Annotated in this window: 183 protein-coding genes and 3 pseudogenes; 133 read left to right on the top strand and 53 right to left on the bottom strand. The window is 38.1% G+C overall.

Annotated features, from left to right (window positions below; genetic code table 11):
• Positions 1 to 294 precede the first annotated feature (294 nt).
• The 13 genes from BANA01_RS08220 to BANA01_RS08280 all read left to right on the top strand — a co-directional run bounded on the left by BANA01_RS08220 (position 295) and on the right by BANA01_RS08280 (position 11,938).
• Positions 295 to 1,491: a saccharopine dehydrogenase family protein gene (locus tag BANA01_RS08220; RefSeq protein WP_063252552.1), complete on the top strand. Its 1,197-nt coding sequence runs from the start codon at positions 295 to 297 to the stop codon at positions 1,489 to 1,491.
• A gap of 168 nt (positions 1,492 to 1,659) precedes the next feature.
• Positions 1,660 to 2,469: a phosphonoacetaldehyde hydrolase gene (gene phnX, locus BANA01_RS08225; RefSeq protein ID WP_235847087.1), complete on the top strand. Its 810-nt coding sequence runs from the start codon at positions 1,660 to 1,662 to the stop codon at positions 2,467 to 2,469.
• Between the two features lie 75 nt (positions 2,470 to 2,544).
• Positions 2,545 to 3,051, top strand: coding sequence for a BMC domain-containing protein (locus tag BANA01_RS08230; RefSeq protein ID WP_063252554.1), 507 nt, complete (start codon positions 2,545 to 2,547; stop codon positions 3,049 to 3,051).
• The gene (locus BANA01_RS08235) at positions 3,051 to 4,529 is read left to right on the top strand and encodes an acetaldehyde dehydrogenase (acetylating) (protein WP_082799450.1); all 1,479 of its coding nucleotides are present in this window, start codon (positions 3,051 to 3,053) and stop codon (positions 4,527 to 4,529) included. Before BANA01_RS08230 ends, BANA01_RS08235 begins: the two co-directional genes overlap by 1 nt.
• A gap of 13 nt (positions 4,530 to 4,542) precedes the next feature.
• A complete protein-coding gene (locus BANA01_RS08240) occupies positions 4,543 to 4,824 on the top strand; it encodes a BMC domain-containing protein (protein WP_063252556.1) in 282 nt (93 codons plus the stop codon).
• Between the two features lie 3 nt (positions 4,825 to 4,827).
• The gene (gene pduL, locus BANA01_RS08245; protein ID WP_063252558.1) at positions 4,828 to 5,640 is read left to right on the top strand and encodes a phosphate propanoyltransferase; all 813 of its coding nucleotides are present in this window, start codon (positions 4,828 to 4,830) and stop codon (positions 5,638 to 5,640) included.
• Positions 5,609 to 6,448 carry a hypothetical protein gene (locus tag BANA01_RS08250; RefSeq protein WP_235847088.1) on the top strand — a complete coding sequence of 280 codons (840 nt, stop codon included), beginning with the start codon at positions 5,609 to 5,611 and terminating at the stop codon, positions 6,446 to 6,448. Before pduL ends, BANA01_RS08250 begins: the two co-directional genes overlap by 32 nt.
• Entirely contained in the window at positions 6,448 to 6,726 is a 279-nt protein-coding gene (locus BANA01_RS08255) for a EutN/CcmL family microcompartment protein (protein ID WP_063252560.1), read from the top strand. The genes BANA01_RS08250 and BANA01_RS08255 overlap by 1 nt, the downstream gene beginning before the upstream one ends.
• Positions 6,727 to 6,777: 51 nt before the next feature.
• The gene (gene ald / locus BANA01_RS08260; protein ID WP_063252562.1) at positions 6,778 to 7,911 is read left to right on the top strand and encodes an alanine dehydrogenase; all 1,134 of its coding nucleotides are present in this window, start codon (positions 6,778 to 6,780) and stop codon (positions 7,909 to 7,911) included.
• Positions 7,912 to 8,087: 176 nt separating this feature from the next.
• Positions 8,088 to 9,122 carry an ABC transporter permease gene (locus tag BANA01_RS08265; RefSeq protein WP_063252564.1) on the top strand — a complete coding sequence of 345 codons (1,035 nt, stop codon included), beginning with the start codon at positions 8,088 to 8,090 and terminating at the stop codon, positions 9,120 to 9,122.
• 1 nt (position 9,123) lies between these two features.
• Complete coding sequence (locus BANA01_RS08270) at positions 9,124 to 9,804, top strand: ABC transporter ATP-binding protein (protein ID WP_063252566.1); 681 nt, start codon at positions 9,124 to 9,126, stop codon at positions 9,802 to 9,804.
• A 77-nt stretch (positions 9,805 to 9,881) separates the two neighbouring features.
• Positions 9,882 to 10,562, top strand: a complete 681-nt coding sequence (locus BANA01_RS08275) for a response regulator transcription factor (protein WP_063252567.1) — start codon at positions 9,882 to 9,884, stop codon at positions 10,560 to 10,562.
• Positions 10,559 to 11,938 (top strand): sensor histidine kinase, encoded by a 1,380-nt coding sequence (locus BANA01_RS08280; protein WP_063252569.1) that lies wholly within the window; start codon positions 10,559 to 10,561, stop codon positions 11,936 to 11,938. Before BANA01_RS08275 ends, BANA01_RS08280 begins: the two co-directional genes overlap by 4 nt.
• Positions 11,939 to 12,002: 64 nt before the next feature.
• Here BANA01_RS08280 and BANA01_RS08285 read toward each other — a convergent pair whose 3' ends face one another.
• The 5 genes from BANA01_RS08285 to BANA01_RS08305 form a co-directional block, all read right to left on the bottom strand.
• Positions 12,003 to 13,208, bottom strand: a complete 1,206-nt coding sequence (locus tag BANA01_RS08285) for an amidohydrolase family protein (RefSeq protein ID WP_063252571.1) — start codon at positions 13,206 to 13,208, stop codon at positions 12,003 to 12,005.
• A 15-nt stretch (positions 13,209 to 13,223) separates the two neighbouring features.
• Positions 13,224 to 14,312 carry a hypothetical protein gene (locus BANA01_RS08290; RefSeq protein ID WP_063252573.1) on the bottom strand — a complete coding sequence of 363 codons (1,089 nt, stop codon included), beginning with the start codon at positions 14,310 to 14,312 and terminating at the stop codon, positions 13,224 to 13,226.
• A 243-nt stretch (positions 14,313 to 14,555) separates the two neighbouring features.
• Positions 14,556 to 14,837 carry a hypothetical protein gene (locus BANA01_RS08295; protein WP_063252575.1) on the bottom strand — a complete coding sequence of 94 codons (282 nt, stop codon included), beginning with the start codon at positions 14,835 to 14,837 and terminating at the stop codon, positions 14,556 to 14,558.
• 11 nt (positions 14,838 to 14,848) lie between these two features.
• Entirely contained in the window at positions 14,849 to 15,238 is a 390-nt protein-coding gene (locus tag BANA01_RS08300) for an SHOCT-like domain-containing protein (protein WP_063252577.1), read from the bottom strand.
• Between the two features lie 12 nt (positions 15,239 to 15,250).
• Positions 15,251 to 15,616, bottom strand: coding sequence for a DUF2089 domain-containing protein (locus tag BANA01_RS08305; protein WP_063252578.1), 366 nt, complete (start codon positions 15,614 to 15,616; stop codon positions 15,251 to 15,253).
• A gap of 193 nt (positions 15,617 to 15,809) precedes the next feature.
• Between BANA01_RS08305 and BANA01_RS08310 the strand changes: the two genes are divergently transcribed.
• A complete protein-coding gene (locus BANA01_RS08310; protein WP_063252580.1) occupies positions 15,810 to 16,640 on the top strand; it encodes a protein phosphatase 2C domain-containing protein in 831 nt (276 codons plus the stop codon).
• Positions 16,637 to 17,110: a peptidoglycan recognition protein family protein gene (locus BANA01_RS08315; RefSeq protein WP_063252582.1), complete on the top strand. Its 474-nt coding sequence runs from the start codon at positions 16,637 to 16,639 to the stop codon at positions 17,108 to 17,110. Before BANA01_RS08310 ends, BANA01_RS08315 begins: the two co-directional genes overlap by 4 nt.
• Positions 17,111 to 17,196: 86 nt before the next feature.
• Here the strand turns inward: BANA01_RS08315 and BANA01_RS08320 are convergent, their stop codons facing one another.
• A complete protein-coding gene (locus BANA01_RS08320; protein ID WP_063252584.1) occupies positions 17,197 to 17,814 on the bottom strand; it encodes an NUDIX hydrolase in 618 nt (205 codons plus the stop codon).
• Between the two features lie 281 nt (positions 17,815 to 18,095).
• On the opposite strand from BANA01_RS08320, the gene BANA01_RS08325 reads away from it, so the two are divergent.
• From BANA01_RS08325 to BANA01_RS29465, 3 genes are all read left to right on the top strand, one after another.
• A complete protein-coding gene (locus tag BANA01_RS08325) occupies positions 18,096 to 18,764 on the top strand; it encodes a nitroreductase family protein (protein ID WP_034676271.1) in 669 nt (222 codons plus the stop codon).
• A 236-nt stretch (positions 18,765 to 19,000) separates the two neighbouring features.
• Entirely contained in the window at positions 19,001 to 19,960 is a 960-nt protein-coding gene (locus tag BANA01_RS08330; RefSeq protein ID WP_235847089.1) for an SGNH/GDSL hydrolase family protein, read from the top strand.
• A gap of 236 nt (positions 19,961 to 20,196) precedes the next feature.
• Entirely contained in the window at positions 20,197 to 20,355 is a 159-nt protein-coding gene (locus tag BANA01_RS29465; RefSeq protein WP_157411742.1) for a hypothetical protein, read from the top strand.
• 83 nt (positions 20,356 to 20,438) lie between these two features.
• On the opposite strand, the gene BANA01_RS08335 is transcribed toward BANA01_RS29465, so the two are convergent.
• On the bottom strand, positions 20,439 to 21,458 hold the full coding sequence (locus BANA01_RS08335) for a phosphotransferase (protein ID WP_052106402.1): 1,020 nt from the start codon (positions 21,456 to 21,458) through the stop codon (positions 20,439 to 20,441).
• A gap of 47 nt (positions 21,459 to 21,505) precedes the next feature.
• The gene (locus BANA01_RS08340; protein WP_034676268.1) at positions 21,506 to 22,282 is read right to left on the bottom strand and encodes an arylamine N-acetyltransferase family protein; all 777 of its coding nucleotides are present in this window, start codon (positions 22,280 to 22,282) and stop codon (positions 21,506 to 21,508) included.
• Between the two features lie 201 nt (positions 22,283 to 22,483).
• On the opposite strand from BANA01_RS08340, the gene BANA01_RS08345 reads away from it, so the two are divergent.
• Entirely contained in the window at positions 22,484 to 23,071 is a 588-nt protein-coding gene (locus BANA01_RS08345) for a nucleotidyltransferase family protein (RefSeq protein WP_052106401.1), read from the top strand.
• 277 nt (positions 23,072 to 23,348) lie between these two features.
• Here the strand turns inward: BANA01_RS08345 and BANA01_RS29470 are convergent, their stop codons facing one another.
• Positions 23,349 to 23,522, bottom strand: coding sequence for a hypothetical protein (locus BANA01_RS29470; protein ID WP_157411743.1), 174 nt, complete (start codon positions 23,520 to 23,522; stop codon positions 23,349 to 23,351).
• Between the two features lie 363 nt (positions 23,523 to 23,885).
• Between BANA01_RS29470 and BANA01_RS08350 the strand changes: the two genes are divergently transcribed.
• The 4 genes from BANA01_RS08350 to BANA01_RS08365 are packed head-to-tail and all read left to right on the top strand — an operon-like array spanning position 23,886 to position 28,196.
• The gene (locus tag BANA01_RS08350) at positions 23,886 to 26,048 is read left to right on the top strand and encodes a xanthine dehydrogenase family protein molybdopterin-binding subunit (RefSeq protein WP_034676275.1); all 2,163 of its coding nucleotides are present in this window, start codon (positions 23,886 to 23,888) and stop codon (positions 26,046 to 26,048) included.
• Positions 26,045 to 26,521 carry a (2Fe-2S)-binding protein gene (locus BANA01_RS08355; protein ID WP_034676273.1) on the top strand — a complete coding sequence of 159 codons (477 nt, stop codon included), beginning with the start codon at positions 26,045 to 26,047 and terminating at the stop codon, positions 26,519 to 26,521. The genes BANA01_RS08350 and BANA01_RS08355 overlap by 4 nt, the downstream gene beginning before the upstream one ends.
• Positions 26,506 to 27,375, top strand: coding sequence for an FAD binding domain-containing protein (locus BANA01_RS08360; RefSeq protein ID WP_052106403.1), 870 nt, complete (start codon positions 26,506 to 26,508; stop codon positions 27,373 to 27,375). Before BANA01_RS08355 ends, BANA01_RS08360 begins: the two co-directional genes overlap by 16 nt.
• Before the next feature lie 35 nt (positions 27,376 to 27,410).
• Positions 27,411 to 28,196 carry an XdhC family protein gene (locus tag BANA01_RS08365; protein WP_169803664.1) on the top strand — a complete coding sequence of 262 codons (786 nt, stop codon included), beginning with the start codon at positions 27,411 to 27,413 and terminating at the stop codon, positions 28,194 to 28,196.
• A gap of 63 nt (positions 28,197 to 28,259) precedes the next feature.
• On the opposite strand, the gene BANA01_RS08370 is transcribed toward BANA01_RS08365, so the two are convergent.
• The 3 genes from BANA01_RS08370 to BANA01_RS08380 are packed head-to-tail and all read right to left on the bottom strand — an operon-like array spanning position 28,260 to position 29,725.
• A complete protein-coding gene (locus BANA01_RS08370; protein WP_063252587.1) occupies positions 28,260 to 28,775 on the bottom strand; it encodes a DUF3189 family protein in 516 nt (171 codons plus the stop codon).
• A gap of 42 nt (positions 28,776 to 28,817) precedes the next feature.
• A complete protein-coding gene (locus tag BANA01_RS08375; protein ID WP_157411744.1) occupies positions 28,818 to 29,426 on the bottom strand; it encodes a DUF2238 domain-containing protein in 609 nt (202 codons plus the stop codon).
• Between the two features lie 23 nt (positions 29,427 to 29,449).
• A complete protein-coding gene (locus BANA01_RS08380) occupies positions 29,450 to 29,725 on the bottom strand; it encodes a hypothetical protein (RefSeq protein WP_063252591.1) in 276 nt (91 codons plus the stop codon).
• A 578-nt stretch (positions 29,726 to 30,303) separates the two neighbouring features.
• Between BANA01_RS08380 and BANA01_RS08385 the strand changes: the two genes are divergently transcribed.
• The 4 genes from BANA01_RS08385 to BANA01_RS29475 all read left to right on the top strand — a co-directional run bounded on the left by BANA01_RS08385 (position 30,304) and on the right by BANA01_RS29475 (position 33,005).
• Complete coding sequence (locus BANA01_RS08385) at positions 30,304 to 31,746, top strand: DHA2 family efflux MFS transporter permease subunit (RefSeq protein WP_034676281.1); 1,443 nt, start codon at positions 30,304 to 30,306, stop codon at positions 31,744 to 31,746.
• A 565-nt stretch (positions 31,747 to 32,311) separates the two neighbouring features.
• Positions 32,312 to 32,743 (top strand): 5'-nucleotidase C-terminal domain-containing protein, encoded by a 432-nt coding sequence (locus BANA01_RS29055; RefSeq protein WP_268875063.1) that lies wholly within the window; start codon positions 32,312 to 32,314, stop codon positions 32,741 to 32,743.
• Positions 32,722 to 32,835 (top strand): 5'-nucleotidase C-terminal domain-containing protein, encoded by a 114-nt coding sequence (locus BANA01_RS30535; protein ID WP_268875061.1) that lies wholly within the window; start codon positions 32,722 to 32,724, stop codon positions 32,833 to 32,835. The genes BANA01_RS29055 and BANA01_RS30535 overlap by 22 nt, the downstream gene beginning before the upstream one ends.
• 2 nt (positions 32,836 to 32,837) lie before the next feature.
• Positions 32,838 to 33,005, top strand: a complete 168-nt coding sequence (locus BANA01_RS29475) for an Ig-like domain-containing protein (protein WP_169803665.1) — start codon at positions 32,838 to 32,840, stop codon at positions 33,003 to 33,005.
• Between the two features lie 59 nt (positions 33,006 to 33,064).
• Here the strand turns inward: BANA01_RS29475 and BANA01_RS08395 are convergent, their stop codons facing one another.
• The 5 genes from BANA01_RS08395 to BANA01_RS08415 form a co-directional block, all read right to left on the bottom strand.
• Positions 33,065 to 33,349: a transporter gene (locus BANA01_RS08395; RefSeq protein WP_174524409.1), complete on the bottom strand. Its 285-nt coding sequence runs from the start codon at positions 33,347 to 33,349 to the stop codon at positions 33,065 to 33,067.
• 145 nt (positions 33,350 to 33,494) lie between these two features.
• Positions 33,495 to 34,577: a Ger(x)C family spore germination protein gene (locus BANA01_RS08400; protein ID WP_034676279.1), complete on the bottom strand. Its 1,083-nt coding sequence runs from the start codon at positions 34,575 to 34,577 to the stop codon at positions 33,495 to 33,497.
• On the bottom strand, positions 34,567 to 35,652 hold the full coding sequence (locus BANA01_RS08405) for a GerAB/ArcD/ProY family transporter (protein ID WP_034676277.1): 1,086 nt from the start codon (positions 35,650 to 35,652) through the stop codon (positions 34,567 to 34,569). Before BANA01_RS08405 ends, BANA01_RS08400 begins: the two co-directional genes overlap by 11 nt.
• Positions 35,653 to 35,673: 21 nt before the next feature.
• Entirely contained in the window at positions 35,674 to 37,170 is a 1,497-nt protein-coding gene (locus tag BANA01_RS08410; RefSeq protein ID WP_052106404.1) for a spore germination protein, read from the bottom strand.
• Positions 37,171 to 37,386: 216 nt separating this feature from the next.
• Positions 37,387 to 38,607 carry a helix-turn-helix domain-containing protein gene (locus BANA01_RS08415; protein WP_063252593.1) on the bottom strand — a complete coding sequence of 407 codons (1,221 nt, stop codon included), beginning with the start codon at positions 38,605 to 38,607 and terminating at the stop codon, positions 37,387 to 37,389.
• A gap of 454 nt (positions 38,608 to 39,061) precedes the next feature.
• On the opposite strand from BANA01_RS08415, the gene BANA01_RS08420 reads away from it, so the two are divergent.
• The 7 genes from BANA01_RS08420 to BANA01_RS08450 all read left to right on the top strand — a co-directional run bounded on the left by BANA01_RS08420 (position 39,062) and on the right by BANA01_RS08450 (position 50,624).
• Entirely contained in the window at positions 39,062 to 43,204 is a 4,143-nt protein-coding gene (locus tag BANA01_RS08420; RefSeq protein WP_063252595.1) for a S8 family serine peptidase, read from the top strand.
• A 335-nt stretch (positions 43,205 to 43,539) separates the two neighbouring features.
• On the top strand, positions 43,540 to 43,926 hold the full coding sequence (locus tag BANA01_RS08425; protein ID WP_063252596.1) for a BlaI/MecI/CopY family transcriptional regulator: 387 nt from the start codon (positions 43,540 to 43,542) through the stop codon (positions 43,924 to 43,926).
• Entirely contained in the window at positions 43,926 to 45,722 is a 1,797-nt protein-coding gene (locus tag BANA01_RS08430) for a BlaR1 family beta-lactam sensor/signal transducer (RefSeq protein ID WP_063252598.1), read from the top strand. The genes BANA01_RS08425 and BANA01_RS08430 overlap by 1 nt, the downstream gene beginning before the upstream one ends.
• Before the next feature lie 165 nt (positions 45,723 to 45,887).
• Positions 45,888 to 47,888, top strand: a complete 2,001-nt coding sequence (locus BANA01_RS08435; protein WP_235847090.1) for a peptidoglycan D,D-transpeptidase FtsI family protein — start codon at positions 45,888 to 45,890, stop codon at positions 47,886 to 47,888.
• A gap of 375 nt (positions 47,889 to 48,263) precedes the next feature.
• Positions 48,264 to 49,166, top strand: a complete 903-nt coding sequence (bla, locus tag BANA01_RS08440; protein WP_411834942.1) for a class A beta-lactamase — start codon at positions 48,264 to 48,266, stop codon at positions 49,164 to 49,166.
• A gap of 222 nt (positions 49,167 to 49,388) precedes the next feature.
• Positions 49,389 to 49,811: a MaoC family dehydratase gene (locus BANA01_RS08445; protein ID WP_034676323.1), complete on the top strand. Its 423-nt coding sequence runs from the start codon at positions 49,389 to 49,391 to the stop codon at positions 49,809 to 49,811.
• A gap of 24 nt (positions 49,812 to 49,835) precedes the next feature.
• On the top strand, positions 49,836 to 50,624 hold the full coding sequence (locus BANA01_RS08450; protein WP_034676321.1) for an enoyl-CoA hydratase/isomerase family protein: 789 nt from the start codon (positions 49,836 to 49,838) through the stop codon (positions 50,622 to 50,624).
• A 173-nt stretch (positions 50,625 to 50,797) separates the two neighbouring features.
• Here BANA01_RS08450 and BANA01_RS08455 read toward each other — a convergent pair whose 3' ends face one another.
• Positions 50,798 to 52,504: a sigma 54-interacting transcriptional regulator gene (locus BANA01_RS08455; RefSeq protein ID WP_169803666.1), complete on the bottom strand. Its 1,707-nt coding sequence runs from the start codon at positions 52,502 to 52,504 to the stop codon at positions 50,798 to 50,800.
• Positions 52,505 to 52,731: 227 nt separating this feature from the next.
• Between BANA01_RS08455 and BANA01_RS08460 the strand changes: the two genes are divergently transcribed.
• The 15 genes from BANA01_RS08460 to BANA01_RS08530 all read left to right on the top strand — a co-directional run bounded on the left by BANA01_RS08460 (position 52,732) and on the right by BANA01_RS08530 (position 72,389).
• On the top strand, positions 52,732 to 53,892 hold the full coding sequence (locus BANA01_RS08460; RefSeq protein WP_034676319.1) for an acyl-CoA dehydrogenase family protein: 1,161 nt from the start codon (positions 52,732 to 52,734) through the stop codon (positions 53,890 to 53,892).
• Positions 53,893 to 53,908: 16 nt separating this feature from the next.
• Positions 53,909 to 55,123, top strand: coding sequence for a CaiB/BaiF CoA transferase family protein (locus BANA01_RS08465; protein ID WP_157411746.1), 1,215 nt, complete (start codon positions 53,909 to 53,911; stop codon positions 55,121 to 55,123).
• Entirely contained in the window at positions 55,120 to 55,890 is a 771-nt protein-coding gene (locus tag BANA01_RS08470) for a 3-hydroxyacyl-CoA dehydrogenase (protein WP_034676318.1), read from the top strand. The genes BANA01_RS08465 and BANA01_RS08470 overlap by 4 nt, the downstream gene beginning before the upstream one ends.
• Before the next feature lie 38 nt (positions 55,891 to 55,928).
• Positions 55,929 to 57,107, top strand: coding sequence for a lipid-transfer protein (locus BANA01_RS08475; protein ID WP_034676316.1), 1,179 nt, complete (start codon positions 55,929 to 55,931; stop codon positions 57,105 to 57,107).
• 30 nt (positions 57,108 to 57,137) lie between these two features.
• Positions 57,138 to 58,682, top strand: a complete 1,545-nt coding sequence (locus tag BANA01_RS08480; RefSeq protein ID WP_034676314.1) for a long-chain-fatty-acid--CoA ligase — start codon at positions 57,138 to 57,140, stop codon at positions 58,680 to 58,682.
• Between the two features lie 31 nt (positions 58,683 to 58,713).
• Entirely contained in the window at positions 58,714 to 59,493 is a 780-nt protein-coding gene (locus tag BANA01_RS08485) for an enoyl-CoA hydratase/isomerase family protein (RefSeq protein WP_052106407.1), read from the top strand.
• 85 nt (positions 59,494 to 59,578) lie between these two features.
• A complete protein-coding gene (locus BANA01_RS08490) occupies positions 59,579 to 61,255 on the top strand; it encodes a long-chain-fatty-acid--CoA ligase (protein WP_174524410.1) in 1,677 nt (558 codons plus the stop codon).
• A gap of 17 nt (positions 61,256 to 61,272) precedes the next feature.
• Positions 61,273 to 62,871 carry a class I adenylate-forming enzyme family protein gene (locus tag BANA01_RS08495; RefSeq protein WP_034676308.1) on the top strand — a complete coding sequence of 533 codons (1,599 nt, stop codon included), beginning with the start codon at positions 61,273 to 61,275 and terminating at the stop codon, positions 62,869 to 62,871.
• A 241-nt stretch (positions 62,872 to 63,112) separates the two neighbouring features.
• A complete protein-coding gene (locus tag BANA01_RS08500) occupies positions 63,113 to 65,866 on the top strand; it encodes a response regulator (protein WP_034676306.1) in 2,754 nt (917 codons plus the stop codon).
• Positions 65,867 to 65,878: 12 nt separating this feature from the next.
• Positions 65,879 to 66,730 (top strand): CheR family methyltransferase, encoded by an 852-nt coding sequence (locus BANA01_RS08505; protein ID WP_034676304.1) that lies wholly within the window; start codon positions 65,879 to 65,881, stop codon positions 66,728 to 66,730.
• On the top strand, positions 66,672 to 68,738 hold the full coding sequence (locus tag BANA01_RS08510) for a PAS domain S-box protein (RefSeq protein ID WP_063252599.1): 2,067 nt from the start codon (positions 66,672 to 66,674) through the stop codon (positions 68,736 to 68,738). The genes BANA01_RS08505 and BANA01_RS08510 overlap by 59 nt, the downstream gene beginning before the upstream one ends.
• 38 nt (positions 68,739 to 68,776) lie before the next feature.
• Complete coding sequence (locus tag BANA01_RS08515; protein WP_063252601.1) at positions 68,777 to 69,721, top strand: sugar ABC transporter substrate-binding protein; 945 nt, start codon at positions 68,777 to 68,779, stop codon at positions 69,719 to 69,721.
• Positions 69,722 to 69,894: 173 nt separating this feature from the next.
• On the top strand, positions 69,895 to 70,827 hold the full coding sequence (locus tag BANA01_RS08520; protein WP_063252604.1) for a DUF7916 family protein: 933 nt from the start codon (positions 69,895 to 69,897) through the stop codon (positions 70,825 to 70,827).
• 214 nt (positions 70,828 to 71,041) lie between these two features.
• Complete coding sequence (locus BANA01_RS08525) at positions 71,042 to 71,584, top strand: hypothetical protein (protein WP_063252605.1); 543 nt, start codon at positions 71,042 to 71,044, stop codon at positions 71,582 to 71,584.
• A gap of 244 nt (positions 71,585 to 71,828) precedes the next feature.
• Complete coding sequence (locus BANA01_RS08530) at positions 71,829 to 72,389, top strand: CBO0543 family protein (protein ID WP_063252607.1); 561 nt, start codon at positions 71,829 to 71,831, stop codon at positions 72,387 to 72,389.
• A 64-nt stretch (positions 72,390 to 72,453) separates the two neighbouring features.
• Here the strand turns inward: BANA01_RS08530 and BANA01_RS08535 are convergent, their stop codons facing one another.
• The 3 genes from BANA01_RS08535 to BANA01_RS08545 all read right to left on the bottom strand — a co-directional run bounded on the left by BANA01_RS08535 (position 72,454) and on the right by BANA01_RS08545 (position 73,911).
• Positions 72,454 to 72,690, bottom strand: coding sequence for a hypothetical protein (locus BANA01_RS08535; protein ID WP_218008386.1), 237 nt, complete (start codon positions 72,688 to 72,690; stop codon positions 72,454 to 72,456).
• 199 nt (positions 72,691 to 72,889) lie between these two features.
• Complete coding sequence (locus tag BANA01_RS08540; RefSeq protein WP_063252611.1) at positions 72,890 to 73,324, bottom strand: CBS domain-containing protein; 435 nt, start codon at positions 73,322 to 73,324, stop codon at positions 72,890 to 72,892.
• Positions 73,325 to 73,602: 278 nt separating this feature from the next.
• Positions 73,603 to 73,911, bottom strand: a complete 309-nt coding sequence (locus tag BANA01_RS08545; RefSeq protein ID WP_063252613.1) for a hypothetical protein — start codon at positions 73,909 to 73,911, stop codon at positions 73,603 to 73,605.
• A gap of 423 nt (positions 73,912 to 74,334) precedes the next feature.
• On the opposite strand from BANA01_RS08545, the gene BANA01_RS08550 reads away from it, so the two are divergent.
• Positions 74,335 to 74,973, top strand: a complete 639-nt coding sequence (locus BANA01_RS08550) for a DUF421 domain-containing protein (RefSeq protein WP_082799439.1) — start codon at positions 74,335 to 74,337, stop codon at positions 74,971 to 74,973.
• 289 nt (positions 74,974 to 75,262) lie between these two features.
• On the opposite strand, the gene BANA01_RS08555 is transcribed toward BANA01_RS08550, so the two are convergent.
• Complete coding sequence (locus BANA01_RS08555) at positions 75,263 to 75,790, bottom strand: hypothetical protein (protein WP_063252617.1); 528 nt, start codon at positions 75,788 to 75,790, stop codon at positions 75,263 to 75,265.
• A gap of 218 nt (positions 75,791 to 76,008) precedes the next feature.
• Here BANA01_RS08555 and BANA01_RS08560 point away from each other — a divergent pair, with 218 nt between their 5' ends.
• Positions 76,009 to 76,533 (top strand): GNAT family N-acetyltransferase, encoded by a 525-nt coding sequence (locus tag BANA01_RS08560; protein WP_063252619.1) that lies wholly within the window; start codon positions 76,009 to 76,011, stop codon positions 76,531 to 76,533.
• 243 nt (positions 76,534 to 76,776) lie between these two features.
• On the opposite strand, the gene BANA01_RS08565 is transcribed toward BANA01_RS08560, so the two are convergent.
• Positions 76,777 to 77,319 (bottom strand): CBO0543 family protein, encoded by a 543-nt coding sequence (locus BANA01_RS08565; RefSeq protein WP_063252621.1) that lies wholly within the window; start codon positions 77,317 to 77,319, stop codon positions 76,777 to 76,779.
• 190 nt (positions 77,320 to 77,509) lie between these two features.
• Positions 77,510 to 78,247, bottom strand: a complete 738-nt coding sequence (locus BANA01_RS08570; protein WP_063252622.1) for an HAD family hydrolase — start codon at positions 78,245 to 78,247, stop codon at positions 77,510 to 77,512.
• Between the two features lie 425 nt (positions 78,248 to 78,672).
• On the opposite strand from BANA01_RS08570, the gene BANA01_RS08575 reads away from it, so the two are divergent.
• The 6 genes from BANA01_RS08575 to BANA01_RS08600 all read left to right on the top strand — a co-directional run bounded on the left by BANA01_RS08575 (position 78,673) and on the right by BANA01_RS08600 (position 85,802).
• Positions 78,673 to 79,545, top strand: a complete 873-nt coding sequence (locus tag BANA01_RS08575) for a 50S ribosomal protein L11 methyltransferase (protein ID WP_082799440.1) — start codon at positions 78,673 to 78,675, stop codon at positions 79,543 to 79,545.
• A gap of 169 nt (positions 79,546 to 79,714) precedes the next feature.
• Entirely contained in the window at positions 79,715 to 81,598 is a 1,884-nt protein-coding gene (locus tag BANA01_RS08580) for a XylR N-terminal domain-containing protein (RefSeq protein WP_034675220.1), read from the top strand.
• A 240-nt stretch (positions 81,599 to 81,838) separates the two neighbouring features.
• Complete coding sequence (locus tag BANA01_RS08585; RefSeq protein ID WP_034675217.1) at positions 81,839 to 83,350, top strand: 4-hydroxyphenylacetate 3-hydroxylase family protein; 1,512 nt, start codon at positions 81,839 to 81,841, stop codon at positions 83,348 to 83,350.
• 21 nt (positions 83,351 to 83,371) lie between these two features.
• A complete protein-coding gene (locus tag BANA01_RS08590) occupies positions 83,372 to 83,854 on the top strand; it encodes a flavin reductase family protein (protein WP_034675214.1) in 483 nt (160 codons plus the stop codon).
• 36 nt (positions 83,855 to 83,890) lie between these two features.
• Complete coding sequence (locus BANA01_RS08595) at positions 83,891 to 84,880, top strand: catechol 2,3-dioxygenase (RefSeq protein WP_034675211.1); 990 nt, start codon at positions 83,891 to 83,893, stop codon at positions 84,878 to 84,880.
• A gap of 61 nt (positions 84,881 to 84,941) precedes the next feature.
• Entirely contained in the window at positions 84,942 to 85,802 is an 861-nt protein-coding gene (locus BANA01_RS08600; protein ID WP_052106372.1) for an FAD synthetase family protein, read from the top strand.
• Positions 85,803 to 85,818: 16 nt separating this feature from the next.
• Here the strand turns inward: BANA01_RS08600 and BANA01_RS08605 are convergent, their stop codons facing one another.
• A complete protein-coding gene (locus BANA01_RS08605; RefSeq protein WP_034675210.1) occupies positions 85,819 to 86,592 on the bottom strand; it encodes an IclR family transcriptional regulator in 774 nt (257 codons plus the stop codon).
• 246 nt (positions 86,593 to 86,838) lie between these two features.
• On the opposite strand from BANA01_RS08605, the gene BANA01_RS08610 reads away from it, so the two are divergent.
• The 15 genes from BANA01_RS08610 (at position 86,839) to BANA01_RS08680 (ending at position 104,431) form a co-directional block, all read left to right on the top strand.
• Entirely contained in the window at positions 86,839 to 87,834 is a 996-nt protein-coding gene (locus tag BANA01_RS08610; protein WP_034675208.1) for a catechol 2,3-dioxygenase, read from the top strand.
• Positions 87,835 to 87,868: 34 nt separating this feature from the next.
• A complete protein-coding gene (locus tag BANA01_RS08615) occupies positions 87,869 to 88,780 on the top strand; it encodes an acetaldehyde dehydrogenase (acetylating) (protein WP_034675206.1) in 912 nt (303 codons plus the stop codon).
• Positions 88,777 to 89,790 (top strand): 4-hydroxy-2-oxovalerate aldolase, encoded by a 1,014-nt coding sequence (gene dmpG / locus BANA01_RS08620; RefSeq protein ID WP_034675204.1) that lies wholly within the window; start codon positions 88,777 to 88,779, stop codon positions 89,788 to 89,790. The genes BANA01_RS08615 and dmpG overlap by 4 nt, the downstream gene beginning before the upstream one ends.
• Positions 89,791 to 89,813: 23 nt before the next feature.
• A complete protein-coding gene (locus BANA01_RS08625) occupies positions 89,814 to 90,593 on the top strand; it encodes a 2-keto-4-pentenoate hydratase (protein ID WP_082799442.1) in 780 nt (259 codons plus the stop codon).
• A gap of 336 nt (positions 90,594 to 90,929) precedes the next feature.
• Positions 90,930 to 91,721: a 2-keto-4-pentenoate hydratase gene (locus BANA01_RS08630; protein ID WP_034675227.1), complete on the top strand. Its 792-nt coding sequence runs from the start codon at positions 90,930 to 90,932 to the stop codon at positions 91,719 to 91,721.
• A 27-nt stretch (positions 91,722 to 91,748) separates the two neighbouring features.
• Positions 91,749 to 91,949 (top strand): 2-hydroxymuconate tautomerase, encoded by a 201-nt coding sequence (locus BANA01_RS08635; RefSeq protein ID WP_034675225.1) that lies wholly within the window; start codon positions 91,749 to 91,751, stop codon positions 91,947 to 91,949.
• Positions 91,946 to 93,418, top strand: coding sequence for an aldehyde dehydrogenase (locus BANA01_RS08640; protein WP_063252625.1), 1,473 nt, complete (start codon positions 91,946 to 91,948; stop codon positions 93,416 to 93,418). The genes BANA01_RS08635 and BANA01_RS08640 overlap by 4 nt, the downstream gene beginning before the upstream one ends.
• Positions 93,419 to 94,309: 891 nt before the next feature.
• A complete protein-coding gene (locus BANA01_RS08645) occupies positions 94,310 to 96,427 on the top strand; it encodes a hydantoinase/oxoprolinase family protein (RefSeq protein WP_063252627.1) in 2,118 nt (705 codons plus the stop codon).
• Between the two features lie 52 nt (positions 96,428 to 96,479).
• Complete coding sequence (locus tag BANA01_RS08650; RefSeq protein ID WP_063252629.1) at positions 96,480 to 98,258, top strand: hydantoinase B/oxoprolinase family protein; 1,779 nt, start codon at positions 96,480 to 96,482, stop codon at positions 98,256 to 98,258.
• A 22-nt stretch (positions 98,259 to 98,280) separates the two neighbouring features.
• Positions 98,281 to 98,913, top strand: coding sequence for an isochorismatase family protein (locus BANA01_RS08655; protein ID WP_063252630.1), 633 nt, complete (start codon positions 98,281 to 98,283; stop codon positions 98,911 to 98,913).
• A gap of 348 nt (positions 98,914 to 99,261) precedes the next feature.
• On the top strand, positions 99,262 to 100,650 hold the full coding sequence (locus BANA01_RS08660) for an MmgE/PrpD family protein (RefSeq protein ID WP_063252632.1): 1,389 nt from the start codon (positions 99,262 to 99,264) through the stop codon (positions 100,648 to 100,650).
• A complete protein-coding gene (locus tag BANA01_RS08665; protein WP_063252634.1) occupies positions 100,647 to 101,807 on the top strand; it encodes an acyl-CoA dehydrogenase family protein in 1,161 nt (386 codons plus the stop codon). The genes BANA01_RS08660 and BANA01_RS08665 overlap by 4 nt, the downstream gene beginning before the upstream one ends.
• Positions 101,808 to 101,841: 34 nt before the next feature.
• Entirely contained in the window at positions 101,842 to 102,339 is a 498-nt protein-coding gene (locus tag BANA01_RS08670) for a MaoC family dehydratase (protein WP_063252636.1), read from the top strand.
• A gap of 26 nt (positions 102,340 to 102,365) precedes the next feature.
• The gene (locus tag BANA01_RS08675; RefSeq protein ID WP_063252637.1) at positions 102,366 to 103,553 is read left to right on the top strand and encodes a CaiB/BaiF CoA transferase family protein; all 1,188 of its coding nucleotides are present in this window, start codon (positions 102,366 to 102,368) and stop codon (positions 103,551 to 103,553) included.
• A 59-nt stretch (positions 103,554 to 103,612) separates the two neighbouring features.
• Entirely contained in the window at positions 103,613 to 104,431 is an 819-nt protein-coding gene (locus BANA01_RS08680) for an HpcH/HpaI aldolase/citrate lyase family protein (RefSeq protein ID WP_063252639.1), read from the top strand.
• A gap of 61 nt (positions 104,432 to 104,492) precedes the next feature.
• Here the strand turns inward: BANA01_RS08680 and BANA01_RS08685 are convergent, their stop codons facing one another.
• From BANA01_RS08685 to BANA01_RS08695, 3 genes are read right to left on the bottom strand one after another with little or no spacing between them, the layout of a single operon-like run.
• Entirely contained in the window at positions 104,493 to 106,265 is a 1,773-nt protein-coding gene (locus tag BANA01_RS08685; protein WP_063252641.1) for a hydantoinase B/oxoprolinase family protein, read from the bottom strand.
• Positions 106,249 to 108,336, bottom strand: a complete 2,088-nt coding sequence (locus tag BANA01_RS08690; RefSeq protein WP_063252642.1) for a hydantoinase/oxoprolinase family protein — start codon at positions 108,334 to 108,336, stop codon at positions 106,249 to 106,251. Before BANA01_RS08690 ends, BANA01_RS08685 begins: the two co-directional genes overlap by 17 nt.
• Positions 108,337 to 108,347: 11 nt before the next feature.
• Positions 108,348 to 109,241 carry a carbon-nitrogen hydrolase family protein gene (locus BANA01_RS08695; RefSeq protein ID WP_063252644.1) on the bottom strand — a complete coding sequence of 298 codons (894 nt, stop codon included), beginning with the start codon at positions 109,239 to 109,241 and terminating at the stop codon, positions 108,348 to 108,350.
• Positions 109,242 to 109,523: 282 nt separating this feature from the next.
• Here BANA01_RS08695 and BANA01_RS08700 point away from each other — a divergent pair, with 282 nt between their 5' ends.
• From BANA01_RS08700 to BANA01_RS08730, 7 genes are all read left to right on the top strand, one after another.
• Positions 109,524 to 111,431: a sigma 54-interacting transcriptional regulator gene (locus BANA01_RS08700; protein ID WP_063252646.1), complete on the top strand. Its 1,908-nt coding sequence runs from the start codon at positions 109,524 to 109,526 to the stop codon at positions 111,429 to 111,431.
• A 352-nt stretch (positions 111,432 to 111,783) separates the two neighbouring features.
• Positions 111,784 to 112,992, top strand: a complete 1,209-nt coding sequence (locus BANA01_RS08705; protein WP_063252648.1) for an MFS transporter — start codon at positions 111,784 to 111,786, stop codon at positions 112,990 to 112,992.
• A 43-nt stretch (positions 112,993 to 113,035) separates the two neighbouring features.
• Positions 113,036 to 114,316: a TRAP transporter large permease gene (locus BANA01_RS08710; protein WP_063252649.1), complete on the top strand. Its 1,281-nt coding sequence runs from the start codon at positions 113,036 to 113,038 to the stop codon at positions 114,314 to 114,316.
• Between the two features lie 72 nt (positions 114,317 to 114,388).
• Positions 114,389 to 115,420, top strand: a complete 1,032-nt coding sequence (locus BANA01_RS08715; protein WP_063252651.1) for a TRAP transporter substrate-binding protein — start codon at positions 114,389 to 114,391, stop codon at positions 115,418 to 115,420.
• Positions 115,421 to 115,505: 85 nt separating this feature from the next.
• Complete coding sequence (locus BANA01_RS08720) at positions 115,506 to 116,027, top strand: TRAP transporter small permease (RefSeq protein ID WP_063252652.1); 522 nt, start codon at positions 115,506 to 115,508, stop codon at positions 116,025 to 116,027.
• Positions 116,028 to 116,234: 207 nt separating this feature from the next.
• Positions 116,235 to 116,567 (top strand): nuclear transport factor 2 family protein, encoded by a 333-nt coding sequence (locus BANA01_RS08725; RefSeq protein ID WP_063252654.1) that lies wholly within the window; start codon positions 116,235 to 116,237, stop codon positions 116,565 to 116,567.
• A 79-nt stretch (positions 116,568 to 116,646) separates the two neighbouring features.
• The gene (locus BANA01_RS08730; protein ID WP_063252656.1) at positions 116,647 to 117,117 is read left to right on the top strand and encodes a DUF3291 domain-containing protein; all 471 of its coding nucleotides are present in this window, start codon (positions 116,647 to 116,649) and stop codon (positions 117,115 to 117,117) included.
• 124 nt (positions 117,118 to 117,241) lie between these two features.
• On the opposite strand, the gene BANA01_RS08735 is transcribed toward BANA01_RS08730, so the two are convergent.
• The gene (locus tag BANA01_RS08735; protein WP_063252657.1) at positions 117,242 to 118,114 is read right to left on the bottom strand and encodes a LysM peptidoglycan-binding domain-containing protein; all 873 of its coding nucleotides are present in this window, start codon (positions 118,112 to 118,114) and stop codon (positions 117,242 to 117,244) included.
• 172 nt (positions 118,115 to 118,286) lie between these two features.
• Here BANA01_RS08735 and BANA01_RS08740 point away from each other — a divergent pair, with 172 nt between their 5' ends.
• Complete coding sequence (locus BANA01_RS08740; protein WP_063252658.1) at positions 118,287 to 119,441, top strand: YecA family protein; 1,155 nt, start codon at positions 118,287 to 118,289, stop codon at positions 119,439 to 119,441.
• A gap of 457 nt (positions 119,442 to 119,898) precedes the next feature.
• Here the strand turns inward: BANA01_RS08740 and BANA01_RS08745 are convergent, their stop codons facing one another.
• The 4 genes from BANA01_RS08745 to BANA01_RS08755 form a co-directional block, all read right to left on the bottom strand.
• Entirely contained in the window at positions 119,899 to 120,096 is a 198-nt protein-coding gene (locus BANA01_RS08745) for a hypothetical protein (RefSeq protein ID WP_063252659.1), read from the bottom strand.
• Positions 120,097 to 120,126: 30 nt separating this feature from the next.
• A complete protein-coding gene (locus BANA01_RS29480; protein WP_157411747.1) occupies positions 120,127 to 120,318 on the bottom strand; it encodes a hypothetical protein in 192 nt (63 codons plus the stop codon).
• Positions 120,275 to 120,541, bottom strand: a complete 267-nt coding sequence (locus BANA01_RS08750; protein ID WP_063252661.1) for a hypothetical protein — start codon at positions 120,539 to 120,541, stop codon at positions 120,275 to 120,277. The genes BANA01_RS29480 and BANA01_RS08750 overlap by 44 nt, the downstream gene beginning before the upstream one ends.
• A gap of 104 nt (positions 120,542 to 120,645) precedes the next feature.
• A complete protein-coding gene (locus BANA01_RS08755) occupies positions 120,646 to 121,206 on the bottom strand; it encodes a TVP38/TMEM64 family protein (protein ID WP_063252663.1) in 561 nt (186 codons plus the stop codon).
• 255 nt (positions 121,207 to 121,461) lie between these two features.
• On the opposite strand from BANA01_RS08755, the gene BANA01_RS08760 reads away from it, so the two are divergent.
• Positions 121,462 to 122,199 carry a YqcI/YcgG family protein gene (locus tag BANA01_RS08760; RefSeq protein ID WP_063252777.1) on the top strand — a complete coding sequence of 246 codons (738 nt, stop codon included), beginning with the start codon at positions 121,462 to 121,464 and terminating at the stop codon, positions 122,197 to 122,199.
• Positions 122,200 to 122,223: 24 nt separating this feature from the next.
• Here the strand turns inward: BANA01_RS08760 and BANA01_RS08765 are convergent, their stop codons facing one another.
• Positions 122,224 to 122,802 carry a cysteine hydrolase family protein gene (locus BANA01_RS08765; protein WP_063252665.1) on the bottom strand — a complete coding sequence of 193 codons (579 nt, stop codon included), beginning with the start codon at positions 122,800 to 122,802 and terminating at the stop codon, positions 122,224 to 122,226.
• 237 nt (positions 122,803 to 123,039) lie between these two features.
• Between BANA01_RS08765 and BANA01_RS08770 the strand changes: the two genes are divergently transcribed.
• From BANA01_RS08770 to BANA01_RS08820, 12 genes are all read left to right on the top strand, one after another.
• A complete protein-coding gene (locus tag BANA01_RS08770; RefSeq protein WP_063252667.1) occupies positions 123,040 to 123,519 on the top strand; it encodes a GNAT family N-acetyltransferase in 480 nt (159 codons plus the stop codon).
• Positions 123,520 to 123,854: 335 nt separating this feature from the next.
• Positions 123,855 to 124,037: a hypothetical protein gene (locus tag BANA01_RS08775; RefSeq protein WP_063252668.1), complete on the top strand. Its 183-nt coding sequence runs from the start codon at positions 123,855 to 123,857 to the stop codon at positions 124,035 to 124,037.
• A gap of 596 nt (positions 124,038 to 124,633) precedes the next feature.
• Positions 124,634 to 126,145 (top strand): spore germination protein, encoded by a 1,512-nt coding sequence (locus BANA01_RS08780; RefSeq protein ID WP_235847091.1) that lies wholly within the window; start codon positions 124,634 to 124,636, stop codon positions 126,143 to 126,145.
• Positions 126,145 to 127,338 (top strand): Ger(x)C family spore germination protein, encoded by a 1,194-nt coding sequence (locus BANA01_RS08785; RefSeq protein ID WP_063252670.1) that lies wholly within the window; start codon positions 126,145 to 126,147, stop codon positions 127,336 to 127,338. Before BANA01_RS08780 ends, BANA01_RS08785 begins: the two co-directional genes overlap by 1 nt.
• On the top strand, positions 127,335 to 127,556 hold the full coding sequence (locus tag BANA01_RS08790) for a hypothetical protein (RefSeq protein WP_063252672.1): 222 nt from the start codon (positions 127,335 to 127,337) through the stop codon (positions 127,554 to 127,556). The genes BANA01_RS08785 and BANA01_RS08790 overlap by 4 nt, the downstream gene beginning before the upstream one ends.
• 31 nt (positions 127,557 to 127,587) lie before the next feature.
• Positions 127,588 to 128,688: a GerAB/ArcD/ProY family transporter gene (locus tag BANA01_RS08795; protein ID WP_063252673.1), complete on the top strand. Its 1,101-nt coding sequence runs from the start codon at positions 127,588 to 127,590 to the stop codon at positions 128,686 to 128,688.
• Positions 128,658 to 128,801 (top strand): hypothetical protein, encoded by a 144-nt coding sequence (locus BANA01_RS29485; protein WP_157411748.1) that lies wholly within the window; start codon positions 128,658 to 128,660, stop codon positions 128,799 to 128,801. Before BANA01_RS08795 ends, BANA01_RS29485 begins: the two co-directional genes overlap by 31 nt.
• A gap of 239 nt (positions 128,802 to 129,040) precedes the next feature.
• Positions 129,041 to 130,003: a DnaD domain protein gene (locus BANA01_RS08800; RefSeq protein ID WP_063252781.1), complete on the top strand. Its 963-nt coding sequence runs from the start codon at positions 129,041 to 129,043 to the stop codon at positions 130,001 to 130,003.
• Positions 130,000 to 131,262: a DnaB-like helicase C-terminal domain-containing protein gene (locus BANA01_RS08805; protein WP_063252674.1), complete on the top strand. Its 1,263-nt coding sequence runs from the start codon at positions 130,000 to 130,002 to the stop codon at positions 131,260 to 131,262. The genes BANA01_RS08800 and BANA01_RS08805 overlap by 4 nt, the downstream gene beginning before the upstream one ends.
• 42 nt (positions 131,263 to 131,304) lie before the next feature.
• Positions 131,305 to 131,724 carry a hypothetical protein gene (locus tag BANA01_RS08810; RefSeq protein WP_063252675.1) on the top strand — a complete coding sequence of 140 codons (420 nt, stop codon included), beginning with the start codon at positions 131,305 to 131,307 and terminating at the stop codon, positions 131,722 to 131,724.
• Between the two features lie 17 nt (positions 131,725 to 131,741).
• Complete coding sequence (locus tag BANA01_RS08815) at positions 131,742 to 132,314, top strand: thermonuclease family protein (protein ID WP_063252676.1); 573 nt, start codon at positions 131,742 to 131,744, stop codon at positions 132,312 to 132,314.
• 193 nt (positions 132,315 to 132,507) lie between these two features.
• Positions 132,508 to 132,867 (top strand): hypothetical protein, encoded by a 360-nt coding sequence (locus BANA01_RS08820; protein WP_063252678.1) that lies wholly within the window; start codon positions 132,508 to 132,510, stop codon positions 132,865 to 132,867.
• Between the two features lie 146 nt (positions 132,868 to 133,013).
• Here the strand turns inward: BANA01_RS08820 and BANA01_RS08825 are convergent, their stop codons facing one another.
• The gene (locus BANA01_RS08825) at positions 133,014 to 133,412 is read right to left on the bottom strand and encodes a YkvA family protein (RefSeq protein WP_063252680.1); all 399 of its coding nucleotides are present in this window, start codon (positions 133,410 to 133,412) and stop codon (positions 133,014 to 133,016) included.
• Between the two features lie 223 nt (positions 133,413 to 133,635).
• Between BANA01_RS08825 and BANA01_RS08830 the strand changes: the two genes are divergently transcribed.
• The 7 genes from BANA01_RS08830 to BANA01_RS08860 all read left to right on the top strand — a co-directional run bounded on the left by BANA01_RS08830 (position 133,636) and on the right by BANA01_RS08860 (position 139,854).
• Positions 133,636 to 134,505 carry a MurR/RpiR family transcriptional regulator gene (locus tag BANA01_RS08830; protein WP_063252682.1) on the top strand — a complete coding sequence of 290 codons (870 nt, stop codon included), beginning with the start codon at positions 133,636 to 133,638 and terminating at the stop codon, positions 134,503 to 134,505.
• Positions 134,506 to 134,510: 5 nt separating this feature from the next.
• A complete protein-coding gene (locus BANA01_RS08835; RefSeq protein ID WP_063252783.1) occupies positions 134,511 to 135,647 on the top strand; it encodes an amidohydrolase in 1,137 nt (378 codons plus the stop codon).
• Positions 135,644 to 136,459, top strand: a complete 816-nt coding sequence (locus BANA01_RS08840; protein WP_063252684.1) for a GNAT family N-acetyltransferase — start codon at positions 135,644 to 135,646, stop codon at positions 136,457 to 136,459. The genes BANA01_RS08835 and BANA01_RS08840 overlap by 4 nt, the downstream gene beginning before the upstream one ends.
• The gene (gene menC / locus BANA01_RS08845) at positions 136,456 to 137,562 is read left to right on the top strand and encodes an o-succinylbenzoate synthase (protein ID WP_063252686.1); all 1,107 of its coding nucleotides are present in this window, start codon (positions 136,456 to 136,458) and stop codon (positions 137,560 to 137,562) included. Before BANA01_RS08840 ends, menC begins: the two co-directional genes overlap by 4 nt.
• Before the next feature lie 15 nt (positions 137,563 to 137,577).
• A complete protein-coding gene (locus BANA01_RS08850; protein ID WP_063252688.1) occupies positions 137,578 to 138,645 on the top strand; it encodes a YkvI family membrane protein in 1,068 nt (355 codons plus the stop codon).
• Positions 138,646 to 138,924: 279 nt separating this feature from the next.
• The gene (locus BANA01_RS08855; RefSeq protein ID WP_063252690.1) at positions 138,925 to 139,134 is read left to right on the top strand and encodes a hypothetical protein; all 210 of its coding nucleotides are present in this window, start codon (positions 138,925 to 138,927) and stop codon (positions 139,132 to 139,134) included.
• Positions 139,135 to 139,527: 393 nt separating this feature from the next.
• Positions 139,528 to 139,854: a hypothetical protein gene (locus BANA01_RS08860; protein WP_063252692.1), complete on the top strand. Its 327-nt coding sequence runs from the start codon at positions 139,528 to 139,530 to the stop codon at positions 139,852 to 139,854.
• A gap of 219 nt (positions 139,855 to 140,073) precedes the next feature.
• Here BANA01_RS08860 and BANA01_RS08865 read toward each other — a convergent pair whose 3' ends face one another.
• From BANA01_RS08865 to BANA01_RS08880, 4 genes are all read right to left on the bottom strand, one after another.
• Positions 140,074 to 140,316 carry an Imm59 family immunity protein gene (locus BANA01_RS08865; RefSeq protein ID WP_063252695.1) on the bottom strand — a complete coding sequence of 81 codons (243 nt, stop codon included), beginning with the start codon at positions 140,314 to 140,316 and terminating at the stop codon, positions 140,074 to 140,076.
• 12 nt (positions 140,317 to 140,328) lie between these two features.
• Positions 140,329 to 141,618, bottom strand: coding sequence for a TNT domain-containing protein (locus tag BANA01_RS08870; RefSeq protein ID WP_063252696.1), 1,290 nt, complete (start codon positions 141,616 to 141,618; stop codon positions 140,329 to 140,331).
• A gap of 25 nt (positions 141,619 to 141,643) precedes the next feature.
• Positions 141,644 to 142,420, bottom strand: coding sequence for an enhanced serine sensitivity protein SseB C-terminal domain-containing protein (locus BANA01_RS08875; RefSeq protein WP_063252698.1), 777 nt, complete (start codon positions 142,418 to 142,420; stop codon positions 141,644 to 141,646).
• A 524-nt stretch (positions 142,421 to 142,944) separates the two neighbouring features.
• The gene (locus tag BANA01_RS08880; protein WP_063252700.1) at positions 142,945 to 143,697 is read right to left on the bottom strand and encodes an IclR family transcriptional regulator; all 753 of its coding nucleotides are present in this window, start codon (positions 143,695 to 143,697) and stop codon (positions 142,945 to 142,947) included.
• A 637-nt stretch (positions 143,698 to 144,334) separates the two neighbouring features.
• On the opposite strand from BANA01_RS08880, the gene BANA01_RS08885 reads away from it, so the two are divergent.
• The 15 genes from BANA01_RS08885 to BANA01_RS08960 all read left to right on the top strand — a co-directional run bounded on the left by BANA01_RS08885 (position 144,335) and on the right by BANA01_RS08960 (position 159,511).
• Positions 144,335 to 145,540: an FAD-dependent monooxygenase gene (locus BANA01_RS08885; protein ID WP_063252702.1), complete on the top strand. Its 1,206-nt coding sequence runs from the start codon at positions 144,335 to 144,337 to the stop codon at positions 145,538 to 145,540.
• A 142-nt stretch (positions 145,541 to 145,682) separates the two neighbouring features.
• On the top strand, positions 145,683 to 147,053 hold the full coding sequence (locus BANA01_RS08890) for an MFS transporter (protein WP_063252704.1): 1,371 nt from the start codon (positions 145,683 to 145,685) through the stop codon (positions 147,051 to 147,053).
• A 52-nt stretch (positions 147,054 to 147,105) separates the two neighbouring features.
• Positions 147,106 to 148,092 carry a catechol 2,3-dioxygenase gene (locus BANA01_RS08895; RefSeq protein WP_063252706.1) on the top strand — a complete coding sequence of 329 codons (987 nt, stop codon included), beginning with the start codon at positions 147,106 to 147,108 and terminating at the stop codon, positions 148,090 to 148,092.
• 116 nt (positions 148,093 to 148,208) lie between these two features.
• Entirely contained in the window at positions 148,209 to 148,988 is a 780-nt protein-coding gene (locus BANA01_RS08900) for a 2-keto-4-pentenoate hydratase (RefSeq protein ID WP_063252708.1), read from the top strand.
• Between the two features lie 51 nt (positions 148,989 to 149,039).
• Positions 149,040 to 149,828 (top strand): 2-keto-4-pentenoate hydratase, encoded by a 789-nt coding sequence (locus tag BANA01_RS08905; protein ID WP_063252717.1) that lies wholly within the window; start codon positions 149,040 to 149,042, stop codon positions 149,826 to 149,828.
• Positions 149,829 to 149,843: 15 nt separating this feature from the next.
• Positions 149,844 to 150,062: a 4-oxalocrotonate tautomerase gene (locus BANA01_RS08910; protein WP_326161085.1), complete on the top strand. Its 219-nt coding sequence runs from the start codon at positions 149,844 to 149,846 to the stop codon at positions 150,060 to 150,062.
• Positions 150,063 to 150,233: 171 nt separating this feature from the next.
• Positions 150,234 to 150,560: a hypothetical protein gene (locus BANA01_RS08915; protein WP_063252721.1), complete on the top strand. Its 327-nt coding sequence runs from the start codon at positions 150,234 to 150,236 to the stop codon at positions 150,558 to 150,560.
• Between the two features lie 211 nt (positions 150,561 to 150,771).
• On the top strand, positions 150,772 to 151,836 hold the full coding sequence (locus BANA01_RS08920) for an AraC family transcriptional regulator (protein ID WP_063252723.1): 1,065 nt from the start codon (positions 150,772 to 150,774) through the stop codon (positions 151,834 to 151,836).
• A 251-nt stretch (positions 151,837 to 152,087) separates the two neighbouring features.
• Positions 152,088 to 154,427, top strand: a complete 2,340-nt coding sequence (locus tag BANA01_RS08925) for a glycoside hydrolase family 2 protein (protein ID WP_063252725.1) — start codon at positions 152,088 to 152,090, stop codon at positions 154,425 to 154,427.
• Between the two features lie 678 nt (positions 154,428 to 155,105).
• Positions 155,106 to 155,588 (top strand): AraC family transcriptional regulator, encoded by a 483-nt coding sequence (locus tag BANA01_RS08935; RefSeq protein WP_063252728.1) that lies wholly within the window; start codon positions 155,106 to 155,108, stop codon positions 155,586 to 155,588.
• 89 nt (positions 155,589 to 155,677) lie between these two features.
• Entirely contained in the window at positions 155,678 to 156,244 is a 567-nt protein-coding gene (locus tag BANA01_RS08940) for a transposase (RefSeq protein ID WP_063252730.1), read from the top strand.
• A gap of 50 nt (positions 156,245 to 156,294) precedes the next feature.
• Positions 156,295 to 157,071: an IS3 family transposase gene (locus tag BANA01_RS08945; protein ID WP_235847092.1), complete on the top strand. Its 777-nt coding sequence runs from the start codon at positions 156,295 to 156,297 to the stop codon at positions 157,069 to 157,071.
• A 708-nt stretch (positions 157,072 to 157,779) separates the two neighbouring features.
• A complete protein-coding gene (locus tag BANA01_RS08950) occupies positions 157,780 to 158,037 on the top strand; it encodes a hypothetical protein (protein WP_063252734.1) in 258 nt (85 codons plus the stop codon).
• A gap of 372 nt (positions 158,038 to 158,409) precedes the next feature.
• Positions 158,410 to 158,889, top strand: a complete 480-nt coding sequence (locus BANA01_RS08955; RefSeq protein WP_063252736.1) for a hypothetical protein — start codon at positions 158,410 to 158,412, stop codon at positions 158,887 to 158,889.
• Positions 158,890 to 159,109: 220 nt separating this feature from the next.
• The gene (locus BANA01_RS08960; protein WP_305802703.1) at positions 159,110 to 159,511 is read left to right on the top strand and encodes a CBO0543 family protein; all 402 of its coding nucleotides are present in this window, start codon (positions 159,110 to 159,112) and stop codon (positions 159,509 to 159,511) included.
• A gap of 199 nt (positions 159,512 to 159,710) precedes the next feature.
• Here BANA01_RS08960 and BANA01_RS08965 read toward each other — a convergent pair whose 3' ends face one another.
• Positions 159,711 to 160,289, bottom strand: coding sequence for a CBO0543 family protein (locus BANA01_RS08965; RefSeq protein ID WP_063252740.1), 579 nt, complete (start codon positions 160,287 to 160,289; stop codon positions 159,711 to 159,713).
• 240 nt (positions 160,290 to 160,529) lie between these two features.
• On the opposite strand from BANA01_RS08965, the gene BANA01_RS08970 reads away from it, so the two are divergent.
• The 11 genes from BANA01_RS08970 to BANA01_RS09015 all read left to right on the top strand — a co-directional run bounded on the left by BANA01_RS08970 (position 160,530) and on the right by BANA01_RS09015 (position 169,457).
• Positions 160,530 to 160,868: a DUF5655 domain-containing protein gene (locus tag BANA01_RS08970; protein WP_063252741.1), complete on the top strand. Its 339-nt coding sequence runs from the start codon at positions 160,530 to 160,532 to the stop codon at positions 160,866 to 160,868.
• Positions 160,869 to 161,427: 559 nt separating this feature from the next.
• Positions 161,428 to 162,522 (top strand): L-dopachrome tautomerase-related protein, encoded by a 1,095-nt coding sequence (locus BANA01_RS08975; RefSeq protein ID WP_063252743.1) that lies wholly within the window; start codon positions 161,428 to 161,430, stop codon positions 162,520 to 162,522.
• Positions 162,523 to 162,949: 427 nt separating this feature from the next.
• Positions 162,950 to 163,930 (top strand): SDR family oxidoreductase, encoded by a 981-nt coding sequence (locus BANA01_RS08980; RefSeq protein WP_063252745.1) that lies wholly within the window; start codon positions 162,950 to 162,952, stop codon positions 163,928 to 163,930.
• An 18-nt stretch (positions 163,931 to 163,948) separates the two neighbouring features.
• Positions 163,949 to 164,113 (top strand): hypothetical protein, encoded by a 165-nt coding sequence (locus tag BANA01_RS29850; RefSeq protein ID WP_169803669.1) that lies wholly within the window; start codon positions 163,949 to 163,951, stop codon positions 164,111 to 164,113.
• A 57-nt stretch (positions 164,114 to 164,170) separates the two neighbouring features.
• A complete protein-coding gene (locus BANA01_RS08985) occupies positions 164,171 to 164,494 on the top strand; it encodes a putative quinol monooxygenase (protein ID WP_082799447.1) in 324 nt (107 codons plus the stop codon).
• A gap of 179 nt (positions 164,495 to 164,673) precedes the next feature.
• The gene (locus BANA01_RS08990) at positions 164,674 to 165,003 is read left to right on the top strand and encodes an ArsR/SmtB family transcription factor (RefSeq protein ID WP_063252786.1); all 330 of its coding nucleotides are present in this window, start codon (positions 164,674 to 164,676) and stop codon (positions 165,001 to 165,003) included.
• Positions 165,004 to 165,014: 11 nt separating this feature from the next.
• Entirely contained in the window at positions 165,015 to 165,974 is a 960-nt protein-coding gene (locus BANA01_RS08995) for a TIGR03571 family LLM class oxidoreductase (protein ID WP_082799448.1), read from the top strand.
• 41 nt (positions 165,975 to 166,015) lie between these two features.
• Positions 166,016 to 167,038 (top strand): LLM class flavin-dependent oxidoreductase, encoded by a 1,023-nt coding sequence (locus BANA01_RS09000; protein ID WP_063252790.1) that lies wholly within the window; start codon positions 166,016 to 166,018, stop codon positions 167,036 to 167,038.
• Between the two features lie 140 nt (positions 167,039 to 167,178).
• The gene (locus BANA01_RS09005) at positions 167,179 to 167,478 is read left to right on the top strand and encodes an iron-sulfur cluster assembly accessory protein (RefSeq protein ID WP_063252747.1); all 300 of its coding nucleotides are present in this window, start codon (positions 167,179 to 167,181) and stop codon (positions 167,476 to 167,478) included.
• A gap of 190 nt (positions 167,479 to 167,668) precedes the next feature.
• The gene (locus tag BANA01_RS09010) at positions 167,669 to 168,385 is read left to right on the top strand and encodes an SDR family oxidoreductase (RefSeq protein WP_063252749.1); all 717 of its coding nucleotides are present in this window, start codon (positions 167,669 to 167,671) and stop codon (positions 168,383 to 168,385) included.
• A 172-nt stretch (positions 168,386 to 168,557) separates the two neighbouring features.
• The gene (locus BANA01_RS09015) at positions 168,558 to 169,457 is read left to right on the top strand and encodes an aldo/keto reductase (RefSeq protein ID WP_063252751.1); all 900 of its coding nucleotides are present in this window, start codon (positions 168,558 to 168,560) and stop codon (positions 169,455 to 169,457) included.
• A gap of 283 nt (positions 169,458 to 169,740) precedes the next feature.
• On the opposite strand, the gene BANA01_RS09020 is transcribed toward BANA01_RS09015, so the two are convergent.
• The 7 genes from BANA01_RS09020 to BANA01_RS30765 all read right to left on the bottom strand — a co-directional run bounded on the left by BANA01_RS09020 (position 169,741) and on the right by BANA01_RS30765 (position 173,696).
• A complete protein-coding gene (locus tag BANA01_RS09020; protein WP_063252752.1) occupies positions 169,741 to 170,181 on the bottom strand; it encodes an ASCH domain-containing protein in 441 nt (146 codons plus the stop codon).
• 491 nt (positions 170,182 to 170,672) lie between these two features.
• A complete protein-coding gene (locus BANA01_RS09025; RefSeq protein WP_063252754.1) occupies positions 170,673 to 170,972 on the bottom strand; it encodes a spore coat protein in 300 nt (99 codons plus the stop codon).
• An 18-nt stretch (positions 170,973 to 170,990) separates the two neighbouring features.
• Positions 170,991 to 171,185: a hypothetical protein gene (locus BANA01_RS09030; RefSeq protein WP_063252755.1), complete on the bottom strand. Its 195-nt coding sequence runs from the start codon at positions 171,183 to 171,185 to the stop codon at positions 170,991 to 170,993.
• A 17-nt stretch (positions 171,186 to 171,202) separates the two neighbouring features.
• Entirely contained in the window at positions 171,203 to 172,339 is a 1,137-nt protein-coding gene (locus BANA01_RS09035; RefSeq protein WP_063252757.1) for a zinc-dependent alcohol dehydrogenase, read from the bottom strand.
• Between the two features lie 18 nt (positions 172,340 to 172,357).
• Positions 172,358 to 172,726, bottom strand: coding sequence for a spore coat protein (locus tag BANA01_RS09040; protein WP_063252759.1), 369 nt, complete (start codon positions 172,724 to 172,726; stop codon positions 172,358 to 172,360).
• Positions 172,727 to 172,742: 16 nt separating this feature from the next.
• Entirely contained in the window at positions 172,743 to 172,988 is a 246-nt protein-coding gene (locus tag BANA01_RS09045; protein ID WP_026576192.1) for a hypothetical protein, read from the bottom strand.
• Positions 172,989 to 173,240: 252 nt separating this feature from the next.
• Positions 173,241 to 173,696 carry a CBO0543 family protein gene (locus BANA01_RS30765; RefSeq protein ID WP_369689642.1) on the bottom strand — a complete coding sequence of 152 codons (456 nt, stop codon included), beginning with the start codon at positions 173,694 to 173,696 and terminating at the stop codon, positions 173,241 to 173,243.
• A 723-nt stretch (positions 173,697 to 174,419) separates the two neighbouring features.
• Here BANA01_RS30765 and BANA01_RS09050 point away from each other — a divergent pair.
• Both BANA01_RS09050 and BANA01_RS29855 read left to right on the top strand, forming a co-directional pair.
• Complete coding sequence (locus BANA01_RS09050) at positions 174,420 to 175,781, top strand: spore germination protein (RefSeq protein WP_063252761.1); 1,362 nt, start codon at positions 174,420 to 174,422, stop codon at positions 175,779 to 175,781.
• Between the two features lie 32 nt (positions 175,782 to 175,813).
• Positions 175,814 to 176,308, top strand: a complete 495-nt coding sequence (locus BANA01_RS29855) for a hypothetical protein (RefSeq protein ID WP_169803670.1) — start codon at positions 175,814 to 175,816, stop codon at positions 176,306 to 176,308.
• Positions 176,309 to 176,411: 103 nt separating this feature from the next.
• Here the strand turns inward: BANA01_RS29855 and BANA01_RS30170 are convergent, their stop codons facing one another.
• Positions 176,412 to 176,627 carry a hypothetical protein gene (locus tag BANA01_RS30170; RefSeq protein WP_218008387.1) on the bottom strand — a complete coding sequence of 72 codons (216 nt, stop codon included), beginning with the start codon at positions 176,625 to 176,627 and terminating at the stop codon, positions 176,412 to 176,414.
• Between the two features lie 249 nt (positions 176,628 to 176,876).
• Between BANA01_RS30170 and BANA01_RS09065 the strand changes: the two genes are divergently transcribed.
• The gene (locus BANA01_RS09065; RefSeq protein ID WP_063252766.1) at positions 176,877 to 177,956 is read left to right on the top strand and encodes a Ger(x)C family spore germination protein; all 1,080 of its coding nucleotides are present in this window, start codon (positions 176,877 to 176,879) and stop codon (positions 177,954 to 177,956) included.
• A 51-nt stretch (positions 177,957 to 178,007) separates the two neighbouring features.
• Here the strand turns inward: BANA01_RS09065 and BANA01_RS30540 are convergent, their stop codons facing one another.
• Positions 178,008 to 178,133, bottom strand: a complete 126-nt coding sequence (locus tag BANA01_RS30540) for a hypothetical protein (RefSeq protein ID WP_268875062.1) — start codon at positions 178,131 to 178,133, stop codon at positions 178,008 to 178,010.
• Positions 178,134 to 178,176: 43 nt separating this feature from the next.
• On the opposite strand from BANA01_RS30540, the gene BANA01_RS09070 reads away from it, so the two are divergent.
• Together BANA01_RS09070 and BANA01_RS09075 are read left to right on the top strand one after the other, a co-directional pair.
• Positions 178,177 to 178,500, top strand: a complete 324-nt coding sequence (locus tag BANA01_RS09070; RefSeq protein ID WP_477497684.1) for a YolC/YozM family protein — start codon at positions 178,177 to 178,179, stop codon at positions 178,498 to 178,500.
• A gap of 74 nt (positions 178,501 to 178,574) precedes the next feature.
• Positions 178,575 to 179,174 (top strand): pyridoxamine 5'-phosphate oxidase family protein, encoded by a 600-nt coding sequence (locus BANA01_RS09075; RefSeq protein ID WP_052106453.1) that lies wholly within the window; start codon positions 178,575 to 178,577, stop codon positions 179,172 to 179,174.
• 512 nt (positions 179,175 to 179,686) lie between these two features.
• Here BANA01_RS09075 and BANA01_RS09080 read toward each other — a convergent pair.
• Positions 179,687 to 180,927, bottom strand: a pseudogene (locus BANA01_RS09080) (IS110 family RNA-guided transposase).
• A gap of 234 nt (positions 180,928 to 181,161) precedes the next feature.
• Here BANA01_RS09080 and BANA01_RS09085 point away from each other — a divergent pair.
• A pseudogene (locus tag BANA01_RS09085) lies at positions 181,162 to 182,160 on the top strand (IS110 family RNA-guided transposase); the annotation flags it as partial.
• 552 nt (positions 182,161 to 182,712) lie between these two features.
• Here BANA01_RS09085 and BANA01_RS09090 read toward each other — a convergent pair.
• Together BANA01_RS09090 and BANA01_RS09095 are read right to left on the bottom strand one after the other, a co-directional pair.
• The gene (locus BANA01_RS09090; RefSeq protein WP_063252770.1) at positions 182,713 to 182,901 is read right to left on the bottom strand and encodes a DUF4177 domain-containing protein; all 189 of its coding nucleotides are present in this window, start codon (positions 182,899 to 182,901) and stop codon (positions 182,713 to 182,715) included.
• 204 nt (positions 182,902 to 183,105) lie between these two features.
• Complete coding sequence (locus BANA01_RS09095) at positions 183,106 to 184,392, bottom strand: NCS2 family permease (protein ID WP_063252772.1); 1,287 nt, start codon at positions 184,390 to 184,392, stop codon at positions 183,106 to 183,108.
• Between the two features lie 108 nt (positions 184,393 to 184,500).
• On the opposite strand from BANA01_RS09095, the gene BANA01_RS09100 reads away from it, so the two are divergent.
• On the top strand, positions 184,501 to 185,379 hold the full coding sequence (locus BANA01_RS09100) for a LysR family transcriptional regulator (protein ID WP_034677444.1): 879 nt from the start codon (positions 184,501 to 184,503) through the stop codon (positions 185,377 to 185,379).
• 215 nt (positions 185,380 to 185,594) lie between these two features.
• Here the strand turns inward: BANA01_RS09100 and BANA01_RS09105 are convergent.
• Positions 185,595 to 186,829, bottom strand: a pseudogene (locus BANA01_RS09105) (IS110 family RNA-guided transposase).
• Positions 186,830 to 186,897: the final 68 nt, after the last annotated feature.

Below are 186,897 nucleotides of genomic sequence, written 5' to 3' on the forward strand. Positions count from 1 at the left end.
ATCATTGGGAACTCTCGTGATTTGTCTTTCATCAACCTCATGAAGGACGAAATCACTGGTAATTCTCCTGATTTGTTCTTCAGTACCTTTTATACCTGTGTACTAAAATTCAAGAATGAAATTTAACAAGTCTTTCTTATAAAAAGTAAACGTAAAAAAGGGAATAACAAATATATTTTAAAAATTTTTAGAAAAAAACAAATAAAAACCAAGACAAACCAAATTCCGTGTGTTAAAATCAAATTAACTCAAGAATTGAGTGAATATTTAAAATTATCAGGAGGGCTGAAGAATATGAAAGTATTCTGTTTAGGCGGGGCAGGTCGAATAGGTAGAGAAGCAGTATTAGATCTTGTTGAGTACTCCGATTTTGATGTCATTTCCATTGGCGATTTCAATGAGGAAATTGGGTTGGAATTAGTAAAAGAAATTGATGATCCTCGAGTCAATTTTGTTAAGGTAAATGTGTTTAATCATGAAGAAACAGTAGAACAGATGAAGGGTTACGATATTGTCATGGATGGAACAACGATTACCTTGAATGGTCTGTCAACTGCATGTATTGCTGAAGCAGGCTGCCACGGAATTAATTTAAATGGCTTTGGTGCCGAAGATGAATTCTCTGACATTTTCAAGAAGAATAATAAAACCGCTGTCCCTGGTTTTGGAATGACTCCTGGTGTAACTCAAATGATGGCTTTGCATGCTGCTAACCAATTAGATGAAGTGGAAACAGTCAGAGTAAGCCACGGCTCCTTTCGGCCAATTGCCTTTTCTAAATCCATCACTGAAACGACTACATATGAATATGACCCTGACCTCCCAGGTCGGATTGTGTACGAAAAGGGTCAATTTGTGCAAGTACCTCCTTTTGCTAGACCTAGAAAAATTCGACTCCCTGAACCATATGGAGAAACCGTTCAATATATTATTCCGCATTCTGAAACACGTACTCTTGCGAAAGCACTCTCAAATAAGGGAGTCCAGTTAATTGAAGTTAGAGGAACATGGCCCAAGAAAAATATGCAGTTAGTCCGTGCTCTTTATGACTATGGGATTATGCGTAATCCAAAAGTATTGATAAATGAAAAGGAAGTTGGGGTTATGGATGTTATTGGTGAATACCTGCTCCAATCGAAAGAAGGCCAAGAAACCGAACTTTATGGTTACTCACTTCATATAGAAGTGATTGGTAAAAAGGATGGAATTAAAAAGCGTCATGTTTTGTATCACACACATCCCTCAAGTGATGGCTCTGTAAAAGGGTGGGAGAATTTAAGGGCCTATACTCGAAATGTAGGGATTCCGATGGCAATAGCAACTGAGATTCTTGCTAAGGGATTAGTAGAAAAAACAGGTGTCGTAATACCTGAAGAAGCATTTGAACCAACGATGATTTTTGAAGAGCTTAAGAAACGAGGGATTCATATTCACGAAGAAGTTGAAGATTTTGACGAAAGTATGGAAGAAGAAATATATGTTAGGATTTAATTCTTTCCATCTTTGATTTTAATTTTTAATGAAGAAGATCCTGCAGCAATTCTCCTAGAAACCTAGAGAATAACTGCTCAAAATAATGAATGAACTAATAAAATAGATCCTTATCAATGATGGAGAAGGAAGCTTTTGTATTAGTTGTAGATAAAGGAGGGTTTACGTTTGGGAAATCAATCTCCTCAGATTGAAGCTGTTATATTTGACTGGGCAGGCACTACAGTGGACTATGGCTGTTTTGCTCCCTTGGATGTATTTAAAGAGATTTTCAGAAAAAGAGGAATTGAAGTATTAGATGAAGAAGCACGGGCTCCAATGGGAATGTTAAAGTGGGATCACATTCAAGAAATGTGCCAAATGGATCGAATTGCACAATTGTGGAAAGCAAAGTTTGGAAGAATACCAGAAAAGAAGGATATCGATGACTTATACGCCGATTTTGAACCTATGCTCTTTTCTATTCTACCTAATTATTGCAATCCAATTCCTGGTGCAATCGAACTCGTCGAAAGATTAAGGAGAAAAGGGATAAAAATCGGTTCCACTACAGGATATACGTCTGAAATGATGGCCATCGTAGCACCGGAGGCGAAAAAGAAGGGGTACGCACCCGATTACCTGGTAACTCCAAATGATGTTGCAGCAGGAAGGCCTCTTCCTTGGATGTGCTATCGAAATGCTGAATACCTTGGTGTATATCCAATGAAACATATAATTAAAGTTGGGGATACTGTCAGTGATATAAAAGAAGGTGTAAATGCAGGTGCTTGGAGCGTAGGTATTTTAAAAGGCAGTAGTGAATTAGGTTTGAAAGAGCATGAAGTGAATGCACTTGACGAAGAAACACTAGCAGAAAAACTCGAAGTCGTTGTGAAACGCTATAAAGCTGCAGGGGCTCATTATATCATTGAGAGTATTGGCGAGTTAGATAAACTAATTCCAAAAATTAATCAGCGCTTAGCGAATGGGGATTAAAAACAATTAACCTTCAAAAAACTCTTTATAGTTTTTTAATAAAAGAGATTACGAGAGGTGAAGAGGTGAGATTCATTGAAGAAACAATCATATGCACTTGGAATGATCGAGACGATCGGATTCCCAGCTTTGGTGGCTGCTGCAGACGAGGCTGCGAAGGCAGCAGATGTAAAGGTTACCACCTATCAAAAAGCCGACTCTGGAATTGTTACCATCTACATCATTGGCGATGTGGCATCCGTAAAATCTGCTGTTGATACCGGTGGAGAAGCGGCAAAAAGAGTAGGCCAGTTCCGACATTCACATGTCATTCCAAGACCCGATGATCATGTAATAAAGATGCTATTCCCTGAGTTAATAGACGATTCGGTTGAAAATGCCGTTAACATCAAACAGCATGAAATAATCGCGAAGGACACTAGTAATAAAGAATTTAATAAAATGAATTTACAAGAGCTTAGAGAACTTGCCAATTCCATAGAAGGCTTCCCTTTGCCATCAGATGAAATTTCTAGAACGAAAAAAGAGGAGTTATTGAACATAATCGTTAAGTTCCAAGCAACGAAAGGTGGCGAAAAATGATGTACCTGGATAATGACCTCGAATCGATTCAAGAAGCGAGACAAAATCTTGAACGAGCAAAAATCGCACAAAATGCCATCTCAAATATGACACAAGATCAGGTTGACCAAGTGGTACACAGTATGGCTCAAGCGGCGATGAGAGAAGCAGGCAGGCTGGCAGCCTTGGCAGTAGATGAAACAGGCTATGGCAAGATGGAAGACAAAATGACCAAAAATCTTTTTTCTGCTAAAGATGTGTTTGAATCAATAAAAGGGAAAAAAACCGTAGGAGTGATTTCCCGTGATGATGAAAAAAAGGTATGGGAAGTGGCAGAACCTGTAGGAGTCATCGCTGGAATTATCCCCTCAACTAATCCTACTTCAACCGTTATCTATAAAGCCTTAATTGCAATAAAGTCAAGAAATGCAATCGTCTTTAGTCCGCATCCTTCAGCAGCAAAATGCACAAAAGAAACTGTAAGCGTTTTACATGAAGCGGCTAAGAGGGCTGGTGCACCAGATGGTGTTATATCATGTATAACAAAACCAACTCTAGCTTCTGCACAGGAGTTAATGAACCATAAAATCACTGATCTTATATTAGCTACAGGCGGTCCAGGGATGGTAAAGGCTTCCTATAGTTCAGGAAAGCCGGCATATGGAGTAGGTCCTGGGAATGTTCCTGTTTATATCCACTCAAGTGCCAATGTCCAAAAGGCGGCAAGACAGGTTGTGCATAGTAAAACATTCGACTATGGGACAATCTGTGCGTCCGAGCAATCACTTGTTGTAGAAAAATCCATCAAAAGAAAGCTGAAGCGTGAATTGGAACGTGAAGGTGCTTATTTCCTTGATGATTACGAAAAGAAAAGAATGGAGCAGATCATTTTACGAAATGGAAGCTTAAACCCTGATCTTGTTGGAAAATCCCCGCAAATGTTAGCGAAAATAGCAGGAATCACCGTTTCAGATGATACTAGATTATTCGTTGCGGAAGAAACAAACGTAGGGAAGTCATTTCCTTTTTCGCTTGAAAAATTGTCTCCAATTCTAGCATTTTATACTGTAGAGAATGATGAAGAGGCAAACAGGATTTGTGCTGAGCTGTTAGAGCTGGGAGGATTAGGTCACACAGTTGGAATTCATTGTGAAGATGAAAAGATCATTGAAAGTTTTGGAGTGAAGCAAAAAGCCTCTCGAGTAGTGGTAAATTCCGGTACGACTTTCGGCGGAATCGGTGCAACCACGGGAATTGCACCATCGCTGACACTAGGCTGTGGGACGTTGGGGAACAATATCTCATCAGACAATATTGGTCCAGAGCATTTAATCAATAAAAAACGAATAGCTTTTGGGATTCGTGAAATGAAAAACGAGGTACCTACGAGGGATGTACGTTCTACCGAAAATGTTTCATCTAATGAAGAAAATAATATTACTAAAGCCGATATTATGGAAATCGTGAAAAATGTGTTAAAAGAATTAAATTATAAATAAGGAGGAATAAACAATGAGTGGAGAAGCATTAGGATTGATTGAAACAAAAGGATTGATTGGTGCTGTTGAGGCAGCAGACGCGATGGCAAAGGCGGCAAATGTTAGATTAATTGGCAAAGTTCATGTGGGGGGCGGTTTGGTAACCGTTATGGTTCGTGGAGATGTTGGTGCAGTGAAGGCAGCTGTTGACTCAGGTGCAGCCGCAGTTGAAAGTGTAGGAGAATTGGTTTCTGTTCATGTGATACCACGCCCGCATTCAGATATTGAGCTCATTCTTCCTAAACTGGAAGGATAAACCATGGTACTGATAACGGAATCCAAATTAAGATCGATGTTGATAAAAGGGATTCCTAATCCTTTCATTATTCGGGAGGATGATAAGCTTACACCTTCTGCGATTGACTTCCTGCGGGATAGGCGTATACAACTGAAGGACCAACGGTTTACAAAAAGCCCGCAACCTACAATAGGAAATCAGAGTAGTTTAATGATTCCAGTTGGAGTATCAAATAGGCATATTCATTTGGCACAACAGGATGTGGAAGTACTTTTTGGCGAGTCTTATACTTTAACGCCCATGAGAGAATTATCGCAGCCCGGTCAATTTGCGGCTTCGGAGCAAGTTTCATTATTAGGTCCAAAAGGAATGATCCAACATGTAAGAATTCTTGGTCCTGTAAGAGGAGAAACTCAAGTAGAAATTTCCATTACGGATGGATATCAATTAGGTATTCATCCTCAAGTTCGATTGTCTGGTTCACTTGAAGGCACCCCGGGGCTCACACTAATCGGACCAAAGGGGTGTGTTTCTCTTCAACAAGGCGTAATTGTGGCAAAGCGCCATGTTCATATGTCTCCTAAAGAGGCAAAAGCATGGAATTTGGAGCAGGGAGATCAACTGATTCTAGAAACAGAAGGTGAACGTCCTATTATCTTCACAGAGGTTATCGTCCGTGTGAACCCCAATTATGTATTGGATTTTCATATTGATCTTGATGAAGGAAATGCGGCTGGATTAAAAACAGGGGACCAGGTGAAACTAGTCGGAAAAAATGGTAAATTTTTTCGATATAGAGGAGGTGAGGAGGATCGATATTCGTGCAATGGTTGAGTCGGTTGTACATGAGGTTATCCAATCGATGAAGACTGAAAGGGAAAAAGAATTAAATGGAAAAGTGTTATTTATTTTTTGCGATAGTTCCGCCAATGAACCATTTGCAGATCAGTTTATCAAATTGAAAAATGCGAAAATTGGGTATGACCTTTTATTCTTGGATGGTGAAACATCATCATGGCTTGGAATGCAGCGGGTGGAGTCAAGCGGATCCGAAAGAATTATCGCAGCCGATGAATATTCACCAGCCGCTATTGAACTCTCAAAAGATTATGATGGAATTATTATTCCGGAAATTGATTTAGATAATGCTGCCCGTGTATCAATAGGGATGAAGGGAACCATTAAAGCAGAGGTTATTTTTTCAGCACTTATGCTGAAGAAATTTATTTTGGTCGGTGCCGACACTCCAGGAATTAAACGATCCGACCGACGGTGCTTAAAAGAGCTCACTTTACCTGCACCTTATCGGGAGCGTTTTGAATCCTATAAAAAGCAAATGAATGAGCTTGGAATTGATTTTAAACCACAAATGGAATTGGCAGATTCCATCATACAAAAGATTGGTAAAAAAATAGAAAATAAAAAAACAGAAATGACTTCCTCGAAGAATAATAGTATTACTGAAAATAACCAGCTGGCCTTTGATAAAAAACTTCTCACAACTGACTGGATCCAAGCACAGTCTCTTATCCCAAATAATACGATTGTTCTTCCTAAAGGCGTCATCATTTCTCCTTTAGCCAAAGATCTTTTGAAACAAAGAAAAATAATGGTTAAATGGATCGAAAGGGATGAAGGGTGATGTTATTAGCGAAGGTGATGGGGAGTGTTTGGGCCATTCAAAAAGAAAAAGGCATGGAAAATATAAAACTACTTATTGTCCAGCCAATCAACCTATTAAGGGAACCAATTGGAACACATTTGGTGGCAATGGATAGGATTGGGGCAGGAGTTGGAGAGTTTGTGCTAATTACGCAAGGATCACCAGCCCAAAAACTAGCTTCAGAAAAAAACTCTCCCATTGATGCGGCTATTGTTGGAATTATCGATTCTTTTGAAGCAGAAGAGGTAAGTAAATAGGAGTTTGGAGTATCAAAAAACATCGAATGGTTTAGGGGAGGTTTGGATATCTTGATTATTGGTGTACCAAAGGAAATTAAAAATAATGAGAATCGAGTGGCAATCACACCGGCTGGGGTTGTTACATTTGTAAAAGCTGGTCATACCGTTTTAATTGAAAAAAATGCTGGAGCTAGCAGTGGATTTACTGACAAGGATTATCAAGAAACAGGAGCGGAAATAGTGAATCAAGCCTCAGATGTTTGGGCTAGGGCCGAGATGATCCTAAAAGTAAAGGAGCCCCTTCCAAGTGAATATAACTACTTTCGTCATGGGTTGATTTTATTCACATACCTACACTTAGCAGCCGAACCATTTTTAACAAAAGCGCTAAAAGAAAAAGGAGTACTTGCGCTTGCGTACGAAACAGTTTCGGATCAACGAACTTTACCTTTATTGACGCCAATGAGCGAGGTGGCCGGGAGAATGGCTGCGCAAATTGGAGCGCAATTCTTACAAAAATCAAATGGCGGAAAAGGGATTCTTCTCGCTGGCGTACCAGGTGTTAATCGAGGGAAAGTTACCATTATTGGTGGCGGAGTAGTTGGAACGAATACGGCAAAAATGGCGATCGGACTAGGAGCGGAGGTAACGATTATTGATCTTAGTGCCGATCGATTACGCCAATTAGATGATATCTTTGGTAACCAAATAAAAACACTTATGTCCAATCCATATAACATCGCAGAAGCAGTTAGGGAGGCTGACCTTTTGGTAGGCGCTGTATTAATTCCCGGATCAAAGGCTCCTAAACTCGTAACGGAAGAGATGGTTAAAACGATGAAGCCAGGATCAGTAATTGTTGACGTGGCAATTGATCAAGGTGGGGTCGTCGAAACGATTGACCATATTACTACACATGATTCACCAACCTATGAAAAGTACGGTGTTATTCATTATGCTGTTGCGAATATGCCAGGTGCAGTGCCTAGGACATCCACAATTGCACTAACCAATGTTACGATTCCGTTTGCCTTGCAAATAGCCAATAAGGGCGTTTATAAGGCAATTATGGATAATCAATCATTAAAGCTTGGCGTAAACATAGCTAAAGGTGAAATTACTTATGAAGCAGTAGCTAAAGACCTTGGATATAAATATGTACCAGTTGATAGTGTGTTAGAAAAAGAATTTGCAAACGTTTAAATTTTATGGTGACAAAAATATCTCCATTTTGAGGAAAAAGTGCCTGACAGCAACCAGTTTTTTGGTTGGTGTCAGGCACTTTTGTCTTTTTCATAAAAAATGTATTCAGCTGTTCATCTCCAGTTCATAATCCGATTTTAAACTAAGGACGTTAATAAGAGATTGGAGGAATAAAGATGAACATGGCTTGGAAAGAAATGAAAAAGAATAAATTGAGATTTTTGATTTTAGGTTCGATTGTTTTTCTCGTGAGTTTATTAACGTTTATCATATCGGGTTTGGCAAATGGCTTGTCACAGGACAATGCTGCATTAATAAAAGGTTTGCCCGAGGGACATTTTTATATGTCCAAAGATGCGGATCAAACCATTAATCTCTCAAGAATCGATAGAGATGTTCAGGGAAATATGTTAAAAAAGCATAAAGAAGCCGTTGCATTTTCCATTCAAATGGGGTTTTTGAATGATGAGGATGAAAAGCAGCAAAGTGTCGCATTTGTTACGTCGACCGAATCTTCGGTGTTTGAAATGGTCCAAAAGGGAGAAGTTGTATTAGATCTGTCTATGAAAGAAAAGGGGATACAAGTTGGTGATTCCTTAACGAATCATCAGTACAGCGGCAAATTCATTGTTAAAGGCTTTGTCGACCAAAAGAAATTCAGCCATGCACCTGTTGCATTTATTCATTCTGAAGACTACCAAGAAATGTACCGCGTTAAAGAAATGCAACTGATTTTTGTACCAGGAAAGGATTCTATTGGTGCAGTCACAGGATTAGATGTGTTTACTAAGAAACAATTCTTAAACACGATATCTAGTTACAAGGCAGAGCAGACATCGCTTAATATGATCGTTTGGTTTTTAGTTGTTATTAGCGGTATGTTATTCGGGATCTTTTTCTACATGATGAACGTTCAGAAAATGGGCTTATACGGAATCTTAAAGGCAATTGGGGTAAAAACAAGAACGTTGTTCCACATGATGTGGACACAAATGATAATAATTACAGTTATGGCATTAATGATTTCAATCTCGCTTAGTCAGGTTTTTAATAGGCTGGCACCTAAGGATATGCCTTTCAGCTTGACCATTGAAACAACAGCACAATTATCGAGCGTCTACTTCATAATTGGTTTTATAGGGGCTACGATTTCTGGCCTGCAGATTAAAAAAGTACAACCATTACAAGCAATTCAACAAGGAGAGGTTTAATATGACACGATTTACACTCGATAAAGTGAGAAAAACGTTTATCAATGGAGAAGTAAAGGAAGAAATCTTAAAAGGAATCAACCTTTCACTTAGAGAAGGGGAGCTAACGGCATTAGTAGGAGCTTCTGGTTCTGGTAAAAGTACACTGCTAACCATTGCAGCTGGACTTCAACCTGCATCAGCGGGGCAGGTACTTTTCGAAGGGGAAAATTTAACCACGATGAATGGAGAACAAGTTAGAAAAATTCGGTCCAGTAAATTTGGTTTTGTTTTTCAATTCGCTCATTTGGTTCCTTTTCTCACCGTAGAAGAGCAATTACTGCTTATGCTGGAGGTATCAGAATCTAAAACAAAGAAGACAGAACAAAAAAAGGAAATTGACAAAATACTAACATTAGTCGGGATGAACCATCGAAAAAATGCCTACCCAGCCACATTATCAGGTGGAGAAAAACAGCGGGTTGCCATTGCTCGTGCCATCATTCATAAACCAAAGGTTCTGTTTGCTGATGAGCCAACTGCCAGCCTGGATTCAACAAAATCAAAAGATGTGATGACGTTACTACGAGATTTAACAAAAAGTTTGAACCTGACTACATTAATGGTAACGCATGATGAAGAAATGCTTTTCTATGCTGATCGTATCATTAAGCTGAGTGATGGTATGGTTTTGGGCAGTTAACATTAGAATTGGTAGATGGTTTGGGTATAATGAACCTAAGATATAGTGCAGGAGATTTCAATTTAGGGAGAACAGATATGACCACTATTTTAATTGTTGATGATGATATTCATATAGTTAACCTAGTCACCATTCAACTATCTAATCAAGGCTATAAGGTACTCCAAGCAAAAGATGGGGTTGAAGCCTTGGAAGTACTTAAAAAGGAAGCGAGTGACTTAGCCATAGTGGATGTGATGATGCCATTCATGGACGGTTTTACTTTAACAAGGGAAATTCGAAAGCAGTATGATATTCCTGTCCTCCTTTTAACTGCTAGAGACCAAATTGAGGATAAGGAGCAAGGATTTCTGGCCGGAACAGATGATTATTTGGTTAAGCCCTTTGAACCAAAAGAATTACTTTTTCGAATCAAAGCATTGTTACGGAGATATGAACCTCAAGTAGATGACACCTTTATACGGATTGGCAATACAACCATAAATAAAAAAAGCTATGAAGTCCAAAGTGGCAACAGAACCTTGCTTTTACCATTAAAGGAATTTGAACTGTTATCATATCTATTTTCTAATCCCAAGCAAGTATTTTCGAGGGAACACCTGATAGAGAAGATTTGGGGAAGGGATTATGAAGGAGATGACCGAACCGTAGATGTTCATATAAAAAGGTTAAGGGAACGTTTTTCTACATTGAGTGATGATTTTCAGATTAAAACAGTACGAGGGGTTGGTTATTCTTTGGAGGCCCGAAAGAAATGAGAACCCTTTATGTGAAATTTATTGTCATCACCACTGGTATGATGCTGATCAGTTTTATCTTGGCTTTTTTAATCTCAAACACCTATTACCATCAAAAAATAAAGCCGGTAAATGACCAAAAAAACACAAAAATTGCGCTTAGCATTGCCACTTTTGCAAAAGAACATCCGGATAACAACTTAATAGATTATTTAGAGAATGTTTCGGGAATCGGCTATCAAATGTATTTAGTCGATAGCGTTGGGAATGAACATTCTTTCGGTGAACCTTTCAGAGATAAAAATCTTCCCAATTCAACCAAGAAACGTGTGATAAATGGTCAAATTTTTCACGGTATCCTTCAGTTCCCACGCGAAACGTTTGTCACAGGATTTTTTGCCAATGAACTAAGGAACACGATTGGGGTTCCGTTAGAACATAACGGAAAAAACTACGCTCTTTTTATAAGACCAGATATAAAATTTCTTTTCAGTGAAATGCATGTTTTATTTGGATGGATCTTGCTATTAGCCATTTCTCTGAGCTTTGTGATGGTACTGATTAACACAAAATATCTAATTAAACCTATTTCTACGCTAACGAAAGCAACAAAGTCTTTAGCTAGTGGAAATTATCAGGTGAATTTGGATATTCATCGAGATGATGAGTTAGGGCAGCTTTCCCAAAGTTTTTTACAAATGGCGACAAAGTTGGAACAAATGGAGGACATGAGGAAGGAATTTATCTCAAATATTTCTCATGATATCCAGTCACCGCTTTCGAATATAAAAGGATATACGAACCTATTGGACCATGATTCCATTAGCAGTGAAAATAGGACTCAATACGTTTCGATCATTAATAGTGAAATTAGAAGGCTCTCTTCTCTAACAAAGCAATTATTACTTCTTGCTTCGTTAGATCGAGATGAGGACATCATGAAGAAAAAATCTTTCAACGTTGGTGAGCAAATAAAGGGTTTAATTCGAAATTACCAATGGGCAATAAGTGAAAAAGGATTAATGGTAAGTTACAGCTTACCTGATAGTGAAATCATCGGTGATCCCGCCTTGCTTGAAACGGTTTGGGATAATCTTTTAGGCAATGCGATTAAATATAATATACCTAATGGCAGTATAGAGATATCTATTGAAGAAAAAGAAAAATCGGTCTTCGTGACGTTTGTTGATACTGGCTTAGGGATGAGCGATAAGGAAGTGGATCGGATATTTGAACGCTTTTACCGGACAGATAGATCCCGAACAAGAAGTGTTGAAGGGACAGGCTTAGGTCTATCGATTGTTGCAAGCATTGTCAAACTGCATAATGGGGTTATTACAGTGAAGAGTAAAGAAAAAGAAGGGTCTACTTTTATTGTTGAATTGCCAGTTAAGTAGAACTTTCTCATAGAAATAGCAGGAGCAATTTTATATGCTCCTGCTATTTAAATCTTAAAAGGGTTTAATTTCGGTTGATTACCTTCACTCCTCTATAGAAAACCTGTTTTATTTTATCAATCTCCGTAAACTCTAGTCCAGGTACACCTTCAGCTACTAAAAAGTTGGCTTCTAATCCTACTTCTAGTCTTCCAAATACATCCTCTTTTCCTAATAGCTTTGCGGGATTATCGGTTAAGAGTGCCAGAATCTTATTTTCATCATAATGATGCTTTTTTAGTAGTCTCATGGCTGGGTGTGCGATTAACATTAAGACATCTGGCCCTTTTAATGCTTGGTCTTGGAATGGCAGCCATGAGGTTCCATGGTAGGGTGGGAGATAGGAGTCCGTTGCAATCGATACAGGTATGTCTTTTTTCACAAGTTTTAGAATTTCTTCAGGAGAGTTCGGCTGTAAATGGGTACCGCCCATTGGGGTAGCGACGATTTTCACACCTTGTTTTGCAGCTTTCTCCATTTGTTTATTCGTAATACCATGTGCATGATGGAAGACATCCACGCCAGCATCTAAGGCTAATTGGATTCCTTCTTCACCTGCCACATGGGCACCCATTCGTTTACCTAATCGATGATAGATGTTTACGATCTTTTGTAACTCCTCTAGCGTGTAGATGATTTCCCCGGCACGAGGTACTTCTTTTTCGGTGAAATTTGCGGGTGTGGCGTTGATGAAGATATTTTCACCAGGATAATCGCTCTCAAGAGCAATCATTTGCACAAGTACTGGGTCGGATAAATCATATTGAGTAACTCCGCGTGATTGTGTGATGGAAGTAAAATGGGACAAATTTTCAAAACCGATTGAAATACTGGTAGTGGCAAAAGATACATCAATAGGTAGATTACGAACGGCTTTCTGGTAGTCTTCTTTTGAAAAATCACAAAGCGGGTGACCGCAAATTTGCTCACCAAGTGCGGTAATACCCGATGACAACGCATGTAAGAGAATGGCTTTCCCTGCTAAAAAATGAGTCTCTGGAGTTACAGGATAAAGAGAGGTGGGGGCGAATTCTAGTAAATGAGTATGACAATCGACCAAGGAGGGAGTAATCACATAGTTCGAGCAATCGATGACGTCCGTTTCGGGAAATTGCACCTTCAATTCGTCATAGCGGCCTATCACAGCTATTTTTCCATTCTCAATTACCATTGCGCCATTTTCTAACGTCCCTAACTGACTGACAGTGACTAGTTTTTTACTTCGAATCAAATAGTTCATCCTTCATCACACCAAAAAGGGAGTTAAAAAGTACCCCAAGACACACGCAGTAATAATTCGAAGAACCGTACCAATAATCGCCGCTTCTAATGTTTCCCGTTCATTCAGGCCAGATGTTTCTGCCCAGGTGACAGGCACCTGTCCAAAGATAACTGATAATGGCAGCCCGGAGTTTGCTAACACAAATGAACCGACAATTAAACGGGGGTCAATGGTGTTTGCGAGCTCTGCAAGCTGCGCCACTGCAAGTGTTGGTGCTGCGAGAATAGACACGATGCCGGTAGCAGGTTCAATGCTCAAGAACATAAGAACAGAGGATAAGCTTGATTCTATGAAACTCCAGACTCCTATGAATTTTAAGGCTCCGATAAAGAAAAAGACGGCTGCAACAGCTGGAATAATAATTAAAAACAGCAGTTCAACGCCTTCTTTAGCTGATGAGAAAATGGTTTGCAAAAACTTGGTAGTTGGTGTAAACCGTGGTAATTCCTCAAGCTCCACTTTTTTGGTATCTCGGTAAATTGTTCTAGATAAGAGCAACGGAACGACGATGATGGGGGCAAAAATAGATAAGATGACGAGTGGAAAGGCATTAATGCTAAATGCAGACAATGCGATAAGTCCTAATACAAACGTTGCAAAGGATTGTGGAGATTGAATCATTGTCGCAACCGCAATTTTTTGTTCTGCTTTGGTGGCGTTTGCCTTCACGAGAATTGGACCTGAGATTTTTCCGGCAGCGTTAATATCTCCAAGGATATTATAGACACTTGGAATAATGACGGAAGGATTGATCTTGAACCACTTCATAATCGGAACAAATAAACGAATGAGCCCATCCGTAAATCCTAAACGTTCCAATAGGCGACCAACAATAACGCTTACAATAATCGCAATTCCCACTTCACTTGTTAGAAAAATATCGACAACAATCGGTTTTACTTCTTTGATAATCGTATCAAATAAGTTTGACAGTGAATTAGGAGCGAATAAAAGCAAAATCAATGTCCCAAAGACTAACAATATCCCAATCACTTCAAAAGTCTGCCACTTGGACCTTGAGGAATGTGAAACAGATGCTTGTTCCTTCTCCATAAAACGACCTCCTGCCATTTTTATTTATCGTATGTATGGGCGGGAAAAGTGTGTGTATCCATCTTTTGGATTTTGTCATTTTTTAATAAATAAACGGAAGCAAAAGAAAAGGATTACAAGCTGAAGGATGGTACGGTGAACGGAGAGATCCAGTCTATATCAGGAAAAATAAAACGCGAATCTCTTGAATTCCAAGTGATCCGCGTTTAACTTTGGCACAATTCTCATAGCCATCATTCATTTTTATAGAGTAACCTTAACCTCGGTACCGTCCTTAGCTTTGACATCTACCAGCACGATTCCTTTATGGTGTTTCAGTTCCTTGATGATTGGCTTTAGCATTTCTTTATTTAATTGTGGAATAGAGAAGTCAAGTTTTCTTTTTTCAAAATGTTCTCTCGTCCATTTGTTTGCCTGTTGATGGACAAATTTTGAAGACAAAATAGAATTAAAAATGGTTAGAAGGGCATACGGAACTGGGATGGTTAACCGGACGTCTTTTGCTTTCACTTTTACATACAGCATAGGGAAATCCACTACTCAATGATGACAGAAACGGTATCACCGTTTGCCGACTTCACATCAACAATTTGGCCATCCAATTCGTTTTCAATTGCTTCAATAATAAGATTTATGTCAAGATCCTTCACATATTTTTCGGATTGAGGAATACTGGCTGCGATGCTATGGCCAGCCATTAATACAACCTTGATAAGTTTTATTGGCAAATTAACGGTAACGTTATCATTTTCCGCTGAAACAACACGAATTTTTAATGTTTTATCAACATAGTTAGTTGTTTTTTCTACGAGCTTACTTCCAGCTTCTTCTTTCCCTTGTAATACTTGAATCAGTTCTGATCCTTTATCTGCGTCAATTTTCCCTTCTTGCACCAAAGTTAATACTCTTGCAATTTCTTCTTTCATGGTCCATTCCTCCTATTCCTCTTTTAAAAGCTTAATGGCTTCCTCTGCTGTGATTTCGCCATTTTCCAACATGGTAACAATCTTTTTCTCATCAACTTCATTTTTCTTCTTCTGCACATATCCAAGGGAAGAAATGATGTCAGTTAGCTTACTTCTGACCGTTGGATACGAAATGCCCAGTTCCTTTTCAACTTCTTTGATGTTCCCTCTGCATGTTAAAAAGACTTCGACAAAATGAAGCTGATCCTTGGATAATGACGCTAACTTGGTTAACTCAAACTCATTTTCAATCGTAGTGTGACAATGAGAGCACTGCAGCTTCATAATCTTTAATGTATTGCTGCAGACAGGACAATTTGTGATTACTTTATGTGCCATATTGTAATTCCTTCCTTTTATTTGATTTGATTATATATCGATAAATTCAAATAGTAAATAATAAATTTTAATTTTTTTGAAGAAAATATTAAAATTTTTAATTCGAAAATTAATTTTATTAATTTAAATGTTACTTTTATCTTTTTGTTCATATAATATGATAATTTATTAATCGAAAAAAGGTGGACGTTCAATGATCATTAAGTCATTTTGTAAAGCTGCACCTCAGAAAAGGGTCAGTGAAGATTCAATCGTAATAAATGAAAAGCTTAATGTTTTTGGGGTTTTCGATGGGGCAACTCCATTAGTGCCATTCCAAGATGAGAACGGAATGAACGGTGCATATCTAGCTTCAAATTTATTTAAGGATTATTTTTTAAGACTCTACAAAAGTAACCTTACATTAGTGGAAGGAATCGTGAATGCAAATAGAATGTTGAGTGAAAGAATGGACAAATACAAGGTGAATCAGGAAATACATGAAGGACTTTGGTCCACCTGTGCGGCAATGATAAAAGTTGAAGAAGAAGGAAAGATTTCGTATGCGCAGCTTGGTGATTGTATGATCATGGCTGAATATCAAAACGGAACGATAAAAGCCTTAACAAGGGATACGGTAAAAGATATAAGTTATCGTGCGAAGGCATGGCGCGAGGAACTAAGAAAGCAAGGTGTTAACCTTCCAGACGAGGAGTATTTTCAGAATCGAACAAACCAGTTGGTTTTTAATCGTTCATTAGCTAATAAGGAATATGGCTACACTGTAGCGAATGGAAAAGAAGAGGTAGTAAATTTTATACAGCATGGTCAAGTAACAATCAGTGAAATCAAAACTTTATTATTAATCACAGATGGCCTTTTTCATCCAAAATATTCAGTGGAAGAAACATTTAAAAAGATACAAACAATCGGTTTACAAGCATATTCTATCGAATTAGAACAATATGAGATAAGGAATAACCTTCGTTTAGATGATAAGTCTGGGATCATGATTCGTTTTTGCAAAGAGGAGAGCTCTACATGAGTATAGAACCAGGATGGATTAAAGATAGTAATTTATTGTTTAAAGAGCCACTGGTTGCTATTAAAGATGTTTTGTACATCATTGTGCACCATACCGAAGAAATAGGTTGGGATGTGAATAAAACCCATCAGTTTCATCAGGATGAGCGTGGATGGAGTGGAATAGGGTACAATTATTTTATTGAGGAAAACGGTGAAATCATGAAAGGAAGAGGGTATCATGTCGGAGCACACGCTATTTCATATAACCAAAAATCAATGGGTATATGTTTAGCAGGAAATTTTGATAGTCATACTCCCTCAATAGAGCAGTTAAAATCATTGAGGAAACTTTGTATGTTCCTTTTAGAGCAATATTATTTATCTACTGATCAAATCCTTGGACATCGGGAAGTAAATGGCATGGCAAAAAGTTGTCCAGGTAAAAACTTTAATATGGACCAATTCAGAGAATCGATTAAACTTAGCTGAAAAGGTACGAGGCATTTATAATAGAAATGAAAAACCAAGATGTAATTTAAGTTCATCTTGGTTTCTTACATTTAAGATATCGTTATTTAATCAAAATAAACAGCTTGATCGGGATTTTTTAAGTAGTTAAAAGCCATCTCAATTTGTGATTTTGTATTCCGAGCGATTGACAGGGGAGGCAGTTCGTTTTCGGCAAAGAACTTCACTTCACTTGTCTCGATTCCGAAAGCTTTTTGCCCGCTAATGATTTCACATTGTATAAATATTTTATAAACATGAAAAGCAGACGGAGGGTGTGGATGGCACTTTTTATCGGTTACAGCTATTACTCTAATGGGTTTTACAGTAAATCCTGCTTCTTCTTTTACTTCCTTAATAGCGACCTCGCTTGGGGTATGTCCAATATCAGCCCAGCCGCCGGGTAAAGCCCAATTTCCATCGCTATTTTCACGAACCATCAGTATTTTATCATTCTGAAAGACCACTGCTCTAATATCTACTTTAGGAGTTGCGTAACCAGTTTCACCTGCAAATAAATCTTTGATGACAGGCCTGTCCATTTCTGTGTAATGTGCTAAAATGTCCACGCTGATATTTCTAATTAATTCAAATCTCTCCAAGTCATAAACATCTTTTGAGTACGCCAATCCCGCCTGCGAAATGGATTGGAGCTGCTTCGCCCAATCCAGCCATTTAGGTTCCAAATCAACATCACCAGCTTGTCTAATAATATTTACTATTATCATATATATGAAACAAACAAAATTTTGCTACAACTTGTTTGTTATGATCATCATTAGCTGTATAAAGTTACTAAAGCATACCTTTTGACATTTTGGTTGAATGTGAGTAAGGTTACTTAGTGTGATATAGACATTATTATAGAAGTATCTTTTATTAGATTTTTCTTAATGAGGTTAAAAAACCTCTAATTTTCACCATAGAATTAATCATAATCATCATGTCATTACTAGGAGGAATTACGATGTCAAACTCTCAAACTATAGAAAAAGTTGAACAGCAAATGTTCTTAGATGTTATACGTGAACGCCGCTCTGTCCGTGCATACGATCCAACCGTTCAGATTTCTCGTGAAGAAATGACGGAAATCCTAGAACTTGCAACGTTAGCACCTTCATCTTCAAACCTGCAGCCTTGGCGTTTTCTCGTTATCGATAAACCGGAGTTAAAGGAAAAACTGTTGCCGATCGCATTTAACCAACAACAAGTAGTCGAAGCTTCTGCGGTGATTGCGGTACTTGGCGATGTGGAAAGCTACAAGAAAGCTGAAAAAATTTATGGACAAGCTGCTGCTGCAGGGTTCATGCCGGTAGATACAGCTAACTCATTCATCGAAAGAACAGTTAACACATACTCAAACCTGTCACCTGAAGTGGCTCGTGAAATTGTATTTACAGACGGCGGACTTATCTCCATGCAGCTCATGCTTGTTGCCCGTTCCAAAGGATATGATACGGTGCCAATGGGAGGATACGATAAAAAGAAGTTCGTAGAAGCGTTCGGAATCTCTGAGCAGTTTGTGCCAGTCATGCTTATTGCGATTGGTAAAGCAGCGAAACCAGGACATCCTACCACACGTCTTCCAATTGAAGATGTAGCGTTCTTTAACGAAATGCCATCTGTGGAAGAGTGATTCAATTCGAACTATAGAAATATCTAAAAACCATTTGACCCCGTTCTTTCTTAGAACGGGGTTATATATGTATAACAACCAAGCTCTCCAGCGAAAATAACTGCATTTCACACTAGATTTACTAATATTTGTTGTCTTTCGGAATGTTGCCATGCATGATAAAATGAATAACTATATATTAGTAAGTTGTTTATTTTTAAGATTATCATTTTACTATTGTAATAGGTGTGATGGACTTGAAGCAAAAAAAATTAAAATGGATAAGTATAATAATTGGTACTTTAGTAGTAACCGGCTGCCTATATTTACTTCTGCAAGATAGTACTCAAACAAAGGTGGAATATGTAAAGGCGGTCGCTTCTGTTAGTCAAGAACAAACGAAAAAGACAGAAGATCGTACCGTTCAAGACGACAAGCCTGAGGAAGAGGAACAAACCGAGCAGGTAGAAGTCACTGCTAAGCCAATAGCGGAAAATATTAAGGATAAGGTCAGGGAAGTACTGGAGGTTGCATTAGACTTTCTAAAGAAAGATCAGCAAATTGTGGCAATAGGTGACTCTCTCACGGAAGGCATTGGGGATGAAACAGAAAATGGCGGTTATGTAGGGATTCTTAATAACACGTTTGAAGACAATAAACTAAATATCACTGTACAAAATTTCGGTAAAAAAGGAAACCGTACCGATCAGTTACTGAAAAGACTGGAGAATGAAGACATTGCTTCTGCCATTAAAGAAGCTGATATGGTCCTCATTACAATTGGTGCGAACGACATTATGAGTGTATTTAAATCCAATTTTATGAATGTTACGATGGAACCCTTCCAAGCGGAAAGGGTGAAATATATGGAACGATTAAAGGCTATTTTTAATAAAATTAATGAGCTTAATCCAGATACCCAAATTTATTTAATTGGTTTTTACAATCCATTTGAACGGCATTTTGGAGAAATAAAAGAACTTGGCATGATCGTAGAAAATTGGAATGAGGCGGGAAAATCAGTTTCAGAAGAATACAAGAACGTAAGATTTATTCCAACAATCGACTTATTCAGTAATTCTACCATTGACTTATTGGCGGAAGATGAATTCCATCCAAACACAAGCGGGTATAAATTAATGGCCCAGCGGGTTTTAGATTATTTAAAGGAATCCAATAAAGAAACCGAGATGAACTCTGTAGAGGTATCACCTTAATCTTATCGCTAATAAGGCTAATTGCTCTGAAATGATCAACAAATTTTATTTGTTGGTCATTTTTTTGTTTAAAGGGATGACAAGGTCCACGAAAAAAGGTCGGTACAATAGAAGTGCACTTTGACAAATTTCGTTATGTTTTAGATAGTGCCATTTTATCAATTTAGAATTAAATAGGAAAAAGTTGTCAAATAAAGTAAAAATAACAATATAATAAAAACAAGGAGGTGTTAATAATGATTTGGTTATTGATATTAATACCGGTTTTTATTGTTGGAGGTATTGCGATTTATTACGAAAAGAAATCTGGGATGTCCATTCCTGATGAAGATATACAAAGAGAGAAATTAGGGGAAGTAATGAAGGATAATTCTAGTGGGCCAGGGGTATTTTAAAACGCACATGATCGACATGGGGACGGTTCTTTTGGTTTAAACTTTAACAAAAGTTATCCGAAAGAACCGTCCCCATTACCTATTTATATCAACCAATTCCTACATAAAGTAATGAACTGCTTTTTATTTTCCTTAATCCATTTACAGCGTATCGCAGATTTCTGTATATACTCTTTAACGATATCAATGGAGCTGACCTGATCCAAATAACGACCTAGGAAGTGGATGAAAACATCGAGACTTCTGAGTTGGATAAGGATTGGAATGGCTTCGATCTCAGCTGCTGTCAATTTTAATGAGTGCCCATAACCAGAAAGAAACGACTGAACTTTTGTCCAAATAATCGTTTCTACTTTGCTAGGGTGGATAAAGTCAGATAAGCAAACAGCCAGTTCCATCACCCGCAAATCGTTCGTAACAAATTCAAAATCGAGTACGGCAGACACCATTCCATCTTCATTGACGAGAATGTTGGATGCATTTAAATCGCCGTGAACAAGCTGGTGTGGCAATTTCCTTAATGTTGGGACTTGCTCTATAAAAGAAGTGAGCTGTACATAGATCACTAATAATTCTTTTGTCTGTTCCGAAAATTCTAGTGGAGGGTTTTTACAAAAGTTAAAAATATCCTGTATAGAACAACTAGGATGAGTACTTTCAATCTCATAATACGGTCTGTAGGCAGGCCGCCGCTGGATTTGTACATGTGCTAGCGAAGCTGACAATAGACCGGCAGTTCTCCCGTAAGAATGAATTTCTACCAATTCAACCAGGGCAGGGTTGCTGCCATCTAAATATTGAAATAAAGCGGCAATCTTTCCATCCCTAGTTCTGACAATCGTTTTTCCAACCCTTGATTCAATAGGCTTGGGTATAGAAAAAGTTAGTGGTAGTTCCGCTAAAGCAACCAGAATGGAATGCTCGTAGTTCACCTTTTCAACATCCTGGTGGGTTTCATAAACGCGGAGAACATATAGCTCATCATCAACGCGAACAAAACGCGTGGTATTGTTTGCGCCACTTTGCCCATCCCATGTTACCCAGCTGCCTGTAGGAAAGTATTGTGCCAATATTTCATCTATGTATATTATCTTTTCTACCATTATAATCAGTAATCCTCTCCATAGGTCCCCATTGAATGTTACCTTCCTTAAAGTTTAAAATATTCTTTTTTAATTTCATGGAATCGTATTTCATCAATGTTTTCCTTTGTCAATGTGCTATTCACCCATTGTGTAAACGAAGTGTCCGTTAATGTTACGTTCCCTTTATCTGTGATCTTCGTGACTAGAGGCTTCTTATTAAATGCAGATTCAGGATGTTCCATGATAATTTTTTGCACTTCATTTAATTCAGATATAGTTTGAATTGGCTCTTTAGAATTAAAGGCGTAACCTATTTTCCAATCCTCATCTTTCCGATTTAATTTCATGTACAACTTATAATCCCCATGTTCACTTTCTGCACGTTCGACTCTAAATTCTCCATTGCTAGATACAACAGTTTCTCCGCTTAACGGAACAGGCTTTAATGGTAAATTCCCTCCGAAACCGGTATCAACAATATATGCCTGCCCATTATAAGTAATTAGATTGACCACATGAGTATTCCCAGTCCCACTCCATTGATGATTCATATGATTATAAGTGACTCCGCGAACTAAGGAGGGGTTAAAACCATTTTCATTTAAGAAAAGGTAGAGAATGGTATTAAGTTCGTAACAAAGCCCACCCTCGTTATGTTGTAGTATTTTTCTCGCTAAATTTTCTTTTGTAATTTCCTGCGTCCTATTTTCAATAATACATAAATTCTCAAAAGGAATCGTTTTTGCCGTCTTTTCAAGAACACGATCTAAATTATCAAATGTAATCACTTCATCTTGTGGGATACCTACTCTTTTACGGAATAGTTCATTAAAGGTGTTCATTCCAAGTCCTCCTTGATACCAACCTATCTCTCAAATGATAACAAAAAGCATGAGGTAACCCAAATAAAAAATAATCTTAGGCAGACCAATATTGCTAGTGGTAAAATAATGTAAAACGCCAGATGGACAGTTTCCTTTGGGGTTATTAAACAAAAAGTAGACAAATGAAACCGTCCACATGGTCTTGGCGAGGTGATAATAATGGAAGCAATCGTCTTAGCTGCTGGATATTCTAGCCGAGCAAATGCATTTAAAATGACGCTGCCACTGGGGAAAATGAGCGTGTTGGAGCGTACGATTTCTAAATTTGAAGGAGTATGCAGCAGAGTCATCGTCGTAGCCGGGTTTCATGCGGATCTCATCAATGAGGAAATGGCAAAAATCAATGATAAAAATAGCTATCCATTTCAAATGGAGGTTGTTTTTAATGAAAACTTTAACCAGGGCATGTTCACCTCTATTCAAAAGGGGTGTACGGAAGTAAAGACCCCAGCCTTCTTTATAACACCTGGAGATTGTCCGCTTGTTAAAAAAGAGACGATTCACCTGCTAGCAGAACACAAAGGGGCCGTTGTAATCCCAAGCTTTCATTTTAAAGGTGGACATCCTATTAAGTTATCAAAATTAGTAAAACAAAAAATTCTTAAATCCGACCCGCAGAGTAATTTACGTGTAGTCCTAAATGGTTTTAAAAAGGAATACATCAATGTAGATGACCTAGGAGTACTCATGGATGTGGATACGCAGGATGATTACCAACAAGCCATTGATTATTATAATAAAACTTGAATTACTTGATATATTCCAGTTTAAATAGGGAACTTGATTCGATCAGTTTTCCTAGTGGAATTGGGTTGCTTTTTTTAATAGTTAACGTCCACAGGGAGAGTGTTTTTGGTTCCAAGCTAGACAAAAAGTAGTCCACTAGAACAGTCCCCAAGGTACATCCAAAAAAAAAAGAGAACACAGTTCGGTAACAAGCGAATGTGTTCTCTTTTATTGATCTCGTATTAATCTTAAGAACATATAGTGTAGGATTTTCCTTTCAGTAAATTTTCATTTAAGGTTAATCCGTGTATCTAACACCTTTTAAGATCATATTGACCTTTGATTTAGTTTCTCGGACAATATTTTTTTGAAATTCTTTTGCTTTTCTGAAGGCTTCCGTCATTCCTGAAGCGATAATCTTTATTTCTTTGTTTCCCAATGGTTCTTCTAGTAGAAAAATATATTCTTTCATGCTGGTACACCTCTTAAGTTGTAATATTAATATAATTATATACGATTTTGAAAGCGATTTCAACGCTTTTTTGTGAATGTTTTCACACTTTGATTAGGTTCGGTTTAGGATTATGAAAATGGGAACAAGTTAAACACTATTTGGACTTAGTAGTTAACTGGAAACGGTAACGTTAAATCAAAATTCCTTGTCTAGATACCTTACACAGTAGGGTAAATTTTGCCGATTTTAAAATATAATGAAAAGAACTAATTTCTTGATGAAAATTAATCATAAAACCTCATTCTAATCTATAAAATCGTAGGAAGAGGTTTCGATTAATAGTGTATTTTCTTTAAAAATGAGTCGAAGGGTGTTGTTGGAATGAATCTAAAAGACATAAGCACCTCAGTGCCCAAAAAGGATCATAAAGGTAAGGTATCTGGCCAGTTGGCCTATATTAGTGATTTGAAAGTGGAAAATATGGTTTTTGGTGTTTTGTATCGGTCGCCCATTGCATATGGGAAAATCAAATCCATTCAGGTACCAGACCTTCCTCTAGGATATGAAGTGGTTGGTGCAGAAGATATCCCCGGACCGAATTATGTCAAAATTATTAAAGAAGACCAGCCCATTTTTGCCAATGAGTGGGTCAATTATATTGGTGAGCCGATTCTCATGCTCGTAGGTAAAGACCTCGATATCCTCTACGGTCTACTTGAAAAAGTAAAGATTGAATGGGAAGAATATCAGGCTATTTTTACACTGGAAGAAGCCATCAAACAAAAGGCCGCACCGGGTGTTACGATGGCAAACTATGAATTTGGGGAAAGCCTGGAGATTATTTCAGCTATTGAGCAGGGAGCCCACCAAATTATCGAAGAAGAATATGATACCGGTTATCAGGAGCATGTCTATCTGGAACCACAAGGAATGCTTGCCATCTATAAAGATGATGAAATTGTCGTCCAGGGATCGATGCAATGTCTCTACTATATAAAAAATGCATTGATTACTGCTTTAGACTGTGGCGATGATGACGTAAGGGTGGTTCAAAGTCCGACTGGCGGAGGGTTTGGCGGCAAAGAAGAGTTTCCTTCCATGATGGCGTGTCATGTAGCGGTTGCTGCAAAAGCGGTCAAAAAATCGGTCATGCTCGTATTCGACCGTTCCGAGGATATGGTCGTTACCACGAAAAGACATCCTGCCAAACTTAAATATCGAACAGCACTTGATAAGGAAGGAAATATACTGAGCATGTGTGTAGAGGTATATCTCGATGGCGGAGCGAATGTCGGATTGAGTTCAGTCGTGCTGCAGCGCGCATTACTAAACAGTGCCGGCGTTTATAAGATTCCACATTTTCATGCAAAAGGATATGTTTTAAAAACACACACAGTTCCAAACGGTGCCTTCAGAGGATTTGGTGCACCACAAAGCTTTGCAGGGATTGAAAGTCATATCGGTCACCTTAGTAAACGAGCAAATATTGACCCACTTGAGTATAAACGAAAATACCTCGTCAAACAGGGAGACCCCACGATCACCAAAGGAAATTTCCGCGACCCAATCTTAATGGAAGAAATGATTGAGGACTTGCTAAATACAACCGATTATAAAAAGAAAAAAGTGGAGTTTCAAACGTTCAATCATCATAATCAACGCTATAAAAAAGGAATCGGAACGTCCTTATTCCTCCATGGCTGCGGATTTACAGGCAGCGGTGAACGAGATCATATAAAAGCAACGGTTAAGCTCTTTAAATCAAAGGACGACCTGGTATCACTAAAAATCTCAAACTCTGACATGGGACAAGGCATTTATACGACTCTTAGTAAAATTGTCGCAAAGGAATTAGACCTCCCATACGAAAAAGTCTCTTACCCTTATCCCGATACAAAAGAGGTTCCAGACTCAGGACCAACAGTAGCCTCGAGAACGACCATGATTGTGGGGAAATTGCTTGAACGAGCGGCAAAAAAACTCAAGGCTCAGTGGCAAAACGGAGTGGAACAGGAAGTAACGGAGAATTATGTTCATCGTGAAATGATTCCCTGGAATGAGTTGACCTTCACAGGAGATGCCTATCCAGCTTATTCCTGGGGCGTGAATTTTGTGGAAGTAGAAGTGGATACGTTAACAGGAAATGTAAAGTTGGAAAACGTTTATGCCAATTATGAGGTAGGAAAGGTCATTGATGACCGGGTCATGAAGGGGCAAATTGACGGTGGTTTAGCACAAGGATTAGCGTACGGTTATCTAGAAAAAATGACGTCAAAGGAAGGCAGAATCCAACAAAAAAGCATAACAGATTACGGCCCTCCAACTTCTATGGACGTTGTTTCAATCCAAAGCAAGGTCTTTGATAATCCCTATGCAGACGGTCCATATGGGGCGAAGGGTGCAGGTGAATTGACATTAATCGGCGGCGCTCCAGCAGTCCAGGCGGCAATCGAGGATGCGCTGCAAACTCCTTTTCAGCAAATACCGATTACACCCGAAGTCATTATCGAAAGTCTTTGGTTGAGAGAAGGTGAAGAAGGATGATTACATTTACCCTGAATGGAAGAAAAGTAGAAACAGACGCACCACCTTCAGCAAGATTACTAGATGTCATCAGAGATGAGTATCTGTTAATTGGAACTAAGGAAGGGTGCGGCGAAGGCGAATGCGGAGCCTGCAGTATTTTTGTCAATAACCTTCTGCAAAATAGCTGCCTGATTCCTATTGGATCAATTGAAGGAGCCGAGATTGTCACGATAGAAGGAATCATGGAGTCAGATCAATTTAAGATTTTAGATGAGAGCTATTCGGAAGCCGGAGGAGTACAATGCGGTTACTGTATTCCTGGGATGGTCATGGCAAGTGCAGCTTTATTAGCGCAAAACCCTCATCCTTCAGAGGCTGAAATTCGTGAAGGGATTTCCGGAAATCTGTGCCGATGTACGGGCTACAATATGATTGTCGACGCGATCAATCTGGCAGCGAAAAAAGGGGACGGCTTATGGCAGAAAAAATAATCGCCTATCGTTTCGATCAAGTTGATCAAACCTTGAGTCAATTGAATAAAGAAGATTGTACCATCATTGCTGGAGGTACCGATGTGATGGTCCTATACAAAAGTCGGAGAGGTGTACCCCCGAAAATCACGAAGCCGATTGTTTTTATTGACCATCTGAATGAGTTAAAGCAGGTATATAAAAAAGGTAAGGATCTCCATATCGGTGCCTGCTGCACCTATAGCGATTTACTCAATGACCCGTTAATCCCAACACCTTTAAAGAATGCAATCAAAACGATCGCGGCACCGGCCATTCGAAACAGAGGGACTTTGGGAGGGAACATTTGCAACGCTTCTCCAGCTGGTGACACACTGCCGTTATTATATGTATACAACGCAAAACTAGTGCTGCGCTCCGTTTCAGGAGTTCGAATCGTTGCCATTAGCGATTTTATTCAAGGTGTGCGAAGGGTTGACCGAAAGTCAAATGAAATACTAGCTGAAATCATCTTGCCGTCCGAATTAGAAGAGGGTGCATATGCTGTTTTTGAAAAAGTCGGCAACCGCAATGCAGATGCGATTGCCAAAGTAGGGTTTGCAGGATATATCCGAACAAATGGTGAGGTCATTAAGGATATTCGTTTTGCATTCGGGGCGGTTGGACCTACGATGGTACGTTCCGTTGATATTGAGAAAAAGCTGATTGGTAAGACAATACCTTTAGCAGGTGCGGACATCGCGCAAGTTTTGTCCGCATTCGATAAAATCATTAAACCAATAGACGATCAACGCTCCACTGCTAGATATAGAAAAACAGTCGCCTTAAATTTATTACGATATTTTTTAAGCCGTAAACAGTATCAACACAATTAATGTTCTTAAAAAGGGGGGAGCTATACTTGCTTCTGATGGAAAAAGTCGCCATGCTGAATCGTCAAAATGAAACCTTTGCATTAGCTATGATTATTGAATCAAAGGGCTCAACTCCCAGGCATGTTGGAAAAATGATTGTATACCGGGATGGTACGATAGAAGGCACAGTCGGCGGAGGCTTGGCCGAGCACTATATTATTGAAGAGAGTGTAAAAGCGCTTCAATTGGGGAAATCGAAAATCGTACAATACAAATTGAATAAACATGCGAAAGACGGAATTCAAATGAATTGCGGCGGAACGTTGCAAGTGTTTATTGAAGTTTATCAAAGCAGGCCAGAACTTATTTTGGCTGGTGCCGGTCATCTTGCTGCTGCACTGGCAAAGCTCGCGGATATGCTCGAATATCCCTATTGCGTGGTTGATGACCGCATTGGTTATGCCACGAAGGAACGCTTTCCCCATGCAACCAATATTTTTGTCCATGAGGATATTGGAGAGGCTTTACTTCAAGCAAGTCCGTCTGAAAAGTCTTATGTGATTATTGTGACAAAAGATCGTGATGATATCGTATTAAAAACAGCACTTCAGTTTCCGATTGCCTATGTAGGGATGGTTGCTAGCAAGCGAAAGACTATCACTATTTTTGAAAAATTAAAAACTGCAGGTGTATCGGATGAACAGCTGGAGCAAGTTCATTCGCCAATTGGATTGGAAATAGGTTCTGAAACCACAGAGGAAATTGCTGTCAGTATTATTGGGGAAATCATCAAACTAACCCGGGAAAGTAAGCCTGTAAAAGTGAAGCAGTTAAATAGATAATGAGAGAAGCAAAATCAAAAGAGGAGAATCCATGTGGGTTTTCCTCTTTTTTATATACTCACTTCAAACTTTATAAACTTCGTTTTCTAAAATGATCACTTTTTCATTAAAACTGGAATTCCCAACTTCTATCGTGTTTTGTACCAACCGATAAATCGTATCACAGGATTGTTTGGCACCAGTAACTAACAACGGGACACCAATGAAATCAATGTGCAATTTTCTCGAAAATAAACCACCAAATGACATAGAAAGTGGTACGGTAGGTGACGTATTGGAAAAAATAATTTTTTCATTTATATGAAACTTTTCTATTAGCAGTAAAGAAATTTCTTTCAATGAAGGGACAACAAGTTTGTTCCGTTTCCGTCCTATGGTATAAACAGAGTTACCATTTTCATCAGTCCCGTGAAATAAGAGTTTTCCAAAATCCTTATTTGTCAGTTGGTTGAAAAATTTTACATTTAATATTTCTTCTGTGGTTAATTTTCTTTCCGATTGAGGTAGTTGTTTTAGATGATAGGCAGCAGCCAAAGCGGTTGAATGTGTTCCAGCAAAATCATTATAAATATAGATCAAAGGTATCATCCCCTAATTAATACTACATCAAAATGGTAACAACTAGTATCTAGAAAAATTCCTTCTTTGCTCGAAGGGAAATCGAAATGATCTAAAATTATTTGAAAGGTAATAATGGAAGACAGCTATTATTCCTCCAATGAAATCGGACAGTAAATCAAGGTTTGTATCTAACAGACTCGGTTGATTTTTTATCTTTGGATGGTACACTTCATCGTCCATAAACTCCATTAATTCATAAATCGTTCCCAGTGCTAGTGCAAGACTAATGAATAAAATAATGGTTAGTCGTTTGCTGGTTAATTTTATTTGAATAAATTGTTGGAGAACAAAATAGATCCAAAGTGTTAAGGCGTAGGTTCCAAAAATATGCTGAATCCGGTCGTATACCTGAGAGGTCACAAATAAGTTAAAATATTCACCTAGTATGTCGTTTAATGTAATAGAAAGTAAAGTCACAACTCGAATATAAAAAGGAATCCCCCAGTTCGCTTTCTTTTCAACAATCATATAGACAAGCCAAAAGATAAGATTACCAGAAGCCATTCTCATATAGTCGAAATTTTTAATTTTAAAAAGAGCTATAATACAAATGATTTGTATCATGATAAAAATGATATCGGCACCTTTTTCATAATGTTTGTTTGACACCTCAGATTTTTTCCTTCCTTCAATCATTTCTGTTTTCTATATGTCAAAAAAGTTGTTTTTAATGAGGCATAAGAACCAATGGCTGCATATCCATAAAACCACCCCATAAAAAGACCAGCAAATAAATAGTGACGATGGCTAATAAAAACGGAAATGATAAGACCAATAATAAGAGCGATTGTGGGAACATAAATCTTTTTTACCTTTAATAAAACTTTTATTAGTTGTGTAACTACCATGACAACTGGAACGGCAATCACTGCGTCCCAAAAGTTCGTATGGATTGTAGGAAAGTCCACACCAATACACCTGCTCACTTTAGGATTTGCTAAACTGTAGAAATCAAAACACTGCTAAAAATATATATCAACTTTATTATTTACAAGTTCGTCTTATTTTATGAGTCGCATAAGTGCAGCAGCGTGTAGAAATTGATGGATTGTTGAGGTAAAAGCGTACAGGTTCTAGGGAAAAGTGTACAGTTTATACAAAAAAGCGTACAGTTTCTACGGAAAAGTGTACAGTTTATACAAAAAAGCGTACAGGTTCTACGAAAAAGTGTACAGTTTATACAGAAAAGCGTACAGGTTCTACGAAAAGGCGTACAGGTTCTATGTAAAAGTGTACAGTTTAAACAAAAAAGTGTACAGTTTATACAAAAAAGCGTACAGTTTCAACAAAAGCATACGCTTCTACAAAAAGCGTACAGATTCTACGAAAAAGCATACAGCTTCTACAAAAAAACCTACAGTTTCAACAAAAAGCATACAGCTTCTACAAATAATATAGCAGTAATCTCCTCTAAAACATTTCATTGGAATTTACAGGGAAAACAAGGTAATCTGTAACAGTATCTTTTTTATAGGGAGTTGGATGAATGAAGAGTTCGGAGAATAAGCAATCGATGATCGTGGGCCTGTTGCTGGCTGGGGCTTTTATCGCGATTTTGAATCAAACGCTGATGATAACAGCAATCCCTCCAATCATGGATGAAATGAGCGTTACCGCAAATAGTGCACAATGGCTTACCACAGTCTTTATGTTAGTAAATGGGATTATGATCCCAATCAGTGCCTTTTTATTAGAAAAATTTACCACAAGACAGTTATTTCTTTCTGCTATGAGCGTTTTTACAGTAGGAACGCTTGTCGGTGGAATTGCTCCTAATTTTGAAATTCTTCTTTTGGGAAGGGTCATTCAGTCTGTAGGAGCGGGTGTCATGCTGCCATTAATGACCACCGTATTCTTGCTCATCTTCCCCGTCAATAAGCGCGGTTCTGCAATGGGTCTTGTCGGCCTTGTGATATCCTTTGCACCAGCCATCGGGCCTGCATTATCTGGATGGGTAACATCGCATTTTTCATGGAGAGTGTTATTTTTTATTATTTTGCCAATTGCACTTATCGATATAGTTGTCGCTTTCCGTTTCTTGAAAAATGTCACAGAGATTTCGAAGCCAAAAGTGGATGTCATTTCGATTCTATTATCGTCATTCGGTTTTGGCGGGCTGCTTTATGGATTTACGAGTGCTGGAAATTACGGCTGGTCCCATGCTGCAACACTATTATCACTCACAATTGGCGGTGTATCACTGATTGTATTTATTTTCCGCCAATTAAGACTGAAACATCCGATGTTGGAATTTCGTGTTTTTACGTTTTCAATCTTCCCTTTTGCCATCGCTATTGGGATGATCAGCTTTATGGGCTTGATCGGAGCAGAAACCATAATCCCGCTCTTTATGCAGAATATGAGGGAGTTTTCTGCCTTTGAGGCGGGGCTTGCCTTATTACCCGGCGCAGTGATTAGCGGGATTATGTCGCCAATTGTTGGAAGAATATTTGATAAAGTCGGAGCTAGATGGCTCGTGATGATTGGATTAACGATCATGACAGCTGCATCATTTGCTTTTACGACTTTAAGTCCGTCGACCACGTTTACCTATATTACGATCCTCTATGGGATTCGAATGTTCGGTCTTTCCATGGTCATGATGCCAGTCTCAACCGCTGCCTTGAATCAGTTGCCGAAACGATTAATTTCACATGGGGCGGCGATGGATAATACGATGAAAATGATTGCAGCATCGGTAGGAACCGCCATCCTTGTTACCGTTATGACAACAACTGCCAAAACAGCAAAACATCGTCCGGACATTGCCTATCCGGATATACATGGAGCGAACATCGCCTTTATGGTTGTTTCCATTTTATCCTTAGTAGGACTGATTCTTACCTTTTTCATAAAGAATAACCGCCAGGCAGAGGGTGAAGCAGATGGAAAAAGCCACAGAAATGTACGAGTGAAACTTCAGGAGTAGGGGCTTTGTTTACCCATAAAAAATTTATCAAGAGAAAGAAACGTTTCTTACATTTTTGTAAGGAGCGTTTTTTTTTATATTTCTTTAAGGGCTGACATAAGGCTTTTTAGTCCGAATTTTTTAAATCTAGCAATTAACTAAAATCTAGGAGGAAGGTTATGGGAGATGTTTCTCATTTAAGAATGGTTAATAAATAGTATTCTAGTGGTGTAGTATTGTAAATTTACTCTATTATTGTGTAAAGATTATTAATGATATGTATAAATGAGGTAAATTTTTCGTTAAATAGAACGAAAAAGAGTGGAGAAATGGTGATTTAGGAATATATATGTGGTACTTCCCTAGATGTACCGGTTGTTGTCGAAAAAGAGGAGCCGACGTTAATCGTTCTAGCCAATGAGTATTTAAAATACCTTGGTGTTCTTGATGTAACATTCGATGAAATGGTGTAATAGCCAATTACACAGGCGAACTTAAGGATTTAACTAAGTATGCAGAGGACGCGGCTGCTAAAGCAAAGGTCAGGGAATTCAGAGCTCCATTAACCGAACTACAAAAACAGATAATAGGTAATACATCCGTTCCTTTAAACGGTGAACGTGCTGATGTTCGAAGCAAGGAAACCAATCTAGGAACCTTAATTGCAGACGGAATGGCAATGGCAGCTAAAGCTAATGAGTTCATCCCAACGTATATTGCGATGCAAAATGGCGGCGGAATCCGTACCTCTATTGATCAGGGAGATATCACATTAGGAGAAGTGTTAACAGTGCTGCCATTTGGTAACAACCTTGTGACGCTTGACCTGACGGGAGAAGAAATTCTTGCAGCGTTAGAGCACAGTGTGAGTGCACCTGGTCAAGGTTCATTCATGCAGGTTTCAGGGTTAAAGTTCAAGTACGATTCTGCAAAGACTGTAGGTGAACGGGTCTGGCATGTTGAGGCATTAACGGCTGATGGATATAAAGAACTTCAATGGATAAAATGTATCGGGTAGCAACGAATGCATTTACTGCTGATGGCGGCGATGGTTACAGCATGTTTAAAACAGCGAAGGACGAACAGAAGCTGGTGCCACTGTTAAAGTAATGATGGGCAAGGCGGAACTCGGTACAGCTCTAGCAGATGAGAACGGTAAGTTTAAGGTATCTGTACCAAAGCAAAAACATAAGAATCTATTAACAGTTACGGCCACAGACGCTGCTGGAAATGTTAGTGAGGCAACAATTATTGACGTATTAAAGAAGAACGAGAAATAAGAAAGACGGCAAATGGCAAAAGCCTTGTGAATTTTTTATTCCCACAAGGCTTTTACTATTTAGTAAAGAGTAGGGGTAGGATAACATGCGACTGCATCAATAAATCGTGGATCAATACCATAAAATGTCCAGAATACACCATTCCATCTATATCCAGAAACTTCACCATACTCAACGCGAGTTGGGTAAAACCAGAAATTATCCCCATTTATTAGCCAAACATATGTGTTAGTAAATACACAGTCGATTATATAGGACGAGGAAGAAGGCTTTTGTGGAATGAAAGTGGGTGGAGGGGATTGTGGTTGTTGTCTCATTGAACCATGAGGCGGAAAAAATACCATAGGATTTACCTCCCTTTTTAGATAGATCTTCAACATTATATGTCTAAACACCTAGAAAGTTATAAAAAATAGTAGTGCTTACCAATATCATGGTCTGCACTACTTAAGGAAACTTTCCTTGATGGATAGGTTTACTAAAAAATTGTTAATCAATGGAACCAGTTTGTAAAATTTCCACATCTGCATGTACATAAACTTTTACGCTGGGATACCCCTCATTCCATTGTTTTTCATTAAATCCACGAAACTGTTCTTTAAATTTTGCCCCTAAACCAAAAGGATCAACGCTATGCTTTTGAAATTGAGAGACCATGCTTAATGCACTTTTTTCTATTTCTTGTTCAACCTGCTTTTGATATTTTTTCTTATCAAAAGCCTGCCTTTTCTTTTCTGAAGGGGCAAACTCTTGTAGTCTTGTTTTCAATTTTAAGGTAATCGTAAATTCTGGTCGCCCGTTTGCAATTTTTACTTTATATTTAGCATTTGACTTAAGTGTTTCTAGAACTACCTTATCGTGATTCGCTAATATAAATTGGCGTAATCCAATACTGTTTTTATCAACTAGTGCTTTAAAAATAAAAAAATCTTTCATTGGAATTGATGTAACATAACGATCATCCTTAAAAATGGCGACGCCAGTAATCCTAATATTGTCGGCTTCCTTTTTAATTAAAGGTAAATATGGATCCTGTCCTATTTGAAAAAATTGAAATAAAAAGGATTGTAAATTCGTTTGAGGGAGTATTCCCATTTTCATATTTTGCTCCAGCAATTCTTGGATATGGACAGAAACATTATCATTTTTAAATTTTTTCATTTTATATAATTGATTCGCATCGCCATCTACAATTGCCATTTGAACAAGGCTCCCAATGGATGGATCACGGTTTATGGTATCTACAAAATCATTAATTCCTTTCTTTGCGAGATTTTTGCCATAAAGTGCTACACGAAGCTGACCACTTACCAATGGATAGCGAGTTTCGTTATTTAGGATCGTCCGAATCTCTTTACTCGATTTCCCAATAGCTGCTCTTACTTCTGTAGTAGAAGTTTTGTCTTTTTTAAAAATAGGAAATACAATCGTTCCCTTTATGTTCGATTTTTTACTCAGATCATACCCTACCCCCTGAGACATATCGATTTCATTGACAATGTTGGTAGGGAGAAAGTTGCAACCTGATAATAATAAAATTAGAAACAAACAAAACGCTGACCTATTCATCATTTTGCTTACCCCTTTTTACAAAAGTTAAAACAAGTAAGAGTACGGGGATATAACAGTAAAATACCCATAAATTCATTTGAATGATAATATTATTCAGCATATCTTTGAAGGAACCATTCAAGTGACATAGGATAACACTTAAAAGGCAAAGAAGGAGCAATGTATACTTTTGCTTCTTGTTAAAAATGATCTTTAACCCTCGGCTGGAGCACCATAAAAAAAGTGTGATTAAAGAACTAATAATAATTAAATACATGGATATATATAGGTATTCAAAGCGTTCCAAGAAAGAAAGAGTAACTGTTTTTGTTAACGAAAGTTCAGGCCAAATAGTCGTTTTTAACTGTTTTTCACTAAAAAAGGTAAAGGAAACGATAGCAGAAATGGTATAAAGTATAGTAGTAAATAAAACACCTAAATGAGCGAATTTTTTAGAAGCTTTAGGATCTCTTATAAAGGGATAGTACATCAACAATGCCTCTGTTCCCGCTATTGAATACACCGAACTTTTAATGGAGTCCACCATGTCCATAAAGGAATGGTTCATAATCGGCAGCAAATTTGAAAAGTGTGCAATTTTTAACGGGAAAATAAAAAGTCCAATGAGCAATATTTGCGGAAAAATAAACGATAAAAAAGACATTCCGACAATAGCCCGAAATCCTCCGGAAACACAATAATAGACGGAAAGTAAAATAATAGTCGAAAGTATCCATGAAGGCATGGTAGGGAACATCCATACTTGAACAATCTCTATAAACCCAATTAAAACAGAAACACTGGCTAACCAATAATATATCATGATGATTAAGCTAAGAGATTTACCTAGTACATTTCCGAAAATAGCGGTATGAACATCGATAATATCTCCATTGATTTTTCCTAAAAGTTTGTACATCACCCAGATAAATGCTTGTACTAAACACCCAGCAGCTAATACACCGATCCAGGCATCATACCCTGCTTTCTCGGCAATAGTCCTTTGAAAACTTAAAATGCCAACTCCAACCTGGGAATTGTAAATGATAAAGAAGACTAAATAGGGAGAAACTTGATGTCTAATATTGGCTTGCAAATTGTTTTTCCCCTTTACGATTTATTCATAAAAATCGTTCGCTGGCCCCATTTTCTTTCCTTTACCTGTTGATTTCCACTTCTTTTGAGGTCTTAAGGTTGTTGGGTTCTCTTTTTGCATGGAAAAAGGGAGCCTTACCCATAAATCTTGAAAAGAAGTATTCCGGATTGGATACTGGCTTAAATAAGGCCTGCCAAGTGACGTTAACCGGAGTAAATGGATTTCTGTAAGGAGGAAGGCTAGAAACACCCCAAGCAAACCAAACCATTGGGCCAGAAAAATGACAGGAAACTTGATAAATCGAATCGTATTACTAAATTTATATACAGGTGAAGTGTAGGAAGCCAAAGATCCGAGTCCTACTAAAATAAGCAAAACATTGCTAGTTAATCCGGCTTCCACAACAGCTTGGCCGATTACAATGCCCCCTACAACGCCGAGCGATTGTCCAATTTTAAGCGGCAGACGGATTCCTGCTTCTTTTACCATTTCAATCATCAATTCTAAAAAAAGAGTCTCTAAGAATGGAGCAAAAGGAACGGCTGCCCTTGAGCCTACGAGTGTTTCTAGTAAACGCGCCGGAATTAATTCATAGTGATACGTCATAATGGCCACATACATAGGGCTTAACATTGTCGAGATAAACATAGCTGCTAGCCGCAATAACCGAAAGAAATTTGAAAGGATCCAGGAATAGCTATAATCTTCCATAGCTATAAAAGATTCCATTAAGGTAACAGGGAGGATGACAAGGTTCGGTGATCCGTCTACTACGATGATAATTTTCCCTTCTGTGAGTCCAGCAGCGACTCGATCTACTCTTTCCGTTGATATCGATTGTGGAAACAAGGAATTAGAATTGTCTTCAATCATCGATGCGATATAAGAACTGTCCTGGATTTGATCATATTGGATATCTGTTATTCTTTGGATGACCGTGTTTACATTTTCAGGGTCAGCAATTCCATTCATATAAAGGACGGCTACTTTTGTTTTGGAAAGCTCTCCAACCTTCATTTCTTTTACATACAGTTCTGGAACAGGCAGTCTTTTTCGAACTAGGTTGATGTTCGTGTCTAATTCTTCAATAAATCCAAGCTGCGGTCCTAGTGCCGAGGATTCCATAGTTGCCATGCCGACATCTCGGAATTTACTGTTGGCAATATTGATTAATAAACAATCTTCATCATATTGATACTTTTGAATAGCTAAGGACCCATTCAAAATATTTTGGATGATTTTATCCTCATCCTTTGTAAAAATAATCTCTTGAACAGGGATGCTACTTTTTAATTCTTCTAGTGAAAGATGTTCATGTAAATAGGGAAGGACATCTTTATGTAAAATGTCTGATGAAATAAGTGTGCGATAATATGAAATCCAAAATGGTGCTTCGTCTTTTAATGATGTATGCTCGTGAATGAAATCATTCGATTTTGATAATCGTTCAAGCCAATTTGGATTGTTTATTTTATTGGAGCCTTCGCCTTTGTCCTTATCGCTATTTTTTAAGTTCATCTAAATCCCTCTAAAATGTTTTTTCTAATTATGTGTAAAATGAGGAAATTTATTCTTTATTTGATTTTATTGGTATAAGAATATTGAAGAATGCCCTATACGGCTAGTTTTTATGATTTTTTGTAACTCTCTTTCTTATTATTATTATTGAAGATCTTAATAGATTACATAATGTAAAAAAATGGCATGTCTCTATATGGGACATGCCATTTCTATTTATTGATTAATCAAGACATGTGCCATCTTTAATGCCCTGCGAGTTTTTTTCTGATTAAAACAATAATTAAATAATTCTTTTTCAGAACGTTTAATTAAATAAACAAAGCCACATTTTTTAAACAAAGGTAATGAATATTCGGACAGGTATTGATGGTATTCCTGTTCTTTAGTTTGAATTAAATAACGGAGTAAGGTAAATAAGTTAATATATAATCGTTCATTATTCTTTTGAGCTTTTTCGAGTCCTTCATTCGTAAGTTGCAATAATTCAACTTTTGGAAGTAAACTCCCATAGTATGCACTGCGTATATACCCTTCTAAAGAAAGTAAGTAAGGGCCTGAACCATTATTTTTAAGACTCATTGATTCTTTATAATATTTCTTGGCTAATTCATAATTATTTCTTCTATAGTATTCAAAAGCCAAGTTGTGTAATACCTTTGCCTTTCGATCAGGTGAATGACAAAGTTCACAGCTGTTGATTAAGCTTTCAAACCTATGAATCGTTTCTTTAAAATCTCCATCCTCTTTTACTTGAATCGCCATAAGCATTTCTGCATCAATCACTCTAAGATAGTTATTAATTTCTTTAAAAAATTGTCGCGCTTTATCTGCAAAAAAATAAGCCATAACTGGTGATTCATTTAAATGATAGGCGACTGCTAAATGATAGGTATATTCCTTGTTATTGTAATCTGTATCATTTATTGATTTTAATACTTGAATGGCTTTGAGATTTTCATGTTTCGCTAAATAGTAAACTCCTAAAACGTGTTTGAATAGATTAGCTTCATAAGAGGATAATTTATGTTCTTTTTTTTTGAGTTCATTGATGATTTCTAATGCTTCTTCAGTCAAATTATGCATGAGTAAATATCTAACCCGAAGTAATTTGTAAAGATTGATATAATCAGAGATTTGAATTAAATCTTCTTGCTCAAGTTCATGATTAATAAGATTCATTTCATCAAATAATTGCATGACAATAACATCATGCCAATGATTTAAACGATTTTTAATCGTATTCAGCTTAATTAATTCATTTTCGATATTTATCCCTAGTCTCTGGGATAAGAGAGTGATAATTTCAGGAGCATATTCAGTATGTAAACGCTCAATTTTACTAATATGTGTTCCAGAACAAATCCCTTTTCCTAATTGCTCCTGAGTCATTTTGTATTTTTCTCGATAAAACTTAATGATTTTCCCCTCATTCATATTGAATTTCTCCTTTTAGAATAATAGTTGGAAGTGATTGAGTAGTAGGAAAACCAAGATTCCCCCAAGTACAAAATGATTTTTTCGATATAGTTTAACAAAAATCATTTGCTAGAAATCTAACGACTAAAGATTTTACAAAGAATCGTTCGCATTCTTCATAGTTTGACAATAATCTACAAGGAATTAGACGCGTTCTGCAGTGGAAGTAGGACAATTTGGAGAACAATTCCCCCAATTTACCGCAAATAAAAGCTCCAGTACAATATGAATTAATAGAGTTGTCTAATTATTCATACTCTTATTTTACACTATCTATCTTTCGGGAGGAATGTGGTGCTCATAGGAAGATGTAATCATTTTAAAAGGGGAAATTTGCTGGATTATTATGTTTAAAAAGTAATAGATTTAAAATTTGCGGCAGAAATCAAAGTAGTAGAAGGAGCGTTACTTAATGAAAAATCGAAAAAAACAATTTCTTAATGTTATGGTATCAGGTGTAATCGCATCTAGCATTCTTACATCTTATTTAATGCCTCAGCAAAAATCTTATGCGATTTCAAATTCTGCTGAATCGATTTTAAAAGGACTAACGGAAAAGCAACGACAGTCTATAAAAAAATTAACCCCACAAGAAGGATTCATCATTGATCCAAGTTTATTGTCACTTAAAGAAAAAACCGCCAATGTCATTGTTGAGTTCAAAACAGCTCCGGTCGAAAATGCACAGCCATCAAAAACAAAAGGTACATCTAAAAATAAAGCAGAAAAGATAAAAGGGGAACAAGAATATTTCAAGCAGCGTTTAGAAGAACTTTTTAAGGGCAAAAAGGAGTCAGCCCAAAATATAAAAGATGATTCACTTCCATATCAAATTAAACAAACGTACCAGAATGTATTCAATGGAATGGCTATGACGATTCCTACAAGTGAAATTAATACTTTGCTTGAGACCGGTGTAGTTAAAAGGATATGGAAAGACAATGTGGTTCGTTTACCGAAAAATGAATCGACTACTACACAAGAACCAACAACTGCAAAATTAATTCCCCCAGCGCTTCCTCATATAGGAGTTGATCGTTTACATAATGAGGGCTTAAAAGGACAAGGAATAAAAGTTGGAGTACTTGATACAGGGATTGACTATAATCACCCTGATTTAAAAGATGTTTATAAAGGCGGATATGATTTTGTCCAAAATGATTCTGATCCAATGGAAACAACAAGAGCCGAGTGGCTTGCATCTGGTCAACCTGAAACGATAAATGGTAGTGCATACTATACAGAACATGGAACCCATGTCGCTGGAACCATCGCATCTAATCCTAAAAATGATGTTGAATATGCCATGACAGGTGTAGCTCCGAATGTTGACTTGTATGCATATCGAGTATTAGGAGAGTATGGTTCAGGATATGATTCATCGGTTATCGCAGGTATAGAAAGAGCAGTAGAAGATGGAATGGATATTATTAATCTATCATTAGGTAATAGTAATAATCATTCCCTAGACGCTACATCTGTAGCAATCAACAATGCCGCATTAAAAGGAGTCATACCGGTTATAGCTGGAGGAAATGCAGGTCCAAATCCAGGTACGTTAGGTTCACCAGGTGCTTCTCCACTTGCCATCACTGTTGGTGCTAGTGATGTGCCGACAGATATTCCAACCGTTAAAGCAAGTTTTGCAGATATTTCAGTTCAAAATACTTTAATGGGGCATGGTCTTGGTAAGGATTATCTTCAGTTAATAGATACAGAGTATGATGTTGTGGAAGTAGGGATTGGTACAGAAGAGGATTATACGGACAAAAACGTTAATGGGAAAGTGGCATTCATTGCTCGAGGCGAGATCTCATTTGATGAAAAAATTCGTCGTGCTCACGAAAAAGGTGCTGCAGCAGTTTTACTTTACAATAATGAAGATGGAGAAATTCCGTTTTTCTTAGGTGAAAATCATGGTTATATCCCAACATTTAAAATGTTAAACGCCGACGGAGTAAAACTTTCAGAAAAATTAAAGGCAGATCCTACAGCTAAACTTAAATTAACAGACTTACAGTCAAACATGACTACAGGTGATGAATTAGCTGATTTTAGCTCACGTGGCCCAGTTAGTAATAACTTTGATATTAAGCCAGATGTAGTAGCACCTGGGGTTTCTACATTCTCTACTGTCCCAGAATATATTAATAGTCCAGAAGATGGTGTCGATTATACTAGTGGGTATGCGAGTTTAAGTGGAACATCCATGGCAACACCACATGTTGCTGGAGTTGCAGCTTTATTATTACAATCACATCCAGATTATACAGTTGCAGATGTCAAAGCAGCGCTTATGAATACTGCTGATCCTTTAAAAGGTCGCACGTACAATGTGAATGAAGTTGGAGCAGGACGTGTAGATGCTTATGAGGCAGTCCACAATACAACGTTATTTGAAGTACAAAATAGGGAGACTTCCTTAGATGAAAATGGAATAAAAATAGAAATTGATGATATTTCGGGGTCTATTCCTTTTGGTAGTATGGCACAATCAAGTGAGACGCAAAATAAAGCAACCTCGATTTCTATAAAGAATTTAAGTAGTGAACTAGAAACATATCATACGAGAGTTGAATTTTTAACAATCGATGGTGTCTCAAAGGAAGCTGGTAAGAATGGTGTGACGCTTCAATTACCATCCACGATTGAAGTGAATGGCAATGAGAGTGAAAATATGAATGCAGAAATATCTATTCCAGCTAATGCAGAATTTGGTGTATATCAAGGATATATTTATATTGAAAATGAGTCAAAAACGGCAGAATATCAAATTCCTTTCCATGTTCGTTATGCGAAACCTGGATTCGAAAAACTAACATTTTATAAAAACGCCATAACGAATGACCTTAGTAACTTTCATCCATACATTGAGCCGTTTACACCGGTCGATTTCAAGTTAAATAGTCATATGAAAACGATTGATGTAGTGGTTAGCGATCTAGATGGAAAACCAATTGGGTTTTATGGCACGTTTAATTTAGAAAATGCTGCAGTTGATACGGATTACTTCATTTTCTTCGGATTTTCAGGTGAAGTAAAGCATTTTACAGGTGATCCAAATAAACCTTTAGCACTTGAATATGAACCACTTAAAGAAGGTAAATACATTGTTTCTTATATTGGTACAGGAGTAGATGGTAAAACATATAAAATCGATAATGACATGGTGATCGATAATACAGCTCCAACATTAGAATTTGATAAGAAAACAGGAATCAAAGAACTTACAAGTTCAGATTTAACAACTGAAAGTTATGACGGGCAAGATTATACAGCCTATTGGGTGCATGGGAAATTGTATGATGATACAATTGATTATTTAAAAAGTAGAGGACATGACATCACGCAAGAAGCAAATACTGCCTACGCTTATCAAGATTCTTTTTGGCCAACAGCTGAATTTTTCCCAAATGCAAATGGTGAATTTAAATTTGGTGTCTTACCAGAAGAATATGCAAACTATCCAACAAATATAAGAATCTATACGTATGATTACGCTACAGCAGGAAATCCGATTTTCCCTGAATTTACTTTTATTAATAAAGGTGAAAAATATTCGACAATTAAACCAAATACAACAGCTGTAAGTCTTGGATCGGAGTTTGTCAATACATTTACCGTTCAAAACGCGCAAGATTTAACAAGTGCATCTGTAACTATCGATGTCCCTAATTTCTATAAAGTTGAAGACGTTAAGCCATCAAAACAGCTTGAAGATCTTGCAAAGAAAAATAATTGGATTATTAATGTTGCAAAGCCACAAATTACCGAAAATACTTGGTCTAATCTTTCTACATTTGCTGTAGATATTGTAGACAAAAAGACAAAATTACCAGTTTCCATTAATGATGATATTGATTTATTGGATATCACATTAAAAGTAGTCGATGACCATAATTACATGGTAGAAAGTTCATTCTATTATCAAGAATCTTCCTATCAAACAAGCTCAGGCAGTAAGTTTACTTTACCAACATTGGCTGATAAGTTTAAATTCATCTCGCAGCACTCATGGGTAGAAGGTTACTATCATGGTGAAGCAGTTAATTTAGATAACTATGATCTAGATTATTCAAAGATTGGAACAAAAGCTTATCTGGTTGATAAAAACGGTAAAAAGTACCCTGCTGATATTTCAGAAAGAGGGTATATGACTTTTACAGATATTCCTGCTACGAAAGATGAATATACGTTAATCATAGATATTCCAGGACATTTCCTTTACAGTAAAAAATTAACTTTAAGCAGGACAAATGATGGAAAAGTCCAAGGTAATTTCTATAGTATATATACAGATACAGCTGCTGCGGGAGATGTCAATGGAGATCATGTAATCGATATTTATGACGCAAAGCTTGTTGCAAACAACGCTGGAGTTACAGGGGAAAGAGTGAAAGAAGATCTTAACAAAGATGGAGTCGTTGACATGATTGACTTCAACTATGTCGAAAAGAACTTCATGTCCATCAATCCGTACTTCCCAACGTCTAATAAACCAGTTGAAAAAACTAAAAATCTAACATTAGAAGAATTGAAAAAAAGTTTTAATTAAAAAAAAGAGGGTGCCTTTTAACAAAGGCATCCTTTTTACTTGGATCACTTAAACCTGTGGAAAAGAACATGGAGAGTAATTGAACGATGAACCGTTAATACCAGCTGCTGAATACCAAACAAGAACAGCATAACCAAAAAGCCGATTTCCTATTAGGAACATCGGTTTTTTCTATATAAACAATAGATAGTGAAAGAGTACAAAGAGGAATTTGTAACAATTTCAGCATGCAAAGGGGATTTTTTACCATAAGCTAAAGTTACGACTATTTCTTTATGTTTTTGGACCGTCTTGCTATAATAAATACTACAGTTGTAAAAGTAGGAGGGATACTCATGAAGGAGATTCCACAAATATCAGAAGCAGAATATGAAGTGATGAAGGTTATTTGGAACTTTGAGCCGATTTCGACTCCTGAGGTAGTGGAGAAATTATCGAATAAGAGTGATTGGAAGCCAAATACCATTCACACCATGCTGGCGCGCCTAGTTAAGAAAAAGGCTTTGCACGCAAGAAAAGACGGCCGAGTGTTTATTTATACTTCACTCGTTGAAAAGCATGAATATGTTGAGCAAAAAAGTAAATCCTTTCTGCAGCAGTTTTTCGGAGGCACACTAAATTCAATGATATTAAATTTTATTGAGAATGATAAGTTATCGAATGAAGATATTTCGGAATTAAAGAAAATATTATCCATGAGAGACAAGAAAGGGGAAAAATAATGGATACCATGCTGCTAAGGATTTTGGTTAGTACAATCGTGGTATCCCTCCTTATTTTCATCATTCTTTTAATCAAAAAGCTATTAAACAATCATATGACGGTGAAAGCACACTATCATATTTGGTATTTTCTTTGCATTCCAATCCTTGCTGCTTTTTTACCTTGGAGGAATTATCACTTGGGAGAAGGAACTCAGTATTTTAAAAGCTTCCTTTTTTTTCATAGAGACGGGCTTTCGAAGAGTGAAGGGGAAAATGGAGTGGATACCTTTCAGGCGCCAAACAGCGACTTATTACATGATTTCACGATATCTGTAAACAAGTCAATGCCCGATTTCCTCTACGATACATTTTATACAGTTTGGGTCATCGGAGTAGTTCTTTTTGCTGTGGCTGCTGTTTATTCAAACTATCAAATCTATCAGATGAAAAAGTCAGCTGTGGCTGTTCATAACCATGAGTTAAATGAACTATTCGAAGCGTGCAAAGAGTTGGTTGGGGTGAAAAGAAACATAAGGCTGCGGGAGACCTCTTTAATTACATCTCCAATCACGGTGGGGATTTTTCAACCCTATATTTTATTACCCAGCAAAACGCAAGAAGCATTCTCATTAAATGAAATAAAATACGTGTTTTTGCACGAGTTGCACCATCAAAAAAGCAAGGATCTGTTCGTGAATTACGTCATGTGGATGTTTAGTATCATTTATTGGTTTAACCCGTTCGTTTGGTATGCCTTAAAAAGGATTAGAATGGATCGGGAATTGGCTTGTGATGCTTCGGTTTTAAATCTCTTGGATGAGAGTGGATATATCGAGTATGGACATACGATCATTCGGTTTGCAGATAAAAAACATGATCGTACCTTTGAACATTTTGCTCCAGGGATAGGTGGTACAAAAAAACAAATAACACAAAGAATCAAAAGCATTGCAAGCTTCTCAATCGATTCTCCATTATTAAAATGGAAAAGCAAGGTCATTTGTGCAGTTTTAGGAATTGTTGTGCTATTCCTTGCTCCAATCACCACCGTTATTGCCAGCCCAGATGATGTGTATCATTTTAGCAGGAAGAATACGGTCTATGAAGATTTAAGCGCATATTTTGAAGGCTACAAGGGCAGCTTTGTTTTATATGATCCCTCGAAAGATCAATATCAAATTTATAATCGAGAGATGAGTGAACAGCGAATTTCTCCTAATAGCACATATAAAATATATTCTGCCTTATTTGCATTGGAATCCAATGTGATTTCCACAAATAACAATAGCCAGTTGTGGGATGGTGAAATGTATCCCTATCAAGAATGGAATCAAAATCAAAATTTAGCCTCTGCCTTGAGCCGTTCCGTGAATTGGTATTTTCAAAATACCGATCGTGAGGTAGGGAGAACGCAGCTACAAGATTATTTTCACAAGATAAAATACGGGAATGAGGATCTTTCAGGTGATTTGGAGAGTTACTGGATGGAATCTTCTTTAAAAATATCACCAATCGAACAAGTTCAATTATTATACCAATTAGAAGAAAATCAATGGGGTTTTAAAGCGGAAAATATCAAATCGGTAAAAAAATCAATTCTAATAGATGTGCAAAAGAATAAGCGGTTGTATGGTAAAACGGGAACAGGAATGATTAATGGTAAGAATGTAAATGGCTGGTTTATTGGCTTTGTCGATAATAGTGAAAATCGTTATTATTTCGCCATTAATATTCAAAATAAGGATGGGCAGGCACAAGGAAGCAAGGCAGCGGAGATTGCCAAGCAGATTCTGCAACATAAAAAGATATATTAATAATTAACCCCAGAAAGGATTACTCTTCCTTTTTGGGACTTTTAGGATTTAAATACTACAAATGTAGTATTTGTAACAACCTTACAAACCCCCATTATATGAAAGGGCTGATGTGTTTTGAAACAGAAAAAACAGAAAGAAAATATAGTAATAATCCGATCGAGATTGAATGCTCTCTTTACCATGGTCTTTGTTCTTTTTTCAATCCTGATTCTCCGCCTTGGCGTGATTCAAATTATCAAAGGGGAGGTCTTTGCGGCTCAGGCAAAGAGGACAGATGTGACGCCTGTCAGCTATTCCGTTCCACGCGGGAAAATATACGATACGAATCATAAGTTAGTAGTCTACAACATTCCAGAAAAGGCGATTATCTATACACCGCCGAAAAATCCCCAGCCAGGCGAATTGCTTGAACTGGCCAATAAGTTAAATACCTTTCTGGACATGACTGATAAAGAGATCAATAAAGTAACAGATCGGGATTTGAAAGATATCTGGCTGGTTGTACATAACAATGGCACGGATTTAATCACAAAGAAGGAGGAAAAATTATATCAACAGAAAAAGCTAAATGACGAGGATTTATACCGATTTAAATTAAAGCGCATTACAGAAAGCGATCTAAAGGCAATGAACAAAAACCTGGCGTCGATTTATCGGAAACTGTCGTCGGCCATCGCTCTAACACCGTCAGTGATCAAAAATGAAAATGTAACAGAGGAAGAGTTTGCGAAGGTCAATGAAAATCTGGAAGACTTGCCGGGTGTGGAAGGCACGACCGATTGGAAAAGGGGCAAGACCTATGGGGAAACGTTTTGGAATATGCTTGGGGAAGTAACGAGTGAAGATGAAGGTTTACCCGCAGAAAAGGTAGATTACTATACAGCTAGAGGGTACAAATTAAATGACCGCGTCGGGAAAAGCTATATTGAAGAGCTATATGATGGCGTGTTGCAAGGCCAAAAGGAAAAAGTAAAAACGGTAACAGATCAAAATGGAAATGTGGTGAGTACAGACATTGTATCGGAAGGGAAGAGCGGGAACGATATTGTTCTGACCATTGATATGGAGTTCCAATCCCAAGTGGAAAATATAATTCAGGAAGAATTAGTTAATGCAATTCAGAAGCCGCATACGGATACCCTTGACACTGCCTTTGTTGTGGCAATGGAACCGAAAACAGGTCACATTCTGGCAATGTCAGGAAAAGTGTACAACAGGCAGTCCAGAAAGTTTACCGATTTTACACCGGGGGCCTTCACTTATGCGTTTGAACAGGGATCCGTTGTAAAGGGGGCTACCGTATTAACTGGATATCAAACAGGTGTCAGGGATTTCGGGGAAATCGTGCTGGATGAGGTCATGCGATTTAAGGGTTCTGGAACCTTTTCTTCCTACGAAGTCATGAACAGTATTAACGAATTAGAGGCATTAGAGCGTTCATCAAACGTTTATATGTGGAAAACCGCGATCGAAATTATGGGTGGCAAGTATGTCCCCAATGGCACGTTGAATATCAATCCGAAAAGTATTGAAACCATCCGCTATTATTTCAATCAATTTGGTTTAGGCATCCCGACAGGTATTGATTTTAATAATGAAACGGCAGGAATTAAAGGAACCAATACAAGCACCTACTTTCAAATTGCCATCGGCCAATTAGATACCTATACACCAATGCAAATTACACAGTATATTACAACGATTGCCAATGGAGGATACCGGATGAAGCCTCAATTAGTGAAGGAGATTCGTGAAACCAATCCGAATGGCAATGAACCAGGTAGCGTAATCGATGAAATCGAACCAGTGGTGCTAAATCAAGTGGATATGAGTGAGGAGATGATTAAGCGGGTTCAACAAGGTTTTTGGCTGGTTACCCATGGTGCCAAAGGAACAGCGAGAGGATATTTTAAAGACGAACCGTACAATGCCGCGGGTAAAACCGGGACCTCGGAATCCTATAAAAATGGGGTGAAAACTTGGAATCTTTCTTTTGCTGGTTATGCTCCATTCAATGATCCCGAGATTGCCATTGCCGTTATTGTACCCAATGCCTACCGTGATGGTTATGCTCAGCCTCACAGTGCAGCTAATATCATTAGCCAGCGGGTTTTTCGAGCATATTTTGACACTAATGAAAAAGGACACCAAACTACAAAATGATATTGACATCCTTTTATTACAAGTGTAGTATTACGTATGTAGTTAATACTACATTTGTAGTATTTTGAGGGCAATCTAATATTGCACATGTAATCAAATTGGAGAAAGGAGGAAATTTTCCCCTAACATTTCGGGGCAACAAAAGGATATGAAAGTGATGTTGACTATGATTAAAAATTTGCAAACGGAATAAATTTTTCGTTGCATAAAAATGGAATTGAATTCAAAGTAATCCAAAATTTTTAGAATCAGTTTGTTAATAGCAGACGGTGTTAATCAATACATAATGATTAAACCCACTTATTCTATTATCTGTACATCTATTATTAATAGAAAGAGGTTAAGATCTTGAGGAAAACACATAATATTTTCAGTATGAATAACTTTATACATGCCCTGCTTGTGCTAGTGGTTGCAATTGTATCGCTCGGCGGCTGGTCCGCCACCAATAAACTTTCGGGGAAGCCCGAAAAGGCAGTCACGAAAACACTAGCACCCCATATACATCGTGAGTTTGGAGAACTCGAGAGCAAATTTGACGCCCGGCTTGGGGTATACGCTATCGATACAGGCACAAACCAGACCGTTTCCTATCGGTCTCATGAGCGGTTCGCTTACGCATCTACTTACAAAGCACTTGCAGCGGGTGCATTGCTGCAGCAGTACTCAATTGATCAACTCGAGGAGTTAGTCACTTACAACAGCGAGGACATCGTTTCGTATTCACCCGTGACAGAGCTTCACGTAGATACTGGGATGACTCTTGGGGAAGTTATCGAGGCTGCTGTCCGATATAGCGACAACACCGCCGGGAACCTTTTATTAGAGAAACTAGGAGGCCCTGAGGGATTTGAAACAGCACTGAGGCAGATTGGCGATAAGGTTACCGAGGCTGATCGCTACGAAACTGATTTGAACTCAGCTATTCCTGGAGATACACGTGACACAAGCACACCAAAATCTCTTGCTACGAGCCTCAAGGCTTTCGCAGTCAGCGACTTGCTCCCTACTGAAAAACGTAAGATCCTGACAGATTGGATGCGGGGAAATGCCACTGGAGATGCATTGATCCGTTCTGGTGCACCAACAGGTTGGGAAGTCGCTGACAAGAGTGGTGCGGGAAGCTATGGAACGCGGAATGACATTGCGATTGTTTGGCCGCCGAATAGAGCTCCCATTGTCATCGCAGTTCTATCTAGCCGCGATACACAGAATGCTACCTATAACAATACGCTTATTGCAGAGGCTGCCAAGGTCGCACTTAACGCTCTGAAGTGAAGAGATAAATAAATTTACTTTTTTAAGCAACCTGTTTTTTGTATGTGCAACAATACCTAAATTCAATGGTCAGAAAATGATATCGTTACAACCTGTAAAGTATTGTAAACATAAATTGTTAACAATACTTTACAGGTTTTTTATTGTGTAAATAAAAAAACAGATAGGATAGGTGATAGGGGTTGGCACGAAAGTTGCATTCCTAAGGTATGAGGTGATGATATGAAATTTAAAGAGTTATCCATTGGGCAGAAGTTTGAAACATTGTCTTATAAAGTGGGTAAGAATGAAATTATGACATTTGCCAGCCAATTTGACCCACAGTACATGCATATTGATGAAGAAAAGGCAAAACAGAGCAGATTTAAAGGCATTATCGCATCAGGGCTGCATACATTAAGTCTTTCATTTAAATTATGGGTCGAGACCGGAGTTTTGGGTGAGGATGTCATCGCTGGTACAGGGGTCAATAATCTTAAATTTACGAAACCAGTGTATCCAGAGGATGTCCTTTATGTCACGGCTGAAGTGATAAAAAAGGAAGAAAGAAAAGGAGCTGGTGAAGTAACTTTATTACTATCAAGTTATAAAAATAATGGCGAACAAGTACTGCAAGCAGAAATCTCTGCACTAGTATCAAAATAATCAGTAGAAGGGTGAGGGTTAACAGTGGCGTATCAAACAATTATTCTTGAAAGAAGAAATCAAACAGCTTGGATTTATTTGAATCGACCAGACGATATGAATTCTATATCTATCACTTTGTTGAAAGAATTGTCGGCAGTTCTAAAAGAGGTTGAACAAGATGATTCAGTCCGAGTGATTGTTTTATCGGGCAAAGAGAAAGCGTTTTGTGCAGGAGCAGATTTGAAAGAACTACTTGGGGATTTAGAAAAAAAGCCAGATGGGCAAAAGGGCTTGCTAGATTTAGCAGGGGGAATTTTTGAAGTGTTAAATGATTTATCTAAGCCATTAATCGCTGCTTTAAATGGGATTACATTGGCAGGCGGCTTGGAAATTGCGATGACGGCAGATATTATTATTGCCTCCGAAAAAGCAAAGATTGGCGACGCCCACGCTAATTTTGGCGTGCTGCCTGGAGGTGGCGGGGCTGTAAGGCTGCCACGAAAAATAGGGATGAATCGGGCAAAATATTTGTTATTTACCGGTGACTTTATTCCAGCTCAGCAAATGAAGGAATATGGATTGGTAAATGAGGTGGTTCCAGCAGAAGACTTGGAGAGAGTCGTACAGGAAATAGCAGACAAGATTTCAGCGAAGAGTCCGCTTGTATTAAGAGAAATGAAAAGTCTGGCAAATGATGGACAAGAACAACCACTTGAAATTGCTTTAAGACAAGAGTTATTGGCCCTAAAGAATCACACACGGTCATATGATTTCCATGAAGGTTTAGCAGCATTTGCAGAAAAAAGAAAACCAAATTTTAAAGGGTTTTAATCTGATTGTTCTCGTAATTAGGGGAATCTAGTATTACGGGAACAATCCTGATCAGATTGTTCCCGTAATTGGGGAAGCATGTTTTATGGGAACAATCCCAGTAAAAGGTAAGGCTAAACGAATGAATGCTCAGCCTCACTTTCCATGTTTGAGCCATATGCATAGTTTGGTAATTAAATAGTTTCGTTCAATTGATATTTTTTCATTTTCGCATAGAGCCATGGACGGCTGATTCCAAGAATTTCACTAGCTTTGGTTTTATTACCTTTTGCATCCTTTAAGGCTGAGAGGATCATATCTTTTTCAGTGGTAACCATTCTATCTTTATAGGTGGAGAGTGTTGGTTGAGAAACAAGTACTTCCTGAGTGAAAGAATCGAATGTAGGAATCTCGTCTCCATCAATATAGTCCCCCGTTTTTAAATTTGCTGCTCGTTCTAGAACATTTTGCAATTCTCTCACGTTACCCGGCCATGAATGCTTCATTAGTTTTGTTACAGCAGAATGGGTAACACCCTTAATGTAAAATCCACTTTGGTTCAAACGTCTAATAATCGTATGAATGACATCAGGTAAATCTTCCATTCTTTCTCTTAAAGGCGGTATATTTAAACGCATGATATTTAATCGATAGTATAAGTCTTCTCTAAACTTTCCTTCCGCAACTAATTGTTCAATATTCTGATTCGTGGCAGCGATAATTTTCGTACTTAAATGAATTGTTTTTGAACTGCCAATTGGCTGAAATTCTTTTTCTTGTAGAACGCGTAGGATCTTTGTCTGAAGAGGGAGCGACATATCCCCAATTTCATCCAAAAAGATAGTCCCATTTTGTGCAAGTTCAAATTTGCCCTTCATGCCGCCTTTTTTGGCACCAGTAAAGGCTCCATCCGCATAGCCAAAAAATTCAGATTCAAGGAGTTCTGGTGGGATTGCTGCACAATTGACTTGAACAAAGGAACCGGTTTGTCCTGAGGCAGCGTGAATTCCTTGGGCAAATAACTCTTTACCCGTCCCGCTTTCCCCAATAATTAATACGGTAGACATGCTTTTAGAAGCTAAATTTGCCTCATGCTTCACTTTCCGTAAAGCCTCGGATTCCCCAGCAATATCGAAAAATGTATATTTTGTCCCTTTCATTTCATGGATTTCATTTTGATAGTAAGAAATCTGTTTTTCAAGCTTTTTTACTTTCGTTAAGGCTTCATGTAACTGAGTTAATCCGCGAAAAGTCACTTTACAAATGGCACTAATGACTTCACCGTTTTCTTTAATCGGCAGAATCGAAATGAGAGATTGATAACCTTCGATAATTTGCGGTGAATTGTGAATGCTAATCCCGTTTTTTATGACACTTTCAATATCCAACTCAGGGAATAAATCGGTGGTACGTCTATGTAATACATCTTTAACATTTAAACCAAATAAGTCGGTAAAACCTTTATTAATCATTGTAATCTCAGCTTTTTTATTCACTAGGATAATCGCGTCATAGGCGATCTCGAGAACAGAAGATAATTGATTGTAAACAATATTATAGGATGACAGTAGTTGTTTAGTAGAAACCACACCCACGGGTTCCATTTCATTATTTAAAACCGGTGCATGTCCAACATTATGTTTTAAAAGCAGGCGCCTAGTATCCTCTACACTATCATTTGGATGAAGATAGATAGGGTTAGGGGTATAGTATGGATCGATAGTTGTATCAAAGGATGAAATCGTGATGAGGAGTTGAAAAATCTTATTCTTCGTAATAATTCCAATTAGTTTATTAGATTCATCTACTACAGGAAGTATATGGGAGTGTGTTTTGGTAAACATGGAGTGGACGTCTTTTAATGTCTGATCTTTCGTGCAACATAAAAAATCTGTTGTCATGAGATCGGAAATGAACAATTTCATCAGCCCTTTTTTAACTCTCATTATAACAGGAAAATCTAAAATGTTAACAGAAGGTTGTTAATACTTTTACAATTTACAATTTACAATTTTTTGTTAACAATACTTTACACATGGAAGAAAAAACGGTCGATTTAATAACATTTAATACATGGCATAGAAATTGCATTAGATATTGATAGAAAACTTGAACAGGAGGAGAAAGGATGACTCACTCAGTAGCAATTGAAGAAGAAATTACACTATTTAAAAAAACAATTGAAGCCTTTGCGAAAAAGGAAATCGAACCATATTACAGCCAGTGGGAAGAAGATGGAATCATTCCAAGATCACTTTGGAAAAAGCTTGGGGAAGCTGGGTTCCTTTGTGTGGATCTTCCTGAGCAATATGGCGGACTAGGAGCCCCCTTACATTTTGCCATGAGTATTGTAGATGAATTCAGCCGACTAGGATTCAGTTCCGTCTCAGGAAATTTAGCTGTCCATTCTAATATTGTCGCCCATTACATCCTTAATGCGGGTTCAGAGGAACAGAAAACCCACTATTTACCGAAAATGGTTTCCGGTGACTTTATAGGGGCCATTGCGATGACAGAGCCAGGTGCTGGGAGCGACCTTCAAGGAATAAAAACAACGGCAGTCAAAAATACATCTACGGGTGAATATGTGATCAATGGTTCCAAAACATTTATTTCGAATGGCCAGAATTTTGATTTTGTGATTGTTGTGGCGAAGACGAACCAAGCACTTCCTGCTTCAAAAGGGACAACACTCTTTATCGTTGATGGGGACAGTAAAGGCCTAACGAAAGGAAAGAAATTAAAGAAAATTGGACTACACTCTGCAGATACGTCTGAATTATTTTTAGAAGAGGTTAGAGCGGACCACCGTCAAATATTAGGTGAGCTTGACAATGGATTTATAACCTTAATGCGTGAATTACCCCGTGAACGGACGACTCTTGCAGTAGGGGCATGTGGAGCAATGGAGGGTGCATTAGAATTGACGATTCAATACATACACGAAAGGGAGGTCTTTGGAAAACCATTAAGCCAGCTGCAAGTGATTCGCCACAAAATCGCCGAAATGACAACAGAAGCAAAAGTGAATCGTGCCTATGTGAATCAATGTCTGGCTTTGTTAGAGAGAAACCAATTGTCAACAGTTGATGCTAGTATCGCGAAATTATCAACTACAGAAGCTCAAGGCAGAATTGCCGATGGCTGTCTACAATTGTTTGGCGGTTACGGTTATATGGAAGAATACCCGATATCAAGAGCCTTCACCGATGCAAGGGTACAGCGAATTTATGGCGGGACGTCTGAAATTATGAAGGAAATCATTAGTAAAGATGTATTAGGAAAATAAGAAAGGAGGATTGAATATGGGAATCTTGAACGGATTGAAAGTATTGGATTTTACGACGCTTTTACCAGGACCATTTGCAACGATGATGTTGGCCGATATGGGAGCGGAAGTGATTAAAGTGGAATCACCTGATCGTGTGGATTTAGCAAAACACCTGCCGCCCATGGATGGAGGGGTTTCGGCGTTGTTTGGACAGCTGCAACGCTCCAAGCGGTCACTTGCCCTAGACTTAAAGCAAAGTGAATCAAGAGAAATCATCTATCAATTAATACAGGAATATGACATTGTTGTTGAGCAGTTTCGCCCCGGCGTCATGGATAAATTAGGGATTGGTTATGAAAAGCTGAAGGAAGTCAATCCAAGGATGATTTATTGCTCCATTACGGGATATGGACAAACAGGACCACTGCGCAATCGGGCAGGACATGATAATAACTATTTAGCTATAGCAGGTGCAGCTAGCTACTCCTCTAGGAAAAATGAAGCCCCTGTTCCTGCGGGAATTCAGGTTGCCGATCTAGCAGGAGGCTCATTGCCATCCGTCATTGGGATACTCTCTGCAGTATATCACCGCGAAAAAACAGGTGAAGGCCAGTACATTGATATCAGCATGACGGATGCCGTATTTTCCTTAAATGCCATGTATGGAACTGGCTATTTAGCCGGAGGAAGAGAACCTGAACCCGAATCAGAGCTGCTAAATGGCGGATCCTTTTATGATTACTATGAAACGCTGGATCATCGCTATTTATCCGTTGGCAGTCTGGAACCCCAATTTCAAGCAAGATTATGTCAATTAATTGGAGATCCTAATCTAGTAAAACTTAGCAGCAGTCAGAAACTGGAGGAACAACAAGAGTTTAAAAGAATCCTAACAGAGGCGATTAAACAGAAATCGTTTGAGGAATGGCTGACCATTATTGGGGATGATTTTGATGGCTGCGTGGAACCGGTGTTGAAATTTTCGGAAGCAGTAAATCATCCGCAAATACAGGGAAGGAACATGGTGGTTTCAGTACCGAAGCCAAAAGGGGGTACCCAAAAGCAGATTGCCTTACCTATTAAATTTTCAACTCAGCCTCCAGAATATCGATTTACAGGTGTGCCAACAGGAACACATACGGGTGAAATTTTAACAGAGATTGGTTTGGATTCGCAGGCAATTGAGGTACTTGCAGATAAAGGAGTATTTGGAAAACAACTAAAAAGTAAAGGAGATTTAAGAGTATGAATTTACAAGATAAAGTAGCAGTGGTAACTGGTGGAGCGTCAGGTTTGGGATTAGCGACCGTAACAAGATTAGTAGAGAAGGGTGCTAAGGTTGTCATCTTTGATTTAAACGAAGCGAAAGCAAAGGAAGCAGTCGACCAATTAGGTGAGAATGTGCAGTATGCATTAGTGAATGTGGCCGATGAAGAATCTGTTCAGAAGGGTATCAACCAAACCATTGATGCGTTTGGAGCCATTCATATCTGTGTAAACTGCGCAGGTGTTGGTACACCAGGGAAAACGATTGGAAAAAAAGGTGTGTTACCGCTTGAGGATTTTAATAAGGTCGTAGGGATTAACTTAATCGGTACCTTTAATGTATTAAGACTAGCCGCGAATGAAATGAAAAATAATGAACCACTCACTGAATCTGGTGAAAGAGGCGTTATTATCAATACTGCTTCGGTGGCAGCCTTTGATGGTCAAATGGGGCAGGCGGCATACGGTGCAAGTAAAGCAGGCGTGGCTGGAATGACGTTACCTGTTTCAAGGGATTTATCGGGATTTGGCATTCGTGTCAACACAATCGCTCCTGGTTTATTTATGACACCTATGGCCAATACATTACCTGAAAAAGTGATTGAGAAGTTAGCGAGCAGTGTGGAATTTCCAAAGCGATTAGGGCACCCATCTGAATATGCGGAGTTAGCGACGTTTATGATGGAACATGAATATTTGAATGGGGAAGTGATTCGTTTAGATGGCGGAATTCGGATGTCCCCTCGTTAAAATCTAGCAACTTTAAAACGAATGAAGGAGGTAATGGTGTGACAAGTCAAGCAAATGTGATTGGTGTCTCGATGGTGAAGTTTGAGAAGCCAGGTAAAAATGAACCATATGAAAACATGGCACAAAAGGCAATCACTGGTGCCCTAAAAGACTCAGGAATTGATTTATCTCAAGTGGACCAGGCTTATTCCAGCTATGTTTATGGCGACAGCACCTGTGGTCAAACGGCCCTTTATCAAGTGGGAATGACAGGAATACCAATTATAAATCTCAATAATAATTGTTCTTCTGGTTCTACTGCCCTTTATATGGCACGGCAAGCGGTGGAATCAGGAGGAGCAGAATGTGTCTTGGCCTTTGGATTTGAAGAAATGAAGCCGGGTGCCTTAGGAGAAAATTGGAGTGACCGAACCTCGCCATTCCAATGGATATATAACCGTTTTGAGGAATTAAACCCAGAATTACCGGATGGACCTGTTGCCTTAAAAGTTTTTGGGGCAGCAGGATTGGAATACTTGAAAAAATATGATGCCAATCCTGATATTTTCGGGAAGGTAGCTGTTAAATCGAGGAAACATGCTGTTCATAATCCTTATTCTCTGTTTACAAAAGAGCTCCATTTAGATGAGGTCATGAATTCTCCCGTGATCTACCCAGGACTGACTAGGTTTATGGCGTGTCCTCCTACATGTGGGGCAGCAGCGGTGATTGTTTGCAGTGATTCTTTTGCAAAAAAACATAGTATCAATCATGGAGTTAAAATCGTTGCTCAATCGATGACCACCGATACACCGGAAAGCTATCAAGATAATCTACGCTTGGTTGGCAGCGGGATGACAGCTCGTGCTGCGAAACAGGTTTATGAAAAAGCGGGTATCGGTCCAGAAGATGTGGATGTAATAGAGCTTCACGATTGCTTTACCCCAAATGAAGTGATTACTTATGAGGCATTGGGACTTTGTGGTGTTGGAGAAGCTGAGAAATTTATTAATGACGAGGATAATACGTATGGAGGAAAATACGTTATCAATCCTTCTGGCGGATTAATGTCAAAAGGACATCCGCTTGGTGCCACAGGTTTGGCTCAATGTACAGAATTGGTTTGGCATTTGCGCGGGCAGGCGGGGCAGAGACAAGTAGAAGGAGCACGTACGGCGCTTCAACATAATTTAGGACTTGGCGGGGCATGTGTTGTCACTGTATATCAAAAGATCTAATAATTTTTTTATAAGTGGAGGCGTGAAGGGATGAATATTGTAAATACTTTGGTTCAAAACACGTCAAGACACCCAGAGAAAATGGCACTTACTTTTGAAAATCGATCGTATACGTACAGTGAATTTAATAAACTTGTGAACCGATTTGCGAATGGTCTACTAATTCAAGGTGTGAAAAAGGGAGAAAAAATTGCTCTAATGATGAAAAACTCAGATTCCTTTGCCATTGCCTATTATGCATGTGCCAAAATTGGTGCAGTAATTGTACCCATGAACTTTCGTTTAGTTGAACGAGAAGTGAGTTATATTTTAGACCAATCTGACAGTGTACTTGTCATTTGTGATCAAGAGTATGAAGCACTTGTTCAAGAAGCCAAAAGTGGAATTTCGCATGTTCGACAAGTGATTACGGTTGAAAAACCTACCATCATTGGAAATTTGTCCATTGAGGCTGTCCTATCTGATAAAGATGATGAGCCACCGATTGAAATAAAAAACACAGATGATCTTCATATTTTATATACATCGGGAACAACAGGTAATCCAAAGGGTGCAGTTTTTGATCATCAACGAGTTACCAATGTGATTGTGTCCTTGATGGGGACATTAGGGTATCATTCTGAGGAAAAATTTATCCATATAGCACCGCTTTTTCATGCGGCACAATTGGTCATTTGTTTAACAAGCAGTTTATTCATAGGTGCTTCCAACGTGATTCACCGTGAATTTAATCCTACTGCCATTTTCCGGGATATCGAGAAATATAAAATATCTACTTTTTTTGCTGTGCCGACCATGTATATGTTTTTACTGCAATTCCCTGATAAAGATCAATATGACGTTTCTTCCATTAAACGTTTTCTTTACGGCGCCGCACCTATGTCAGGTGATCAAGTGAAAGCGTGTATGTCATTTTTTAAGTCACAAAATTTTTATAGTTTATGTGGATTAACAGAAGCAGGTCCTTCAGGTATTTATTTATCACCCGAAGACCATCAAACAAAAGTCGGTTCAGCCGGAAAAAATGCACTGTTTTTAAATGAAGTGAAATTAGTCGCTCCTAATGGGCAGGAAACAAAACCAGGTGAAGTAGGGGAACTCACTTTTAAAGGTCGGACAATCATGAAAGAGTATTATAAAAAACCGAAGGAAACAGCAGAAACGATTCGGGATGGGTGGCTGCATACGGGTGATTTAGGCATAAAAGATGAGGATGGTTATGTATATATTGTTGACAGAAGTAAGGACATGATTATAACAGGCGGGGAAAACGTTTATTCCGTGGAGGTTGAGAACGTTTTACATTCACATCCACAAATCCAAGATGTTGCGATCATCGGGTCACCTGATCCTGAATGGGGAGAAGTAGTAACGGCTGTGATTGTGCGAAAAACAGGGAAAACGATAGATCAAACAGAGTTAGAAGCGTTTTGCAGAAGACATTTATCTGCTTATAAAATACCGAGAAAAGTAATCTTTAAAGATGAACTGCCTCGAAATGCTTCAGGAAAATTGTTGAAATTCAGGCTTCGGGAAACCATCAACAACGTAAACCCGAATTACGCGGCTAAATAAGTAAGAAGCGTTAGAAGAAGGAGTGGAAAAAGTGCAGGTTATCAACACATTCCTAAATGAAGGTGTTTTTGAAATTGAACTAAATCGCCCTAATCAGCTTAATGCATTGAATTTGGAATTAATCACCGCATTAGCAGATGCAGTAAGAGAGGCAAAGCAGAATCCGGCAGTCCGCTCTGTTTTACTTTATGGGAATGGAAGAGGATTTTGTGCTGGCGGCGACCTGAAGGATTTTGGAATCGATCCCTCCAATCCTATCGAAGTGAAAGAATTCTTACAAAAAGCTCATGAAGCAATCATTGATCTATATCATATGGAAAAACCGGTAATTGCAGCCGTACACGGATCAGCTGTTGGAGCAGGATGTAACTTAGCTTTTGCCTGCGATTTAATTGTTGCGGATGAAAGCGCTGTCTTTTCGGAGATCTTCGCAAAGGTGGGGGCTATTCCAGATTTGGGAGGGTTGTACTTCCTTCCGCAAAAAGTAGGAATGCACCGGGCAGCAGAATTGGTTTTTACTGGGAAAATATTGAATGCCGAAACTGCTTTCCATTACGGATTAATCAATGAAGTGGTTGCAAATGGGAAGGTAATTGAAAAGGGAAGAGAACTTGCACAACAATTAGCAAATGGACCAATGAAGGCCTTAGGAATGGCAAAACGAATTATGCATCAAGCCTCTCATGCTACCTTAGAAGAAATCTTAGAATTGGAAGCCTACGGCCAATCTCTCATTTTCCAAACACGAGATTTTTCAGAAGGAAGAAGAGCCTTTGCAGAAAAACGTGAAGCTAGATTTCAAGGTTACTAGTATCGAAAACTAGAGTAAAGAGACGGAATATTCCTGATATATCATATTTTCGGAATATTATATAATAATGAAAAGAGGAATATTTATGGTGAGAATGGTAAAAGGATGCCCATCAACCTCTATGAATGATTATCAATTAAATACAACGACAATGATTCGCCATGCTGTTAGGAATTATCCTGATCGGGAGATCGTCTATCGAAGTAATAATCAAATCCATCGTTATACGTACAAGGAAGCGTTCACCCGTATGGCTAAAATGGCTAATTTCCTAGAAAAACTAGGAGTCAAACCAGGTGACAAAATTGGTGTATTAGACTGGAACTCTAAGAGGCATTTTGAATTGTATTTTGCGATTCCTGGTAAAGGAGCAACTCTCCTTCAGATGAATTTACGCATTTCAGCAGACGACCTATCTTATGTAACGAATCATAGTGAAGCGAAATATATTTTTGTCGATGAATCTCTTTTGCCAGTAGCTGAAGCCATTGCACCATATTTAACAACCGTTGAAGGCTTCATTGTAATGAGTGATAAGCCACTAGCGGAAATAAAAACCAGCTTATCGCCTATCTACCACTATGAGGAATGTATTCAGACGGAGAGTGCAGATTATGACTGGCCGATGATTGATGAAACGACAGCATATAGTGCCTGTTATACGTCTGGAACAACTGGCAGACCTAAAGGTGTCTATTATTCGCATCGGAATATCTACTTGCACACGATGGAGGCTGCTGCTCTTATTGGAGCAAACAGTCATGATTGTTTACTTGTCATTGTACCGATGTTTCATGGCCAATCATGGGGGTTCGTCCATGTCGCTGCGATGATGGGCGCCAAAATCGTATTGCCAGGCAGGTATGCGGCGGAAGATACTTCGCCTCTAGTAGATCTAATGATAGAAGAAAATGTGACATTTGCTGGGGGATCACCGGCGATTTTCCTGCCAATGCTTCATTATATTCGGACACTTGAGAAAAAGCCTGATTTAAGCAAGGCAAGGTTTTTATCAGGGGCAACGGAACCACCTGTCTCCATGATGAGAGGATTCAAAGAATTAACGGGAGCAGAAATCATTCACGCCTATGGTGCAACAGAAACAACACCATTGGTGGCAATCAATTATCAACTTAATCCAAATTTACTTAATAAAATCACTGAAGATGAAAAATGGGATTTAAGGCGGAAACAAGGAATGCCGGTACCTGGAATCGATATTAAATTATGTGACCCTAATACAGGTGAGGAAGTCCCACGCGATGGTAAGTCAGTTGGTGAGGTTTGCTTAAAAGGTCCATGGATTACGGGTGCTTATCATCATGCACCAGGTACAGAAAGCAATTTCCGTGATGGGTATTGGAGAAGCGGGGATGCTGGTACAATTGATGAAAATGGTTATTTGAAAATTGTCGACCGAATTAAAGATGTTATTAAGAGTGGAGGAGAATGGATATCTTCCATTGATATGGAAAATGCCTTAATGGGACACCCCGACGTTCTTGAGGCAGTAGTGGTGGGCATTCCTCATGAAAAATGGCAGGAACGACCACTTGCTCTGGTTGTCACTAAAAACAATAAAACAGTACCGTTAGAGGAATTTGAAGAATTATTATATGTCCATTTTGCCAAGTGGCAATTACCAGATCAGATTCTTTATGTTGAGGAAATTCCAAAAACGAGTGTAGGGAAATTTAATAAAAAGGAAATCGTCAAGAAATATGAGCTCTTATATATAGGAAGTGGAAATCAAGTCAGCTAAATTAAGGGGGGACTAGGATGGGGATATTAACCAATTTAAAAACGCGGGCAATCATTGGTGATGGATTGAAAAGGGCAAGTTATCGTTATCCAACAAAACCAGCATTAATTTACTATAATTCTGATGCGGACCAAAGCACTTTCACTTATAACGAATTGGACGAAAAGGTAAACCAGACCGCACATTCGTTAGTACAAATGGGAGTAGAAAAAGGGGACCGAATTGCCGTCATTAGCCGGAATAGTCCAGAAATCGTTATTTTATCGTATGCCCTTTTGAAAATTGGCGCATGGATTACCCCAGTGAATTTTATGTTAAAACCCCAAGAAATAAGTCAATTGATTAATTTTTCGCAGGCTAAAATGTTTTTTGTAGACGGCATAAATATGGAGGGTGTTAAATCCATTGCTAAGGAATTATCCAGCATTCAAAAATTTGCTTGTTTCCGAACAAATGAAATACCAGAAGGCTGGGTCGATTTCAACCAACTTGTATCAGGTAAAACCACTGAAGTGGAAGTGGAAATCGATGATGAAGATGTTGCAGGATTATTTTACACAAGTGGAACAGAGTCATTACCAAAAGGTGTAATGGTCACCCATCGGAATTTCTTTCATTCCAATTATGCATACTTGGCAGCGGGAGCATTTCAACCGGAGGATAGTTTGCTGCTGTCTCTTCCATTAATACATATGGCTGGCTTTACGTTTATGATGCATAGCCATATGGTGGGGTTAACCATTGTCATGACAGAAATCCCAATTCCTTCACAGATGGCCATGTTAATGGACAAACATAAAATAACATTTACTGCCTTGCCTCCAACATTATATTTGGGCATTCTTAATGTTGCAGGTGATTATGATTTCGCTTCTCTCCGCAAACTTATTACTTGGTCTAGTACTATTCCCAAGAGTATGGTCGATGGATGGAATCGAATTGCACCTGAGGCGAAATTTTTTACCATACAAGGTTCCAGTGAATCCACTGCCTCTCCTTTAACGGGAGGCTGGTTTAAGACATGGGATGAAGTTCCAAATGGAGACGGAAGATATGTTGGAAGCGTCACGCATACTGGCAGTGAAATAAAACTTGTTGATGAGTATGGAAACGAAGTTCCTGACGGTGAACCCGGTGAACAAATTGCACGTGGTCCAGTTGTGGTGAAGGGATATTATCATAACGAAGAAGCCAATCGGAAAGCATTTCGCGATGGCTGGTACTATACAGGTGATGTTCTCATCCGAGACAAGGATGGTAACTATTATTTTGCTGACCGGAAAAAAGATATAGTCAAAACTGGAGGCGAGAATGTTTCCAGTCAAGAGATTGAAAATGTCCTCAGCCAGCATTCGGAAATTATGCAATGTGCCGTTTTCGGTGTACCAGACCCACGCTGGGGTGAAGCTGTAGCGGCAGCAGTCGTATTAAAAAGTGAATCGACTCTTACAAAAGAGGAGATCATTGAATATTGCCGCCATAAATTATCCGGCTACAAAACGCCAAAGTATGTGGTGTTTAGAACAAGCCTGCCGACTACATCAGCCGGAAAATTATTAAAGAGATCGTTGAAAGATGAATACAAAGACTTATCGCAGGAAACGGAAAAAATCTAGCAAACACCAGTAAGGAATGCCGGTTAAATCATAGGATGTAAAAAGCCCACAAATCATTTTTGTGGGCATTTTTTGTTGGAGCGAATTTTACCAAGTACAACTTTCTAACTTAGTAAAATATCATATAGACGATAATAAGGATTATAAAGTATCATTAAAAATAAGAAAATTTTTACTAGTTTATCGATTAAGGAATCTATCAATATAACTCATTGAATAATAGCGTATAATAGGAGGCATTATGAGATTTCGAACGAAGCTGTATGCGAGCATAGGATCATTACTTTTGTTTATAACCATTATTGTCATGATATTAATGAACATGCTCGAACAATCGACTGTTAAAATGAATGTCGTTATTAGTGATTTAAATGAGAGAATCGAAGTTGCTTCCACGATTAAAGAAGAGGTGTCAGTCACATCAAGCGTTTTAACTACAATGTTGAAGGATCGCGGAGGGAAAATCAATGCAGATCTATTAAATACATGGGAAAGCTCCAATTCAAATTTACAAGTTGCGATTAATTTATTAGAGAAAAAAGACACCCAAGACAAATCTCAGGAACTTATTGGTAAACTTAAAATCTTACAAGATTCTTATCGAAGTATGGGCCAGCAAGCGTTGGTAGAGAGAAGAATGAATCCTAATGCTGAACTTGCTCCTGATTTTTTAGCTGAAATCGAGCAATTCAGTCAGCGGATGGTTCAACTTGCAGAACTGCTTCATGGCTTACAAGAACAAGGGATGAAGAATGAACTCTTACGTTCAAAGGATACTTATACGTGGGCAGTTGAAAATATTTATATCTATCTTGTAATCGGCTTGTTGATTGGGATCGGCTTTGCGATCTGGATTATAAAAAGCACCAGTAACAACCTTAACAAGGTAACTGACGTGATGAAACAGGCAACGGCCAGTGATTTTGATACCCTACCACGGATTGAGATTACCTCAAAAGGGGAACTGAGTGAAATCGCTGTCGCCTTTAATAAAATGGCAAAAGCTCTTGAGAAACATAGCAAAAACGAGAAACAATTAAAAGAAGAAGCAGAAGAGCTGAGTTGGCTGAATACAAAGATTGCAGAAATCGCTACACTGTACCCGGAAATAGAAAATGTGCAAATGCTAGCCAATATGCTCATCACAAAGCTGGTTCCTATGGTTGGAGCGAGCTACGGAGTCTTCTATTTAAAGGAAGTTACAAAAAGTGACCAGTATTTAACAAGGATGTCTTCCTATGCCTCTTTAAGTGGGGAAGAAGACCGAAAGCAATTTCGTCTAGGCGAGGGATTAATTGGGCAATGCGCACTATTAAAGCGCCCCATCCATTTAAACCATGTTCCCGACGATTATCTAAAGCTCGGTTCAGGTCTAGGAGAAGCTTCTCCTCATTCGATTATGATTTTACCTGTATTATTTGAAGAACAGGTATTAGCGGTAATTGAAATTGCTTCTTTTGAGACGTTAACTCCATTACATATTAAACTGCTAGAAAAAGTAAATAATAATTTAGGTATTAAGATTAATAGTATTATGAACCACATGAAGGTTGAACAATTATTGCAAGAATCACAAGCACTGACAGAAGAACTCCAAGCTCAATCAGAAGAACTCCAAATGCAGCAAGAGGAGTTAAGGACGACAAATGAAAAACTAGAGGAACAGTATGAAGCGTCTAAACAAAAGAATTTCGAAATACAAGAGGTCAGTGCGGCGCTTGAAGAAAAAGCCCAGCAGCTGGAGATTAGTTCAAAATATAAATCTGAGTTTCTAGCTAATATGTCACATGAACTAAGAACCCCTCTAAATAGTTTGCTCATTCTAGCACAAATCCTCTCTGAAAATGGAGAAGGGAACCTTACATCTAAACAGCAAGAATATATTAAAACCATTCACTCTTCCGGTAATGATTTATTGAATTTAATCAATGATATTTTAGATTTAGCCAAAGTAGAGTCAGGTAAACTAGATGTAATATCAAAGGAAGTAGAATTGAATCAGTTGAAAGAGTTTATCTATAATCAATTCTCACCGATCGCAAATAAGAAGAAAGTTCATTTTTCAATCGAATTGGATAATGAATTGCCAATGACGTTCTTTACGGATGAACTACGATTGCAGCAAATCCTGAAGAATCTTCTAGCCAATGCATTTAAATTCACCGAAAGTGGAAGTGTCTCCTTACAAATCCGTCGTGTAATGAAAAGTATCACCGGTAATGGCGGCGAAGAACAAGGGTTCCAACACATGTTTGCTTTTTCTGTGATCGATACGGGGATTGGAATTGAGAAAGAAAAACAAGAGACCATTTTTGAGGCTTTCAAACAAGCAGATGGGACGACTAGCAGGAAATATGGCGGTACGGGATTAGGTCTATCCATTTGCAGAGAACTTGCTCAGCTATTGGGTGGGTACATTGAAGTTTCAAGTGAAATGATGAATGGAAGCACATTTACGTTATATTTGCCAAACCTTGAAATGAATAACAAACTAGTAGATATCTCGACAGCTCGAATGGAAGCAGCGGTCAGTTTAGAAGCGGATGATTCAGTAAACAGAAATGTTCAAGTTTTAAAGGAAGAGTCGTTCATCAAACATGGGAAATCCATACTGAGAAACAAGAAAGTTCTCATCGTCGATGATGATATCCGCAATGTATATGCCTTAACCATTGCACTTGAAAATCATGATATGGAAATCTTGGTTGCCGAAAACGGAAGGGAGGCGTTGGATGTTTTACAGGAGCATCCGAATACTGACCTAATTTTAATGGATATTATGATGCCAGAGATGGATGGGTTTGAAGCTATCCAACAGATTCGTAAGATCAGTATATTCGAAACCATCCCGATTATTGCCCTTACAGCAAAGGCGATGAAACACAGCAGAGAAGAATGCCTGGAGGCAGGAGCGACCGATTATATTAGCAAACCGATTAATTTAGAACAGCTGTTCTCGTTAATGCAAGTTTGGCTGTTTACGAAGGAGGGCTAGACCATCGAACAGGTGAATAATCATGAATCTCGTAAACTCGTACAGGCACAAGAAATCGAGAGAATAGAAATCGAATTATTACTAGAGGCCATGTTTCGCTATTATGGGTATGATTTTAGAAACTACGCCTTTCCTTTTATCCAAAGAAGAATTAACCACCGCGTTCAAATTGAGAGACTATCGAGTATATCTGCGCTGCAGGAAAAAATCCTTAGGGAACCTAGTGTGATGGCAAAGTTACTTTCCGATTTTTCAATCAATGTCACAGAGATGTTTCGGGATCCATCTTTTTTTAAGAATATTCGAACCAAGGTGATTCCTTTACTAAAAGAGTATCCATCGATCAAAATATGGCATGTTGGCTGTTCTTCAGGCGAGGAAGTGTATTCAATGGCCATCCTTTTGCATGAAGAAGGAGTCTATGAGAAAACAAGAATCTATGCAACCGATATAAATAAGAATGTTCTCGAAAAAGCCAAACAGGGGACCTTTCCGTTAGAAGAGATGAAGCTCTATACCAAAAACTATATTGAGGCAGGAGGGAAACAGGCCTTTTCTGAGTATTATAAAGCCATTGATGATAAGGTTTGTTTTCACCCCTTTCTTCAAAAAAATATGATTTTTGCCCAGCATAATGTAGTATCCGATCATTCTTTTAACGAGTTTGATATGATTATTTGCCGGAACGTTCTCATCTATTTTAATAAGAATCTTCAAAATGATGTTCATCAATTATTATATGAAAGTCTAAGCATCTCAGGTTTTCTTGGCTTAGGAAAAAGAGAGGGGGTTAAATTTACACGTTATGAAGACTGTTACGGAGAATTTGATGGACCAGAAAGGCTCTATCGAAAAGTTAAATAATACACCTTCCAAGAAGGTGAATATTTTAATGGTGGATGATCATCCAGAAAACCTGCTGGCATTAGCAGCAGTGCTCACTTCACCAAACTACAATCTTATTAGTGCTCATTCAGGAAAAGAAGCCTTAAAATGCATGCTTCAATATGATTTTGCGGTGATTTTACTCGACGTCCAAATGCCGGGACTTAATGGCTTTGATACGGCTAAGCTGATAAAGGCGCGTGAAAAAACTAAAAATATCCCGATTATTTTTATTACAGCGATTAGTCAAGAAATGGAACATGTTCATCAAGGATACTCCGTCGGTGCGATTGATTATATTTTTAAACCCTTTCAGCCCGAAACATTGAAAAAGAAAATTGAACAGTTTGTCAAAATTCATCAAAATCATCAAGAAACTATCATAAAAACAGATCTGGGACATTTACTTGAGCTTAATAAAGTTAATAAAAGGCTAGATAGAACAACCCTAAATTTACGTAGGACAGAGGCTTTATCAAAGGCAATAAGTGAAACGATAACCGATACGATTATCACGTTTGATAACCAAGGTTCCATTCTTTCTGTAAATCCAGCTATCATCAACATGTTTGGCTATCAGCCAAAGGAATTGGTAGAAAAACACGTTTTGAAGCTTTTTCCTAAATGGGAGGATGAAGTTTTAGCTGATACATCACTCTCGTTCCTTTCTAGAATGAGACAATCGGTTGGGAAGATTATAGAAATAGTGGCTGGTAGAAAGGATAAAAGCTGGTTTTATGCGGATCTATTAATTGCCTCTACCATTATTGAGGATGAACAGATTTTTGTTTGTACCATCCGAGATGTAACAGAAAGAAAGCAAATAGAAGAAGTGAAAAAACAACGATTTCATAATTTGGAACATGTCGTCGAAGAGCGGACGCTTGAGCTAATCAAAGCAAATGAGAAACTGCACAAAGAAATTGAAGAACGAAAAAGAATGGCCGACCATCTGTTCCGTTCCCAGGAAAGGTTTCGAAAAATCTTTGAATCCAGTCCTTGCTTAATGGCGATTTTATCACAGCAGGATCTAACTTTTATTGAAGTCAATGACAGTTGGACTAAATATATCGGTTATAGCTGTGATGAATTGATTGATCAAAAAATAAATAGTAAAAGTTTTATGGATGAAGTAACGGAGACCTATATAGATCTAAATAAAAAGAGTAGTAACAAGAAAATTAGGTATGAGACGAAAAATGGGAAAGTTCGATTAGGTTTATTATCTACGGAGTTTATTGATATCCATTCAGAACCATGTATGCTGGTTGTATTGAACGATATTACGGACAGGGTACATCTCGAGAATGAAATGTATCGGTTAGACCGATTGAATTTAATCGGCGAGATGGCAGCGGGTATAGCCCACGAGATTAGAAACCCGATGACAACCGTTCAAGGCTTTTTACAATTAACAAGGAATAAAACCGATAAATTATCTACTGATATCATTGATTTAATGCTAGAGGAATTGGAAAGAGCAAACTCGATTATTACAGAATTTTTGAATCTAGCAAAAAATAAAATCAGTGTCAAAAAGAAGCAAAACTTGAACGCCATTATTGAGGCTTTATCTCCTCTTATTCAAGCAGAGGCATTACGTTCGAATAAGCAGCTTACGCTTGACTTAGGAGAATGTCCCGACATTTCCTTGGACGAAAAAGAAATCCGCCAGCTCATCTTAAATATTGCCTTAAATGGATTGGATGCGATGATTTCCAATGGCAATCTAACGGTCAAAACCTATCAAGACAAAGAGACAGTGGTTCTCCAAATTAAAGATGAAGGAGAGGGAATCAACCCAGAAGTCTTATCAAAATTAGGCACACCTTTCTTTACCACAAAGGAAACAGGAACCGGTTTAGGGTTAGCCATTTGTTACAGTGTGGCCAAACGACATGACGCCGATATTGAAATTGAAACCGGTGAACAGGGGACTACTTTCTCGGTTCGATTTCAGCGTATTCCCAGCTTAACCACTGTTTAGGTACATTCTTTTAACACAGAAGAGAGGGGGATGAATCGGTGACAGGGAAATGGAAAATGATAGTAGTGGTCGGTACTGTCCTTACTGTTATCGTTCTAGGTTTTATATCGGTTACATTTGCCGATAAAAAACCAACGGTAGTCGTTGTGTTAAAAGCCTCAGACTCACCCTATTGGAACATTATGAAGGCTGGTATAGAAAAAGGGTTTAAGGATTTTGGAATCGATGGAAAAGTGATGGTTCCAAGTGAAGCAATACCACAACAACAGGTCGAATTATTGAAAAACATTTACAAAGAAAAGCCGGATCTAATCATAACGGCTCCATACAGTTCATCAGCTGTTGGTCCGACATTAGAAACATTTACGGATATTCCGATTTTATTAGTGGATACCAATATTCCGATTGAGAACAAAACAGCGTATATCGGAACCAATAATCTGGATTTGGGTAAAAAAGCCGGAGCCTTCTTAGCCTCACAGCTGCAGCCGGGCGACAAGATTGCCATAATCGGAGGAGATTTGTCTTTCTCCGTTTTTAAGGAGCGGGTTGAAGGTGCTACCATTTCCTTACAAAATGCAGGAATCAATATCGCATACAAAAAAACCGGGATACCGGATAATCCCAAGAAAATTCAAAGTGTGATCACTAAGCTTATGCGGGACCAGCCGGATATTAAGGGAGTTATGACCACTCACGACACGATTGCGTTACCTGTCATCAAGGAGTTAGAAGAACAAGGGCTCTTGATTCCTGTCATTGGTCCGGATGGTCTTGCAGACATGGTTAAGTTAATCGCAGATGGTACGCTTCCCGGTACAACGGCACAAAACCCTTATGATATGGGCTATTTAAGTGTTGAAACCGCCATGAAAGTGTTAAAAGGAGAAAATGTCGATCCATTTGTGGACAGTGGCGTTGATATTATCATAAAAGAGAATGCCAATAGTAGACTAAATTTTTATGAGAAATTAGTGAAGTAAATCAATAATAGTGCCGTCAAAATATGAAAGCTCGAATTGGAGGTGATACAGATTTTCTGTATAACCTTTTTTTAGGTAGACGATATTTAAATATGCTTCCACTTTGGTAAAAATTATCTTCTGTAGAGACACTATGATAGCATAATAAAGAATAAAGATAAGAGGTGAATGAGATGAAAAGAATTTTAGATTGTAGAGGTTCTGATTTTCGGCAAATGGGAAGAGAAGAATTAAAACAGGCAATCCGTGCCGCAGAAGGAAGAACGATAATCGCTGAAACGGTAGTGACTTCTCAACCGTTACTTCCAGAGGTATCCAACCCAGAAGTAATGAAGGCATTTGGTGCGGATATGATCTTACTGAACATGTTCGATTGTTTGAACCCTTTTGTAAATGGGATTGAGTCATACAGCATATTTCAACCAAATGCGGCAGACACGGTTATCGATGAACAAATCATTCAAAAAATAAAAAAACTAACGGGCCTGCCAGTGGGCATTAATCTTGAACCTGTTGATCCACAGGCTAATGCCCTAGAAAAATTGCATTCATTGCCGGAAGGGCGTACTACTACTGAAAAATCTCTAACGATGGCAAAGCAGTTGGGCTGTGACTTTATTTGTTTAACTGGCAACCCAAAATCAGGGGTAACCAATGAGAAAATTGAACAGGCTATTACATTGGCGAATAAACATTTTGGAGGGCTGATCATAGCCGGCAAAATGCATAATGCTGGAACAGCAGGAAACGTGTTTGATCTCAATGCATTTTCTCGCTTTGCAGAAGCAGGAGCAGATGTCATTCTTTTTCCGGCACCAGGAACGGTTCCAGGAGTTCGTGAAGAAACACTTGCAGAAGCTATTGAAAATGTTAAAGCTAAAGGGGCATTAACCCTTGCTGCAATTGGCACCAGCCAAGAAGGAGCAGATGAAGAAACCATTCGTGCTATCGCTTTAAGCTCCAAAAGAGCAGGAGTTGATATTTTTCATATTGGGGATGCTGGATATTCTGGTATGGCATTACCTGAGAATATTCAAGCACTTTCGATTACAGTTAGGGGTAAAAGGCATACTTATATAAGAATGGCTGCATCGGCAGTAAGATAATTAAATCCGTTAATCCCTTTCTATGAAGAAGGGGATTTTTTTTGGTTCTTGTTAAAGGTATAGACTACATTGGATAGACTCTCCCTTTAATTACTGAAAAAAGGGTGTTTGGTCTATGGGTAATCGTCTATTCGTGGGACAATCGTAGAACATAGTATGAGATTGTGGTTAATTTATAGGTGATAAATAACCATTTTTAATGGTGAATGAGGTAATGAATTTATACGGTGGAGGAATGATTAAAGTGAATGAACAGAAACAATACCGTCACGATTTGTTGGAATGGTGTCATGAAACAGCTAAAAATTTATCTGAACAAATGGAGTTGTTATATCAAGAAATAAATCTTGATCAGAAAGAATCTGAAGTCAATTATGTAAGCCGTGTTGATATGGAAGAACAAATTCAACTTGAGGAAGAAGAGTTAGAACCAAATGCATTCCAAGTCGATTTGGAAATTGAGACTGAAACTGAGCAATATATTGATATGGAGGAACTAAACCAATACCGAGAGGATTTATTGGAATGGTGTAACAATCTTTACTCAACTTGGAATAGCACGAAACCGATATTGGCAAAACATGTTGATAATGCAAGTTTAGAGGGTTGGGAAGGAATGTGCTCTCGTTTAAAAGAGAAATTAGAGGAAGATCTTTCATTAGAATACGAAGACTATGAGATAGCTAATGCCTTATATGAACAGTGGGAAAAGCTTCTAGAGGAATCGTATTCTTATCAAGAAGGAGCAGGAGTTTGATCGTAAGCTAAACACAATTAGTTTTTATAAGAAGATTCTAAGTAAAATACCTTAGTAAAATCATTAAAATTGAATGTAAAAATGAATGGAATAGCGAAAAAAAAAGCTATCTTAACGGCTAAAGGGGCATTACTGAAGCAGGGGTAATGCCTTTCCATTCTTAAGGTGATCGGAAGGATAGTGAAACAAGCATACATTGGATAGACTAAAATAAATACTATGATTTGAAAAAGGTGTTTGAAAAATGGAACCATTACTTGATTCAGATAAGATAAAGACAACAGATAAGCTTTATCAACAAATTCATCAGATAAATGTTGAATATTATGAGTTTTGGAAAGAAAATACTTTATTGCACTGGGATTTTTACCTTTCGATTGTATTGGCAGTTACTCCTTGGTTAATTTGGTTCCTTTTTAGAAAAAAAGGGAGTGAAGGAAGATTACTACTAGTTGGTAGTTTTGTGGTGTTTATTACGTCTTGGCTTGACTTTTTAGGTGTGATTTTAGGGATATGGCATTATTCTGGAAAAGTAATTCCTACGATCCCTAGTTACATACCTTGGGATTTTTGTTTATTACCAGTATTAACGATGTTTTTTATCCAATTCAAACCGGACATCCATCCTTTTATTAAAGCGATTATATATGGAGCATTCATCTCTTTTATAGGAGAACCACTAATGGAATGGATTGGGTTATACACACCTGGTAATTGGAAAAATTATTATTCTTTTCCGATTTATATCGTAATTTATTTCATTTCATTTAAAATAAGTAAAATTAACACTTTTAAAACTATCTAAATAAGGTCAATCCACACATTACGAAGTAGGTAAATGGAATAAGCCACTAATTTTTATCAGTGGCTTATTTAGTTGGTTTCCTAATGATCCAATTATGATAGTTTAATTCCATTAATAAGTCGAAGTTAACGTTTTGTTCAAAATCCTTTGGCTTGTCTAATTGTATCCCTCTTTTTGTGGCGGCTGCCATGATTAATCCTAATTCATAGTACATATTCTTAGAAACTAAACCATTTGAACACATTTTCTTCACTTCATTATAGAATTGAATCAAAAAATCACTAGGTAATCTTTCATACAAAGACATAACCTAAAACACCCGCAATCCCTACTATACTAATAGGAATAATATCATTTATAATAGAAAATGAAAAGATATTTTCGCGAATTTCCATCATATGAAGGGAATAAATTAAAAAGTTAGAAAAAAGCCGATTTTCTTATATAGAAAATCGGCGTCGTACTATGGTCAATATTAATAATGGACATTGGACTTTTGATTAGAAGTTTGATTGTTTAGGTTCGGCTGGATTTGAAATATTCTTTAGGGCATGTCCAGCTTTATCAGTCGACTGATTATTAACAGCTAGATCACCAAGAGAGACAATTCCAACCAATTTGTCATCTTCCACAATAGGAAGACGGCGAATTTGGTGCTGGGACATTAGGTTTACCGCTTCCTCCACTGACATTTCTTTGTTTCCTTTTATCACATTGTCGGTTACTAATTCAGAAATCGTGGAGTCACTCGATAGATCATTGACAAATCCCTTTATGACTAAATCACGGTCGGTTACGATTCCTACTAATTTTTCATTATCACAAATTGGAACGGCCCCCACATCCAGCTCTTTCATTTTCATGGCAACCTCTTTACACGTACTATCTGGACTACAGCTATCAACATTGGTAGTCATTACCTCTGCAACATTCATGCTCATTCCTCCTTTATGATTGTTCATTTATTTACTACCCGTCACACCATATGGTTAAACGTTATTTCTGGGATTAAATATTTCATCTTATTTAAGTAACTGTGATGGATAGGTAAAATATATGAAAAATATTTTTTATGTTAACTGTTCTTGGAGCAAATAATAATCAAAAAAAAGAACCCATTTTTGAGTTCTTCCTCTAGACATTTCACCCGTTTGCAACCCATGCAGCAGTTCTTCATAATCGGAGGTTAACGAGATATTAACATTTTTTAGTTTTATTGTTTGGAATCCTTATTCGTAGCGTTAATATTATTGCTCACATCATGATTATTGGAGGGTGTATTGTTATCTGCTTCAGCCGTCTCAGCAATTTGATTACCAATAACACCACCTGAAACACCGCCTATAACAGCACCAAAGAGTCCAAATGGAGCACCTATCATAGCACCCGCAACAGCGTCAGTAAAAGTTCCTGCTGCTTCACCAAATTCACTGGTACCTTGATTAGCATTGCTATCAACTTGGTTGTTGTCACTTTCTTCTACATTTCCATCATAGTTACTGCGTTCGTTACTGTGAGTCATCTATTCACTTCCTCGTTTATTAATTGGGAATATGCTAAATATGAATGCACAGCATCCTAAACATATACTACCCAGCTGAAATAGTTTTACTCACGATATGTTTAGGAAAAACGCTTTATCCTCAAAAATGCAGCTATAAAGGTATACACCAAGGGTATTGCTCTAAAAAGAGGTGCTTTTTTCAATAATTATTTTAAATTTTGTAAATTAACTGTCTGATTTTTATAGCTCAGCTCCCGTTTAAGGCTGCTTTTTCTAATATGCTATCTTGTAGCTTTTCTACTAAAAAGTAAAAACGCCTTTTCTAAAATCTAGGTTATTCAAAAAACACCAATACGAAATTTTTTTGTTATTATCTAGTTTTTAAAGCTATCTACATATAAGGTATGCATTTAACAAATAATAACAAAAAAGTTTAAAGGAATGAGAAAAATGATGGGTTTTTTCGACGATCTACCTAATTTACCTTATATATTTAAGGCATTGTTAATTTTTTTGGCTGCAATTATGCTTTTGCGTATCGCAGGAAAGAGATCGCTTGCAGAAACGACAGTTTCGGAGGCCGTGTTGAGGATTTCGATTGGTGCTGTACTAATACAACCTTTAGCATTAAAAAATGAATGGGAAGCAATATATGCTGGAACTTTGCTTATTATAGGAATTGTAATATTAGCAAAAATACAAATATGGATACCAAAATCCAGAAAGTTTATAAATGGAGTACCATCCGTACTAATTAAGAATGGACAGATGAAATTAGAAGAGCTAAAAAAAGCAAGACTAACGACAGATGAGCTACAAGGTTCACTCCGCCTAAAAAACATAGGCAATGTAGAAGATGTAGAATTGGCGATATTAGAGTCCAATGGGAAAATATCGACTACCCTAAAGCCAAACAAAGCACCTGCAACCAAAGAAGATATTCAAAAAATTTTGGATATATTAGCTCAAAATGGTATTCGTCCCTCATCACAAAATCAGTCTGAAGCGAAAACGCCAAAATTATTTCAAGAAGCATATGACGAGGGAGACATTGTGGACAATATGCCTCAGATACATTAAAGTTCAAACTTTCTTCCGCCAACAGAGTCATTAATTGAAGAAAAAGCTGCCATTAGCAGCTTTTTTGTTTATTTAATAAAAAAGAAGGTTAGTTGAAGAGTGTTGTTTATAGCTCAGGTTCAGCAGTAACAGCCATAGTGTAAATCAACTTTTTAAAGAGAAATTCGATATATATGTGAATTTTAAACGAAATTTGATATCGTGTACTTTAGGTAAAGATAGTATTCCTGTAATAAAGAAATAGACGTTTAAACACCAAAAAAATCGGTTGCTTATTACAATCCCTTAATCATTCCTCTGGTTTATTTTGCTCTTCCATTTTCCTAAATTGAATATCATCACTTATTTTCTTATCATCCTGGTTTTTTAATGCGAGTACTGCTGCCTTTCCGTCGCTGGGCGTCCCATCTGAAAAATACATAGGAAATAGGGAGAAAAATAGAATATAAAATGAGAAATAGGTAAACTGAGACCAAAAAACGGACTTCGCTAGAATTCCTTGAGAAATAAGGGTGTGTACCAAAAAAATACTTAACAGGTTAAATAAAGAGCCACCTAGGTATATTAAGGTGTTCGTGAAACGGTTATCATGCCTTAAGGATTTAAACTCGCAGGCCCCATTCCAGAAGTAGTATTTTCGTACTTCAATATTCCAAAAGGAAAATACCATTGGCCCGCATCCGATTATGATTTTTTTCTCTGATCCTCTGAAAAGCGTAACGAAAAAAATATGCCCGCTTAAATGGATAAGAGTAACGATAGGCAGGATTACGAAAAAAGAGATTAAAAATTTTATGATGTCAGTGAATCCAAACATGGTTATCCTCCTAAAATATTCTAAGTAGAATAAAATTTCGTTTAAGCCAAGACGTTATTTATGTACCCAGTAAAAAAAGATGTTAACTAGAAAAAATTTGCAGTATAAGTAGAGTACTGGATACATTAAAATTAAATTAGAATACAGTGGTATAAAGGTGAATGAGAGTATTAAAACAAGTGATAAACAGGCACGAAGCCTATTTAGAGGTGATTAGTATGAAGATTAAAAAAGCAAGTGAAGTAGATATAAAATCTATAGCGAGAGTTTATGTTGATGGTTGGAAAACTACTTATCGAGGTTTAGTACCAGACGATTATTTGGACAGTTTATCGTATGAAGAGTCAGAACAAAGGTGGCTTAATTTTTTAAATCACGAAAAAGAACCCTTTATTTATATTGCAATGAATGAGGCAGGGGAAATTATAGGTTTTGCAGCAGGTAAAAGCATTGTTGACGATAATTTTGATGGAGAATTATACTCACTTTATCTATTACAGGAATGTAGAGGATTAGGTGTAGGAAGACAACTGGTTTCGGCCATTGCCAGGCATTTTAAAGAAAAAGGCATTGCTTCTATGATGGTGTGGGTAATGGAACGAAATATATCTGGTCTTGGTTTTTATGAACGTATGGGAGGAAGGGCATATCTTCATAGGAATAATGAGTTTGGAGGAATGGTAGTAGAAGACGTTGCTTATGGCTGGAAAGATGTCTCAGTATTATGTACGGAAGAAGAATAAACTTTTAACTAACAGGGCTTAAGTTGAAAAATTTTAGGTGCAGTCGCACCTCTTTTTCAATTCAATTATAGAAGAGGCTGTAATGCCTAATATAGTAGATTAAAAACTAATATTACCGTTTAGAAAGAGCAGGATAGTTTAACAAGGAAAAAGCCTACTTTACTAAAGGAATCATACACTTAGGCGAGATTTTAATGGTTTTTATACAGTTGTTGGGGAACTTACGGTATTTTTTGATGAATATTACCTTTTCTTTATCTTCTCCATTACAAATTTAAAGAGGATTGCGCCAAAAATAAATCCAATAAAGGAATAAGTATGTTTCCATTTTTCTAGTATGAGTAAGTCAAATAGTTCAAAAATTGGCTCTAGAATATATGAAAATATCGCAGACAATACTATGCTTGCTGTTACGAAAGACTGCCATAATGGGAAATACTGATATACCAACATGTAAGAAACAGGTATTACAGTGAGGTCAGCAGGTACCATAGGCGGAATGATAGGTATTAATTTATCAGGATATCCCCACAAACCCAACTCAACACCTACAAGGTCTGAGGCGATGGATAAAACTGCCCAAATAAGTCCATAAGATAAGATCTCAAAAATTCTATTTTTATCAACGAGCTTCCACCATATATACCAAGGAAGTATACAAGATAGAAGTAGAAACCACCAACCAGGGGTAAATAAATCATCCTGAATCCAGTGTTTTAAATTTTTGTCGAATAAACGATTTCGAAGTGCTGCAATTTCAGTATAAGTAGGAATTATTCCACTCAAAAAATCTTCCCTCCGAATATCTTACTAGAGTTTAAACTTGTTAACGATTCTCAATACCTAATTTCTTTCATTTAGATTATCCATAATAAAAGGAGGATATGTTAATTCTTTTTTTGGCAAGAATTCATATATTGTCGCCTCATTTAAAGGATTCCGATTTAATGGTCCATTCGTTATTGCTTTTTGCCACTTACATCATTTGCTCTTGGATGCTTTTATCAATTACATCAGGAACTTCGTTAAGTGAATTTATTGTGATAAAAGTACTACTATGTTCAACGTTAACATCAACCATGTTATACGTCCATTCATTTTCTGCTGGAATGTAGATAGCATGGATATCCATTTTCAGTGCTGGGACAATATCTGTTCTTAATGAATTTCCAACCATCCATGTTACATGAGGGTCCGCCTTAATGGTTTTTAAAATATTGGATAATGCTGTTGTATCTTTATGCTCAGAAATAAAAATGCGATGTTCAAAAAATGTAGTCAATTCTAACTGGGTAATTTTTCTGCGTTGATTAGCCTCATCTCCTCCTGTGTGCAAATATAATTCATGACCATCTTCTTTTAAACGGAGCAGGGTTTCATTCATGTTTGGAATAGGTTCAACAGGAATTTCGAATACCTTGAAACCCAACTCTCTTAAAAATTGGATTTCATCTGTTTTCTTTTCCCTCCCAGTTAAGTCGCAAAAGTATTTATATGTACCAACAAAAGACTCAGGAAACCGCTCTGACTTTAAACCGTACTCACTAATCGCTGCCACATCAAGTTGAAGCTGTTTCTGTTTTATCTCTTCCTCTTTTATCGAGTCAAACCATGCCATCATTTGGTCAGCGAACTCGTTGATTACTAGGCTAAAATATTTATTACAGTATGCTAATGTGTCATCAAGGTTAAATAAAATGTTTTGTTTTTTCATTTTTTAACTCCTTTTTCAACGATATAACTATTATTCCACTAAGACTAAGTTAATATTACTGAGATAAATAAGAAGTAAGTCAGAGTCCTTATTTCTGCAACATAAATTGCTTTACAAGTAATGGCTCCACCTACGCCAATTACCATGATAGCCACACATGCTATCCCCGCTAATAATAGAATAATCAATCATTGTTAAGAGCCTACAGTTTTGATGTTAAGGTTCTGTAAATCATTTATTAAAAAACCACGGCAGGGTTTCAGGTAAAGTGCTTTTTAAATGAAGCAGAGCAAATTCTGATTTCTACTAGGATCAATTTTTATCATGTAAGTCGTTTTCTTTTTCAATCGACTGGCAATAATGGTAAAAAATGGTCGATGTTGGTTCGGGTGTATGTTGCATGGGGCCAATAGCTAGGAGAAATAATGATGTATGAGATAACCATAAGACTTCCAGCCAAAAAGATTGAGAAAATTATTCCGCATTTATATCAAAAAGGTTACTATCAAACTTTTTACGAGGTTCCATTAGATGTGGTGACTGATGCTAATGGGTATGCCTTTGTTGAAAGGAAGAATGAAATCACAGACCTTAATATTTATATTAACAATTTTATGGAAGCAAAGGAACGGCGTATGTTAGTAGATATATTAGCTATTGATGACTCCAGTTTGGTCGTTAAGGAAGTAAATGAGCTCAATTACCAGCAAACATTTGATGATATTTTTCTTGAAAATGGCTGGGTCATCACCACACCAGATAGAATGAATCAGTACGACATTAAAAAACGGATTGTCCTGGACTCTCAAGGAAATTTTGGGACAGGCTATCATGAAACTACAAGAGATTGTTTGCAGTTCATTTTAGATCATGATTTCAAAGGTTTAAGTGTCGCAGACATTGGCGCGGGTTCCGGGGTGTTAAGTATAGCTGCTGCACTCAGAGGAGCGAGCCTTATCGATACTTATGATATTCAGCCGGTTGAGCGGGAAATTCTCTATCAGTGTGAATTAAATGGTGTAATGCCGGTGAATGTGGTTGAAAGTGATTTAATAAAAAATAAAAATGTAATTAAAAAAGAATATAATTGGGTGTTCCTTAATATCGGAACACAAGAAAATCAGGATATCCTTAACGCTCAAAGACTTTTAGAGTGCAAAAACACTACATTTATTTTATCCGGTATGCTTGAATGGAATTACCAATTGGTAGAATCGGTGTTAAAAGAGGCAGGCTTCCGATTGGAGGAAAAGAAGCAGAGTAACGAATGGGTAACATGTCTTTTTTCAGCAAATTAACGAGGTGAAAAGGTTTTTTTGAGTATTCATTCAGGAGTGAGAACCTTTTCATCTAGTGAATCCTTCAGTATAATTGAACTAATAACTTCTTGATAATCATAAGTCAATATTTATTCATTCATTCACTCGCAGGTAAGCTGAATTAAATCTGAAATAAGGGAGAAATAGAATGAAAACACTGGAACTAAATGACTTATTACATATACACCAAGAGAATGAACTATGGTTTGCCAACAATGAAAGATCTGTTTTTGTTTCAACAAGGGCTTTCGGAACGATGCAACGTGATTTAATTGAGAATATTGGGATTGATCGGATGAAAACTTTCTTTTTTAAGTATGGATATCAACTGGGAGTTGAAGACGCCCAGGAGGTGGCTAAAAGAGATTCCTTAAGCTTACTTGAAAAGATTGAATATGGTCCGATTATTCATGCCTTAAAAGGGCATGCAAAATCAAGTATTACAGAAAAGGAATTTGAGGTAGAAGAAAACGAAATCAAATCGTTTCGCTTTAAAGGGATTTGGGAAAATTCTTATGAAGCGGAACAGCATCTTAAAAATTTTGGGATGAGCCATGGCCCTGTTTGTTATACGTTAACGGGTTATGCTACGGGATATATTACGGGTGTGGTTGGAGTGAACGTCTTTTTCAAAGAGCTGCAATGTCAGGGACAAGGTGACCCGTGTTGCGTGTGGGAAGGGCGTCTAGTTTCGGAATGGAAGGAAGAAGCGGAGGAATTCTTTTCTTATAGTAAAGAACTGCCGATTTTGAAGGAACTGGAGCAAACAAACGAAAAACTCATGCAGGAAAAAAATAACCTCGCACTTGTTTCAAAAACATATAATGAGATGACCAATGAGCTAATCAAAGGCAATAACATCGATAGTATTCTCAACATTGTACATAAACAAAATCATCTGTCGATTGTCGTGGAGGATAGCCGTCAAAATATCATTGCCTCTAAAGGTATCAACCTGGAAGATTTTGAGTCTAGTAGAGTATCATTTTCTGAGATTCCAGATAAGAAGCAATGTCATTCCAAAGTGGATATTTTCTCATTTGAAAAAGGGATAAGTCTAAAGACTCCAATCTACCTCTTAGGCAAGATTGTAGGTTATTGTTCCTTTCTCTACGAGCGAGGAAGGACACCTAAATATGAGGTTGACTCCATGATTCTTGGTCGACTAGCGTCGATTTGCTCCCTGCTGTTTTTAAAGGAAAAAACAGAAGTGGAATCATTAGAACAGGTGAAAGGCCATTTTCTTGAAGAAATTATGAGTGGGAAATATACGCAGCAAGAAATCATGAGAAAAGCGGATTATATTCAGTTAGATTTGTCCGATCACTATCATATTGTGGCTTTGACCTACAAGTTTTTAAATAAGTGTGATGAAAAAGAATTCACGTTACATAAGAAGACATTTGAAATGGTATCTGCTTACTTTCGGGAAATAGAGAACCTAAATGTAATTATCGGTCAGCGGCCTGACACTCTAATTCTCCTGATTACAGAGAACCAAGTCACCCAGCAAAATATGGAGAAAATGATTCGGACGTTAGTCGCTTTTTTAAAGAAGGAAACAAAACATGCTCTATTCTTAGCAGGAATAAGCTCGCAAAACAGTAACATCCTTGAAGCAGGGGTGGCAATGGAAGAAGCATGTTCTGCTGTGCGGCTATCTTCTAGGGATGAACCAATCACCTTTTTTAGTGATTTAGGAATGCTAGGAATCTTGATTAATGACCAAAACGAGCAAGCCATCAGGAAAATGATCCGTGATCAGCTTGGGGTTCTCTACGAGAATCTTGATAAGAATAAATTAGAATGGATTGAAACACTCTACCATTTTCTTGAACAAGGCGGCAACCTGGAACAAACAGCAGAATCCCTCGCACTCTCAAAAAGCGGCCTTCGTTATCGCCTCAACAAAATTACGGATCTTCTTGATCGTGATTTGCGTGATCCGCAGAGACAATTTCAGTTAATGATGGCGCTAAAAGCATTAAAAATTGTTGAGCATGAGAGAATCAAAAAAATTCAAGCAGAGTAGTTCCATTTATTCGGCATAAGAAAACGAATCATCTATAAATTGCCAGACTATCCACTGAAACATTCGTTAGTGGGGTGTCTGGCTTTTATTTTGCCATACTGACACAAAGGAGTAGTATTTACGAAGTTTTCTGTCACTTCGTGTTATTGTTATGAATTTTCAGATAACTTATGATAGTACTAGTGATGGACAGATGTGCCACACATAAAAAAGTAGGAATCTAAGAATGGAGTTGAAGAAATGTACACAGGCAAAGAATATTTGGAAAGTCTCAATGACGGCAGATCGGTTTATTTAAACGGGGAAAAAATTAAAGATGTAACAACACATCCCGCTTATCGGAATGCTGCTCGTTCGTATGCGAGAATGTACGATGCTCTTCATGATCCAGCGACACGTGATATCTTAACAACAACAACCGAATTTGGCGACAGAACACATAAATTTTTCAAAACACCCACTAGTTCTCAGGATTTGTTAGAGGCAAGAGATGCCATCGCTCAGTGGGCAAAGCTAAGCTATGGATTTATGGGACGAACACCTGATTACAAAGCTTCTTTCACTGGACACCTTAATGCGTTTGGTCATTTTTATCAAGGTTTTGAAGACAATGCATTAGCCTGGTACAAAAAATCAACAAAGGAAGTACCATTCATTAATCATACAATTATTAATCCGCAAGTAGATCGCTCAAAACCTTTACACGAGAATAAAGATGTATTTGTTCGTGCCGTTGCGGAGCGAGATGACGGTATAATTGTAAGCGGTGCCAAAATGGTTGGGACAGCTTCTGCTTTAACTCATTACAACTTTGTCGCGAACTATGGACCGAAAGATTTAGGCGGTGGTGATGATAGTCATGCACTAATCTTCTTCGTACCAATGAATGCGGAAGGACTATGTATGATTAGCCGCCAATCCTATGAACTACATGCTGCTAAAAATGGAACTCCATTTGATTATCCGTTATCCAGCCGCTTTGATGAAAATGATGCAGTGATTGTGCTCGATAACGTCTTCATTCCTTGGGAAAATGTATTAGCTTACCGAAATATTGAAGTATCAAATAATTTCGCAAAAGTAAGCGGTTTCATTCCGCGCTTTACTTTCCATGGTTGTACACGTCTCGCCGTTAAATTAGATTTTATGACCGGGCTGTTATTGAAAGCAACGGAAGGAGCCGGTACGAAGGATTTCCGTGGAGTTCAGGCAAAGATTGGCGAAGTGGTTGCTTTACGAAATATGTTCTGGGGTCTTTCTACTGCAATGGCAACAGATCCTGAAAAAGGGCCAAACGGCTTAGTGGTTCCAAACTCTTACTCAAGTGCCGCTTATCGAGCGTTGGCTCCATTGGCTTGGGTAAAGGTGAAGAATATCTTTGAGCAAGTCGTGGCTGGCGGATTAATTCAATTGCCTTCAAGTTCAAAAGATTTCCTCAATGAGGATTTAAAACCTTACTTAGACACATATTATCGCGGAACAGGAATCGGTGCGGAAGAACGCGTGAAATTATTGAAAATGGTTTGGGATACAATCGGCACTGAGTTTGGCGGCCGTCATGAATTATATGAGGTCAACTATGCTGGAAACCATGAAAACATCAACATGGAAGCGTTATTTCATTTTGAGGCAACAGGTGCTGCCGATCAGCAAAAAGCATTCGTCGATTCTGCATTAAGTGATTATGACCTTAAGGGTTGGACGAACAAAACATGGGTAGATGCGAAAGAAAAAGAAGCGGTTAAATCATAAATTTTGATAGGAGGGAACAAAATGGATGATCGTCAATTTCGCCAAGCTATGGGGAAATTTGCTACGGGCGTTACGGTCATCACGACTGAGCTAGAAGGAGAGGTGCACGGCATGACGGCTAATGCCTTCATGTCGGTCTCTCTAGATCCGAAGCTAGTGGTGATTTCCATCGGAGAAAGAGCGCAAATGCTTGAAAAAATCAAGAATAGTAAAAAGTTTGCTGTCAATATTTTATCAGGAGAGCAACAAGAATATTCAATGATCTTTGCTGGTCAGATAAAGGAAAAAAGGGAAATCGATTTCGACCAACTGGCGGGACTCCCTGTCTTAACAGGAGCCATTGCTCAGGTAGCATGTGAAGTGGTAAATGAACATATCGAAGGAGATCATACCTTATTTATCGGCAGAGTCATCGATAGTAAGCTTGAAGAGGGAGAGCCACTCATGTTCTTTAATGGCCAATATCGCTCTTTTACGCCTGAAGTAAGTCTCGTAAATAAGTAGTCTAGTTTAATCAATATATTTAATAGGAGGATTACCATGACTTCTTACCAGGAACCCATTTTTGATGTAGCCCAGCTTGCTCACGTGGAGCTTTTTTCTCCGAAACTTGAAAAATCTGTTGAATTTTTTACAAGATTTCTAGGAATGGAAGTAACAGCTCGTACTGAAAAATCCGTATACCTTCGTGCTTATGAGGATTTCTACCACAATACGTTAATCATTACAGAATCAGATCATGCGGGTGTCGGCCATGTTGCTTGGCGGGCCACTTCACCGCAAGCGTTAGAGCGACGTGTAGAGGAAATTGAAAAGACCGGATTAGGAAAAGGGTGGATTGATGGTGATATCGGCCACGGCAGAGCCTACCAATTCACAAATCCTGATGGTCATTTAATGGAAATTCTTTGGGACGTTGAGTATTACCAAGTGGAAGAAGGCCAAAGATCAAAACTATTAAACCGACCATCCAAACGCCCAGATCGAGGCGTGCCGGTTCGCCGCTTAGATCATATTAATCTTATGACATCGAATCCAGCAGCAGATACGGACTTTATGCTTAACACACTCGGTTTTCGATTAAGAGAGCAAATTCAAGATAATGGCCATGTGCTGGGCAGCTGGATTAGTGTTTCCAATCTCGTTCACGAGATTGCCTATATGCAAGAACCTAGCGGAGGAAAAGGGAAGCTGCATCATCTTTGCTACTGGTATGGTATTCCTCAAAATCTTTATGATGTAGCAGATTTGATGAAAGACCATGGTATTAAAATTGAAGTTCCACCGAATAAGCATGGAGTCAGCCAAGCGTTCTGTATGTATGTGATTGAACCAGGCGGAAACAGGATTGAATTATTCGGAGATGCAGGGTACATCATTACGGACCCAGCATGGAAGCCAGTAGTTTGGGATATGAAGGACGTTCCTGGCAATGGCGATACATGGATTGGAACAGAATTCCCAGTATCTTGGTGGACGCAGGGAACACCGCTGACACCAGTGAAAACAGAGGAAGTCGTGAAGTCTTAATAGATTGATAGGCGAATTGCATTAAAAGATACGTATATGGTGAACAATGGAGGGAGCTATCTTGGAATTCATTCAAGTGACAAGCAACAACCGCGAACAAACTTCTTTACGAACAAAGCCAAGTGTAATGGCTCTAGGATTTTTTGATGGCGTGCATTTAGGTCATCAGAAGGTGATTAAAGAGGCAAAAAGAGTTGCGGAAGAACAAGAACTCCCTTTGGTTATTATGAGTTTTTTCCCTCATCCAAAAGTGGTCCTTTCAAATGGGAAAAAGATCATCCCTTATCTCATGCCAATGAAAGATAAGAGGAGGATTTTTGAAAAGTTAGGGGTAGATTGCTTCTACTTGATTCAGTTTACCAAGGAATTTGCGGAGTTATCTCCAAGGGAATTTGTTCAAACCTATCTTCTGGACTTTGGAGCAAAACAGGTGGTAGCGGGGTTTGATTTTACATATGGACACCGGGGCGAAGGCAATATGAATACCATGATAAGGGATTCAAATGGGAAAATTGAGGGAGTCAAGGTGGATAAAATAGAGTGGGAAGGCGAAAAAATCAGTTCTACGCACATTCGTCAACTGATTTTAGCTGGTGAACTGGAAAGAATCCCTTTTTATTTAGGGACTGAATATCAAAGTGAAGGCAGGATTATTTTCCGTAAAAAACATGTGGAGGTCGTACTCCTTCCTTATTATTTGATGCCTGCTCCAGGATGGTATGAAGTTACCGTAAACCTTCACCAGGAGACGACCACACAAATCGCGGTCGTTCGTGACGGAAGGATTACTTTATTATCACCATGCGGGCATGGATTTCCTTTTTATGAATGGGAGAACGTTCGAGTTTCATGGAAGAAAGTTTTGCCTAAAGGGTTTGTTCAAGAAGTAGCTTCAAGACAAGTCTTTTTAAGCTCCTCTTAGTGGGTCGATGAGATATTTATCTTTTCCAGTAACCAAGTCTCTCGGAAATTAATTTTCCTGAAGTGATCAATTCACTTGCAAAATACTGAATCCGTTGTTTGGAGAATCGTGAACTTGGTCCTACTAGGTTAATAGCAGCAATGACTTTTCCTGTATGGTCTCTGACAGGTGCGGACACGGATGTCCGTCCCATGGTATATTCATCGACACTAACCGAATAGCCATGATTTAAGATTGTTTTCAACTCTTCCCGAAATCTATCTGGTTCTATAATGGTTTTCGGTGTAATCGCATCGAGTCCATTTTGAATTACTAGATCAACCAAGTAGGTTCCACTATGCGCAAGAAGAAGTTTCCCTGAACTCGTACAATGAGCATAATTATGGAATCCTAAGTGTGAGGGTACTTTATTCGAGGTTTTACTCTCGACTTTGTCTAAATAGACTACATGATTTCCATCTAATATTGCCAGGTGGGCTGTTTCCCCACATTTATTGGCAAGGTCGGTAAGGATCGGTCGTGATTCTGTATGCAGATCAATGTTACCTAAGACAATGGAGCTCAATTCAACAACGGAGAGACCTAACTCATATTTATTGGTCTCTTTATTTTTTTGTACCAACCCTTCGGATGCGAGAGTTGTAAGAATTCTTTGGACACTGCTTTTTCCTAAACCAAGCTCATTGGCTAGTTCGCGTACTCCTTTTTGTGGTTGATCCATTTTAAAAGCACGCAAAATTCTAATGGCATTTTTTACAGAAGAGAGCAGCTTTTCTTGTTCTTGTATCATATTTTCCTCCGAGTAGTAAAAATTATATAAATATTCTAAAAGTGTCCCGTATAAAGGGACAGTGACATTGTACCTAACATAGCAACCTATTATGATGGAAGCATACAACAGGTTTTCGACAAATGAAGAAGAATTTGATACCGAATATAATGAAAACGGTATCACTATTCAGTATATTTCGTCAATCTTCTTTATTCATGTTTACAAAACTAAAAAAATTAAAAGGGAAATCTAGGAGGAACGGACATGACAATTTTTAAAGAGCCAATTTTTGATCTAGCACAACTTGCACACGTGGAGATTCTTTCACCAAAAATGGAACAATCTGTTGAATTTTTCACAAGATTTCTAGGAATGGAAGTAACGGCTCGGTCCGGTAGCTCCGTTTATCTGCGAGCTTATGAGGATTTTTATCATAATACGTTAAAAATAACTGAATCCATACAAGCAGGAGTCGGCCATGTTGCTTGGCGGGCAACATCCCCGCAAGCACTACAGCGCCGTGTGGAAGAAATTGAAAAGACAGGATTAGGTAAAGGCTGGATCGACGGTGATATCGGTCATGGAAAAGCTTATCAATTCACTACTCCTGATGGTCACTTAATGGAAATTCTTTGGGATGTCGACTATTACAATGTGAAAGACGATCAACGCTCAAAACTATTAAACCGTCCATCCAAACGCCCAGATCGCGGTGTACCGGTTCGCCGCTTAGATCATATTAATTTAATGACTTCTAATCCAGAAGTCGATACGAACTTTATGATTGATACGCTCGGTTTCCGATTGAGAGAGCAAATTCAAGATAATGGTCATGTTCTAGGAAGCTGGATTAGTGTATCCAATCTCGTTCATGAAGTGGCTTATATGCAAGAGCCTAGCGGCATAAAAGGAAAGCTTCATCATCTTTGCTACTGGTACGGGATTCCGCAAAACCTTTATGATGTGGCGGATCTACTTAAAGATCATGGTATTAAAATTGAAGTTCCGCCTAATAAGCATGGAGTTTCCCAAGCGTTTTGTATGTATGTGATTGAACCAGGCGGCAACCGCATTGAATTATTCGGAGATGCGGGCTATATCATTACAGATCCTGCTTGGAAGCCTGTTATTTGGGATATGAAAGACGTTCCGGGCAACGGCGATACTTGGATTGGAACCGAATTCCCTGTTTCTTGGTGGACCCAAGGAACACCGCTAACATCTAGTGAAGCAGTTGAAAAAGAAGTTGTAAAACCTTAATTCATTGATTACTAGAAAGTGAGGTGTAAGGGTCGTGACGAAAGTTAAAGCAGCAATTTTGGGATCTGGAAATATTGGAACAGACTTGATGTATAAAATTTTAAAAAATGATGGAAACATGGAATTAGCCTTAGTGGCAGGGATTGACCCAAATTCTGAGGGGTTAGCGAGAGCAAAAGCAAAGGGAATTGCCGTAAGCCATCATGGTATTGATGCCATTCTAGAAGATCCAGAGATTAAGATTGTGTTTGATGCAACTAGTGCGAAAGCCCATAAGCTGAATGCACAAGCCTTACGAGAACAAGGAAAATTAGCCGTTGACATGACACCGGCAGCGGTTGGACCGTTTGTTGTCCCAACTGTTAATTTACATGACCATCTTGAAGCAATGAACGTTAACTTAATTTCTTGCGGCGGTCAGGCGACAACACCACTTGTTCACGCCGTCAATCGTGTAGTACCTGTTCATTATGCAGAAGTCATTGCAACAGCGGCCAGTGTATCCATTGGACCAGGAACGAGACAGAATGTCGATGAGTTTGTACGCACAACGGCAAATGCGGTTCAACAAATTGGCGGAGCGACAATCGCAAGAGCCATTCCTGTATTTAATCCAGCTCAGCCGCCTATAAATATGACAAATTCCGTCTATGCCGTGATGAAAGAAGAATTCGATGAGGCAGCAGTGATTGAGTCGGTTCAATCGATTGCAGCTGAGATTTCTAGCTATGTTCCAGGCTATCGTTTAAAAGGTACGCCATTTGTAGATTACCGTGAAACACCATGGGGCCGCTTGCCAACCGTAGTGATTATGAATGAAGTAATTGGAGCAGGAGATTTCTTCCCTACCTATGCAGGGAATTTAGATATCATGACGGCCTCCGCCTACCGAGTCGGAGATGTCTATGCCGCACATTATCTTTCTGCAAAGGAGGTAACACAATGAAGATTCCTAGACTGACAGATACAACCTTACGAGATGGCGATCATGCCGTTAGCCATAGTTATACACCTGAACAGGTACGCGCCATTGTAAAAGATTTAGATGAAGCCGGTGTGCCAGTGATAGAAGTGAGCCATGGTTCTGGTTTAAACGGGTCGACCATTCAGCAAGGGTTCTCAATTCATTCTGAATATGACTTGATTAAAGTAGCTGTCGAGACCGCGAAACAAGCTAAAATTGCTTCTTTGTTTGTTCCAGGAATAGGTACGAGCAAAGAACTAAGAGAAGCGGCTGAGCTTGGCATTTCTGTGCTCCGAATTGCCGTTCATTGTACAGAAGCAGATGTGACGGAGCAGTACTTCCGCTTAGCGAAAGAATTAGGACTTGAAACAGTTGGTTTCCTTATGATGTCTCATACGCAGCCTGCCAGTGTCCTTGTGGAGCAGGCAAAGCTAATGGAATCATATGGTGCTGATTGTGTGTATGTAGTGGATTCTGCAGGTGCCCTTGTTCAAAGCGGCGTTCGTGAAAGAGTGTCCGCCTTAAAAGAAGCCTTGTCCATTCAAGTTGGTTTCCATGCTCATAATAACCTAGGATTGGCCATCGGCAATACGATAACCGCACTTGAAGCGGGTGCCGATCAAATTGACGGAACGCTAAGAGGACTAGGGGCGGGAGCTGGAAATGCACCAACTGAAGTTCTTGTTGCAGTGCTAAATAAAATGAACATCGAAACAGGAATCAACTTAGCGATATTAATGGATGCTGCAGAGGAAAAGGTCGCGCCACTCATGCAGTCTCCAATCGTGATTGATCGCGGCAACCTATCAAGCGGCTATGCCGGAGTTTATAACAGCTTTTTATTACATGTGAAACACGCCGCGGAAAAGTTCGGAGTCGGGGTATCCGAAATTATGGAAGAGCTTGGTAAAAGGCAAACCGTTGCTGGCCAAGAGGACTGGATTTTAGATGTTGCGGTTGAACTAGCAGAGAAAAAAGGGATAACAGTCTAGTACCAGGTAAGGAGGGAACAGGTGTGACAATCATTCAAGAAGCAGCCACTCGTCTTTTGGAAGCGGAGGAAACAAAGCAGGTGATCGAGCCGTTAACGATTTCCTATCCAGGAATTACTGTTGATGAAGCCTATTATACCCAATTAGAGATGATCCGCAGAAAAGTTGCAAATGGAGCGATCATCGTAGGGAAAAAGATTGGCGCGACAAGCAAAGCGATTCAAAACATGTTTGGTGTCAATCAGCCTGATTACGGTCATTTATTAGCAGATATGATGGTGGTGGAAGGCGAAACGATTTCACTTTCACACTATATTCAACCGAAAGTTGAATTTGAGATTGCTTTTATATTGAAAAAGGATTTAAAAGGTCCAAATGTTTCTATCCTGGATGTCGTTGAGGCGACCGATTATATCATTCCAGCCATTGAAGTAATTGATAGTAGAATTGAAGATTGGAAGATCAAATTTGAAGACACAGTTGCGGACAATGGATCTTCTGCTAGTGCAATGATTGGCGGGAAACCAACAAAGCTAGATGGCTTAGATCTTACTCATATCGGAATGGTCGCTTATCGAAACGGTGTAATGATTGATTCTGGAGCAGGCGCAGCCGTCCTTGGAAATCCACTTCGTTCAGTCGCATGGCTGGCGAATTCATTGGGTAAGTACGATGTCTCGCTAAAAGCAGGGGAAATTATTCTTTCAGGTGCTTTAACCAGTGCGATTGAAGTGAAGGAAAATGATACGTTTACGGCGGAGTTTGCTCATATTGGTTCAGTCACGGCGTCCTTTATTAAGTAGGCTCGGTTAAGTTGTCGGTTTTTATGTAGGTAGGAGAATACATAGGCGGAGAATTTCCGTCTAATGTACAAAAGTAAGCTAAAAAAGCAGATATAAGAGGAGTATTCCGGTTAATGGCTCTATATTAGCCAAAATATAATGATTTCGATTATATAAACGGAAATGCTTCCTTTATTTATAAGGAAATAGAGGTATGTCCAAATTTAGCCGGAATTCTTCCGTTTATTTTTCAAACACAGTGAAATCAGCATTCATTAATAGAAGAGTCATGAAATAAACTCCGAACCTTGATCAGCGCACGGATCAATGAGATATCAAAAGAAACAGGGTGATAACATGATTAAAACGGATGTAATCGATCAAATAGCACATGAACTGTTCCAGGCAGAAAAACAGAAAAAAGCAGTAGGTAAGTTTGTGGACGCCTATCCTGAACTGGATGAAGCCTTAGCTTATCAAATACAAGAACGCTTAGTCGATATGAAATGTAAAGAAGAAAACACAAAAAGAATCGGCTGGAAACTAGGATTAACGAGTAAAGCGAAACAAGAGATGATGGGTGTTCACGAGCCATCATATGGGGTTTTGCTTGAAAGCATGCAGTTGTCTGAAGGAGAAAAAATTTCTCTCTCCCCATTCATCCATGCGAAGCTGGAGCCGGAAATTGCCTTTATTTTTAATAAAGAATTGAAAGGTCCGCATGTAACCGTAGCGGATGTCCTTCATGCAACACAATATATTGCGCCTGCCGTTGAGATCATTGACAGCCGCTTTTATGGGTTCAGCTTTACCTTGCCAGATGCGGTGGCAGATAACTCATCTTCTTCCCGCTTTATTATCGGTGAAAGATTCTATTCACCGCAGGATTTCGATTTGAAATTGATGGGTATGGTATTTAAACAAAACGGAGAAGTGGTTGCGACAGGTGCCGGTGCAGCGGTAATGGGCCACCCAGCGAGAGCGATAGCTTGGTTAGCTAACCGGTTGTATAAAGTGGGTCAAAGTATTCAGCCAGGAGAAGTCGTGTTAAGCGGCTCCTTATCAGCAGCAATTAAAATCGAAGCAGGTGACCATTTCACAGCCGGCTTTGATGGCCTAGGTAGTGTTGAGGCAGTATTCACGGAATAAAGTTGCAAAGTGAAGGGAGAGGTTACAATGCCATTTATTCAAGTTAATATTCTTAAGGGTAGATCACCTGAAAAAAAAGAACGATTAATTCGAGAAATGACCGATTTAGTATCAGAGGTGCTAGATGCTCCGGTCCAAAGTGTTCGCGTCATGATAAATGAATTAGATCCAGAACATTGGGGCATTGCAGGCGAATCAGTTAAAAAGAGAAATGAGGTTTCAAAATGACAAACGTACAGACTGGTGTCAGAGAAGTTGGTCTTTATATAAACGGGGATTATATAAAAGCTAGCAACGGTGCTACTTTTGAAGTGAAAAATCCAGCGACACAGGAGGTAATTGCGAAAGTCAGTGAAGCCTCACAAGAAGATGTGAATTATGCTTGCCGTGTAGCTCGGGACGCTTTTGAAAATGGCCCGTGGAGAACGATGACGGTAGCTGAGCGTTGTGCAAAGCTTCGTCGTATGGCTGAAATCATCCTTGAGCGAAAAGAGGAAATCGCTCGCTTAGATGCAACCGATGTCGGAAAACCATATCACTCTGCGGTTCAGCATGAAGTTCCACGTGCAGCCAACAACATCAAATTCTTTGCCGACTTCATGGAGCAGCAAGGCGGAGAAGTGTACCCAATGGAAGAGGCATATTTAAACTATACTCGCTATGAACCAGTAGGAGTCGCTGCACTGATTACCCCTTGGAATGTTCCTTTTATGCTAACCACTTGGAAACTTGGTCCTTGTCTGGCTGCAGGAAACACAGCTGTGATTAAACCAGCTGAAATGACTCCGCTTTCTGTGTCGCTTCTCGGAGAAATTGCAAAAGAAGCTGGAATTCCAGACGGTGTTGTCAATGTCGTTCATGGTCTAGGCGGAGTCGTTGGAACTGCTCTTACAACCCATCCTGAAGTAGATCTTGTTTCCTTCACGGGTTCGACGGCTACAGGAAAACGAATTATGAAAAACGGTGCCGACACGTTAAAGAAGGTTTCGTTTGAATTAGGTGGAAAAGCAGCGAATATTGTGTTCGAGGATGCCGATCTTGATAAAGCGATTCCTGTATCGATTCATGCAGCGTTCATGAATTCTGGTCAAATCTGTCTCGCTGGATCAAGAATCTTAGTGCAAAGAACGATTTTAGATGAGTTCCTTAAGAGATTTAAGAAAGCGGCAATGGAACTAAAAGTCGGCGATCCACAAGATTCGGAAACCAAAATGGGTCCGGTTGTGAGTGAAGAGCATTATAATAAGGTCACTAGTTATCTAGAGATTGCCAAAGAAGAGAATGCAACATTAATTTGTGGTGGAAAACGTCCAGAGTTACCTGAGTATTTGCAAAATGGATATTATTTAGAGCCTACTGTCTATCTGACTGAAGATTCGAAGTCGCGAATTTGCCAGGAAGAAATCTTTGGCCCAATCGTGACCATTATACCATTTGATACCGAAGAAGACGCCCTTCGCATTGCCAATGATACAGATTACGGATTGAACGGTGTCGTTTGGACAGAAAATCTCCAGCGTGCTCATCGGATTTCACATTCTGTACGTGCAGGTACCATTTGGGTGAACTGCTGGTTTGTTCGTGATCTACGTGCTCCATTCGGCGGCTTCAAAAAGAGTGGAGTTGGACGTGAAGGCGGTCACCACAGTTTGGAATTTTTCACAGAAGCGAAAAATATTTGTATCGCTTTGAAATAGCGATCGATTACTGCTATGATATGGAAAAAGCATAGAGGGAAAGGCTCATTGTTTCATATAGAACTATGAGCCTTTTCTAGTTATCTATTTAGGTGCAGTGTTTATAGCCATTGTTACAAGAAGAACCATAGGGAAAAAGGTGTAATTTTTGAAAAAGTTAACATAATAATATTATGTTAATGAAATGTAGAAAGTTTTAGGTCTATCTTTTAATTAAATATTTGTGAGCGAATGAAATAAAAGAGTCAGAAACCATCAAAAAAATAGGATGGCTTCTGACTCTTTTCCTTTTGACTATCCATTCTACAAGGCTTATATCGTTTTACATATTCAGGTCAGCATAGACAAACGGTGCGGGACAGGAACAAATGTGAAATAGAGTCTTTCTAAATATTTCAATCTTTAGGAGTTCCAAATTTGGATCTCCTATTTTTTTACTAAGTCCCAACTGACCCGACTAGGAAGAGAGCAAGGTGTTCACTAGTGTTAAAAAAAGTGTTTCATCCAATGTAATAATGAAACAAATATGAAACAAAAAAACATTGTACTAATAAATATATTGATTACAAATAGTAGAATTGTCTGTTAATTTAATGAATATTCCCAATTATGTGATAGATCCATCCGAATAGCTTCTCATTTGTAAGGGTTGGCATGAAATTTGCAATAGATATAGTGTGGTAACATTTTATTTGGTAGAAGAAGGAGAAAAGGAAATATTGCCGAATCCTAAAAACAACTATTCTTTCATTAGAGCGGGAATAATAGTTTACTTAATTCGGAAGTATAACGATGAATAAATGGATGAATGGCAAGCCTATCTCCTTTAATGATAAAAGTAGGATGTTTACCCATCTGATAAATTGCTAGATTTACAAGGAGGAGAATGATATGAAAATTGGTGTTGATGTAGGAGGTACCTTTACAGATTTAATTTTGGTTGATCCACAAGGTGGAAAATCGATTGTACATAAAGTGCCCTCGACTCCAAAAGACCCATCTGAAGCAGTAATTCAAGGTGTCTTTGAACTATGTGAAATGGCAAATATCCATCCTGGACAAATCGAGCAATTTTTCCACGGAACAACCGTAGCTACTAATATCGTTTTAGAGCATAATGGCGCTAGTGTGGGAATGGTAACAACCGAGGGGTTCCGTGATGTGTTACATATCGCGAGGCACAAACGTCCCTACAATTTTTCTCTATATCAAGATCTCCCTTGGCAAAAATACCCTCTGGTAAAAAGACGGAATCGTTTGGTCGTTTCTGAACGGATCACAGCAGACGGTGATGTATTGATTCCTCTTGATGAAGAAAAAACAAGAGAACACATCCGAAAATTAAAAGAGGCAAAAGTCGATGCGATTGCCGTGTGTTTCTTGTTCTCTTTTAAAAATCCTCAGCATGAAAATCGTGTGAAGGAAATCATCTTAGAAGAATATCCTGATGTATTCCTCTCAATTAGCAATGAAGTTTTACCTCAATACAGGGAGTATGAACGGTTTAGTACAGTGGCATTAAATGCGTTTATCGGACCTAAAACAAGCAAATATATTAAAAAACTTAAAAAGAACCTCGAGGATATGGGAGTAAAGTCAGAACTGCACCTCATGCAATCAAATGGCGGGATTGCAACCTCAGAAATGGCTGCAGAAAAACCAATCAATTTACTTTTATCGGGGCCGGTTGCTGGTTTGATTGGTGGAATTAAAGCAGCACAAAACGCTGGTTTTAAAAATGTCATTACTTTGGATATTGGGGGTACATCCGCAGATATTGGTGTCGCACCAGGTGGAGAAATGAGGATGCGTCATTTATTGGATACAAGAATTGGCCAATATAATGCCATGATTCCAATGGTAGATATCGATACGATTGGGGCTGGCGGCGGTTCCATTGCCTATGTGGATGAGGGTGGAATTTTCCGTGTAGGTCCGCAAAGCGCAGGCGCCGACCCAGGACCAGCTTGTTATAATCGAGGAGGAATGCTGCCAACATCAACAGATGCAAATGTTTTATTAGGCAGAATTCAAGGGGAAAACAGATTAGCTGGAAGTATGGAATTAAAGCCGGAGCTATCCGAAAAGGCCTACCAAGAACATATAGCAGAAAAATTAAACATGGATGTACGGGAGGCCGCTGCCGGTGCTTTAAAAATTATGACTCATAACATGGTAAATGCCATTGAAATGAATAGTGTAAGAAAGGGCTATGACCCGCGTGAATTTACACTGGTAGCAGCAGGTGGTGCCGGTCCTTTGTTTGCATGTGATATTGCAGAAGAGTTAAATATTCCTTATGTTGTTGTTCCGCCATTCCCTGGGATTACGGCAGCAATTGGTCTGCTTGGTACGGACATTACCTATGAAAGTGTGTCTACAGTATGGAGTTCATTAAAAACCGGAAGCATCCAAAAGCTTCGTGAAGAGTTTGCTAAACTTGAACAACAAGCAATTGCCTCTTTAAAAGCAGATGGAATTAGTGATGATAAGATTATTTTAAAAAGAGTATGTGATTGCCGTTATGAAGGTCAAGGATATGAATTGCGTGTAGATGCACCTGCAGGTGAGATGAATGAAGCTTGGGCAGAAGAAGTAAAAAATGCCTTTCATGCCGTACATGAGAGAGAATATGCGAGCAAATTTGAAGACCAAGAAGTCATTGCCATTAATATCCGTCTGATTGGTGTAGGTGTGGTGACAGATGAAAGCAGCTTAGCGCCGCAGCCGGAGGCTTTGAAATTCAATCCAGCTAATGGGAAGAAGGGATTTGTCTGCTTTTGGGTAAATGATAGATTAGAAGAAGTAGAAACCTCCTTTTACCATCGCTCAGACATTCCTTATGGCACTCAATTAATAGGCCCAGCCATTATCCAGCAAAAAGATAGTACGACGGTCATTCCTCCACTATGTAAAGCTATTTTTGATGAGTATGGCAATATCGTTATAGATATGAAAGAAAAGAATGCTAGTAAAAATCAAAAACTCGTTGCCACAGTTTCGGAGTAAGGGAAAACATATGGACTGAAATGATAGATTTTGGTGAAAGGGGTTACATTTAATGGGGAAATTACATGAAAAAAATATCGATCCTGTAACATTAGGAGTTATTGCCGGTTCACTAAATGCGATTGCGAAGGAGATGGCTCTAGTCCTTTATCGAATGGCCTACTCAAGTATTATTCGAGAATCTGAGGACTTAGGTGCAGGGTTATTTGATGAAAATGGAAATGAACTTTGTGAAAGTGATTCCTCTCCGATGCATATCGGCTCACTTCCTGGTTATATCTCAGGAGTTAAACATTTTCTCAAGGATGATATACAAGATGGAGATGTAATTCTTCATAACAATCCATACTATGGCGCATCTCATACACCAGATTTAGCGATCATTGTTCCTATTTTCTACAAGGGAGAGCTTGTTGGCTATGCAGCCAATACAGGGCATGTCTTGGATGTTGGAGGAATGTCCCCTGGCTTAATGGTGGATGTTGTCGACGTGTTTGCAGAAGGCAAACATTACAATGCCCTTAAACTTTACAATAAGGGTGTGAAAAATGAAGACATCTGGAAGCATGTTCTAGAGAACGTAAGGACACCTAAAGAAAACAAAGGTGATATTGAGGCTATGATTGCTTCAGCACGCTTAGGAAGAAAAAGATATTTAGAGTTAATTGAACGGTATGATTTGGAAACGGTAAAAACAGCGGAAAAACGTTGGCTGGATTATTCGGAACAAATGTTAAGAAAAGAAATTGAGAAGCTTCCTGATGGCATTTACAAAGCCCCTACCGGCTGGTTGGATGATGATGGCCGAAATTACGGTGTTCCGTTAAGGATTGAAACAAGCGTTGAAATCAGAGGCAGTGAAATTATTGTTGATTTAACAGGCAGCTCTCCTCAGGTTGAAACAGGCTATAATGTTCCTTTTTCTGGATCAACCTTGCCTGCCATTTATACCATTGTTCGTTCCATTCTCTTAGATGAGGCAAACTCGGAGGTTTTTGTTCCACAGAATAGTGGGATTTTCCGTCCCATTAAAGTCATTGCCCCTCTTGGGACCATTTTCAATCCAAGATTCCCAGCTTCTTGCTTTGCTAGGTTTAATCAAATAAACCGATTAGCGGATCAAGTGAATCTGGCATTCTCGCAAATCTTGCCTACCAAAACGACGGCAGGGAACTCGGCACATATTCATGCCAATTCCTACGCAGGATTAGATCCAGATTCAGGTTCTTACTGGATTAGCATCGAGATTAATGAGGGGTCATATGGCGGAAGATATGGCAAGGACGGTTTAGACGCAGTTGATACATTAGTGGCGAATACGCGTAATAACCCTATTGAAGAATTAGAAATGAGAACACCGATGCGCTGCCATCGTTATGAGTTAAGAGAGGAAGAACCAGCTTCTGGAAAATGGAGAGGTGGTATTGGAATTGCCAGGGAATGGGAATTCTTTACCAATACTCTCTTTACAGGTGAAGGTGATCGGCATTATGACCCGCCAAAAGGTGTTCGAGGAGGGCATGATGGTAAAACGGGTTCACTCGGTTTGACTCGAACTAATGAAAAGGAGCAAAACCTGCATGCAAAGGTCACCAATTTTAAGATAAATGCAGGTGACAGGCTCTTAATCAAGACCCCAAGTGCAGGTGGTTATGGGAATCCATTAGAGCGGAACCCGCAAGAAGTAGTAGAAGATGTACTTGATGAGTTTATCAGTAGTAACACAGCTCGAAATGTATATGGTGTTGTCATAGATTCAGAAGGCAAACTTGACTTACCGGCAACTCTTGAGTTACGAACCAATTTGGAAAAAGAGAAGGTAATGAATTAATTTTAAAAAGGGGTGCTCGTATATGTCATTAAATCCCTATCAAAAGGCAGGGTATGGTCAAGGAAACGTGGGAATCGGCAAAAAACCGGCAATCCTAGTTGTAGACTTTCAAAAGGCTTTTACTAGCATTGAATCACCTTTAGGAGGCAGTGAATTAATTACTTCAGCTGTTCAAAAAACAAAGGAGTTAATCTCTCTCGCAAGACAAGAAAACCTGCCTATTATCCATACTGTCGTGGGTTACCGACAAGATAAAAAAGATATGGGGCATTGGCCATTAAAGGTACCTACACTTTCTGAAGTAACACTGGGGTCAAAGTGGGTTGAAATTGATGAGGAACTAGAAGTAAAAGAGGAAGACATCATCATCGTTAAGAAAATGCCTTCTGCTTTTTTTAATACAGACTTAACCAATATTTTAATTAGTAATCAAATTGATACAGTTATTATTTCAGGTTGTACAACCAGCGGCTGTATCAGAGCAACTGCTATCGATTCGTTTTCATATGGCTTCCGTACGATTATTGCGGAAGAGTGTGTAGGTGATCAAGGAATAGAACCTCATCGGGCAAATTTATTTGATATTCAAAATAGATATGGTGATATTCTTAAAAACAACCAGATTATCAGTCACTTTACCAAAGTACTACGCTAAACATTAAGGCGCCAATTTTAATTGGCGTCTTTCGTATTTTTATCACTCAATATGAAACATATATTTAGATCACATTTATGAAACAGCTAGTTTCTATGGCGTTTGTTTAACAAAGTGTTTCATCTTTTTAAAAGAAATGAAACCAATTGGAACGTTTTATGATGAAACAAACGGATAAAGAGTTTGGTTGTATTCAGAAAAGTCGTAATTTAACAAAAAAACAAATCGATAACACTTGTCGTTACTGGTTTTCCTTAATTTTTCTCCTTTTTTTTAAAAGTTGGCACAGAACTTGCTTTATATAAGGTGAGAGCAAAAATTAAACAAAATGATTCAAGGAGGAAGGACATGAAGATTGCAGAAACGTTTGCACAAATGGTACACACCTTACAGTACCAAGATTTAAGTGAAGAGGTAATTGACAGAACCAAATACTTGGCGCTTGACTTTATTGGTTTAGCTGCCCGGGGCAGCCAGTTTGATTCAAGTAAACCTATCCATGATTTCATTCGGAATTATGGGGGACAGGGGAATGGAGTGGTGATTGGAGCTAAGGATTTAAGCCCGCTTCCGCAATATGCTGCACTGGCAAATGGATCAGCCTCTCATAGCTTGGAGCTAGATGATGTCATCAATGAAGCTTCACTGCATCCTGCAGTCGCGGTTTTCCCAACAGCTTTTGCGCTTGCGGACGCTTATGATAAGTCAGGGGAAGATCTTATTGTTGCAGCTGTCATCGGTTATGAGGTAATGGGCCAGCTTGGCAGAGCGTTGAATCCTTCAAGTGTTTATGCCAGAGGCTTTCATCCTACCGGAGTAGTGGGTGCCATTGCGGCAGCAGCAGCAGCGAGCAAATTGTTGGGATTAACCTATGAACAGACGGTTAATGCATTAGGAATCGTAGGCAGCCAGGCAGCAGCATCCATGGAATTTTTAAATACAGGATCTTGGACAAAGCGCCTTCATCCGGGCTGGGCAGCACATAATGGTATGATTGCGGCTGAACTTGCAAAAGCAGGATTTACAGGTCCAAATTCCATTATTGAAGGCGATAAAGGTTTTGCCAAAGCTTATTCAGGTGAGCTGAATGCAGACACATTGAATGGTGCTTTTTCCAATGAAGATAACTTCATTTTAAAAACAAGCATTAAGCCTCATGCCTGCTGCCGATATAAGCAGGGACCATTAGATCTTGTTCTCGAAATCGTTAAGACACATGATTTAAAACCAAGTGATATTAATAAAATCAATGTTTATATAGTTCAAACAGGACTTCCGATTGTGGCTTTGCCAGAAGAAGAAAAACGGAATCCACAATCTTCTGTAGACGCTCAGTTTAGCATGCATTTTGGTGCTGCAGCTGCTGTTATTTATCGAAATACGTTACTAGAGCAATATGATGATTCCATAGTTTCCCTTCCAGAAGTCAAAGAAATGATGAATAAAGTTAACTGCTTTAGAGGTGAAGATTTGGAAAAGGATTTCCCGAAAAAATGGCCAGCAAGAGTCGAGATACAAACGACCAAAGGGACATTCTCCAATCGAATTGATTATCCAAAGGGTGATCCAGAAAATCCATTATCATGGGATGAAATGATCACGAAATTTAATTATGTGACTTCTACTGTATTTGATCAGAAACAGCAGCAACAATTAGTTAAGGGAGTAAGGACATTAGAGGAATTTGAAACAGTAAGTGAGCTATCTGTTCTATTAAAGGGAGGAGTTTTTGCATGAGTTTATTTACACTCGCACCAGATAAACAACAAGTCCTTGATTTAGTGAAGGATTTCTGTAGAAAAGAAATTGCTCCAGTTGCCAGTAAATTGGAACACGCTGATGAGTATCCACATGAGATTGTTGAAAAAATGAAAGAGCTCGGTTTCTTTGGATTTACCATTTCTGAAGAGTACGGCGGATTTGGGGTTGACTTTGTCACCTATGCGCTTGTAATAGAAGAAATCACCAGGCATTGGATGAGTGTGGCAGGGATTTTAAATAGCCATCTGATTATGGCCTATATTGTTGAAAAATATGCAACAGAGGAACAAAAGCACAAATTCGTGCCACGGTTTGCTACAGGTGAATGGCGCGGAGGTCTGGCACTTTCTGAAGCCGATGCAGGGACAGATGTACAGAATATGTCAACAAAAGCTGAAAAAATTGGGGACTCTTATGTGGTGAATGGAAGTAAAATGTGGATTACGAATGCTCGGTACGGAAATACCTTTATTTTGGCTGCTAAGACAGATTCAAAGACCCAGCCGCGATATAAAGGGATCAGTTTATTTTTGATTCAAAAGGGCGGAGAAGGTTTTGAGGTTCAACGTGATATTGATAAGTTGGGCTATAAAGGAGTGAAGACGTGTGAAATCACGTTTGAAAATTTCCGTGTTCCTGCTGACCAATTAATTGGTGGAGAGGAAGGAAAAGGATTTAAGCAGGTTCTTGGCGGCCTGGAGTTAGGACGCGTAAATGTAGCGGCACGTGGTGTTGGTTTGGCACGTGCATCATTTGAAGATTCGATCAAATATGCACAAGAACGGAAAACATTTGGGGTACCGATTTGTGAACATCAGGCCATTCAATTAAAACTGGGTGAAATGGGAACAAAATTGGAGGCAGCACGTTTATTAACGTTAAATGCTGCGACTAAGCTTCAAAATGGTGAACGGTGCGATCTCGAAGCGGGGATGGCCAAATTATTTGCCACAGAAGTTGGCTTTGAACTAGCCGGTGAAGCGATGAGAATTCATGGAGGTTATGGCTATACAAAAGAGTTTAATATTGAAAGATATTATCGTGATTCGCCGCTCATGCTGATTGGTGAAGGAACAAATGAAATGCAGAAAATTATCATTAGCAAAGGTTTAGTTCAAAAATATAAAATCTAACATTCATAAACAAATTAAGTAGGAGGTATTTATTATGGCAGAAATTCATACACCATTTGGAAGAGTATACGAGGATTTTAATGTAGATGATGTAATCATGCACTGGCCAGGAAGAACCATTACGGAAGCGGATGATATGATGTTCAGTTTGCTTGCTCTTAATCAGCATCCCCTCCACATCGACGCACATTATGCATCAAAAACACAATTCAAACAGAATCTAGTAAATGGAACACTTGTCTTTTCTGTAGCGGTCGGCATGACCGTAAATGATATTAGTGGTGCAGCTATTGCGATGCTTGAATATGAAAATATCAAACATTTAAAGCCTACATTTCGAGGAGATACCCTTTATGGAAGAACAAGGATTCTAGACAAGTGGGAAACGAGTAAAAATGATCGTGGCATTGTCTATGTTGAAACCATCATTAGCAATCAAAGGGAAGAAGATGTGATGAGCTATAAACGGAAACTATTAGTGCCGAAGCGTGAGTTTGCGCCGCGTCCATATACACACCGCAATCATTCATAAGAGTCCTGTAAACGGGAGGGGAAAAGATGAGACCATTAGAAGGGATGAGAATCATTGCTGTCGAACAATACGGGGCAGGACCTTATGCCACGCTTCACCTGGCTGATTTAGGAGCCGAAATCATTAAAATTGAAGATCCTAGTACGAAAGGTGATGTTTCTAGAACAGTAATTCCTTATGCTGAAAATAACGACAGTTTATTTTTCCAATCATTGAATCGTAATAAAAAGAGTATCTCCTTGAATTTGAAATCAGAAGAAGGCAGGAAAATCTTTGAGGATCTCGTTAAGAAGTCAGATGCTGTTTTCAATAATCTTAGAGGAGATGTTCCTGAAAAGCTAAAGATAAACTATGAGCATCTTAAACACTTAAATCCTAAAATTGTCACCTGTTCATTATCAGGATTCGGTACGTGGGGATCGATGACGAAGGAACCTGCCTATGATTACTTGCTGCAGGCGATGAATGGGCATATGAGTCTAACGGGGGAACCAGGCGGACCGCCATCTAAATATGGACTTTCCATCATAGACTTTTCAACAGGAATGATGGCCGCTTTAGGATTAATGGTAGGAATTTATCAGGCTCAAAACCATGGGGTAGGCTCAGATGTAGATGTGAGTTTATTTGATACCTCTTTATCCGTATTAAACTATCTTGCCATTTGGCATTTAAATAAAGGATACGAACCGGTAAGAACCGCAAACTCTGCCCATCCTACTCTTGTTCCGTCACAACAGTTTCCAACCAAGGACGGGTATGTGGTGGTGATGTGTAATAAAGAAAAGTTTTTCCCAATCTTGTGCGATGGTTTAGAAGCACCAGAGCTGGCTTTTGATGAACGCTATAAAAACTTCCAATCCCGCTTTAACTATAAGGAAGACCTATTAGATAAGCTAGTTTCTTTATTTAAGAAGCAAACAACCGAATATTGGCTGGAAAAACTGAAGGGTAAGGTTCCAATCGCTCCAGTGAACACTGTACAAGAAGCATTGAGGCAGCCACTCGTTGAGGAAAGGAACATGATTGTGGAAGTAGATACCCCAACATTTGGGAATGTGAAAATGCTGGGCACTCCTATTAAACTATCGAATGATCAGCCAGACTATCAGGCAGGTCCAAGTTTGGGCCAGCAAAACGAAGATATTTATGGAGGCTTACTAGGGTATAGTCCTGAATATATCGAACTGTTAAAGAGTAAAGAAATTATTTAATTTTTAGGGGGGTAGATACTCAAGTTTCTACTCCTACTTTTTTTAAGGAGATGAACATTTTGGGAGAGGTCTATTTATTTGCTCCTAGTAACAGTGAAAAAAAGATACACAAGGCCTTAACTCTTCATACAGATGCTGTCATTATCGATCTCGAGGATGCCGTTACATCGAATGAAAAAGAGATGGCTAGAAATTTAGTTTACTCACTCCTCAAAACAGATGAAACGTTTCGTTCTAAAATATACGTTAGAGTTAATTCCATTAAAACACCGTGGTTTTTTGAGGATTTGAGCATGGTGAATGAATTAAAAAGAATAGATGGAATTATGATTCCAAAGAGTGAGGATAAAACATCCATTTCATTAGCTGCAGAACTCATAAATAAGGATGTAGAAATAATTCCTTTAATCGAATCAGCTGCGGGAGTAATGAATATAGAAACGATTTTAAGCAGCCATCCAGCAGTCAATAGAGTGGCGTTTGGTTCCGTTGATTTCGCCTTGGATATTGGAGTAGATTGGTCTGTAGAGGGTACTGAACGTGAATATGCCATGTCAAAATTGGTGCTGGCATCGAGAGCATCAGGAGTGAATCCGCCAATAGATGCTGTGTTTCCTGTCATTGATGATAGGGAGAGTTTTATAGCAGATACCCAAAAGGGTAAGCAAATCGGTTTTAATGGAAAAATGGTCATACACCCTAAACAAATTGATTGGGTGAAGGAAGTGTATACACCTTCGAAAAAGCAGCTCGAATGGAGCAAGAAAGTTATTGATGTCTTTGAATCATCTGCTCATTCTGGTGCCATTGATTTGGAAGGAAAGTTAATTGATCGTCCTGTCTATTTGCTAGCCAAGAGATTAATCAAATCCAGTTAACAAAAAAAGCGTCTATATCCTAGCTCGTTTACGAGCAAAGGTATAGACGCTTTTCTCTAATTTAATTGGATACTACTATACTAGTAGAAAGGGGGCGGAGTTTTTTCGTTTCTTCTAAGTCTACCGCTTTACCTTTAATCACCACTCCATAATCCTCCCGTGCCTGCGATAAGCTGATTAACCCATCTAAGTAGTCATTCAAGACTTTATCGATATCCCGTTCCATTGGATCTCCATATCCTCCGCTGGTTACGCCATAGATGACAAGACGTTCACCTTTTTCAAAAGTTGCCGCATTATTCTTAGAATATAATTTTTCCTTTTCACCATTTAAATGAATCTTATAAAAGGCTCCAGGTGTGCCTGGCTTTCCGCCATGAACCCCAGGCGGCGGATCAATTTCGCTATGGCGTTCCGATTCCGTTGTAATAACAGATGGTGTCAAAAATTCATACTCACGTACAGCGCTGGTACCACCGCGGTATTTGCCTGCACCAAATTTCTCTTCGATTAACTCATACCGATAAAAACGAAACGGAAGGTGCAGCTCAAGCTCCTCGATTGGCTGATTCTTTATGTTTGCGGATAAACAGTCAACCGCATCCATTCCATCTTTGCCAGGTCTGCCTCCATAGGAGCCCTCATCAACTTCAATCGTAATCCAGTAGTCACCATTTTCATAGGTTCCGCTCATGTACATCCCGTTCAATTGGGCGCTGTTACCGGCAGTAGCACGATCCGGCATGACAGGGGCTAATGCCTGAAGGATTAGGTCAGCCACACGATTGGCAGGACAGAAGCGGATTTGGGTAGCCACAGGGAATTTAGGATTAAAAATCGTCCCTTCTGGAGCCACTACTGTAATTGGGCGGAATCCCCCAGAGTTTGCAGGGATATATTTATCTGTTAAATAAGTGTCAAGCAGCAGTGACCTAAATAAGCTGTAGACCGCAACACACGTACTTCCTTCAAATGGGGTGTTTAGTGCATTTGGTCTTTGCGGAGGGGCTTCAGATAAATCCACCGTAATGTTGCTGCCTTCCACAATAACTTTAACACCAATTTTTTCAGGCTGATCACGATGAATGCCATCATCATCTAGATAACCGGCAGCGTAATATTCTCCATCTGGGATCTTTTCAATTTCTGCTCGGAGCATTCTTTCTGAATAATTAATAAGTTCTCCAGAATACAACTTAATCGTCTCAAGTCCATACTTATCGATCAATTGTGTATATCGCTTCACGCCATATTGAGCAGCTGCAACCTGACATTTTAAATCGCCAATGACTTCTCTAGGGGCACGCGTGTTACCTTCAATAAAATGCCACATATCATCGCATTTGACACCTGCTTTATAGAGGAAGTTAGCGTTGAAAATTCTACCCTCCGCAAACATATCAAAGAGATTCATAGAACCGCCAGGCTGAGCCCCGCCAATATCAAGAGCATGAGCCGTATTTCCTGCGAAACCTACTAGTTCACCTTGATAAAAAATAGGGGCTATGACACCTAAATCCAGGGAGTGGCTGGCTCCTAAATAAGGATGATTATGAATTAATACATCACCAGGCTGCAGCTGTACGCCGCGTTCCTTCAACGTTTTTAACGTCCCTCGCGTATAAGCGACTAAAGAACCAACATGGAAAGGAGTGTTATCTGATTCAGCAATTTCTTCCCCGTCTATATTAAGGATTGCACAGCCCATATCCTCAGATTCACGAATGATGACGGAATAGGAACTACGTACTAGCTGATACGCCATCTCTTTCGCAATACTATCAAGTTCACCGCCAATAATTTGCAATAGCACCGGATCAAGAGTTTTGCTCATTATGAATCACTCCTTTTCTCGTTAATTTAATAGTAGAATCATATAAAACTTCACCCTGCCAATTTGGATTAATGACAACCGTACTATCTAATCCATTAATAATCGCTGGTCCTTCTAAAATATAACCCTTCGGCAAATCAACTCTTTCATATTGAGCCACTTCATATTCCTGATAATTTTTTGGTGTTCCAAAAACCGCATTTGTTACTTTCGTTGAAACAACAGCTTGTTGAGTATCTACATGGGGAACCTCTAAATCAGGCATCACGCCAACCGTACGAACACGCAGATTAATAATCTCAATTGGGTTACCTTCAAAGGCAAATCCATAGGTTTCATGGTGTGTTGTATCAAATTTCTGTTGAATTTCTTCTCGCCAATTTTCATTAAATCCATTAAATTCAATCGATAATTCATATCCTTGACCGGCATATCGACAATCCATTTGTAAAATGGTAACAGTGTCACGTTTTTCTTTGCCCTGCTGGCTATCCTTTGAGATTTGCTGCTCAGCTTCGATCTTCATTTCATGGTAATATTGATTAATCCGTGATTCCTTTGCAGAATCTAACAGCACACCAATAGTACGAATATAATCGAATTTAAGATCGGTGGACAATAGCCCCATCGCTGAGGTAATACCAGGTGCAGGAGGAACGAGAATCGTTGGGATCTCCAGGGCATCTGCCACATCACAGCCGTGAAGAGGTCCGGCCCCGCCAAAGGCAACCAAAGCAAATTCCCGAGGGTCATAGCCTCGTTGGATGGAGTGGATCCGAATGGCTTTTACCATGTTGGCGTTCATAATTTCAAGCGTGGAGAGGGCAGCCTCTTTCAGATCCATTTTAAATGCTTCACAAATCGAACAACTCATCGCTTCCTCAGATAATTGTTTTTGAAGCTTGATTCTGCCGCCAAGGAAATTATTTGGATCAATTCTGCCCAAGATTACATTGGCGTCGGTAACGGTAGCTTCTGTTCCCCCGCGATTATAACAGGCAGGACCTGGCTCGGCACCTGCACTTCTTGGTCCAACATTAAAACCGCCGCCGCTGTCTGCCCAAGCAATACTTCCTCCGCCGGCACCAATCGAAATAACATCCAGTTGTGGAAATAAGACTGGATAACCGGCGATTTGACAATTTTGGAAATTGATTTCTAATAGCTGCTCCGGTATGACAGTAATATCGGCAGATGTACCTCCGATATCAAGACCGATTAATTTGGTGTGATTATGGAGATTTCCAATAAATTGTGTCCCAATAACCCCTGCTGCCGGTCCGGACATAAGAGTGGAAATTGGTTTATTCGAAACACCATCGATGCCGCTAATGCCGCCGTTTGACTGCATGATCAAGATTTCAGCACCACAGCCGATTTCCATTAAGCCTTTTTCAAGTGATTTCATGTACGATCTCATTTTTGGTTTTGTAAAAGCATTAATGGCCGTGGTGGTAAACCTTTCAAACTCTCGATATTGTGAAATCACTTCGTGTGACAAGGATATTTCAGCTTCTGGATAATATTCAGTGATCAGCTCGCCAACACGCTTTTCATGAATCGGATTCAAAAAGGAAAATAAGAATGCTACAGCAATGGATTTTACACCATCAGCTTTAAGCTCCTTGATGGCTTCAATGACATCGCTTTCATTTAAGGGAACAAAAATGTCTCCTGGTGGAATAATTCTTTCTCTGACTACTTTTCGATGTTTTCTCTCAATTAATGGTTTTACTTGGAAGGGGATATCTTGCATAATTGAAAAATTGTGAGGGCGTCTGTGTCTGCCAATATGCAAAATATCTCTAAAACCCATGGTTGTAATGAGTCCGGTTTTAGAACCTTCATGCTCAATCAATGCATTTGTAGCTACTGTAGTGCCGTGTAAAAACATATCAATATCGCTTGGCTGAATACCAGCTTTATCACAAATCTCTTTTACACCTTGAATAATACCGATAGATTGATCGGCTTTTGTCGATGGAACCTTATGGTAAACATGTTTTTGACCCACACCTGTGAGAATTAGGTCGGTATTTGTACCGCCAACATCTACTCCAACTCTAATCATCGTAACCCTCCTTATACCCTCTGATAGTTATTTAGATATTTTTTATAAATTTCTGGCTTTCTTTCATTATTCCAATCAATTCGTGCTTTGCTGCTCGTTACTAGAGAAAGGTCTATGTCTCCAAGAAGATAGGACCATTCTTGGTCTTCCATTTGTGTAATGACCGTTCCAAAAGGATCAATTAGGCAACTATTTCCAAAATGGTGTCTCTCAGTAGGTTCACCATGGATTTGTTCGATCCCAGCTTTATTTACGCCCATAACAAATACATTGTTCTCCATTGCTCGTATTTGCAATTCTCTTACGTACATATCCTTTCTAAAACCAAAGGTAGCGGTTGGAACAATGACTAAATTTGCACCCTGCACCGTAAGGGCTTTCCATGCCTCAGGAAATGACCGGTCGAAGCATATTAAGATTCCCGCTTTCATTCCATTATCAAGAGTAAAAACAGGAAACTCTTTACCGCCGCCGCCAAATTGTTCAAAGTAGTATTTCTCATCAGTAGAAAGACTTGGACTGTTCACTTTTGGCAAATGGACTTTTCGATATTTGCCAATTAATCCTTTTGTTGGAGAACAAATAAAGGCGGTATTATAATAGTTTGTCTGTCCATTTTCCTCCGCTTTTTCAAATAAGGTACCTAAAATATGAACGTCATACGTTACCGCCATTTCGGTAATTTTTTTTACAGTAGGGCCGTTGATCGTTTCTGCGTACGAGAAAAATTTTTCATCTTGGAGCACACCAAAATAGGGGGCTGTCATAAGCTCTGAATAGGAAATGAGATAGGGCTTATCTCTTAAAATGAGTTCCTCCGTTTTTTTGGCAAGAATGGCCCAGTTTTTTTCATAGCTTCCGGGATAAGAACCAATTTGCAATCCAGCAACTTTAATTTTATGCAACAATTTCACCTCCCTTTTTAAAGTCCTCAATCGTATAATTGCAAGAAATGTGCCATCTTCTAATTAATAGAAAAAAAGATTTTAGGATCGTTGTTTACTAGGATTAGAAAATGAACAGTGTAAAAATCCGGAGATGATTGTTAAAATTTTTAACACAAGATGAAACAAAAGGAACAAAATTTGAAACAATACAATTCTGACTATTCATAATATTGTGTTATTATTGAGTTGATAGAAATAATTGTTAAGGAAAAGTTGATGCAAAATAGGAGATGAGTAGAATTGCCAACCAAAATACTTGCCATCACACATAAGAATTTTTCACATTTATACTACGAAGTAATAGAACTGTTAAATTTACCTTTAAGTTTAGAAGTATTAGAGGTGAATTTTGGAGAGTTACATAAAATCGACCATGAAATGTTTTCTCAATTTGATTTAGTCATTACTAGTGGTGCTCATCTAGAAATGATCAATAAAGATTATTATGAGTTAACCTATCTTGTACCCTTTTATCCTTTACATTTTACAGAGGCCGATTTAGTTAAGGGACTGGCTCAAGCTAAAAAATTTGGAAGGAAAATTTTGTTAATGTATTTTCCGGAAGAGGATTATCAGCTCGAACAATATGAAGATTTATTAGACATAGAATTGAAAAGGGTTTCATTTTCTAATTTAAAGGAAGCGGAACAGATTATGAATGATTCTTATCAAAAAGGGTTTAATGTCGTGATTGGGACCAGTTCAGTCTGTGAAATAGCGGATAAAAAAGGGATAAAAAATGTTCTAATTTATTCGATAGATTCTTTAAAACTAGAAATTATAAAAGCATATCAATTAGCTGCGACAAAGAGCAAAATGGTAAACTACGGAAAAATCAAAGATGTCATCCTTCAATATGCAGGTAATCCTATTTTTTTATTAGACCAGCACCTAAGAATTATTGATACCAACGCGCACGGGTTTAAATATGTAAAAAAAAGCAGCAAGTACGAAACCATAGGAGAGCAGTTTAACACTTTGATTAACATTGATTTTAAAGGTATAGAAACCGAATCGGTTAGTGTTACACATAAATCAGAACAAATAATCATTGAACCGATTATGAATAGTGCAAATAGTAAAATGTTTATTGTTGCGGTAGAGGGTTCTCGTACTCGTGTTACGAGTGAAAATAAAAAGGAAGATACCTTAAACCCGAAATATCAATTTACAAATATTATCCACACTTCTCAAATTATGAATAAGGTCATTATTAAAACTAAACAGTACGCCCAAACGGATGCACCGTTATTGATATTTGGTGAATCGGGAACAGGTAAAGAATTAATAGCCCATAGCGTGCACCAATATAGTAATCGAAAGACGCAGCCATTCCTTCCAGTGAATTGTTCTGCGATTCCGCAAAATATTCTTGAAAGTGAATTATTTGGCTACGAAGAAGGAGCTTTTACCGGTGCAAGAAAAGGGGGGAAACCAGGATATTTTGAAATGGCTCAAAATGGAACCATCTTTCTTGATGAAATTGGAGAAATTCCTTTGGATATTCAAACAAAGCTTCTTAGAGTTCTACAGGAAAAAGAAGTAATCCGTTTAGGGGGCAGAAATATCATACCCCTAGATGTTAGAGTAATCACAGCGACCAATAAACCGCTAGTCGATTTAATTAGGAAAAAGACCTTTAGAGAAGATCTATATTATAGGATTAATGTACTTCAAATTAATGTACCGCCAGTAAGAGATAGAAAAGAAGATATTCCCTTGCTTCTTAATCACTTACTTGTGAAATACGGAATGGATACACATCAAGCTAGTTATTTAATCAATATGGCCAAAAATAGTTTATCTATGTATAACTGGCCAGGAAATGTAAGGGAAATGGAAAATTTTGCTCAGAGATTTTGTGCACTTCAATCTATTTCTAATACTACTTTGGACTTAATGAAATTGTTTACAGATATCATGAGTGAATTCTTTGAACAAAAGAATCAAATAGTAGGTAGTTTCGTTAGGAGCGAAGAAGGTGATGTTCAAGAACACATGCAAAAGCCTGAACTTGAAAAGTTAAAAATAATAAATGTCCTCCTTGAAACAAATGGGAATAAGAATCAAACCGCGGTTAAACTTGGCATGTCTAGAACGACATTATGGAGGAAAATAAAGGAATACGAAATTGATACAAGTTTTTAAGATGATTGAATGGATTTCCCCCCACCTTATTAGAGGTGCGGGGGTTTTTATTTTTATTGTAAAGCTACTATACCTATCAATAAAGATCATACCGTTTCATATGTTGTTACGTTGAAACAACATATGAAACAAAAAGCATGTTAATCAACATATATTTTTATTTGAATCTACTATATCGAACGATAAAAAAGTGTGAACAGCTTTTTTAGAATAAAATTCCCTGAAAATTATTAGTAGTAAATAGGAGAGTAACAAGAAAAACTTTTAAATTATTCTATATTATCAAAATGTTTAAAAATATATGGCATGGTAATTGCAGTTATTTAAGGTAAAGGCAGGTGAAATAGTAGAAATGAAATTGGAACATGTAAAAAGTGCCCCTTCGTTTGTTATCTTAAATAAATACCTTCTTTGGCTTTTAATCATCCAAATGGTAACAGCACTGGCGTATTATGGGTATGTTCCTCTAATCCCTCAAATGGTAAAAGAGTTTTCATTAAACAATACCCAAATTGGCTGGATGACGTCTGCTGTATTCCTTGGCTCATCTATTGTTGCAATTCCTTCTGGTATGATTACCGATCGATTTGGTGCAAGGAAGTCGTTGTTTGCTTTTTGTTTATTACTTGTTTTTGTTATCTTTTCTTTTTCAATATCAAATAGTTACATTGTTATTTTAGTGCTGCTATTTTTGTTGGGAACGGGATATGGAGGTATTACTCCAGGGACGAACAAAAGTATAATGGAAACCTTTGATGTACATAACAGGGGAACAGCAATGGGCTTAAAGCAAATGGGGGTTTCCTTAGGCAGTACTTTGGGCAGCTTGATGCTCCCTCTCATAGCCAATCAATGGGGCTGGCGTATCAGCCTTCTAAGCATTGCTGTTTTGCTGGTACTTGTGTGTCTGTTTCATTTTAAGGTGTTAGACCAAAGAGAGGATCATCATAAACAACTAAATGTGTTGAAAAACGGCAAAGAAATTTTACAAAACAAAAAATTAATGAAAATTATCGCCATTATTACCTTTTTTATCTGGGTGCAGCTTAGTGTAATGACCTACTTAGTTCTTTATTTACATGAATCGATTCATTATTCTCTTTCTTTTTCCTTATTTTGTTTAGCATTATTACAAATTGGAGGGGCCTTAGGCAGGGCATGCTGGGGAGTCATAAGTGATCGGTTTTTTAATCAGAATCGGGGAGTGATTATTGCTCTGATTGGATTAATTTCAGGAGTACTAGTTTTATTCCTCGGAATATTGTCAAACGATATCCCGGTTGTGATAATCGCTCTCCTATCTTTATGCCTAGGCATTACCACACAAGGATGGAATGGGATATTCGTCTTAATGATTTCAGAGGTGGTAAAGAAGGAACAAGTTAGTTTAGCCAGTGGAGTTGGATTAGCTACGGTGTATACAGGTGCTATCTTCGGTACTCCATTATCAGGTTGGATTATCGATTTTTCCGGTAATTTTGAAGCCATGTGGATGATTTGTGGAGCTGCTATTTTTATAATAGGGGGCCTGACATTATTTTTAAAACTAGATAGGAATTAGAAGGAACTGTAAAACTACATTAACTTTTTGAAGGGAGATATTTATGGAAATTACTATTTTCATTGTTATCCTATTTTTGCTGCTTATTATGGGAACCCACATTGGAGTGGCATTGGGTGCAAGTGCGTTAGTAATCTTGTTAATGTTTCAAGAAACAAGTCTGGACATTATTGCGCAGCAAACCTTTCAATCCGCCAATAGCTATGCATTAGCAGCCATTCCTTTCTTTATTTTATCTGGGGATATTATTATGAAAGGAAGCTTGGCTCAAAAGATCTTAGATTTTACAGATATTATCACACGGAAAATTCACGGCGGTACGGCTATGGCGGCAATGTTAGTAAGCGTTTTCTTTGCTGCTGTTTCTGGTTCTAGTGTTGCTTCCGCTGCTGCTATTGGGAAAAACTTGATAGAAGTCATGGGGGAAAGAGGGTATCCGAAACGCTTTATTGCCGGTCTGGTAGCCACTGGGGGAACACTTGGACTCTTAATTCCGCCAAGTCTTAGTTTTATCATCATTGGGAGTATGGTAGGTATTCCGATTGTAGATTTATTTACTGCCGGGATTGTTCCAGGGCTTATGCAGGCAGTCATGTTAATGGCACTAACCTACTATATTTGTAAGAAAAATGGCTGGGAAACCACCTCAAATGTTTCTACTCTAAAAAAGTTAGTACCTCTTAAGCAATTACAATCATCTTCAGGTGTATTATTGCTGCCAGTATTAATTTTGGGCGGCATTTATCTTGGTTTCTTTACTCCTACAGAAGTATCAGCTGTTGCTGTTCTCTATGCTGCTACTCTTTCTCTATTTATTTATCGCGCCATTAAAGTAAAAGATCTTTGGAATGTCAGCCGAGAATCTCTACTTCAATCCGGTATGATTTATTTAATTTTAATTGGAGGGTCTCTTACCGCTTTTATGTTAAAGAGTCTTGGGTTAACTGCAGGTTTAATCACGATGATTACGGATCTTGGACTTGAGCCTTGGCAGTTTTTACACCTTGTAAATGCTCTTTTATTTATTCTAGGTATGTTCTTGGATGGTATTACCGTTATCGTTTTAGTCGTGCCAATTTTATTCCCTGCTGCCATCGCTTTAGGAATAAATCCGATTCATTTTGCCGTCATTGTTACCATGAATATCGAGATTGCAACATTAACTCCTCCTGTAGGGCTAAATCTATTTGTGATGAGCGGGCTGGCAAAAATTCCCATCCATGATGTAGCCAAAGGGGTAGGACCTTACTATGTCATCATGATTATTTCTTTATTCCTCGTAACCTATTTTCCACAAATTAGTTTACTTTTGTTTAATTTATAGAATGAAAGAAACCTAAGTTTTTTAAAAAACAGTAACCTAAAACAAATTTTGTTTAAGAAGGGATGGTTGTGGATGAAACAAAGAAAAAAGGTATGGTCAATGATGGTAATCATGGTTTTAGCTCTATTTATGGGATTGGCAGGCTGCGGCAAAGACAAAGCATCAGGAGGTCAAGGGGATAAAAAGACTTATAAAATCATCATGACTCACGAGTTACCCGAAACGTTCTTTAAGCACAAATATATGGAGAAGTTTAAAGAAATTGTAGAAGAAAAAAGTAATGGACAACTAGAGGTAACGATTCATTCTGGAGGTCAATTATTTAAAGACGGTGAAGCCATTCAAGCTTTAGGAACTGGTTCCGTTCATATGGTTTGGCCAGTAAGTGCACACTTAGAAGCCCTTAATCAGAAATATGGTGTGGTTAGTTTGCCTTTTGGTCTTAATGATAAAACCATTTTAGAAAACGTAGAATATCGTACAGAATTAACGGGATTGCTTAACTCTTTTGTTGAAGATAAAGGGATTAAAGTTTTAGGACTTATGAGAACAGCAGAGGGGATTATTCTAACAAAAGATAAAGAATTAAAGAATTTAAAGGATTTATCGGGTTTGAAGGTTCGGACAGTTTCAGGACAGGTAGCTACTGACACCATTGAAGCATTTAAAGGAAGTGGTGTTTCTATGCCAGCAACTGAAATTGCCACTTCCCTTTCCCAAGGCGTTATCGATGGAGTCAACACTTCACCTGATGGATGGAAGGACGTTGTTGGATCTTCAGCAAAATACGGGCTTGTTGTCCCGGGAATGCAATTATTCACCTATTCCATTGCTGCGGATAAAGCATGGTTTGACGGACTCCCTAAAGATCTTCAAACGTTAATTTCAGATACCATTAATGATATTACTGTTACTCAATGGAAGGAATCGATGGAGTTAGATAAAGAATATATTGAAAAGGTAACAAGTGACTGGGGTAAAGTGAATTATGTCCCTGAAAGTGATGTGAACGATTGGAAAAAAGCAACAGAAGATGTCTATAAAAAATTTGAACAACGCCACCCAGATGCGTTAAAAGCATTTAATGAATTAACGAAGAAATAATAAAAGTCTAGTAAATTCATCCCTCATTATATAGGGGGATGAATACGCTGCCTAGAACATCCTTAACAAGAAGGAGGATTATCATTTGAAATTAATAAACTTTATTGAGGACAAAATTGTTACCACGATTGCTGTTTGTTTATTCATTTTTTCATGTGGCTGGATGTTGATTGAAGCTATTAGCAGACAAGTTTTTTCTAAGTCATTTTCTATGTCGGAAGAAGTAGTCTTGTTTTCGTTAATTTGGGCGATTTTTTTAACCTTAGGGAAAAGCGGGAAGGAAGGAAATCATATATATGTTGATTTAATCGTTATGAGACTTGGAAAACGATTAAAGAAAGCAACTTCCATCTTAAACGCTATTATCGGTTTTCTTTATGCTTGTTTTTTGGTGTATGTAGGATTTAACTATGTACAGCATCTATTCGATACCGGAATTACTTCTAATTCATCACTAAGGCTTCCAATGGGGTATGTATTCTTGGTAGTTCCGATAGGAATGATCTTCTTTGCTGCGTATTATTTAGAATCTTTTATCAAGGAAGTTCCAAAGGTTGAACAGATTGAGGAGGACAAAGTACAAGAAACGGTGAACAGCTTGATGTAACAGAATGATAAATTTAATGGGTTAGTAGAAACAATAAGAAAACAAGTTTTAGAAGTCCCAAGGAATTAACATTCCTGGGACTTTTTTTATGAAATTTAAAAGGACAAACTACTTTCGAAATAATGAGACGTTGATTATAAAAGGATTCGATGCGAGAATTAATCATGCACAATCGACAGTACAAATTTTAAAGTAGGAGTGTAAATAATGTCAGTTGAAAAAGTAGTCCAACAGCAAATTGAATACTACAACAGTCAAGATCTAGAGGGATTTGCAAGTACATATGCCGACGATATTACCGTTTACACCTTCCCTGAAAATACCATTACCTTAAGCGGCAAGCAGGCACTGATTGAAAGATATAGCGAAACCTTCAAAAAGAAAATGTTCGCTGAGATCAAGAATCGTTCCATCGTTGGAAATAAGGTCATCGATTGGGAAATCGCCACAAATGGACTTACAGGTGAAAGTACTAGCTTAATGGCTATTTATGAAATAAAAGATGATCTCATATCCAAGGTTTGGTTTATCCTTGAATAGCTTGCCAACCAAGAATGTCATAAGATCCCTCATAGCTTGAATATATCTAGCTAGAGACTTTTTTTTTGGAGGGATACTTATGACTTTTGTTTCGATTTATACGGTCGGTAGGCTGAAACACCCCTATGATCACCCTGCCTCTCGTGAATTCTTTGAAGCGGGATACGAAGTAATGCGTCAGGCTGGGAGAACAGGACAACTAATAGAGGAATTTTCACCATTTGGAGTCCAAATCCCTGAGGAAGCCGTCAAGGGAGAGGGCTTTCCTGTCCTAACTTTAACCGTATGGAAAAGCCTTCAAGGCTTATATCGTTTTACCTATTCTGGTCAGCACAGACAAGCATTGCGAGACCGGAACAAATGGATGAAGCCTTATCCAGAAAAACACCTTTCATATGTCGTGTGGTGGACAGAGAAAGTGAAAGATGTCTCTTGGCAGGAGGCCTTTAAAAGATATAACTATTATGTACAGCATGGACCGACTTCGTTTGCTTTTGATTTTAAGCATGCCTTTGATGAAAAAGGAGAAATATGTGAGTTAAGTAGCTAGCTTTCGCTTAAGGTGGCTGAACGAATAGGGTTTTTGATTTTCTCTAGAATTTTATAACCATAAAAGGGAAACCTCACTCATTGTAGGTTTCCCGTTTTTGTTTCTAGTAAAATTGTAATTTATCTTACTTCGTTTTCCGTAAATCTAAATACTGAACCGTCTTACCATCTCGATCAATTTGAACGATTAATTCGTTTTTATTAAATCGATAGATGATTTGTTCACAAGTGGCACTTTCATAGCAGCTTATGATGTTGATTTCATTCGGGTTTCCATAAGCATTAAGGATTTTACTTTTCTCGGTTGGGATAGAAGCTGCTTTCAGAAATTCTGGATACACTTGCAGCTGTTCAATGGAATTATTGGCTAGATTAATGGTTACACGAACTCCAGCACCTTCATTTTTATAATAAAGTGACCTGGTATTTTTAACTTCTTCTGTTTTAGTTGGCTTCCCGAATTTTTGAACAAGCTGATTATAAGAAGACCCTACTGTGATTCCATTAATCTGGAGAGGCTTCTCCGTTAAAAAGAACCCGTCTTTGATCCCGTTATTCTTTAACTTCTTGATCATTTTCTCCGCTTTGGATTTACTCGAAAAGGCACCAGCCTGAACGCGATAATACGTTTTACCATTTATCACTTTTTTAACGACAATTGCTTCAATCTCTTTCTTCTTCAAAAATGCGACTCGCTTATCTGCATTACTTTTCTTGCTAAAAGAACCAGCAACAGCAATATACAAAGGTTTTGTTTGTTCAAAATCAGGAATAATTAACGTTTGACCAGCAATAATCTTATTGCTTTTTAATTGGTTGTATTCCTTTAAATCCTCAATGGAAATATTGTATTTCTTAGAGATGCTATATAAAGTATCACCTTTCTTTATCGTAATATATTGATCCTCGGCAAATGCCTTCCCATTACCGAAATAAAGTAATGACCCCATCAACACTGTACAGAGAACAACTTGCATGAAACGTTTAAATTTTTTCATGTTATCTTATCACCTCATCTATTTTGACGAGTTAAAACCGGTTTGGATGCGAATAAATAAGCCCAATTATGGTTTGAAACCAAAAATGGGCGGAGTTTACTCATTTTTTACTTTTTCGGGACTATAGAGTACAATACTTGTATTGAAAATTGGAAGAAAAAGAGGATACATCATGACATTTTTAGAAAAAATTAAACCGCACTTGATTAGCGATGATATTTTAATTCAAGATGTAGTTCTGCATGCGCTGCATGATTATCCGCATGTTCCAGAAGAATGGACCAATGAATTACTGAAGGAAGCCTTTAGAAATAAAGAAAAACAATCCTCCATCTTCATTTATGTAGAAAATCAAACCTTCAATGAAGAGGCTGTTAAGATTTTAATGGAAAATATTCCATTAATGGAACCGTCCAAACGCCATTTAGCGGTGAGACTGGTTCACCATATCAAACCGGAAATTGCTCTTAAATACAAAGAACAGGTTCAAGAATACATTCCGAAAAGTACATGGTCCTTGTATGATCTATTGATACATGGTACGGAAGAAGAAGTGTACTCAGAGTATGGTCAAATCCTAAATGACCTTGAGCGGGCCGGTTCCGAGCAACGAGATTTCTATATCAAAGCAAAAAATCTGGCAGCCTGTTTGGTGAAAAAGGGCTGGGTTACAGAAAACGAAATAGATCTTGTACTAGAAGAGGAGCTAAAGGAACAATGGTTTTCCTTTAATGGAATCTTAGCGGTTTATATGATTGGATTGTTAAAATTAGAAAGACATATTCCTTTATTGGTTCGCTTATTAGATCGCGATGATGACAGTTTGTTAGAAGAACTATCAGCAACGTTAATCAGTTTCCAAAGTGATCAGGTGGTAAGGGAAGTAGCACCTTATCTAAGAAAAGATAATTCCATCATTTATGCCGCTTCCATCATAGAAAACATAAAAACAGACTATGCGGTTCAAGTTCTAAGAGAAGCCTATCGTTCTGCAAAAGAATTGGATCATCAAGATATTCTAATCGAAGCACTGTGTCACCAGCTTTCGGAAGAAGCTCTGCCTGAGATTAACAAACATATGAAGCTAGATGAAAGTTCTGGCCTTGTTGATATCGAACAGACCGTGTATAGCTACTTTTCTATACTGGGGTTAGAGCATCGAGAATTAAATTTTTGGAGACAGGTAGCACTGGAAAGGGAACTAGACTTTAGACAAATGGGGAATGATCTCCCACTTGCTCCAGTCCGAACCGAAAATAAAGTTGGCCGAAATGATCCATGCCCTTGTGGAAGCGGCAAAAAATATAAAAAATGCTGTGGGAAATAAAATAGTTTAAACCTTTGTGCATTGGTTTGGTTATACGAGAATAATGATGATTAGGGACTACACTGGAGGCCTTTTGATTGTCGAGAAAGGTATCTTTCTCGGCAATTTTTTACTTTTATGTGCTTTGAGGACAAATCGCATGAGCACCAAGCAAGGATTTGTCCTCAATACGGGCTCTTGAAGACAAATCGTGTGTGCACCAAGCAAGGATTTGTCCTCAATACGGACTCTTGAAGACAAATCACCAGAGCACCAGGCAAGGATTGTCCTCAATACAGGGTCTTAAGGACAAATCGCATGAGCACCAAGCAAGGATTTGTCCTCAATACAGGCTCTTGAAGAAAAATCGTACTAGTCCCTGTTTATTCATAGTCAAAATAAGAGCTGTCGAGACTTCCTCGACAGCCTGGGGCGACCTTTGAATGCCTTTTTTTATTCAATAAATGCTGGGTTTATATCAGTTCTTGTCGACATTACGTTCTAGGATTTGATTAATAGAGTGGTGGGTAGGGATTATTTTACTTAGTTTCGTTAACCATTGCGTTCTATCCAAAGATATTGGTGCACTTTCTTTTATTCGGATGAATGGGTGAGTGGGTGGAAGAACTTGTTTTAATTTAATCCATTTATGGTTAGGTGTTTTATCCAACTTCATCACTCCTTTCTCTTAGATGAAGGATAGCTTCTAATCCAATGTTCTAAAGTCAGTATCAAGAACCGTTTGTCCTGGGACATTTCCACCGTTAATCTTGCTAAGTCCGTTGCTAGTTACTAAAACATTATCGTCACAATCAAAAAACGTCACTCTAACTTCGTACACGAGAATAAGCATATCATCTAAAAAGTCGGTAGCGCAATACTGCTCCAGTTTGTGCATGAATAGTAATTGGACCTCCATCACCCGGTGTAATTTCCGGTCCATTGAAAGAAGTAATTGGTACTTCAATGGGAATATTAAATGTCCAGTCAAAAACCTCAACCTTCACGCGCCGCGAACCTTCCTTGTTCAGATTAGCAACATTGATAAGAATTTGCAGCGTTTCCTCATTTAGATTGACTAGGAGCCCGCTAGATTTTACTATACAAGGTCTAGTACCCATATTTAAGCCTCTTTTCAATATAGTCTTAATAGTAAATGCAATAATGGGACAACCAGTAACGGCTAACATCCTATCTGTTTATGTAAAAACACTGCGCATTCCTTCTAAGTTTTATCTCTTTTTACTAATATCTTTTTACTGATCAAAGAGGTCAACAGGACAATACCGAAAATGACAATGAGTAGTACACTGAACTGTGTATGGGTTAAAGATAAGGACTGTGCAAAATCTACGGAATAGGCTAAAGAGAATGATGTGATTAGTTTTGAGGCACAAGCAATAAAAAGAAATTTTTTCAAGCTTACTCCGCTTATTCCTGCTCCAAAACATATGATTTCATCAGGTAAAATAGGAATCACGAATAATAGTAATAAAATGCTTATCTCGTTTCTCGATACATAACGTTCATATTGCTGCATATGTTTTTCCTTTACCCATTTTCTAATTAGCTTTTGGCCCCCAAACCTAGCGATGAAATAGGCAGCCATGATCCCTGAAAGCGTACCTATAAAACTTATACTTGCTGCAGGAAATGAACCAAGTACAGCACTACCAGCCCCAACAGTTGCTGCTTCCGGAAAAGGTAGCAAGATTGGTTGTAGAAAACAGATGGTAAAGAAAATAATGGCCACAACGAACTGATTTCCATGAAATAAATACTCCATAAAATGTCCACCTCATTTTTGAATTTGCATTTTCAATTATAAGAGAGGAATCTTATGATATTGGTATATATTTCCTTAAGAAATTCTTAACTTTTTAATTAAGATTGACTGTTAAGCCATTCATAGTACATAACCTCGCCTTGAATATACTTACTCTTAGAGTCTGCCCATTTGTCCACGGACATCTCTCATCTGTATAAGCCCCAGAATATACTGGTGAAAAAATGGGAGGTGAACAATGTGAAAGAATTATACATGGATACCCCTTCAAATCGAGATCAGCTGCACGAGTGGGAACGAACGGCACTAGAGAATTTTTCTTTCAAGATGAGTGATAAAAATCGGCCTTTTCCTTGTATACCTGCCACCATCGGTTTTTCAAAAAACCAATTACGTTATGGATTTATTGGAGACCCGCGGAATACAGACTCTTTACTTGAACTGGCAGAACTTCTGAGCGGATTTACACGTGAGTCAAAAAAATTCGGTACCTATACTTCGCTGATTATTTTCTATGAAACACCTGAGGATCTAAGGGATACCTATACAGTAGAGGATTATGAGCAGTTATTCTGGAAACAACTGAGCGGTCTGACTTCACTCGATCCATCTTACTGGCCGGCAGATATACCTGCGGATCCTCATAATCCAATTTGGGAGTTTTGTTTTAATGGAGAAAAATATTTTATGTATTGCGCGACCCCTGCCCATGTTAACCGCCAAAGCAGGCATTTTGATGTCTTAATGCTCGCGATTACCCCTAGGTGGGTACTGCAGGAGTTTAGTAAGAAGGAGGGTTTTGCAAGGAACATTAAAGCCAACATCCGAAAAAGATTGGCCAACTACGATTCGGCCCCTATCCATCCAGACTTGAACAATTACGGTGGCGACGATAACTTTGAGTGGAGACAATATTTTTTGCGAGATGATGATACTTCATTGTCAAAATGTCCTTATCATCGGATGCTGAGATTGTTAAAGTTGGACAAATAAACCAGCGCAGGAGACACCCTGCGCTTACACTTTCAAATGGCTAAGTTCGTTAAGAATATCGTCAGTGGTTACAATCGTGGCAAATTCTTTTTGCAGCATCGCTAACTCATACTCCTGAATGGAATCCGCGTCATGATATACCCCTTTATGGTCTGTTATGCCAAATGCCGCAATGGCATCCTCTACCAAAAATGTTTGATATCCAAGGTTGGCACTCATCCGGGTAGTAGTTGATACACAATGCTGAGTAGACAAGCCTGTGATAACGACGGTAAAGATGTGATTGACTTTGAGATAGGTTTCTAATTCTGTACCAATAAAACCGCTGTTGACATTTTTTGTGTAAATGGTTTCATTAGGAAGTGGTTTTACGAGATCTTTAAACTCTGTACCGTGTTTGTTTTTATAGTGCAGAGGGGAGTCCGGCAGTAAGGATAGATGTTTGGTGTAGATGATGTGTCCTTTCCTCTTTCTCCATTCCTTTTGCAATTTTGAAATATTATGCTCTGCATCGTGATTGTTCCGTTCTCCCCAAAAAGGGTCATCAAAGCCGTTTTGAACGTCGAGGATGAGCAGGGCAGGCAGTTCTAAAAATTGGTTCATGTGATTGTCCTCCATATTTTGGGATTTCTCGTTATTATTAGGTCGAATGTAAAAATTTAAACGGAAAACCTTGTGTGTGTGATTACCCAACCTGCTACATAAATTGATTATAGAAAACTTTAATTGTCTTAATCTTCTTCAACAAGTGCGTTACTTGAACAAAGAGTCAGTAGTATTGAATGATTAGAAAAATAAGATTAAAATAAAAATTATTTAGATATGGGGGATGAATGAAACATGCGGATTCGAGAAATGGAAGAAAGAGACAATCAAACAATGGAGCAAATTATTAAACGCGCATTGGAATCGTTTAACTTAAACATTCCAGGAACAGCCTATTTTGATCCCCAACTAAGTAACCTTGCCCAATTTTACAAGGAACAACCAAATGCAAAGTATTGGGTTGCTGTGAATGAACAAGATGAAGTGGTAGGCGGCGTGGGGATTGCACCATTTGGTCAGAAGACGGGGGTATGCGAGCTGCAAAAGCTTTATATTACACCTGAAGCTCAAGGTAAAGGTCTGTCGAAGGAGCTTATGAAAGTAGCACTCGACTTCGCAAAGGAACATTACACCCACTGTTACTTAGAAACAATGAAGATACTCCAAACGGCGAATCTCCTTTATAGCAAATTAGGTTTCCAACAACTTGAAAGACCATTAGATGGTTCAGAACATAGTACGATGGACGCTTGGTATATAAAAGAATTAGGATAAATCAGAATAAGACTATTAATTCAACCGATGGGTTAGCAAAGATGAAGAAGAGATGTACATAAAAGAAAACGAAGGCGTTAGTTCAATGAGCCTTTGAAAGGCGGATAGTCTGGTTATTTGGGGCCAGGCTATTTTTTGTAATCCAAAAGGGGTGTAATTAATTAAACATTTCCCTTGAAATGATGGTGTGATTTTCACAATTTATGATAGACGCGGAGCCTTTTATAGGGGTTTTTTACGGTGAGAATAGTCCCATGACTAAAGGCTACACATTTTTGACAGTTTGGTGTATGATAGTTATGAAAGCGCATACATTTTTTAATGGAGGTGATACCATGTTTATATATGGTAATGATTATATCAAATTTTTAAACGATGACAGGAAGCGTCCATTAACGTATGACCAATGGAAAAATAGTAACAGACAACAGGAATTAGAAAAACGGACTCCATCCGAAATGGAAACAAACAGATATACGAATGGATATTTTTCTCCAAGCATCTATAATAAAAATTAATAGTTTAATTGAGTGAGGAGGCCTCCGGTTATATGGGGAAAATCCATGGAGGCAATACAAGATAAGAATTCAGAACATGATAGATTCATAACTATAAATTGATAAGGACATGAAGACACTGTATATGGACGACGGCAGTGTCTTTTTTATTTTTTTGCTGTGTTAAAGGTTATGGTTGATGTTATTCATTTTAAGAATCTATATAGACGGAAAAATCTCTCTTAACTAGTAATAATTCATAAAAGTAGCCTATATAGACGGAGAGATTCCGCCTATTGACCTGAAATACGTGAAAACGGATAAGATTGCTGTGCTTAACCTGAAAACCTCCCCTTATTAACCCTGAAAAAGGCTCCATTCTGCATTTAACCGGAAATTCTCCGCTTATTTTACTTCGCTGGTTACTAGAGGGTAAATCAACATCCTTATTTAACATAGCCTATGTTTTTAAAAATGAGTTGCTTTGGAAATTTTAGCATTATTTTTACAGTATTTACAAAGAATATCCTTAACACATATCAAGGGGTCCAGTAATGAAAAATATGGGGTTTAGGAAAAAAAGGGGGGATACTCCCAATATACAATTTAAGGAATCGATGAATTCACTTCCGGAAATCCCCCTAAATCCAAGTTTAGATATAAATATAGACATACTGAAATCCGCCTATAAAGATTGCGCTGACGTAGTATTCCGAGACTTTAGCATCAGCAGTGAGATTAACGCTGTTCTTCTTTACATAGATGGCCTTTCAAATACAGAAGAAATCGACCAGCATGTACTGATGCCGCTGATCCAGTTGAAAAACCCGATAGAGGGTCCGATATTTGAGCGAGTGAAAAAGGAAATTTCGGTATCAGATATCAAGGAATTCTCCACGATACCTGATATTTTTAAGCAGATTTCGATTGGCAACCCAATCATTTTGATTGAAAGACAAACAATGGGAATTTCGGTTGGCCTGCCGAAGTGGGAAAAACGCAGTATGAAGGAACCTGACGCAGAAACCGTCATCCGCGGTCCTAGGGAAGGGTTTGTTGAAACATTACGCGTGAACACCTCCCTATTACGCAGGAAAATTCGTCATCCACTATTAAAAATGAAACAAATATCGATTGGCGGTTACACCGAAACACAAGTCATTGTGGCATATATCGAAGGATTAGCCGAAAACACTTTAGTAAATGAAGTTACCCATCGACTAAAGCGAATCAAGATGGATGGAATTTTAGAAAGCGGATATATTGAGGAAATGATCCAGGATAGCCCCCTTTCTCCTTTTCCGCAGCTATTAAACACGGAACGTCCGGATGTTGCTGCAGCATGTCTATTAGAAGGCCGTGTCATTATTTTAATTGATGGCACTCCTTTTAGTCTTATTGCCCCCTGTACGTTTTCAAGTTTATTACAGGCACCCGAGGATTACTATAATCCATTTTACATCAGCACATTGATCCGTTGGCTGCGCTATATATTCTTTTTCATCGGTTTGCTTGCACCATCAGCGTATGTGGCGATCTTAACGTTTCATCAAGAAATGCTTCCAACCTCACTGCTCTTAACGATCGCTCAAAGTCGTGAACAAATTCCCTTTCCCGCATTGGTTGAGGCGTTTATGATGGAAGTCACGTTTGAGGCACTAAGAGAAGCAGGTGTGAGATTGCCAAAACAAGTCGGAGCGGCTGTCAGTATTGTCGGTGCGCTCGTGATTGGGCAAGCAGCGACTGCGTCGGGTTTGGTTTCATCACCGATGGTTATGGTGGTGGCCATTACAGGTATCGCTTCGTTTCTAGTGCCAAGATATGCGGCCGGTATCACGATTCGACTACTCCGATTCCCAATCATGATTTTATCCGGTATGTTAGGTCTATTGGGCGTTATGCTTGGAATTACCACCATTGTTGCACACCTTTGTACACTGAAATCCTTTGGTGTACCCTATCTCAATTCGGCTGCAGGACTAAAGCTTCGAAATGTAAAGGATGTTTTGGTTCGTGCCCCGTGGTGGGCCATGGATACACGGCCTGAATTGTTTTCAGAAGATACTCGTAACCGAAGACGTGAAGCCGAGAATCAAATGCCCAGTCCAGAGAAAGGGGATGGTGGTTGATGTGTAAAATCCAAGCAATCAAAAGGACGTTTACTTTATTCTTGCTGATTTTCCTCTCCTCGATGGTCCTTACAGGATGTTGGGATCGAACCGAAATAAATGACCTAGCTCTTATTCTGGCAGCAGGTATGGATAAAGGGAAAAATAATAATATCGAGCTCTCCGTTCTTGTCTTTATTCCACGCCCCCAGCAAAGTGGACAAGGAAATGAGATGTCAAGTGGAGGCAGCAGCGGCCAATCCTTTGTGAGATCAGCTGAGGGTAAAACGATTGCAGATGCAATGGCACGGCTTCAGGAAGCATTGACAAGGAAGATTTTTTGGGGGCAAAGTGAAGTGATCCTTATTGGTGATAAACTAGCCAAAAAAGGAATTAGCGAACAAATTGATTTTTGGATGCGGCACTCGGAACCTCGTATACGTGCCGATGTATTGGTTGCGAAAGGAAAGGCAAAGACGGTTTTGAAGGCCATACCGGAATTGGAAAAAGACGCCTCCATACAACTTCGAAAAATAGTCAAATCACATATTGGAGTTAGAGTAACGGTAAAGGATTTATTGCAAATGCTATCCCATACATCCAATGTAGCTGTGCTGCCATGGGTTGAAAACCTCCCGCCAACACAAATGGATAAAAAAAAGGCCATTCCCATCATTAAGGGAGCAGCGGTTTTTAAGGATGGAAAAATGGTAGGAAGATTAAGTGATAAAGAAACTAGGGGAATTCTTTGGCCAAGAAATGAGATGAAAACCGGTGTGATTACCATTTCTTTTACAGGTGAAGAAGGCTCCATATCCTTAAATCTGTTAAGGAGCCATAATAAATTAATCCCTTCCATTAAAAACGGCAAATGGAGCATGCGCATTAAAACGAATGCAGACCTAGAAGTCTTTCAAAATACGACAGAATTCAATTTATTCGATCCAAACGTCATTAAGAAAGCTGAGAAAAAGGTGGTTTATGAGATAGAAGAAAGAGAACGGCTCGTGATGACGGAACTTCAGAAAAAGTTAAACGCTGATATTTTAGGCTTTGCAGATGAATTTGAGAAAAAATATCCGCAAATTTGGAAAAAAAACAGAGATCAGTGGAATGAAATTTTTCCGGAGATAGCCGTTTCTTTTGACACGAAGGTCAAGATCCAAAGAACCGGTTTGGCAGATGAAAAACATAAAAGAGGTGCCGAGCGATGAAGGTTCTTGGAATCTTAGGGATAATCGTTATACTTTTGTTTATTTTTTTGATTCAACGGCCGGGGTTGAAAAGAAGTGGAAAAAGGGAAAAGATAGCTTTTTTTTCGATCATGATGGTGAATGGGGTCCTTGCTGTTTTACTTGTGATTTTTCCAGAAATGCCGGGGCCAGGGCAAATGATTGATTTCCTCTATAAGTCATTTAAGCCGTTTTGGTAAAGAAACTCCTGTTAGTAAAGGAAGGAACAAGATGATTGAAAAAGGTAGAATTTCAGGTCTGGAGCTTGCCCTCATTATGTATGCAACCGTTAGTGCAACAGCCATTCTTTATATTCCATATATCACAGCACAGCATGCAAAACGTGATTTGTGGCTGTCTCCCATATGGGGTTCTTTGAGCGGCTTCCTTATCGTCGTGATTATCGTCATACTCTCTAGGTACTTTCCAGGGAAAACACTCATCGAATATTGTGAACTTATACTTGGCCGGACCATTGGAAAAATCATCGCCTTCCTTTACCTGTTTTTTCTATTGCATGATACGTCCATCGCATTTAGAGAGTACGGCGAATTTGTCGAAAGTGCTTTTTTGCATAGAACACCTATGCTTTTTGTGACCGGAAGTATAGCCATCTCTTGTGCCATAGCGGTTCATGGGGGCATTCAAACGATTGGACGATGTGCGGTGCTTTTTTTGCCGATTGTTTTCGTTTCCTATGTACTAATTTATATCTTTCTGATTCCTGATTTGAATCTGAAAAATATGCTGCCGATCATGGCAGATGGGGTACTGCCCTCCATTAAAGGGTCGCTGGCACCACACGCCTGGTTAAGTCAATATTCATTGATGTCGTTCTTGCTCCCGTTAGTAACGAAGCAACAAAAAGTAATGAAATGGGGAATAGTCTCAGTCGTCGCAAGTGTTTTGACGATGGTCTTAATGAACCTTGGAAATCTTTTTTTATTTGGGGATATCCTTATCAATCTACAATTCCCAGTGTTTGAGGCGGCACGATTTGTTAGTGTCGGTTCATTTTTTGAACACATTGAGTCGATCATTATTGCTGTGTGGGTTCTTGGCGGTTTCATTCAACTGTCTGCCTTTTTTTATATGGTCGTTCTTGGTACTTCACAGTGGCTGAAATTGCCAAGTTATAAACCATTTGTTTTACCCATTGGTTTTTTAATCATCCTCTTTTCAGTCTGGACCATTCCTTCTTTTGAAGACATGATTCGAGGAATGGGTACAACGGTGCCTTATTATTTCTTAACGATTCAGCTAATCATTCCCAGTTTACTTCTATGTGTGGCGGTCATACGTTGGAAAAAACCGAAATCGTTCATGCAGTGATTATGCGGGGGGACGATACGTGTACGACTCGTAATACGATACGTGAACAAGAAGAAGAAAAAGAAGAAGAAAAAAAACAACAACAAGAAGCTCACTGTCCAAATATAGAGTAACATCCATTTATAGAACACAACGTATCTTCTTACATAAAACACTCACAAATGTTGAATGGTCAACATTTGTGAGTGTTTTTTTGTGGATATGTACTCGATAAGTTAATAAGGTGACAGGCACCCTAAAATTCTTTTGTCATAAAACTTACACAAATTTTCGAAATAGCTATGACCTTTTTCCCCCTTTATCTATATATAACGTATGAAAGCACTTGTTAGGAGAAAGGCAGTGGTTGAGGATGGCAAAGTTTAGAAAAATACGCGTTGATTTTTGGATGGATCCAGCTGTTTCGGAGGAGATGACACCAGAGGACAGATACTTTTATTTATATCTATTAACAAATCCACGGACAACGCAAATTGGCATTTATAAAATTACGAAAAAGCAAATGGCTTTTGATATGGGGTATTCCATTGAAAGTGTTCAGTCGTTAATGGAACGATTCATCCGGCATCATGGGTTGATTCGCTACAATTCTGAAACGAGAGAGCTCGCGATTAAAAATTGGGGAGAAAACAACTTTGATAAAGCAGGGAAACCCATGATGGATTGTATTTTTTCCGAATTAAAAAATGTCAAAGATGTTTCATTAATTCCATTTGTGATGGAATCGATTCATAAACAGGAATTCCGGAGACTATATGAAACATTTTATAAAAATGAAGAGTTAGCTTGCAGCGTGGAAGTCCGTGATCAAGGTGAAAAACATACATATCCTGTGTCCGTAAGTGAAGAGATTGAAGATACCTATACTGATTGTACTACGACATGTAGACAAGAAGAAAACCAACAAAATGTTTTTCAACCAATAATCGAAAGGAATCCATTGCAGGATAACCAACAACTGGCGGATGTTAAAGAGATTATCGAGTTTTGGGACAATAATGGATTTGGGTTTACAAACGTAAATGCAAAGGAGCAGCTATTATCTTGGTTAGATGATTCTAGCTTCCTGCAGCCGAAAGCTGTGATTTTAAAAGCGTTGCATATTGCATGTGCCAATAACAAAAGAAGGCTGTCATATTTGGTGGGGATTCTAAAGAATTGGGAGAATGAATCTTTACTAACAATAGAAGAAATTGAATATTTTCAGGAAAACCAAAAGGGTATTTCCCAACAAAAACATAAACCATCGTTACCTGGAGGAAGAGATGTACCAAGTGGATTTGTACTTGACCTTACGGCAGGTGAAGAGGAATGAGTATCGTCGAAAAAGCATTCTTAGGAAGCTTAATGAAGGCGGAGTATTTACTTAAGGATACCATCATACAACCTGACCACCTTGAAAGTACACGGCATAAAGAAATCATGCAAAAAATGATTGAGTTAAACCGGACAGGTAAGAGTATCGATTTAATTACCTTTACCACATTGCCCAACCTGGAATCATTGGGTGGAATGTCTTATCTTTCGGAGCTGTTATCATATGCCGATCTTGTGAAATTCAATGGTATGGAAAAGCTCATTCTTGAACAGTGGAAGGAACGGGAAAAGAGGAACATTTTAACACTTGCAGCCATGAATGATTGGGAGATTGGGAAAGTCATAACCCAACTCGATAAAATTAACCAAATAAAGATGGAGGATCATACATCCTTACAACAAGCGTTGGCTGATATCTATGAAGCTCCCTGGGAAGAGCAAAAACAACTGAAAAGTGCCACAACTGGAATCAAGAAGCTAGATGAAGTAACGGGTGGCTTTCAAAATGGGGAAGTGACCATTCTAGCAGCAAGACCATCGATGGGAAAAACCGATGTAATGCTTCATTTTGCCAAAATGTCGGGTTGGGCAGGCTATCTGCCACTCATCTTTTCCCTAGAAATGCCTGAAAAGCTCATCACCTCCCGTTTAATGGCGTCAACAGGGGGATTTAACCGGGCAAAAATGCGGGATCCAAAAGGAATGCTATCTGAAAAACAAAAGAATCAATGGTCAGATGTTATTGGTGATCTTGGAGAAACCAATATCCAAATTTTTGATGGCGCTGGACAAAGTATTTCTGAAATGAGAGCAAAAACACGAAAAATGATGAATCAATTTCCACACAAGAAACCAATTCTTTTTATTGATTATTTAACGCTCATTCAATCAAGTCAATCGTACGGAGGAAATTCCCATTCACAGGTTACGGAAATTTCCAAATCCCTCAAAACGATGGCAAAGGAATTTGAGTGTCCGGTCATTTGTTTGGCTCAGCTTAATCGGTCGGTGGAATCAAGAGCGCTTAAAAAGCCGATGATGTCTGATATTCGGGAATCAGGAAGTGTGGAACAGGACGCCGATCTCATTTTGTTCTTATATCGAGAAAAGTATTATGACAAGGAAAGTGACAATCAATCCCTAGAAATCATTGTCTCGAAAAATCGAAATGGCCCAGTTGGGACCGTCGCTGTCGCTTATAGTGAGCATACAGGAAAGATTGAGGACCAAAAGGAATACAACCATAGCCATATCTAACCATACAGGCACGAAAAAAATCTACTATTGAGGTGCTAGAACATGTTAGTAAAAGATCTATATCTTGATTGTTTACAAAATAAAATTTCTTCCGTCGCCCATTACATCTACCATTTACTCGAACAACAAAAACTATTATTAGATGACGACTCTTCCAAGATAGATTTAGTAGAAGCAGACCTACAAAAAGTAGAAGAAATGATAAAGAACGATTTTTTAGGAATTCAAAAAATGTGTGTCTACTCAATGAAAATGAATCAAAGAGATTTTGTTTTTATCTTTGCAGCTAGCGAGGTAAGTGCCATCCAGTATTATAGGAGGACATTTGGTAATAGCCCATTGAACTGTCATGAATATCCACTAGATTTCCAGTTTTATAGAGGAAATGATGTGATTTCGTTTCGGGACATGAGGCAGGGGATTGAGGAATTTCCAGCGATTGCAGGGTATTTTACACGGTAAGGGAGAGGGGATCTGTTATGAGAAAAAGAACGGGAGTTATCGTCATGATCGCAGCTGCTGCCAGTATCGCATACTTTTCAGAGTCATCACTGAAAGAAGAAAATGTGCCAGAGCCCCTCCTTAAGGTGACCGAAAATCAAGTAAGTGTAGTACCTGTTACGTTAGTCGATGTCATTGATGGGGACACCATTAAAGTAGTTGTTCACGGAAAAATAGAAACGGTGCGCTATTTATTGATTGATACACCAGAATCGAAAAGTCCAAAAACCTGTGTCCAATTGTATGCAAAGGAAGCATTATTGCGGAATAGCGAATTAGTAAAAAGCGGAAAGGTAACATTAGAATTTGAACAGGGAGACGTAAGAGATTCATATGGAAGACTGTTAGCCTATGTTTATGTAGATGGAGAATCGGTTCAGGGAATTCTTTTAAAAGAGGGATACGCTAGAGTGGCTTATATCATGAATCCTCCATATATATACCTTGAACTATATAGGGAGGAGGAAAATCTAGCAAAAAGGGGGAAAATCAATATCTGGAGTAGCAGGTATTTTGTGACGAAATGGGGTTTTCATGGGTGTATACAATAAAACGAAAAAAAGTGTTAGGGTGTGGGTCCTTGCCCAATAGACTTTAAACCCCAACTAAATAAACGGTTAGTGGAATAGGGTGTTGTTTCGGCAACATCTATTTTTATGCAATTATTTTTAAATTATTGTATGTTTGTCCAATCACTTTTCCTTCCTCTTGAATTTAATGTAATAGAGATGGAGGTGAAAAGTAATGAATAATGAAGTTGTTGAAATTGGTGCTAATTGTGTAGTACGAATTGGAAATCGCTTCTTTTTACTAGTAGAAATTGAAGTGGAAGCTATTAATTTAGAAGAATTTGTTTTTATCAGAATCTCTGAGAGGGAATTTAGAACATTAATTAGAGCGGGTGTCCAACGTTGTACAATCAGAGAGCGTATGCCACGTAACAATGCAGAATTCATTTGTGTTTTAATAGAAAATGGACAAGCATTCTTGGTTTTCGACGTGGAAAACAATCAAGACGAAGCTGTCCTTGTTAGAATTTCATTAACAAGAGCAGAGGAGTTAATCCGTAGAGGAGCAATGAGATGTACTGTAATTAATAGATAAAGTAATTACTAGTATAGGAAGGTTAATTTACAAATTGAGTCGTTTTATACGACTCTTTTTTAATAAATAAGTATGTGAAAAATTGCACATAAACGATTGAGAACAAGAGTTAGGGAATATGCAAAAAGCATAATATCCCCAAATTATTAAGTAAATAAATTGTATAATAATTTTCCAATCCAATACGCAAGTAAAAGCCAAACCAGAAAGAATAATAGAGCAACAAACCAGTTTTTTGGTTTACCATTTTTCCTGATTTCTTCAGCCTTTTCTTTGTTTTCTTCAATAATGTAAGAGGGTATTAATTTCAGAGCAAGTGAAATGCCCAATGGAACAATAATGAGGTCATCGAGATAACCTAATACAGGAATGAAGTCAGGTATTAAATCAATCGGACTAAAAGCATATGCCACCACACAAATAGCGACCAATTTTGCATACCAAGGAACTCGATGATCTTTGTAGGATAAATATAGTACGAACAAATTTTGTTTTAGTTTTCTTGCGTAGTTTTTTAACTTTGTTAAAGTGCTTTGTTGTTCCATGTAATTCTCCTATTTTATTATTAATTATAAAACAAATCAGGAGAAAACTGAATACATTTTGCCCATTACAATGGATAGGATTGATAGGCTAGATGTAAATATTATGATAGATTTAAATTTTCAGAATTCATTATTGTAATTGTTTAAAATTTGTGATAAATTTAAAAACATTAAAATGAAGTCTAAACTTCATTTGATATCCGATAAAAGGTGAGGATTCTTTTTGGAAGACACACAAACAATCAAAGATAAAATTGAATTGATTTTTCATGAGCTATCAAAGGCTCAGCAAAAAGTCGCGAACTTCGTGTTAAAAAATCCGACATTTATCGGCGTTCATTCTGCTGCTGAAGTCGGGAAGGAAGCTGGAACCAGCGAAACGACGGTCATTCGTTTCTGCTATGCACTTGGACTGGAAGGATATGCCCAGCTGCAAAAAGAAATTACCCTATTGGTTTTTAACCATTCAACGAATAGTACGCTTGATACGTATGTTTCTTCAAAAAAAGAGCTTTTCAATGATCAGAGTCTCATTGAAAAAGCGATGGGCGAAGACAGCTCTAAAATTATCAGAATTGCTAAACAAATTGATAAACAATGGTTTGATGAAGCGACCCGTAAATTACATGAAGCGAAAAATATCTATATTATTGGTGCTGGCGCCTCACAATTAGGTGCGCACTGGCTGCATTTTACGATGAACATTCTGCGGCCGAATGTGAAGCTTGTCGCCACAGGAACAGCGGAACTCATTCGGACGCTGCAAGAAATCGATGAACATTCCGTTGTCGTCGTCATTTCCCTGCATCGTTACTTTAAAGAGCCGATTAACATTGCTAAGGAACTTCATGAGCGCGGTATAACGGTACTCGCGGTTACTGACTCTCGACTGGCTCCCATTCACAAGTATTGTTCGTATGCCTTTATATTAGAACAACCGCAGCTGTCAACCATTGATCTTATGCCGGCACTGATTTCCTTTCTCAATGTATTGGTAACGGGCATGATGACAAATGACCCAGATTATTACAACACGCAACGGGTTAAATACGATGATTTTCAAAATAGTTTTATTGCAGATAGATGGAGTTGAACATGATGACAGATCAACAATTAGCAGTACGTTTACAGTCAATTTTCGAGTATTTGCATGAGAATCCTGAAGTCAGCTGGAGCGAGGTGGAAACCACTGCGTATATCGCAAACCTCCTCAAGGAAGAAGGTCTTGAACCTCATACCTTTGAAAACATGACTGGGTTATACGTAGATATTGGGAAAGGAACACCTAAAGTAGGCTTCCGAACCGATATCGACGCACTGTGGCAGGAAGTAGACGGTCAGTTCCGTGCGAATCATTCCTGTGGACATGATGGACATATGACGATGGCACTCGGTACCATCTTTTTACTAAAAGAGCTGGCACCAACTTTACCCGGAGCAATTCGCATCCTATTCCAGCCTGCAGAGGAAAAGGCCCAAGGAGCGAAGGCACTTGTCGAGCAAGGAGTGGTTGATTCACTGCAATTTTTATTCGGTACGCATGTTCGACCACTGATTGAATTGCAGGACGGGACGTACGCGCCGGCCTTACATCACGGAGCAGCAAAGCTTTTTTCAGGAATGATTACAGGGGTTGAAGCTCACGGGGCACGACCTGAGCAAGGTGTCAACGCGATCGAAGTAGCAGCGGCTTTAGTTGACGGAATCAAACGTCTTTGGATTAGCCCGACACAGTCAGCCTCGATTAAAATGACGCGGCTTCAAGCGGGCGGAACTTCAGCAAATATTATTCCAGGCTCCGCATCATTTTGTATAGATGCTCGTGCACAAAATAATGAAACCATGGAAGCTTTAACCGTGGGATTTGAAAAAGTAGTGGCAGCGGTCAGTACTATGTATGGCGCAACGATTGATTACCAGGTAGATGCGCATATTGCAGCAGCTCAAGTAGATGACAGAGCAAAGTCCATTATGAAGCAAGCGATTATTGACGTGGCAGGGGAAGAAAACCTCGCACCGGAAGTGGTAACACCCGGAGGAGAAGACTTCCACTTTTATACCTATTCAAAACCAAATCTGCAAACAACGATGCTTGGACTAGGCTGCGGTGTCACACCAGGACTTCATCATCCACAGATGACCTTTAACAGACAACGCCTTCCTATTGGTGCTGAAATTATCACAAGAGCATTAGTGCTGGCGTTACAACAAGTAGAAAGAAGCGAATCTCAATGATTGAAATTAGAGAATTAAAAACAATCCAAGAAATGGAACAAATTCAAGAGCTTGAGTTTAAAGTATGGGGCACCGAAACGATTCCTACACACCAAACGTTAACGGCAGTAAAAAACGGAGGCATTATGGTGGGTGCTTATGATGGGGAACAATTAATTGGCTTCAGTTATGGATTTGCCGGATTCCATAATGGCAAATGCTATTTATGCTCCCATATGCTTGGGATTGACGAAGCATACCGTTCGCAAGGCATTGGGGAAAAATTGAAACATACGCAACGTGATATTGCCATTGCGAAGGGCTATGAAAGAATGCATTGGACGTATGATCCGCTTGAAACAAGAAATGGTTACTTAAACTTATCCAAACTGAATGGCATATGTGATACATACGTTGAGAATTGCTATGGAGAAATGCAGGACGGCTTCAATCAAGGATTGCCATCAGACCGCTTTGAACTGCACTGGCATTTAACCAGTCCTTATGTAGTGGAAAACCATGAACCAACCATTGAAGAGGCAGCTGCCTTAAATACGTTGATATTTAATGAAGAAAACTTACCGGTATTCGTAGCAGGTAAGGAACAAGAACTAACACAAGCCGCTTATTCATTAGCGATACCGAAAGATTTTCAAGCATTAAAATCGGCTAGTCAAGAATTAGCCATGGACTGGCGTTTGCAGACGCGTACATTATTCAAGCGCTTATTTAAAGCAGGTTACGCAGCAGTTCGTTTACAGCCATCTGAAACCTATAATGAATACATTTTTGTCAAAAAAGAAACTTTAGCACTTGGAGGAGAACCACTATGAAAATTACCGACATTACGATCCGTCATTTACAAATGAAATTAAAAGCACCATTCACAACAAGCTTTGGTACATTTACCAATAAAGACTTTTTACTATTGGAAGCAAAAGATCAAGACGGCACCATTGGCTGGGGTGAATCCGTAGCATTCCACTCCCCATGGTATAACGAAGAAACCTTACAAACAAACTGGCATATGCTGGAGGATTTTTTAATTCCATTACTTTTAAATAAAGAAATAAATCATCCCGATGAAGTAAGCGAACTATTTGCCCCAATCCGAAAAAATAATATGGCAAAATCAACGATTGAGGGGGCCGTTTGGGATATTTATGCACAGCAAACCAATCAATCGCTCGCTTCAGCTCTTGGCGGAAAAAAAGACAAAATTGAAGTCGGTATCAGTATCGGTATTCAAAAATCGATTGAAGACTTAGTCGCACTCGTGGATGAGTATGTGAAGGAAGGTTACAAACGTATTAAAGTGAAAATCAAGCCAGGCTGGGATGTAGAGGTAATGCGTACATTACGTGAAAACTTCCCGAACGTGGCGATTATGGCCGATGCAAACTCAGCCTATCGCTTAGAAGATGCAGAGCTTTTAAAAGAATTGGATGAATTTGATCTAACCATGATTGAACAGCCTTTAGCATCGGATGACATCATCGATCATTCACATTTACAAAAAATGCTCAATACCCCGATTTGCTTGGACGAGAGTATTCACTCTGTAGAGGACGCGCGTAAAGCAGTCGAGCTTGGCAGTACAAAAATCATTAATATTAAAATCGGTCGGGTCGGCGGTTTAACAGAGGCAAAAAAAATCCATGATTACTGTGAAGCAAACGGCATTCCTGTATGGTGCGGCGGCATGCTTGAATCAGGGATTGGCCGAGCTCATAATGTTGCATTAACCACATTATCAAACTTTATTTTACCTGGAGACACAGCAAGCTCAAACCGTTATTGGGAAAAAGATATTATCCTGCCTGAAGTCGTAGCAGCAAACGGTTATATTGAAGTACCGCAAACAGCAGGAATTGGGTATGAAGTCGACCGAGAAGCAGTGGAATCATTTACAGTCGCGAAGAAAAATTACAAATAAGGGTGGGGAATTCGGGTGAAGAAAAGTTTACAAATCGGTGGAGCTTTCGTCGGACTGATTGTTGGAGCCGGCTTTGCTTCTGGACAAGAAATCATGCAGTATTTTACAAGCTTTGGCATTTGGGGAACAGTAGGCGGCGTGATTGCTACTTTATTCTTCGTGTTTTTAGGTTACACGCTGGCACAGCTGGGGGCAGATTTACAAACTGCCTCGCATAAAGGTGTTATTTATTATTTAGGCGGGCGTTATATTGGATTCATTTTTGACATCCTTATTACGTTCTTCTTATTTGGTGTAGCAGTTGTTATGTTCGCTGGATCAGGTTCGACATTTGAGCAGATGTTCGGCATTAGTCCAATGATCGGAAGCATCATCATGGTAGCCGCCACCATCTTAACGTTATTGTTAAATGTTAAAAATATTATCAATCTAATTGCTATGGTGACACCGTATTTAATGACGATTATCTTTGTCATTTTAATTTATTCTATTTTTACCATGGATCTATCCTTCGCTGAAGCCGATGCTTTGGCAAAAGAACAAGCCTCAGGAGCATCCAATTGGTTTGTAGGTGCACTTCTTTATGTTTCGTATAATATTGCAGCGGGTGCAGCTTTATTAATTGTGATGGGTGGAACCATTAAAGACCGGAAAGTAGCAGGCATGGGTGGAATTGTTGGCGGCGTCATGCTAGGTGCTTTAATTGTGTTAATTCATATTGCAATGTTTGTGAAAATTGATGTTGTAAGTGGTGTGGCGATGCCGACACTTGAACTGGCTAACCAGATTCACCCAGCAGTCGGCGTGTTGATGGCAATTGCCCTTCTTGGCATGATGTACAACACAGCGGTTGGAATGTTCTATTCCTTTACGGTTCGTTTCATTAAACCAGAAAGTAAATCATTTAAACCAGCGGTTGTTGTTACCGGCTTACTTGGTTTCGGCGCTAGTCTTGTAGGATTCACCACATTGGTTGGGAAAGTTTATTCAACGATGGGCTACTTAGGATTCGCCTTAATTATCGCGATTGTGATCGCATGGGCACGAAAAGGTAAAGGACAAAAATCAGCGATTGCTGCGTAAACATTTTTAAAATGCTTGGTTCTCTTTTTATAGAGACCAAGTATTTTTCATTTATATTTGTTGCTGACTTAATAAAGTAGCTTTACTTATTTTAAAAATGGCAAAACCATAACCCTGCAGTGGAAGCACCGATATAAAAGATGAATCTGTTATTCCATTTGTATAATTCTTTATCAGCTCATGTTATAATGTAGAACCTAGGGTAATGATGACTGTTACTCGGAATTGTCGGGAGCCAAAAAAAGCCTCCGCTAGGATAAAATATGGAGGTGTCTGGGAATGAATAAGCGATGGACGATTGGTAAAATTAAAGAATTTGTTGAGAACAACTCGGAAAGTAAGTTGCTAACGACGGAATATCAAGGTTTTTCTCAAAAATTACAATTTAAATGTTCGTGTGGCAGCAACTTTGAAAAAACATTTACGAAATTCAAAAATAACAATCAACGTAAATGCGACGTATGCGAACCGCCAAAAGCTTCACGCTAACTGTATAGCAAATTCGGTACCAATGAATAAATACAGAGAATAGCTCAGTTCATATTGAACTGTATTTCTCTTAAACAACTTCCAAGAATAAATTAGATTTAGATCGAATTATGTAATAATGCAAGAAGACAATGATATAAAAGGGTCAAAGAAATATTAACAGATTAGGACTTCTTTGGGAGGTCCTATTTTTTTGTGGCTTGGAACATTATATAGTTCGGATTACTTACTGTAAGAAGAAACAGTTTCGAATTTCTGTGTCTTAGATTCCTACAGATATTCATAAAATTGCTTTTCCACCACGCCGTATTGGGGTTATACCTGAAAGTATGACAAGGATGTTTAAAAAATTGATAGTTGTGGTAAACATCCATAAAGATAGGAGATGGTCGAATGAATGGACAAAAACAAAGTTACTATATTAATATTCAATCGAATGAAATTTTCAGAGGACCTAATGAGGGAGAGTGGGATTTTAAAATTGAAGCGACAGAATCTCAAGTAAGTGTCCTTGAACGACTTTTTGATCGAAATGATGAAACAGATTGGGAAAGTTATTTCCGATCCCACATTCCCTATCTTGAATATCATCATCAGCCTCAAAATAGGGAATATGACCAACGAATACTATTAATCTATAGAATGCTTTTTTACTTAGGTGATGAAAAAACCCGTGCACATATTAGAAAAATGGGAATTCTAAATGTAGATAGTCATTAGCGGATTTTGATGATATGTGGGCGATATGATGAGGCATTAGAGAAAGATAGTGTATAACATAAAAGTTTTAATAAATGGCGGACTAACCCCTTTTTCCCAGAATCAGAGAACGGGGCCGACTTTTGTCTAAATAAATGATAGTAAAAGGAAGAACAGGGTTGGAAAAGGTAAAGGACTAACCAATCGAGGTTAGTCCTTATAAATTAATTACTTTCATCCCTAGAGATTTTGAAATTTATTCAACGCTCTTAATCGTTTAATAAAATTTTCTAATGCTTCACCTTCAGTTTGGAATTCTTTCTCTGAGATCGGATTTGCCCGCTCGTCTGAAGTATAGACTTTCCATTTATCTGCTTTTTTGCTAATGCCAACTTCATTGGATTTAATGGTATGGTCATCGAACCAATTGAAATTCTGTAATTTCTCATTTTGGATGATTTCTAAAGCATTCTCTCTTGTCAACGTAATCACACCTTATTTTATTTTTTCTATTAACCCTAAACCTTCCAATAAATCTACTGGTAAGGGCATTTCATACTGAATCCCGCCGCCGGTTGAACCAAACCCTGGAGCAATATCACCTTTTTGAATTTTTAAATCATCATAAGTTAGATCATACGCATCCATGAGTGTGGTTACTTTTTCCCTAAGGACAGTATCTGGCGTCTGATTAACATAAGATTCAATGTTATTGAAATCTCCCGTTATTTTATACTGATGATATTTTGAAGGATCCTCGACATAGGGCAAGGACCGCTGATCATAATTATACGGTTTCCCATCTATAACGGGTGAAGTATATCGGCCATTTGCAGGTCCGTATCGGTCAACAACTTCTCCTTGATCCGGAATATGAGTTTCTTTGATTGCATTTCCATTTTCATCAAGTACGTAGCCGCCCTTTGGAACCTCATCCCAGTTGATAGAGCCGTCAGGATTTAATACGCTAGGGTCTTTCGGCACCTGAATATGTTCAGGCCATTGTCCGGTTTCTGCATATTTTCCGGCTAGATCTTTATCTATCTTTTGCAAATAATGATTCAAATCGGTTGGGGAACAGGTTGTTTTTTTCATAATGGCATCGATACCCTCAACCACTCTAACCCCGCCAGCTTCTTCCACTACCTTTACGCCCTTCGTTAATTTTACCGCCTTATCGACGCCTTTTGTACCGACAACGGCAAGGGCAACTTCTCCAAAAGCGCGCCCAAACCAATTGGACCTGCTTCCGGCATCTCCATTGACAACATCATTATTCCATGAATTTTTAATCCATTCCCATATAGATTTGGCGGTTTCAACAGGGTGCTGAACGACATAGACAAGTCCATTAAAGGTTTCAATTGGGTGGGTAATCACATTCCAAAGACCTTCCACCGTCGCGACTACTGCATCTACCACACCTGTAACAAATCCTTTTGAAACGTCAGCGATTAAATCCCAACCATCTGTAATATGATCCCAGATGGATTTCTTCTTTTCAGAAAATGTAAGCGTACTTGCTTTATGATCAGCCTTCACATATCGATCCATGGAGTCATCAATAAAATGATACAATGCATTGATTCGACTTTCCAGGTCTTGTAAAGATGTAACACTTTGGTTCAAACGTAAGCCGATGTTCTGCTGTTGGGTTATTTTAGAATCAATGGTGCTGCGCAATGAAGATAACCGGTCCTTAGAATCAGACAAATCAGCGGAAATTGTCTTCAATCCTGTATTGGTGGATTGAACATTGCTTACTTTAATATCAATCTTTGACAAGGTAGAAACCCTTCCTTTCTATAAGTTAGTGAAACATGGAATGTAAATCATCTACAGACGTTCGCTCATAGAAGGGGGCGATATGACTGACGATTGATTGAGTGAGTGGAAGGCTTTGATCCAGTATCGCAAGTTCAATTCGTGCAGGTGCAATTTGGTTAACAGATTGAAAAATTTTTGCGAGCAGTCCTGCAGATGTTTCGTTTACATGTTCATCTACTTCCAGTCCAATGAAAGAAAAAGGACGCTCTCCGGTCATAGGATTATAAATATTTGTAAGATAGGCCCTGCTTATAGAAGGGTAGGTTCGAAGGCATTCAGATATCGATTCTACTACTGTCTTGGGTATATCTACTATCTGTTCAGCTAAGAGCTGCTCTTTTAGGGCAGGCGTTAATTGATTAAAAAAGTAATCAAAAATTCTGCCGTCGCGTAATGTTTCAAGCTCCTCAGGAATGATTTTCTTACTTAAGTCGAATCCTGGATTTAACACCCAAGCAGTATGTGATTCCACCGATTGTAAAAGCTCTCTAGTCTTGATTTTTACATATGTATAGTTTGATTGAAAAATAGAATCGAATTTTTGCCAGCTTGAATAAACAGGGAGAACCATCTCATTTTTCACTTCTATGTACTTTAAGTTCAGGACAGGCTCGCCTTGATCACTTGTAACATTTCCTAGCACCACTAACTCCAATTCTAAAAAGGCCTTATAAAAATGATATCGCTTCATCGGATCCTTAGTAGCTGCCAAAAGAACTTCATCAAAAGGATCAACAACGTTTTTCTTGATTTTCTTCATATTCGCTCTCCTGTTTGATATGGTAAATAAAGTAATAGTATACAATAAGATAGAGGGTGAAAAAAGGTAATATAGTACTAGTGATAGCGTACAGTGACCATGGTGACGGTTCGTACGTCACGAAGGGCTGATTTACATGCATTTTCTAGCTTTTGCAAAAGTAGTGGCAGATGTCATTATTTTCACCTCATATTAGGGATGCTGGATATCCTGGTCAAATGATTTCGGAGCATTCAAGAGAAATTTATAAACTTAAAAATCATTAATCCTCCCATTGGAACTCCTCAACTACATTCATAACTGCTCCATAGTCTTCCATGGTCTTTCTACAAATAGACACTTACAAATGTTGAATCATTGTTTAACAAGAAACCTTGTCATACAAATCATGACAAGGTTTTAATTTTTTAGGTGCATAAATCAATAGGTAACTGAAAAAAATTATTGTGGCCTACAAGTTTTTTACTAATATGTTAGTTAGAAGAATAGGACTGATCTCAGATTTTGTAAATGTACTAATTATATTATCCGGAGTACCCCAATTGCTCTGATAATTCCCGAGCTGTTTTGATAAGTTCTCTTACGGCTGTTGATTCCTTTGAAATATCCAGTGCTTCTGTTAGCCCAACAATGTAAAGGACAGCAATTAACTCTCTACTATAATCAAACACAGGAGCTGCAATGGCGGAAATTCCTGATAGGTACTCGGAAGTGTAAGCATAATTTTCCTTTTTCACAAATGCTAGGATTGATTCCAATTTAGCTTGTTCGATCAGTTTCTTTTCAAGCTCCTTCTGAATGATCGTTCCTGTCTTTTCCTCTGGCAAGTAGGTTGCAAATACTCGTCCTGCAGCCGTGGTTGTTAATTCAACTAAAGTACCAGGTCTTATGTTTAAATTAATAGGCTTTTTACTTTCTTCCCATTCAACAATTAATGGCCCCTCATCTTCAACCCAGATAGCCATAGCTACTGTTTCGTTTAATCGCTCATTTAGTTTTTTTATATAAGGAAAGGCTTTTGAGGTAATATCTGTTTTTTGCATGGCGAATACACCCATGGTCACCATTTCTTTCCCCAATGAATATCGCAGGTCCGAGTCTTTTTCAAGGGCTCCAACCTTACATAAGCTAATAAGATACCTATACAGCTGACCTTTCGGCATATTACTTAATTTTGATATTTCAGTTATCGTTAATGGTTTATCTGCGCGTGAAACCTCTTTAAGTATAGAAAAACCAAGTTCAATGGATTGAATCCCCTTTTTTTCCTGTTCCATGTTTAATCCTCATTTCCAAAACTATAATTAATATTATTTTATCAGAGAACGCTTATATTTTTTAAATAGATTTCATTTTTAGGCTCTGTTATCACTGGATGTTGATTTGAAATAAACGGAGAAATTCCGGCTAAATTGGTAAATAGCTATGATTTATTAATTATTAGGGGAGTTTTTCCGTCTATAGGGTCCAAACCTTTGGATTTTGTCCTATTTAGAGCTGCTATGCGGAATTTCTCCGTTTATATCTGCTTGTTTGGCTTCCTCTATTAACATTAGCAGGAAATTCTCCGCTTATGAATTCTCCTACCTACACGAAAATCAACAAAACAATAAATCATAACAGTGAGCGATTTATAAAAAATAATAGTCTGAAAAATCGAAATATATTGACGGCCTGTTTTGGTTTATAATATAATCACATTGTAAACGTTTGTTGAACAGTGTAAACCATTGTTTAACAAAAATGCAAGAATGGAATTTAAATGTAGTTTCAAATGAACAAAAGGTGGTTTCACAAATAAATATTTGAGGGGGGAAAGAAGAGACGGACAACACCATTATGAAATGATCAAGTGATAGAGAAATGCCTTCATTTTGTTATAACGAAATTAAATATAGAAAGGAAGTACACTTTATGGTTGGAATCAGTAAACGTCATCAAGTTGTGATTATAGGAGCTGGACTAGGAGGTTTGACTGCTGCTGCATTTTTGCAGAAGTTTGGGATTGATGTGCATGTATACGAGAGAGCCGCCGAATTGAAAGAAATTGGAGCTGGTATTAATTTAGATTCGAATGCGATCAGAGTGCTGTTACGATTAGGGATTACGGAAGAAGAGCTTATGGAGGTAGCGGTCCCGCTTAAAGAAGTATGGGAATTTCGAAATGGCATTGATGGTCGAGTCCTGTACAGCGAACCGTTTAAGAAGGATTTTGGAGCTCCACATGTAGTCATCCATCGTGGAGAACTGCACAGTCTGATAAAAAGCAAAGTATCCGAAGACGCTATCACGGTTAATCATGGCTGCGCAAACGTAGAACAAGATGATGACGGTGTGGTAATCACTTTTGAAAACGGTGTCAAAGTTGAAGCTGACGTATTAATTGGTGCGGATGGCGGACGTTCCGTTGTTAGAAATGCTGTGGTTGATACACCTCCAAAGATGCGTTTCTGGGCGGCTATGTATAGAAGTCTTGTTCCAATTGATGAAGTTCCTCCTTCTGAGCGTGTTCCAAACCGGACCGCATGGTTAGGATCACGGCATTTCTTTATGCGTTATCCAGTATCTGGCGGAAAATTATTGAATATCGTGGGCGCTGTTCCCCGCAGACAATGGGAGCACGCTGGGCCTATTGATGCAAGCGTAGAAGATTTTCTTTCGGAATTTGCTGGCTGGGAAGAAAATATTCAAGCCATGATTGGAGCAGCTCAAGAAACAAAACTCTGGCCATTATACGATATGGATCCACTAGAGCGCTGGAGCAAAAATAGAGTTACCTTACTTGGTGACGCAGCGCATCTGCTATTACCATTCTTAGGGCAAGGAGCAGCACAGGCCATTGAAGATGCAGAAGTACTGGCAGGTAATTTGAAAAACTTAAATCAGGGAACGGATATATCCGAAATCTTTGCCCGCTATGAAGGGTTGCGTAAACCTCGAGCATCAACGGTTCAGTTTATGGCGAGAACCATTTGGCAATTTATTGATCCACCATACATTAGCACAGAGGTTTCAAGTATTCCTGGTGACGATATTTTTAACCAGTATAAGAGTCTATTTAATATGCATGAATGGTTGAATGGATATGATCTTCAAAAAGACGTAGTGAATAATTTTTGAATCTCATCGTAACTCCGAAGAGGGATATTGGGTAACTTTTCATTCAAGTGAAAGATACTCTGGTATTTCTTGGCAGGAAGAGGGAGCGGCAGGAATTCCTACACGGTTAGGAGAAAGGTATCTAAAATAAGGGGGATTCATAATGGAGGCTAGTGTGGAAAATACAAAAAAAACGTCGCTTAATTCCGGAACAAAACTTGTTGTTTTATTATCCTGGTTATTTATGATTTTTGAAGGGTACGACCTGTTGGTTTATGGGACCATCGTTCCTTCCTTACTACAATATCAACAATGGGATATCACACCTACCCAAGCAGGACGGTATGGCAGTTATGTAGTGATAGGTATGTTAGTTGGAGCGATCGTGGCAGGGATGCTTGCGGATAAATTTGGTCGTAAAAAAGTTTTGATTATTGGTGCAACGATATGCGCGGTCTTCATGATAGGTTCCGCTCTTGCACCTACCCCAGAAATTTTCGGACTAAGCCGTTTACTTACAGGCATCGGATTAGGAACGGTAATGCCCGTCGTAACGATATTAACCCTTGAATATGCTCCAGCGAAAAGACGCGCTTTTACTACGATTATCATGTATAGCGGGTACCAATTAGGTGGAGTCCTAGCAGCCCTTTTAGGCATGTCATTAATTCCTACTATGGGATGGCGTGCAATGTTTTGGGTAGGGGCTATTCCATTGTTACTCGTTGTTCCATTAGCGATTCGTTTTCTTCCTGAATCTTTAGCGTTCCTACTAGCAAAAGGCAAGAAAAAAGAGGCAGTAAGGATTGCGGAGCGATTTGAAATTCCGATGGAAGAAGTAGAAAAGGAACAAAAGGAAGAAAATAGCATGAAAAATGGAAAGGAAATGAATTCTATTGGTTCATTGCTATCAAAAGGACAACGTAAATCTACTCTATTATTCTGGCTTGCTTCATTTTGTGGACTCTTTCTCGTTTTCGGCTTAGGAACATGGCTGCCTACGATTATGATGAAAAGTGGATATTCAATCGGTTCTGCTTTATCGTTCTTACTGGTCCTGAATGTAGGAACGGTTATTGGTAGTTTTCTGGGAGCTACACTATCTGATCGGTTGGGTCATAAAATTTCGTGTACACTCTCCTTTGTCGTTGCTTTTACAGCATTCCTATTATTAAGCTTTAATCCTTCTTCTACACTAGTAACCTATTTACTTATTGCTGCAGCAGGAATGGGCTCCATTGGGACACAATATTTAATTAATGCTTATGTTGGCGTTTATTATCCTGCTACTGTTCGTACGACTGCCCTCGGTTGGTCCCTGGGTATCGGAAGATTCGGTGGGATTGTCGGTCCGATTGCAGTGGGGCTGTTAGTTTCTATGTCTTTAGGGACATTCTGGCACTTTGGATTGTTTGCGCTTACAGGATTAATTGGGGCGATTTTGATCTTATCGATCTCCGGTTCGACGGCAAAGGGAAAATCAGTAGATAGCTTAGGCTTAGCAAATAAAGATATACCAACGACAACAAATTAATAGATTCAGATCAATCCAAAAGACTAAAGTAAGTTTGAATGGAGGATAAAAAATGGAAAGCGAATTACTGAAATTTGATGTAGCAGAGTTAACTCATATGGAAATCTATACACCGAATCCGGATGGAACGGTATGGTTTTTTAAAGAAATCTTAGGAATGACAGAAACAGCAAGAGTGGGGCAATCTGTTTATCTCCGAGCTTATGAAGATTCCTACCAACATTCTCTTAAAATAACCGAGAGAAATGAGCCGGGTTTAGGGCATATGAGTTTTCGAGCAAGTTCCAAAAACGCATTGGACAGACGTGTACGTGCTCTTGAAAAATCAGGCGCGGGTATAGGATGGATTGATGGTGATTTTGGTCATGGTCCAGCGTATCAATTTGTAACACCAGATAACCATAGGATGGAAATTCTATGGGAGATAGAAGAATATCATGCACCAGAAAGTGAAAGAACTGTGTTGAAAAATCGACCACAAAAACGCCCAACGAAAGGGTATCCGGTTCGTCGTTTAGACCATGCCATGTTGATGTCTAAGGATGTAGCCGGTAACAAAAACTTATTTATGAATGAACTTGGCTTTAAGTTAAGTGAACACATTTTGAAAGAGGATGGAACGGATCTTGGGATCTGGCTAAGGGTGACGAATACCGTTAATGAGTTGGTGTTTACCGAAGATGATGGTACGGATGAAAAAGGACTAGGAAGACTTCATCACTTTGCCTTCTTGTATGGAAACACACAAAACTTATATGAGGTAGCAGAAATATTAACGGAACACGGGTTAGAAATTGAAGCGGGTCCATTTAAACATGGAATTAGCCAAACAACGAGTCTCTATGTTTATGAACCAGGCGGGAATCGTGTGGAACTTTATGGTGACCCAGGATACCTAATCTTTAATCCTGATTGGAAGCCAGTAACGTGGTCGAAAGAAGAAGTAGAGAAAGCCATCATGTTCTTTGGCTCACCTTTACCAGAATCATTCTTTAAAAAGGGCACTCCAGCAGTTAAATCTTCTTTATTTTCAAAATAAAAAGATTTAGACTTTACTAATAGGATCCATTCCATAAAAATGGGGTGGGTCCTTACACTGTTTCTATCAAGATTTGTAATTGAGAAGGAATTATTGAATAGAAAGGAAGGTTTCAAGTGTCTAATAAAATTCAACATTTTGCCGCTAAATTGGCGCAAGCTGAAGCTACCCGTGTTGGCATAGATCCGATCACTTCCACCAACCCGGACATCACGGTTAATGAAGCTTATCACATTCAATTGGAAAATATTAAAAAGAAGGTAAAGGAAGGAAGAAAAATTGTCGGTAAAAAGATCGGTTTAACCTCTGTGGCTGTGCAAAAACTGTTAGGTGTTAATGAGCCGGACTATGGACACCTATTAGACACGATGGTGATTGAAAATGGAGGTAACATCTCATGCGAAACCATGATTCAGCCAAAAGTAGAAGGTGAAATTGCCTTTATTTTGAAACATGATTTAAAAGGTCCGAATGTAACCGTTCTTGATGTACTGCAAGCTACCGATTATGTGGTTCCAGCTTTGGAAATTGTAGATAGCCGAATACAGGATTGGAAAATAAAGCTGCAAGACACCGTTGCAGATAATGCTTCATCTGGATTTTATGTATTAGGGGGCAAGCCTACGAAAATTACCGATATTAATCTTGAATTAATGGGCATGGCTCTGTATCAAAATGGTGAAGTTGTCAACACCGGTGTCGGAGCGGCCGCACTCGGAAATCCTGCTTTATGTGTTGCATGGTTAGCAAACCGATTAGCTGATTATGATATCCCTCTTAAAGCAGGTGAAGTCATCCTTTCCGGTGCACTTTCAGGTATGGTAGTGGCAAAACCAGGGGATACGTTTACCGCAAGATTTGCCCATTTAGGGCAAGTGAGCGTAAACTTTAAATAATGACGAACCATTTGACCGAGCAAGACTGGTATTTCTAAGGAGGAAAAAGTGATGGCTGTTGAAGTTTTTAAAGATATTGCTGATTACCTGGTAGCAGCAGAAGTTGAAAAACGTGAAGTGGTAAAGGTAACAAATACAATGAAACCTGATTTAACGGTTGAGGAAGCTTATCAGGTACAGGAATTGATTGTACAAAGAAAAGTAGACGAGGGTCACAGAATTATTGGACCTAAAATGGGTTTAACAAGCAAAGCAAAATGGGATCAAATGGGCGTATCGGAGCCCATTTACGGTTATGTATTTGATTATATGCTGGTTAATGATGGAGGAGTATTACCTTTCTCAGATTTAATCCATCCTAAAGTGGAGGCAGAAATTGCCTTTCTCATTGGGGAAGATATTGAGGGGCCAGGGATTACAGGAGCACAGGTTCTGGCTAAAACACAGTATGTATTACCTGCTCTTGAGATCATTGACAGCCGTTACGAAAACTTTAACTTTACATTAGCGGATGTGGTTGCAGATAATGCCTCTACATCTAGAGTCGTTTTTGGGAATGCACTTAGAAAACCAAGTGAGTTTGAACTAGAATTAATAGGGGCAACTCTATCCATTAATGGTCAAATAAAAGAACTGGGGGCTGGGGCAGCTGTTTTAGGCCATCCTGCCAATGCCATTGCTGTGCTAGCAAATATGCTTGCGAGAAAAGGAGAAAAAATAAAAAAAGGGGACATTATTTTGTCAGGTGCCTTAACAAGTGCTGTAATGTTAAGTATTGGAGATTTTGTTTCCGGTAAGTTTGATGGTTTAGGAGAGGTTACTTTCTCAGTTGGAGAATAAAAACGTTACACTAGGGTGAGATCAAATTTAGAAAGGGGAATACCGTTGCCGATAATCCAAGTTAATCTAATCGAAGGCAGACCGCCTGAAAAAATAAAAGCTCTTATTGAAAATATCACAGACACCGTTGTGGAGACCTTAGATGCCCCACGAGAAAGTGTACGAGTATTAGTAACTGAACTCCCAAAAACCAATTGGGGAATCGCAGGAGTACCAGCGTCTGAAAGAAAGTAGCAAAAAACAGCTAGATTAAGATAGGTTGAAAAAAATATGGATTAACCGACATCTGATTAGGAGATGTAGGTTTTTTCATATTATTTTTACCATAGAGGTAACTTGATGTATAAAAATGGTTTAATACATTTAAAGTTGTGGTAAACATCCATAAAGATGGGAGATGATCGAATGGATGAACAAAAACAAAGTTACTATATCAATATTCAATCTTATGAAATTTTCAAAGGACCTTACGAGGGAGAGTGGGATTTTAAAATTGAAGCGACAGAATCTCAAGTAAGTGTCCTTGAACGACTTTTTAATCGAATGGATGAAACGGATTGGGAAAGTTATTTTCGTTCACATATTCCTTATCTAGAATATCATCATCAGCCTCAAAATAAGGAATATGACCAGCGCATACTTTGGGTCTATTCGATGCTTTATGAGTTAGGTGATGAAAAAACCCGAGCACATATTAGGGAAATGGGAATTCTAAATGTAGATAGTCATTAGTGGATTTTGATGATAGGTGGCCTAAAAAAAATAGTAGGGTTAAAAGATAGTTTAACTGAATGCATAGAAAGCCCATCCGACTAGGATGGGACTTTTCTGTTTACTTTATAAAAAGTAAAAATGTTACGACTATTTATTTTATTATACACATGGTAGAATGTAAAAAAAATAAAACCGCTTTTATTCCCGTGTCAGATTGGAGTGCATTTGTATGAGACTCAATGAATATAAGAATTTGTTGGATATAATTGATAAAAGAACGGGCATAGAAGAATATTTAATGCAGAATCCAGAAAAGGTTCTGAAAAATCCTAAACAACAACCTTACTTTCTTGGAAATAAGTTAGACAATAACAACAGGAAAATTATTATGGATAAAGATGAGGAAGGTATTATTACATCCTATCCTAATAATGAACTCAAAACCAATAAGTTTGCCATAAGAAGAAAGACAAAATACATACCTATATTAAAACATAAACATGAATACATCGAAATCGTATATGTGTTAGAAGGCAGTTTTATTCAAGAAATAAACGGAAGACAGATTGAGATGAATAAAGGGGATCTATGTATTTTAGACAAAAATGTCTTACATAGTTCATTACCTTTAAGTGATTCTGACATGGTTGTCAATATTATCTTGACACCGGAATTTTTTGATGGTATTTTTATGCATTTATTGTCCGATGATAACTATATTTCCAATTTTATTATCAATAGTCTTTATTCTAAGAGCAAGGTACAAAATTTTTTAATACACCATGTAAAAAACGATTCTGTCATAAAGATGATTTTAGAGAATCTTCTACTAGAATATTATTCAATAGAAATTAAATCTTCAGCGGCTATTAACGGCTATCTCTTAATTCTTTTTACAGAGCTTTCAAGAGAAATTACTAGTAATACTGGAGAACTTATCAAGCATGAACAACATAAGATAAAGGAAAAAATTTCAATTTACATAAGAAATAGATATAAAGAAATCACTCTTACAGAAATGGCAGATCATTTTCATTTTCATCCAAGTTATCTAAGCAGTCTTGTAAAAAGAGAATTTGGCAAAAATTTTAAGGATTTACTGACGGATGTTCGAATGTCAGAAGCCAGCAATTTACTTGAAAATACAGATATGACAATTGAAAATATCGTGTTTGAAGTAGGTTATACAAACTATAGTCACTTTTATAAAGTTTTTAAGAAAACATACAGTATGACTCCAAATCAATACAAAACAAGTATAATAAATAATAGAAATTTAAAAGCAAAATACTGATTTTGTCTTGTTTTAACGGCGCTAAAAGATATTACGAAAATCGCATACAACAAGAGAATATTAATCTCATAGTAAAGAAACTCCAGCCGAATGGTGGGAGTTTTTTGCATCTTTGTGCACAAATAAAATGTTCAGTTATTAAAAAAATCTACACCTTAATAAAACATATAGGTGCCTAAATAATTAACATTACTAACTATTAAGAAAATTTGTAAAATTGGTATAAGTAAGCACTTTACTAACAGGAGGAGATGATTCAATTAAAAGTACAAAATGTTTCACAAAGAAAAATAGAAAGGGAGAGAGAGATGTTGTTATTCAAAATTAATTTTAAAAAGTCGGCACTATTTATGCTGACAATCTTACTGGTATTTACGCTTGTTATACCAGGTGTAAGCGCTGAGCAAGCGGAAAAAAGCAATCTAAAAAGCACAGTAGTTAATTCAGGTAGAATGGTTGAAAACATTGATAATGATTGGACATTCTATAAGGGTGCTCAAGGCGTAGAGGAAAATTTCAGTGCTATTAATTTTAATGATAGCAGTTGGCAAAAGATAAGCCTTCCTCATACTTGGAATGCAGAGGATGGTAGTGGAATCGCGAAAAATTACGAAGGAGATGGATGGTACAGAAAGCAACTAGATATTCCGGAAACCTATAAAGGCAAAAAATTGTTCTTACAATTTGAAGCTGCAAACAAAGAAGCAGAGGTATTTGTTAATGGTAAGTCTGTACATACCAACATAGGTGGCTATCTTGCATTTACGGTTGATATTACAGACTATGTAAGCTATGGACAAAAAAATATTTTAGCCGTAAGAATAAACAATGAAGTAAAAGATTCAGCACCACTTCAAGGAGATTTCACCTTTTTTGGTGGTATTTACAGAAGTGTAAATTTATTTGTTATGGATAAAACCCATATTGATGTCGAAGATTTTGGCTCAAGCGGTGTATATGTGACCATTCCAAATGATAAATCTATCGAGGAAAATGCTCAAGTAACACTTACAGTACCAGTTAAAGTAAACAGTGGTGACGTAGAAGGCAAATCCAACTCTATAGAAGTTAGAGCTGAAATTAAAGATGCAGAAGGTAAGGTCCGTTCAAGAACAGAATTAAAGGCTGATGGGAAAAAGTTAAAATCTGCAGATGTTTCAGGAGATAGCTTTGATTTTAAAGGTACAATGAAAGTAAATAATCCACACCTTTGGAATGGAACAAAGGATCCTTATCAATATACAGTTGAAGTTAAGGTAACAAGAAAAGGTGAGTTAATTGACCAGGTAAATGAAAAAGTAGGGTTCCGTTATTTCTCCGTTGATCCTGATAAAGGATTCATCCTAAATGGAAAAAGTTACCCGCTCCATGGTGTTAACATCCACCAAGACAGAAAAGGTTACGGTAATGCAGTACCAAATGAGGTCAGGGCTGAGGATTTTGAACTAATTAAGGAAATTGGTGCTAACACTCTGAGAGTAGCACACTATCCGCACTCACAGTATGTTTACAATAAGGCTGATGAAATGGGGTTGGTGGTTTGGGCTGAAATGCCATTGGTAAACACAATGTCACTAACAGCAGAATTCTCAAACAATGCCGAAAAGCAATTAACTGAGATGATTAAACAAAACTATAACCATCCATCCATTGTAACATGGGGTCTTCAAAACGAATTTGGAGGAAACGGCTTCTATACTAGCAGGAACGCTAGTGAAAGTCTTGCAGAGCAGTATGCTGCGGCAACGCAATTGATTGAGCGTTTGGCAACGAAGGCAGAAGAATTAGATCCTAACAGACCGACTACTCACGCTATTCAGGGGAATAATTCCCGTGATCCTGAGGGGTACAAGGAAGTTTTGGATAGACATTTGGCTTGGAATGAAAGTGGAAGTATAGATGTTGCTTCTTTTAATACCTATTTTGGTTGGTATTATAATAAAGCTGGGGATTTAGCAGACTATCTTGACACATTACACGAAAAGCATCCAAATGTTCCACTAGGTATTTCAGAGTATGGTGGCGGAGCAAACCCTTATCAACATGACGTAATTGATGAAGCCTTTATCAATAACTGGAACAGTGCAGCTTCTCGTGGTCCATGGCAGCCAGAAGAGTTTCAAAATTATCTTCATGAAAGTGCATGGAGTATCATAAGTGAACGTCCTTGGTTATGGGCAACTCATGTCTGGAATATGTTTGATTTTGGCGTTGCCGGTAAAAATGAGGCAACAACTCCAGGGATTAATACCAAGGGTCTCGTATCACATGATCGTCAGCTTAAGAAGGATGCATTCTATTTCTATAAAGCCCAATGGAATAAAGTAGACAAATTTGTCTATATCACAAGCAGAAGATATTCTGAAAGGGAAGAAAGTATCACACCTGTAAAGGTTTATTCAAACCTGGAAGAAGTGACTTTAACTGTAAACGGTAAGGATTACGGTACGGGAAGAATCCAGCAGCCAGGTGTATTTATTTGGGACGCTGTAGAACTAAATGAAAGTGGAAATGTAGTAATTGCGTCAGCTAAGAAAGCAGATGGAACGAATGTAGCAGATACTGTTACTACTTGGAAGGTTGTTAAATAATCTTCTAGAAATTGATTAGCGTTAACATCTTAAAAAAGCTGGTATGATGAATTTATCATGCCAGCTTTTACTTTAATTAGGCATACAAAAGAGCTGTTATTTGTTTAAGTCGTTTATTTGTCCTTGCTTATTTCTAACGAATGATGCCGCAATTGCTATAATTCCGAACCCTATTATCTTAATAGTTATATTGCCTAAGTAGCTTATATCCTCAATTGTTGTTGCCGTTAAAATAGAACCGATAAGAATAAATGGAATGGCAATTAGCAACCTCAATTTTTCAATCCACCCCTCTAAAAATAGGTTTAAGATTAAACCAGCTTACGTTTTGTATGTTTTAGTTTATGACAATGTTATTAATTTGGAATATTTTGTTAACTGAAGTTTATCATATAACGTGTCAGTGGAGAACTTTGAATGTTTGTTTTCCGTAATATCAAATTGTTTAAATTAGCACGAACTCTAAAATTCATTTAGTTTGGTGAAAAAATACATATTAGAAACTGGTCTGGTGTTACTATACAAGCAAAAAATGCTGCCGGTCATACTTTTTTACTGCATCCTAGATTTTTATGCTTGTTTTGAACTACCATGCAGGAGTAGTTGAAGAAGGAACTTTTACAATAGGTGTCGAAATGTTATGTAACCCAATAATTTCCTACTGGTAGGTGTTTAATAATGAATATCTTAATAAAGGAATTACCTGAAACTGAAGTAGCGTTTATTAGACGGACGGGGAGTTATTTTGAACCGCAAGAACACTGGGAAAAGCTGGTTCAATGGGCAATTAGCAATGGACTATACCCTCCTCAGCAATCATTTATCGGAATATCATTAGATGATCCTGAATTGGTTGAGAGCAAGGATTGCCGGCACGATGCTTGTGTTACAATTCCTGAGGGTTTTGATAAAGAGAAACATAAGGATATGAAATTCAAGAAGTTGAATGGTGGGCAATATGCATTGTATTCCTATTATGATACACCTGAAAAGCTGAAGTCTGCTTATCAATTTATGTTTGGGAAATGGCTGCCAAATAGTGATTATGACGCAGATTATGAAAGATTTAACCTAGAGTTTAATATGAATAATCCTTCCGAAGATCCAGAAGGTAAATGTAAAGTTGATTTATTTGTACCAATTAAAAAAAGAATATCTTGAAATCTTAGGCTTCAACTAACAAAAGTGTCACCAACGTTTGTACTGCACCCCAAAAGTTAGAGTGAAATCTGACTTTTGGGGTGTTTTTTATGGCTAAATATAGTGAAGAGTTTAAGCTCATGGTTGTAAAAGAATACAATGAGGGTACTTTAGGACATAAGCTTTTAGCCACAAAGTATGGGGTAAAGGCACATTCACAGGTTAAAAGGTGGATTGATGTATATAAGAAATTTGGGAAGGAAGGATTAAAGAGGAAGAATCACAAGGAAACTTATTCTGTTCAATTCAAGCTGGATGTATTAAGCTTTATGAAAAGAACAGGTTCTTCAGAAACGGAAACGGCCCTTCATTTCGGGTTAGCTAACCCTCCTATTATTGGTTCATGGAAGAAATCTTTTATGGAGGGGGGAACTGAAGCCCTGGATAGACCGAAAGGACGTCCACCTATGTCTAATAAAGCGAAGAACGGAAAAAATAAAAAACCGGCAGAAGTAAAGGAAATGACGTACGAACAAAAGTTAGAAAGAGAAAACGAGCTTCTTCGTTTAGAGGTAGAATACTTAAAAAAGTTGCGAGCTTTTCAGATGGATCCGGAGGGCTATCTCGAAAAGCACAAGCAGCGTTATCATTCGAACTCAAATAAACCTTCAAACTAAAAGATGTTTTACAAATAGTCGGCATTCCTGAATCCTCCTACCATTATCATATTAAAAACATGAAGAAGGAGAATCCAGACCAAGATTTGGAGGAAATTATTAAATCTATTTTCGAAGAACATAACGGAAATTATGGTTATCGTCGTGTTCATTTAGAATTGAAGAACCGTGGAATCAAAGCGAATCATAAGAAAGTTCAACGCATTATGAATAAGCGTGGGCTCAAGGGAAATAAGTTCAGGTTAAAATCACGTAAGTATAGCTCTTACAAAGGATCGACGGGAACTGTTGCCAAGAACCTTATCAATCGCCGCTTTAAAACGAATGTGTGTCATCAAAAATTAACGACAGATATTACAGAATTCAAGTGTTCGGACAGTGTAAAACTATATCTAAGTCCAATTATGGATATGTTTAATGGTGAAATTCTATCATACGGGATAAGTATGCGCCCCACCTTAGAATTAGCGCTCAAACCTCTTGAGGAAGCTCTAGAAATTGTAAAAGATTCAAAGTTTAGAACTACTGTACATTCTGATCAAGGATGGCATTATCAACATAATAAGTGGGTATATGCACTCAAAGAAAACAAGGTGTTCCAGAGTATGTCGAGAAAAGGAAACTGTTTAGATAATTCACCAATGGAGAACTTTTTCGGTTTACTGAAACAAGAAATGTATTATGGGGAAGCACTGTGCTCTTTTGAGGAGTTAAAAAAGAGAATTGAAGAATATATCAACTATTATAATAACAAGCGTATAAAGCAAAAATTGGCAGGTATGAGTCCGGTTCAATACCGAATTCATACCAACCAATTAGCTGCTTAATATAAAACTCTCACTTTTGGGGGTCACATCAGTTTAAGTGTTTAATATAGAGTTGGAGTTGGAGGAGAACAATGGAAGTTAACAATATCTCTTAAAGCAACCGAATATTGATTCCATCTTCCGCCGAAAAACCTATAGCCATAAGCTCTTTGATGCCCGACAGTCGTCAAATAAAACCAGAAATTATCGCCGTTTCTAAGCCACAAATATGTGAAACGAAAGATACAATTTTCAAGACCCCAGGTATTCAGGGCAGATGGCATATGTCGTGTATTTTCCAGAATTCGAGGTTCACTCCTTATTAAAATTAGACTTATAACCAAGTTTATGCTCAGGGTAAAAGCTTGGATTGGATATATGCCTAGTAGCCCACCTAAATTCAAATATGATTGTAGAAGTAAATGTCATTATTTAAGGATCTTTCAGGATGGATCGTTTGTGGCGGTCTTTTTTCTTACTATGCTTCTGAGCATTATAGCTAGGTTAAATAATCCATAGGTTCAGCCTGGTTTAGAGGGTTTCTAATAATTGTGCAATATTCGAATTGAAAGATGACCCAAATATTATGGGCATTGTTACTTTACGAAATTTAATTCAGAGTATTTCATTTAATTTCTTAAATTCCTAAATTACATGACATATACCCAAGAACTTTTACCCAAAAACACATAAACTTTACTGTAAAAGTAAATGAGGAGGATGAATGTAATGATTCCTAATAATATTGCTGTAGATACAACAAATGCAAGAATTGGTTTAGGTGGACCAGGCTCAGGTTTTGGCTTTTCACCAGGTCTTGGTTTAGGAGGACCAGGTTCAGGATTTGGTTTTGCACCTGGAATTGGATTCGGAGCTCCAGGCTATCCGCACCACCACTACCCGTACTATCATCATCACTACCCATACTACCATCACCACTACCACCATCACCACTACCCATACCACCACCATCACTACCCTTATTAAGAATTGCTGATAAACTCACCGTCCAAATAAAAATGAACAGAAGTTTCTGTAAAACAGGTGTGTTTCTACAATAGTAGAAACGCCTTTTTCTTTAAGGCGGTGGAGGTTCGTGCTTTTATGGCAGGATACTACATATAATCCCTCTTTAATTCTTTCATAACCTTTGCTGATTTAGGCTCCTCAGATAATACAGATTAATTCTGGGGAACAATTTACAATTAGTCATGGTCTAATTTTGAAAATATTTAACTTAAAGTATAGGGTGCATTGCTTTTTTCTTCTTAAAGTATTGGGCAGGTTAATTAAACAAGGATTAAATAAAGTAAGTTTGCTCAGGGAATGATATAAAAAAATAAAAGGGGTTAGTTTATAATGAAGAAAAAGAAAGTATTTTCCTTAGCTATGATCATCATTCCGTGGCTTTCTGTTTTGTTTATGGATAAAAAGTCATTGTTCAGGTTTTTACCAGTGGCAAGTTTTGTTAATTTATTTATTAGTGTCTTTAGTGTCATCAGCAATAAGAGAAGATGGTGGGTAAATAAAAATCCACTTTCACCAGGAAACGTAGATTTTTCATACATATTAGGACCATATTTTGTAGCAACGTTATGGATTTTTAAACTAACTTACGGTAATTTTCCAAAATATTTTATTACCAATGTTTTACTAAATACTCTTAACGCTTTTCCAATGGCATATGTGTGGGAAAAGGTTGGTACATTTAAATTTAAAAAGATTAATCACATTGGTTGGTATTTTATTTGCATTATACTATCGATTATTATTTACGGTTATCAATATTTAGTTGAAAAGACAATTGTAATTCAAAATAAGATGAAATCTGAATTATAATATCCCTAAAGAAACATTTTGTTCGTCTGACGGTTGCATTTCTTCAAGTGGAGAAGTGTTCTTTTTTTATTGAAATAAAGGGGCAGGTTAGCTCAAGAAGAAAATTCATCGAATAAATAATAATAATTCGGTTGATTCTCTTGTATTTAAAGACGAGGTGTTCCTCTTGGTGAAGCTATTTATAGCGACTGTTATATTAGTTTTTTTAGTTGCCCTAAAAATGCCCAGAAAAAGAACCAGACACGAGTTACTAGCTACAATACAGTTTGCATTATTAATGAATTTTGTAACTGATTTGTATCTTGATTTAAAGTACAAACTTTACTGGTATTTTGATAAAGAGCAAATAGAATGGTTGTACCTATCTGTAGCCCTTGGTGAGGTTGCTGTACTGCTTATTATTTTTAATTATTTTCCCCTGAAATCTAATGCCATTAAGAAATTTTTATATATCTTGGGATGGACCTGTATTCTTGTATTACTTGAATTGTATGCAGTTTATATTAGAGTTTTACATTATGGTGAATGGAACATAATCTATTCTGCGGTGGTTTATTTTATTTCGATGTACATACTTTATTTCGTATTAGACTACACGGCAGATAGAAGAGAAACTGAGTAATAAAGTCGCACTTTCTTCCTAAACTAAAGGATTCGTTGATTCAAGCAGGATTAACGCTTCTTTTATCAACTTTATTGAAGAAACGAAGCAGAATAGTTCAAATTGAGATGCCAGCTTTAAGTCACCCTTGAAAGAAATTACGTATTAGCTATAAGAACTGGCAAGTATAAGAAAAGCACCCATATTTTATGAGTGCTTTCTATTCTCTATTCTGAGTTGAGGATTTAGGTTTATGTAATTTATGGAATAACCAGGTTATAACTTTGGCTATCAAAAGTACAAATACGTATCCAAAAAATAAGTGAAAATAATTAATTTCACCGTACATTCTAAAAAGACCAGTACTTACTAATATAGGCTTTAAAATAAATGCAAATATTGCAGCAGTTATTATAGCGTATAGGTAATAATTTTTATGATTATTTAATGTCCATTGGTAAATGAGCATGAAAGCCACAGGGACCATGGAGGTGTCTAATGAGATGCTTGGCAGTGCAGGTATAACTTGATAAGGGTAATGCCAATACCCTCTATTTATACCGTATATATCGATAAATGTAAAAAAAACATGAACGTTATATCCATAAAAACCAATTAGAAATATTTTACTTCGGTCAATTTTGATAAAAAGAATAACCAATGGGACCAAAAGAATAACAATTAAAACCCAAAACTGCCATGTAGAAGGGTTAGAATAGTCTGTCCAATAATTAATTAAGTAATCGGTATTTTCTTTTCTACCGTATAGAATCTTGTCAAATTCATGTAAACGATCCATTAAAAACTCCTCCCTAATGTTTGCCAATTACAGTTAGAATAACCTATTATATTTAGATTATTAGTAATTAAATAATGAAGATAATGATTCTGCATTTCGACAAATAGGTGTAATAAAAGCAAGTTGCTTCTTCAAGTACGTAGCAGGTTAGTGAATGACAGAAATGGTAATAGGATGTAAAAAGAGGCGAAATAAGGTAATAAATTTAAATATTTTAAAGTGAAACAAGGAGATGGTGATATGTCAGAAGAAGAATTATTCTCAAATAAGGCATCTAATGTTTATGAAATATATTCAAAAATACTCGATTCATTGAAAGAAATAGGACCTTTTGAAACTGAGGTAAAAAAGACATCTATACATCTTTTGAATAAATCTTCCTTTGGAGGAGTTCACCCAAAAAAGAGATGGTTAGATTTTAATTTAGTAACAAACCATCAAATTAAACACGAGAAGATAACTAAGATTGAACAAGTTTCCAAAAACAGATTTCATAATAACTTTAGATTTCATAGTGTAGAAGAACTAAATAAAGAATTTTTAGTTCTTCTGAAAGAATCATATCGATTGATGAGTTAGTTAAGAAGGGATATTTATTATCAATGAAGAGCATTTCTTAGGAATTATATCTGGTCTAAATATTTGGTTTATTATCTGTACTAATAATGCTTCCGATGAAATTTAAAGATAAACGTACTGCTATTATTGGTTCATTTATTAATCGATTTAGGGATAAGGAATTTTGATAGGGTTGTTAATTAGCCTCCAAGATGCATTAAATTACCCGATGCAAGAGCTAAAGATTGAGATTGCTGAGGTGATCTTTTTGATTTTGGACGAAGCATTTAGCTTAGGAGCACATTTCTTCACAAAGTAAAAAAGCAAATTTTTCCAATTTCATTTATAACAGCTTAACGTTGATTCGGGAAAATTGAACCTCGCTACCTGCCAATTGAATTCTTCTTCATCTGGAGATCTTTAAATTAAAATGTTTCCTTTCTTCTAACAAACTCATTAAATTTCGAAACCAATCATTCAATCATCTTTTCGTATAGAAAAACATATTAAGAAACATGCACTATAAAAAATATAAATCATATATAGGTGATATCCCGTTTGAATGCTTGAGGAGGATATTATGAAACCTATGTTACCTAGTGAAAAATATTTCGGTAATTTAGAACTAGTTTATGCATTTTATGGCGCTATGCCTACAGGTGTTACTGTTTCAGAAACCGGTCGTATTTTCATTTGCTTTCCGAAATGGGGAGACGATGTTAAATTTACGGTGGGGGAAATTGTGGAGGATAAATTGCAGCCTTATCCTAATTTACAAACCAATTTGGTTAATCCCGAGAATATCACAATGACTTTCATCAGTGTCCAAAGTGTTGTGGCTGATGGAAGGGGAACGCTTTGGGTATTAGATACAGCGGCACCCAATTTTTCTAAACCTATTAAAGGGGGGGCAAAGTTAGTTGCTGTTGATTTAGAAACCAATACAATAAGAAAGGTATATACCTTTACAGAAGATGTTGTCCTTCCTACAACGTATCTGAATGATGTCCGTTTTGATTTTCGTGTTGGAAAAGCAGGTTATGCCTATATAACGGATTCTTCTTCAAGAGGACCTGGAGCTATTATTGTCGTAGATTTATCAAATGGAAATGCGTTTAGACGGTTAAATGGGGCAAATTCAACTTCACCCGATCCCTATTTTTTACCGAAAGTAGAAGGTCAAATTTTGATGAATCGAAACAAAGACGGTTCAACTTCTCCATTTAGATTGGCGTCTGATAGTCTTGCGATTTCTCCCAATGGGAAGACATTATTTTTTGCTCCACTAACCAGTCGTCATTTGTTCTCGATCTCAACAGAAGCCCTGAGAGACAGAACGATACCGGACATGGATTTACCTTATCATGTGGAGTATTGGGGAGAAAAAGGTGCGTCTGATGGAATGATCACCGATGCAAAGGGAACTGTTTATGCTGGGGACTATGAAAATAACAGTATTCGAAAGATATTGCCGAATGGAGCAATGGAAACCATCGCACATGATCCAAGAATACTATGGCCGGATACTTTTTCAATTGGCCCTGATGGATACTTATATGTCATTGTAAACCAATTACATCGGCAGGCCAGATTTCATTATGGAAGAGATTTACGAGAAAAACCTTATAGTTTACTTCGTATGAAAATTGGCGAATTACCTGCTCCTGCCTTTTAAAAATATTGGTCTACTTCCTTCACAGCAGTAGGCCTTTTAGAGGTTATAAAGCTACTCCTAGCCTTATTATGGATAGATTGCGGCTCCTCTGAAAGATCATAAACCCATGTTTAACTCTCTTTCTTAAATAAGTTTTTATTCTTTACAAATAGCATGAATGGCACTGGTCGTCTCCGCATTGACAGGGACGAGTAGAAAGAAAATGACGAATATTTTCTAGATCAAGGTATACCTGAGCAACCACTGAACAATTAACTATATGGTGGCGTATAAAGGTCAATTCAATAAAGAAAAAAGGTGTCTCTTTTGAGGAAGAATACGCTTCTGTGTCGTAAGTAAACTACTTTTTTCACACCTTTTTTTACTATATTTGTAATGAACAACATAAACATTCTATAGAACAAAATTATCTCTATAGGAGGTTTCCATGGATCAAAAGGCTCAAAGTCGTCAATTAGACCAAATAAAGCAAATGCAAGAAATGTTTAAAGAGAACATGAAAATTCAGCCTTATCCCATGTACCCTAACTATGGGAAAATCACACGTTACCAAGAAATTCCGATAAGTTTACCTGAACAGCGCCAGCTGCGCCATCCCGGAGTGGAAAAATTAATGGTTCCCCTTCCAATTATTGAAAATCCTAACTATAAAGGGAGTGGAAAGTTATCAGGAAAAGTAGCACTTATTACAGGGGGTGACAGTGGTATTGGTGCAGCAGTAGCAATTGCGTTTGCTAAAGAAGGCGCAGATGTTGCTATTTCATACTTAGATGAACATGAGGATGCAAATAGAACAAAAACGAGGATTGAACAACTCGGACAACGTTGTTTATTAATGCCTGGTGACTTGCGGGACAAACAACAGTGTGTCTCCATTGTAGAACAAACAGTAAATACGTTTGGACGTCTCGATATTCTTTGTAACCACGTTGGTATCCAATTTCAACAGCTAAGTCTGCTAGACATTACAGATGAACAATTCGATGACACCTTCAAAGTTAATATATACTCTCATTTTTACACAACAAGGGCAGCGCTTCCTCATTTAAAACCGGGAAGCTCAATCATTGGCACTTCTTCAGTGGTGACGTATGTAGGTGAGCAGCAAATGATTGATTATACGGCCACAAAAGGCGCAATAGTTGGCTGGACACGTGCCTTGGCTAAAAATGTCGTGAAACAAGGGATCCGAGTCAATGCCGTCGCCCCCGGCCGAATTTGGACCCCACTTATTTCAGCAAGTTTCTCGTCAGACCAAGTGGCTGTTTATGGAGCATTTAATCCAATGGAACGAGTTGCCCATCCATTTGAACTCGCACCAACCTTTGTCTATCTTGCTTCTGATGATTCTCGTTTTGTTACTGGTCAAGTTCTTCATGTTGATGGGGGAGAATCCACAAATTCCTAATGGAAGGGGTTTACAATTTTGAGATTTGAATTTAATCCAGAAGTAAAGTTATTGCTAGTAAACCATTCAAATGAAAAAGTAACGATGGTCTATATGGAGGATTCCTGGCCAATGTCTAAAATTGCACTTAGACCACCATATTATTGCTACCCAAGTTACGAGCTGAATTATCCAAAAATCTAAATAATAGCACTTGACACTTGCATTTTTAGGGGTGAAATTTAAAAATGCAAGTGTCAAGTGTATAAAAATATTTTTTTGTATTTTGAGCTATTATTAGAATTCAAAAGGGTACAAGCACCATCAAGGGAAGGGGCAGGTTGTATAAAGTATGACTTGCACCAATCTGAAGACCAAACTTTTGATTTATTTGAAGTGTGGAAGGATGAGGAAGCGCTGGAACGCCATATTCAGTCTACTCATTATCAGGAATACAAGAACAATATTGCAGACCTTGTATTAAATAGAGAAGTCTATAAGCTGAACATAATGGAATTAGTTCAAAGATTAAGTTGCGGAATAGTCGAACCTGCAATTTGCAGGTTTTTTAGTGACCTTTTTTAAGTGGGAGCTTCTCACGGTATCTCCCTTCCAAACAAATGATTTGATTTGGAAGCACCAGATAGATAAGATAGTAATATCGCGAATTACCGATTTGGCGTGATACTTGAGATCATCTATCCAGCTTCCATTGGGATAGTGATAATCGATATAGAAAGAGGCAAATGACATTGAAGCAGGAAATGGAACGCTTAAATGATGAGCAAGCCGTTGAAATTTTTAAGGCATTGTCGAACCAGACTAGGGTGAGCATTCTTCAAATGTTAAAAGATCCCAACAGTCATTTTTCACCGCAAGCCCATATTATTGCTGATGAAGGATTTGAAGGCGGGGTGTGCGTAGGGGATATCCGAAGCAAGGCCGGGATTTCGCAATCCACTACTTCACAGTATTTATCGATTCTGCTGCAAAGCGGACTGGTTGAAATGAAGCGAATCGGACAATGGACGTATTATCGCCGTAATGAGGAGACGATTAAAAAGTTCGAAAAATACATTGGTACAAAAATTTAAGGAGAATTGAAGTGAGTTTATTACAGCATCGAGCATTTAACAGGTTGTACCAACAGGATAAAATGACGCTTGGTTTCGCGATTCCGACGGCAAGGATGTCCAAATATCCGATTATGGAAAATCAGCTGTCGCTTGCCCGCAAAATTGAAGACCATGGTTTCGCGGCATTGTGGCTTCGGGACGTTACGATTCAGAATTTGAATATTGATGATAATGGTCAAATGTATGATGTATGGATTTATTTGACCTATCTTGCAGCCCATACCAAGGATATTGCACTTGGGACGGCGAGTGTGGTCCTCCCGCTGCGCCATCCTGTCCGAGTGGCAAAGGAAGTATCATCTATTGACCGGTTGTTTCCCGAACGACTGATCATGGGAGTGGCTTCAGGAGACCGGGATAAAGATTTCACAGCTTTGGGAATATCCAAGCTCGAAAGTGGAGGGCTGTTTAAAAAGAATTATGCATTCCTTGAACAGCTGTTAAAGGAGGACAATCCGACAATCAACAGCGATTTAGGCATCATGGATGGAACGGATATGAGAATGATCCCCAAACCTTTTTCTGCGATTCCGACCATGGTGACAGGATTCAGCAATCAAGCGATTGAATGGATCGCCCAGAATGGGGACGGCTGGATCCAGTACCCGAGGATTATCCCACATCAAACTCAATTGATTAATGAGTATCGCAAGTTGTCGGAAATTCACGCCCCAGGAGTGTTTAAACCTTTCACTCAGACTCTATTTATCGATTTATCGGAAAATCCCGATGATGCTCCTGTTCCGATTCCGTTAGGATTTCGTGTAGGGCGTAAACAATTATTAGAAATTCTATATCAATTTCAATCCATTGGTGTCAATCACCTGGCATTTGTATTGTATTTTTCAAAGCGCCCTCCCGAGGAAGTCATACAGGAGCTTGGAGAGTTTGTGCGGCCTTACTTTCCGACTCATGAAATTCCAGTATGAGATTTGTTTTTAAAAAATTGATAAGGGAAGAAGATGAACTTATGTCTAAACATGCAAATAAACTAAACGAAATTCCATTCTCGGTGCTTGATCTTTCGCCGATAACAGCCGGAAGTACTCCAGCCGAGTCTTTTCGCCATACATTGGAGCTCGCACAGCTTACTGAAAAACTTGGTTACAACCGTTTTTGGCTCGCTGAACATCATAATATGCCGTTTATCGCCAGTTCCGCCACTTCTGTGGTGATGTCCCATGTGGCGGCCGGTACATCAAAAATCAGGATTGGTTCAGGAGGAATCATGCTGCCGAATCACGCACCGCTCGTCATTGCTGAGCAGTTTGGCACTCTTGAATCATTATATCCTGGGCGAATTGATCTTGGTCTGGGGCGGGCACCTGGTACAGATCAGGGGACCGCTCGTGCATTGAGACGCAACTTGGGAAGTACCGGAGATGACTTTTCTGAGCAATTAGCGGAACTTCGCGGTTACTTTGATCCATCCCTGGCACAAGGGAACCCTATAAAAGCGATTCCAGGTGAAGGTTTGAATATTCCAGTCTGGCTGCTGGGTTCAAGCGGCTTCAGTGCGCAGCTGGCCGGAGAACTAGGTTTGCCATTCGCATTTGCCGCCCATTTCTCGCCACTTAACACTCTGGGTGCTCTACAGATCTATCGCAAGGCGTTTAGGCCTTCGAATGTTCTCGATAAGCCATATGCGATGGTGGCATTGAATATCATTACAGCAGAAACGGATAAAGAGGCAAAGCGCCTTTTTACAACAATACAGCAGCAATTTTTGAATTTGATGAGTGGCAACCTTACACCGCTTCAACCACCGGTAGATGACATATCCGAAGTGGCCAGCAGCTACCAATTAAAGGCTCTCGAGCAGCAATTAGGCTCATCGATTGTTGGCAGCCAGCAGACGGTAAAGGACAAGCTGCATACATTTTTGGAGGAGAGCCAAGCAGATGAAATCATGGCCATTGCCCAAGTTTACGACCACAAAGCTCGCCTGCATTCATACGAGCTTCTGGCAGAAATTACAAAAAGCGAAAGGTAAAAAGGAGGACATCAGCAAGGAAACCTTTTTGATTTTTCTAGGGAATTGAATATGGATGAAACCGTGAAATCATGTTATGAGGTTGCTTACAGGAATCCTTAATTTAAAAGATAAAAGTTGTTAGAATAGGAGACAATGATATGAACTGCAAAATTAACCGAAATGCTGCTAAAGTGCTGAAACAAATGTTGGAAAGTGAAGAGGCTGAAGGGAAAATGGTTCGTGTTTACGTTACATTGGACCATGGGGACCATGCCCATTATGAAGTAAAACTTGATACGCCCACGGACCATGATGAAATTGTGAAAACAGACAAAGGCATTGATGTTTTACTTGATAAAAGGGAACCGTTTTTAGATGGGGTTTGGATCAAATATTTCTATGTGCCGGAAGCAGGATTTGACATCACGAATTCTTCCAAAGGGCATCACCATCTTTAAACACGTAACAGAGCATACTAAATGTTTTTATACCTTCATATATCTAGCAGTATCATATACTAAACACAGTAGATTACTTGTATTAATTGTATTTAATGAGAATAATACCAACGATGTTTTATAATTTTAAATTAATACTTCAAAATGAATTTCAATACAAAAAATGTTTTAAGAAGGAAGGGTTTTTACTATGTCATTAAATGGTAAACGAGTAGTTGTTTTAGGGGGTACTTCTGGTATTGGTTTAGCAACTGCCAAAGCGTTTCTCGATCAATCTGCTCAAGTGATCATTGCCAGCCGTTCTGTTTCCAAATTAAATGAAGCAAAACAAGTTCTTGGTGGCAATGTAGAAGGAAATGAAATCGATTTTCGAAGCGAAGAAAAAGTAGCAGAATTTTTCAGCAAGGTTGGTAAATTTGACCACCTTGTGGTAACAGCCGGAGAAGGCGCAATGGGGCACTTTAGCGAATTGCCTGTGGCAAGTGCTAAAGAGGCGTTTGATAGTAAGTTCTGGGGGCAATATATTACCGTCCGTTCAGCACTTCCATATTTAAACAATGAGAGCTCGATCACCTTAACCTCTGGTGTATATGGCGTTCGTCCTCCTCAAGGCGCTACTACGTTAGCGGCAATCAATTCAGCCATTGAAGGATTGGTTCGAGGACTTTCTGTAGACCTAGCCCCTATTAGGGTAAACGTGGTTTCACCTGGAATTGTAGACACTCCAATTTATGCTGGAATGCCAGATGATCAAAGGCAAGCACTGTTCAACGGCATTGCACAACAGCTCCCTGTTGGACGTATTGCAAAGCCGGAAGACATAGCTGAAACCTATGTATACCTTGCTAAAAATGGTTTTACTACTGGTACGGCTGTTCTTATTGATGGTGGAGCCCGCCTAGTATAATGGCCTAAATGGATGTTGAACGGAAGCTTATCATCCTGCCAAGCAGCTGTTCTAACTAAAGCAGAAATAAGGTAAGAATTAAGTGATATACTGGTGGCAATACTGCAAAAGAGTATTGCCACCTTTTTTGTTAATAAGTACAAAAAAAAACAAAAGGAAGTGTTGATTTTTAATGAGTCTACATGACGAAAATAAATTAACAAAAATAAAAAATTCCCTTGAAAGTCGTGTAGTTACATTGCCTGATGGAACTTCTCTGCCAAGAATAGGACAAGGAACCTGGTATATGGGAGAAAATCCTCAAATGAGAGAAAGGGAAATCAAAGCTTTACAACTCGGAATTGAATTAGGCATGAAACTTATAGATACAGCTGAAATGTATGGTGATGGCGATTCTGAACAGATAGTAGGTGAAGCTATTAAAGGACGAAGAGATGAAGTATTTTTAGTATCAAAGGTTTATCCTCATCATGCAGGATTAGATATGATTGCCAAGGCGTGTGAAAACAGTCTAAAAAGGCTGGGAACAGATCATCTTGATTTGTACCTTTTACACTGGCGAGGACGTGTGCCATTAGCAGAAACCATTGAAGGAATGGAAAAGTTACGCAAGGAAGGAAAAATAGTAAGGTGGGGAGTCTCCAATTTTGATTCCGATGATATGAAAGAGTTATGGAACACCACTAACGGAAAAAATTGTATGATTAATCAAGTATTATATCATCTTGGTTCAAGGGGTATAGAGTTTGATCTCTTACCATGGCAGCGAGAACATCACATGCCTATTATGGCATATAGCCCGCTAGCTCAAGGAGGTACTTTAAGAAGACAACTGTTAACGGATGCAACCATTTTAGAAATTGCAGAAAAGTACGCTGTACAACCCTTACAAATCGCTCTTGCTTGGACAATCCGGTCTAACAATTGTCTAGCTATTCCAAAAGCTGTTCAAGAAGAACATGTACTAGCAAATGCGGAAGCTGCTCTTATTGAATTAACAAAAGAGGATTTAAATAGACTTGATGAAGTATTTCTGCAACCGACTAGAAAAATGCCTTTGGACATTTTATAGAAATATTGTGGATAGACAGGAGAGAAGGGATTGAATTTGTATGTCTTCAGAGGTATGGGGAAAATATACTCCATGCAGAGTAGAGGAGGCTCCCGGCCTAGGATTCTGAAGTAAGTAAATACACTGACTAGGCCGATGGGTAATAACATATAACAGAAAAAGACCTTCTCCCACTACTTCTTTTGTGTTAACAAGAATAAGACTACCACAGGGTGGTCGTTGCTATTTTAGGTAACACATTCGCCGTATTGTCAGTTAGGAAGTCCTGCTGGCTTAACTAAGACTAGTTTTTAATAATCATTCCGGGATACTCCCACAGACCAAGCTGCCCTTTTGCAGGAATAAACTCCTTTAACGTGCGCATCCCTTCCACTTCCCAGGCATAACCGCCTACCCGATAATCACCTAACAAAAATTCAATACCGGAAACAACTCGCCCATCTTCCAGTACCGCCCCAGTTTCATTGCTTTCAACCACTCTTATGCAATTTTTTAGTTCACAGACGCCAATGATCACACCTGTCGGGAGCTCTTCTCCTGAATATCCGTGTTTTTGGAGTAGCTCCTGGACCCTCGGGTAGGCGCAGGCGACCTTGTCCGGTTTTTTGCTCGTATGAATCGCTAATGGACCTCGATAGTTGGTTCTCCATGTCCTCGTTTCATATTTGGACTCGCCAAGGACAAACAAACTAGCCCAGGGCTGAATCATGGATAGAATTTTCATTTAGCTCGTCCCCAATCAGAAAAATGTATGACTAGGGTCCCCTTACCGAAGGAAAGTATACACTTGCTTCGTTACATTCATTTAAATTTGTAACGGGTATGGGATCTTCATATTTGTAAAAATCGGGGGACGAAAGTTTCGATTAAGCAATCATTACCAAACATATGAATTTATGATCATCAACATTGTTTGTGACTACAGCTCAAAAGTTAAAACGTATACTTTTTTAGCGGAAAAGTTTCTGTAAAATGTCCCTTATTAAGGCTTAGGCTTCGGCACTCTACCATCATCATTAGCGGCTATGGAGTAGGGAATCGGCGATTTAGTCCACTTACCCGGCTTCATAGACAAATTTAACCGGCCATTCTTAAATAGAAATGGCCGGTTTTTTTGTTAATGTATGTTTTAAAAGTGGGAAGGCTTCTTCTTTAGATACCCTTTTGACTAGGAACAGTTTATTTGGTGAGTGTTAAACAGTTCCTAGGAATTTTTTATAATGTAGGTAAGTTCAATGCTGTATTGATATTATTTAAATCCAAACTGATCTGTTCGTTTGTATCCCAAGCATGGTACCATCCTTTTTCTACCATATATGCGGATATTTGTTCATGCATATCAATTGCTTCCACTAAATGGCGAGTGAGCATTTCTTTAATTTCCGGTGTTCCTGATTCTGTTACTGCCATGGCATAATTTCTAACTCCACTTTTAGCTGAAATCAGTAGGTCCATTGCAACGACTTGATCCGATAGTCCGTCCATGCCAGTTAAAGTTTCAATGATTGGATTCATGTTCATTCATCTCCTAATTTACTGCTTAGCGTTGGAAAGGATAGAAGCATATTCTTGTAATTGCCTCGTTGATACATCAATGTCTTGCAGCATAATATCTTTTAATAGCTGATCTGTAACTAACACTTTCATCGTTTTGGATTTAGTTAAACAAGTGGTCTTAAATGCAGCCATCTCATGGACCTCAAGAACTTCATGTAAGGCGTAGTTCATTTTTTATACCTCCTTCCTTAAGGTTTCAACACGACTTTTATACAATCATCCATTTTTGTGTCAAAAATCTCATAGCCACGCTTTGCTTCACTAAGTGGAAGTACATGACTTACGACATCTCCTGGATCAATTTTTCCGGTCGTAACTAATTCAAACATATATGGCATATAGTGGATGACAGGTGCTTGACCGGAGCGGATATTGACATTTCGCTGCATAATATCTCCAAGAGGGAAACCATTATATCTGCCGCCGTAAACGCCAGTAATTTGAATTGTCCCGCCTTTACGCACTGCTTGTGAAGCCATGATAACCGCACTTAATGCTCCGCCATGAAGCTTCATTCCGCTTGCAAGGAACTCCATATCAGTCATTTTACCGTCCATACCAACGGCATCAATGACAACATCAGCGCCGCCTTTGGTGATTTCCTTCAGGTAATTTCCTACATTCTCATGGTCCTCAAAGTTAACAATTTCTACTTTGTTGGTGCGCTTGGCGTGCTGCAGGCGATAATTGACATAATCAACGGCAATGACTCGCTTTGCCCCTTTTAGCCAACAGAATTTTTGAGCAAAAAGACCAACCGGACCACAGCCAAGAACAATAACGGTATCTCCATCCTTTACACCTGCATTGTCAACAGTCCAAAAACCAGTAGTCATCGCATCGGCAATAACGGCTAACTTTTCATCTGGTTCTTCACAAGTCTCTGGAATTTTGAAATGAGTAAAGTTTGCAAATGGCACTCTTAAATATTCAGCTTGCCCACCTGGATAGCCACCCGTCGTACCAGAATATCCGAAATAGGCACCCATATCACCATTATCATTTGAATTATCACATTGGCTTTCTAAATGGTTTTTACAATAATGGCATTCACCGCATGCTATATTAAAGGGAATAATGACTCGATCTCCCTTTTTCAGTTTAGTCACGCCTGAACCCACTTCTTCGACGATTCCCATTGGTTCATGGCCAATAACATAGTTTTCTTGCAGGTTAGGAATCATGCCATGAATCAAATGTAAATCAGACCCACAAATAGCTGTACTCGTTACTTTAATAATCATGTCATCTGGTTTTTCAATCTTTGGATCTGGAACTTCTTTGACTACAACATTTTTAATACCTTGATAGGTTACCGCCTTCATTGGTTACATCCTCCAGTGTTAGTGTTCATCAGGTGTTCGATCAAACATACCTTTTCTATTGGTCTCAACAGGAAATAGATTCATTTTGCCAATCATCAAAGTATTGTTGGCAGAGAGTTGGTCTAATTGATATTGTTCACTTAATTCGTATGGATGGAACCATTTTTTACTAATCATTAAATCTGTAATTTCTTGATGCATGGCAATCCCTTGCATTAACTGGTTTCGTAAGAGGGTTCTAACATCAGGTGACGCGGACTCCGTTAATGCAACCGAAATATTGCGCACACCTTCTTTGGCACGAAGAAGTAAATCCATCGCAAATGTGGTATCTGCTAACTCTGGTACGTGTAGCGAGTTTATAGGGTCTAAATAGTCATTGTTCAATGAATTTGCCTTCCTTTCAATTTATTATTGGTGTTGGCCGGTTTTGAGGAACAGGCGCTTCAAAAGGTGCACGTTGATAAACTGCCTGTAATTCTCCAAGTGCTTGCATGGATTGTTCAACATCTTTTTGCATTAATGCTCTTAAATCATCATCAAATACCAGCCCTTGCATAAGTTTTGATTTCGCTAAGCAAAGGGTTTTGAAATTAATAACTTCATGTAAATCCAATGATTCATGATCGGCTAATTTTTGATTATCCATTCTATTTAACCTCCTTATTCGTTAATACAATCAAATGTATTGTTTCAAAAATAAGAGGGAAACATTCCTAAAGTTTTTTTTTATAATTGGTATGTTATCTTAAATGGTTGGATTATTTATTAAGCGGGGGAAATTCAATTATTGTGATTGCTGAGGACGATTGCTGCTTCCATTTTTTCTTGTAGCAAAAAAATGTTCAACCAGAAATATCTGGTTGAACTTATACTCATATCGTTGATTAAGAACCCCCATCTAAGAAAAATCGTATTTATTATTGAAGAGACGTCTTATAACAGACATTGAAAATCTGACCAATAAAAAGGAAAAAGAAAGCGAATAAAAAGTGGTTTTCCAATTCCACCCCTTTTTATATTTAACAAGCTGTGTGTTTTTTTCTAGCCATAGCTCAGTCATAGTCATCGGTACACTGAAATACAGAACTTTTAATAGGCACTGAAGGATGCGAGAATCCTTAGTCAGTTGATTATAAAAGACACAAGAAATTGGGAATAGTACGTAATCAAACACCACACTTGTTTTAAGTTGTTTTGGAAATCGGGTGGGATATTTAACATAACCTTTGTTTACAACCAGTTTATCGACCAATGAGGCATAATAACTTTTTATAAAGAAAACAAGAAGCCAGTCCTTTGCAAGTGGTTTTTTAATTAAGTAAATAAAGGAACTAATTCCAAAGAAATATACCAATTTTATAAGGTTTTTTCAAATTTTCGACCCATGATTAGCGTCTCAATAAGATAGGTTATCTCTGAGGCAGGTGGTTTTACCTAGAACATTCGAAAATTAGATATGTAACAATGAATAAACAAGGTTCTATTTTGATATAAAATTGTTTCCTTATTGTGAACATTTTCACTACAAACAAACGGGTGCTTGTGCGGCCGAGCATAGGTTGTGTCATATAGCGGGTGGGATTCAAGCCGAGTAAGAACTAGCCATACGCTCGTAGCGAGTCTTGGAGGGCTAAAGGTAACTTTAGCCTTTAAGCGTAGACAGTTAGGTAGCGTCGAAAGCCAAATGGTTGAAGGGACTAAGCTCCATAATGTTAGTAAATCGAGAGGGCTGATGCCTTACGCACAGCAGAAAGCTACAGTTTATTCTTCGTTAAGGGCTAGAGGGATAAAACCTCTCTGGAGTCAGAGACCTTGGCACGTGATACATTGATATGATACTGCAACTCGGGAGACCCTATCAGTCTTCTCTTTTTTTTTAGGAGAGTATTCTCCCGTTATGTTAGAAAGTTCCTTTACTAAAAGGGAGAGGGAAGAACTTCTGTTATAGATTTTTATCAAGAAAGAGAAATTGAACTAAATATATCCCTTTAACCTGATTTCCACTTCTAGAGGATAGTTATAGAAATCATTGGAGATATTGAATGAAGAGGTACATCCAAGTTAAGGGGGGATGATAGTGGAAAAAAGGGACTTTATTAGTATAGTAAAACAAGATTTAAACGATACAGCAGATATGAAAGTCCATAAACTTCCTCATTTTAATAAGGAGATCATGTTAGCTTATTTGAAAAGTGTTTGCGAAGAAGAACGAATCATTAAAGAGATAATAAACCATTTGGTGAAGTGTGATAGTGAAAGAGAATTTAAAGACTATCTCTTGTCATTGCCACACTGTCATCAAATAAATCAAGTAGGAGAATTTGCTGCATTATTGCTCGATGGCAATGTAATCATATATACGGACCCTGACATATTTGTCCTGCCTGTTAATAAAAAATTGAACGTTCAATTAAATACTGCAACAGTTGAAATGTCTGTACAGGGGCCACAGAATGCCTTTACTGAAGATTTAGATACGAATTTGCTTATTCTTAGAAAACGTTATCCAACTTCAAACCTAACCTTTGAAATGAGTAAAATTGGGACTATCTCTAAAACTAAATTAGCGATTATTTACGATGCCCAATTTGTAGATACAGAAGTACTAGAAGAAATTAGAAAAAAATTAACTAGTATAAATGTTGATATCATTCAAGCTGTTGGTCAGTTGCAAATTTATTTAAATAGAAAGAAAAAGACTCTATTTCCAACAATGATGATATCGGAAAGACCCGATCGCTGCGTCTTGAACCTTGCGCAGGGAAAGATAGTGTTGATTTTGGACGGAACTCCTTTCACATTGAGTGCTCCTGCTTTGTTTTTTGATTTTATCTCTGCAATGGATGATATGTATCATTCATATTGGGTAACCAGGATACTCGTATTCCTTCGTTATACTGGATTATTTATTACGGTTACTTTGCCTGGTTTCTATATTGCCGTTACTTCGTATAACCCTGAAATATTGAGGTCGCAATTGGCTTTAACAATAGCTGGAAGTAGAACAGCAGTACCCTATCCGTCTTTTATAGAAGTCATATTAATGCTTATAGCAGTAGAAATGTTAATTGAGGCAAGCATAAGGCTTCCAAAGGCGATTGGACCTACCGCCACAACTGTAGGAGGGTTAATTCTGGGCCAGGCGGTTCAGCAAGCACAACTTGTAAGCAGCATCATGATTATCATCACAGCTTTTGTAGCCATTTCCAATTTTGTCATTCCTATTAATGCTATGAGTTTTGCTATGAGGATGGTCCGATATCCGCTGATAATTGGTGCAACTTTTTTTGGTTTAATTGGGCTCATAATTACTTTGATGGTTTTCCTATGTTATTTAGTTAACTTAAGAAGTTTTGGAAAACCCTACCTTGCCTTATATTGGGGCACAGCCCCTAGAATTGAACATTTGCAAGAACAACGAAAGGAGGAACGCACTTAACTTTGGTTCGTCATTTTTATTATATAATTCTCATGAATATGTTTTTGAATATCATCATTAACGTGCCTGTTATTTTAATTAGCAATCGATTTAATGGTGCGATCTCCTCAGTTTTAATCAGTATTCCAATTGGTTCTGTTCTAGCTTATCTTTTCCAGAAAGGGATGGGAAAGTTTAACAAGAAGGGCCTTCCAGAAATACTAATCGGATATTTTCCAATAATAATAAGCTATCCAATATTATGGTTTTTGGGTACTATGTGGATCATTGCAGGTTCATTTAGTGTCATTACCTATAGTTATATTATAAAACTTTGGTTGAATCCGGAAATGGATTTACAATTTATACTAGGAATTATACTGGCTTTCATCATGTATGGGGCTACACTTAAGACTAAATCGGTTTTATATATTTGTGAAATCGTCGTCGTCATGATTCTCCCATTTGTTGTGTTATACTGTTTAAGGTGTACACTAGTGACTATTTTCGCCCTATTTATATTCTTAATATGCTTAACTACTCGTTAAAGTTACCTAACTATAGCTCGATTTCTGCAGCAACGTATTTGTTTATTGGATACATAAACCTGGTGATATTTAATCGAGTAATTGATACCACAAAGACTCTACGTTACTTTTGGGTTATTCCTACATTAGGAACAATCATTTTATTGAATTCCTTTTTTATTCCAATCGGTTTTTTTGGGTTAGAAACAGTAGGTAATTTCGTTTTCCCTTGGATATCAACTACAGATTTTTTATATATGAAGTATGGGTTTTTAGAAAGGGTCATCTTTTTATTGCTAATAGTATATCTTGCATTAACGCTCCTTTTTGCCATAGTCACTTCGCATATAGGATTACAATTGTTTAAGGGGACATTTCCCCGGTCACGAGAAGGCAGTAATAATAGAGGAACCATGGTAAAAACATGGATAGTGCTGTTCTGTTTTAGTTTGATGGCTATGGCTTTCCAACATTTTAATAATCAAAGTGAGATCTTTGCATATGTAAGAATTTGGTTGAATATTCGTCTAGTTGTGGAAATAGGTCTGGTTTTATTAATTTTTTTCTTACCTTCTGGGAGGAAAAGGATATGAGAAAAGCGGTCCCGTATTTAATAGTGATTTTCTTGTTAAATGGATGTGGATTCAGAGATATTGATAAACGTTTTTTTGTTGTCGCCATAGGAGTGGATGTTTCCGAAAAAACAAACAAAGCATATAAGGTGACTCTTGAACTTGCAATCCCCTCGCCAACCATAAAACCAGGTGAAGCAAAGCACCAATTGATTTCGATAGATGCTGACTCTGTCTCAGAGGCGGTTAGAGTTTTACAGTCAAAGGTCGATAAAGAATTGAATTTTGGTCAATGTAGAATTATACTTCTAGGAAATTCTTTGGTAATTGAAAATCATAAAGAGATTATTGAGTGGCTACAAAGGAGAAGAGAAATATCGGGCTCTTCATACATGGCTATTGGTAAACCGACAGCAGAATCAGTGCTTTCAACACATGCTAAATCAGAAAGGTTGCCGGCTAATGCGCTCGTTTTAAGTTTCGAGGAGATAGCCACCACCTCTCCTTATGTTTTGCAAGAAGTTCTTCTTGATTTTTATGTGAGATACTGGGAAAAGGGGATTGACCCTTACCTTCCGATAATCGAACCCGATCAAGAAAAATTTAAAATTAATAAGGTGGGTTTATATCAAGATAAGAAGATGAAAGTAACGCTTAACCCAAACCAAACCCAAATTCTCAGTGAATTACAAAACCAAACGAGGACCGTAATTGATGTTAAGGATAGTGGTAAGGATTTTTATGTAACTACAGATAAGGTGAAAACAAATATCAATATGAAATTTAATAAATATAATCGTCCAAGTTTAGACGTAAATCTTAAGTTAGAAGGAATTATAGAAGAATCCCATGAATATTTAAGGAATCAAAACTTAAAAAAACTAGAGAATTTAGCTGAGGAAACTCTAGAAAAGAGAGTGAAAAAATTACTTATATTCCTTCAAGAGGAACAAGTGGATCCCTTAGGATTTGCCTTGGAGTATTCTTCACTAACTCATAATCCACTTAATATCCAGGAATGGAAATCTGTTTATGAAGATTTAGATATAAACGTTAGGGCTCAAATCAGGTTAAAAGGTACAGGAACTATGTATTAATGTAGTTTATCAGAAACAAATGAGTGGAATTAATATTCCAAAACTTTCAAATTAGTCACTAAATCCTTTAATCATAAGTAACTTGCTTGCGAAAGGAATTTTAGCTAGTTCAACCTCAACTGCCAATTCCACTCCTTCTAGTTGTTGAAACGCAAGGTCATACTCTTCGAGTAGCACGTGCTGACCGTATCCTATCTGTCCTTCATGATGGTTGGGATGAATTGATTTATTCAGCTATGAAATAGGAAATACAGTCTCTACGATTTGGTTTGGAATGGATGAAACCAAAAGTGAACAAGAAATAAGGAAATATATAAAAGAAAATATTGATAAATATGATTTGGCTTATTACAACATTGAAATTTTTAAAAAAGATATCCAAGAATTAGAGAAAGAAAATAATAAACATTTATTAAGTCGATATTTAAAGCCAGTTTTATTTCAATTTATGGGTGCGATGATCCAAGAAGGATTAGGCACCTTTTTTGTTGAACTCCTTATTGAACAAACGATGCAGGTTACTTCAATAAGTACAATATTTTGAAATTTAACAATTTCTAATTTCGTCCACACTATGTGTTAAAATAATAGTCATATTATTAAAAAGGATGTTGGATGATGTCAAGAGGAGAACATTTACTTCAAGAACAATATGGAAAAACCAAGAGAGCATCCTCTTTTTATGAAAATCAAATGCTTAACTACCTAAACAATAAGATGACAGATTTTATATCAAAACAAGGTATGATGTTCGTAGCAACGGCTGATTCTAATGGACATTGTGACGCCTCTTTTAGAGCTGGCTCAACAGGTTTTGTACGTGTTATTGATGATAAAACAATCATTTATCCCGAATATAAAGGGAATGGAGTTATGGCAAGTTTAGGAAACATCATAGAAAACCCACATATAGGACTAATGTTTATAGATTTTTTTGAGAATAACATAGGGTTACATGTTAATGGTAAGGCTGCCATTATAGAAAATAGCCATTTATGCTCATTTAATATTCCTGAAGAGATAATAGATGATATTGAAGAAAAAGAAGGAAACAAACCCGAACGTTGGGTGATGGTAAAAGTTGATGAAGCGTATATTCACTGTTCAAAACATATCCCAAAACTACAACAAATGAACAAAGAAATATATTGGGGAACTGATGATGAAAAACAAAAGGGTGGGGATTTCTTCAAGACAAAACAAAGTATGAAACTGTAAAGATTGTGAAGAAATGTACTTAAACTATAGGGTGCTTATGCTAAAGGATGATCGCAGCTGCGGTCTTTTTTTTCTTATTGAGCTCCCTCAGTTAGATACGATTATCTCTCGAATACTCACTTATTCGCAGGATTTCAAATCACTTGAAAGAATAGTAGGGGATAGATTGAATGAGTTCTGACCATTTTGGCTACATGAAGGTGTACTTAAATAAAGGAGGTAGTAGAAACTCCAAAAATTCCCATATAATGTACGCATTCTCCACGCCCCCCTTGGAGGTTTTCACTCCCATGTCTCAACGGGTCAAATGCCCTCTCATTCCTTCGTCACACCTATCCAAGTGGTAGAGGCCGGTCTTTCTAATGGAACGGGTCAGGTCAGAGCCCTTTTGCACAATAAATCCGGTACTTCGTACTTTCTTTGAAATCCTACGAATAAGCCAATATTCGAAAGAAATTATCCTTAAAGTTCAATTATTCTGGTGTGATACTAAAGATGATTCAAGTTTAAGTTTATGCAGCTATAGTTGTTAATGGCTGTACTTTGAAAGGACGATAAGATTCATTTTTTCTGGCCATCCCAACCAATACTCTTGCGAGTTTATGAATTAATTTCATAACATTGTTGAAGTGCAGCTCTTTAAAATCAGGATTGTTCATGACAAGACTCATAGTGGCTAAGTATAAGAAGCGCCGTAAACGTGATCTCCCGCGTTTGGAGAGGACAATTTGACCTTTCCATTTACCTGAACTAGCCTCTGCAAGATGTAAACCAGCATGGCGCAATCGAGAATTACCATACGCAAAACCACTGAGATCTCCAGCTTCTCCAAGTATTCCTGTAAGGGCAATTTCACTAATTCCTTTGATGGCAAGTAACTTTTTTGCAAAAGTAACTTGTTTAAGGAGATTAGTAACTTCCTGTTCAACCCGTTCAAGTTGTGTAGTTGCTAGATCAAACTCTTCAATTAATTGTTCGAGGTGTAGTTTATAAGCATCGTGTGCTTGTCGAGATCCGGCTGAATGAGTAGCTAATTATATTAATACACGTGCTTTTAATATCCCAGGTTGTCTCTTCATTTGGGTTTTCCAGCCTTCAACGATATCTGGTGCTTTCATTGAACGTAGTTCTCGTGGTGAAGGGAATAAGCGAAGAGTAGCCATGGCCCATTTGCCTTTAACATCTTTGAATACCTTTCGAAGTTCTGGGAAAACAATATCGACCCAACGGGTAATTTTATTGACAGCACTGACTAGTCGTTTAACGGTCATGTCACGGTTAGACATTAAAACTCTTAGTTTTTCAAAGGCCTCTGAAGTAGGGCGAATAAAGGAATAGTAGCCATTCTTGACCATATCTGCGATAACAAGTGCATCTTTTTTATCACTTTTCGATCGGCTATTATCACGGTTTTCCTTATTCTTTTTTACGAGGTGGGGGTTAACAGTTACTGCTTCAATATCTTGATCATATAGCCATTTTGATAGGTTAATCCAGTAATGTCCTGTAGGTTCCATGCCATAATAGTAGAAGCAAATCCTTTTAAGGTTTTTAACTCGTTAATCCATTGTAGTAACCTAGCAAAACCTTCTTCATTATTTTCAAATGTAAGAGGATCACCGACTATAATTCCACGGTAATTTACAGCTCTAGCTACGTGTAGTTCTTGGGCGATATCTACTCCAACTACGAGGTGTTTATCCGAAATTCTCTCAATTAGTTGATTTTGTTTGTCTTGCATCTTAAACTTCATATTAGGGTTCCTCCTTAAGGTTTGAGTTAGAGTGGTGTCTATACTCATATCTTACTGAGGGACCTAATTTTTTTCAAAGTTGAAAATTAGCTACCTACAGGAATTCTAACGGGGCAGCATTCCTGTAATGAATGAAAATGAGGTTTGAACAAAAATATAACCTCTTGGTAGAATGAGAGAGTCCTAAGCCGGCAAGCAAAAAGGATAAACTCAATAAAACCAGGAGGATATGAAATGAATTATAACCAAAATGAAAAGATTGCTCAAATTACTTCTCAGACTCTAATTATAGGTGTTGATGTTGCGAAATTCAAACATGTGGCACAGGCACAGGACTACAGAGGAATAGAATTTTGATCACCTTGTTATTTTGAGAATACTAAGCAAGGATTTCAAGTATTTCTCGAGTGGACCTTTCAATTAAAGGAAGATCAGGACATGGAAAAAGTGATAGTAGGTATGGAACCTAATGGCCACTATTGGCTAAATCTAGCTCATATACTAAATGAAAATAATATAAAATTTGACGCAATAAACCCGTTACATGTAAAGAAAAGTAAGGAACTTGATGACACTCACCGACTAAGAACGATGTGAAAGATGCTAAAGTCATCGCATAGCTGGTCAAGGATGGGAGATACGCTGAACCAATGATTCCACAAGGTGTTTATGCAGAACTCCGCGTGGCGAAAAAAATACGTGATCTCTTAACTGACGACCTTCAAACGGTACAAGGTCAGATTCACAACTGGTTAGATCTCTATTTTCCTTAGTTTTTAACAGTCTTTAAAAGTTGGGAAGGGAAAGCAGCCTTGCAATTTTTAAGGCTAGGAGCCTTACCATATGAACTAAATCATTTCACGAATCAGTACTTATTGGATCATTAAAGCAGTTAGTCGGAGTGTAGGACTAAACAAAATACTAGAGTTAAAACAAGCAGCTAGAAAGTCTATCGGACTGTGCCAAGGTTCTAATATGGCAATATTAGAACTAGCGACTCTGCTTGATAAATATCTTGATACAAGAGAAGTTCGTAGAACTAGATAATAAGATTGATAACCTAATTGAACATATCCCTGGCGTTCAACAAATGCTAGCTATTAAGGGAGTATGGAGAGATACGGTTGCAGGCTTCTTTGCGGAAGTTGGAAATCTTCAAGACTATAATCACCCTAGACAAATCATAAAGCTAGCTGGATTGAGCTTGAAGAGAACACCTCTGGCAAGCATAAGTAAAGCAACTAAACCTCGGGCAATGACCCTGTGGGGCAGCATGACTGACATCCACCTCCTGGAAAGGTTGGACGAAGGAATTTGAGAGCGAAGACTCTGTGAGACATGGGAGGGTTGACCTCCATGAGATATGTGGACATCCACCAGTGCGATCATATTTTTACTCATTCACCATTTTTTAAATGCGTGGCAAATGAGCAACAGTCTTTTTTCTTCGAAAGCCCAAATTTATCCTGACGAGATAAATCCAACCATTGTAACGAGCATTTACTCTAAAAAAGCATTCTATAAAATACTGAGAAAACTGGAGAAAACATGAGTTTTAACTTTGTTTATTGAGGGAGTTTAGTTTAAGTACATCCCTTCACAATGTTATTGAAAAAGCCTGTAATTTCTTTTATGTATTCATAATAAATCGTAAACAAATTTTAGTATTAAAACTAAATTTGAACATTCATTCAATTAGGAAAATGCTTTTCTTGATGAAACCTATAATTAAAAAAGAAAAACAAGGATACCGTTTATATATTTGGTATCCTTATTGAACTTCGCTCATAAGAGGGATCTTTCAAAAATAATCTCAAAAAATGAAGATGAACCGTTTCCAGATGTAACAGGGGCAAATAATTGGACGAATCTCCAACCATCCTTCGCATGGTTGGCAATTGTTTCATGATAATTTTCCTTCGGTGCATTGTTCCATCTACTAAGTTTAATTTGAACAAATTTATATTCGTACATAATTCATACCTCCACATAAAGAATAATAGTTATTAAAATGATATTAAATTTAGGTAATAGTCCGGAAAATTAACATATGAGTTGGAAATTGATTTGTTTGAAATGATACACCTTTTAATCATTGCTTTTTATCAACAATTCAACGAGAGTCCAATGTATTCCGCACAAACACTTTATGGTTTAGCCCGTTTCTATTCTTTATACTTAAAAAGCGTATTGAATAACAAAATTGCTAAAAAACAGAAGGGCAATCAAATAAAGTGCAGGGTGTACTTCCCTCCCTTTCCCAATTAAAAGCTTCAACAATGGATATAGAACAAAGCCGATTGCCATACCATCTGCAATGCTATAGGTTAAAGGAATTAATACAATAATTAGAAGTGCTGGTAAGCTCTCTGTTAGATCATCTATTGAAATATGAACAATGTTTTGCAACATAAGAACCCCTATTAATATCAGAATAGGCGAAACCGCACTTGCTGGAACGATTTTAATAACTGGTATGAACAATAACGAAACAAGAAACAATAGACCTGTCACGATGCTGGTTAACCCTGTTCTTCCGCCGGCTGTTATTCCAGCTGCAGATTCCACAGATGCTACAGTGGGACTCGTACCAAATATTCCTGATGATAATACCGAAATGGCTGTAGCCTGTAGTGATTTCTTATTACTCTCATCACGATTTAACAACTTGCTATGCCCATGAATCAAACCAATATTTTCAAAGACAATCACCATTGCGAATGAGATAGAAGTCAGCCAGAAGACCAAGTTCCCTGCTTGTGCCCACGATAATTGTCCGAAAACGCCAATGTATTCTTGAAAAGATGGAATGGTAAGAGAAATGCCTTCGAAGGTAGCTCCTCCAAACCAAATCGATAGCAACGATGTAATTAAAATACTTAGAAGAAGGTTTCCCGGTATATTTTTAACAAATAATATAACCGTAATAATCAAACCAATAAATGTAGTGATAGCTTGGGGACTGCTTAAATCTCCGATTGCAAGCAGGGTGTGCTCAGAACCCGTAATAATACCAGCATTGTCAAACCCAATTAATATCAATAAGATTCCGATCCCAATGGTTATGGCTTCCTTTAAGGAATTAGGAATCGAGGACGTAATCACTTTTGCAAGGGGCGTAAAGGCAATTACAGTGAAAATCAGCCCTGTAACGAAAACCATCGCCAACGCCTCTTGCCAAGTAAATCCCCCAGATTGAACGATTGTATAAGTGAACATCGCATTGAGCCCCATACCTGGAATGAGGAGTATAGGGGTATTACTCCAAAAGCCAATAATTATACATCCAAAAAAACTAGTTAATATGGTTGCAATGATTCCTGCCTCCAAGGGAATACCAGCTGCAGCCAAAATCGTAGCATTGACAATAATAATGTAAACCACGGTTATATAAGAAATAAAACCTGCAGAAAATTCTTTTGTAAGTGTCGTACCATGTTGCGTTAATTTAAATAAACGTTCCATGTCATTCTCCTTTCTAGTTCGTTCGTTATCGTATCATGGACAAGATGTATATTAGAAATATATAATTTATATAAAAACCATATATTTTTTAAATAGAAGGAGAAATTCATGGATATTAAAAAATTGCGGTATTTCATCGCAATAGCTGAAGAAAAGAATATTACTGCAGCTGCGAATAGGCTTCATTTGTCTCAGCCACCTCTCAGCATACAATTAAAACAATTGGAGGATGAATTAGGTGTTAAATTAATCGAGAGAAATGGGAAGAGGATGGAGTTAACCGATAAGGGAAAACTACTATATCAACGTGCTTTGCATCTCGTCAATAGTTTTGAAGAAATGAAAAATGAAATACAGGATACGGAGGAGGGAAAAAAGGGCGCTCTCAATATGGGAATAAACACCTTATCCGTTTCAGGATTTTCAGAAATGCTCCAATCCTTCCACAAAAACTATCCCCATGTATCGTTAAAAATTGTCCAAAATGATTCATTTTATTTAGCAGAAATGGTTAAAACTAGAGCGATTGAAATGGCATTTGTACGTCTTCCGCTTGAACATCGAGGTTTGGTTTACCATCATCTTATTAATGAGCCTTTTATTTTCGTCAGTAATACGGAAGTCCACAATATATCCTTAGATGAGGTTGCACAAATGCCTCTTATTTTTCCTAGTACAGAGGGGCTGGGTATATATAATACGATTCTTGAAGCATTTACTAGGCAAAAGCTTCAACTAAAAAGTATTGCGGAATGCTCTGATATGCATGTATTAATGGAATTGGTGAAGGGGGGAACAGGGGTAACGATTGTGCCAAAATCTGTTTTTGATGTCTACGGGGCAAAAAGTCTTTACCCGGCACCAATAAGCAATGCCAATATGACATCTTCTTTAGGAGTCATTTTGCTTGAACATCATTATGTCTCAACACCAGCCAAAAATTTTATGGATCTAGTAAAGGGATTTTATAGACATTCACAACTTTAACATTGTCTTTAATTGAAATAGCCTATTATCGAGAGCATAGTAGAACAGCGGGGTTGTTGTGGCAACTCTTTTTTTATTGAACTAAACCAGCTAATAGTTTGTCAATATTTTTCGATAAAAATTTATATCTCATGCTACACTAAAAATGTGCATGCCAAAAAACCTTCCGTTAGACTAATTTTGGAAGGTTTTATTTATTTAGGTAGATATAGGTTTTAAGCTATATCTTGGAAAGTCGTTTTATTCTTTAGTAGGCAAATATCCAATGTAAGAGCTTATTTACACAAGCAATGACCGCTACCTTAAAAGGTTTTCCTTTTTCACGTTTCTTATCATAGAACTCTCGTAATTTCTTATTACGAGGAATGATCTCATCGCTTGTTTTGCTCTTGCGACAGTCACGTATAACACAACGGACAGACATATATAGGGCCTGATGAAGTCTGCTGGACCCTCTTTTTGTGATTCGATTCTTGGTGGCTGTAAACTTACCAGATTCAAATACACTAGGGTCAACTCCAGCGAAAGCTACCAGCTTTTTAGGATCAGTAAATAAATCTATCTCCCCAATTTCTGAAATAATCGTTGCAGCGATCTTTTCTCCGATACCAGGGATAGATTTGATAATATTATATTCTTCAACTTCTTTTGCAAGGGCATTTATCTCTGACTCTAACTTGGATAGGTGCTCTTTATATTGAAGAATGATATTAATATACATACCAAGACTCAAAATATGACTCTGATACAAAGTCTTTTCAAACGGATTTCGGTTTGCGGCAGCTTTGAGTTGAATAGCTTTTTCATTGGCCCATCTGTATGAACGATTTTTACATAATTGAGCCATTTTGTCAGCTATGGTTTCTACACCTGCCTCTAATATATCTTCAGATGAGGGAAACTCTGAAAGAGTTAAGAGTGATACTACTGAATACAAGTCCCCAAAAACTCCTCTATATTCAGGAAAGACTTGGTCCAGAATCGCTTGAAATGGTAGCTTTGTTTGAATCAATACACCAGTTATATTTTCGTGCTGTCTTGTAAGATTCCGAAGGTTTAATAGCTGTACACCACGCTTCTTATACGGCTCTAAATCCTCCTTATAAAACAGCTCACAGAGATGGTAGGCATCTATCGCATCTGTCTTTACTTTCCGAAGACTTGAACTTTTAGCCTTATAAGAGATCAATGGATTAATAATAATCATTAAATATCCACGGTCCTCTAAGTATTGAACAACAGAGGAATGATAATGTCCTGTTGCCTCTAAAACAACAGGTGGTTTCTTACCTGTTTCTCTCTTAACTTCCTAAAGAAAACCTACAAGTAAACTTAAACCTTCTAGAGTATGAGAAAATTTAAAAATCTTACGATATGGTTTGCCTTTATCTAAAAATCCTTGAACTTGACTTTCCCCTTTTGAAATATCCAGCCCAATGACTGGATTCATTTCTAAATCCTCCTCCTAAACTAGTAATTTGCCAGTACCCCTAATTCCTCCATGCAGTGTCACAGCTT

This window comes from Neobacillus niacini NBRC 15566 (genome assembly GCF_001591505.1).
Taxonomy (GTDB): domain Bacteria; phylum Bacillota; class Bacilli; order Bacillales; family Cytobacillaceae; genus Neobacillus; species Neobacillus niacini.

Coding starts and splice junctions, on each gene's coding strand:
- BANA01_RS08220 (WP_063252552.1), top strand. CDS start 295: ATGAAAGTATTCTGTTTAGGCGGGGCAGGTCGAATAGGTAGAGAAGCA.
- BANA01_RS08235 (WP_082799450.1), top strand. CDS start 3,051: ATGTACCTGGATAATGACCTCGAATCGATTCAAGAAGCGAGACAAAAT.
- BANA01_RS08240 (WP_063252556.1), top strand. CDS start 4,543: ATGAGTGGAGAAGCATTAGGATTGATTGAAACAAAAGGATTGATTGGT.
- pduL (WP_063252558.1), top strand. CDS start 4,828: ATGGTACTGATAACGGAATCCAAATTAAGATCGATGTTGATAAAAGGG.
- BANA01_RS08255 (WP_063252560.1), top strand. CDS start 6,448: ATGTTATTAGCGAAGGTGATGGGGAGTGTTTGGGCCATTCAAAAAGAA.
- BANA01_RS08265 (WP_063252564.1), top strand. CDS start 8,088: ATGAACATGGCTTGGAAAGAAATGAAAAAGAATAAATTGAGATTTTTG.
- BANA01_RS08270 (WP_063252566.1), top strand. CDS start 9,124: ATGACACGATTTACACTCGATAAAGTGAGAAAAACGTTTATCAATGGA.
- BANA01_RS08275 (WP_063252567.1), top strand. CDS start 9,882: ATGACCACTATTTTAATTGTTGATGATGATATTCATATAGTTAACCTA.
- BANA01_RS08280 (WP_063252569.1), top strand. CDS start 10,559: ATGAGAACCCTTTATGTGAAATTTATTGTCATCACCACTGGTATGATG.
- BANA01_RS08290 (WP_063252573.1), bottom strand. CDS start 14,312: ATGGAGAAGGAACAAGCATCTGTTTCACATTCCTCAAGGTCCAAGTGG.
- BANA01_RS08295 (WP_063252575.1), bottom strand. CDS start 14,837: ATGCTGTATGTAAAAGTGAAAGCAAAAGACGTCCGGTTAACCATCCCA.
- BANA01_RS08300 (WP_063252577.1), bottom strand. CDS start 15,238: ATGAAAGAAGAAATTGCAAGAGTATTAACTTTGGTGCAAGAAGGGAAA.
- BANA01_RS08305 (WP_063252578.1), bottom strand. CDS start 15,616: ATGGCACATAAAGTAATCACAAATTGTCCTGTCTGCAGCAATACATTA.
- BANA01_RS08310 (WP_063252580.1), top strand. CDS start 15,810: ATGATCATTAAGTCATTTTGTAAAGCTGCACCTCAGAAAAGGGTCAGT.
- BANA01_RS08315 (WP_063252582.1), top strand. CDS start 16,637: ATGAGTATAGAACCAGGATGGATTAAAGATAGTAATTTATTGTTTAAA.
- BANA01_RS08325 (WP_034676271.1), top strand. CDS start 18,096: ATGTCAAACTCTCAAACTATAGAAAAAGTTGAACAGCAAATGTTCTTA.
- BANA01_RS29465 (WP_157411742.1), top strand. CDS start 20,197: ATGATTTGGTTATTGATATTAATACCGGTTTTTATTGTTGGAGGTATT.
- BANA01_RS08335 (WP_052106402.1), bottom strand. CDS start 21,458: ATGGTAGAAAAGATAATATACATAGATGAAATATTGGCACAATACTTT.
- BANA01_RS08340 (WP_034676268.1), bottom strand. CDS start 22,282: ATGAACACCTTTAATGAACTATTCCGTAAAAGAGTAGGTATCCCACAA.
- BANA01_RS08345 (WP_052106401.1), top strand. CDS start 22,484: ATGGAAGCAATCGTCTTAGCTGCTGGATATTCTAGCCGAGCAAATGCA.
- BANA01_RS29470 (WP_157411743.1), bottom strand. CDS start 23,522: ATGAAAGAATATATTTTTCTACTAGAAGAACCATTGGGAAACAAAGAA.
- BANA01_RS08350 (WP_034676275.1), top strand. CDS start 23,886: ATGAATCTAAAAGACATAAGCACCTCAGTGCCCAAAAAGGATCATAAA.
- BANA01_RS08355 (WP_034676273.1), top strand. CDS start 26,045: ATGATTACATTTACCCTGAATGGAAGAAAAGTAGAAACAGACGCACCA.
- BANA01_RS08360 (WP_052106403.1), top strand. CDS start 26,506: ATGGCAGAAAAAATAATCGCCTATCGTTTCGATCAAGTTGATCAAACC.
- BANA01_RS08365 (WP_169803664.1), top strand. CDS start 27,411: ATGGAAAAAGTCGCCATGCTGAATCGTCAAAATGAAACCTTTGCATTA.
- BANA01_RS08385 (WP_034676281.1), top strand. CDS start 30,304: ATGAAGAGTTCGGAGAATAAGCAATCGATGATCGTGGGCCTGTTGCTG.
- BANA01_RS30535 (WP_268875061.1), top strand. CDS start 32,722: ATGGATAAAATGTATCGGGTAGCAACGAATGCATTTACTGCTGATGGC.
- BANA01_RS29475 (WP_169803665.1), top strand. CDS start 32,838: ATGGGCAAGGCGGAACTCGGTACAGCTCTAGCAGATGAGAACGGTAAG.
- BANA01_RS08395 (WP_174524409.1), bottom strand. CDS start 33,349: ATGGTATTTTTTCCGCCTCATGGTTCAATGAGACAACAACCACAATCC.
- BANA01_RS08400 (WP_034676279.1), bottom strand. CDS start 34,577: ATGATGAATAGGTCAGCGTTTTGTTTGTTTCTAATTTTATTATTATCA.
- BANA01_RS08410 (WP_052106404.1), bottom strand. CDS start 37,170: ATGAACTTAAAAAATAGCGATAAGGACAAAGGCGAAGGCTCCAATAAA.
- BANA01_RS08415 (WP_063252593.1), bottom strand. CDS start 38,607: ATGAATGAGGGGAAAATCATTAAGTTTTATCGAGAAAAATACAAAATG.
- BANA01_RS08420 (WP_063252595.1), top strand. CDS start 39,062: ATGAAAAATCGAAAAAAACAATTTCTTAATGTTATGGTATCAGGTGTA.
- BANA01_RS08425 (WP_063252596.1), top strand. CDS start 43,540: ATGAAGGAGATTCCACAAATATCAGAAGCAGAATATGAAGTGATGAAG.
- BANA01_RS08430 (WP_063252598.1), top strand. CDS start 43,926: ATGGATACCATGCTGCTAAGGATTTTGGTTAGTACAATCGTGGTATCC.
- bla (WP_411834942.1), top strand. CDS start 48,264: ATGAATAACTTTATACATGCCCTGCTTGTGCTAGTGGTTGCAATTGTA.
- BANA01_RS08445 (WP_034676323.1), top strand. CDS start 49,389: ATGAAATTTAAAGAGTTATCCATTGGGCAGAAGTTTGAAACATTGTCT.
- BANA01_RS08455 (WP_169803666.1), bottom strand. CDS start 52,504: ATGACAACAGATTTTTTATGTTGCACGAAAGATCAGACATTAAAAGAC.
- BANA01_RS08460 (WP_034676319.1), top strand. CDS start 52,732: ATGACTCACTCAGTAGCAATTGAAGAAGAAATTACACTATTTAAAAAA.
- BANA01_RS08465 (WP_157411746.1), top strand. CDS start 53,909: ATGGGAATCTTGAACGGATTGAAAGTATTGGATTTTACGACGCTTTTA.
- BANA01_RS08470 (WP_034676318.1), top strand. CDS start 55,120: ATGAATTTACAAGATAAAGTAGCAGTGGTAACTGGTGGAGCGTCAGGT.
- BANA01_RS08480 (WP_034676314.1), top strand. CDS start 57,138: ATGAATATTGTAAATACTTTGGTTCAAAACACGTCAAGACACCCAGAG.
- BANA01_RS08490 (WP_174524410.1), top strand. CDS start 59,579: ATGGTGAGAATGGTAAAAGGATGCCCATCAACCTCTATGAATGATTAT.
- BANA01_RS08495 (WP_034676308.1), top strand. CDS start 61,273: ATGGGGATATTAACCAATTTAAAAACGCGGGCAATCATTGGTGATGGA.
- BANA01_RS08500 (WP_034676306.1), top strand. CDS start 63,113: ATGAGATTTCGAACGAAGCTGTATGCGAGCATAGGATCATTACTTTTG.
- BANA01_RS08510 (WP_063252599.1), top strand. CDS start 66,672: ATGAAGACTGTTACGGAGAATTTGATGGACCAGAAAGGCTCTATCGAA.
- BANA01_RS08520 (WP_063252604.1), top strand. CDS start 69,895: ATGAAAAGAATTTTAGATTGTAGAGGTTCTGATTTTCGGCAAATGGGA.
- BANA01_RS08525 (WP_063252605.1), top strand. CDS start 71,042: ATGAATTTATACGGTGGAGGAATGATTAAAGTGAATGAACAGAAACAA.
- BANA01_RS08530 (WP_063252607.1), top strand. CDS start 71,829: ATGGAACCATTACTTGATTCAGATAAGATAAAGACAACAGATAAGCTT.
- BANA01_RS08540 (WP_063252611.1), bottom strand. CDS start 73,324: ATGAATGTTGCAGAGGTAATGACTACCAATGTTGATAGCTGTAGTCCA.
- BANA01_RS08545 (WP_063252613.1), bottom strand. CDS start 73,911: ATGACTCACAGTAACGAACGCAGTAACTATGATGGAAATGTAGAAGAA.
- BANA01_RS08550 (WP_082799439.1), top strand. CDS start 74,335: ATGAGAAAAATGATGGGTTTTTTCGACGATCTACCTAATTTACCTTAT.
- BANA01_RS08555 (WP_063252617.1), bottom strand. CDS start 75,790: ATGTTTGGATTCACTGACATCATAAAATTTTTAATCTCTTTTTTCGTA.
- BANA01_RS08560 (WP_063252619.1), top strand. CDS start 76,009: ATGAAGATTAAAAAAGCAAGTGAAGTAGATATAAAATCTATAGCGAGA.
- BANA01_RS08570 (WP_063252622.1), bottom strand. CDS start 78,247: ATGAAAAAACAAAACATTTTATTTAACCTTGATGACACATTAGCATAC.
- BANA01_RS08575 (WP_082799440.1), top strand. CDS start 78,673: ATGATGTATGAGATAACCATAAGACTTCCAGCCAAAAAGATTGAGAAA.
- BANA01_RS08580 (WP_034675220.1), top strand. CDS start 79,715: ATGAAAACACTGGAACTAAATGACTTATTACATATACACCAAGAGAAT.
- BANA01_RS08585 (WP_034675217.1), top strand. CDS start 81,839: ATGTACACAGGCAAAGAATATTTGGAAAGTCTCAATGACGGCAGATCG.
- BANA01_RS08590 (WP_034675214.1), top strand. CDS start 83,372: ATGGATGATCGTCAATTTCGCCAAGCTATGGGGAAATTTGCTACGGGC.
- BANA01_RS08595 (WP_034675211.1), top strand. CDS start 83,891: ATGACTTCTTACCAGGAACCCATTTTTGATGTAGCCCAGCTTGCTCAC.
- BANA01_RS08605 (WP_034675210.1), bottom strand. CDS start 86,592: ATGATACAAGAACAAGAAAAGCTGCTCTCTTCTGTAAAAAATGCCATT.
- BANA01_RS08610 (WP_034675208.1), top strand. CDS start 86,839: ATGACAATTTTTAAAGAGCCAATTTTTGATCTAGCACAACTTGCACAC.
- dmpG (WP_034675204.1), top strand. CDS start 88,777: ATGAAGATTCCTAGACTGACAGATACAACCTTACGAGATGGCGATCAT.
- BANA01_RS08630 (WP_034675227.1), top strand. CDS start 90,930: ATGATTAAAACGGATGTAATCGATCAAATAGCACATGAACTGTTCCAG.
- BANA01_RS08635 (WP_034675225.1), top strand. CDS start 91,749: ATGCCATTTATTCAAGTTAATATTCTTAAGGGTAGATCACCTGAAAAA.
- BANA01_RS08640 (WP_063252625.1), top strand. CDS start 91,946: ATGACAAACGTACAGACTGGTGTCAGAGAAGTTGGTCTTTATATAAAC.
- BANA01_RS08645 (WP_063252627.1), top strand. CDS start 94,310: ATGAAAATTGGTGTTGATGTAGGAGGTACCTTTACAGATTTAATTTTG.
- BANA01_RS08650 (WP_063252629.1), top strand. CDS start 96,480: ATGGGGAAATTACATGAAAAAAATATCGATCCTGTAACATTAGGAGTT.
- BANA01_RS08655 (WP_063252630.1), top strand. CDS start 98,281: ATGTCATTAAATCCCTATCAAAAGGCAGGGTATGGTCAAGGAAACGTG.
- BANA01_RS08660 (WP_063252632.1), top strand. CDS start 99,262: ATGAAGATTGCAGAAACGTTTGCACAAATGGTACACACCTTACAGTAC.
- BANA01_RS08665 (WP_063252634.1), top strand. CDS start 100,647: ATGAGTTTATTTACACTCGCACCAGATAAACAACAAGTCCTTGATTTA.
- BANA01_RS08670 (WP_063252636.1), top strand. CDS start 101,842: ATGGCAGAAATTCATACACCATTTGGAAGAGTATACGAGGATTTTAAT.
- BANA01_RS08675 (WP_063252637.1), top strand. CDS start 102,366: ATGAGACCATTAGAAGGGATGAGAATCATTGCTGTCGAACAATACGGG.
- BANA01_RS08685 (WP_063252641.1), bottom strand. CDS start 106,265: ATGAGCAAAACTCTTGATCCGGTGCTATTGCAAATTATTGGCGGTGAA.
- BANA01_RS08690 (WP_063252642.1), bottom strand. CDS start 108,336: ATGATTAGAGTTGGAGTAGATGTTGGCGGTACAAATACCGACCTAATT.
- BANA01_RS08705 (WP_063252648.1), top strand. CDS start 111,784: ATGAAATTGGAACATGTAAAAAGTGCCCCTTCGTTTGTTATCTTAAAT.
- BANA01_RS08710 (WP_063252649.1), top strand. CDS start 113,036: ATGGAAATTACTATTTTCATTGTTATCCTATTTTTGCTGCTTATTATG.
- BANA01_RS08715 (WP_063252651.1), top strand. CDS start 114,389: ATGAAACAAAGAAAAAAGGTATGGTCAATGATGGTAATCATGGTTTTA.
- BANA01_RS08725 (WP_063252654.1), top strand. CDS start 116,235: ATGTCAGTTGAAAAAGTAGTCCAACAGCAAATTGAATACTACAACAGT.
- BANA01_RS08730 (WP_063252656.1), top strand. CDS start 116,647: ATGACTTTTGTTTCGATTTATACGGTCGGTAGGCTGAAACACCCCTAT.
- BANA01_RS08735 (WP_063252657.1), bottom strand. CDS start 118,114: ATGAAAAAATTTAAACGTTTCATGCAAGTTGTTCTCTGTACAGTGTTG.
- BANA01_RS08740 (WP_063252658.1), top strand. CDS start 118,287: ATGACATTTTTAGAAAAAATTAAACCGCACTTGATTAGCGATGATATT.
- BANA01_RS08745 (WP_063252659.1), bottom strand. CDS start 120,096: ATGAAGTTGGATAAAACACCTAACCATAAATGGATTAAATTAAAACAA.
- BANA01_RS29480 (WP_157411747.1), bottom strand. CDS start 120,318: ATGCACAAACTGGAGCAGTATTGCGCTACCGACTTTTTAGATGATATG.
- BANA01_RS08750 (WP_063252661.1), bottom strand. CDS start 120,541: ATGGGTACTAGACCTTGTATAGTAAAATCTAGCGGGCTCCTAGTCAAT.
- BANA01_RS08755 (WP_063252663.1), bottom strand. CDS start 121,206: ATGGAGTATTTATTTCATGGAAATCAGTTCGTTGTGGCCATTATTTTC.
- BANA01_RS08760 (WP_063252777.1), top strand. CDS start 121,462: ATGGATACCCCTTCAAATCGAGATCAGCTGCACGAGTGGGAACGAACG.
- BANA01_RS08765 (WP_063252665.1), bottom strand. CDS start 122,802: ATGAACCAATTTTTAGAACTGCCTGCCCTGCTCATCCTCGACGTTCAA.
- BANA01_RS08770 (WP_063252667.1), top strand. CDS start 123,040: ATGCGGATTCGAGAAATGGAAGAAAGAGACAATCAAACAATGGAGCAA.
- BANA01_RS08775 (WP_063252668.1), top strand. CDS start 123,855: ATGTTTATATATGGTAATGATTATATCAAATTTTTAAACGATGACAGG.
- BANA01_RS08780 (WP_235847091.1), top strand. CDS start 124,634: ATGAATTCACTTCCGGAAATCCCCCTAAATCCAAGTTTAGATATAAAT.
- BANA01_RS08785 (WP_063252670.1), top strand. CDS start 126,145: ATGTGTAAAATCCAAGCAATCAAAAGGACGTTTACTTTATTCTTGCTG.
- BANA01_RS08790 (WP_063252672.1), top strand. CDS start 127,335: ATGAAGGTTCTTGGAATCTTAGGGATAATCGTTATACTTTTGTTTATT.
- BANA01_RS08795 (WP_063252673.1), top strand. CDS start 127,588: ATGATTGAAAAAGGTAGAATTTCAGGTCTGGAGCTTGCCCTCATTATG.
- BANA01_RS08800 (WP_063252781.1), top strand. CDS start 129,041: ATGGCAAAGTTTAGAAAAATACGCGTTGATTTTTGGATGGATCCAGCT.
- BANA01_RS08805 (WP_063252674.1), top strand. CDS start 130,000: ATGAGTATCGTCGAAAAAGCATTCTTAGGAAGCTTAATGAAGGCGGAG.
- BANA01_RS08810 (WP_063252675.1), top strand. CDS start 131,305: ATGTTAGTAAAAGATCTATATCTTGATTGTTTACAAAATAAAATTTCT.
- BANA01_RS08815 (WP_063252676.1), top strand. CDS start 131,742: ATGAGAAAAAGAACGGGAGTTATCGTCATGATCGCAGCTGCTGCCAGT.
- BANA01_RS08820 (WP_063252678.1), top strand. CDS start 132,508: ATGAATAATGAAGTTGTTGAAATTGGTGCTAATTGTGTAGTACGAATT.
- BANA01_RS08825 (WP_063252680.1), bottom strand. CDS start 133,412: ATGGAACAACAAAGCACTTTAACAAAGTTAAAAAACTACGCAAGAAAA.
- BANA01_RS08835 (WP_063252783.1), top strand. CDS start 134,511: ATGACAGATCAACAATTAGCAGTACGTTTACAGTCAATTTTCGAGTAT.
- BANA01_RS08840 (WP_063252684.1), top strand. CDS start 135,644: ATGATTGAAATTAGAGAATTAAAAACAATCCAAGAAATGGAACAAATT.
- menC (WP_063252686.1), top strand. CDS start 136,456: ATGAAAATTACCGACATTACGATCCGTCATTTACAAATGAAATTAAAA.
- BANA01_RS08855 (WP_063252690.1), top strand. CDS start 138,925: ATGAATAAGCGATGGACGATTGGTAAAATTAAAGAATTTGTTGAGAAC.
- BANA01_RS08860 (WP_063252692.1), top strand. CDS start 139,528: ATGAATGGACAAAAACAAAGTTACTATATTAATATTCAATCGAATGAA.
- BANA01_RS08875 (WP_063252698.1), bottom strand. CDS start 142,420: ATGAAGAAAATCAAGAAAAACGTTGTTGATCCTTTTGATGAAGTTCTT.
- BANA01_RS08880 (WP_063252700.1), bottom strand. CDS start 143,697: ATGGAACAGGAAAAAAAGGGGATTCAATCCATTGAACTTGGTTTTTCT.
- BANA01_RS08885 (WP_063252702.1), top strand. CDS start 144,335: ATGGTTGGAATCAGTAAACGTCATCAAGTTGTGATTATAGGAGCTGGA.
- BANA01_RS08890 (WP_063252704.1), top strand. CDS start 145,683: ATGGAGGCTAGTGTGGAAAATACAAAAAAAACGTCGCTTAATTCCGGA.
- BANA01_RS08895 (WP_063252706.1), top strand. CDS start 147,106: ATGGAAAGCGAATTACTGAAATTTGATGTAGCAGAGTTAACTCATATG.
- BANA01_RS08905 (WP_063252717.1), top strand. CDS start 149,040: ATGGCTGTTGAAGTTTTTAAAGATATTGCTGATTACCTGGTAGCAGCA.
- BANA01_RS08915 (WP_063252721.1), top strand. CDS start 150,234: ATGGATGAACAAAAACAAAGTTACTATATCAATATTCAATCTTATGAA.
- BANA01_RS08920 (WP_063252723.1), top strand. CDS start 150,772: ATGAGACTCAATGAATATAAGAATTTGTTGGATATAATTGATAAAAGA.
- BANA01_RS08925 (WP_063252725.1), top strand. CDS start 152,088: ATGATTCAATTAAAAGTACAAAATGTTTCACAAAGAAAAATAGAAAGG.
- BANA01_RS08935 (WP_063252728.1), top strand. CDS start 155,106: ATGAATATCTTAATAAAGGAATTACCTGAAACTGAAGTAGCGTTTATT.
- BANA01_RS08940 (WP_063252730.1), top strand. CDS start 155,678: ATGGCTAAATATAGTGAAGAGTTTAAGCTCATGGTTGTAAAAGAATAC.
- BANA01_RS08950 (WP_063252734.1), top strand. CDS start 157,780: ATGATTCCTAATAATATTGCTGTAGATACAACAAATGCAAGAATTGGT.
- BANA01_RS08955 (WP_063252736.1), top strand. CDS start 158,410: ATGAAGAAAAAGAAAGTATTTTCCTTAGCTATGATCATCATTCCGTGG.
- BANA01_RS08960 (WP_305802703.1), top strand. CDS start 159,110: ATGCCCAGAAAAAGAACCAGACACGAGTTACTAGCTACAATACAGTTT.
- BANA01_RS08965 (WP_063252740.1), bottom strand. CDS start 160,289: ATGGATCGTTTACATGAATTTGACAAGATTCTATACGGTAGAAAAGAA.
- BANA01_RS08970 (WP_063252741.1), top strand. CDS start 160,530: ATGTCAGAAGAAGAATTATTCTCAAATAAGGCATCTAATGTTTATGAA.
- BANA01_RS08975 (WP_063252743.1), top strand. CDS start 161,428: ATGAAACCTATGTTACCTAGTGAAAAATATTTCGGTAATTTAGAACTA.
- BANA01_RS08980 (WP_063252745.1), top strand. CDS start 162,950: ATGGATCAAAAGGCTCAAAGTCGTCAATTAGACCAAATAAAGCAAATG.
- BANA01_RS08990 (WP_063252786.1), top strand. CDS start 164,674: ATGGAACGCTTAAATGATGAGCAAGCCGTTGAAATTTTTAAGGCATTG.
- BANA01_RS09000 (WP_063252790.1), top strand. CDS start 166,016: ATGTCTAAACATGCAAATAAACTAAACGAAATTCCATTCTCGGTGCTT.
- BANA01_RS09005 (WP_063252747.1), top strand. CDS start 167,179: ATGAACTGCAAAATTAACCGAAATGCTGCTAAAGTGCTGAAACAAATG.
- BANA01_RS09010 (WP_063252749.1), top strand. CDS start 167,669: ATGTCATTAAATGGTAAACGAGTAGTTGTTTTAGGGGGTACTTCTGGT.
- BANA01_RS09015 (WP_063252751.1), top strand. CDS start 168,558: ATGAGTCTACATGACGAAAATAAATTAACAAAAATAAAAAATTCCCTT.
- BANA01_RS09020 (WP_063252752.1), bottom strand. CDS start 170,181: ATGAAAATTCTATCCATGATTCAGCCCTGGGCTAGTTTGTTTGTCCTT.
- BANA01_RS09025 (WP_063252754.1), bottom strand. CDS start 170,972: ATGAATCCAATCATTGAAACTTTAACTGGCATGGACGGACTATCGGAT.
- BANA01_RS09030 (WP_063252755.1), bottom strand. CDS start 171,185: ATGAACTACGCCTTACATGAAGTTCTTGAGGTCCATGAGATGGCTGCA.
- BANA01_RS09035 (WP_063252757.1), bottom strand. CDS start 172,339: ATGAAGGCGGTAACCTATCAAGGTATTAAAAATGTTGTAGTCAAAGAA.
- BANA01_RS09045 (WP_026576192.1), bottom strand. CDS start 172,988: ATGGATAATCAAAAATTAGCCGATCATGAATCATTGGATTTACATGAA.
- BANA01_RS29855 (WP_169803670.1), top strand. CDS start 175,814: ATGAATATGTTTTTGAATATCATCATTAACGTGCCTGTTATTTTAATT.
- BANA01_RS09065 (WP_063252766.1), top strand. CDS start 176,877: ATGAGAAAAGCGGTCCCGTATTTAATAGTGATTTTCTTGTTAAATGGA.
- BANA01_RS09075 (WP_052106453.1), top strand. CDS start 178,575: ATGTCAAGAGGAGAACATTTACTTCAAGAACAATATGGAAAAACCAAG.
- BANA01_RS09090 (WP_063252770.1), bottom strand. CDS start 182,901: ATGTACGAATATAAATTTGTTCAAATTAAACTTAGTAGATGGAACAAT.
- BANA01_RS09095 (WP_063252772.1), bottom strand. CDS start 184,392: ATGGAACGTTTATTTAAATTAACGCAACATGGTACGACACTTACAAAA.
- BANA01_RS09100 (WP_034677444.1), top strand. CDS start 184,501: ATGGATATTAAAAAATTGCGGTATTTCATCGCAATAGCTGAAGAAAAG.